Below are 224,134 nucleotides of genomic sequence, written 5' to 3' on the forward strand. Positions count from 1 at the left end.
TCTCTGGGAAGGACTCGAGCCGCGCGAGATCGCCGAGGTACTCGGGCTGACCACCGTGGTCGTCCGGCCCCGTCTCTCCCGGGCCAGGGCAAGGCTCCGCGAACTTCTCGGCAACGATCCGGAGCCTCCCGGACATCTCCCCAGCAGACACCCGCAGCTGACCCGGAAGGAGCGGTCATGAACCCCAAGCTCACCGACGACCACGTCGCTGGCCTGCCGCTCCACCTCGGGCGAGCCGACCTCCTGGAGGAGATCATGAGCACTCCCGTCCTCGACGAGCGACCCGTCCGCGACGAGCGCCCGCGCCGTCGTACGACGTCCTGGCTCGTGCCCGCGGCAGCCGCCGTCGTCGTGGCCGCCCTGGCTGTCGGCTCCGCGTGGTGGGCGAGCGGCGGTGGACCCGGCAGCGACGGGCCCACCGGCCTCGCGAAGCAGCCGTCCGCGGCGCAGGTGACCGACCGGGTGGCGCTCGACGCCCCCGGCTGGAAGGTCGTGCACGTCGACGAGACCGACGGCATCGCCTACGCCAAGGGCGACCTGGAGCTCGAGATCACGGACTATCCCGCCGACAGCTACGACTCCTACGTCGAGGACCGTCGTCACATCGTCGACCCGCCCGCCGACGGCGCCCCGGTCGAGGTGCTCGGCCTCGGCGGGCAGATGTGGGCCTACTCGCCCGACGACCACACCACGATCCGCCAGGTCCAGGACGGCTCCTGGCTGGAGATCCGCGCCAGCGGGATGGACAAGGCGGCGTACGTCGCTCTCCTCGACCGGCTCCGGTTCGTCGACGAAGCGACCTTCGAGGCGAGCCTGCCCGACGAGTTCGTGGGCTCGTCCGAACGGAGCGCCGCGATCGACAAGATCGTCAACGGCATCCGCGACGCCGCCGGCACGGTCTTCCCGATGGGCAGCGACGCCACGGTGGAGTCCGGCCAGATCGATCCCTACCAGCTCGGTGCCGACGTCGTGGGGCAGGTCGCCTGCGCCTGGCTGTCGTTCTACGAGGACAATCGCGCCGCCGGCGACCAGGACGGCATCGACGAAGCCGTCCGGGTGATGGGGACGTCTCGCGACTGGCCGGTCCTCCACCAGATGAACGACACCGGCGACTATCCCGAGGTCGTCTGGGACTACGCCGACCGGATCGCCGCGGGCGAGATGCCCGAGGGCTACGAGGGCGCGCTGGGCTGCTCGGGCTGAGCCGTCGACAGGGAGAGCGCCCGGACGGCCATCACCAGCGCGAGCCCGACGAGGGCTGCGCCGGTGAGCAGTGCCGCCCGGAGCGCAGCGTCGGCGCCGCCGGTGTCGAGCACCAGCTGGTAGACGGTGACGAGTACGGCGGCGCCGATCGACGCACCGATGCGCTGGCCCGTCTGCACGGCACCGCCGGCCGCGCCGCCCATCCGGGGCGGGACCTCGGACAAGGTCAGGGTCATGTTGGGCGAGACGACGGCGCCGCCGCCGAGCCCGGCCAGGAAGAGCGTCGGCACCAGCCACGGCCAGACCGGGTCGCGGCCCGGCACCAGGACCGCGACCAGCACGATGCCGGCGATCATCGCCAGCAGCGCCGCCACCGTCACGCGCCGCCCGAGGTCGGAGACGACCCGGCCGGACAGCGGCGCGCTGATCGCGGAGCCGAGCGCGAAGGGCATGATCAGCAGCCCGGCCTCCAGGGGTGACGCGCCGCGGCCGTCCTGCAGGTAGAGCGAGAGCACCAGCAGCACGCCGGTGAAGCCGGTGAAGTAGAGCGCGCCGACCGCGAGGCCGTTGAGGTAGCCGGGCAGCGTGCGGAGCAGGCCCAGGTCGAGGAGCGGTGCGTGGCCGCGCCGCGTCGTACGGCGTTCCCAGCGGACGAACGCCCAGGCGAAGAGCGGCACCCCGGGCAGCAGCACCAGTGGCAGGTGGTCGCCACCCTCGAGCCGGACGACCGGGTAGAGCAGGCAGAGCACGGTGGCGCCGAGCAGGAGCGCGCCGGGCACGTCGATCCGGCTGCTCGCGCGGTCCGCACGGTCGGTGCGCCGCGGCACCAGCCGCATGACGGCCACGAACGCCGCCAGGCCGATCGGGATGTTGACGAGGAAGAGCCAGCGCCAGCCGTTCTCCTCGCCGGCAGCGGCGATGATCAGGCCGCCGAGCACCGGGCCGGTCGCCGACGAGATCGAGACCGTGAGACCGAAGACCCCAAAGGCGCGGGCTCGTTCGCGGCCGCGGAAGAGCTGCTGGATGAGCCCGGAGTTCTGCGGGGTGAGGAGCCCGGCGCTGGCACCCTGGACGAGCCGCGCGGCGATGACGAGCTCGGAGCTGGGCGCGAAGCCGACCGCGGCGCTCGACGCGACGAACGCAACCAGGCCGATCAGCATCATCCGTCGGCGCCCGTAGGCGTCGCCCAGGCGTCCGCCGGCGACCAGCGTCAGGCCGAAGGCGAGCGCGTAGCCCGAGACGACCCACTGGATCGTCCCCGCGGACACGTCGAGCCCGGTCTGCATCGACGGGATCGCGACGTTGACGATCGAGACGTCGAGCAGGGCCATGAAGCCCACGACCAGCGAGACGGTGAGGATCCGCCAGCGCCGTGGGTTCGGCTCGTACGTCGGTTCCTCGACGTCGGGCGTCTCGACGGCGTGCTCGGTCACGGGGTCACCGTGCCCGATCGGTGGTCAGGTCACGCGCGTGCGTGGCCACCCCAGTTGGCGAGCTTGGTCGCCACCGCGTGCAGGTCGGCACGGCGTACGTCGTCGGGGCCGGGCGGCAGGATCTCGTCCCACTCCACGGCGTAGGACCCGAGGATGTCGGCCAGGCCCTTGGTGCGCGCGAAGAACCACACGTGGAAGTGCGCGCTGCCGTCGCCCCAGCGGTCGACGTGGACGCGGCCGATGTTCTCGAGCCCCTGGATGATCCGCACCAGCCGGTTGGAGATCCGGCCGAACTGCGAGGCCAGGTCGTCGTCGAGGTCGCCGAAGTCCATGTGCTCGCGGGTGTGCAGCACCAGCACGAGCGGTAGCCCGGTCGGCGCCTCCTCGGCGGTGAGGACCCAGACCTCGTCCTCCCACACGATCCGGGCGGGGTCGAAGCCGGCGCACGACGTGCACGGCTTGCCGTCCTCGTCACCGACGCGTGGCGGCTCGGTCGTCGGCTCGGCGAGCCGCTTCGGCACGATGGCCCCGTCGACGACCTCCCAGGGGAAGACGTCCCACGTGGTGATCGGCGGCGCGGGCAGCCGTCCGTCGGTTCCGGCGGCCGCAACGGCCCTGGCGTACACCTCAGCGGCAGACTCGGGCATGCACCCACTCTGGCAGCCCGAGTTGCGCCGCTCGCCAGCACCCCCGGACGATCGACCCATGAGCGCCCCCGTCACCGTCTCGATCACCCGGACCATCGACCCCGGCCACGGCGACGAGATGGTGGCCTGGATCCGCGCCGGCTCGGCGCTCGCCGCGCGCTTCGACGGGTTCCTCGGCTCCGGGTGGGTGCGACCGTCGACCGACTCCGACGAGTGGCACATGCTCTACCGCTTCGCCGACGAGGCCTCGCTCGAGACGTGGGAGGCCTCGCCCCAGCGGGACTGGTGGCTCGGCGCCGCGCAGGGGCTGGTGGGGGAGTCGCGCAAGGAGCGGCGTACGGGCATCGAGGGCTGGTTCGACCCGCCCGCCAGCCGCGACGTGCAGGACCTGCGGCCCGGGCCGCCCGCACCGCCGCGGTGGAAGCAGGCGTGCGTCATCTTCCTGGTCTTCTTCCCGCTGAGCCTGGTCGCCAACTGGGCGGCGAGCCACACGATCTCGGGGCTGCCGCTGCCGCTGCGCGTGCTCCTGATCGTGCTCGTGCTGACCCCGGTGATGACGTACGTCGCGCTGCCGTGGATCACCAAGCGCATGGAGTGGTGGCTGCGCCGATAGTCGATCACTCCACTCGACTATGCTCGGCCCATGTCCGTCGAGACCCTGCCGCTCCCGTCGTACGACGACGTCCAGGTCGTCGTGCCCGCACCCGGGGCCGGCCCCGGCAACTGGGCGGGCGCGGCGAGCGCGGTGCTCGTGGACGGGACGTTCTGGCTGACCTACCGGGTCCGGCGGCCGCTCACCGAGGGCCGCGGCGTCGCGGTGGTCGTCGCCCGGTCCGCCGACGGTGTGACCTTCGAGCAGGTGGCCCAGGTCGAGCGCGAGGCCTTCGGGTGCGAGTCGTTCGAGCGTCCGGTGCTCGTGCCGGTGCCCGGTCTCGGCTGGCGGCTCTACCTCTCCTGCGCGACCCCGGACTCCAAGCACTGGTGGGTCGACAGCCTCACGGCCGCGACGCCCGAGGAGCTGCCGACCGGACATCAGCAGGTGGTGCTGCCGGGCGACGAGCAGGTCGCGGTGAAGGACCCGGTCGTCGTGCCCACCGAGGACGGCTGGCGCATGTGGCTGTGCTGCCATCCCTTGACGCAGGCGGGCCACGAGGACCGGATGACGACGCGGCTGCTCGTCAGCGCCGACGGCCTCGACTGGACCGACCAGGGAGAGGTGCTGGCCGGCCGGCCCGGCCACTGGGACGCCCGCGGCGCCCGCGTGACGACCGAGATCGCCGCGGAGCCGCTGACCGTCCTGTACGACGGTCGCCCCGACGCCGCCTCCAACTGGCACGAGACGACGGGGGTCGCCCGCTGGGACGGCCGCACCCTGGTCGCCGACGACGCGGACCCCATCGTCTCGCCGCACTCCGACGGAGCCTGGCGCTACGCCTCCGCCGTCCGCCTCCCCGACGGTCGCACCCGCTTCTACGTCGAGGCCGCGCGCCCCGACGGCGCCCACGACCTGGTGACGCTGGTCCGCTGACCCGGTGGTTGAGGAGCTTGCGCTAGCAAGCGTCTCGAAACCCCCGCAGCCAACGGCCCTACGTCAGGTTCCGGGGTTTCGAGACAGGACTTCGTCCTTCCTCAACCAACGGCTACGCGCTGGTGCGCCGCTCGTCGAAGGAGCCGCGGTCGGCGGTGGAGAGCCAGTCGGAGTAGTCCTCGCCGGTGACGTCCTCCAGGAGTCGCACGTCGTCGGCGAAGGTCGGCACCAGCCGCTCGCGCTGCTCCGGGGTCAGCCGCGGGCGGCGTACGTCGCGCCCTCCGCTGAGCCCGGCCACGAGCGGGACGCTGGCCTTGCGCCACAGGCGTGGCGGGGCGAACTGCCCGAGCCGGGCGCCGGTCCGCACGACCGGACCGAGCACCGTCGGGCGCCAGCCGGGCGGGACGTAGCTGCGCGCGTTGTCGCGCGGGATCGTGGCCACGGTCCCGGTCGCGATGCCGAGGAAGCGGCAGGCCCGGTCGACGGCGGCCGGCGGGTCGTCGACGATGTCGCGGTAGCGCATCACCAGGACCCGCGAGCGGTCGACGTGCTCGACGAGGTGCGCCAGCTGCTCGCCGTACATCCCGAGCTCGCGGTAGCGCCAGAACGGCGCCCAGCCCGCACGCACACGCTCGTCCTGCCGGGCGAAGGCGGTCTCGAAGTCGCGCTCGGGCTCGAGGCCGTCGGACCACAGATGCATCCAGTTGGAGTAGGCGCGGTCGACCGGGTCGCGCACCACCGCGATCAGGCGGACGTCGGGCAGGGCCTCGCCGATCCGCCGGTGGGCGCCCCGGCTCCAGAGGTAGAAGGGCGTGCTCTCGCCGCGGGCCGCGTGAGCGGCGCCGGGCTCGAACAACCGCTGGTAGTCGTCGGCGCGCCAGATCCACTCCTGCTGGGAGTGCGCGTCGCCGGGGCCGCGCCAGGCGGGCGGCGGGGCGTCGTCGCAGAGCCAGTACTTCGGCTCCTTGGGCTGCGTCATGAAGACGTCGGGATGCTGGGCGAGCGCGGAGTGGAGGGCGGTCGTGCCGGCCTTGGGGGCGCCGACGATCAGGAAGTCCGGCCGTGGCGATCGGTCCATGCGAGCCCTCCCGCTCATAACTGTTGTAAATCACTCTACAAAGTGGTCAAAGGTGCGGGAAGGGCTGCTTCTAGAGTGGGCCCCGTGACCGAGCTGAACATCCCGACCGCACCGGCCGTCGAGGGCGCCACCCACCTCCACTCGGGCAAGGTGCGCGACCTCTACGAGCTGCCGAGCGGCGACCTGCTGATGGTCGCCAGCGACCGGATCTCGATCTTCGACTTCGTGCTCGACACGACCATCCCCGACAAGGGCGAGATCCTGACCCGGATGTCGCTGTGGTGGTTCGCCCAGCTGGGCGACCTCGTGCCCAACCACGTCATCTCCACCGAGGTGCCCGACGCGGTCCGCGGCCGGGCCGTGGTCTGCGAGCGGCTCGACATGTACCCCGTCGAGTGCGTCGTCCGCGGCTACCTCACCGGGACCGGCCTGCTCGACTACCGCGCGACCGGCGAGGTCTGCGGCATCGCCCTGCCGACCGGGCTCGAGGACGGCAGCCGACTCCCCGAGCCGATCTTCACGCCGGCGACCAAGGCCGACCTCGGCGACCACGACGAGAACGTCTCGTACGACGCGGTGGTGGCGACCGTCGGCGCGGACACCGCGTCCGCGCTGCGCGACCTGACGCTGCAGGTCTACGGCCGCGCCGAGTCGATCGCCCGCGAGCGCGGCATCATCCTGGCCGACACCAAGCTCGAGTTCGGGGCCCGCGCCGACGGCACGATGGTGCTCGGCGACGAGGTGCTCACCCCCGACTCGTCGCGGTTCTGGCCGGCAGCCGAGTGGCAGCCGGGGCGCACGCAGCCGTCGTACGACAAGCAGATCGTGCGCAACTGGGCGCTGTCGCCGGAGTCCGGCTGGGACCGCGCGTCCGGTGAGGCCCCGCCGCCCCTGCCGCCCGAGGTCGTCGAGCGCACCCGCAGCCGGTACGTCGAGGCCTACGAGCTCCTGACGGGGGAGACGTTCTGAAGGTCTCCTTCCCGGTGCCGCCCGAGGCGGCGTTCGACTACCTGGCCGACCCGCGCAACCGGGCGGAGTGGCAGTCGAGCCTGGCGCGCGTCGAGCAGGTCGACGGCGAGGTGCGCGTCGGCCAGACCTGGCTCGACGTGACCAAGCCCGGGCTGCGACCGCGCATGGAGACGACGGAGCTGGACCGGCCCCACCGCTGGACCGAGACCGGCACCTGGCGGGGCTTCACGGCCACGCTGACCCTCACCTTCACCGCGACGGCCACCGGCTGCGACGTCGAGCCGACCATGGAGCTGCGGGGACGTGGTCTCGCGGCCCCGGCCGCACGGCTGCTCGGCCTGGTCGCCCCCTCCGCCGTACGAAGTGACCTCCGCCACGCGGCCAGTATGTTGTCGGCATGACGACGTACAACCTGGCGACGCTCCTCGAGGACAGTGCCGCGACCTTCCCCGACCGGACCGCGATCGTCTTCGGCGACACCCGGCTGTCCTACGCCGAGCTCAACGCCTTCGCCAACATGGTGGCCAACACCCTGGTGTCGCGCGGGATCCAGCCCGGCGACAAGGTCGCGCTGAGCTGCCCCAACCTGCCCTACTTCACGGTCGTCTACTTCGGCATCCTCAAGGCGGGCGGCACCGTCGTCCCCCTCAACGTGCTGCTCAAGGGCCGCGAGGTCGCCTACCACCTGGCCGACTCGGACGCGAAGGCCTACTTCTGCTTCCAGGGCACGCCCGAGCTGCCGATCGGCGAGGCCGGGTACGCCGGCTTCTCGGACACGCCGGGCTGCGAGCACTTCTTCATGATCACGGCCGCGCTCGACGCCGCGTCCCCGATCGAGGGCACCGAGACGATGGCGCAGGCGATGGCCGGCCAGCCGGCCGAGTTCGACACCGTCGCGACCGACGAGGACGACACCGCCGTCATCCTCTACACGTCCGGCACCACCGGCCAGCCCAAGGGCGCCGAGCTGCGCCACCGCAACATGCGCGACAACGCGATGTCCGGCGAGGCCTTGTTCGGTGCGGACGCGTCGAACCCCGACACCTACCTCTGCGTGCTCCCGCTCTTCCACTCCTTCGGGCAGACCGTGATCCAGAACGGCGCCTTCGCCTACGGCGGCACCGTCGTGATGCTGCCCCGCTTCGAGGCGCACGCCGCGCTGGAGCTGATGCTCCAGGAGGGCATCACGTTCTTCGCCGGCGTCCCGACGATGTACTGGGGCCTGCTCGGCGCGCTCGAGGCCGACATCGACGTCGAGGCCCTGGCACGCAACCTCCGGGTCGCTGCTGCCGGCGGCTCGGCGCTCCCGGTCGAGGTGCACAAGGACTTCGAGAAGCGTTTCGGCGTCACGATCCTCGAGGGCTACGGCCTCTCCGAGACGTCCCCGGTCGCGAGCTTCTCGCCGTACGGCCAGCCCGTCCGCGTCGGCTCGATCGGTGTCCCGATCCCCGGCGTCGAGATGGAGCTGCTCCAGGCCGACAGCTGGGAGACGGTGCCCGACGGCCCGGACGAGATCGGCGAGATCGCGATCAAGGGCCACAACATCATGAAGGGCTACTACAACCGGCCCGAGGCGACCGCCGAGGTCATCCACGACGGCTGGTTCCGCTCCGGTGACCTGGGCCGCCGCGACGAGGACGGTTGGTACTACATCGTCGACCGCTCCAAGGACATGATCATCCGCGGTGGCTACAACGTGTACCCGCGCGAGATCGAGGAGGTCCTGATGAGCCACGAGGCCGTCTCCCTCGCCGCGGTCATCGGCGTCCCGCACGAGAGCCACGGAGAGGAGATCAAGGCCGTCGTGATCCTCAACAAGGGGGCCGAGATCACCGAGGACGAGCTGCTCGCCTGGGGCAAGGAGCAGATGGCCAACTACAAGTACCCGCGCATGGTCGAGTTCGTCGAGACGATCCCGATGACCGCCACGGGCAAGATCCTCAAGCGCGAGCTGAGCTAGCGCCGTCGTTGGTTGAGGAGGCGCGCCAGCGCCGTCTCGAAACCCCCGCAGCCAACGCAGTCACGTCGGTTTGCGGGGTTTCGAGACGGGACTTCGTCCCTCCTCAACCGCCGGGCGGCCTACGCGAACGGGTTCGGCAGCGCGCCGGGGAGCTTGGCCAGCAGCTCGCGGGCCTCGGCCGCGACCTTGTGCTCGACGAGCACCTCGTAGCGGGTGGCGACGACCTGGGTGATCGAGGAGAAGTCGCGCTGGCCGCGGGTGAGCGCGTAGCCGAGGATCGCCCAGACGACGCCGAAGGCCGCACCGATCGCCATGCAGGACACGATCACGCCGAGCACGCTGTTGTCGGTGGTGAAGAACGAGAAGATCAGCCCGATGAAGAGTCCGAGCCAGACGCCGGACAGCAGGCCGCCGAGAGCGACGCGGCCGTAGGTCAGCCGCCCCGTGATCCGCTCGACCCGCTTGAGGTCGGTGCCGACGATCATCAGGTGCTGGACCGGGAACTCGTTGTCGGACAGGAAGTCGACGGTCTTCTGGGCGGCCGCGTAGTCGTCGTAGACCGCGAGCGACTGCGGGAACTCGAGCTTCAGGGGGCTGGCTCCGGGGACACCGGCGTTCATGCTCATTCCCCCATGATGCCCGGCCCGCCGAACTAGCATGTCCCGGCATGAGCAACTGGGGCGTGCGCCGCCGTCTGATGTCCGGTCTCGTCGTCCTCGCCATGGTGCCCGTCGCCCTGGCCACGACGCCGGTCGAGGCGCGTCCGGCCGCGCGCTACCCGAGCCCCATCACCGCGGCCTCCGCCACGCCCGGTCCCGGAGCAGGCGAGGTCACGATCAGGTGGAAGTCGAAGGGTGACGACGTCGACTACTGGCGGATCGACACGTCCACGACGCCGCCCAAGCAGGACCATGCCGACGACCCGTCGCGCGGGTGGGTGACCGCGAGCTTCGTGGTCCCCGGCGGCTCCAAGGCGCGCTCGATGACGCTGACGCCCGAGCAGACCGCTGCCGCGGGTGCCGGGCTCGGCACGGGCAACTCCCTGTTCGTCTACGTGCGCGGCATCCACAAGAAGCCCAAGCAGGTCCGCTCCACGAAGGTCTTCGCCGCCTCCGTCCTGGGCACCCCGTCGCAGGCGACCGGCGCCAGCATCCGGGTCGCGAGCTACAACGTGCGGGTCTACGACCTGGACGGCCCCACCGGCCCGCACAGCTGGAAGAACCGGGCCCCGCGGATCGTGAAGAACGTCGTGGACGTGGCGCCCGACATCGCGGGCCTGCAGGAGGCCATTCCCCCGATGCTGACCGAGGAGTACAGCAAGGACCCGGGCGCGCCCGTGCTGATGAAGCTCTTCCCGGACCGCTACCGCATGGTCCGGACCGCGCCGATCCACTACAAGAAGCCCAACCTCCCGATGGACGCCCGGATCCTGTACGACAGCACGAAGTTCACGCTCGTCAGCGACTGTGACAACGCTGTGGAGTACGGCGATCCCGACGACGAGAAGACCTGCTCGATCGAGATCCCGACGACGCAGGGGAAGCAGCAGTTCGCGGCATACGCACGTTTCGAGGTGATCGACGGACCGTCGGCGGGCCAGCAGTTCTGGTTCGTGACCGCCCACCAGAGTCCCGGTTCGAACCGGGCGGCGGAGGTGCTGCGCGCCAAGCAGACCGAGGAGATCGCCCAGGTCATGGACGCGAAGAACAGCGGTCTCGACCTGCCGATCATCTTCACGGCCGACACCAACAGCTACCAGGCCTCGCCCGACGGCAACGACGCGCGGGTCCGGATGCTCCAGCACGGCTACTACGACACGGCGTCCGCGGTGCAGACCGTCAACCTGCGCTTCAACTCGACGAACCACTTCGTGAAGCCGCAGGACGCCTCGGCCAACGGGTTCGGCACCCGGCTCGACGTGGTGATGACCAAGAACCTCCCCGGAGCCGACCTCTTCAAGATCGTGCGCACCGACAACGACCCGGACTTCGACGACTACCCCTCCGACCACAACCTGGTCTTCGCGGAGTTCCGGCTGCCGATGTCCTAGGGGCGCCACCCCTCTCCTAGACTGAGCACGCTCGCCGTTGCCTCACCCAAGGAGCCCAGGTGCCCCGAGTCGTTGTCGACGTCATGCCGAAGCCCGAGATCCTCGATCCCCAGGGCAAGGCGGTGCTCGGCGCACTCCCGCGACTGGGCTTCAGCGGCGTCACGGACGTCCGCCAGGGCAAGCGTTTCGAGCTCGAGATCGCCGGTGAGCTGACCGACGCGGTGCTCGCCGAGGTCGAGAAGATGGCCGAGACGCTGCTCTCCAACCCCGTCATCGAGAACTTCACGGTGCGGGTCGACGCATGAAGGTCGGGGTCGTCACCTTCCCCGGTTCGCTCGACGACGTCGACGCGCAGCGCGCGGTCGGTGTCGGCGGCCACGACGCCGTCGCCCTGTGGCACGGCGACCACGACCTCAAGGGCGTCGACGCGGTCGTCCTCCCGGGCGGCTTCTCGTACGGCGACTACCTGCGCTGCGGCGCGATCTCCCGCTTCTCCCCGGTGATGACCGAGGTGATCGAGGCGGCCGCCAAGGGCATGCCCGTGCTCGGGATCTGCAACGGCTTCCAGATCCTCTGCGAGTCCCACCTGCTGCCGGGTGCGCTGATCCGCAACGACCACCGCAAGTTCGTCTGCCGCGACCAGCGCCTGCGGATCGAGAACAACCGCACCCCGTGGACCTCGTCGTACGACGAGGGCGCGCAGATCACCATCGTCCTCAAGAACGGCGAGGGCGGTTTCGTCGCCGACGCCGAGACCCTCGACCGCATCGAGGGCGAGGGCCAGGTCGTCGCCCGCTACCTCGACGTCAACCCCAACGGGTCGCTGCGCGACATCGCCGGCATCACCAACGAGCGCGGCAACGTGGTCGGCCTGATGCCGCACCCCGAGCACGCGGTCGAGTCCCTCACCGGAGCCGGCACCGACGGCATCGGCTTCTTCACCAGTCTCGTGGAGCGCACCTTCGCATGAACACCCCACAGAGTTCTTCTCCTCCGCTTCGCTCCCCCGAACAACTCTGCGGGGACCCCGTATGAGTCCCCTCAAGTCCTTCCGCCTCGTCGCGATCGCCGAGGCGGTCACCTGGGCGCTGCTGCTCACCGGCATGGTGTTCAAGTACTCCGGCGTCACCGACCTCGGTGTGCGCGTCTTCGGCATGGTCCACGGCGTCGTCTTCATCGCCTACTGCCTCGTGACGGTCTTCGTCGCCGTCGACCAGCGCTGGTCGCGCGGCCGGTCGCTGCTGACGCTGCTCGCGTCGATCCCGCCGTTCTTCACCGTGCTCGCCGACCGCTCGGCCGAGCGCGCGGACGTCCTCGGCGGCTCGTGGCGCCTGCTCCACGAGGAGCCGACGTCGAGGCTCGACCGGATCGTCTCCTGGCTACTGCGCAACCCGGTCCGCGGTGCCGTCGCCGGACTGGTCGCCGTGGCAGCGCTGACCGCGCTCGCCCTGCTGGTCGGCCCGCCCGCCAGCAGCTAGCTATTCCGGTGATCGAGTAGCCCGCGAGGAACGAGCGGGCGTATCGAGGTTCAGTGGAGGCCGGCCGCGAGAGCGGCCCACGTCTCCGAGCCGGCGACGCCCGACACCTCGACCTCGATCCGCTTCTGCCACGCCTTGAGCGCGGCCGTGGTGGCCGCGTCGAAGACGCCGGTCGCCATCAACGGCTTCGTGCTGGGGGTCGCCGCGTTGAGCGCCCGCTGCACGCGGCGCACGGCGGGGCCGGTGGAGCCGTACTTGATCACCGGCGTCTGACCCGCGGTCAGCAGCGACATCCAGTTCTTGGTGCTCCACGTCGGCTTGACCTTGAAGCCGTGCGCCGCCTGCCAGGCGTTGGTCGACTTGATGGTGGCGGCGTCGTAGCTGCCGGACACCTTGCCGGCGTACACGCCCTGCTCCTGCAGGAGGCACTGGAGCGCCTTCACCTTCGCGGGCGGCGGCGTGAGCTCGGGGGTCGCGGGCTTGAGCTTGTCGTAGATGCCGAAAGCGATCTTGACGCCGCCGCAGTGCAGCTCCGGGGTGGCGACCGAGCCCTGGCCGACGTCGAGGAAGTTGCGGTCGATGGTGATCTTGACGCCGCCCCAGGTCTCGTCGTGCCCGCCTTGGTACTGCTTCACGCGGGCGTGCGGGTTCCAGCCGTCGTTGCTGATGTACGTCGTCGACGTGTTGGCCGCCCCGTCCCAGCGGGCGATCCAGATCTGGTCGGGCAGGTTGAAGGAGGCCGGCCGGTTGATCCGGGCGTTGTCGAGCGCCAGGATCCCCGAGCTGGCGCTGGAGTAGACGCCGGCCACGTAGCCGCGCGCGCGGATCTCGCCCGTCCACCCGCTGAGGAAGGACAGGGCGGACTCGCGGCAGTTGGTGTTCTTCGAGTCGAAGCCCTCGAGGTCGTACCAGAGCGTGCTGCCCGGTGCGATGCCGAGCGTCTTCGCGGCGCTGACGGTCTTGGTCGCCTCCGCGATGCCCTGCTTGCCGGCGGGGCCGTAGAGGCCCTGCCCGCCGGGCTTGGGGATGATCGTCTTGTCGTTCTCGTAGCGCGGGAAGCGCGGCTGGCACGAGGCCTGGGGGCCGAGCGTGATCGGCAGGAGTCGCCAGCCGTTGGCGAGCTGGGTGCGGACCCACGCCGGTGTCAGGTTGGGCTGCGAGCGGCAGGCGCGCGAGTCGCCGGAGATGTAGATGCCGACGGCGAGGAACGGCGAGCTCTGCAGCCAGCGGTCCATCTGCCACTGGGCGGGCGCGTTGCACTGGTCGAAGCCGTAGCCGGTGAAGTTCCCGGGAGTCACGACGTTGGCCTTGCGGGCCGGGGCCGCGGCACCGGTCGCGGCGTCCTCGGAGCCGCCGAGGACGGCGAGCGAGGCGGTGGCGAGGACGACCGCGAGGACGCCTGCGGCCGCCCGTGCGCGTACGGCGCGAAGGGTCGATGCACCCGGGCGAGACATCACGAGCTCCTGCACATGCTGGGGAAGTAACGGCGTGCCCCGTTGCCGGGGTCAAATCACCATAACCTCAACATTCACACCAGTCACAGCATTCGAGCCAAGTTCCTGCCCCGATCGAGCGTGCGAACCCCAAGGTTTGCTCAAGACGCTGCGCGCGCGCAGCGAACGGCGCCAGGCTGGTCCCCTTGTTCTGATCGAGTGGGGGGACACGATCATGGAGGACATCTGGAGCACGCTGCCGTTCCTGGGCATGCTGCCGCACTTCCACGCCGACCCGGCCGAGGGAGGGACGCCGCTGGCGAGCCTCGACGGCCACTGGTGGTGGAACGGCCGGCGCTGGACGCCACTCGTCGAGACGGTGCCGTGGCTGCCGTCGGACGCAGATCAGCAGGCCCTCGCCGACGCGGGAGCCCGCTGATCCACTGAGTGGCCCGAGGGTCAGGCGGCCTCTGCCGCCATGGCCTCGATCTCGGCGTCGACGACCACCGGTGCTGCGGCCCGCTGCGGCCGGAGCGCGATGGCCGAGACGACCAGGGCGGCCGCGGTGAAGCCGGCCGCGGTCAGGAACGCGGCCTGCAGTCCGGGCACGAACTCACCGGGCACCGCGCCGGCGGCGTACACCGACACGATCACGGCGATGCCGACTGCGCTGCCGAGCTGCTGCGTGGTCTGCAGCAGTCCGGACGCCGACCCGGCGTGCTCGGGCTCGACGCCGCCGAGCACCGTCACCGAGATCGGCATGAAGACCAGGCCGGTGGCCAGACCCGCGATGAGCATCGGCCCGAAGACCGAGCCCCAGTAGGTGCCGTCGGCGCCGGCCGCGCTGAGCCAGGCGTAGCCGATCGTCATGGCGGCCGTGCCCGTCACCAGCATGGCGCGCGCGCCGACCCGGCCGATGAGCCACGGCGTGAGCCGGGACATCCCGAAGATGCCGAGGCTGAACGGCAGGAACGCGAAGCCGGACGCGAGCGGACCGAATTCCAGCACCTTCTGGGCGTACTGCACGACCAGGAAGAACATCGACAGGTTGGCACCGATCACGAGCGCCATCACCGCCAGCGCGGAGACACGGCGTCGGTTCTTCACCAGGTGGGGCTGGACCATCGGGTGCGGGTGGCGCGTCTCGGTGCGGGCCAGGAGGAGCAGGGCGGCGACGCCGATGACGATCCCGCCGATGGTGCGGACGGACGTCCACCCGTGGTCGGGGGCGCCGATCAGCGCCCAGACGATCGAGACCGCCCCGATGGTCGCGCTGGCGGCGCCGACGAGGTCGAACCGGCCGGGCCGGCGGGCCGTCTCGGTGACGAAGCGACGGGCGAGGAGCAGCACGGCGATGCCGAGCGGCACGTTGATGAAGAGCGTCCAGCGCCACGAGCCGACGTCGGTGAGCAGGCCGCCGAGGATCAGGCCGATCGAGGCGCCACCGGACGAGACGGCGCCGAAGAGGGCGAGGGCCCGGTTGCGCGCAGCCTCGTCGGGGGCGCTGGTGGTGAGCAGGGCGAGCACGCTCGGCGCGGCGAGGGCCGCTCCGACACCCTGCAGGGTGCGGGCCGCGACGAGCTGGCCCGGGGTCTGGGCGAGGCCGCCGAGGGCGGAGCCGATCGTGAAGGTGGCCAGCCCGATCTCGAAGACGCGGAGCCGGCCGAAGACGTCGCCGAGCCGGCCGCCCAGGAGGAGCAGGCCGCCGAAGGCGAGGGTGTAGGCGTTGAGGACCCACGACAGGGACGCGGGCCCGAAGCTCAGGTCGGCGTCGATGCGGGGCAGGGCGACGTTCACCACGGTGGCGTCGAGGACGATCATCAGCTGAGCGACCAGGACGATGGCGATGCCCGCGGCTGCACGGCCGGCGTTCGGCGGGAGCTCGCTGGGCAGGTCCTGGGTGTGGTCCCGGGTGGGGGAGGTGGTGTTCACAGACATGGTGGAGATTCCTGTTCTGGCCTCGTGGGCCGAGGTACAGTAGATCCGGAGGGTTCCTCCGCTTCACCCAGAACGATACGGAGACAGTCTCCGTTTAGCAAGCCCGAGGGAGAAAAATTCCGTGCGTGCCGACGCCCAGCGCAACTACGACCGCATCGTCGAGGTCGCGCGTGAGGTCTTCCGCGAGCAGGGGTACGACGCCTCGCTCGACGAGATCGCGAAGCGCGCCGGCGTCGGACCCGGCACCCTCTACCGCCACTTCCCCAACCGCGAGACGCTGCTCGATGCCGTCATGCAGTCCTGGGTCCTCCGGGTCACCGAGACGACCGACAAGGCGCTCACCCACGAGGGTTCCGACCGCGACCTGCTGATCAACTGGTTCGAGGAGTACGTCGGGCTGATCAGCCAGCACCGCGGCGGCCCGGCGAAGATCACCTCGGCGATGGGCAACCCGGACTCCCCGATCCGCACCAAGTGCGGGGTCCTCGCCGACGCCAACGACCGGGTGATCGAGCGGCTCCGTGCCGACGGGGCCCTGCGCGACGGGGTCGAGACGATCCAGGTCTGCCGGCTCGTCGGCGGCATCGCCACGGTCGCCGACCAGAGCGAGCTCGACGTGGCCGCCGTACGCCCGATGCTCGAGGTCGTCGCCGACGGCCTGCTCCGCTAGTGCACTGCTAGACCTCTCGGCTAGACCGTCTGGGTCCGCGGGCCCCGATCCCGTAGGAATGGGCGATGCAGACGGAGACCCTCGACCGCGCGGCGTTCGTCCGCGTGTGGGAAGCGCTGATCTCTCGGATCCTGCAGGACTCGCGGTTCCGAGATCGCCTGTACGGCGACACGCGCAGCGCCCTGGTCGAGGTCGGGCTCCCGCTGCCGGTCGGCGCGGTCGTCGCCCTGGAGGAGACCCCGGCCGGCCGTGGGCCGGAGATGGACCGGCAGCTCCAGCGCTACGTCGAGGGCCTCGCCAGCGGCTTCTTCCTCTTCGCCGTGCCCTGAGGCTCGTCGCCCAGCTTTCTCGCACCTCATCCGCCGTGCGGGCGCCCGTGTCGCGACCGGTAGATTGAGGGCGTGCCAGAGACTCGCATTGCCCATCTCGACACCGTCGCCGTCGCCAGCGAGGACCCCGAGCGCGAACAGCCCTGGGCCGACCTCGGGCTGAAGCCCGACGAGTACGCCGAGATCCGTCAGATCCTCGGCCGTCGCCCGACCAGCTCCGAGCTGGCGATGTACTCCGTGATGTGGAGCGAGCACTGCTCCTACAAGAGCTCCAAGGTGCACCTCAAGCAGTTCAGTGAGATCCCGCAGGAGACGCCGATCGGCAAGATGCTGGCGGGCATCGGGGAGAACGCCGGTGTCATCGACATCGGTCAGGGCTACGCGGTCACGTTCAAGGTCGAGTCGCACAACCACCCGTCGTACGTCGAGCCCTACCAGGGCGCCGCGACCGGGGTCGGCGGCATCGTCCGCGACATCCTCGCGATGGGCGCGCGGCCGGTCGCCGTGATGGACCCGCTCCGCTTCGGCCCGCTCGACGCGCCCGACACCCAGCGCGTGCTGCCGGGGATCGTGGCCGGCGTCGGTGGCTACGGCAACATGCTCGGGCTGCCCAACATCGGTGGCGAGGCGGTCTTCGACGAGACCTACCTCGGCAACCCGCTGGTCAACGCGCTCTGCGTCGGCGTCCTGCGCCACGAGGACCTCCACCTCGCCAAGGCGAGCGGCGTCGGCAACCAGGTGATCCTGTACGGCGCCCGCACCGGCGGCGACGGGATCGGCGGTGTCTCGGTGCTGGCCTCGGAGACCTTCGACGCCGACGGTCCCGCGAAGCGGCCCAGCGTCCAGGTCGGTGACCCCTTCATGGAGAAGCTGCTCATCGAGTGCACCCTCGAGATCTTCGCGGCCGGCCTGGTCGCCGGCATCCAGGACCTCGGCGGCGCCGGGCTCTCCTGCGCGACCTCCGAGCTCGCGTCCGCCGGCGACGGCGGCATGCACGTCGAGCTCGACCGGGTCCCGCTGCGTGACTCGACGCTCGCGCCCGAGGAGATCCTGATGAGCGAGTCGCAGGAGCGGATGATGGCCGTCGTCGAGCCCGGCGACGTCGCCGCGTTCATGGGCATCTGCGCGAAGTGGGACGTCGAGGCGGTCGTCGTCGGCGAGGTCACCGACACCGGCCGGCTGCACATCGACTGGCACGGCGAGCGCGTGGTCGACGTACCCCCGCGATCGGTCGCCCACGACGGCCCGACGTACCACCGCCCCTTCGCCCGCCCCGACTGGCAGGACGACGTCCAGGCCGACGCCGCCGAGCGGCTGCCGCGTCCCGGCACCGGCGCAGAGCTCCGCGACACCCTGCTCGCGCTGGTCGCCTCGCCGAACCTCTGCGACAAGTCGTGGATCACCGACCAGTACGACCGCTACGTGCGCGGCAACACCGTGCTCTCGCAGCCCAGCGACAGCGGGATGATCCGCGTCGACGACGAGACGAACCTCGGCGTCGCGGCGTCGACCGACTGCAACGGCCGCTTCGCGCTGCTCGACCCCTACACCGGAGCGCAGCTCGCGCTCGCCGAGTCCTACCGCAACGTCGCCACCGGTGGCGCCGTGCCGCTCGCGATCTCCGACTGCCTCAACTTCGGCTCGCCGGAGGACCCGGCCGTGATGTGGCAGTTCGCCGAGGCGTGCCGCGGTCTCAAGGACGGGTGCCTCGAGCTCGGCATCCCGGTCACCGGCGGCAACGTCAGCCTCTACAACCAGACCGGCGAGACCGCGATCCTGCCGACGCCGGTGGTCGCCGTGCTCGGCGTGATCCAGGACGTCACCCGTCGTACGCCGTCGGCCTGGTCGGCCGGTGGCGAGCGGGTCTTCCTGCTCGGCGAGACCCGCGAGGAGCTCTCCGGCTCCGAGTGGGCGCACGTCGTGCACGGTCACCTGGGTGGCCTGCCGCCAGCCGTCGACCTCGCCGCTGAGCAGCGGCTCGCGGTGCTGCTGCACGACGCCGTCGGGCTGATCACCTCCGCCCACGACCTGTCGGACGGCGGTCTCGCGCAGGCGCTGGTCGAGGCCTCGCTGCGCCACGACGTCGGCGTCTCCGTCTCGGTGCCCGGCGACCCGTTCGTCGCGCTCTTCAGCGAGTCGGCCGGGCGGGTGCTCGTCACCGTCCCCGACGGCGACGCGGAGCGGCTCGTGGAGCTGGCCGAGGAGGCCGGCGTCGCGATCACCGCGCTCGGCATCACCGGAGGTGAGTCGGTGGCGGTCGACGCGCAGTTCGACCTGCCGCTCACCGAGCTGCGTCGGGCCTGGACCGCGACGCTGCCTGCTGCGTTGGCCTGACCCACCTGAACGGGCGGCGGCGCCGAACCACTCCCATGCGCCGTCGTACCCTCCTGATGCTGCCGGCGGTCGCCGCGATCGCGGCGGCCTGCGGGCGAGACGAGGAGAGACCGATGACAGGCAAGCGCACGGTCACGTACGGCGACGACCCGAGCCAGTACGCCGAGCTCACGCTGCCGGAGGGTGACCCGCGGGGGGTCGCGATCGTCGTGCACGGCGGCTTCTGGAAGCCGGAGTACGGCATCGAGTACGCCCTTCCCTTGGTCCCGAGCCTCGTCGAGGCGGGCTGGGCCACCTGGGCGATCGAGTACCGCCGGACCGGCGCGACCGACACGCTCGCCGACGTGCGCGCCGCGATCGACGCGCTGCCGGTGAAGGCCGACACCGTCGTCGGGATCGGCCACTCGGCGGGCGGGCACCTCGTCACCTGGGCGGCCGGCCACGGTGGCCTCACCCATGTCGTCTCGCAGGCCGGGGTCCTCGACCTCCAGGCGGCGTACGACGAGGGGCTCGGTGGTGGCGCGGTCGAGCTGTTCCTCGGGCACCCGTTCGGCCCGGCCGATGCCGACATCGACCCGATCCAGCAGGTGCCCCTCGACGTCCCGGTCTGGTGCATCCACGGCACGGCTGACGACACGGTCCCGCTCACCCAGTCGAAGGCCTACGTCGCCGCGGCGCGGGCCGCCGGCGCGACGGCCGAGCTGGTCGAGGTCGACGGCGACCACTTCGTCGTGGTCGACCCCGACTCCGACGCCTGGGCCACGACGCTCGCCCACCTGGAGACGCTGGTCTGAGGGATCAGCCGGCCCGCACCCGCTCGGCCAGGCGCACGGCTGCGTGCAGCACGAGGTCGGTCAGCTCGGGGTCGGTGACGGCCTCGGCCGGGGCCCGTCCGAAGGTGAGGGCAGCCGGCTGGGTCAGCCAGGCCCACGCGCGCCAGGGATCCATCCTCGCGGACAGCAGCGGCTCCAGCAGCGGCGCGATGTCGGACCTGACCTCGCCGTCGTCGGTGAGCTGGAAGGCCGGCACGACGACGCGCTCCTCGACCGGCACGACCAGCAACCGGTGGGTCTGCTGGGCCTTGTGCACCGAGAAGCGGGTCGCGTCGACGGACGCGCCGCGCAGCTGCGCCAACGTCTCGTAGGTGTGCCACGGGGACTCGAGCAGCGCCGCCCGGAGCTTGGCCTGGCGGGCGATCAGGAGCAGGCCGACCGGTACGGCGTGCTCGGGCTCGCTGCCCTCGCTGTGGAGCAGCCGGTCGAGCTCCTCGATCCGGTCGGGATCGCTCCAGGTCGCGTGGCCCGCGGAGTCGCGGGTGAAGGTCGGCAGCCCGGCCTCGGCCAGGGCGTCGGCGAGGCCGAGGCTCTCGAGCCAGTCGGCCAGGCGGTCACCCTCGTTCACGACTGAAAGACTAGGTGCGCACGTGCATCCGCTCGCCCTGGGGGCCGAAGAGGGCGAGCACCTCGACGGGGTGCGGGCCGGGGTTGCCGAGCCAGTGCGGCGTCCGCGTGTCGAACTCGACCACCTCGCCCGCCTGGAGCACCAGGTCCTGGTCGCCGAGGACCAGCCGGAGCCGGCCGGACAGGATGTAGAGCCACTCGTAGCCCTCGTGGGTGGCCAGGGTCGAGGGCAGGCGGTCGTCCTTCGGGAAGATCACCTTGAACGCCTGCAGCCCGCCCGGCCGGCGGGTCAGCGGGATGTAGGTGCGGCCGTGCCGGGTGATCGGCTTCGCGCGCACCCGCGGGTCGCCGGTCTCGGGGGCGTCGACCAGCTCGTCGAGCGGCATCTGGTGGGCGCGTGCCAGGGGGAGCAGCAGCTCCAGCGTCGGCTTGCGCTGGCCCGACTCGAGACGCGACAGCGTGCTCACGGAGATGCCGGTCGACTCGGCCAGCTCGGCCAGGGTCGCGCCTCGCTCGATGCGCGCGGCCCGCAGCCGCGGACCCACCGCCTCCAGGACGTCCTCGAGCTCGCTCATGCCGAAAGTTTGCCATTCCGGCAACGAAAGTTGTCAATACGGCGAACCGGCCCGCACACTCGGCGACATGGAGAACACACACAGCTTCGACGTCATCGTCGTCGGTGGCGGAGCCGCCGGACTGAGCGGAGCGCTGGCCCTCGGCCGCGCCCGTCGCTCGGTCCTGGTGGTCGACGCGGGCGACCCCCGCAACGCACCGGCGAGCCACGTGCACAACTACCTGGGCCGGGAGGGCACCCCGCCCGCCGAGCTGCTCGCGATCGGTCGGCAGGAGGTCGCGGCGTACGGCGTGGAGGTCCGGCAGGCGCGCGCCACCACGGCTGAGCGCACCGGGTCCGGCTTCACGCTCACCCTCGACGACGGCACGACCGTCGTCGGCCGCCGGTTGCTGGTGACCACCGGCCTGACCGACGTGCTGCCCGACATTCCGGGCCTCGCTGACCGGTTCGGCCGCGACGTCCTGCACTGCCCCTACTGCCACGGCTTCGAGGTCCGCGACCAGGCCATCGGCATCATCGCGAGCAACGCCTTCGCCGTGCACGGTGCCCAGCTCTGGGGTCAGTGGACCGACGACGTCACCCTCTTCCTCAACGACCAGCTGGCGCTCGAGGCGGAGGACGCCGAGCGGCTCGCCGCTCGCGGGGTGGCCGTGGTCGAGGGCGCGGTCGCCGGGGTCGTCGTCGAGGACGACCGCCTGGCCGGCGTACGTCTGGAGTCCGGTGAGGTCGTTGCCCGAGAGGCGCTCGTCGCCGGCCCGCAGCTCGTGGCCAACTCCGACCTGCTGTCGTCGCTGGGCCTCGAGCCGCAGGCGGTGGAGATGAACGGCGTGGTCTTCGGCTACGCCGTGCCGTCCGACCCCAACGGCGCCACCACGGTGCCCGGCGTCTGGCTCGCCGGCAACGTCACCGACCTGCGCGCGCAGGTCATCTCGGCCGCCGCCGGCGGTCTCAACGCGGGTGCCATGATCAACATGGACCTGATCCAGGAGGAGACCGCCGCTGCGGTCGAGGACCACCGGAGGAAGAGCGCATGAGCCACGACCACGAGCACCAGCACCAGCACGGCGGCCACGGCGAGCTCACCCGCGAGCACTTCGAGCAGCCGTCCTGGGACGAGCGGTACGGCGGCGAGGGCCGCACCTGGAGCGGCCGGCCCAACGCCGTGCTGGTCGCCGTCGCGAGCGACCTGCAGCCCGGCCGGGCCGTCGACCTGGGCTGCGGCGAGGGCGGCGACGCGATCTGGCTGGCCGAGCAGGGGTGGCAGGTGACCGCGATCGACTTCTCCGCAGCCGGGCTGCGCAAGGCGGCCGAGCACGCGGCCGAGCGCGGCGTCGCCGACCGGATCGAGTTCCGCCAGGCCGACCTGCGGGCCTGGTCGGCCGAGGGTGAGCAGTGGGACCTCGTCACGTCGTGCTTCCTGCACCTGCTCGACCACGGGATGCTCGACGCCACCGCCCAGATGGCGGAGGCGGTCGCTCCGGGCGGCACCCTGCTGGTCGCCGGCCATCACCCCGACGACGAGCACACCGGGCTGCGGTGGTCGATGCCCGGCGTCATGTTCACCGCGGACGAGCTGGCTCCCGCGGTCGACGCCGAGCGGTTCGACGTCCGGGCCGAGGCGCGCAAGCGCAGCGAGACCCGCAACGGCGAGACCCACGCGGTCACCGACGCGGTGCTGGTAGCGGTCAGGAACTGACCGCATTCGGGCGTACCGTCGGACCATGTCCACGAGTGCCCGGATGCTGCGCCTGCTCTCGCTGCTTCAGACCCATCGCTACTGGCCGGGGGGCGAGCTCTCCGAACGTCTCGAGGTGAGCCCGCGGACCCTGCGACGTGACATCGACCGGCTCCGCGACCTGGGGTACGCCGTCGATGCCGTCCGCGGGGTCTCGGGCGGCTACCAGCTGCGGGCCGGCGGCTCGCTGCCGCCGCTGCTGCTGGAGGACGAGGAGGCCGTCGCGATCGCCGTCGGGCTGCGGACCACCGCGTCCGGCGCGGTCGCCGGTCTGGAGGAGACGTCGATCCAGGCGCTCACCAAGGTGATCGGCCTGATGCCCCCGCGCCTGCGCCGGCAGATGGACGCGCTGCGCTCCCAGACCGACGGGGTGCCGTGGGGTGGGGGACCGCAGCTCGATGCCGGTGTCCTCACCACGCTCGCCCAGGCCTGCCGCGACGACGAGCTGGTGACCTTCGGCTACACCGCACGCGCGGGCGACCCGAGCGCGCGTCGCGTCGAGCCGCACCGGCTCGTCTCGCTCGGCCGGCGCTGGTACCTCGTCGGCTACGACCGCGACCGCCAGGACTGGCGCTCGTTCCGGGTCGACCGGGTCGCCGAGCCCGAGGCGACCGGCCAGCGGTTCCGGCCGCGCGAGCTGCCCGCCGAGGACGCACCCGCCTTCGTGCGGGCCGGCATCCAGTCGATGCCGCAGCGGTACGCCGTCCGCGTCCGGTTCGCATCCGGGCTCGACGAGGTGACGTCGTACGCCGGGCGCTGGGCCGGCATCGAGCCCGACGGCGACGGCTGCGTGATGACCATGAACACCGACACCCTCGACTGGCCGATGATGGTGCTCGCCCACCTCGACCTGGACTTCACCGTCGAGGAGCCGCAGGAGCTGGTCGACCTCGTCGCCCGGGTCGCCGGGCGGTTCGCGCGGTCGGCCGGAGCCTAGGCGAAGACCCCGCCCGGGAACGCGCCGGCGGCGATCGCAGCCCGCACCAGCGGCTTCCCGATCTCGCCGAGCCGCGCGGTGCCGGCCTCGCCCAGCAGGTCCCAGGGAGCGGCCGCCATCTCGTCCGTGGCCGACTCGATGCGGTCCCGCAGGTCGAGGCCGTCCTGGGTCAGCGCGCCGTCCGACGTCATCAGTCCGCGCTCGGCCAGACCGGCGACCGTCGCCGCCCACTCGTCCTCGCTCCAGCCGCGGGTCAGCTGGGCGGCAGGCACGGTGAACCCGGTGCCGGTCGCCGTGTGTGTCACCAGCCCCTCGATGCCGGTCAGCCCGGCGGAGAGCAGCGCGGCGATGTGCCCGTCGCCGCGGTACTCCCGCAGCAGCGTCAGCCCGTGCCACAGCGCGAGGTGGGGCTCGTCGGGCCAGTCGAGGTCCGCGTGCCCGGCGTACAACGGACGCCCCGCCGGGTCGCAGGCCGCGACCGCGGTGCGCGTCAGCTCCGCGGCCTCGGCGATCTCGGGTGCGGCGACGGCGTCGTCGCCCAGCAGCCGGCGGTACGCCGCGTCGATGCCGCGCAGGCGCGCGGCCACGACGGCCTGGGGCTCGGCGGCGTCCCACGCGGCCGGGATGAGCTTGGCGACGAGGGCCGGCTTGAAGACGAAGAAGGTCGCGGTGACGGTCCCGGGGCCGACCCGCCCCATGGCGGCGGACCTGGACGCGAAGTAGGTCGCCCGGCCCTTGCGCATGCCGAGAGCGACGAGCTCGGCCTCGACCTCAGGAGCGAAGTAGCCCAGCGAGTGCAGGGTCTCGAGCGAGCGGGCGGTCCGGCCGGAGAGGTGGGGGTCCATGCCCCATGTCTACCTGGTGGCTGCCCTCATGCGGCCACGGGCTCGAGCCGGGACTCGGCGGGGCTCGTCGCCCAGGCGACCGGACGCGGCACCCGGCGTACGGCGTGCGACAGCGTCGGGATCAGCGCGACCGCGGCGGCGAGCAGGCCGAGCGCGGCGATCGTCGTACCTCCCCCGGCCGTGGTCAGCAGCGCACCGGCGAGGACCGGGGCGAGCGGCATCGTCGACATCGACACGAACTGCATCGTCGACTGCACGCGGCCCTGGAGCTCGGGCGGCGTCATCGCGACCCGGTAGGAGCCGATGCCGGCGTTGCCCGCGGGGTTGAGGAAGAGGCCGAGCGAGAGGGCGATCGAGACGACCAACGGGTTGTTCCAGAGGACCATCGGCAGCACGAGCGGGACGAAGCTCCACGCGACGGCGACGGTCAGCCGGCCGGTGGGGACGCGGTCGATGAGCCAGGGGGCGACGACCGCACCGAGGATCCCGAAGACGCCGGCCGCCGTCTCGACCAGGCCGATCTGGAACGCCGGGAACCCGCCGTCGATCAGCCGCAGGACGGCCGCGAAGAAGAGGGCGTTGACCGCCAGGTTCGCCAGTGCCGACCAGACCATCATCACCCGGAAGAACGGGCGGCTCGCGATGAACGTGAAGCCCTCGGCGAGGTCCTGGCGGGGCCGACGCCGCGGCCGGTCGCTCACGGGCGCCGACAGGTCGGCGCGGATCCGGCCCAGCAGCACCCACGAGAGCGCGAAGCTGACCGCGTCGGCGGCGAAGGGCAGCCACCGGGTCACGGCGTACAGGACACCGCCGAGAGGTGCGCCGACGAGGCCGGCCACGTGCTGCCGGGCCTGGTTCTGCGAGAGCGCGGTGGGCAGGTCGTCGGAGGGGACGACGCTCCGCACGGCCGACATCTCCGCCGGCGCGAACATGCCTGCCGCGCCACCGGTGAGCAGGGCGACGACCAGCAGGTGCGGGACCGTGAGTGCGTCCTCGACGCCGGCCGCGACGAGGGAGCTGTAGAGGACGACCCCGCTGCCGCTCGACCAGCGCATCAGCCGGCGCCGGTCGACGCGGTCGGCGAGCACGCCTGCGGGGAGGAGTGTCGCGGCGAAGCCGAGCAGGTAGACCGCCTCGGCGGCGGCAGCGGTCAGCGCCGAGCCGGTGATCGCGAAGGTGACGAGCGGGAAGACGAAGGTGCTGATCCGGCTGCCCAGCTCGCTGATCGTCTGGCCGACCCAGAGCACGGTGAAGTCGTGGTTGCGAGCCAGCGCGCGGTAGGAGGTCATATCCGCACGATATGTTGCGCAACTAGTGTTGCGCAATAGTGCGTGCGGAATTCGGCTAGGCTGCGCTCATGGCGATGTACGACGACCCGCGCATCCTCCGCGCGATCGCCCACCCCACCCGCAACCGGATCCTCGCCGAGCTGCACGCCTCGGGCGCGATGCGGGCCGCCGACATCGCCCGGATGCTCGGCATCCCGGCCAACCAGGCGAGCTTCCACCTGCGCCAGCTGGCGAAGTACGGCCTGGTCGAGGAGGCGCCGGAGGAGGCACGCGACAAGCGCGACCGGGTCTGGCGGCTCACGGTCGCCGACGGCATCAACTTCCGGACCCAGGACATGCTGGACCAGCCCGGTGGGCAGGCGGCGTGGGAGGTCTTCCGCCGCAACGCCGTCGCCTGGGGCCACTTCCTCGTCGACCAGGCGCTCACCGCGCCCGACCCCCACAGCCGCCGGAGCCTCTCGGACTCCGCCCTGCGGCTGTCGCAGGACGAGGCCGGCGAGCTGATGGAGGAGCTGGGTGCCGTCCTGCAGCGGTGGCGGGAGCGCACCCAGGGCAGCGACGACGACCGGTCGACCTACTCGGTCTACCAGATGATCCAGCCCTACCCCGAGCGTCCGGAGGACGACTGATGCCCGCCCGGCTCCGACGCCTCGCGCCGGCCGACCTCGACGCAGCCACCGAGAGCGGCGACCTGCGCGCCCTCACCAAGCACTTCCTCGCCGTCCTCGAGGAGCGCGCACCCGGCCACTCGGTCGAGGTGCGCGTCCCGCCGTACGCCGCCGTGCAGGTGATCCCGGGTGTCCGGCACACCCGGGGCACCCCGCCCGCGGTCGTCGAGATGGACGCCGCGACCTGGATCGCCCTCGCCACAGGCGACCTCTCCTGGTCCGACGCCGAGTCGTCCGCCCGGGTGCTCGCGAGCGGTCAGCGTGCCGACCTGGCGCCGTACCTCCCGTTGGAGGGGTAGTCACGGACGTTGTGGTGGCGAAATCGTCCGCAGGACCACCACAACGTCCGTGACTACCCCAGCGATAGGTTGGCCAGCATGAGCGACGACATCCGCAGCAGGGTCCAGGCCGTCCTTCCGGGGGTCCGCAGCGACCTCGAGGACCTGGTCCGGATCCAGTCCGTCAGCGCCGACCCCGAGCGACTGGGCGAGGTCGAGCGCAGCGCTCAGGCGACGGCCGACCTGTTCGCCGCCGAGGGCGTTTCGGTCGAGATCGTGCGGGCGTACGACGGAGCGCCGCCCGCCGTGATCGGGGAGAAGAAGGGCCCGGAGGGTGCGCCGACGGTGCTGCTCTACGCCCACCACGACGTCCAGCCCGAGAACGACCACGCCGACTGGGACTCCGCGCCGTGGGAGCCCACCGAGCGCGACGGCCGGCTCTACGGCCGCGGCGCCGCCGACGACAAGGCCGGCATCCTGGCGCACGTCGGGGCCCTGCGGGTCTTCGGCGACGACCTGCCCGTCACCGTGCGTCTCTTCATCGAGGGTGAGGAGGAGGTCGGCTCCGACACGCTCGTCGAGCTGCTGGGCATGTACCAGGAGCGCCTCCAGGCCGACGTCATCGTGATCGCCGACTCCGGCAACTGGGACATCGGCGTGCCGGCGCTCACCACCAGCCTGCGCGGCCTGGTCCGCGTCGACATCGAGGTCCGCACCCTCACCCACGCGGTCCACTCCGGCATGTGGGGCGGTCTCGTCCCGGACGCCCTGATGACGCTCGCCCGGGTGATCAGCACCCTCCACGACGACGCCGGTGACGTCGCGATCGCCGGCCTGCACAGCGGTCCCGCGGCCGACGTCGACTACCCCGAGGAGCGGCTGCGGGCCGAGTCCGGCGGGGCGCCCGGCATCGAGTGGATCGGCACCGGGTCGACCGTCGAGCGGCTCTGGACCAAGCCGGCGCTGAGCATCACCGGCCTCGACGCCCCCAAGGTCGCTGGCGCCAGCAACACGCTGGTTCCGGCCGCGAAGGCCCGGATCTCGCTGCGGATCGCGCCTGGCGACACCACCGCCAACGCGCTCGAGAAGCTCATCGCCCACCTCGAGGCCCACGTGCCGTGGGGCGCGACCCTGACGCACACGGTCGTCGACACCGGCGAGGCGACGCAGATCGACGCCACCGGTCCGGCGTACGACGCCGCGCGGGCCGCCTTCACCGAGGCCTGGGACGGCACCGAGCCGGTCGACATGGGCGTCGGCGGTTCGATCCCGTTCATCGCCGAGTTCCTCGAGGCCTTCCCGGAGGCGAGCGTGCTCGTCACCGGCGTCGAGGACCCCGACACCCGCGCCCACGGAGCCAACGAGGGCCTGCACCTCGCGGAGTTCGAGAAGGTCGTGCTCGCCGAGGCGCTGCTGCTCCGCAACCTCGCGCCGTAGGTCAGGCTGCCGGCAGGCGGACCCGGAAGGTGCTGCCCCGGCCGAGCGCCGACTCCAGCTCGATCCGGCCACCGAGCCGGTCGACGACGCGTCGCACGATCGCCAGTCCCAGGCCGGTGCCGGTGCGGTGCGCCGCGGCCGGGTCCGCGGAGCGGTAGAACTCGTCGAACACGTGGGCCTGGTCGGCCTCGGACATCCCGATGCCGTCGTCGGTGCAGGTGAGCAGCACCTCGCCGTCGGCGGAGCCCAGCACGACGTGGACGTGGCCGCCGTCGGGGGTGTACTTCACGGCGTTGCCGACGAGGTTGGCGACGAGGTGCTCGAGCTCGTGCGCGACGCCGAGCACCAGGACCGGCCGGTCGGACACGTCGGCGGTGAGCGTGATGTCCCGACCCTCCGCCGGTCCTGCGTGGAGCGCCACGCAGTCGGTGACCAGCGGCGCCAGGTCGACGGTCGTGGCCGTGGCCGGGTCGCCGTCCACGACCCGGTGCAGCACCAGCAGCTCCTCGACGACGCGGGACAGGCGCAGGCTGCCCCGCTGGATCGCCTCGACGGCCGAACGGGAGCTGTCGGACAGACCCGGGTCGTCCTCGAGCAGCTCGAGGAACCCGACGATGCTGGTCAGCGGCGTCCGCAGCTCGTGGGAGACCGTGGCGATCAGGTGGCTCTTGTAGTCGGCGAGCTCCTGCAGCTCCTGCACCAGCCGGTGCTCGCGCTCGAGGTTGTCGGCGCTGGCGAGGGCCCGCCCGAGGTCACGGCCGATGTCGAGAGCCACCTGGGCCTCGCCCTCGCTCCACTCGGCGCCTCCCGCCCCCCGGGTCATCGCGATCCAGCCGAGGTGGTCGGGCCCGGCCCCGAGAGGTACGACGAGCATCGACTCGGCCCCGCCGCCGGTCGACGCGAGGAAGCCGAGCAGCTCCGCGACGTCCGCGTCGGTGAGCGGGGGAGGAGCGGGTCGGTCGGGAGCGAACACCCCGACGTGCTGCCTCGACCACGCGGCTGCGGCGTACCGCTGGAGGATCTCGACGAGGGTCGAGGTCGGTGGGACCGGGGTGTCGTCGTGGACGGCCCGCGGGGCCTCGCCGACGAGCTGGGTCCACAGTGCCTGGGCGCGGAAGCCGTCGACGATGGCCGGACCGCACTCGGCGAGCACCTCGGCGGCGGACATCGACCCGCTCGCGCGACGGACGATGTCGGCCGCGGCGCTCGCGAGACGGATCTGCTCGGCGAGGCGTGCCCGGTCGAGGATCGCCTCGATCGCGCGGCACGCCTGGGCGGCGTACGTCTCGAGGAGCAGGCGGTCGGCGCCCACGGGCACCATGCCGTCGCGGGGCGAGTCGAAGCCGAGCACGGCCCGCAGCGCGCCGTCCGGGTGGTGCATGGGCGCGACCAGGATGTCCTCCGGGTGCCAGGCGCCCGGCACGCTCTCCCGGGAGAGGCCGGAGGTCCAGCCCCAGCGGTCGATGTCCAGCTGGTGCCGGTCGTGCGGGACCCACCTCAACGCGCCCCAGTCGTCGGCAGCGCCCAGCGCGTCGACCAGCGGGTCCGCCGGCGCGAGGCTGTCGACGAGCGCCTCCCGGGCATCGGCCGGACCCACGACCGAGAGGAGGTGGAGGTAGCCGTCGTCGCGCACCGCACTCACGCCGATCACGTCGAAGCCGGTGACCGCGGCCAGGGTCTCGATGATCGGCAGCAGGGCGTCCCGGGCCTGGTCGTCGGCCCACCGCGACCCGCGGACCGGACGCTCGAAGACGGGCTCGTCGGACACGGGCCGATCCTAGTGAGACCGGGACGTGACCGTTGTCACTCCGCGTCGTTGGGCCGACGTGACCCACGATCTCGACACCACCCCTGCCGGGATCGCCCGGCGCTCCTTCCTCGGCTACGTGATCGGGGGTACGACGCTGGTCGCCGCCGCCGACCTGGCCGTCGGCGCCAGTCCCGCGGTCGCGGTCCCCGGCGTACGCCAGCCCGCCGAGCTCTACGACCTCGAGGACCTCCAGACCGACGCCGCGCTGCCGACCTCGCAGCTCATCACGGTCCGGATCGACGTAGACGGCACCGCCTCCTTCGAGCTGCCCCGGATGGAGGTCGGCCAGGGCATCACCACCTCGACCGCGATCATCCTGGCCGAGGAGCTCGACCTCCCGGTCGAGAAGGTGCGCGTCACCCTGGCGCCGGCCCGGCCGGAGCTCGTGTTCAACCAGCTCACCGGCGGCTCCAACACCACGGTCTCGACGTACACCCCGATCCGCGTCGCCGCCGCCATCGCCCGCGGCGCGCTGCTCGACGCCGCCGCCGTCGAGCTGGGGTACGCCGTGACGCGACTGCGCACCTACGAGGGGGTCGTCGAGGCACCCGACGGTCGCACCCTGACCTACGGCGAGCTGGCGCAGAAGGCGGCCAGTGCGGACACCAAGCAGGTGCAGGTGCAGCTGAAGGACCGGTCCGAGTTCACCCGGATCGGCCAGCCGCGCAACCGTGACGACGCGATCCTCGCCGTGACGGGCCGCAAGAAGTTCGCGATGGACCTCCACGTCCCGGGCGCCCTGCCGACCATGGTCTGCCGGCCGCCGACGCTCAACGGGTCGCCCAAGCGGCTGCGCAACAAGGCGCAGATCCTGGCGATGCCCGGGGTCGAGGACGTCGCGAAGGTCGACACCGGGATCGCCGTACGCGCCCAGACCTTCGGGCAGTGCATCGACGCCATCCGGGCGATGGACGTCGCGTGGGCGCCCGGCAGCGTCGAGGGTGAGTCCGACCAGACGATCCTGGCCCGCCTCAAGGGCGCCGAGCTGCCGATGGCGGTGCCGAAGGTGCCGGTCCTGGCAGACCAGCTCGACGTGCGCTTCGAGTTCATGTTCCGCTCCAGCGCCGCGCTCGAGCCCAACTGCGCGGTGGCCGACGTACGCGCCGACAGCGCCGAGATCTGGGCCGGCCTCAAGGTCCCGATCCTGGCGCAGGAGAACATCGCCCAGGCGCTGGGCATGTCCCCGGACCGGGTGAAGGTCAACGTCATCACCGGCGGCGGCTCCTTCGGGCACAAGCTCTTCAGCGACGCCGCGATCGAGGCGGCGAAGATCTCGCAGGCGATGGGCAAGGCGGTCCGACTGATGTGGCACCGGGCCGACGAGCCCCGCCAGGGACGGCTGCACCCGATGGTCACCTCACGGATCCGCGCCACGACGCTCGCCGGCCAGGTGCTGTCCTTCGAGCAGCGCAACACCAGCGTCGTCACCGACTTCAGCCACGGCCTCGGCGAGATCATCACCTCGATGGCCGACGAGCTGCCGACGGGTCTCGGTGGCCTGGGCTTCAGCGAGACGATCTTCGAGCTCACCCAGGTGCTGCCCTACGACTTCGGCGTGGTCACGCAGCTGCTCAACGAGACCGACGCCCGGTTCAACACCGGGAGCATGCGCAACATCTACTCGCCCGACACCCGGGTGGCCGCCGAGCTCGTCGTCGACATGCTGGCGAAGAGGCTGGGCAAGGACCCCCTCGAGTTCCGGCTGGAGTTCTGCCGCAGCGACCGGGTGCGGGCGGTCCTCGAGAAGGTCGCGGAGGAGGGCGACTGGGGTCGGACGATGCCGCCGGGCACGGCGCAGGGCATCGCCATCCACGAGGAGTACAAGGGCGCGACCGCCTGCCTGGTCGAGATCGACTGCCGACCGGAGACCGTCGGCCGCAAGGTCCGCGACGCGGTCACCGGACCGCGCGTCACCAAGGCCGTCTTCGCCGTCGACGCGGGTCTGGTGATCAACCCCCGCGGGCTCGAGGCGCAGATGATGGGCGGCTTCTCCGACGGGCTGGCGCTGACCCTCACCAGCAGCGTGCACCTGCGCGACGGGCACTTCCTCGAGGCGAGCTGGGACAACTACTTCTACACGCGGCAGTGGAACATCCCGCCCGAGTTCGAGTGCCACATCCTGCCGTCCGACTCCGACCAGCCCGGCGGCGCGGGGGAGGCCGGGGTCGCCGCGTCAGCTGCCTCGGTCGCGTGCGCCTACGCCCGGGCCACGGGCGCCGTACCCACCCGGTTCCCCATCAACCACGGCCGGCTCTCCTTCCCGGTGAAGCCGTTCGTCCCACCCGTCCCGCCGTCGCCCACCAACGGGCTCAAGCTCACCTACTAGGAGACGGACATGCCCCGACAGACCTTCCTGCTCAACGGCAAGCCCGTGACCGTCGACGTCCACGACGACGTCCGCGTCCTCTGGGTGCTGCGCGACCTGCTCGGCGTGACCGGGCCCAAGTACGGCTGCGGCATCAACGTCTGCAAGGCCTGCACGTCCCACATCAACGGCAAGGCCTTCAACCCCTGCTCGGTCCGGGTCGGTGACCTGACGTCCGACGACGAGGTCACCACGATCGAGGGCCTTGCGGATACCGTCGCCGAGGACCTCCACCCGATGCAGCAGGCCTGGCTCGACCGGGACGTCGCGCAGTGCGGCTACTGCCAGCCCGGGCAGATCATGGCTGCGGTGGCCCTGGTGCGGAAGGTACGCCGCGAAGGCCGGTCGGTCACCGAGGCGGACCTGGACACGATCCGCAACATCTGTCGCTGCGGCACCTACAGCCGGATCCGCGAGGCGATCGCGCAGGGCGCCGCCGCGATGTGACAGCTCAGGCCGCGGGCAGTTGCACCCGGAAGGTGCTGCCGCGGCCGAGCTCCGACTCGATCTCGAGCCGGCCGTCGTGTCGCTTGACGATCCGACGCACGATCGCGAGCCCCAGGCCGGTGCCGGGCTGCGCGACGGCGTCGGGGTTCGACGACCGGAAGAACTCGGTGCCGAGCTTGCTCTGGTCCTCCGGAGAGATCCCGATGCCGGTGTCGGAGCAGGTGAGCACGACGTCACGATCGGTGCGCTCCACCCGGATCGTGACGGTGCCGCCCTCGGGGGTGTACTTCACCGCGTTGCTGACCAGGTTGGCGCAGAGCCGGTCGAGCTCGTCGGCGTCGCCCAGGGCGAGGACCGACTCGCCGGTCGCCTCGACCAGCACGGTGATGTCCTTCTGCTGGGCGGCCACGGTGGTCAGGTCGACGACCTCGTCCACGATGCGGTGCAGGTCGACCGGCGCCGCGATGATCGGGTTGTCCGGGTCGCCGACCTTGGAGAGCAGCAGCAGGTCGTCGATGACGCGGACCATGCGCCGAGCCCCGCGGTCCATCGCGCCCAGCGAGCTCAGGGTCATGCCGGAGAAATCGGGTGACGACTCGAGCATCTCGAGGTGGCCCATCACCGAGGTGAGCGGGTTCTTGAGCTCGTGGGCGACGGTCGCGATCAGCTGGCTCTTGTAGTTGTCGAGCTCGCGGAGCTCCCCGACGAGCTGGTGCTCGCGCTCGAAGATACGAGCGTTGAGGATCGCTCGACCGATGTCGTGGCCGATGTCGAGCGCGGTCGTCGCCTCCGCCTCGCTCCACTCGGGATCCCCGGGCGCGCGGGTGAGCGCCAGGTAGCCCAGGCACTCGGGTCCGGCGCCGAGCGGCGCGAAGAGCAGCGAGCCGACGCCGATGCTCGCGAGGTAGTCGAGGATCTGGGCGCCCTCGGCCTCGGTCACCGACGAGAAGGGCTCGTCGGGTGCGATGACCACTGCCTGCTGGGCCGACCAGTGCACGGCAGCGGCCCGACCGGCGATCTCGACGAGCATGTCGGGTACGGCGATCTGGTGCCCGTCGGGCGAGACGATCGCACCGCTCGGGGACGCGCCGTCGCGGTCGAAGGTCTGCAGCCACATGCCGATCGCCCGGAAACCCTCGATGAGTGCGTCGCGGCTGTCGGCGACGATCCGCTCCAGGCTCAGCTGGGCGGTCGCCTGGCGCACGATGCGGCCGGCGGCCTCGGCCATCCGGACCCGCTCGGCCAGCGCTTCGCGCTCGAGCGTCGTCACGACCTCGCGACCCGCCTGCTCGGCGTAGCGGTTCAGGACCGCGCGTTGCGCCTCGCCGGGCCGGCGGCCGTCGGTGGGCAGGTCGATCGCCAGCGTGCCGCGAAGGACGCCCTGGTCGTCGTACAGGGGCGCGATGAGCATGTCGAGGGGATGCCACGCGTCCGCGGTGTCGTCGATCGGCTCGATGTCGGGGACCCACCCCCAGGTCTCGCCGGCATCGGGGTCGAGCCGCTCGTGGGGGACGAACCGGAGCAGCCCCCAGTCGTCGGCCTTGTCCAGCTCGTTGAGGAGCCGGTCGACCGGGGTGCGCCTGCCCTCGAGCTGCGCGCGCGCAGCGTCGCTGCCTGCGACGGCCATCACCTCGAGCTTGCCGTCGGCACCGACCGCGCTGATCGCCGCGATGCCGAATCCCGCCATCTGCGTGATGCCTTCGGCGATCAGCTGCAGGGGTGCGCGCGTCGCAGCCTCGGACGAACGTCGTCGCTGGTCGCGGGGGGTCTCCCCAGGCATGGTTCCTCGGTTCTCTGCGTGCTCAGGCTCATGCTACGGGTGTTGCTCCCTCAACGACCGCCAACCCCTGCCGATACGGTCGCGAATGGGCGAGGTCCGCACGCCCATCTAGACTCGGGTCGTGCCCTTCGAATCCAGCCCCCGCAAGGGTGGCGACGGCAGGCTGACCGCAGCGCTCGACCCGCACGACCAGGGACCGCAGGACGCCTGCGGCGTCTTCGGGGTCTGGGCCCCGGGCGAGGACGTCGCCAAGCTGACCTACTTCGGGCTCTACGCGCTGCAGCACCGCGGTCAGGAGTCCGCCGGCATCGCCGTGAGCAACGGCCGCCAGATCCTGGTCTACAAGGACATGGGCCTCGTCTCCCAGGTCTTCGACGAGACGACGCTCGCGTCGCTCAACGGCCACCTCGCGATCGGCCACAGCCGCTACTCGACCACCGGTGCGAGCACCTGGCAGAACGCCCAGCCGACGTTCCGCCCGACCGCCGACGGGTCGATCGCCCTCGGCCACAACGGCAACCTGATCAACACCGCCGAGCTCGCCCAGATGGTCGTCGACCTGCCCGGTCCCGACGACGAGCTCGAGCTGCACACCCGCCCGCAGGAGACCTCGACCAACGACACCGGCCTGGTCACCGCCCTGCTCGCACACCACCCGGACACCTCGCTCGAGCAGCGGGCGCTCGAGGTGCTGCCGCTCCTGCAGGGCGCCTTCTGCTTCGTGTGGATGAACGAGAACACCCTGTACGCCGCCCGCGACCCGCAGGGCATCCGCCCGCTCGTGCTCGGCCGCCTCGACCGCGGCTGGGTGGTCGCGTCCGAGGACGCCGCCCTCGCCACGATCGGCGCGAGCGTCGTCCGCGAGGTCGAGCCCGGCGAGATGATCGTGATCGACGAGAACGGCCTGCGCTCCCACCGGTTCGCCGAGGCGAAGCCCAAGGGCTGCGTGTTCGAGTACGTCTACCTCGCCCGCCCCGACGCGACGATCAGCAGCCGCAGCGTCCACGAGTCCCGCGTCGAGATGGGTCGTCAGCTCGCCCGCGAGTTCCCGGTCGACGCCGACCTGGTCATCCCGGTCCCCGAGTCCGGCACCCCGGCGGCCGCCGGCTACGCCGAGGAGAGCGGGATCCCCTTCGGTCAGGGCTTCGTCAAGAACGCCTACGTCGGCCGCACGTTCATCCAGCCCAGCCAGACCCTGCGCCAGCTCGGCATCCGGCTCAAGCTCAACGCGCTCGACCACATGATCCGCGGCAAGCGGATCGTCGTCGTCGACGACTCGATCGTCCGGGGCAACACCCAGCGGGCCCAGGTGCGGATGCTCCGCGAGGCCGGTGCGCTCGAGGTGCACGTCCGGATCTCCAGCCCGCCGGTGAAGTGGCCGTGCTTCTACGGCATCGACTTCGCGACTCGCGCGGAGCTGATCGCCAACGGGCTCACCCCCGAGGAGATCGCGGCCAGCGTCGGCGCCGACACGCTGGGCTACATCTCCCTCGACGGGATGATCGACGCGACCAAGCAGAGCCGCGAGACGCTCTGCACCGCCTGCTTCACCGGTGAGTACCCGATCGCGCTGCCCGACGAGAGCCTGCTCGGCAAGCACCTGCTGGAGTCCTCGATCCAGGCGCCGACGTACGGCAAGGCGCTCCCCGTCCTGAACAACCCCTGATCTGATCGAACCCGCCCAGGAGCTGTCGTGACCGAGTCCAACGCGTACGCCGAGGCCGGCGTCAACATCCAGGCCGCCGACACGGCGATCGAGCTGATGAAGGGCTGGATCGAGAAGTCGCGACGCCCCGAGGTGATCGGGGGTCTCGGCGGCTTTGCGGGCCTCTTCGACGCCTCGGCGCTGACCCGCTACACGCGACCGCTGCTCGCGACCTCGACCGACGGCGTCGGGACCAAGGTCGCGATCGCCCAGGCCATGGACATCCACGACACGATCGGCCACGACCTCGTCGGCATGGTCGTCGACGACCTGGTCGTCTGCGGAGCCGAGCCGCTCTTCATGACCGACTACATCGCCACCGGGCGGGTCGAGCCGGAGAAGATCGCCGCCATCGTCAAGGGCATCGCCGAGGGCTGCGTGCTCGCCGGCTGCGCGCTCATCGGCGGCGAGACGGCCGAGCACCCGGGGCTGCTCGCTCCCGACGAGTACGACGTCGCCGGCGCGACGACCGGCGTGGTCGAGGCCGACAGGCTGCTCGGCCCCGGTCGGGTCCGCCCCGGTGACGTGGTCATCGCGATGGAGGCCTCGGGCCTGCACTCCAACGGCTACTCCCTGGTGCGCCACGTCCTGCTCGCCAAGGCCGGCATGTCGCTGGAGGCCCACGTCGACGAGCTCGGCCGCACCCTCGGCGAGGAGCTGCTCGAGCCGACCCGGATCTACGCGAAGGCCTGTCTCGACCTCGCCGACCGGACCCGCACCCACGCGATGTCCCACGTCACCGGCGGCGGCCTCGCGGCCAACCTCGAGCGGGTCCTGCCCGTCGAGCTCGCGGTGACGATCGACCGCACCACGTGGACCCCGCAGCCGATCTTCGACCTCGTACGCCGCGTGGGCGACGTGCCCCAGCCCGACCTCGAGATGACGCTGAACTGCGGAGTCGGCATGGTCGCCCTCACCGACCCCGAGGACGTCGACACCGCGATCGGGGTCCTCGCACAGCACGGCGTCCGCGCCTGGGTCGCCGGTGAGGTGACTCCCGCGACCGACCGCGGCGGTGCTGTCGAGCTGGTCGGCCAGCACGCCGGCTGGTGACTTTCCGCCGATTCCGTCCGAATCGCGTGAACCGATGTGCGGGAACAGCCGCCCAGCAGGTAGCGTTGGGGTCACGAGAACTCTTTGAGACCAGCCCGGGTGCCACTGTGCCCCGGCCGAGCGTGCGAGGGGGCTGACCCTATGGGGCGCGGCCGAGCGAAAGCCAAGCAGACGAAGGTCGCTCGCGACCTGAAGTACCAGACTCACGAGACGGACTTCGGTGCACTCGCCAGTGAGCTGCACGGCTCCAAGGGCGAGGACGAGGTCCCGCCCGAAGAGCTCGAGAAGTGGTCGGACTACTCCGACTCCCGTCGAGACTGACGCACCCCCTCCGCAGCTGACGCAGGTTTCCCCGGTCACCCGGGGAAACCCGCCGCGTCATCTCACCCCTGCGGCAGCCACACCCCGCGGAGGCGACCGACCTCCCGCATCCGCCGTTCGGCGAGCCGGTCGGCGGCGATCGCGGGCGGTACGCCGTCCGACGCAGCGAGCTCCAGCACGCGGAGCGTGGTGTCGAAGATGCCCGATGCGCGTTGCTGCGCGCGCTCGAAGGAGAAGCCCTCGAGCTCGTCGGCCACCTGGATCAGGCCGCCGGCGTTGACGCAGTAGTCGGGCGCGTAGAGGATGCCGCGCTCCTCGAGCACCTTCTCGATGCCGGGGTGCGCGAGCTGGTTGTTGGCGGCGCCGCAGACGATCCGCGCCGAGAGCACCTCGACGACCTCGTCGGTGAGCGCGCCACCGAGCGCGCACGGCGCGTAGACGTCGAGCGGCGACGCGACCAGCTCTGCCTCGGACGCCACGACCCGGACACCCGGGTGCGCGTCCAGCACCCGCGCGACCGCGGGCTCGTAGACGTCGGTCACCACCACCGAGGCGCCGTCCGCGACCAGGTGACGCACCAGGTGGGCGCCGACCTTGCCGACCCCGGCCACCCCCACGGTGCGACCCTCGAGCGAGGTGGAGCCCCAGGCGACGGACGCCGCGGCCCGCATGCCCTGGAAGACGCCGTACGCCGTGAGCACCGAGCTGTCGCCGGCGCCGCCGTGCGCGACCGTGCGGCCGGTGACGAACGAGCACTCGCGGGCGATGTCGTCCATGTCGGCGGAGAAGGTGCCGACGTCGCAGGCGGTGTAGTAGCGACCGCCCAGCGACTGCACGTGGCGTCCGTAGGCACGCAGCAGCGGCTCCGACTTCAGCGACGCCGGGTCGCCGATGATCACGGCCTTGCCGCCGCCGAGGTCGAGGCCGGCGAGGGCGGCCTTGTAGGACATGCCGCGGGAGAGGTTGAGCACGTCGCGCACGGCGTCGGCGGTCGAGGCGTAGGGGTGGAAGCGGGTCCCACCGAGGGCCGGGCCGAGGGCCGTGGAGTGGATCGCGATGATCGCGCGCAGTCCGGTGGCCGGGTCGTTCGCGAAGACGACCTGCTCGTGCTCGGAACCGAGATCGAATACGTCGGACATGGATGGTCCTGCTTTCTGCGGGTCTGCCACGGGGTGGTGTGGCGTCTGACGGGGCCGGGCACGCAGGGATGGCGCGTGTCCTAACTCACACGGTAGTAGGCCGCATCAGCACGAGCTCACCGTGGGTGCCGTAGCCGGGCAGCGGCCCGCCGTACGGCCGCCCGTTGAAGCCGACCAGCAGCCAGGAGTCGCCGTCCGGCAGGAGCGTCGGCCACGGGATGTTGGTGGGGTACGGCGCATCGAGGGCGCCGATCTGCCGCATCTCGAGGTCGAAGACGGGATAGCTCGCGGCCCGCTTGTCGCTGGCGAGCACCCGCCAGGCGCCGTCGAGGCGGGCCAGCGTGGTGCCCTCGCACTGCGTCAGCCGGCGCGCAGCGCCCCGGAGGGTCAGGTCGTCGAGCGTCGGGCCGCCCGCGAGCGCCGGGTGGAAGCGGAAGAACTTCGTCGCGCTCACGAAGCCGACCAGCCACCCGTCGTCGGTCCGCACCAGGTGCGGGTCCCACACCCCGACGGAGCGCAGCCCGTCGGTCGGGAGCGGCAGCGGGCGGGTCTCGAGCAGGTGCACGCCGCTCAGCAGGTCGGCGTCGGTGCGCGCCAGGGTCACGCCGATCCGGGGTCGCTTCCGCTCGAAGTCCCCCCACGTGCTCGTCGCCACCAGCCAGTCGTCGCCGTCCCGGAGCACGTGGGTCGCGTGGTCGCCGTACCGTCCGGGCCGGTCCGGCCGCAGGAAGAAGAGGTCGGAGAGGTGGGTCAGCCCGAGCGTCGTCGGGTCCAGCTCCCACAACGAGGTGTGCGCGGTGTCGAAGAACCCCGGCCCGGCACTGGTCGCCGAGAGGATGACGCGGCCGCCGGGGACGCCGTCGACGGCGCGTACGTCGCGCAGGCCGAGCTGGCCGAACCGGCCCGCGACCGGGGCGTCGACCGACAGCGCCGCGAGCCACGCCTCGTCGTGGGGGTCGAGACGGTCGCGCAGGTCCACCCGGCCGCGAGCGGTCCAGACCCCGTCGCTCCTCGTGAGCACCGTCAGGTGCACGCCGGTCAGGGTCAGGCCGATCTCGTCGACGGCGACGTCCGCCCGCCCGAAGCGCCGCGACCGGTGCAGCGTGGTCCGGCCCCCCGACGTCACCTCGAGCCAGGCGGCGTCGCCGTCCCAGCGACCCACCAACCGGTCGGTCCCCGAGGTGAGCGTCAGCGATCCCGGCGTCGCCGGTCCCGTCGCCGCGACGTACGGCGCGACGTACGGTCCGGCATCCGGGACGACCAGGTCGACCGGTCGTCGGCGGCCGACGACCTCGAAGCGGGGGAGCACTACTCGCGCCCGGCGGTGGCCTGCTGGAGGGCCGCGACCGCGACGTCGACCTCGCGGACCAGGTCGTCGAGCAGGGGAGCGGTGCCGTCGGTGCGGCCGGCGATCCCGAGCGCCTCCAACCGCGCCGAGGCGGCCGCGACCCGCGGCAGTCCCAGGTTGAGGGCGCTGCCCTTGAGCTGGTGGGCCGAGGTGAGCAGGTCGTTGGCGCTGCCCTCGTCGATCGCCTCGCGGATCGCGGCGATCTGGCTGCCGACGCGACCCATGAACGACGCGGCGGTCCGCTGGAAGAACGACGTGCCGTCCTTGACAAGCCCGTCGAGCATCCGGATCCGGTCGGGGTCGAGCACGCCGTCGTGCTCGGTGGGTGCCTCAGGCGGGGGAGTCGGGGCGGCCGGTGCAGCCGAGGCGGGCACGTGCGCCCACTCCCGCACGGCCGCCTCGAGCTCGGCGGCGTCCACGGGCTTGGTGAGGTAGTCGTCCATCCCGGCCGCGAGGCAGCGCTCCCGCTCGCCCTCGAGCGCCGACGCCGTCATCGCGATGATCGGGACGTGCGTGCCGGGCGGCTCCTGCTGGCGCACCTGCCGGGTCGCGTCGAACCCGTCGAGCCGCGGCATCCGGCAGTCCATGAGCACCACGTCGTAGCCGTGCGCCCCGGTGAGCCGCTCGACCGCCTCGATGCCGTCGACGACCACGTCGGCGGTGCAGCCGAGACTCTCGAGGAGCCCGGTCGCGACGATCTGGTTGACCGGGTTGTCCTCGACGACGAGCACTCGCACGTCCAGGCCCTCACCCCCCGGTGTCGGCGCGCCCCTCGGGTCGGGGGTCGGGGGACTGAGCAGCCCGAGCAGGGCGTTGTGGAGCTCCGCCTCGCGCACCGGCTTGCTCAGCGTGGCGTGGATGCCGGCGTTGGCGATCAGCTGGCGCGAGATCGTCTGGTCCGAGCTGAGCAGGAGCATCTCGGTGCCGGCCAGCGCCGGGTCGGCGCGCACCTGGCGGGCGAGCTCCAGCCCGTCGACTCCGGGCATCACCAGGTCGAGGAGCACCACGTCGAACGGCTGCCGCGAGCGCACGGCCTCGCGCAGGGTGGCCAGGGCCTCGGGGGCCGAGCCGACCGAGACCGGTCGCACCTGCCAGGCCGCGAGCTGGGCCTCGACGACGTAGCGGTTGGTGGCGTTGTCGTCGACCACCAGGACCCGGCGCCCGCGCAGGACCTGGGGAGCGTCGAACGAGCGCGTGGCCGCACCGGCGACCCGGCCCAGCTGCGCGGTGAAGGAGAAGGTGCTGCCGACGCCGGTCTCGCTGGTCACCCAGAGGTCGCCGTTCATCGCGTCGACGAGCTGCCGCGAGATCGCCAGACCGAGGCCGGTGCCGCCGTGGCGGCGGGTGGTCGACGGGTCGGCCTGCGTGAAGGCCTCGAAGAGTCGGTCCCGCTCCTCGGGGTCGATGCCGACGCCGGTGTCGGTCACGTCCACCCGGAGCACGACGTCGTGAGGGGTCTGTCGCTCGACCCGGGCCTCGATGACCACCTCGCCGTGGTCGGTGAACTTCACGGCGTTCGAGCCGAGGTTGGTGACGATCTGGCCGAAGCGCACCGGGTCGCCACGCAGCTGCACGGGCACGTCGGGCTGGCAGGCGACCACGAGCTCCAGACCCTTGTCGTGGGCCGGCCCGCTGAGCACCGAGGCGACCTGGTCGAAGACCGCGCGGACGTCGAAGTCAGCCGACTCGAGCTCGAGCTTGCCGGCCTCGATCTTCGACAGGTCGAGGATGTCGTTGATGATCCCGAGCAGGGTCATCCCGGCGCCCTGCAGGTTCTCGGTGAGCCGGCGCTGGTGCTCGTCGAGCTGGGTGCGCTGGAGCAGGTCGGTCAGGCCGATGACGCCGTTCATCGGGGTCCGGATCTCGTGCGACATCGTCGCCAGGAACTCCGACTTGAGCCGCGACGCCTCCATCGCGTCGTCGCGCGCCTCGGCCAGCTGCGCCGCGCTGCGCTCGCGATCGCCGACCACCGAGAGCTGGTTGGCGATCTGGTCCATCAGCCAGTAGGAGTTGTCGTCCGGCGGGATCTCGTCGGCGAGCAGCTCGATCACGCAGGTGACGGCACCGTCCACCAGCACGGGCAGGGCGACCAGGCTGTGGGTCTCGGCCCGACGCGACGGCCGGCCGACCACCACCTCGGCGGCCACCCGGGCTCGCGCGGCGAGATCCGGGTCCGGGTCGGCGAGCGCCGTACCCCCCAGGTCGAGCTCCTCGACCTGGTCGTGGTCGACGTAGAGGTAGGCGCACACGGCGTTCCAGGAGGTGTGCTCGGGGACCCCCATCCCGGCGATCTGCACGGCCTCGCGGAGGGAGGTGGCGCGGTTGGCGGCCATCGCCATCTGCTGCAGCAGTGCGAGCCGACGCGTCGCCTCGGCGGCGATGTCGTCGGCGGTGACCAGGTCCGTGATGTCCTGGACGGTGCCGCTCATCCGGACCGCCGTGCCGTCCGGCGCCCGGTCGACCACGCCGCGCCCGCGCACCCAGCGCAGCGAGCCGTCCGGCCGGACCACCCGGTGGTCGAAGGAGTACTCGTCGACGTCCGCGCTCGCAGACGCCTCGGCACGGTGCCGGTCGTCGGGGTGGATCATCTCGATGTACGACGCGTAGGTCACCGGGGTGCCCAGCTCGACGCCGAAGATCCGGTAGAGCTCGTCGGACCACTCGATCCGGTCCGAGGCGACGTCCCAGGCCCAGCTGCCGATGTGGGCGATCCGCTGCGCTGCGGCGAGCTGGTGCTCGCGCTCGAGGAGCGTCTCCACCAGCTGCTTGCGGTCGGTGTACGACGTCACGCGGTGCAGCCAGCCCAGCCGGTTCCCGTCGTCGTCGAGCACCGGGGCGTAGCTCACCAGGGCCCACGCGGGCGGGCCGTCGGGTCGCGAGAAGCGGGTCTCGACGTTGTCCTCGCCCTCCGAGCCGGCAGCCAGCCGGGCGAGGTGGGCGCGGAACTGAGCGGCGCCCTGCTCGTCGAGGAGGTCGATGACGGGCAGACCCTGCATCTCGTCGAGGGTGCGGCCCACGATCTGGGCCATCCGCTCGTTCGCGAAGGTCGTGACGCCGTCGTCGTCGAACATCCAGAGACCGTCGGGGACCGATGCGAAGAGGCGCCTGACGAGGTCAGGATCGACGGCAGCACGCTCCTCCCCCGGGGTCATGCCCTCGATCATGCCTCGCGGGACCGGCCGGACGGAATGATGGCTCGAAGCGGCAGCCCGCAGACGCCTGACCTGAGCGGCTACTCGCAGACGATCCCGTCGTGATCGGCGTCCTCGTACCACGCGTACTCCGGGTCCCGGCCGCGGTAGTAGGGGCCGTATCCCGCGGCGATCGCCTGGTAGCAGTAGCTGAACCGAGGGTCGGTGCCACCACCGCCGGTTCCGCTGCCGCCGCTGCCGCCGCTCGAGCCACCCCGGACGACGGTGGCCGTCGTGACCCGGACCTGCTTGCCGGGACAGTGGGCGGCAAGCCTGGTGAGGGCCTGCTTCTCACGGCGGTCGACGTTCAGGTGCCAGCGCACCTTCACCGCCGTCCACTCGGTGACGTAGCGGCAGTGGTTGAACTTCGGCAGCCAGTCCGCGACGTCCTGGTCGCTCTTGGACTGGTTGACGTTGTCGGTGACGGCCACCAGGGTGCGCGGATCTCCCAGGTCGTTGGCGTAGCGCTCACGGGTGGTGGCGTCCCAGTGCTTGGCGCCGGAGTCCCACGCCTCCTTGAGTGGCACCAGGTGGTCGATGTCGACGTCGGACGAGGAGGCCCAGGTCTCGTGGTCGTAGTAGGAGAACCACGTCCCGGTCGTGATGTCACAGCCACTGACGCGGGTCCGCGACTCCGCCGCGAGGACCTCGTCGCGGGTGTCACGGCAGTCGCCGTCCGCGTCGACCCAGTGCCGGAACAGGTCGCGGTCGTAGCCCGCTGCGCTCTCGGACGACACGGGAAGTCCGCGGACCGCGGCCGCCAGCGACTTGGACACGGTCGCTCGGCCGGGCGAGGCCGCGGCAGACGACGGTGCCGCGGCGACGGTGAGGGCGGCGGCCACGGCGGCGGCCACGGCGGCGAGAGCCGTGGCGGCGGCAACCAGGCGGGGCATCGCACCGCCGCGTTTCGTGGTCATCACCTCCAGGATCCCAGCGCACGCGCCGGATCGGTGAAACCCGCCCGACGTGACGACCGCCACCGTCCGTCGTTGACGGTGCATGCGCTCGCGACTCGTCGTACTCCTCCTCGTCCTGGTGGCCCCGCTGCTGGCCACCACGCCGGTCGGTCCGACCGCGACCGCTTCGCCTGGTCGGCCCGGTCACCTCACCGTCGAGGTCCTCTCGAACCGGGCCGACCTGGTGTCTGCGGGCGACGCTCTCGTCGCGGTCCGGGTCCCGCAGGGTGTCCGGCCCGCCGACGTCCGCGTGACCGTCGGCGACCGCGACGTCACGAGGCGGTTCGCGGTCCGCGAGGACGGCCAGTTCCTAGGCCTGGTGCGTGGCCTCGAGGTCGGCCGCAACGTCGTCCGGGCGACGGCGAAGGGCGCGAAGGGCGACCGGGTCGTGGTCACCGACCACCCCAACGGCGGCCCGCTCTTCTCCGGCCCGCAGACCCGGCACTACCGCTGCCAGGACACCGCGACCGACGCGCAGTGCAACGAGGCGCCGACGTACGACTTCCTCTACAGGTCCACCGACCCGACGAAGCCCGGGCTCCAGCCCTACGACCCGGCCGACCCGCCGACCGACGTCGCGACGACGACCACGGACCAGGGTGTCGAGGTGCCGTTCATCGTCCGCCGGGAGCAGGGCTTCCAGGACCGCGACCGCTACACGATCCAGACGCTCTTCCAGCCCGGCAAGCCCTGGCGGGCCTGGGCTCCGCAGCAGCAGTGGAACCACAAGCTCCTCGTCACCCACGGTGGCGGCTGCGGTGCGTCGTACACCCCCGGCACGCCGCCGACCGCCGACTACTCCGGCACCCTCGAGGACGTCCCGGCCGTCACGCCGAGCTACGTCACCGCTCTGGGTCTCGGCTTCGCGACCCTCTCGACGGCGCTCGACAACACCGGCCACAACTGCAGCGTCGCCCTCAACGCCGAGTCCGTGCTGATGGCCAAGGAGCGCCTCGTCGAGAGGTACGGCGAGCTCCGCTACACCATCGGCACCGGCTGCTCCGGCGGCTCGATCGCGCAGCACACCGTGGCCAACGCCTACCCGGGGATCTACCAGGGCCTGATCACCAGCTGCTCCTACCCCGACACGTTCACGGCCGGTGCGCAGTTCGCGGACTACCACATGCTCCGGCTCTACTTCGAGGACCCGACCCGCTGGGCGCCGGGCGTGGCCTGGCTGCCGACGCAGATGGCCCAGGTCGAGGGACACGTCTCCCACCTCAACGCCGTGGTCGCCGACGAGGGCCTCTTCAAGGCCGCCCTCAACCCGGAGAACGCCTGCCCCGGCACCACCGACCCGGTGGCCGGTGATCCGACCACCCGCTACGACTCCGAGATCAACCCGGGCGGCGTGCGCTGCTCGGTGCTCGACCTCCTGGTCAACCAGCTCGGCCCGCGCCCGAAGTCCGTCTGGACGCCCCAGGAGAAGGCGGCGGGCCACGGCTTCGGCGGGCTGCCCTTCTCCAACACCGGTGTCCTCTACGGGCTCTCCGCGCTGAAGGCGGGCACCATCACGACGGCCCAGTTCGTCGACCTCAACCAGAAGGTCGGTGGCCTCGACGTCGACTCGCAGCCCACGACCGACCGGATCCAGGGCGACCCCGCCTCGATCGCGAACGCCTACCGCACCGGGCTCATCGACGAGGCCAACCACCTCGACGAGGTCGCGATGATCAACCACGGGGGCCCGGACCCGGGTCTCGCCCACGACTACGCCCACGCCTTCTGGACCCAGGAGCGGCTGATGGCCGACCAGGGCAACACCGACAACCGCGTGATGTGGTTCGGCCCGACCCCGCTGATCGGCGACCCGAACTGGGCCAACGAGGCGCTGACCAAGATGGACGAGTGGCTCTCCGCGGTCGAGAAGGACGGCTCCTCGAAGCCGTTGTCCGCCAAGATCGCCGGCGACCGTCCCGACGACGTCACCGACCGCTGCGTGGTCGACCAGCTCGCCCAGGTCTGCGACCAGCAGCAGCTGCAGGTCCTCCAGACCCGGCTCAGCACGCCCCGCCAGGAGGCCGGCGGACCGCTCGCCAACGACACGGTCGCCTGCCGGCTCCGTCCGCTCGACAAGGCCGACTTCGACTTCCTGCTCGTGCCCTTCACCGACGCCGAGTGGGCCAGCCTCCAGGACACCTTCCCGACCGGTGTCTGCGACTGGGACGAGCCCGGCATCGGCCAGGGCCCGGCCCAGACCTGGCTGCGCTACGACGCACCCGGTGGCGGGGTCGCGTACGGCGGTCGCAACCTGCCCGCCGTCCCCGCTCACTCCGCCGGCGGCCTGCTCGGTCCCGTCTTCGCCCCGATGCTGAGGAAGTAAGGCTTCTCCTGCTGCGACCTCGCAGGTAGCGTGCCGCCATGCGCCGCGAGCCGCACGAGAACGTCGCGACCGTCCTGGTCGCACCGTCCGTGCTGCGCGAGCTCGAGCTCGACCTGATGCCGCTCGACCTCTGGGTCTGGCCGGTCGCGACGTCGTCGGTCTACGAGGACGGACCGCGCGCGGCCTTCCAGATCCGGCGCCGGCTGCTCATGGCGCGGCGGGGTGCCTGGGACGACGCCGCCGGCTGGACGCCGGTGTGGATCGCCTTCGGCGAGAGCTGGTACGACGGAGCCGAGCCGTTGCCCTGGGCCGCCCACCAGACGCTGTGGCGCACGCTCGAGCAGTACGCCGAGCACGTCCGCTACCGGCTCGGGCTCGGCGGCATCCCGCGGGTCGACGTCCCCCACGAGCGCACCGCCTGATCAGCCGCGGAGCTGCTCGCGGTCGATCGCCCGCTTGAGGATCTTGCCCGAGGGTCCCTTCGGCAGCGCCGGCACGAACTGGACGAGGTGCGGCACCTTGTAGGCGCTCAGCCGCGCCTTCGCCCACGCGCGCAGCTCGTCGACGCCGAGCTCGGCGCCGGGTCGGAGGACCACCACAGCCGCGACCTCCTCGCCGTACGTCGGGTCCGCGACACCGATGACGGCCGCCTCGACGATGTCGGGGTGCTCGTAGAGCACCTCCTCGACCTCGCGGGGATAGACGTTGTAGCCGCCGCGGATGATCAGCTCCTTGAGCCGGTCGACGATCCGCAGGTCGCCGTCCTCGTCGAGGGTGCCGAGGTCGCCGGTGCGCAGCCACCCGTCCTGGATCGCCTCGGCCGTCGCCTCGGGCCGGTTCCAGTAGCCCTTCATCACGATCGGGCCACTCACCCACACCTCGCCGACCTCGCCGGTCGGCACCGGTCGGCCCGACGGGTCGCGGACCTCGAGCCGCATGCCCGGGACCGCACGGCCGACGGACCCGATCTTCGGGGTCTGGTCGTGGGGCGTCGAGGTCGCCCAGCCCGAGGTCTCGCTCAGGCCGTAGCCCTCGCGGATCCGTACGCCGAAGCGGTCCTGGAAGGCCCGGATCGACTCCGCCGGCAGCGATGCCCCGCCCGAGGAGGCGAGCCGGAGCTGGGCGAAGTCGTCGGCACTCCAGTCGCCGGGGGCGTGGAGCATCGCGTTCCACATGGCCGGCACGCCGGAGACGATCGTGAGCCGGTCGTCGCGGATCATCGCCAGCATCCGGCTCGGGTCGAACGGGTGCAGCAGCGAGACCGGGGCACCGAGCGAGACCGAGATGTGCAGCACGATCAGCTGCCCGTAGACATGGAAGAGGGGAAGCGCGGTGCCCGCGCGGTCGGTCGCCGGGTCGAACGCCAGACGCTCCCGCGCCGCCTCGACCAGCGCGAAGATCCCCCCGACGCCGAGCTCGGCGCCCTTGGGCCGGCCGGTCGTCCCTGAGGTGTAGATGATGATCGCGGTCTCGTCGTCGGCGCGGTCGACCGGCGCGACGATCCCGCCGCCGGTCGGCAGGGTGGCGAGCGGACCGAGGTTCCAGGCCGGCACGCCGCGCTCCTCGGCCGCCGCTGTCGCGGCGGTCGCGCTCGCGTGCCACGCCACCACGAGCGACACCCCGGCGTCGTCGATGACGTAGCCGATCTCCGGCGCGGTCGCCATCACGTTCATCGTGATCAGCACCGCCCCGGCCGCGTGCAGCCCGTAGTAGGCCGCGACGAACTCGGGCACCGTCGGCGCGATCAGCAGCACCCGGTCCCCGGGTCGGACGCCTGCGGCGACCACCTGCCCGGCGTACGACGCCACCAGGTCGCGCAGCTCGCCGTACGACACGGCGGTCTCGCCCGTGCGGACCGCGATCCGCGTCGGGTCCTCGGCGGCGTGCGCGAAGACGGCGCCGGCCAGGTTGCTCATCGCGTGTGGTGGCTGCGCACGGCGCCACCCGCGGCACCGAGGAGCAGGCCGAGGACGGTGGTGATGACGACCAGGAGTGCCGGGGTCGAGCCCAGGTCCACCTCGTCGGTCCACCCGGTGGTCGCGCGCACCAGCAGGATCGTCGCGCCGTACAGAACGCCGCCGACGACGCCGCGCACCAGGCCCGGTCGCCAGCCGATGTGCTCGGTGCCGCCCAGGAACCCGCCGATCGAGGCGATCACCTGCACGACCCAGTACGCCGGCGCCGAGACGCCGAGCAGCAGGCCCGAGATCGCACCGAGCAGCACCGGCCCGACGACCACGCCGAGCACGCGGGCGACCGGTGGCTGCTGGGAGAAGTCACGCCTCGACGCGGCGTCGGTGGGAACCATGGTTCAACCCTCGCAGATGCAGAACGCCCCGTCGGTGACCCGACGGGGCGTTCTTCCGCAGGTGACCCTGCGATGCCTGTGGCCAGGGGCGGGGTCGAACCGCCGACCTATCACTTTTCAGGCGATCGCTCGTACCAACTGAGCTACCTGGCCAAGCGACGGACACCCTACAGGAGCCTCCGGGGCCTCACGAAAACGGGGAGTCCCGCGTCTTTTGGAGCCCGGTGAGCCTCGACTCTATGCTTCTCCGAGCACGTCCGGCCCCCATCGTCTAGCGGCCCAGGACCCCGCCCTTTCACGGCGGTAGCACGGGTTCGAATCCCGTTGGGGGTGCCACCACCGGCACAGACCATCCCGATTGGGAGTCGACGCGGTGTGTGGGTTAGAGTTCCACCGCTTCACCACGCACCACCGGTGAGGCACCAGCACCACACCTGGCCCCGTAGCGCAGTTGGTTAGCGCGCCGCCCTGTCACGGCGGAGGCCGCGGGTTCGAGTCCCGTCGGGGTCGCCACCAGATGCCCCGGATCGAGAGATCCGGGGCATCGTGCATTTCGGGGCCTGTCGGCACACGCTCCGGGCCACCACCGATCCAGCACAATGACGGCATGCCGATCGAGATGGGGCGTGCGGACTTCGAGGCCCTCGTCGACCGCGCGCTGGACGACATCCCCGACGAGATCACCGCGCTGGTCCACAACGTCGCGGTGCTGGTCGAGGACGAGCCGCCCGCGGGTGAGCCCGACCTGCTGGGTCTCTACGACGGGATCGCGCTGACCGACCGCTGGGGCGACCCGATGATGGAGCTCCCCGACCGGATCTTCATCTTCCGCAACCCGCTGCTCGACTTCTGCGACAGCGAGGAGCAGCTGGTCGAGGAGGTCCGGATCACCGTGGTCCACGAGATCGCCCACCACTTCGGGATCGACGACGCGCGCCTGCACGACCTGGGTTATGCCTGATCCGGGACGCGGCAGCGGATCGGATCGACGGTGGTCGAGCAGCGACCGCGACTGAGCTCGCGATCAACCCGCAAGCGCAAACCCGATCGCACACGCCGCCAGCGCGGCCGCGATCGTCCCGGCGGCGTAGAGCGTCGCCAGCCGGCGGCCGAGGCCGTGGGTCTGCACGGCGAAGGCGGAGTAGGTCGTGAAGCCGCCGCAGAAGCCGGTGCCGAGCAGGGCGAGCGGGTGCGCCCCGAGCGCGAGCCCGGAGAGGAGCCCGAGCAGGAACGACCCGGCCACGTTGACCACGAACGTGCCGGTCGGGAAGCGCCCGTCGAGACGGCTCGCGACCTCGAAGCGGAGACCGGCGCCGACCGCGGCACCGATCATCACCAGCAGCGGCGTCACTCGTCACCGCCCTCGTGCGCGAAGACCCGGCGCTCGCGCGAGGTCGACCAGTGGTCGGCGGCGCGTACGGCGAGCAGGCAGGCCGCGAGCGTGCCGACCAGGTAGAGACCGGCGACCGCGCCGTGTCCGCCGGCGAGCAGCGCCCGGGTCTGCTCCGAGTAGGCCGACAGCGTCGTGAAGCCACCGAGGACGCCCGGCCCGAGGAAGACGGTCAGCGTGCGGTTGCGGCGTACGACCAGGAAGGCCGGAAGCAGGGCGAGCGTGAACGAGCCGACCACGTTGATCCCGAACGTCGACCACGGGAAGTCGCCGCCGTGCGCGGGGAAGGCCTCGGTCAGCGCCCACCGGGCCAGGGCCCCGAGCGCACCACCGGCCGCCACCGCGGCCACCAGGCGCGCGGGGGGTGAGCCAGCGGTCACGACACGCTGCTCTGCTGCCTCGACACGGGCGCATCCTGCCACGCCACGGGAGCCGCGCCGCGCTCCTGGCTGACGAACTCACTGAGGAACCAGCGCTGGAACCGCTGCTGCTCCGGCGTCCTGGCCAGGGACAGCAACCTCTCCTCGCGACAGAAGGCGTCCGCGAGCTCGAGGAGCTCGACGAAGCGGCCGATGGCGGCAGCGGTCGGTCGCGCCATGGCGACGTGGAGGTCCGCCGTCGCCGCGCCGGAGCCCAGCGCCTGCTCGATCTGGTCGGCGCCGATGCCCTCGCGCAGGTCGCGGTCGAGGGACCCGAAGAGGTCCGAGAGGTCCTTGGCCAGCGGGTAGTCGGCCTCGTGGGCCAGGGCCAGCAGCCGCACCTCGCGGCGCAGCTCGCGGTAGTGGCGCTGGAACTCGATGAAGGACCGGAGGGGTACGCCGAGGATGTCGATGCTGATCTCGTCGGGCGACGGCTGCGGTGGGTTGGCCTGGGTCAGCGCGCCCGTGATCACGCCCTCGACGGCGTCGCCGCCGGCCTCGACGGCCGGGACGAACCAGACGGTCTTGCCGTCCTCGTCGAGGTCGACGCCCCAGGCCGACGAGCAGCGGGCCACGATGCCGAGGCCGCGGCCGAAGGTGAGCAGCAGGTCGTCCTCGCCCTGGGGGTCGGCCGACGGCAGCAACGGGAGGTCGCCCGAGCCGTCGCGGACCTCCACGCGCGGGTGCTCGCGGGTGCCGCGCACGCGCACGGACAGCGGGGGCGCCGCGTGGAGCAGCGCGTTGGTCACCAGCTCGGAGACGCCCAGCTCGGCGCACTCGACGAGGTCCTGTCGACCGATGTCCACGCAGGTGTCGACGACCCAGCGGCGTGCATCTTGCACACCACGAGGACCCGAGCCCAGGGACAGGGCTGGCCTGTTCAGCGGCACGGTGATCTCCACGACGAATATTTGCTCAGGGCAAAGCCATTGTGGCGTTGTTACCCGCGGTATTTCGGCACGAAACCTCGCCGCGCCGGTGGGATCGGGGCGGTCCAGACGACCTCGCTCGACGAGGCGCCCCGGGACCCTCCTCTGTGACGCAGGTGACCCCCCAGTTGTGGGAATCGGGGTCTTCGGCGGAACAATGGGGGTACGGGACCGTGTTCCATTAGCACGATCCAATCGCGGCACGAAAGGTCCGTCATGGCAGCAACGCAGCCAGCTCCCCAGACTTCCCACCGTCACCAGGTCGTGGTCATCGGCTCCGGGTTCGGCGGTCTCTTCGGGACGAAGGCGCTGCGCCGCTCCGACGTCGACGTCACGATGATCGCGAAGACGACGCACCACCTCTTCCAGCCGCTGCTCTACCAGGTCGCGACGGGCATCCTGTCCCAGGGCGAGATCGCACCCCCGACCCGTGAGGTCCTGAGCGGGCAGAAGAACGCCCAGGTGCTGCTCGGCGAGGTCACCGACATCGACCTCGAGGCGCGGACCGTGACCTCGCAGGTCCTCGGCCGCGAGACGCTCACGTCGTACGACTCCCTGATCGTCGCCGCCGGCGCCGGCCAGTCCTACTTCGGCAACGACCACTTCGCCGAGTTCGCCCCCGGCATGAAGAGCATCGACGACGCCCTCGAGCTGCGCGGCCGGATCTTCGGCACCTTCGAGCTCGCCGAGCTCGGTGCCGCCCGCGGCGACAACGTCGACCACCTGCTGACCTTCGTGGTCGTCGGCGCCGGCCCGACCGGTGTCGAGATGGCCGGCCAGATCGCCGAGCTCTCCCGCCGCACGCTGCACAAGGACTTCCGGGCCATCAACACCCGCGAGGCCCGGGTCGTCCTCGTCGACGCCGCTCCGCAGGTGCTCCCGCCGTTCGGTGCCAAGCTGGGCGAGAAGGCCAAGAAGGAGCTCGAGAAGCTCGGTGTCGAGGTCATCCTCGGCGCGATGGTGACCGACCTCGACGAGCGCGGCCTCGAGATGAAGTTCAAGGACGGCCGCGTCGAGCGCATCGACAGCGTCACCAAGATCTGGGCCGCCGGCGTGCAGGCCAACAAGCTCGGTCAGACCCTCTCCGAGCAGACCGGTGCCCCGCTCGACCGCGCCGGCCGGATCAGCGTCAACCCCGACCTCACGCTCCCGGGCCACCCCGAGGTGTTCGTGGTCGGCGACATGATCAACCTCGACCACCTGCCCGGCGTCGCGCAGGTCGCCATCCAGGGCGCGAAGTACGCCGCCAAGGAGATCGACCGCCGCCTCGAGGGCAAGCCCTCGCAGGGTCCGTTCCACTACTTCGACAAGGGCTCGATGGCGATCATCAGCCGCTTCCGGGCGGTCGCGCTGATCGGCAACCTCCGCATCACCGGCGTTCTCGCCTGGCTGATGTGGCTGGCCCTCCACCTCGTCTACATCACCGGCTTCAAGAGCCAGGTGACGGCGCTGCTCCACTGGGCGGTCTCGTTCGTCGGCCGCGGTCGCTCCGAGCGGACCACCACCGAGCAGCAGATCTTCGCCCGTAGCGCCCTCAAGCGGCTCGAGCGCGGTGCCGCCGACCTGGTCTCCGACCCGGGGGAGTACGACGCCCTGCGGGCCGGCCTCGAGGCCGACCGTCGTGCCGAGCTCGAGGCGCAGGCCCTCGAGGAGGCGCGGCTCACCGACGCCGGCGAGCGTGGTGTGCCGAGCGGCGACAAGGTCGCCGCCTCCTGACCGGCTACTCGAAGGACCCGTCGGGCGGCTGAGCCGCCTGGCGTGCCCAGCGCGGCAGGATGAAGAGGCCCTCGGCCTCGACGGTGACCCCCTCGGCGTTCGAGATGTGTCCCCGCGCCCAGGTCTTGATCCCCTCGCTGCGCTCGATCCAGGCCTCGACCCGCAGGTCGCCCAGCGGCGTCGCGCGACGGTAGGTCAGCGTCAGGGTGGCGGTCATGCCCGGCTTGCCGCCGGCGCCCGCCGCCTCGCCGAGCAGCTGGTCCAGGATCAGCGCCGACACCCCGCCGTGCACCAGGCCGGGAGGGCCCTCGTACGCCGCGCCCAGGTGGAAGTCCGCCCACGCCCGGCCGGTGCTGTCGTGCTCGACGTGCACCGGAGGTGCGACCGCGTTGCGGATCCCGACGACCGTGTTGCCCCAGTGGCGTCCGCGGTTGCTCACGGCGAACGAGCCCTCGAGCTCGCGCTTCCTCAGCCGGGCGACGAGGTTCTCGAGCTCCGCCTGGACCTGCAGCACCTCGGCGTCGTCGACCGTCGTGCGGATCGTGGCGTCGACCAGGTCGCGGACGACCTGGGTGAAGGGCTCGTAGATCCCGCGCAGACGCTCGGACTCCTCGGGGGGCATCTCGTCCAGGGGGTGTCGGGCCACGCGCCGATCCTAGAACGAGTTCCAGTTCCGAAACCCAGTGGCTCCGATCGCCGTCGACTTGATGGAATCGTCCGGTGACCGCTCTCGCCGCTCCCGACCTCCACCTCCGTGACTCCTGGGCCGCCGCCATCGCCGAGTTCGGCGACGAGGTGATCCACGGTGCCGGTCTCTGGGACTTCGAGCCCCTCGACACCACCGAGGCTGGCTGCCGCGAGGTCGTCGCGCACCTCCTCGCTCAGGCGGACCCGGCCACCGAGCTGCCGCCCAACATCGTGCACTGCACCTACTTCTGGATCGTCGACGACGAGGACGAGTACGTCGGCTCCCTCGCGCTGCGCCACTCGCTGACCCCGTGGCTGCTCGAGGAGGGCGGCCACATCGGCTACGCCGTACGCCCCTCGCGGCGCCGCGAGGGCCACGCCTCCCGCGCCCTGGCCCTCTCCCTGGAGCACGCCGCCGACCTCGGCATCGACCGCGCGCTGGTCACCTGCGACGAGGACAACGAAGGCTCGCGGGCGACCATCGAGCGCTGCGGTGGGGAGTACGAGGACTCCCGCAACGGCAAGCGGCGCTACTGGATCTCGACGTCGAGATCATCGGCCTGAGAAGGTCCGGAAAATGGAGTGAACCGCCGGCGTCTCGGGTCACCGACGGTTCAACTTCGGAGAGGTTAGGGGGTCCGGCCCCGACCGCGCACCCCCCTGCGCCGAATCGGTCCAGGTGGAGTAGACCGGTGGCATTCCGGACTCGGTAGGCCCCGTGGGACTCGAACCCACAACCCGCGGATTAAAAGTCCGATGCTCTGCCAATTGAGCTAGGGGCCCCTGGCGGTCGGAGGGCTCCGATCGCCGGTCCGAGGATTCTAGGGGCCGCCGACGCGAGCCGGTCCGGCCGGTTCGGTCAGCCCAGCGGCGCGGTGCCGCAGCGGCTGAACCACGGCAGCGCGCCGAGGGGCGCGTCGACGGTGACCGAGGTCTGGCCGGCGCGCTCCGTGCCGGTGCCGTGCAGCTGCCAGCAGCCCTCGGGGAGGTAGGCCTTCCGGGTCGTGGCGCCCTTCTTGACCACGGGGGCGACGAGCAGGTCGGGGCCCAGCAGCCACTCCTGGTCCTGGTCCCAGCCGGCGCGGTCGTCGGGGTCCTGCCACCACAGCGGTCGGGTCGGCGGCGCACCGGTCGCCTGGGCCTCGGCCCACAGCTGCTTGAGCAGCGGCTCGGCCCGCATGTGCAGGCGCGAGAGCTGCTTGTAGATGCGCACCGTCTGCTTGTCGTAGGACCAGGGCGTGTGGGTGCCGTGCTTCCCGCTGCCGTGGAGGCGGAACGTCGGGCTCAGGGCGGCCCACTCCGCCCAGCGGATGAAGAGCTCCTTGGTGGTCGGCGGCGACGTGTAGTCGAAGTAGCCACCGATGTCGGTGGTGTAGCCGTAGGCGCCGCCGACCGCACGGCTGAGCATGTCGGTCGTCAGCGACTGGATCCCGGAGGTGCGGCTCCAGTCGGTGGTCTCGTCGCCCGGGAAGTTCGCGTCCTCGTACGCCGTCGTGCCCGGCAGCCCGGTGTAGCCGGCGCGGGTGAAGAACCACGGGTGACGAGTCGGGTGGTCGGCCTCGTAGCGGTCGATCTCGTCGCTGGTCGCCTTGGCGTAGAGCGTGAAGTAGTCGTTGTGGCGGGTGACGCCGGTGGTCCCGTCGGCGAAGTGCATGTCGAAGAGGACCTGCTCGCCGTAGTCCTGCATGAACCCGTCGAAGCCGAGGTCGAGGATGCCCTTCACCTGGCGCTGCCACCACGCGACCGCGTCCGGGTTGGTGAAGTCGACCAGGCCGAAGAGGCGGTTGGACGATCCGCTGACGATGTAGGGCTTGCCGTCCGCGTCGGTGACGGCGTACCCCGCCTTGACCGGCGCCGAGCCCGGCTCCAGCCAGGGGCGGATGTAGGCCAGCGGGTGGATGCCGCGCGCCTTGAGCTGGCGGATCATCGTCGCCTGCTTCTTGGCGTGCACCCAGGTGTGCAGGGCGAGTCCGTGGTTGCCGTGCGGGAAGCCCCAACCCTCGATCCGGTACGCCGAGAGCGGCAGCTGGTAGCGGTCGATGTCGACGATGTCCTGGGCGAGGTGGTGCTGGTAGTCCTGGTAGGTCTCGCCGTCGTTCTTGACGAGCCGGTCGAGCATCGGGCCGAGCGCCCAGTCCGGCGGCGTGTGGTGCCGGCCGGTCATCGCGGTGAGGGTGTCGACCGACCGGCTCGGGGCACCCGGCGCCACGACGTAGTCGAGGTGGGTGGCCGAGGCGGTGACGTTCCACGCGTCCGGTCGGTCGACGGCGAGCTTGAAGCGCGCGAGCTCGGGCTGGGGGAGCAGGAAGCCGTAGTGGCTCGTGTAGAACATCGCCTGCGGGTAGTAGGCCGCGGCCGGGCCGTTCGGGTACATCGTCTCGCCCTTGCCCGAGATGTCGAGGCTCTCCTGGTTGACGAAGCTGGAGAGCACGCGACCGCGCTGGTCGAGGTGGTCGTGACGGCCGCCGAAGCCGAAGAAGCCGTCCTGCTGACCGGCCTCGGACGGCGTCTCGAACGAGTCGCCGATCATGGCGACGCCGTCGGACGGAACGGCGTGCACCTGGACGCGCGCGGCGTCCGCGCCCTGAGCGCCGATCCGCACCTCGAGGGTCCGGCCGCTCGGGTCGTTCGTGGAGAGCGTGAGGACGAGGTCGTCCCCGTCGTGCTCGACGGACTCGACGTCCTGGGCGGAGTACCAGGTACCGCTGCGCGTGCTCTTCGCCAGGTTGGCGATCCACTCGCCCTGCAGCTGCTGCTGGAGGGACTCCGTGCCGACCATGAACGACAGGGGGGAGTAGAGCGTCGTGGTGCTCTGGTTGTCGGACCCGTCCGCCAGCGGGTCGGTGGTCAGTGGCTCAGCGAGCGTGTCCGTCGCCGCGTGTGCGACCTCCTGCAGCACCGTCGTGCCGGCGGCGTCGGTGACGCTCAGCCGGAACGGGCTCTGCTCGACGACGACCCGGGCACCGCCCTCGTCGACGACCAGCGGCTCGCCGTCGGCGTGCGCGGGGGAGGCCAGGGCGGCCAGGGGGACCAGGGTGAGCGCGAGGGCCGAGGCGGCCAGTGAGGCGATCGTTCGAGACACGCCAGCACACTAGGCGAAGCCCGCCGATCCCGGACGGGCTTTGTCGGTTACGTCCGGGCGGGCCCGACGTACGTCCCGCGGCCGGTCGGCAGCGGCAGGTCGAGGGTGGTCGCGATCCCGGGTGCGGCGGCGCGTACGTCGGGGATCGCGTTCACGATCCGGCCGCAGGCCGCCACGATCGCGGCATGGTTGTGGTCGCCGTGCTCGCTGCTCGGCACCACGTCGACGACGTACGACGGCTCTCCGGTGATCTCGATCCGGTAGGCGCCGCCACCGGACGAGGGTCGCGCCCAGTCCGGGCGCAGGTCGTCGCGGGTGCGGGTGACGTGCTCGACGACGATCGCCGGGTGGCCGTCGACCATGCCGCTGATGGAGAAGTGCAGTGCCGCGATCGTGCCCTCCTCGATCCGGCCGGCCGCGATGTCGTAGCTCTCCGGGGCCGGCTCGGCCTCCCAGAACTCGACGATCTCGTCGACCTCGATGCCGAGGCCGCTGGCCATCATCCGGATCGCGGTTCCCCACGCCAGGGCCAGGACGCCGGGCAGGAAGAGGAGGGGCGTCGAGTCGACCGGGCTGCCGAAGCCCATCAGGTCGAACATGACCTCGGTGCCGTCGTACGTCGCGTAGTCGGCGAGCTCGTAGCATTTGATCTGCTCGATCCGCTGGCAGGTGCTCGCCAGCGCGAGCGGGACCAGGTCGCTGGCGAACCCGGGGTCGACGCCGGTGATGTAGACCGTCGCCCCACCGGCCTGTGCGGACGCCTCCACCTTGTCGATCACGGCCTGCGGCATCGTGCCGATCGGGAACTGCAAGGTGCCGGGCGCTGAGCCGACGACGTCGATGCCGGCCTCGAGCAGCGCGCGCACGTCGTTGGTCGCCTCGCGCGGACGGGTGTCACCCATGGCGCAGTAGACGACGCACTCGGGTCCGGCGGCGATCAGCGCGTCCAGGTCGCCGACGGCCGTGATGCCGGTGACGGTGTCGACGCCGGCGAGCTCGCCCGCGTCCTTGCCGACCTTCTCCGGGGTCGAGGTGGAGACCGCGACCAGCTCGAACCGGTCGTCGGCGATGAGCTGGCGCAGGGTGAGCCGGCCGGCGTTGCCGGTGCTGACCTGGGCGACGCGGATCGGCATCTGATCTCCTCGAACTGGAACGTGTTCTACCTCCGGAAAAACTAGGTTATCGTCCCGCGCATGGGACGTGTAGACGGCAAGGTCGTGCTCATCAGCGGCGGCGCGCGCAACATCGGTGGCGCCAGCGCGCGGATGCTGGTGGCCGAGGGCGCGAAGGTCGTCATCGGCGACCTGCTCGACGACGAGGGTGCCGCGCTCGCCGACGAGCTGGGCGACGCGGCGCGCTACGTGCACCTCGACGTCACCAGCGAGGAGGACTGGGCGGCCGCCGTGGCGCTCGCCGTCGCCGAGTTCGGCCGGCTCGACGTCCTCTTCAACAACGCCGGCATCTTCAACGGCGGCCAGCTGCAGCGCTACAAGGCCGCGCAGTGGCAGCAGATGCTCGACGTCAACCTGACCGGCGCCTTCTTCGGGGCGAAGGCCGCCGCCGACGCGCTGATCGCCGCCGGCGGCGGCTCGATCATCAACACGTCGTCGATCGAGGGCCTGCGCGGCACGCCCTGGGCGCACGGGTACGTCGCGTCCAAGTGGGGCCTGACCGGGCTCACCAAGTCGCTCGCCATGGAGCTCGCGCCGCACGGGATCCGGGTCAACTCCCTGCACCCCGGACGTATCAGCACCCCGGCGACCGACCAGATGCCCGAAGGGCTGATCCCGATCCCGCTCGGTCGTCCCGGTCAGCCCGACGAGGTGGCGACGTTCGTGGTGTTCCTCGCCAGCGACGAGTCGTCCTTCTCGACCGGCTCGGAGTTCGTCGTCGACGGCGGGACCGTCATGCACATCCCGACCAACATCTGACGGGTCAGAGCCCGCCGATCCCCTTGCCGATCAGCACGACGCCGATCACGAGCACCAGGACGCTCATCACCGTCGCGTTGTTGTCTCCGAGCCAGACCCGCAGCTCGTCGAGCGGGTTCCGCATCCGCTCGTGGGCGACCAGGTAGCCGATCACCGGGACGGCGACCGTCGACGCGGCGATCACCGTGAACACGGCTGCGGCGACCACCATGTCGCCGGTGCTGATCCCCGATCCGCCGATGGCCGAGCCGGCCGCGACGCACATCAGCAGGTTCTTCGGGTTGACCGCCGCCAGCAGGAACCCCAGCCCGGCTGCCTTGACGAAGGTGAACGAGTCGATGGCCGCCATCCACTTCGGCAGCACGACCACCTCGCCCGGCCTCGGCCGGCCGCGCCACTGCTTCGCGCCCACCAGGAGGAGGAGTACGCCGAGTCCGATCTTGATCCACGCGGAGGCGGCTGACGGGCTCGACCCGCTGTCGAGGCCGGTGGTCGCGGCGATCACCACGAACACCGTCGTGGCCACGACGATGCCGACCAGCCAGCCGAGCAGGAAGCCCAGGCTGGCGCCCTTCGCCTGGGGTGCGAGCAGCATCAAGACGGTCGCGATGACGGGGATCGGGCTGATCGCGACGCCGAGCGCGAGAGGCAGCAGATCGCCGATCACCGTTGTCATGGGAGCCACCTTCGCCGTACCCGAAAGGGTGAGGATCACCCGTGTCGGGTGACTCCGGCAGGAGCGCGCCCTGTTCCTCTCCTGTCACGTGCGTGTAGCAGAACCTTCATCCGGGGCGTGAGAAAACCTCGTACAGCCGGTTTCCTCGGAGCGGATGGTTGGTAACGTGTCCCCCGCAACAGGTGCAAGTTCCAGCAGGTCTGACGCCCGCGGAGTTTGTGATCCAACGGCGTTTCTTCTTCGTGGGCCTGCCACTCACGCAAGTCGGAGCGACGGTGTCACCGCATCTGGTGTGGGGCCGTCGAAGTGACGGCCTCTCGCCCCGACTAAGGAGTATCGAGCACATGGCTCAGGGCACTGTTAAGTGGTTCAACGCTGAGAAGGGCTTCGGCTTCATCGCGCAGGAGGACGGCGGCGACGACGTCTTCGTGCACTACTCGGCGATCCAGACCCAGGGCTACAAGTCCCTGGACGAGAACCAGAAGGTCGAGTTCGAGGTCACGCAGGGTCCCAAGGGCCCGCAGGCTGAGAACGTCCGCCCGGTCTGATCCCGGAAGAAGAGTCCGGGCCCTCGGCCCGCAGTCTTCGGAGGAGCCCCACCCACCCGGGTGGGGCTCCTCCCCATTTCGGGGCATGTCCCATGGCCCGGATGGGTCAGATTTCGCCCGGAGGGTTTTGTCCCCGTGACCGTCGGGCACCCTTGACGTTGGAGGAGGGACCCGTACCCGATGCGCACAGGGAGTGATGAGGTGCACGACCAGTTCGATGTCACCCTCGAGGACTCCGATCTCCTCGGCGAGGTCGAGCTCACGACCAACCTGATCATTGCTGCGAGTGAGTCCGACGACCACCTGTCCGACACCGAGATCGACGAGATCCTCGGTGTGGTGCCCGGTCCACGCCGCGAGTCGTAGGTCCGACCACCCGTTGGCCGACCTAGGGCCCCATACCCCCTAGGGGTACCCTCGTCTGTATGGACGAGCACCAGCACGGCTACATCCACCGCAAGGACGACTATCTCCGTCGCCTGCGCCGGATCGAGGGTCAGGCCCGCGGTCTGCAGCGCATGGTCGAGGACGAGCAGTACTGCATCGACATCCTCACCCAGGTCGCAGCGATGACGAAGGCGCTCCAGGCGGTCTCCATCGGACTGGTCGAGGAGCACCTCAACCACTGCGTCGTCGACGCAGCACGCGCGGGTGACGACGAGGCCCGCGAGAAGATCACCGAGGCGATGGAGGCCATCAGCCGCCTGGTGAAGTCATGAGCGCGAGCACCTGGCAGGTCGAGGGGATGACCTGCGCCCACTGCGTCGCCTCGGTGACCGAGGAGGTGTCGGCGATCCCGGGGGTCACCGCTGTCGAGGTCGTCCTTGAGACCGGCGAGGTCTCGGTCGTCAGCACGGGTCCGCTCGACCGCGAGGCGATCGTCGCCGCGGTCGAGGAGGCGGGCTACCGGGTGGCCTGACGTGAGCACCCAGCTGACCGAGAACGTCGAGCTCGCCATCGACGGCATGACCTGCGCCTCCTGCGCGAACCGGATCGAGCGCAAGCTCAACAAGATCGACGGGGTCACGGCGACCGTCAACTTCGCCACCGAGCGCGCCCGGGTCGTCCACGACCCGTCGGTCAGCACGGAGGACCTCGTCGCCGCCGTCTCGGCTGCCGGTTATGCCGCAGCGCTCCCGACGCCGGACCGGGGCGACGACGGTGAGTCGACCGCGCTGCGCGACCGCCTGGTCGTCGCGGCCGCGTTGAGCGTGCCCGTCGTACTCCTCACGATGGTGCCGGGCACGTCGTTCCCCGGCTCCGACTGGCTGTGCCTGCTGCTCGCGACGCCGGTCGTGACCTGGTGTGCCTGGCCCTTCCACCGCGCCACGATCGCCAACCTGCGCCACGGCGCGACCACGATGGACACCCTCGTCTCGCTCGGTGTGCTCGCGGCCTACCTGTGGTCCGTGGTCGCTCTCGTGGTCGGCGAGGACTCGACCTACCTCGAGGTCTCGGGGGTCGTCACCACCTTCCTGCTGCTCGGGCGCTGGCTGGAGAAGCGTGCCCGCCGCTCGGCCGGTGGGGCCCTGCGCGCGCTGCTCGAGCTCGGCGCCAAGGACGTCGCCCGCCTCTCGGGCCGCGCGCTCGACGGTGTCGAGGAGCGCGTGCCCGCCGAGTGGCTCGAGGTCGACGACCTGTTCGTCGTACGCCCGGGGGAGAAGGTCGCCACCGACGGTGTCGTCGTCGCCGGCTCGTCGAGCATCGACGCGTCGCTGCTGACCGGTGAGGCGGTCCCCGTCGAGGTCGGGCCGGGCTCGGACGTCACCGGCGCGACCGTCAACGTCGGCGGGCGTCTCGTCGTGCGTGCCACCCGGGTCGGCGCCGACACCCAGCTGGCGCGGATGACCCACCTCGTCGAGGAGGCGCAGAACGGCAAGGCTCGAGCGCAGCGGCTCGCCGACCGGGTCTCCGGCGTCTTCGTGCCGGTCGTGATCGTGCTCGCGCTCGGGACGCTGGCCGGCTGGCTGCTCGCTGGTCAGGGCGCGGCCGCGGCCTTCACGGCGGCCGTGTCGGTGCTGATCATCGCCTGCCCGTGCGCGCTGGGTCTCGCGACGCCGACGGCGCTGCTGGTCGGCACCGGCCGCGGTGCCCAGCTCGGCATCCTGATCCGGGGGCCCGAGGTCCTCGAGCGGGCCCAGAGGATCGACACGGTCGTCCTCGACAAGACCGGGACCGTCACCACGGGCCGGATGTCGCTCGTCGAGGTCGTCGCCGGGGCCGGCGAGGCCGAGGACGTCGTACGACGTCGCGCGGCCGCCATCGAGTCCGCGTCCGAGCACCCGATCGCCCGGGCGATCGCGTCGGGCGTCGCGGCTCCTCCGGTCGAGGACTTCGTGTCGGTCGGTGGGCTCGGCGCGCACGGCGTGGTCGAGGGCGCTGCCGTCGTGATCGGCCGCCCTCGGTTCCTCGCGGAGTCGGGTCAGGAGCTGCCGTCCCTCCTGTCCGAGGCCGTGGACCGGGCCGAGGCCGCTGGTCGGACCGCCGTGGTGGTCGGTTGGGACGGGCTCGCCCGCGGCGTGCTCGTCGTCTCCGACACGGTCAAGCCGACCTCGGCCGAGGCGGTGCGCGAGCTGCGGGCCCTGGGTCTCGAGCCGGTCCTGCTCACCGGCGACAACGAGCGGGCCGCGCGGGCGGTCGCCGCGGAGGTCGGCATCGACCGGGTCGTGGCCGAGGTGCTGCCCGAGGAGAAGCTCGCGGTCGTCTCCGGGCTCCAGGACGAGGGCCGGGCCGTGGCGATGGTCGGCGACGGGGTCAACGACGCCGCCGCCCTCGCCCAGGCCGACCTGGGGCTGGCGATGGGCACCGGCGCCGACGTCGCGATCGAGGCGAGCGACCTGACGCTCGTGCGCGGCGACCTGCGGCTGGCCGCGGACGCCGTACGCCTGTCGCGCCGGACGCTCTCCACCATCAAGGTCAACCTGTTCTGGGCGTTCGCCTACAACGTCGCCGCCCTCCCGATCGCCGCCGCCGGCCTGCTCAACCCGATGGTCGCCGGTGCCGCCATGGCCGGCTCCTCGGTCTTCGTGGTCGCCAACAGCCTGCGGATCCGCCGCTTCCGGTAGGGGTCCGGCGGGGTAGTCACGGACGATCGGACCCATTACTCGTCAGTAGACCGGTCCGTTCGTCCGTGACTACCCCGACAGCGGCCGACCCCTCAGCAGGTCGCGAACAGCAGCGGCCCGCTGCTGAGGTCCGAGAAGACGTAGTTGTCCGGGTGGGGCTCGAGGTCGAGGGTGACCAGGTCGCCGTCGGCGGTGGCGGACCCGACCGAGAACCGGTCGGAGAAGTCGCCGCCCTGACCGGGCGCCGGGCCACTCGCGAGCTGGGCGCGCGAGTCGGCGTTGGTGCGGGCCTGGTCGGCGTTCTCGAAGGCGAGGACGACGCGCACGTGACCACCGGGCTGCACCGACATCGCGAAGCCGGCGACCGGGTTGACCTTGCCGGCCTCGGCGATCAGCCGGTCGGCGGTCGCCTGGTCGTCCGAGTCGGCCTGGCTCATCGCGAGCGCGGAGCAGGTGTAGTCGCCGTCGTACACCGCTGCCGAGAGGGGTTCGCCCGACCCCGAGATCACGCCCTGCACCGGGTCGGGGAGGTCGCCGTCGCCGAGACCGGACACGATCTTCGTGAGGTAGGGGCCGGTGTCGCTGGTGATGACCATGCCGTCGTCGCGGTCGAGCGCGACGAACTGGAGCTCCGGGGTCAGGTCCGAGCCGATGCTCGGCAGGGCCGAGACGCCGTCCCACACGCCGTCCTCCGAGGAGGGCTCGTCGAAGCCGTCGTCGCGCAGCCGGTCGGCGATCGCGTCGTAGTCGGTGCCGTCGGGCATCTTGATGAAGACCACGGCGCCGGCCTTGCCCTGGCTGAACAGCTCCCACGTGGCGCTGGCGGGCGAGAAGCCGAAGTGCGTCTGGAGCACGGGTGCCGACTCCACCAGCGCCGAGGCCGAGGTGAGGTCCGCGTCGTAGCCCTGGTCGAGGAACGTCCGCAGGTCGGCGGCGGACGAGTCGGCGTCGAGGTCCGCGCCGACCTTGCTGCGTACGGCGGCCCAGTCGGTCCACGAGAGCCGCTCCGCGTCGGCCGGGGCGTACGCCGTCGCCTGCTCGAACGTGGTCCGGTGGGCATCGCGCCACCACCGGACGCCGACGACCGCGGCCGCCGCCACGAGTGCCACCGCGAGCACCGCCACGAGGGCGACGGTGAGGCGTTTCGGCACGGGGGCTCCTGTTCCGGTCGGGCGTGGTGTGAGACTAGAGCACGGCTCCCCATCCGGAAGCGCCTGCGACGCGGGCTTTCGGATCCGATCTCGCGGCGTTGTCGGCGACTCGACGGGCCTCCGGCCCGCCTTCGCACCTCCGCCTTGCCAGATCGGCGCGAAAACCCGCTCGCGACGGCGCCGGATAGGGAGCCGTACCCTAACCGCATGCCCACGAAGGACGTGCTCGCTGCGGGCGCAGTGGTGTTCCGCCCCGGCAAGCGGGTCCTCCTGATCCACCGCCCGCGCTACGACGACTGGTCGTTCCCCAAGGGCAAGCTCGACCGAGGTGAGCACGTCACCGCCGCGGCGGTGCGCGAGGTCGCGGAGGAGACCGGGCTGCACGTGCGGCTGGGCCCGCCCCTGACCGGTCAGCGCTACCCGATCACGGGCGGTCGGATGAAGAGCGTCTCCTACTGGTCGGGCCGCGTCGTCGGCGACGACGACGTACGCCGCTACCAGGCGAACGACGAGATCGACCAGGTCGAGTGGGTCGCGTACGACGAGGCGCTCGACCGGCTGACCCACGAGCACGACCGCAACACGCTCGTCGAGGCGCGGTCGCTCCGTCGCAAGACCCGCGCCCTGGTGGTCCTGCGGCACGCGGCGGCGCGCTCCCGCAAGGGCTGGCGGCAGGACGACCGGCTCCGCCCACTCATCCAGGTGGGGCGGCACCAGGCGCAGCGACTGATCCCGGTCCTGGCGGCGTACGACGTCACCCGGGTGATCAGCTCGAGCAGCGCGCGGTGCGTCGAGACGGTCGGGCCCTACTCCGACACCACGGGCTGGGAGCTCGAGCTCGAGGACGGGCTGAGCGAGGAGGGAGCCACGTCGACCTCCGTGGTCGACACCGTCGAGGACCTGGTCGCTGGCAAGGACTCGGCCGTCGTGTGCACCCACCGGCCGGTGCTCCCGGCGGTCTTCGACAGCCTCGGCGTACGCGATCCGAAGCTCGAGCCCGGATCCATGCTCGTGGCCCACCTGCGTGAGGGCAGGGTGATCGCTACCGAACGCCACGACGTGCCCTGAGTCAAGGCCTCCTGGGCTTGTTCACGTGATGTCCGTCTCGGGAGCGGCTTTCTGTTTCCGACTGGGCAGATCGAGTTCACCCCTCGTTCACCGACGACCCCGGATCCGTCCACCTGTGGTCCCTAACTTCGCTGGTGTCAGAGAAGACAAGCCAGACATCAGGAGCATCGAAGTGACTCGCACTTCCATCCGACGGGCAGTCGTGCCCGGTATCGCCGTCCTCGCCCTCGCACTCACCGGCTGCGGGGCCGCCAACGACAGCGACGGCAGCGCCAGCGACGGCGGCAGCGGTAGCGGCAGCAGCCTCAGCGGCACCCTTGCCGGCGGCGGCGCCAGCTCGCAGGACTCCGCCCAGCAGGCCTGGCGCGCGGCCTTCCAGACCGAGAACTCCGGCGTGACCATCACCTACGACCCGGTCGGGTCGGGCACCGGTCGCGAGAACTTCATCAACAAGGCCTACTCCTTCGCGGGCTCCGACTCCTACATCACCGACGACGAGGGCGAGCTCAGCTCGGCCAAGGAGCGTTGCGGTGGCGAGGACCCGGTCGAGGTACCGGCGTACGTCAGCCCGATCGCGGTCGTCTTCAACCTCGAGGGTGTCGACTCGCTCAACCTCGACGCGAAGACCATCGCGATGATCTTCGACGGCAAGATCACCAAGTGGAACGACCCGGCCATCGCCGCGCTCAACGACGGCACCGACCTGCCGGACACCGACATCTCGCCGGTGCACCGCTCGGACGACTCGGGCACCACCGCGAACTTCACCGACTACCTGAGCAAGGCCGCCGGCGGTGCCTGGTCCTACCCGGCCGACGACACCTGGCCGATCCAGGGCGGCGAGGCCGCTGAGGGCACATCCGGCGTCATCGCCTCGGTCAAGGGCGGCGACGGCACCATCGGCTACGCCGACGAGAGCCAGGCCGGTGGCCTGGGCATCGCGTCGATCCAGGTCGGCTCGGAGTTCACCGCGCCGTCCGCCGAGGGCGCCGCCAAGGTCGTCGCGGTCTCCAAGCCGGCCGACACGGCGACGGACACGATGCTCGCGATCGACGTCGACCGGACCACCACCGAGTCGGGTGCCTACCCGATCGTCCTGGTGTCCTACCTGCTGGCCTGCCAGCACTACGACGACGCCAACGAGGCGGCACTGGTGAAGGGCTTCCTGTCCTACATCGTCTCGGACGCCGGCCAGCAGGCTGCCTCGCAGCAGGCCGGTTCGGCCCCGCTCGACTCGGAGACCGCAGCGAAGGCCGGCGACGTCGTCGGCGCCATCGCCGCGAAGTAGTCCCTCGTGGGAGTGCGGCGGTCCGGGTCCCGGGCCGCCGCACCTCCGTGAAAACCGACAGGAGCCCAGTGTCCGTCACCGCCCCACCCGGCAAGCCCGTCGTCAGGATGGGCGACCGGCTGTTCGCCGGCACCGCACGCGCCGCCGCGCTCACGATCATGCTGGCGCTGGCCGGCGTCTTCGTCTTCCTCGCGATCGAGGGGGTGCCCGGCCTCTCGGCTCCTGAGGGCATCTACCAGCCGGCGAGCGACTTCTGGTCGTACGTCGGACCGCTGGTCTTCGGCACCATCCTCGCCGCCGTCGTCGCGCTGGTCATCGCCGTCCCGTTCTCGATCGGGGTCGCGCTCTACATCTCCCACTACGCGCCGCGTCGGATCGCCGTGCCGGTCGCCTACGTGATCGACCTGCTCGCCGCCGTACCCAGCGTCGTCTACGGCCTCTGGGGTGGCCTCGCGCTCGCGCAGGCGCTCAAGCCGACGATCGACTGGACCTACGAGCACCTCAGCTTCATCCCGTTCTTCGCCGGCCCGCCCTCGGTGACCGGCCGCACCATGCTGACCGCCGGCATCGTGCTCGCGATCATGGTCGTCCCGATCACCACCGCCATCGCGCGGGAGGTGTTCGCGCAGACCCCGCTGCTCCACGAGGAGGCCGCGATGGCCCTCGGCGCGACGCGGTGGGAGACGATCCGCCTGGCCGTCTTCCCGTACGCCCGCTCCGGTGTCATCTCCGCCGTGATGCTGGGCCTCGGGCGCGCGCTCGGCGAGACGATGGCCGTCGCGATGGTCCTCTCCGCGACGCCCGTCGTCACGCTCAACCTGATCTCCAACACCAACCCGGCCACGATCGCGTCCAACATCGCCTCCAACTACAAGGAGGCGTCGCCGGACAAGCAGGCCGTCCTGATCGCGACCGGCCTGGTGCTCTTCGCGGTCACCTTCGCGGTCAACTTCCTGGCACGACTGGTGATCAGCCGAGGCGAGAGGAACCTGACCCGATGAGCACGACGACTCCTCTCGAGCCCGACACCTTCGCGATCAGCGTCGGGCTGGCCGCGCCGCGGCTGCCCCGCTGGGCGTCCCTCCTCGTCGCCGTCCTGGCCGTCGCGGTCTCCGGGCTGCTCACCATGCTCCTCGGGTGGAGCCTCGTCGGCGGGGTCATCGTCGCCGGCGCGCTCTTCATCGTCGGCGTACCGGTCTGGTCGCTGCTGCTCGAGGGCCGGCGCTCGGCCGCCGACCGGTTCGCCACCTGCCTGGTGTGGACGACGTTCGCGATCGTCCTGGTCCCGCTGGTGTGGCTGATCTGGATGGTCGTGAAGACCGGGGCCTCCGTGATCAGCATGGAGTTCCTGACCTACGACATGCGCAACATCGTCGGGCCCGGCGGCGGCATCTACCACGCGCTGATGGGCACCCTGCTCATCACGCTCGCAGCTGCGATCATCTCCGTCCCGATTGGGCTCTTCGCCGCGATCTACCTGGTGGAGTACGGCAAGGGCAGCCGGCTCGCGCGGGTCACGACGTTCCTGGTCGACGTGATGACGGGCATCCCGTCGATCGTGGCCGGCCTCTTCGCGCTCGCGCTGTTCGTGCTGATCTTCGGTCCCGCGATCCGGATCGGCTTCGGCGGCTCCGTCGCGCTGTCGCTGCTGATGATCCCGACCGTCGTGCGCTCGTCCGAGGAGATGCTGCGGCTGGTGCCCAGCGACCTCCGCGAGGCGTCGTACGCCCTGGGCATCCCGAAGTGGCGCACCATCGTGAAGGTCGTGCTCCCGACGGCGCTCGGCGGCATCATCACCGGCATCGTGCTCGCGATCTCGCGCGTCATCGGCGAGACCGCGCCGCTGCTGGTGGTGGCCGGTGCGACCGACAGTGTGAACTTCAACCTCTTCAGCGGCCGGATGATGACGCTGCCCGTCTACATCTTCAGCCAGTACAGCTCGCCGGGCGTCGCGCCGATCGGCGGCGGTGACCCGCCCGGCTACGCCCGGGCCTGGGGTGCCGCGCTCGTGCTCATCGCGATCGTGATGATCCTCAACCTCGTGGCCCGCTTCATCGGCTACAAGTTCGCCCCCAAGACCGGCCGGCGTCGCTGACCACCCGCCTGAACAGACTGTCTGAGAGAGAAACCATGGCCAAGAGCATCGACGTCTCCGACCTGAACATCTACTACGGGGACTTCCTCGCCGTCGCAGGCGTCAACATGACGATCCGCGCCAAGGCGGTGACCGCGTTCATCGGTCCTTCCGGGTGCGGCAAGTCCACCTTCCTGCGCACCCTCAACCGGATGCACGAGGTGATCCCGGGTGCCCGCGTCGAGGGCAAGGTGATGGTGTCGGGGCAGTCGCTCTACGACCCCGCCATCGACCCGGTCGCCGTACGCCGCCAGATCGGCATGGTCTTCCAGCGCCCGAACCCGTTCCCGACGATGTCGATCTACGAGAACGTCCTCGCCGGCATGCGGCTCAACTCCAAGAAGATGTCGAAGTCGGACGCCGACGCGATCGTCGAGAAGTCGCTGCGCGGCGCCAACCTCTGGACGGAGGTCAAGGACCGGCTCTCGAAGCCCGGCATGGGCCTCTCCGGTGGTCAGCAGCAGCGGCTCTGCATCGCGCGCGCGATCGCCGTCGAGCCCGAGGTGCTGCTGATGGACGAGCCGTGCTCCGCGCTCGACCCGATCTCGACCTCCGCGATCGAGGACCTCATCCACGAGCTGAAGTCCGAGTACACGATCGTGATCGTCACCCACAACATGCAGCAGGCCGCCCGGGTCTCCGACGACACCGGCTTCTTCAACCTTAAGGCGACCGGCGAGCCGGGCCACCTGGTCGAGTTCAACCCCACCACCAAGATGTTCACCAACCCGGACGAGGAGTCCACCGAGGCCTACATCTCGGGTCGTTTCGGCTGAGTCCAGGTCGGGTCGTCGGGGTAGTCACGGACGATCGGACCCGTTACTCGCCGGTACCTGGGTCCGTTCGTCCGTGACTATGCCGGACGACTTGCGACCCTGTGGATGACGCCTGCGGCAACCGCGTTCCGTGATGCACCCTCTCGGGCATGTCCGGAGGCCTCCCACACCCTGTGCCGTTCCATCCGGCGCGCGCGGGGCTGTGGCAGCCGGTCCGACGAGATCCGAACGGGCTGACGGGCCCGACCAAGGGGCAGGCGAGATCCGGTCGCTGGCGGGCGACCGGCCACGGCTTCTACGTGCAGTCCGACCTGGTCCTCGCCCAACCCGGCCAACGGATCGTCGAAGCCGGCATCCGGCTCCCGTCGTACGGCGGGGTCACGGGATGGGCAGCACTCACGTGGATGGGAGCCACGTGGTTCGACGGGCTCGAGGCTGACGGTCGGACCCGGCGGAACGTCCATCTCGCTGTGCGGCATGGAGACATTCGGGATGGCCCGGGATACTCCGTGACCTCGGAACGGCTCACCGGCTCGGAGTTCGTAGTGGTCGACGGGCTGTCGGTCTCTGTGCCGGTCCGATCGGTGCTCTTCGAGATGCGGTACGCCAAGGACGAACGAGCCGCCGCGCTGCAGCTGTCGATGGCGGCGTACGACGACCTGGTGTCCATCGAGGAGGCAAGTGCCTTCGCCACTCCCGGACTCAACGGGTGGATCGGCATCCCGAAGGCCCGGGCCGGGATCTTCCTGGCCGAGGAGAACTGCTGGTCGCCGCAGGAGCTCTTGATGGTGCTCACCTGGCAGCTCGACGCAGGATTCCCACGGCCTCTGTGCAACCACCCGGTCTTCGACCTGGACGGTCGCCACATCGGGACACCGGACCTCCTCGACGTCGAAGCCGGGGTCGTCGGTGAGTACGACGGGAAGATCCACCTCGCGGGCGACCGACGAGCGGTCGACCTGGAGCGGGAGGGTGCTTTCCGCAGGGCCGGATTGGAGTACTTCACGGTGGTCGCTGCCGACCTGGCGAGCCCGGAGCGGATCGTCCAGCGCATGGCGGAGGCGCGCTCTCGAGCGAGGTGGGAGCGCGAGAGCGCGCGGGCCTGGACCGTGGCACCTCCCGCGTGGTGGGTGCCGACCGTGACCGTCGCTCAGCGGCGTGCGCTCACCGATGCCCAGCGGGCGAGGTTCTTGCGTCGTCGGCCCGGCTGAGGGTCCCGTCTGTGGGGTAGTCACGGACGATCGGACCCATTACTCACCAGTAGACCGGCCCCTTCGTCCGTGACTACCCCACAGACACCCCCCCAAGACACCTCAGCCCAGGCCAGCGCCGGCCGATGAGGACCCTATGGAGTCGGGGGACCTGACGCTGCGGCGCGCGGTGGTGATCGAGGACGACGCGGACATCGCGGCGTTGCTCGAGACCGCGCTGACCTCTCAGGGGTTCGAGGTGACCGTTGCGTCCGACGGCAGGTCCGGCGTGGAGCAGGTGATCGCGACGGATCCCGACCTGGTGACCCTGGACGTCGGGCTCCCGGTCTTCGACGGGCTCGAGGTCTGCCGCCGGATCCGGCCGCTCACCGACGCCTACGTGATCATGGTGACCGCGATGGCCGAGGAGATCGACCGGCTGATCGGCCTCGAGGCCGGCGCCGACGACTACCTCGCGAAGCCGGTCAGCATCCGCGAGCTCAAGGCGCGCGTCAACGCGATGTTCCGCCGGCCGCGCCAGCTGGCGACGTCGTACGCCGGGGGCGCGACCCAGCCCGAGACGCCGCCGCACCTGCACGCCGTCCACGACCCGGCGCCCTCCCCCCGCGGCACGCTCCACCACGGCGACCTGAGCGTCGACCTCGAGGCTCACCGGGTGCTCTGCGGTGACCGGAGGGTCGACCTGACGCCGACCGAGTTCCGGCTGCTGGTCACGCTGATGCGTGCGCCGAGCCGGGTCTGGTCGCGCAGCGTCCTCCTGCAGGAGGTCTGGGGGAGCGGCTGGGAAGAGACCCACCTCGTGGAGGTCCACATGGGCAACCTGCGCCGCAAGCTCGGCGACCGTCGCGGCGAGGCGCGCTTCGTCGAGAACGTCCGAGGCGTCGGCTACCGCATGTTGGATGCGAGCTAGGCCGCCAGCGCCAGGTACGACGTCAGCGCCTCGTCGGCCCGGCGTACGGCGGACCCGAGGTCGTGCGACAACGCAGCGGAGACGTCCGCACGACGTACGTCGCTCTCGATCTCCGACGCCAGCTCCACCAGCTCGCGCGCCCCGACCGTGCCCGAGGAGACCTTGAGGCTCAACGTCGCCTCGAGGGCGGAGCCCAGGTCGGCAGCGGCCAGGGCGTCACTGATCCGGTCCATCCGCTGTGGCAGCAGCTGCTGGTAGCGCCACGCGAAGCTGGCCGCGAAGGCCTCGTCCTCGATGTCCTCCGCCAGCTTTCGCAGCGCTCCCTCGTCGAGTGGAAGGGCGCCGGTCATGTCGTTCTCCTCGTCGGGTGCGGTCCAGATGATGCTCGTGCCGAGCAGCACCAGCGCGCCGAGCGCCCCCCACCACAGCCCGTGTCCGACCACGGGGGTGCGCAGGGCGCGGACGACGTTCCCGACCATCGGCACGACGTGCACCGTTCGCCACACCGTGTCGTCGCGGACCGTGGCGCGCCAGGGGTCGGGCGCCGGGTTGGCGTCGCCCTGGGTGCGCATGATGGTGCGCCCGTCGGCGGTGTGGCGTACGGCGACGACGCGGTGCGTCTCGACGTGCTGGTCGGGGACCGGCGCGTGGAAGGTGATCACGTCGCCCACCGCCAGCTGGGCGGTCGGGATCGGCACCGAGACGATCACGTCCCCGGGGTCGATGGTCCCGGTCATGCTGCCGGTCAGCATCGTGGCGGTGCGGTAGCCGAACACCCGCGGCCCGACGGCCAGGCCCAGGAAGGCCACCAGGCCGCCGACGAGCGCCGCGCTCAGCAGGCCACTGATGACCCGGGAGAGCAGCGTCGTACGGCGATGCCGGGCCGCGAGGTGGTTCGGCATCGGATCAGGGGATCAGCGACGGCGTGATGACCGTGGACGTGCTGGTCCGCTGGGTGCCGATCATCGACCAGGTGATGCCGGTCGTGAGCCCCGCCGTGTCGGACGGGGTGTTGGACGGCAGCGAGAGCGTCGCGCGCAGGTAGACCGGGGCGCCGGTGTTGATCGTCGGCAGCCAGCCCGCCGTCTGCCCCCAGGCGCTGGTCGAGCCGTTGCCGCCGAGTGGACCGTTGGCGGAGACCGAGGTCGTCGTGCCGCTGCAGGTCAGCGCGGACGCAGTGGCGGTCCACGGCACCGAGCACATGTCGACGCTCAGCCGCAGCGCGTTGGTGAGGTTGTTCTGGTTGGTGATCACGGTCTGCACGGTCAGGTCGCTCAGCCTCGTGGAACCGGCGGCGAGCTGGATGGTGACCGGGAAGGTCCTGACGTCGCCCGGGACCATGTCCTTCGGGTTGACGCTGACGCCGTTCTCGGCGTTGTTCATCAGCACGCTGACCTTGCCCGACTCGACGTTCGAGGAGACGTTGGTCGTGTCGGTGTAGGCGCCGAAGGTGCCGACGCCGGCCACGCTGGCTGCGCCGGCGACGAGCGAGACGGTCGCGAGGAGCTTGACGAGGTTCTTGCGCGTGGGGTGGATCCGCATGGGTCCGGGTTCCCTTCCGTGGGAAGCCGGGTGGTGACCCGGCCGGTTCGTCCTGATGAGGACGATCCTGACCCGCGAGCCTCAAGGAAAGGCCGGGTGGTGAAGCCCGATCACATGCAATTCAAATGCAAGGCGTCAGCTGTTGAGGATCGGGTGGAGCACCAGGTAGAACGCGGCGGCCGAGAGCCCGGCCATCGGGAAGGTGAGCACCCACGCGGTCACGATCGAACGGGCGACGCCCCAGCGGACGGCGGAGAAGCGCTTCGTGGCGCCGGCGCCCATCACCGCGGAGGTGATGGTGTGGGTCGTCGAGATCGGGGCGTGGTAGACGAACGCCGTCGTGTAGAGCACCGCGGCACCGACCGACTCGGCCGCGAAGCCGCGGGCCGGGTCGAGGTGGATGATCCGGCGACCGAGGGTGCGCATGATCCGCCAGCCGCCCGAGTAGGTGCCGAGCGAGATCGCGCTGGCCGCGCCGATGATGACCCAGAGCGGCAGCGGGTCGTCGGCCGAGGCGTAGCCCGACGCGACGAGCGCCAGGAAGATCACGCCCATCGTCTTCTGGGCGTCCTGGAGGCCGTGGCCGAGGGCCAGGGCGGACGCCGAGACCGTCTGCGACATCCGGAAGCCGCGGAAGACCTTGTGCGGGTTCTTCTTCCGGAAGATCCACATGATCGCGAGCATCACCGCGAACGCGGCGCCGAAGCCGACGAGGGGCGAGGCCACCATCGGGATGACGACCTTGTCGACGATGACCTGCCAGTGGATGGTCGCGCCGCCGACCAGGCCGGCGCCCACCAGGCCGCCGATCAGGGCGTGCGTGGACGAGGAGGGCAGGCCGAAGTACCACGTGATCAGGTTCCACGTGATGGCGCCGAGCAGCGCCGCCATCACGATCACGAGTCCGTGGGTCGAGTCGACGCCGCCGATCGTGTCGCTGACGGTGTGCGCGACCTCCTGGCCGAGCAGGGCGCCGACGAAGTTCATCACCGCCGCGAGCGTGAGGGCGATGCGCGGGGTGAGGGCGCGGGTGGAGATCGACGTGGCGATGGCGTTGGCCGCGTCGTGGAAGCCGTTGGTGTAGTCGAACGCCAGGGCGATGACCACCACCGCGATGAGGATCGCGAGGTCCATGAAGGTCAGGACTCCTTGACGGCGATCTGCTCCACGATGTTGGCGACCTTCTCGAACGCGTCGATCGCCTCCTCGAGAGACTCGACGATGTCCTTGAGCTTCAGCACCTCGATGGTCTTGAACTCACCGCTGAAGAGCTTCGCGAGCGTACGGCGGTGGTTCTTGTCGCCGGCGTTCTCGAGGCGGTTGATCTCGATCCAGTAGTCCTCGAGCGAGCCGGGGGCGGACACCTTCGGCATCGCCTCGGCCGTCAGGTCCGCGCAGCGCTGCAGGATCTCGGCCTGGGTCGAGAGCTCCGGCGGGAGCACCTTCACCTCGTAGAGGAGGATCAGGTCGACGACCTCGTCCATCATGTCCATCACGTCGTCGAGGCCGGAGCCGAGCGCGTAGATGTCCTCGCGGTCGAACGGCGTCACGAAGGTGGAGTTGACCTTCTTGAAGAGCGAGTGCGTCGTCTCGTCGGCGAGGTGCTCCGCCTCACGCATCCGCTTCGCCACATCGGCGTGATCGGCGCCCTCGCCGAGCATCTCGGCGAGGAGACCGGCACCCGTGACGAGGTGCTGTGCGGACTCGGTGAAGAGGTCGTAGAAGGACGTGTCGACGGGCCGGAATCGCAAACCCACGGTAACTCCTGGTGAGGAGGAAAAGAACGCGCAACAGACTAGGGGGTGCGATCCCGATTCGCGCAAGTGAGGGTCAGGTGAACGACCAGAGTCACGACGTACGCCGGCGGCGCTGCTGGTCGATGATCGCCTCCTGGAGGTGCACGGAGCCGTCGTTGCGCGCCCAGTGGCCGTCGCTGTCGAGGACCCACGCGCTGGTGTCGGGGTCGAAGGCCAGGTCGAGCAGGTCCCGGATCGCCGCGACGTTCTCCTCGCCCGGGAGCCGGACCAGGACCTCCACGCGACGGTCCAGGTTGCGGTGCATCATGTCGGCCGAGCCGATCCAGGCGGCGGGGTCGCCGGCGTTCTCGAACCAGTAGACCCGGCTGTGCTCGAGGAAGCGGCCCAGGACCGAGCGCACCGTGATCGTCTCCGACAACCCGGGCACGCCGGGTCGCAGCGCGCAGATGCCTCGGACCAGCAGCTCGACCGGCACGCCCGCCTGCGAGGCGAGGTAGAGCGCGTCGATGACGGCCTCGTCGACCACGGAGTTGGCCTTGAGGCGGATCCGCGCGGGCCGTCCGGCCTGGTGGTGGGCGATCTCCTGGTGGATCTGGGTGACCAGACCGGAGCGCACGGAGTCAGGCGCGACCAGGAGCTGGTCGTACGACGCGTTGCGCGACCAGCCCGACAGGTTGTTGAAGAGGTGGGCGACGTCCTCGCCGATCTGCTCGTCGGTCGTGATCAGCCCGAGGTCCTCGTACATGCGAGACGTCTTCGGGTTGTAGTTGCCGGTCCCGATGTGGGTGTAGCGGCGGATCCCCGCCCCGTGGCGGCCCTCGTCGCGGACGACCATCGCCAGCTTGCAGTGGGTCTTGAGCCCGACCAGGCCGTAGACGACGTGGCACCCGGCCTGCTCCAGCTTGCGGGCCCACCGGATGTTGGCCTCCTCGTCGAAGCGGGCCTTGATCTCGACGATCACCAGCACCTGCTTGCCGGCCTCGGCGGCGTCGATGAGGGCGTCGATGATCGGGCTGTCGCCGGAGGTGCGGTAGAGCGTCTGCTTGATCGCCAGCACGTGCGGGTCGGCGGCAGCCTGCTCGATGAAGCGCTGCACCGAGGTGGCGAACGAGTCGTAGGGGTGGTGGAGCAGGACGTCGTGGCGGCGGGCCGCCTTGAAGACGTCGACCGGGGCGGCGGACTCGACCTCGGCCAGCTGCTGGTGGGTGGTCGGCACGAACGCGGGGTACTTCAGGTCCTGGCGCGGCAGGTCGGCGATGTCGTGCAGCCCGCGGAGGTCCAGCGGTCCCTCGAGCTTGAACACCTCCTCCTCGCGCACGCCGAGCTCGGAGACCAGCAGCTCGAGCACCTGGGGCGCGATCGACTCCTCGACCTCGAGACGGACCGGTGGTCCGAAGCGGCGGCGGAGCAGCTCCTTCTCCAGGGCGGCGAGGATGTTCTCGGCGTCGTCCTCCTCGACCTCGAGGTCCTCGTTGCGGGTGACCCGGAAGGTGTGGACCTCGAGCACCTCCATGCCCGGGAAGAGCCGCTTGAGGTGCTCACCGATCACGTCCTCGAGCGGGACGAAGCGCTGGTTGCCCACCGGGACGAACCGGCTGAAGATCGGCGGCACCTTCACTCGCGCGAAGTGCTCCTTGCCGGTCTTGGGGTTGCGGATCAGCACGGCCAGGTTGAGCGAGAGACCCGAGATGTAGGGGAACGGGTGGGCCGGGTCGACGGCCAATGGGGTCAGCACCGGGAAGACCCGGTCCTTGAAGAGCCGCTTGCAGGTCTTCTGCTCCTCGCGGTCCAGGTCGTCCCACCGGACCAGGTCGATGCCGGCCTCGCTGAGCGCGGGCACGATCTCCTCGCGGAAGAGCCGCGCCTGCCGCTCGACGAGCTCGCGGGTGGTCGACCAGATCACCTCGAGCACGTCGGCCGGCATCAGGCCGGAGGCGGACGGCACGGCCAGCCCGGCGGCGATCCGCCGCTTGAGGCCGGCGACGCGGACCATGAAGAACTCGTCGAGGTTGCTGGTGAAGATCGCCAGGAAGCGGGTCCGCTCGAGCAGCGGGAGCGAGGTGTCCTCGGCGAGCTCCAGGACCCGCTGGTTGAACCTCAGCCAGGAGAGCTCACGGTCGAGGAAGCGGTCGCCGTACTTCTCCACGGCGGCCAGCGCTGCGTCGTCGGGCGTGTACGGCGGCTCCACGTCGAAGGGCTCCTCAGGGATCCCCTCTCCGTGGCTGGCGACCGCCTCGGACGGCAGGCTCTCGAGCGTCATGCTCAGAGTTTGGCACCGATCGGTGAACGGTAGGTTGCCGCCGTGACTCTCTGGAACCGCGTCGAGCGGATCGGGCTCGTCCTGGCCATGGCGCTGCCACCCCGGGTGCAGCGGCTGCTCGCCGGGCGGCCGGTGGTCCGCGACGGGCAGACGCTGGCCGTCGACGTCCAGCTCGTCCTCCGGCTGCGGCAGGTCCTGCGCAAGCGCGGCGCCGAGACGTTCCCGATCCCCGAGGGCCGCGAGGTCATCCTGGCGGACACCCGCCTCACGGGCGGCCGCCCGGCGATCGGCGCGGTCGGCGAGCTGACCGTGGCGGGCCTGCCCGCCCGCCTCTACGCCCCGTCGGCTTCGGTGGTTGAGGAGGTTGCGCAGCAACCGTCGGCTTCGGTGGTTGAGGAGGTTGCGCAGCAACCGTCTCGAAACCCCCGAAGCGCACCGCTGCTGCTCTTCTTCCACGGCGGCGGCTTCATGTACGGCGACCTCGAGAGCCACGACCCGGCCTGCCGGTTCCTGGCCGAGCGCTCCGGCGTGATGGTGCTCGCGGTCGACTACCGGCTCGCACCGGAGCAGCCCTTCCCGGCGGCGTACGACGACGCGCTGGCCGCCCACCGGTGGGTGGTCGACCACGCCGACGAGCTGGGTGCCGATGTGCACCGGCTGGCTGTCGGAGGCGACTCGGCCGGTGGCAACCTGGCCATCGCGGTCGCGATCGAAGCGGCGCGAGCGGGGCTGCCGCTGGCCCACCAGCTGTTGATCTACCCGGTCACCGACGCGCTGCGCGAGACCGCGAGCGCCGAGATGTTCGGCCGCGACTTCTACCTGACCACGGACTTCATGGAGCTCGCCGCCGAGTCCTACGTCGTCGGCCACGACCCCCGGGACCCGCGGGTCTCGCCGGCGTACGTCGACCTCCCCGACGGGCTCGCTCCGGCGTACGTCGTGACCGCCGGGTTCGACCCGCTGCGTGACGAGGGCGAGGCCTACGCGCGCCGGATGGCCGAGGCGGGCGTGCCGGTCGAGCTGCGCCGGTTCCCCGGCCTGATCCACGGGTTCCTCTGCATCGTCGACGCCGGGCGCAGCAGCCGGGCCGCCAACGCCGAGATCGCCGCGAAGCTCAAGGCCGCCCTGGCCTGACCACCGTCAGGAGCTGTGGAAGCGGCTCCGGCACTGGCACGGGAACCCGAGGTCGGTCGGCTCCCCGCACGGTCGGTGCGGTCGTGGGGGCTTCATTCCGAGGCGGGTGCGTACCGTCGCCGCGAATCCGGTCGCCAACCCGCGACGACCATGCCCGCAACGACGACAGACAGCCGCCTCCCCCGAGGCGTCAGGCATGGCACAAGTCTGCCCGGCGATCGAGGGGTCCCGCAGGAGATCCCGACAGAGCGGGATGAATCCTGTGTTAACGACCCCGGAAGAAGCCGCGCTTCTGGCTCTGCAGGTCCAGCAGCTCGGCGCGGACCTTCTCGAGCTCGACCGCGAGGTCACGGGCCTTCTCCTCGGCCTCGACCCGCGCGCGCATGGCGTCCTCGGCGATCTCGGCCTGGTGGCGTACGGCGGCCTCGACGGCGCTCCGGTCGGTCGCCCGCTTCGCCGCGGCGTCCTCGGCCTCCGCACGGAGCCGCGCCTGCTCGGCGGCCACGCGCTCGGCCGACTCACGACCCTCGACCGCGGTCTTCAGCTCGGCGAGCACATCCGCGAGGCGGGCCTCGGCTGACTGACGGTCGCCGGCGGCCTGCGCGGCGAGCTCGGCGTGGCTGCGGGCGTCCTCCTCCGCGACCTGGCGGGCAGCCAGCGCCTCGGCGGCAGTGCGCTCGGCCGCGGCGCGGGCCTCGGCGTGCTCCTGGGCGGTGGCGTCGGCAGCCGCCCGGGCGTCGTGGGCGGTGCGGGCCAGCTCGGCCTGCTGCTCGGCACGCTGGTGGGCACCGGTCTGGTCGGTCGCGGCCTGGGCGGCGGCCTCGGCCTGCTCGCGGGCTCGCAGCTCCGCAGCCTCGCGGGCGGTCTGGGCCTCGTCGGCACGGGCGGCGGCCGCGTGGGCGGCCTCCTCGGCCGTCGTACGTGCGTCGTGGGCGGCGACCGCGGCCGCGGCCTGCACCCGGGCGCTCTCCTCGGCGGCCTCACGTGCGGCTGCGGCCTCGGCAGCCGCGGTCTCGGCGGCCGTACGGGCGTCGTGGGCCTCGCGTGCCAGGTCGGCCTGGGTGCGCGCCGACGCGTCGGCGGCGAGGCGGGCCTCGTGGGACGTGCGAAGGGCCTCGGCCATCTCCGAGGCGGTCCGGTGTGCGGCCTCCTCGGCGGCGGCGGCCTGGGCTGCGGCCTCGGCCTGGGCGCGCGCGGCCTCCTCGGCCTCCAGGCGGGCCGTCTGAGCTGCCTCGGCGTCTGCGGCCTTGGACTCCGCGGACTCCTCCGCCGCCAGTCGTGCGGTGTGGGCGGCCTCGGCGAGCCGGGCGTGCTCGGCTGCGGCCTCGTCGGCGCTGGCGCGGGCGCGGGCCTGCTGCTCGGCCGTCACCTCGGCCGCGGCGCGGGCGGTCGCCTGGGCGGCGGCCTCCTGCTCGGCTGCTTCGCGGGCCTCGCGGGAGACGCGCACGAAGTCCTCGTGGGCCTGCTGCGCGGCCGCCAGGTGCTCGGCGAGCTGCTGGGCGCGTGCCTCGGCCGCCTCTCGGTCGGCGTGGGCCTGGCGGGCCGTCTCGGCCGCAGCCTGAGCGGCCTGGTCGGCTGCCTCGCGGGCGGACGTCGCAGCAGCGGCCAGTCCGGCCTGTTCGCGTACGGCGTCCTCGGCCGCCGTCCGTGCCGCGTGCGCCTCGGTCGCGAGCCGGGCCTGCTCGGCGGCGGCCTCGTCGGCAGCGGTCCGAGCCTGCGCCTGCTCGGCCGCGGCGGTTTCCGCAGCGGCGCGGGCATCGGCCAGCTCCCGGGCACGCTGCTCCGCGGCCGAGCTCGACTGCTGCGCTGCGGCCAGCTGGGTCGCGAGCTGCTGGGCGCGCTCCTCGGCTGCCTGCCGATCGGCGTGGGCGTCGCGGGCGGTCTCGGCCGCAGCGAGCGCCTCGGCGGCGAGCCCGGCCTGTTCGCGTGCGGCGTCCTCGGCCGTCGCACGGGCCGCGTGTGCCTCGGCGGCGAGTCGCGCCTGCTCGGCAGCGGCCTCGTCGGCCGCCGACCGGGCGCGTGCCTGCTCGGCGGCCGTGGCCTCAGCGGCGGCGCGGGCCTCGGCCAGCTCGGTCGCACGGCTCTCGGCAGCGGTCCGGCCCTCGTGGGCGCCGGCCAGGTCGGCCGCGAGCTCGGTCGCCCGGGCCTCGGCTGCTTGTCGGTCGGCGTGGGCCTGCTCGGCGGACGCTGCCGCGTCGGCCGCAGCGCGCTCGGCGGCGTGGCGGGCGGTCTCGGCCTCGGCGGTCTGCTCTGTCTGCGCTCGCAGGGAGTCCTCGGCGTCGGCGCGCGCCTGGGCGGCCGCAGCAGCGCGCTCCTCCGCCGCGTGGGCGGCCTCCTCGGCGGCGGTGCGGTCGACGGTCTGCTGGGCAGCGGCCTGCTCGGCGGCGAGCCGGAGCGCGGTCGCGACCTTGGCCGCGTCGACGAGCTTGCGGGCGGCCTCCTCGGCCTCGGCCCGGGCGCGGGCCGCATCGGTGGCGGCCTCCTCGAGCCGGGTGCGCTCGGCCGCGTGGGCCTCGCCTGCTTCCTCGGCGGCCCGGCGTGCGTCGTACGCCTCCTGCGCCTTGGCGGCGTGCTCGGCCGCCTGCTGGTCGGCCTCCATCCGGGCGCGGGCGGACTCCTGGGCCGATTCCTCGGCGGCGATCCGCTCCGCGGCCTGCTCGGCGGCGGCCAGCTCGGCCCGGCGGCGCAGCTCGGCCGCGCGCTCGATCGCGGCCTGGAGGTCGGCAGGGGTGCGTACGGCGGGTTCGGGCGCGGTGGTCGTCGGCTGGTCGGGAGTCGGGGACTCCTGCTCCGCCTTGCGTTGCCACCAGCGTGCGGAGCCCGGATCGTTCGTACTCATCAGCGGAAGCCTAGAGGTCGAGGTGGCGGTGTGCGGTCGAACCTCAGTAGACCAGCGCCTGCACGTCCGGCGCGAGCACTTCCTCCACGTACGCCGAGGCGCCCGCGATCCGCACGCCGGGCAGCAGGTCGTCCTCGGTGATCTCGCGGCGCGCGGCGCACTGCGTGCAGACGGTCACCCGGCCACCGGCCAGCACTGCGGCCACCAGATCGGCCGCCGGCGCCGCGTGGGGGAGTGCGAACGACTCCCGGCCGGCGACTGCCAGCCAGGCAGCCTCGCCGGTCAGCCACAGGCTCACGTCGACCCCCGCGCTCAGCGCCGTCGCGGCAACCGTGAGGCCCTGGTTGCCGCGCTCGGGGTCATCGGACCCGCAGGTGACCTTGATGACGAGTGGGCGAGCCATGCGACCCACCCTAGAGTGGTTCGCATGCCGTTCGAGCTTCCCGAGAACCTCCATCCCGACTGCGGTCCTGTCGCGTGGCTGCTCGGCCGTTGGGGCGGGCGTGGGCACGGTGACTATCCGACGATCGATGCGTTCGAGTACGGCCAGGAGCTCGTCTTCACCCATGACGGCCGGCCGTTCTTCCACTACTTCGCACGGTCCTGGATCGTCGATGCCGACGGCCAGAAGGTCCGCGAGGCTGCGCAGGAGGCCGGGTTCCTGCGCTGCCGGCCCGGGGGCGACATGGAGCTGGTGCTCTCGCACTCGTCCGGCGTCTCCGAGATCTGGTACGGCCGGGCCGAGGCTGCCAAGCTCGAGCTCCACACCGCCGGCGTGAGCTACACGGAGTCGGCCAAGGAAGTGACGGCTGGCAAGCGTCTCTACGGCAACGTCGAGAGCGACCTTCTTTACGCCTATGACATGCAGGCGATGGGCCAGGAGCTCCAGCCCCACCTGTGGGCGAGGTTGGAGCGACAGTGAGCGACGAGCTCGCGCAGCGGTTGCGGGGCCAGGGCTACCGGCTTACCCCCCAACGCCAGCTGGTCCTGCGAGCCGTCGAGAAGCTCGGCCACGCCACCCCCGACGAGGTGCTCGCCGAGGTCCACGCCCAGTCGAGCGCGGTCAACGTGTCTACCGTCTACCGCACCCTCGAGGTCCTCGAGGAGCTCGGACTGGTGCGTCACGCTCACCTGTCCGACCGCGCGCCGACGTACCACTCCGTGACCGACCACGAGCACTTCCACCTGGTCTGCCGGAATTGCCACAAGGTCATCTCGGTTGACCCAGTGACGATCGCGCCGCTCGCCGAGCGGCTCGAGGAGGAGCAGGGCTTCGTGATCGATGTCGGTCACCTCGCCGTGTTCGGCCGGTGTGTGGAGTGTGAGGAGAACGATGCGTAGTCCGTTGCTGGACCTGCCCGGAGCCGTCGCCGCGGACGGGATCGATCGCGACGTCGCTGCCCACTACGGCTCCTTCAACGGTGAGCAGCGCACGCTCGAGTCCGGCCAGGGCTTCGTCGACCTCTCCCACCACGACGTGATCCGGGTGTCCGGCCCCGACCGGCTGACCTGGCTGCACTCGCTGACCACCCAGCACCTCGAGGCGCTGGCTCCGAAGGTGTGGACCGGTGTCCTCATCCTCAGTCCGCAGGGCCACGTCGAGCACGCCTTCTTCGGCTACGACGACGGTGGGTCCTTCACCGCTTTCACCGAGCCCGGCGCGGCTGCCGCGCTGGTCGAGTTCCTCGACCGGATGCGCTTCATGATGCGGGTCGAGGTCGCCGAGGTGACCGACGAGCTGGCCGTCACGTGGCGCCCGGGCGCGAACGCCGAAGGCCCGTACGCCGGCTACGAGCTCGTCCCGCGCGACCAGCTCACGACGTACGCCGAGGCCGCGGGTCCGGCCTGCGGTCTGTGGGCGTTCGAGGCGCTCCGGATCGCTCGAGGCGAGCCGCGGCTCGGCCTCGACACCGACCACCGCACGATCCCCAACGAGGCCGGCTGGATCGGCCCTGCCGTCCATCTCGACAAGGGCTGCTACCGCGGTCAGGAGACGGTCGCTCGGGTCCACACCCTCGGCCGTCCGCCGCGGCGGCTGACACTGCTGCACCTCGACGGCTCCGAGAACCGCCTGCCTCCCGTCGGTGCGGAGCTGCGCCAGGGCGACAAGGTCGTCGGCTTCGTCGGCACCTCCGCCCGCCACCACGAGCTCGGACCGATCGCGCTCGCGATGGTCAAGCGCAACGTGCCGCTCGACGTCGACCTCACGGTCGACGGCATGCCCGCCGCGCAGGAGGTCCTGGTCGACCCCGAGGTCGGCTTGCACGTGCGCCCGCTGCGTTAAGCCTGTCGGTACATCACGTGCGTGTCTGCGTCGGCGTGCGTGAACCCGAGTCCTGAGTAGACCGCGATCGCGGGGGCGTTGTTCGACTCGACGTACAGCAGGATCTCCTCGACGCCGAGCCCGACCAGATGGTGCAGCCCGGCCAGGGTGAGCAGCTTGCCGAGCCCCCGCCCCTGCGCGGTCGGGTCGATGCCCACGACGTACACCTCGCCGAGCTCGGGGGAGTGCTGCTTGGTCCAGTGGAAACCGAGCAGACGGTCGCCCTCGACGGCCAGCAGCAGCCCGGCCGGGTCGAACCACGGTTCGGCCATCCGCTCGGCGAGATTGGTCGCGTCCATGGCGCCCTGCTCCGGGTGGTGTGCGAACGCTGCTGCGTTGACCCTGATCACCTCGTCGGCGTCGGTGGGGTGGTAGCCGCGCACCGTGATCTCGGGGCGTACGTCGAGGTGGGGCAACGGTCGCGAGGACGGGCGGCGCATCACCCAGAGCTCGCGGACCCGGTCAAACCCGCGGCTGCTGGCCAGTGCGGCCGCTGCGGGGTGATCGCCGTGCGACCAGGCGCTCAACGGGCCCTCGGTCGAGGCCAGCACCTCGTCGAGGAGCTCGCCACCCACCCCCCGGCCGCGGGAGTCGGGGTGCACCACCAGGCTCAGCTCGTCGCCGATGACGAGGCTGAACGCGGCGTCGCGGTCCCACGACCTGACCTGGTCGGGGTGGTTCCGCAGGGCGAGCCAGGTCCCCTCGTCGAGAGGAGCTGCGCCGTCGGTCTCTTCGGCTGCCTCGGCGATCCGCGTGATGTCGTCCACGCGGACCACCCTAGGCAGGTCAGACGCGCTGCTCGACCGACTCCGGCTCACGGGCGTCCGCGGCGACCGCCTTCTGGTCCTTGGTCGGCAGCACGAAGCGGTAGCCGACGTTGCGGACGGTGCCGATCAGCGTCTCGTTCTCGACGCCGAGCTTGGCGCGCAGGCGCCGGACGTGCACGTCGACGGTGCGGGTGCCGCCGAAGTAGTCGTAGCCCCAGACCTCCTGCAGGAGCTGCTGGCGGCTGAAGACCCGACCCGGGTGCTGGGCCAGGAACTTGAGCAGCTCGAACTCCTTGAAGGTCAGGTCGAGCGAGCGCCCGCTGACCTTGGCGGTGTAGGTCGCGTCGTCGACGACGACCTCGCCGCTGCGGATGACGTGCGACTCCGGGTCGTCCGCCTCGCGGCGGGCGTTGAGCCGGCCGATCGCCAGCTTGATCCGCGCCTCGAGCTCGGCGGGGCCACACGTGTGCAGCACGACGTCGTCCATGCCCCAGTCGTGGTTGACGACCGCCAGGCCGCCCTCGGTGCAGACCAGCAGGACCGGCACGTCGGTGCCGGTGGTGCGGATCAGGCGGCACAGGTCCCGTGCATGCGCGAGGTCCTGACGACCGTCGACGAGGAGCAGGTCGGAGTCGGGCGCCTCGAGGAGGGCGCTGCCCTCGGCGGGAAGGATCTTGACCTGGTGGCCGAGCAGCGCGAGGCCGGGAAGCACCTCGGCAGACGGCTGAAGGGCGCTGGTAAGAAGCAGGAGCGTGCTCATGACTGGTCTCCTCCCGGAACGGGGCGGGGACCGAAACGCAACGCTGGGCTTCGGCCTAGGTCTCTCGTCGTGAACAATATCGAAACATGGCCGTCGCATTGGAAGGTTCCAAGCAAAATGAGACCGAGGTCATCCACGTGCACTACTGGGCGTCGGCCCGGTCAGCAGCTGGTGTCACGGGAGACGACCTGCCGGTTGACGGCCCGATCACGCTCGAGGACGTCCTACGCCGAGTGCTCGCCCTCCACCACGACACCCGCCTCGGCGACGTGCTGCAGATCTGCTCGACCCTGGTCGGCGACCGGCCGGTGAACTCCGAGGACCCGGCGTCGGTCCTCATCCCACCGGGGTCGTCGGTGGAGTTCCTCCCGCCGTTCGCCGGAGGCTGAGCGCGCTCGTATATCCAGTCACCAGAACCTCCAAACGCCCTCCTAGACCAGTGGTTGCGCTCTCCTTCGAGCCGGGTATGACGCCCATCACATCGAAGGACGATGCTCGGGACGGGTCGGGAGGGACTCAGATGAGGAAGTCAACGAAGGGGACAGTCGCTGCGTCAGTCGCCGCACTTCTGTTGATCGGATCGTGGGGAACGCACGCGAGCTGGAGCGCGGACGGGTCGGTCGGAGGCGACGCCATCAAGAGCGGCAAGCTGAGCCTGAGCAATCCCAGTTGTGGTGACTGGCAGATCACGATCAAGAACCTCGTGACCGGTGTGGAGAGTCTCCGGGACTTCGTTCCGGCCACGGACTTGCTCTCGCCCGGTGACCTGCTGAGCCGCACCTGCACGTTCACGGTGTCGGCGGCCGGTGTGAACCTCAAGGCGCAGCTCAGCGCGAGCGCGCCGACGTACACCAACAGCAACGGTCTCGCGGATGCCCTGGATGCGAGCGTCGAGTTCGTCCAGGGTGGCGTCTCGTCCGGCAGCACGGCAACGGTCGTCGACGGCCAAGTGGTCACCGCGAACGTCGAGGTGACGCTGCCAGACACAGGCCCCGGCCTCGACAACCTCAGCCAGGATCTGGCCACCACCCTGAACGCCATCACGATCACGGCCTCTCAGGTCTGACTGGAGGCTCACGATGCCGGCGAAGCGGCGTGCGGAGACCATCTTCGACGGGGTCCGGCGCGCCTGCGAGGTGATGCTGGTGACACTGGCCGTCGGCGTGGCGCTGGCCGCCGTGGTGATCCCACGGCTGGCCGGCGCCACTCCGTACGCCGTCCTCACCGGGTCGATGCGCCCCGCCATGCCCCCAGGCACCCTGGTGGTCGTGCGGCCGGTCGACCCGGCGGACATCAAGGTCGGCTCGGTGGTGACCTTCCAGCCACGACCCGATGACCCGAGCGTGGTCACCCACCGGATCGTCGCCCAAGGATTCGATGCTGCGGGCCTGCCCGTCTACCAGACCAAGGGCGACGCGAACGATGCCGTCGACCCGGCTGCCATCCATGCCGGACAGATCCTCGGCCAACGGTGGTACTTCGTGCCGTACATCGGCTATCTCACGGACCTTCTCACGGGTCATCAGCGGATGACGGGGGTGCTGGTCGTGGCTGGGGGTCTCATCCTGTACGCCCTGGTGATGCTGCTTGGCGCGCTCCGTGACCGCATGCGCAGGCCGCGGCCGGTGTCTCCTTCCGGAGCTGCTCATGCCTGATCGGTCCCGTGCGCTGTCGATCGTCGTGGCGATCTTCGTCCTTCTCGTCCTGGTGCTCGGTCATGTCACCGAGGCCGGGTGGACGTCCGCCACGACGATCGCGGGTGTCTCCATGCGGAGCGGCACCCTCGACGTTCGCGTTGACGGCCAGGACACTGTCAGCGGTTCCAGCGCCCTCGACCTGTCCGGGATGGTGCCCGGCTCGAGCGCATCGGCGGATGTCGTCGTCAGCAACGCGGGCAGTGTGCCGTTGCGCTATGTCGTCGGTGTCTCCGGCACCGACCCCGACGGGAAGGCCCTCGCTGCTGCGCTCGCTACGGACGTGAGTCTGGGTGATTGCGCTGGTCCGGCGCTCGGAGCAGGCCACGTCCTCTCCCCGGGTGACAGCGAGCACGTCTGCGTGAAGGTGGGGCTGCCGTCCGCGGCACCCGCCTCCGTCGCCGCAGCGGCAACGGAGCTCACGCTCGTCGTGAGGGCAGCCAAGGGCGGCTGGTCTGACTCAGCTCCGGTCGCGGGCTCCCGGATGAGCACCGTCGCGCTCACCTCACCCGACCTCATGTGCGGACCGCTCGGCCTGGGCACGCTCACGCTCCGATGGAGCTCGGTCCCCGGGGCGACGGACTACCGGATCCACTACGGAGCGGGCGGCAGCATGGTCGAGACGGTCCCAGCCGACGTACTGATGCGCACCTTCAGTGGAGTTGCTGGCGTCGCCACCGTCCAGGCGATCTTCGGCTCGTCGACCTGGGCGTCGGCCCCGTCGCAGTCGCTCAGCTACTCCGCGGTCGGCGGCTTGACCGGAACCTGCGGATGACGTCGACCGCCACCGCGCCTCCCAGCCCACCGAGCGTGTTGGCCGCGACGTCGGCGTACGACGCGGTCCGGTCAGGCAGCAGCAACCCCTGGGTGAGTTCGACCAGGCTCGCGATGACGAAGGCGTAGGCCGTCCAGTCCCGCCACGTCGTCCGCGGCCACACCAGCGACCCCAGCGCTGAGACGGGCGCCAGGATGAGCGCGTTGCAGAGGAACTCAGCCCTCGCCTGCGTCGCCGTCTCCGGAGAGAACCCCACTGACCTGCCGATGTCCACGACCCACGAAGCCATGTGGGACTGTGTCCCCGACGTCGGTGCCAGCAGTGCGACGCCCAGTGCGGCCGAGTAGGCGACCAGCGCGACGAGCAGCGCGCGATGGCTGCGCTCTGAGGTCCCCATGAGGCAGGACATTTTCACACCCTGGGGAATGCCCGAGTCCGATCTGCCGTTTCCGGAGTCATGAGCGTCGGAGCCTGGGTCGTCCTCGTGGCTGTCGTCGCAGCCCTGGCTTTCGGCGGCTACCGGGCCCTCACCGACGGCCGCTTCCGCGGCACGAAGTCGTTGGTTGAGGAGGGACGAAGTCCCGTCTCGAAACCCGGTGACCCTACGAGCGACCTCTGGTCCCACGTCACCACTGCGATCCCGGGCGCCGCGCTCGGAGAGAAGGCGACCCTCCTCCAGTTCTCGTCCGCCTTCTGCGCACCCTGCCGCGCCACCCGTCGGACGCTCGCCGAGGTCGCCGAGGTCGTCCCGGGAGTGCAGCACCTCGAGGTCGACGCCGAGCACCACCTCGACCTCGTGCGGGCTCTCGGGATCCTCCGGACGCCGACCACGATCGTGCTCGACCCGACCGGTCACGAGGTGACCCGCGCGAGCGGCGCGCCGCGCAAGGACCAGGTGCTGGCCGCTCTCGGGAGCGCGGGATGACCACGATGCGGACAACTGTCTCGCAGCTTGAGACGTCGATTGTCGGCGCGGGCTCGGCGTTCCCTAGTCTGATCGACATGTCCTCGACCTGGCTCACGAAGCGGCGCGCAGTCGACCACTGCCGCGTCCACTCGTCGCTGTGTCGAATGCGCTGATCCGGTCGCGCCCGTCTGCCCTCTGCTGAGTGGCGCCGCGTGACCGTTCCGGTCCGCTCGCACCCCGTCCGCAGGAGAGACATGTCCACCACCGTGCAGCCGCAGCGCAATGCTGCCGGCATCGACCCGCGAGGTCCGCAGTTCGCTGCGTCCCTCACGTCGGTCGTGCTGATCGCCGTGCTGCTGCTGTCGCCGAGCCCGGTCGGGACGGTCCTGCTCGCGGTCCAGGCCGTGCTCTTCGCTGTCGGTGCGATTCGCGGCGTCCAGCACACGCCGTACTCCTGGCTGTTTCGGGCCCTGGTCCGTCCACGGCTCGCCGCGCCGGACGAGCTCGAGGACCCGGCCCCGCCGAGGTTCGCCCAGGCGGTCGGCCTCGTTTTCGCCCTCGTCGGCCTGGCCGGCTTCCTGGTGGGAGCGGACGTCGTGGGGTTCGTCGCCGTCGGGTTCGCGCTGGTCGCTGCCCTGCTCAACGCCATCTTCCGCTTCTGCCTGGGCTGCGAGATGTACCTCCTGATCCGCCGTCTCGGTGGTTGAGGAGGTTGCGCTAGCAACCGTCTCGAAACCCCTAAGCCAAGTAGCAAGCTCCACCACAAACCCCGCAGCCCGAGCTGCACAAGAAAGGTAGAAACCATGACCCGCGAGAACTCCCTCGTCACCGCCCAGTGGGTGGCCGAGCACCTCGATGACCCGAAGGTGGTGCTCGTCGAGGTCGACGAGGACACGACCGCCTACGACAAGGGCCACATCCAGGGCGCCATCAAGCTCGACTGGACGACCGACCTCCAGGACCAGGTCCGCCGCGACTTCGTCAACAAGGACCAGTTCTCGGCCCTGCTCTCCGAGCGCGGTGTGTCCAACGACGACACCGTCGTCCTCTACGGCGGCAACAACAACTGGTTCGCCGCCTACGCCTACTGGTACTTCAAGCTCTACGGCCACCAGGACGTCAAGCTCCTCGACGGCGGCCGCAAGAAGTGGGAGCTCGACTCCCGCGAGCTCACCGACGAGCTGCCGTCGCGCGCGGCCACGTCGTACGTCGCGAAGGACCAGGACCAGTCGATCCGTGCCTTCCGTGACGACACCGTCGCCGCGATTGGCGTGAAGAACCTGGTCGACGTGCGCAGCCCCGACGAGTACGCCGGTCGGCTGCTCGCCCCGGCCCACCTCCCGCAGGAGCAGGCTCAGCGCGCCGGCCACGTGCCGACCTCGATCAACGTCCCGTGGAGCAAGGCGGCCAACGACGACGGCACCTTCAAGTCCGACGACGAGCTGAAGGCGCTCTACGCCGAGGCTGGACTCGACGACTCCAAGGAGACCATCGCGCTCTGCCGGATCGGTGAGCGGTCCTCGCACACCTGGTTCGTGCTGAAGGAGCTGCTCGGTCACCAGAGCGTCAAGAACTACGACGGCTCGTGGACCGAGTACGGCTCCCTGGTGGGCGTGCCGGTCGCGGTCGGCGACGAGCCGGGCGAAGCCTGATGTGCGGCGCGACCGAGGGCGGTCTCAGCCTCGACGGCATCGACGTGAAGAAGGAAGCGATCGTCCAGGGCCAGGTGACCCGTGACGGCGAGCCCGTCGGCAACGCCTACGTGCGTCTGCTCGACCGCACCGGCGAGTTCACCGCCGAGGTCCCGACTTCGGCGACCGGGCACTTCCGGTTCTTCGCCGGTGACGGTGAGTGGACGCTCCGCACACTGGCCCCGAAGGCAGAACCGGTGGACAAGAAGGTCGTAGCGTCGGTCGGCTCAGTTGCCGACGTGGTCGTTGCCATCTGACGGGAAGGTTTCTCCGTAGAAGATCGTGCGGGCGCTACGTGACAGTGACGTAAATTTCGGCGCCGATCCTGCCTGCGGGGAGGCCGCGGGGGTGCTGTTCCCTCGAAGTGTGTGTTTACATGGTCATATCAGTCAAAGATCAACTGGGGGATCCCAATGAAAAAACTGCTTTCCGGCCTCGCGCTAGCCTTGGCGCTCTCCGCCGGCTTGGTGGCGGTCTCTGGGGCCAACCAGGCCGCGCTTGCCGATCAGTGTGGAGCCGGGTACCCGCCGTGCGGGACGACCGGGGTTGACACGAACACGCCTGCGACCATCGAGCCGGGCGAGCCGATCAAGGGCGTTATTAACCTTGACGTCTTCGGCAGCGCACCGCCGGTCGGCGAGGTCACCATTACGTTCAGCTACGTAGGCTCCTTGGCCCGGACTGCGGCGAAGAGTGCCGCGCCCCAGGACAAGAAGATCAAGATCAAGGTCACGAAAAAGGACCACGGCAAGGTGCACTTCAAGGGACCGAAGTTCCAGAAGAAGGGCAAGTACAAGGCCGTGGTCAAGTTCAACCCCAAGAACCCGCGTCTCAAGAACTCGAAGGATGTCTTCAGGTTCACCGTGAAGTGAGCGCAAACCTCTGATCGAACCGAACGGGGTCCCAGCGGTGCTGGGGCCCCGTTTCGCGTCGTGTCACGAAGACGGAGAGTTGCCGATGTCGGTAGGTTGTCGCCGTGCGTAGGCGCAGAGTGTGGACAGCCGTGTGGGTCCTGCTCGGGTTCGTCCTGGTGGCCGCAGCGTGGGCGGGTTGGCAGGTCTTCCAGGTCAATCGGGACCTCAACGCAGCGGTCGATGACGCGTCAGCGCTCCGCACCGCCGTGGTTGATGGCAACGACCAGCAGACTGACGCCGCTCTGGCGAGCCTGAAGCAGCACAGCTCCGCGGCCGCGAGCCGCGCCGATGGGCACACGTGGTCATTGCTGACGCATCTGCCCGTGTTCGGCGACGACGCCCGCGGTGTCCAGGTTGTAAGCGACGTGGCCGCGGACCTCAGCCGCGACGGCGTCGAGCCACTGATCCAGACCTCCGACGACCTCGACGGCGTCGTGCCGAGTGCTGGCCGGCTCGACGTCCCGGCGCTGGTGGCTCTTCAAGGGCCGGTCGCCCAGGGTAGGGCGGCTTTCGAGAAGGCTCAGACTCAGCTCGACGCGGAAGACCCGTCCGGATACGTCGAGCGGCTCCGCAGCAAGTATCGCGAGCTCGCCGGCCAGGTCGCGGACGCAGCCGACCTGCTCTCGAGCGCTCAGACCGCCCTGCGGGTGATGCCTGCCATGCTCGGCGAGGACAGTGCTCAGAACTACCTGCTCGTCTTCCAGAACAACGCCGAGATCCGTGCCACCGGTGGCCTACCTGGAGCTGTCTCCTTGGTTTCGGCCGACCACGGCAAGGTCGAGATGACCCGTCAGGTCGCTGCCAACACGTTCGGCAAGACGGCAAAGCCTGTTCTCCCGCTGAGCGTGGCCGAGCGCAAGACGTACGGCACGATCCTGGGCACCTACTTCCTCGATGCGAACCTCCAACCGGACTTCGCCCGCGCAGCTGACCTCTGGAAGACGCGCTGGGAGCAGGTCTACCCCGGAGACATTGACGGCGTGCTCTCGATCGATCCGGTCGCGATCTCCTATCTTCTCGGTGCCACGGGGTCGGTCCAGGTGGGCGACATGACTCTGACCGCCGACAACGCCGTCGACGAGCTGCTCCACCAGGTCTACCTGCGCTACCCCGCGCCGGCTGCCCAGGACCGATACTTCCGCGCGGTCGCACGAGCGGTTTTCGACAAGGTCTCCCAGGGGGTGGAGTCGCCCCAGGACCTGGTGAGTGCCCTGACTCGCGGAGTCCGCGAGCACCGCATCTACGCCCACTCCTTCGATCCGCAGGTGCAGGACACGATCGCCACGACTGCTGTCGCTGGCGACCTCGTGACGGACCCGAACGCTGATCCCCAGGTCGGTGTGTACGTCAACGACGGCACCGCCGCCAAGATGTCCTACTACCTGCGCTACGACGTCAACGTCAGCTCTACCTACTGCACCAACGGGGTGCAGGGTCTGGCCGGAGACGCCACCTTCGTCTCGGACGCACCACCCGACGCTGCCTCGCTCCCGCGCTACGTCACCGGGGGTGGAGTCTTTGGCCCCAAGCCCGGTTCGCAGTTCGTGATCGCCTATCTCTACGGCCCGGTCGGTGGGTCCATCTCGGGACTCATGATCAACGGCCGTCCGATTCCGTCCGCAGCAGTGGTTGATCGAGGCCGTCAGCTGACCACGGTGTCGCTTTTGCTGAAGCCTCAGCAGAAGGTGCACGTCACCTGGCGGATGAAGACCGGCTCGGGTCAAACAGGCCCCACGACCGTGTCGGTCACGCCGTCGATCGAGGCGGGGCAGTCCTCGTCCCAGGTCGCCAGCGCCTGCGGCTAGTCAGGCTGAGAGCGCGAAGGGGCAAGACTGGGGCTACCGCGAGCGCCGCTTCCGACCCTTCGTGTCGTTCGGTGCCAGTGGGCCGTAGCCGTACCCATACCCGTACCCGTACCCGTACCCGTAACCGGAGCTGCGGCGCTTGTTCGGGACCATGTTGAGAACGATGCCGACGGGACTCGCGTCGACCTGCCGCAGCCGCTCGACGGCCTGAGCTAGCTGGTCCTTGGTGGTCTTGCCCCACCGCACCACCAACAATGCACCATCGGCCTGGGACGACAGCAGAGCCGCGTCCGTGACCGGGAGCAAGGGGGGAGCGTCGATGATCACGACGTCGTACTCACTCCGCAGCCTTTTGAGCAGGTCGGCCATCGCGTTGGACTGGAGCAGCTCGGCCGGGTTCGGGGGGATCGCCCCGCTGGCCAAGACCTCGAGGTCGCTGTCGGCATGCTTCTGGATGGCATCCTCGAGTGCGACCCTGCCGAGGAGAACGGTCGTGACTCCGACCGCGTGGTCGAGACCGAGTGCGTGGCTGGCCTTCGGACGGCGCAGATCACCCTCGACGAGCAGCGTACGGTGACCGGCCTGCGCCATGGTGATCGCGAGGTTGAGCGATGTCGTCGACTTGCCTTCCTCGGGCAGTGCCGATGTGACGACGAAGACCTTGTCGGGATTGTCGACCTCGACGAACTGCAGGTTCGTCCGGAGGACCCGGAACGCCTCGACGCGAGGAGCGTGGGGCTCGAGGGCAGTGACCAACGGCCGCTGCCGGGTGGCAGGGTCGTAGCTAATTCCGCCGAGCACCGGAGCCGCGGTCGCCGCTTCGAGGTCGTGCGTCGACTTGATGGTCGTGTCGAGCAGGTCCCGGAGGAGCGCTAGCGCCACTCCGAGAATCAACCCGAGCACCAGGGCAAGGGCAAGGTTGCGCAGAGGCTTGGGTGAGACCGGATCGGTGGGAAACGTCGCGGAGTCAACGATGGTCGCCTTGATGGGCGCCTTGGTCTCGCCAGCGGGCGTCTCGAGCTTTTGGACCAGGTCGACCAAGCTGTCGGCGTAGTCCTGGGCGATCGCTTGGGCCTGACGAGGGCTGGGATCCGTCGCCGACACCTCGAGGTTGACCGTCTCAGGCACGACCGTTGCCGAGACCTGGTCTGATAGCTCCTCGGCCGGCACTTTGAGATTCAGGTCGCTCGCGACCGTCGCCGCAAGCTCGCGACTCTTGACGAGGTCCGCATACGAGGTGACTCGCTGTGCGGAAAACTGTCCACCTTGATTAAGGTCCGAGCCAGTGTCGCTCGATTGGGTCGTCACGAACAACCGTGCGGTCGACTGGTACTGCGGCGTCGCCGTGAAGGTGTAGGCCGCAGCCGCCGCGAGAACGAACAACGTTGTTGCAGCGATGATCAGCCAACGGCGCCGGACCACGCGCAGGTAATCACGCAACTCCACCCGGCACCCCCTCTTTCGATTCCTGCGATTCTAGTCGAGGGATCGTTCCTACAGCACAGCGGGCGTGAGCACTGCCTGGGAAGTCGGTCCCGTCACGCACCGGCAAGGTCTCGACCCGAGCTCGAATCTCGTGAGCCAAGACCAACCCGGACCTCTCGACTCGCGCGTTCGTCGCGATGATGTGAAGGGACCAGATTGCATGCGCGGCCTCGCCGAGCGCGCCGGCCGGCTACCTAAGGCGAACGTGGGTGTCTCCGATCGACTCTTCGTCGCCGTAGACCGCGCCTGAACTACTCGCATCCCTGCGTCGATCCCGTCGAGGCGGAGGCCTCGCCGGCCGGCTCCGCACACCCCGGTCTGAGTCCCTCCGTTGGACCACAATGGGCGCGAACGCCAGAATCTCGGGCCAGGTCGACCCGGGCCGGGAGGCTCCGTCCTTCCTAACGCGCTCGCGCCGTGTCGGGGAGAGGGTCGCTCCGCGCCTTCACCGGGGGGACCTGGCGTCGTGCGATTGGTGGAAAACTTGAGCGGGAAGTCGAGGTCTGCGAAGAACGTCGCTCAGGCGGGAGCGAGCGCCGACGTCTTGGATGACGCATGCCTCCGGTGTCTATCCCGCGGGGTTGGGATGTGCCGATGTCTTTCGAAAATCCGCTCCGGAACGCTGGTCGCCATCTGGACGCTCACCCACGCTACGCCGATCCTGCCGGCGAGCGGCTCGAGCGACCGCCAGGGACTTCGCGGCCCGCCTGCTCACCTGTGCTTTCGGAACCTCCGCTTCAGCGCAAACAACGGCGCGAGTGGATCAGCCGAACTCTCGTTGGGAAAGGCGAGTTCCTTATGGACTTCGGAAGCCGCCGGGTTGGCCGCCCGGCTGCCGGGACCGATCACTAGATCATAATCCTCGGTCAGCGGCCGCGAGGCTCTCCCTACGACGCGTATGCTGTAGGCCGTCGGAACCCTGGTACCTGGGAACGATGGGCCAGTTTGTCAGTCAGGGCCGATCTTACGGCACGTCGGACATCTGCCCGCGCGGGTAAAAGGCTGGTTGGCGGTACGAGAAGGAGGATCGTGAACGTCAAGGGCCGTGTGCGTACGGTTGTGCGGAGATCTGAAACTGCGCAGAGCGCCTACGAGGCGCGAAAGAACCGTGCGCGGAAGGACGTATTGAAGCAGATTGTTCCCCATGGGGGGGTTGGTGCTGAGCTCGGTGTACACAAGGGTCACTTGACTCCGCACCTAATCGACTGGCTCTCGCCTGAGAAGTTGTACGTAGTTGACCCCTGGTACCTCCTCGAACCGCGCTGGGAATGGGCTGCCGGCGACCAGTCGACGGTGAATGCAGTGAGCCGCGTCGTCAGGCGAATCCGGCCGCATCTCGAGTGCGGAACGGCGGAACTTGTCATCGCGGATGATCGCGACTTCCTGGCTGCCTTGGACGACAACGCGCTCGATTGGGTCTACCTTGACTCCTCGCACATGTATGACCACACAGTTCAGGAGTTGGAGCTTCTTGTGCGCAAGGTCAAAGACGGTGGGGTCATCGCGGGCGACGACTGGCAATCTAACCCGGACCATCGACACCATGGAGTCTGCCGGGCCGTGAGGGAATTCGTCGGTGCGGGGCGAGTGGACTTGACGTATAGCAGCGATATTAACCACCAGTGGGCAGTCCGGGTATAAGCCCGTTCCCGCCTCGATTGTTATAAGTCAGAACCTCGAATGACGTCCCCAACCATCTCAATTGTGATTCCTACGGCTGGAATGAGGCCCGTTTCGTTTCTCGCCGCCGTTGCGTCGGTTGCGGCCCAAGACGTTCGAGAGTTTATTGAGATCATCGTCGTCGACGACTCCACAGAAGGAATATCGCTCGATACGGTCCAGAAGGCCGCAGGCGCCACTGAGATACGCATTGTGAGACCGATTCCCGGGGTAGGCCAGCGCTCCGCTGGTGTCGCCGCTGCGCGAGGCCAGTGGATCGCGTTCCTCGACGACGACGACGTGTGGTCCCCGCAGAAGTTGCGCAAGCAACTTGCGCTTGCCGAGGAGGGTCGGATTGGTGGTCGAGAACCCATAATCTCGTGCCGCTTGCGGCACTCATTCGACGGCACTGATCGACTTGTCGAAGGTGTCCCAGAGCGCGTCATAGGCCCCGGTCAGAGCGTGGGCGAGTATCTTTTCCTATGCCGAGCTCCGTCGGTCAAACGCGCCTCGCTATACACGTCGACGTTGTTAGCGAGCCGCTCGCTATGCCTGGAGGTCGAATGGCGACGAATTCCGCGACACCAGGACTGGGACTGGTTACTTCGCGCAGGCTCGCGACCGAATGTCGATGTCATTCACCATCCTGAGGATCTAGTGACCGTCCACCTGGGATCCCTGGGGTCAATTTCCGCCAGCCCAGACTGGAGGTCCTCGCTCCACTGGGCCTCACAGAGCGCCCGTCCGCATCTCACCCACCAGGCGTATGCCGACTTCATTGCTGCTCAAGTGCTGCGGTATGCCCTCAACGCACGGTCCTTGTCCGGGGTAAGCAAAGCGCTTGCCGAGTTGTGGAGGTGCCGACAGGTTCCGTCTAGTCAAGCGTTGGTAGTCGGTTTCGCGGGTTTACTTCCCCGCAAGGCACTCCAGAAATTGATGAGCGTACCGAGTCGGATGCGCACTAGGGTTCGACAACCTGCCGCCGGACCGAGGTGAGCACGTGACACCGACGATCGTGGCTGGGCTTCTCGCAGCGCTTTTGGTCGCCGCGCCGAAGGTGCGTCCGTACGCTGTGCTGGCCTTCGTCGTCTTGGTCGAGCAGGAACTTGTCCCTGGCGGACACCTGAATGACACCGGCCCTCTCGTATCGACAGGGGCAAACTGGTACTACGCAGACACGAACGTGGGCGTGCCAGCGGTCACCGCGCTGTCAGTCGCACTGATCCTCATGTGTTGGTCCTCGGCGCGAAAGACCGGCAGCGGCGCAATCGCGATTGGGGTGGTGTGCCTGATCAGTTGGGTAATTATCCTGGGTGCAAGCCAAGGAGACGCGATGCGCGATGACCTGGCGAGCATCCAAACCCTCGTCCTTCTACTTGCGGCCTACCTGTCAGCATGCTGGCTTTCAGCGAACGATTCGCGTGATTCGCGGCAGAGCTTTCGGCTCGTGCTCTATGGCCTAGTGATTGCCAAGGCCATGGTGGGCGTGACCGTGCTGGCGGCCGGCCAGGGGCCACAGCATGACGGCGAAATTCCGATTGCGTTCTACGATTCCGTGCCGCTGCTAATTGCTGGCGGAGCGGCTACAGTGGCGGCCTTTGATCGTTCGAGCAAACCCTGGATTCGAAATGTCGCCCTTGTTGGAGCGATGGTGCTCGGGGGCGTGTCAGTTCGCCGTGCGTCGCTTGTCGGAGTAGTGCTAGTTCTGATCCTCGGACTTGTCGCGGCTCGTCGTGCGTCCGCATATCTGAGAATCGGCGCCGTAGTCGCAGTGTCGTTCGTCATTGCGATATATGCTCTTCCATCGGCGATGCAGGACATCACTGGCTCGATCGGCGGGGCGATCGACGGAGTCCTAGGCAATGATTCGGCGGACACGTCCACACTAAGCCATCTCCGTGACAACCAGGCTGGCATGCACCTGGTGTTGACGAGCCCGGTCGAGGGCGTAGGCGTTCGCGCACGACCAACAGTCGGATTTGTTGTTCAACAGGGGGATCTTCTATATGTTCACAACGAGTTTCTGTATGCATGGCTCCATTTCGGTATAGTTGGACTGCTAGGCATACTCGGCCTGATTGCATACTCAGTCGTATGCGCTTTATCGGTGCTCGCTCGCCGGGATCAGGGCGGAGCACCGCCTTGGGCGCTCTTTGGATCCGCCGTTCTTATCGGATGCCTACCCGGATATTGGTTCTTTCCTCATCTACTCACGCTTGATCGATTCGCTCTGCTCTTTGGGTGGAGTCTTGGAGCCGTGGTTTCCTCTCTGCCGGCGATGAGGGAAAAGTCGCTCAGCAGTGTAGGCGCGTTGGAGAGATCGGTCCGCGGGCCCCGCAGGCCGGAAGGGCGGTCTTCCTAAATGGCTAGTTACAACTTGCTCGTCTTCTCACTTTGCCTGCCGTTTGAGGGAATTGATCACGCTGGCGGCGAGTACGTCCTGCGGTCTGTACGCGCCGTCGCTTCGGACGCGAATGTTTCGGTCGTCTCTATTGATTCCCCCCGAAATCGGCATGCGATAAGCGTCGGCGAGTTGGACTATGAGCCTTTCCTTCTGGGGTTCGGGCGGCTCTTCGGATCTTACCTGTTTAGGTTAGTGCGTAAAGTCCAGAATAGAGTCGCGCCCTTGACCCTACCCGTCGGAATCAGAGCTTCGATTAAGAAGTCCGACGCTTTGAAGGCGCTGGTAGCAGCGGCCGACGTCATCGAATTTCAGTGGGTCGAGATGGCATGTATTCGGCGTCACCTGCCGTCAAGTGCACATCAGAAGCGGACGGTTGTCGTAGCACACGATGTGCTGACCCAGAGGTATGCGCGAAAACTTGCAGCGGTGAGCATAGTGAGCCGTCCATTTCACTTGGCGCGGTACAAGTTTGTGAAAAGTCGAGAGTCGCGCCTGTTGCGCGGAGTTGACGTCGTCATGACATTCAGCGATAAGGACGCGGCCCTCGTTCGTGAACTCGCACCCGACCGTACGGTGTCGGTAGTATTCCCCCCGCTATACGAGCCAGGGATGGACGCACCTCGCCGCGCAACACCCGGGCGTGCAATATTCGTGGCCACATTCGTACGTCATGAGAACATCGACGCAGCTGACTGGCTGCTCGCACGTATATGGCCGCTGGTTCTGCAAGATGTGCCCGATGCCGAGCTCGTCCTTGTTGGAGCTGGCAGCGACCGGTACCTGAACAATACCGCAACCCATCTTCGGAAAGGAGTGTCCGCAACCGGTTACCTGCGACACCTCGACGCCCAATACCGAAGTGCAAGCGTCGCTTTGGTCCCGATGCGTCTTGGTGCTGGCGTGAAGTTTAAGACCCTTACCGCCATGCTTTGGGGAATTCCGGTCGTCGCTACTCCAGTAGGCGCGGAAGGGATTGGCTCTGAAGTGCTATACGCCGGTCTCAAGTCCGACCAAGACGAGTTCGCACGGGCAGTGAAGGACGTGCTGATCACTCCTAGAGAGTACGAGAGGAAGGCTGAGTCCGCTCAAGCATGGGCCCGGCGACTGGCGGGTCCAGAGAGGTTTCGAGCGAGTATTCTCGCTGCTCACTGCCCGGATGTGGATTGAACCGATGACGGTGGCAGATGTGCGTCGCCGCGCGATGCGGGGAGGGGTCGCTCTGGCGATCGGGCAACTCCTGCGGGGCGCCATCCAACTATGCAGCCTGGTGGTACTCGCTCGGCTACTCGCTCCCAGCGACATCGGCGTGGTGGTGATGGCCACGGCCTTCGTTGGAGTCGCATCCGTCCTGAGTGACTTCGGACTGTCGATGTCGATCATGCGTGAACAAGACCTCGATCGCAGGATTCGGGATCAGATCTTTTACCTCAACCTTGCCCTCGCCGCGATCATCGCCGCTTGCGTGTGGGCGTTGGCGCCCGTGATCGCTGCCTTTTATGACCAACCCTCGCTCGAATCCGTCACTCACTGGCTTGCGCTGAGCACGTTCATGGTGAGCCTTGCGCCGCAGTTCAGGGCGGAATTGGCTACCCAGATGAATTATCGCTGGCTCGCGTCTGCAGATGTTCTGAGTCAGGCGGTTGGGTTAGCAGTGGCCGTCGTCGCAGCCTCGCTCGGAGCGCACTATTGGTCGGTTGTCTACCAACAGTTGTCTGCTGCTGTGTGTCTCTTAGCTGTTCTTTCTGCGGCCAGTCGCTATCTGCCTCGGAGCAAGTTGAACTTGCGGGATGTGCGTGGTCACCTCCAGTTAGGTGCTACGACTCTCGCGGCGCAGGCAACCAATTACGTGGCGGTAAACTCTGGGCCTGCGGCAGTCGGTCGTGCGCTCGGAGCAACGGCGGTTGGCGTGTACTCGCGGGCGTTTATGCTGGCGTCCATCCCGCTGGTTCAACTTGCCTCGCCGCTCACACGAGTCGCGGTCCCGATGCTCGCGCGCACTAGAGGTGATGATGACCTCGTTGTCGCGCTGGGTAGGATCCAGCAGTTGCTCGCGTACATACTCATGCCGTTGCTTGTCCTCCTCGGCGTCGGAGGCGCGCCGCTTATAGAGATCCTGTTCGGCGTCGCATGGACCGCGGGTGGCGGCACACTCCAGATTCTGGCAGTGGGTGGCCTATTTCAAGTCGCCGGCTACGCCTTCTTCTGGCTTTTTATTCAAAAGAATCGGCTGGCGACATTATGGTTGTGTGAACTGGCGATTTGGGTGGTTCTCGTTCCACTCTTCTTCGTAGCAGGTGAGCGTGGGCAGGGCGCTGTGGCGCTGCTTTACAGCATCGGTCTAGTGGCAAACTGGCTTCTAGTCGGCACGGTCGGATGTAGACGTATCGGAATCTCGTCGCGCGACCTTATGATTCCCTCCGTGCGTCGGCTGTTCTACTTCGGTCTCTTGATGGCGATCGGTACTGTCGCTCGAGAGGTCCTTGAATGTCTGATGGATTTCTCCGGACTGGCCACGCTCACCTTTTCCTATGTTGCTACCGGCCTTGCGAGTTTGCTGCTGCTCGCTATTCCAACGTTCAGGTTGGAAGTGGGCGAAGTTTACCAAGTGCTGCGCGAGGTCCTCGGACGTCCCATGGATGCAGGCGACGGTAAGTCTAGAAGGAAGTATTCTCGTTGAAGAAGATCACGATCTTGTGTCACGATATTTCCAATAACGCGCTTGGGCGCGCATGGGTTCTCGCCCGTCTTAGCGAACCTGAATATTCGGCAACGATCGTTGGTCCGGCATTATCTGGCGATATCTGGGCTCCGCTTGCGGACGGAGGGGGATCGGCTATCCGAATGCTGGATCAGGGTGATCAACGCCGATGGATTGAAGCTATCGACGGCGACATTCTCGTCGCTGTCAAGCCGCGGCGTGACAGCCTCACGCTTGCACTGCACGCGTCTGCGGCGAAACCCCGACCAGTTGTTGCGGATGTCGACGACTGGGAGATGGCCTTCTTTTATGACTACCCGGCACGCATGGCGAAACACCTTGTTGCGGTGTCATCTCCTCGAAACGTCTACCGCACTCTGGCGGCGCAGCGCCGCATTCCACTAGCCAACGGGATTACGGTGTCGTCAACGTGGCTTCAGCGGCGTTTCGGCGGTGAGATCATTCCGCATGCTCGAAACGCCGACGTCTTCGATCCTTCTCGTCTGGACAGGCTTGCAGCGCGGGCACGGCTCGACGTTACTGATAGTGACGTGGTAATTATGTTTCTTGGCACAGTCATGAAGCACAAGGGCGTTGATCTCATCGCCGAAGCCATGACCCGCACGGGGCGTTCCGATCTCTTGTTGGCCGCGCCGTTCGGAGGCGATTCCGGCTTAGGTCGGTCGATTCGAACGCGGCCTTTGCCGCCGACATCGATCGAGGAGCTTCCGAGTACGCTAATTGCAGCAGACTTGATCGTTCTTCCTCAGCGTCATAGCCGGTCTGCAGCCGCGCAAGTTCCTGCTAAAGTGTTCGACGCGTTGGCGCTCGGGATACCCGTGATCGCCTCCGATGTCTCGGACCTGAAGGAAATCGTTGGTTCTGGTGGGATGACAGTCCCGCCAGATGATGTCGACGCAATGGCTGACGCAATCAGACGCCTAGCGTCCGATGCCGGGCTACGGCGCCAGATGAGCGCTTCGGCCCGGGCGCGATTTCTGGCGAATTACAGCGAAGACGCCGTTCGTCCCCGCTGGCTTGGGGCGATCGAACGGGCGGAGCGCCACGCGTCGTTGTGAGCCTGCACGCACGGGCTGTCGGTCCGGTTGATAGTCACTTATTCGGTTGGCCTTCTCTCCGCTTGTTCGAGCGAGCTAGGAGGGATTGCACGACGCCGACGCAAGGGAAGTGACCGGGCAAGGATGCCCGCATGCGGCAGGTGCCGAGGACGCGCCCGGAGCAACATGTCCGTGATCGCTGCACACACCCTTAGGCAGTCCGCTGGACGAACGGTGGGTCTCTTTGTGAAGTCTTGATTGAGGCCGCTCTTGGAATCGTTTTTTGTGCATAACTGCCAGCCGATGGCCAGACCAACGCCAAATGCGCCGTCGAGTTGAACCGGCAGGTGGCCCAATGAGACGGGCTTCAGTGCATCAAGCACAATCGAAGGCAGAGTGTGAGTATGGGGCAATGAAGTAAGTTCCGCTCCGGTGACGTCAGCCGTTGATCATGCCAGCGCCGACAGTGACGCCAGTGGCCTCGTCGATCAGGATGAACGAGCCGGTGGTGCGGTTCTTCGAGTAGGGGTCGCACAGCAGCGGCACGGTGGTGCGCAGCTGGACGCGACCGATCTCGTTGAGACCGAGCTCCTTGGTGTCCTGGTCGCGGTGCAGGGTGTTGACGTCGAGGCGGTACTGGATGTCCTTGACCAGCGCCCGCGCGGAACGCGTGGTGTGCTTGATCGCGAGCTTCTGACGCGGACGCAGGGGCTCGTTGGTCATCCAGCAGATCATCGCGTCGATGTCCTGCGACGGCTTGGGAGCGTTGTTGACCCGGGCGATCATGTCGCCGCGCGACACGTCGACGTCGTCCTCGAGACGGACGGTCACCGACATCGGCGGGAACGCCTCGCTGATCTCCTTGTCGAAGAGGTCGATGCCGGCGATCTTCGACGTCATCCCCGACGGCAGGACGACGACCTCGTCGCCGGGCTTGAGGACGCCACCCGCGACCATGCCGCCGTAGCCGCGGTAGTCGTGGTGCTCGTCGGACTTCGGGCGCACGACGTACTGCACCGGGAAGCGCACGTCCTGGAGGTCGCGGTCAGAGGCCACGTGGACGTGCTCGAGGTGGTGCATGAGCGTGGGACCGGAGTACCACGGCATGTTCTCGGACCGGTTGACGACGTTGTCGCCGGCCAGCGCCGAGATCGGGATCACCTCGAGGTCCGGGATGTTGAGCTTGGTCGCGAACGACGAGAACTCGGCGTGGATCTTCTCGTAGACCGCCTCGTCGAAGTCGACCAGGTCCATCTTGTTGATCGCGAGCACGAGGTGAGGGACGCGGAGCAGCGACAGCAGCACCGCGTGACGGCGTGACTGCTCGGTCAGGCCCTGGCGGGCGTCGACGAGGACCAATCCGAGGTCCGCCGTGGAGGCGCCGGTGACCATGTTGCGGGTGTACTGCACGTGGCCCGGGGTGTCGGCGATGATGAACTTGCGGGCCGGGGTCGCGAAGTAGCGGTAGGCGACATCGATGGTGATGCCCTGCTCCCGCTCGGAGCGCAGACCGTCGGTCAGCAGCGCGAGGTCGGTGTAGTCGTAGCCCTTGGACTGGCTCGTCGCCTCGACGGCCTCCAGCTGGTCCTCGAAGATCGACTTGGAGTCGAGGAGCAGGCGGCCGATGAGCGTCGACTTGCCGTCGTCGACGGAGCCTGCCGTCGCGAAGCGGAGCAGGTCCATGTTGGTGGGCTGAACGGTCTCGGCCATCAGAAGTAGCCCTCCTTCTTGCGGTCCTCCATGGCGGCCTCGGAGAACCGGTCGTCGCCACGGGTGGCGCCGCGCTCGGTGAGCTTGGCGATGGAGATCTCGGCGATGATCTCGGGAATGGTCGCCGCGGTCGACTCCACGCACCCGGTGAGGGTGATGTCGCCACAGGTGCGGAAGCGGACGGTGCGCTCCTCGGCGACCTCGCCAGGCCGCATCGGGTTGAGCGGGGTCTCGCTCATCAGCATGCCGTCGCGCTCGAACACGCGGCGCTGGTGCGAGAAGTAGATGTCGGGGATCTCGATGCCCTCACGGCCGATGTAGTCCCAGATGTCGAGCTCGGTCCAGTTGCTGATCGGGAAGATCCGCATGTGCTCGCCCTCGTGCAGGCGACCGTTGTAGAGGCTCCACAGCTCGGGCCGCTGCATCTTGGGGTCCCACTGGCCGAACTCGTCGCGGTGGGAGTAGACGCGCTCCTTGGCGCGGGCCTTCTCCTCGTCACGACGACCGCCGCCGAAGGCGGCGGTGAAGCCGTTCTCCTCGATGGCGTTGAGCAAGGTGGCGATCTGCATCCGGTTGCGCGAGGTCTTGCCGTCGTCGACGACGACGCCGTTGGCGATCGCGTCGTCGATGCTCGCGACGACCAGGCGGACGCCGAGGCGGTTGACCCAGTTGTCGCGGGTCGCGAGGACCTCCGGGAAGTCCAGTCCGGTGTCGACCTGGAGCACGGGGAACGGGATCTTCGCCGGGTAGAACGCCTTCTCGGCGAGCCGGAGCATCACGATGGAGTCCTTGCCGCCCGAGAACATCAGGACGGGCTTCTCGAACTCTGCGGCGACCTCACGGAAGATGTGGATCGACTCCGCCTCCAGCTGGTCGAGCTGACTCAGCTGGTAGTCGGCATGGGTATCGGTCATGACGTACGGGGGACCTCTCCTCGGGACAGCAGCCCACATCGTAGCCACGGGGCTGCCGCGACGACGAAGCGTGATCGAAGTGGAGTGAGGTGGTTCACTTTACGGCCTCGTGTGACGGTCAGGTGAAACGTTCGTGGCGTGGACAGTTCGCGCCCTTCTGCGCCGTAGGCTCCCATCGTGAAGATCGCTGTCGCCGGCATCGGCTACGTGGGCCTCTCCAACGCTGTCATCCTCGCGCAGCACCACGACGTGCACGCCCTGGACCTCGACCCGACGCGGGTCGCGATGGTCAACCGGCGCGAGTGCCCGATCGAGGACCCCGAGCTCGAGGACTACCTCGCCACGCGCGAGCTGCGCCTGACGGCCACCTTGGACAAGGCCGAGGCGTACGCCGGGGTCGACCTGGTCGTGATCGCGACGCCGACGGACTACGACCCGGTCACCAACTACTTCGACACCTCGTCGGTCGAGACGGTCGTCCGCGACGTCCTGGCCGTTGCCCCGGCCGCGACCATGGTCATCAAGTCGACCGTGCCGGTCGGCTTCACCGCGAGCATCCGGGCGAAGCACCCCGACGCGGTCATCATCTTCAGCCCGGAGTTCCTCCGCGAGGGGCGCGCGCTCTACGACAACCTGCACCCGTCGCGGATCGTGGTCGGGGACCGGAGCGCGGTCGGCAAGATGTTCGCCGAGCTGCTGGTGGAGGGCGCCGAGGCGACCGACATCCCGGTGCTCCTCACGGACTCGACCGAGGCGGAGGGGATCAAGCTCTTCGCCAACACCTACCTCGCGCTCCGGGTCGCCTTCTTCAACGAGCTCGACACGTACGCCGCGAGCTACGGCCTCGACACTGCGCAGATCATCGACGGCATCGGGCTCGATCCCCGGATCGGCAACCACTACAACAACCCGAGCTTCGGCTACGGGGGCTACTGCCTGCCCAAGGACACCAAGCAGCTGCAGGCCAACTACCGCTACGTGCCGCAGAACCTGATCAGCGCCATCGTCGAGGCCAACACCACGCGCAAGGACTTCATCGCGAACGACATCATGCGGCGCAGGCCGAGGACCGTCGGGATCTACCGGCTGATCATGAAGGCGGGCTCCGACAACTACCGGATGTCGTCGATCCAGGGCGTGATGAAGCGGATCAAGGCCCGTGGCGTCGAGGTGGTCGTCTACGAGCCGACGCTCGAGGGCGACGACTTCTTCCACTCGCGCATCATCCGGGACCTCGACGAGTTCAAGGAGGTCTCGGACGTCATCGTGGCGAACCGTCGTACGGACCTGCTCGCCGACGTCGAGCAGAAGATCTACACCCGCGACATCTACGGTCGCGACTGACGGGCGATCACAGCCTGGTCATCGCACCGATGGTCTCAGGAGTGAAGCCGGGGAAGACGGTCGCGGTGCTCGCGGACGTGCGGGTGCTGACGACCTCGGCGAGGACGCTGCGGTAGTCGATGGTCACCGGGACGTCTGCGTCGAGGGTGTTCTGCAGGCCCGGCCAGCGGCCGTAGTATTTTCCCCCCTTCACGCCTGCGCCGGCGAGGAACATGACGTTGCCCCAGCCGTGGTCGAGGCCGCTGGTGCCGTTCTGCTGGACCCGGCGACCGAACTCGCTCAGCGTGACCAGTGTGACCTTGTCGGCCACGGATCCGAGGTCGTTGAAGAAGGCAGCGATCGACGACGCCAGGTCGGTCGCGTTGCGGAGCATCCAGCCCGAGTCGGGCTTGCCGAGCCCGACATGCATGTCCCAGTTGCCACTGTCGACCGTGACTGCCGAGACGCCAAGATCTGCGCGCAGCGTCCGCGCGACTGCGGAGAGGGCCTTGCCCAGATCGCTGTTCGGATATTGCGACGTGTGGTCAGGCTGCTCTCTCGCCGGCGTGAGGTCGACCACGGCATCGAGCGCTGTCCGGAATCCGGGCGCAACGGGCGAGCGCGAGTTTGACCACACGGTTCGCAAAGCCTTCATCCTGGTGTGGTGGGGGTCGAACTTGTCGTCGCCTGCGATCGTTGCGGTCTCCAGTGCGCGGAAACCCATCACCGGCTGCGGTCCTAGCAAGGAAGTCGGTATACCTCTGCCTACGGCAAGACCCTCGAGGGTGGCTCCGACCGAGTTGGTTCCGATCATCCGATTCAGCCATCCCACTCGGGTTGTTGAACCCGGATCGGCGTCCTCGATCTCCTCCATCGCGGAGAAGTGGGAACGGTTGGCGACCGGGAGACCGGTCGCGTGCACGGCGGCCAGCTTGCCGACACTCCACAGCGGTAACAGCGGCGCGAGGCCTGGGTGCAACCCGAAGGTCGCGTCCGAGGCAAGCAGCGATGCGGCAGGTACCGAGATGCCCGGCCGCCCGTCGTAGTAGGCCTTCTCGGCGTGCGGGACAACGAGCGAGAGTCCGTCGGCCGCACCCCGCAGGGAGACCAGTACGACTACGGATGACGCGGGTTTTGGTGCGGCCGACACTGCACTGCCTAGACCGTCCATGGTGACGACGGCTGAGCCGAAGATCGTCGTCGCTCCCACCAGGGCGGCGCCACGGAGTAGGCCGCGTCGGTTCGCACCGATCCGGTTCGTCGCCTCGTCGATGCGTCCACATGCATCGGTGGGAGAGGTGGAGGAGGTCATGATGGTGGCTCCTTGAGTCATCGCACGTAGAAGTCGGGGCTGTCGAGAATGGCGGCGGCCAGGCGCGGCCAGCGCCAGGTGAATAGATCGCTGGTCGTGTACACGAGTGACGTCGGCTCCAGCTCGGCAGCCTGGCAACAGGCGCGCAGCAGCGTCTCGGTCGACTCTCGATGGAGCAGGAGTCGGGATAGGTGGTCGACCAGATCTCGGAACTGCATGCCGCCACGATGTGGTAACCATCGGGAGCGCGGCCGGTAGGTCACGTCCGCGGTGGGCCACCCGCCACCGGCGAGGTTCCAGTGCTGGGCCATCGAGGCCAGGGCGCGAGTAGGCGAGGCCCAGGACGCGTTGTCAACAGGCTGCCCGTCCGGCCGGGGCCAGGTGAAGGGTGCGAGACCGAGGGCCGCCACCTGGGAATTTACCCAGTTGGCGGCCGAGCTTGCCGTCGTCGGAGGCGCGATCTCGATGCCGAGCACACGGTATGCGGCGATGATGTCCTCATCGGCGTCCCTGACCTTGGCGTCCACCGCCGCTCGGAACTCCGTCGATTGCACCAGAGCGCGCAGCACGGGCACTATCTCGGTGTCGTTGTCGAGGTAGACCTGCGCAAGGCGCTCAACCAGGGGCGCCGGCGGGTTGTCGCTGACGAAGCAATGAGCGAGCTTAGTCGCGATCCGACGCGCGGTAGCGGGATGATGGGCGAGATAGGAGAGGTACCGGCCGGTCATCTCCTGACCGTCCGGGGTCACGTTGGCGTCGCTGAAGCCCATCACCTGCACAGGCCCGATCCAGTGCACCGTCGGATCGTAGGACGGGATCCAGGTCTTGTAGGCGTCGATCCGGTAGCCGGTCAGGATCCGCGCGGAGTTCTTGACGTCCTCCTCGGTGTAGTTGCCTAGGCCGACCGTGTGCAGCTCAAGCAGCTCGCGCCCGAGGTTTTCGTTGGGGTGCGTCTTGGTCGATGCGTAGGCACCTAGGTAGAACGTCATTGCCGGGTGCAGCACAGCCGCTTTGAGTAAGTCTTCCACTCGCCCGAGCGCGTGCTGGCGGACCAGCTCGCCGTACTCGGCGCGGAAGGTGTAGATACTGTCCACGTTTGTCGGTACGTGGAAGTGGTTCTCCCAGAACTCTGTCATCACCTCCAGGACTTGCCGTGGCGAGGTGATCCGACGGAGCAGAGAACGCGCGGCATAGTCGTACATGACCTCCCATCCAGCACGTATCCCGGACGTATTGCGCTGGTAGAGATCGAGGGCATCGCGGTGCAGATCGGGCCACCAGTCGCACAAGTTGTTCGCGCTGCCGTCGTACGCCGTGGCGAGCTGCTGGTCGAACCATGCGAGGTGCCCGCCGGCAGCCTCGATCTCGGCCATGAGGCCAGGTGTGATGCCGTAGCTGAAGCGGTTGGCAAGGTGCCGCGCCGGCGTGCTCAACAGCGGGGTCGCCGCGTAGCGACCAGGACGATACTTCTTCCGTTTCGCGGCGTTCGCCGGGTCAGCGGTCGCCACGGCCGCTCCAGCGACGAGTGATGCGCTGCCAGCACCGCGGAGCAGTGCGCGGCGCGAAGGGAGGGGTGCTGTGGTGGACATCCGTGTCCTCGTGTGCTCGATAGGGCTTCGAAACACTCGAGATCCGTCTCGAGCACCAGTCCTATCGGCAATGCCGCAGCACCCTTGAGGCGTCGGGTCAGACGCCTTGCTGCCTGGCTAGATCAGCGAGTCGTCCTGCCGCATCGTCGTACGCCCGTCGGTCAGGAGGGCCCGCGGCGAGCGCATTGCCGCGCGTCGTCGATCTTCTCGAGCTCGGCGACGGTCGGGGCGCCGAACATCGGCAGGCCCTGCTGCTTGCGGAGGAATCCCCACACGATCGGGACGAGGACCAGGGTCGCGACGCCGATGAGGCCGATCAGGACCGGGTGCGTCTGATCGTCACCGGAGCCCAGCGGGCCCCAGCCCGCCTTGTCGAGCAGCGCGAAGCCGGACATGGTCAGCACCACGACGATGCCCCGGCGGATGTAGGACTGCGGCACCCGGGGAGCGATCCGCGCGCCCAAGATCGTGCCCGGGACCGAGCCGATGATGAGCGGGATCGTGAGCCCGAAGTCGAGACCGTGCAGCGCGATGTTGGAGATCGCCGCGGCGAGGACGAGCGGCACAGCCTGGACCAGGTCGGTGCCGACCAGCTTCACGGCCGAGAGGCCGGGATAGAGCATCAGCAGCGCGACCATGATGACCGAGCCGGAGCCGACGCTGGTGACGCCGACGAGCAGGCCGCCGAGAGCACCCACGAGCAGCGTCGGGATCGGTCGGATCCGGGGATTGGGGTCGGGCGCCGGCCTCCCGGAGCGGACCAGTCGCAGCACGAGATACAGCCGCAGGGCGTAGGTGGCCGCGGCGAAGAGCAGCGCGAACCCGATGGCTTCCTTGAGGACCTTGTCGATGTCGTCCGGGTCGACGACCCAGGCGACGACGTGCGGCCCGAGCAGCGCCATCGGGACCGAGCCGATGATCAGCCACTTGGCCAGGGTGAAGTTGGGTGAGCCCTCCCGGGCGTGAACGACAGCGCCGCCGGACTTGTAGACAGCCGCGGCGGTCAGGTCAGCCGTGACGACGGTCGACGCGTCTCCGACGCCCAGGAAGATCAGGGCCGGCGTCATCAGCGCACCGCCGCCCATGCCGGTCAGACCCACGACGACGCCGACGAAGAAGCCGGCCGCGAGGATCTGGAAGAAGTTGTCGCCGATGAGGTCGGTCATGGGGCGATCTTCCTCTGACCGGTCAGCGCCGGGACCACGGCGCGCAGGAGATCCTCGATCATGGCTGCGCAGGCCTCGGCCGCCTCCGGGCCTTGTTGGTAGGGATCCGGGATGTCGAGATCGGGGTTGGACGGTCCGCGGCGCTTGGCCACGGCCGAAAGAAGGTCGCGCCCTGACAGATCCGTCCTCGCGCTGCGGACGGCCTCCGCGAACTGGGCCAACGTGAAGACCTTGCGGAATGCAGCCGGGTGGTCATCGAGGATGAACTGCCGGTGGGCGTCCTCCGCGGTGAGCACCAGGTCGGCGTTGAGCATCAGGTCGCTCTGGAAGGCGCGGCTGCGGAAGCTGGTCGCGCCCGGGATGTTGCGCTTGGCGAGCGTCGTGGCCATGTCGGCCGTCATCGGCTTGGACTTGAACCCGCGGGTGCCGGCGCTCGTGAAGGTCACTTGGGCGTTCGGTCCGACCAGGTGGCGGGACGCGAGCTCCATGAAGGGTGAGCGGCAGATGTTCGCCGTACAGACGTAGAGGACGCGGAGCGGGCGTTCCGTCTCGGGGCTCGAGCTTGTCGAGGTTCCGGTCGTGGAGGCAGGCGCGTCGGTTGCGGGGGTCTCGACGACGCTCGCTGTCGCTCGCTGCTCGACCACCGGGGGTGTGGGTGGTTTCGAGGCTCGCTCCGCTCGCACCTCAACCACCGGCGGCGTGGGTGGTTTCGAGGCTCGCTCCGCTCGCGCCTCAACCACCGGGGCGGGCGCTCGCTGCTCGACCACTGGCTTGGCGGGAGGCTTCGAGGAGCGGAGCGCCGGGAGCTCGACCACCGAGGGCGTGCCGAGGTCGAGGTAGCCCGCGACGCGGAGGGCTGCGGTGACGTCCTCGAGCGCGGCGTCGATGGTGCGACCGGTGGTGTCGACCCGCACGTCGGCGTCGGCGGGCTCCTCGTAGGGTGAGGAGATGCCGGTGAACTCGGGGATCTCACCGCGGCGAGCCTTGGCGTAGAGGCCCTTGCGGTCGCGGCGTTCGCACTCCTCGAGAGGGGTCGCGACGTGGACCAGGAAGAAGGCGCCGCCCGCCTCGTCGACCATGGCCCGCACCTGCTGGCGGGTCTCGTCGAACGGTGCGATCGGACTGCACACGGCAACCCCGCCGTGGCGGGAGATCTCCGCAGCCACCCAGCCGATCCGGCGGATGTTGGTCTCGCGGTCCTCCTTGGAGAAGGTGAGCCCGGCCGACAGGTTCCGGCGTACGACGTCGCCGTCGAGGCTCGTGACCGTGCGGGTGCCCTGCTCGAGCAGGCGGTCCATGAGGGCCCGCGCGAGCGTGGACTTGCCGCTGCCCGAGAGGCCGGTGAAGAAGAGGACCAGGCCCTGGTCGGCGGGCGCGGGCCGCTCGAACGCGACGATCTCGGCGATCTCCGGGGAGTAGGCGCCCTTCGGGTCGTCGGCCACGCCGATCACCGGGTCGCCGTGGGCGTAGTTCTCCAGGACCTGTACGCCGAGGTCGTGGTCGACGTCCGGGTCACCGTGCGTCGCCAGCGCGACCGCGACGACGGCCGCCGAGGGTAGGCGCTTCGCCGCTGCCAACGTCGCGCGGATGAGACCCGTCGCGGAGAGCTCGGGCGTCCCGTGACCGACCAGGGGCACCAGCACGAGCGGACCGACCGCCGACAGCGCCGCCACCTGGGGACCTGTGAGGGCATCGACGAGGGGGACGAAGGTGCGACCGTGGTAGCGCTGCCGGGTCTCGGCCGGGGTGAGGTAGAGGTGGCGGAACGGGCCGTACTGCGTGTGCGTGAGCGGCTCGATGGTGCCGCCCGGCAGGGTGATCTGCGCGAGCGGCAGGCCCTCGGGGTCCACGAGCTCGACCGATCCCGCTGCGACGGCCTGGGCCGCCACGTCGTCGGGCAGCGCCAGCGTGATCGGGCTGTCGGGCTCGTTGAACACGACGGTCGGTGCGAGCGCGCCCGTCACCAGCAGCTCGAGGTCGTCGAGCTCGCGCGGCGTGGGGCAGTGTTGCGGCAGAGCGGGCAGAGGCACGGCGCAATCCTGCCATCCCGGTGTCGTTACCCTGCACGCATGCCGAACCCCGTCGTCGTGGCCGAGCTGGTTCGTTCCGGGTTCGTCGAGGGCCATCACTACGGATCGGTCGTCGCGCTGGCCAGCGACGGCAGCGTCGAGTGGTCGGTCGGATCGGCCGACGAACCGGTGCTGCCGCGCTCCTGCAACAAGCCGCTCCAGGCGCTCGCCATGGTGCGGCTCGGCCTCGACCTGCCGCCGGACCTGCTCGCCCTCGCCTGTGCTTCGCACTCGGGCGAGCCCTTCCACGTCGACGGCGTACGACGGATCCTCGCGGCCGCCGACCTCGACGAGTCGGACCTGCAGACCCCGGCCGACTACCCGCTCGATCCCGTGGAGCGCGACTCCGTGCTGCGCTCCGGCGGAGCGCCCTCCTCGATCCTGATGAACTGCTCGGGCAAGCATGCCGCGATGCTCGCGACCTGCGTGGTGAACGGCTGGGACACGGCGACCTACCTCGCGGTCGACCACCCGCTCCAGGTCGCGATCCGGGCGACGTTCGAGGAGCTGACCGGTGAGGCGTCGGAGGTCGCGGTCGACGGATGCGGAGCGCCGCTCCTCTCCACCTCGTTGACCGGACTCGCCCACGCCTTCCGGAGCCTCGCCGTCGCTGCGGACGGCCCGGAGCGACGGATCGCGGACGCCGTCCGCTCGCATCCCGAGTTCGTCTCGGGCACGCGTCGCGACGAGCGTGAGCTCCTGGTCGCGATCCCGGGCGCGATCGGCAAGATGGGCGCGGAGTCGGCCTTCGCCCTCGCGCTCGAGGACGGCCGGGCCTTCGCCCTGAAGGTCGACGACGGCGCGATGCGGGCCTGGCCCGTCGTGCTCGTCGCCGCTCTCCGGCGCGCCGGCGTGGACGGCGACGCCGTACGCCGCATCGGACTCGCGCCCCTGCTGGGTGGAGCGGTGCAAGTCGGGGAGATCCGCGCCTGCTTCTGAGCCGGTGGGGTGGTTTCGAGGCTCGGCGCTGGCGCGCCTCGCACCTCAACCACCGCCCGGTGGTCGAGCAGCGAGCGCCAGCGAGCGTCGTCGAGACCCCCGCAGGCCAACGTCGGCGGTCGGGTGCAGGGGTCTCGACAAGCTCGACCATCGGGCGAACCTCGACCAACGGTGACCGAGCTGTGACACGCTTTGGTGCGTGACCCGACGAGCACTGATCACCGGCATCACCGGTCAGGACGGCTCCTACCTCGCCGAGCTGCTGCTCGCCAAGGGCTACGAGGTGCACGGGCTCCGTCGTCGGTCATCGACGTTCAACAGTGCTCGCATCGAGCACCTCTACCAGGACCCGCGCGACTCGGACACCAATCTCTTCCTGCACTACGCCGACCTCACCGACGAGTCCCGGCTGATCCGGCTGCTGCGTCGCATCGATCCCGACGAGGTCTACAACCTCGCCGGCCAGTCCCACGTCGGCTCGAGCTTCGACGAGCCCGAGTACACCGGCGACACCGTCGGACTCGGGGCGGTCCGGATGCTCGAGGCGATCCGCACGTCCGACATCGACTGCCGCTTCTACCAGGCGTCGAGCTCGGCGATGTACGGCGCAGCCGTCGGTCGGCAGGACGAGGACGCGCCGTTCCGGCCGATGTCGCCGTACGGTGCCGCCAAGCTCTACGCCCACTGGGCGACCGCGACCTACCGCGAGGGCTACGGCATGTACGCCGTGAGCGGCATCCTCTTCAACCACGAGTCGCCCCGCCGCGGCGAGACGTTCGTGACCCGCAAGATCAGCAGGGCGGTCGCACGGATCCAGGCAGGGCTTGCGGACTACCTCTACATGGGTGACCTCGACGCCATCCGCGACTGGGGCTACGCACCGGAGTACGTCGAGGGTATGTGGCGGATGCTCCAGGCTGACGAGCCGACGGACTACGTGCTCGCGACCGGCACGAGCTACAGCGTGCGTGACTTCGTCGCGGCTGCGTTCGAGCACGCCGGCCTCGACTGGGAGAAGCACGTCCGTCGCGACGAGCGTTACCTGCGGCCGACCGAGACGGCGGTGTTGATCGGGGACGCGGCGAAGGCCGAGCGCGAGCTCGGTTGGAAGACCACGGTCCACGGCGGCCAGCTGGTGCGGATCATGGTCGATGCCGACATCGAGGCGGTGCGCCACGAGGGCCGGCCCTGGGTGGACCGGCCGACGCCGACCAGCTGACGCTCACCCCGCGGGGACGGAGGCGACAGCGGCCGTGCCGCTGCCGGTGAGCGAGATCGCCCCGTCGGCGTGCTCGACGAAGAGGGCCTCACCGCGGGTGAGCGCCTCGGCACCGGTCTCCGTGCGGACGTCGAGCGACCCGTCGAGGACGAGCACGACCCGCGGTCCCGAGCTCGGCAGGTCCGCGGTGGGTGCCTGAGCGACGCTCAACGCGAACTCGGTCACCGGCGGTGCGTACGTGAGCACATTGGCGCCGGTGTCGGCCGGCTCCCACAGCGGTGGTGGCATCGGGGTGAAGCTCGCGATCTGCAGCAGCTCGGCGACGTCGACGTGCTTGGACGTCAGTCCCGCACGCACGACGTTGTCCGACGACGCCATCACCTCCACCCCGAAGCCTGAGGTGTAGGCGTGCACGACCCCGGCGTCGAGGAACATCGCCTCGCCGGGGGACAGCACGACGTGGTTGAGCAGCAACGTCACGAGCACGCCGGGGTCCGACGGATACAGGTCCGCGAGTGCGGCCGTCTGGGCGAACAGCCGGGTGCCTTCTCGCTCGACGCTGTTGCGGTCGAGGTAGCGGCGTCCGGTCGGCCGGCTGGACCGGTGGCCGTTGTCCTCGGCCGTCCGAGCCGACTCGGCGATCTCCGCGACGAGCCGGGTGAGCGCGTCGCCCGAGCGCGAGAGTGCGTCGGCGACGACGGAGTGGAGGACCTGGAAGGCAGGTCCCGACTCGAGCTCGTCGGCCACGCCATCAGCCCACGGGTGCTGGAGCATCCGCAGGATCTGAGCGGACTTCTCGACGTCACGAAAGCCGGCCATCCCCTCGAATCGGGTCAGGGCCAGGATGAGCTCGGGCTTGTGGTGCCGGTCCTGGTAGCTCCGCTCGGGGGCACCGATCGGAGTTCCCGCGTGGTCCTCCATCGCGTAGCCGTCCCGGGCGCGCTGGCTGGTCGGGTGGACTTGGAGCGACAGTGGCCGCGCGGCCGCGAGCGCCTTGACCAGGTAGGGCAACCGCTCGCCGAACGCGTCGGTCACGTCGGGACCGAGCGCGGCTCCGGGCTCCGCCCGGATGTAGGCGTCCAGGCCACGACCGTCCGGGAGTCGGGCCGGGTCGCCCGGGTGCGCGCCGACCCAGAGCTCGGCCTGGGTCGAGCCGTCGGCAGGCTGGTCCAGGAAGCGGGGGATCAGGGACGTGGATCCCCAGTCGTAGCCCCGGACCGCACACGTGAGTCGGAACATCGCGACGATCATAGGGGTGACGTCCCGTGATTGCTCCAGCTAGCAGGTGTTGCTCTCGGATTTACCTTGTCCTGCAGGCGATTCGCCTTCGTGTGAACGGGGTCACCCACTCTCCGCTTGCTATTGCTAGCAGGAGTTAGCACAGTGGAGTCATGGCAATGGGGAAGGTCGGCAAGACCGTCGAGTCCCTCGGTGACTACCTGAAGGAGCAGCGGGTCGCGGCCCAGCTCTCCCTCCGGCAGCTCGCTGAGCAGGCAGGCGTCTCCAACCCTTACCTGAGCCAGATCGAGCGTGGGCTGCGCCGCCCCTCAGCGGAGGTGTTGCAGCAGATCGCGAAGGCGCTCCGGATATCCGCGGAACAGCTCTACCTGCGCGCCGGCATCGTCAGTCCCCAGGACGGGGTAGGCGGATCCGTGGAGCTCGCGATCCTCGGTGACGCCTCGCTCACCGAGCGCCAGAAGCAGTCACTGCTGGACGTGTACGCGTCGTTCCTCGCTCTCAACGGAACGACCACCCAACCCAAGGAGTAAGACCATGGCCAAGTTCGCCCTGCCCACTGTTGAGCTGCCCAGCGAGGCCACCCGCCCGCTGTACGCCGGTGTCGGCGCCACGGACCTCGTCGTCGGCTACGTGCGCGACGTCGTCGCCGACGTCCAGAAGCGCATCGTCGACGTCCAGAAGGACGTGCAGACCCGAGTCACCAGCTTCGAGTTCCAGCCGAAGGCCTTGCGCGACCAGGCAACCGTCGTCGTCAGCTCCCGCGTGGACGCGCTGTCCAAGGACGCCAAGGCACGTCGTGCGGCCATCGAGTCCCGCGTCGCCGAGCTGCAGGCCGACGCGGCCGGCATCCCCGCCACCGCGATCGCGGCGTACGCCGACCTCGCCAAGCGTGGCGAGACCCTGGTCGAGCGGATCCGCAAGCAGGAGTCGACCAAGGCGACCGTGAGCTCCGCCAAGACCACCTCGGCCAAGGCGAAGACCACCAAGACCCAGGCGACGAAGGCCACCAAGACCACGGCCAAGAAGACCGCCAAGAAGGCGTCGACGACGGCCAAGAAGACCTCGACCGCTCCGAAGAGCAGCGCGAAGGCCACCACGACCGCCGCGAAGAAGACCGCGTCGAGCGCGACGGCCGCCGCCACCGACGCCGCCACGAAGGTCGGCGACTGAAGAGGCCACGACGACGAGCAGCTGACGCTGTTCTGACGCGTCGTTGGTCGAGCTTGTCGAGACCCCCGCACCTGAGGCACGCGCCCGGGCTGCGGGGGTCTCGACACGCTCAGGCCCTGAGCGGGCCTTCGCTGCTCGACCGACGGGCCACGTAGGCTGAGCCTGTGCTAGCCGTGCTCCAGGCCGAGTCGATGTTCTTGCTGATCGTCGAGCTCGTGCTCATCGTCGTGAAGATCTTCGCGTTCGTGAACGCCCTCACGTACTCCGCGGAGTCCTACTCGGCCGCCAACAAGCTCACCAAGCCGGCTTGGGCGATCATCCTCGGGCTCGGTCTGCTGGTGCAGCTGGTGCTGGGCGGGCCGCTCGGCATCATCAACCTGGCCTTCACGATCGCCGCGTTCGTCTACCTCGCCGACGTCCGGCCGGCGCTGGCGTCGCTCACCCGCCGCCGCTGACTGCGTCGTTTCGCCACGCGGACCAGACTGGGCGGCTAGCCTTCTCGGCGTAGGACCCGTAAGTCGACTGGGGGGTTGAACATGGGTGAGACTTCAGAGCGTCCGTGGGGATCGTGGGAGATCCTCGACGAGGCGCCGGGTTACAAGGTCAAGCGGATCGTCGTGAAGCCGCACTCGCGGCTCTCGTACCAGACGCACGTGCACCGCTCGGAGCACTGGGTCATCGTCTCCGGCAAGGCGACCTGCGTCGTCGAGGGCGAGTCGTCGTACGCCGGTCCCGGTGACTGCGTCGAGGTGCCGCTCGGCGCCGCGCACCGCATCGTCAACGAGCAGGACGAGACGCTCGTGATCATCGAGGTGCAGCGCGGCGAGTACACCGGCGAGGACGACATCGTCCGCCTCGAGGACGACTACGGGCGCTGCCCGAGCGAGCAGTAGCGTTCGAGCGCGATCTCGGCGTCCTCCGGCTCGAAGCCGGTGGCCCGGATCTTCGCGAGATCGAGAACGCTGTTGAGCGGGCGCGGAGCCGCGTCCTTGTCAGCGAAGTAGATCGCCGTCGAGGTTGCGGAGACGTCGTCCTCGGCGCGCCCCGAGAGGCGGAAGACCGCCCTGGCGACGTCCGCCCAGGATGTCGGCTCGCCGGCGTTGGTGACGTTGTAGGTCCCGTACGGCGCACCGGCGTCGAGGAGGTGTCTCGTCGCCCGCGAGAGCTCGGTGGTGAACGTGAGGCGACCGATCTGGTCGTCCACGACGGTGGGGGACACGCCGGCGTCGGCGAGGCGCTGCATGGTGCGCACGAAGTTGTGTCCGTCCCCGATCACCCAGGACGTGCGCAGCAGGTAGTGCCGCGGCGCTGCCATGAGGGCGATGTCGCCGGCTGCCTTGCTCTGCGCGTAGACCCCGAGCGGTGACAGGGTCTCGTCCTCGGTGTGGGGCGTCTCGGTGCCGTCGAACACGTACTCGCTCGAGTAGTGCACCAGCGTGAAGCCGTGCTCGCGGGACAGACGGGCGAGCGTGGCCGGGGCGCCGGCGTTCGCGGCCCACGCCGTACGCCGTCCCTCCAACGTCTCGGCGGCGTCGACGGCGGTGTAGGCGGCCGCGTTGAGCACGAGGGCGTACTCGTGCCACGGCCAGCCGGCGACTGCATCGGCGTCGGTCACGTCCAGCTCGTCGAGGTCCACGACGTCGGTTCCGGGGAACTCGGCCTGCAGGGCGCGGCCGAGCTGACCGCGGCAGCCGATGACGAGGGTGCGCTTCGGCGACATCGGAACCACGGAGTCGAGGGCCGGGTTCGCCAGGTCCTTGTCCGAGATCTCCGCTTCGTCGAGCGGGATCGGCCACGGGATCGAGGCCGTCGGGTCGCCGAGGTCGAGCGCCGGGTAGGCCTGGTCGGGTCGCCAGTGCTCGTTGACCAGGTAGGAGTAGACGGTGCCGTCCTCGAGCGCCTGGTAGGAGTTGCCGACACCGCGCGGCACGTAGACGGCCGTCTCGGGACCGATCTCGAGGTGGTGGGTCGTCCCGAACGTCGCCCCCTCGCGCAGGTCGACCCAGGCGGCGAAGACGCGACCGGCGGCGACCGAGACGAACTTGTCCCAGGGCTCGGTGTGGACGCCCCGGGTAGCACCGCGACGGGCGTTGAACGACACGTTGTTCTGGACCGGACCGAAGTCCGGGAGCCCGAGAGCCGTCATCTTGGCGCGCTGCCAGGACTCCTTGAACCAGCCGCGCGAGTCCTCGTGCACGGGGAGGTGGAGGACGAGCAGGCCGGGGATCGGCGTGGTCTCCAGCGAGAGCTCGGCCACGGTCACTGCCCCTTGGCGGCGTAGAAGGCTTCGACGGCGTCCTTGTGCGGCCGCCACCAGGTCTCGTGGGTGAGGTACCACTCGATCGTCGCGGCCAGTCCGGCGTCGAAGTCGGCGTACTGCGGCTGCCAGCCGAGCCGGCTCCGGAGCTTGCCCGACTCGATCGCGTAGCGGCGGTCATGGCCCGCGCGGTCGCGCACGAACTCGATGTCGTCCTCGCTGCGGCCGAGATGGCGCAGGATGGCCCGCACGACCTCGAGGTTGTTCCGCTCGCCGTCGGCGCCGATCAGGTAGGTCTCCCCGATCTCGCCGCGCTCGAGGATCGCGAGAACCGCTGAGGAGTGGTCCTCCGTGTGGATCCAGTCGCGGACGTTCAGGCCGTCGCCGTACACACGGGGCTTTCGGCCGTCGATCACCTCGGTGATCTGGCGAGGGATGAACTTCTCGACGTGTTGCCACGGGCCGTAGTTGTTGGAGCAGTTGGAGATCGTCGCCCGCAGCCCGAACGAGCGGACCCAGGCGCGCACCAGGTGGTCGGAGCCGGCCTTCGACGCAGAGTAGGGGCTGCTGGGGTGGTACGGCGTGTCCTCGGTGAACCGCTTCGGGTCGTCCAGCGCCAGGTCGCCGTAGACCTCGTCGGTCGACACGTGGTGGAACCTGCTGTCGTGGCGGCGGGCCGCCTCGATCAGCGTGAAGGTGCCGACGATGTTGGTCTGCACGAACGGCGACGGGTCGCTCAGCGAGTTGTCGTTGTGGGACTCGGCAGCGAAGTGCACGACGGTGTCGTGTGCGGCGACCAGCGGATCGACGGTGGCGGAGTCGGCGATGTCGCCGACCACGAGCTGGACGCGGGACTCGGGGAGGTCGGCGAGAGATTCGCGGCTGGCGGCGTACGTGAGCTTGTCGAGCACGGTGATGGTTGCGTCCGTGTGATCGACGAGGTGGTGGACGAAGTTGGAGCCGATGAACCCGGCGCCACCGGTCACGAGCAGTCGATCCATGGTCCGATCCTAGGAGCCACCCTACGATTGCGGCATGCGCGGCATCATTCTCGCGGGCGGGACCGGCTCCCGACTGCACCCGATCACCCATGCGGTCAGCAAGCAGCTGATGCCCGTCTACGACAAGCCGATGATCTACTACCCGCTCACGACGCTCATGCTCGCCGGCATTCGCGAGGTGCTGGTGATCACCACCCCGCACGAGGCGGACCAGTTCCATCGCCTGCTCGGGAACGGCAGCCAGTTCGGGATCTCGATCAGCTATGCGACCCAGGACAGCCCTGACGGTCTGGCGCAGGCGTTCCTGATCGGCGAGGAGCACATCAACGACCAAGGCAGTGCGCTGGTGCTCGGCGACAACATCTTCTACGGCTCCGGACTAGGAAGCCAGCTTCGCCGGTTCGAGACCCTCGAGGGCGCTGCGGTGTTCGGCTACCGGGTGGCCGATCCGGCGGCGTACGGCGTCGTCGAGTTCGACGAGGACGGGCGGGCGATCTCTCTCGAGGAGAAGCCCGACAAGCCGCGGAGCAGCTTTGCCGTGCCTGGGCTCTACTTCTACGACTCCACCGTCGTCGCACGAGCCAAGGAGCTGCGACCCTCCGCGCGGGGTGAGCTCGAGATCACGGACCTGAACCGCACGTACCTCGAGCAGGGACAGCTCCAGGTCGAGGTGCTTCCGCGCGGGTCCGCCTGGCTCGACACGGGGACCTTCGACGACCTGAACGACGCCGGCAACTACGTGCGCGCCCTCGAGAAGCGCCAGGGAACCAAGGTCGGTGCTCCGGAGGAGGTCGCCTGGCGGATGGGCTGGCTCAGCGACGGCGAGCTGGCCGAACGCGCGGTGCCGTTGATGAAGAGCGGCTACGGCCGTTATCTGGTCGAGCTGCTCGACGACTGAGTGCCGGCCGCAAGATCTGCGTCGACCATCCGCCCGACGATCTCGTCGAAGCCGACGGTGGGCATCCAGCCGAGCACCCGCATCGCCCGTGAGGCGTCGCCGGTGAGATCGGTCGGGTCGGCCGGTCGGACGAACTCCTCGTCGACGGCGACCAGGTCCGTCCAGTCGTCGATCCCCACGCGGGCGAAGGCCGCGGCCACGAACTCGCGCACAGACCGACCGACTCCTGTCGCGATCACGTAGTCGCCAGGTGTCTCAGCGCGGGCAGCACGCACCATGGCATCGACGTAGTCAGGTGCCCAACCCCAGTCGCGCCGGGCGTCGAGGTTGCCGAGCGTCAGGGAGCCGGCACGTCCCTGGGCGATCGCCGCGACCGTCGAGGTGATCTTGCGGGTCACGAACTGCGCTGGACGGCGAGGCGACTCGTGGTTGTAGAGGATCGCGCTGACGGCGTGGAGGTCGCGTCGGCGGTAGACGTCGACCATGAGGTGGGCGTAGGCCTTGGCGGCGCCGTACGGGTTGACCGGTCGAAGCGATGTCGACTCGTCCTGCGGAGTCCGGTCGGGCTGTCCGAAGATCTCGGCGCTCGATGCCTGGACGAACCGCACGACCCGGTCCTGCTTCTCCTGGACCAGCAGCGCGGACTCGAGGAGGGCGGCGGCGGCCAGTCCGTTGACTCGGGCGGTCAGGTCGGGCTCGTCCCACGACCTCGCGACCGAGCTCAGAGCGGCCAGGTTGTAGACCTCGTCGGGCGCCAGGTCGAGCAGGAGGGACCGGACCTCGTCGATGTCGCCCAGGTCCCCCCGGTGCAGCTCGACGCCGGGAGCGTCGGGCAGCGGCTCGAGCGCATGGGCGAGCGCGTGCACCTCGACCCCCTCGGCGAGCAGCCGTTCCGCGAGGTAGCTGCCGTCCTGGCCGCTGATCCCGGTGATGAACGCGCGGGTCATGTCACCAGCCGCCGCGGGTGGCGGCGAGGTCGGCGTCGACCATGATGGCGACCAGCTCGCTGAAGGACACCCGGGGCTTCCAGCCGAGCACCTCTCGGGCCTTGCTCGCGTCGCCGATCAGGTGGTCGACCTCAGCCGGCCGCATGAACCGCTGGTCCTGGCGGACGTAGGGCGTCCAGTCGTCGATGCCCACGTGGCTGAAGGCGGCATCCAGGAAGTCGCGGATCGAGTGGGTCTCGCCGGTCGCGATGACGTAGTCGTCGCCGGCCGGCTGCTGGAGCATCAGCCACATGGCCTCGACGTAGTCGCCCGCGAAGCCCCAGTCGCGCTCGGCATCGAGATTGCCGAGCACGAGCTCGTCCTGGAGGCCCAGCTTGATCCGCGCCACCGCCTCGCTGATCTTGCGGGTGACGAACTCCGGTCCGCGGCGCGGCGACTCGTGGTTGAAGAGGATCCCCGAGGACGCGTGCATGCCGTAGGACTCGCGGTAGTTGATGGTCATGTAGTGGCCGAAGACCTTGCTCACGCCGTACGGCGATCGCGGCCACAGCAGCGTGCGCTCGTGCTGCGGGACCTCCTGCACCTTGCCGAACATCTCCGAGCTCGAGGCCTGGTAGAAGCGGACCCGCTCCGGGTGGTCGCCGGTGTGCAACCGGACCGCCTCGAGCATGTTGAGGACGCCCTTGGCCGTCACGTCGGTCGTGAGGGCGGCGTTCTCCCACGAGTAGGCCACGAACGACACAGCCCCCAGGTTGTAGACCTCGTTGGGGTCGGAGTCGCGCAGCGCCCGGATCAGGCTCGACATGTCGGTCAGGTCGCCGTTGTGCAGGCGGACCTCCGGCAGCAGGGTCTCGACGAGGTCGCGCTTGGGGTTGTTCTGTCCCCGGATCACGCCGTGGACGGCGTACCCCTTCTGGAGCAGGAGCTCGGCGAGGTACAGGCCGTCCTGGCCGGTGATACCGGTGATCAGTGCGGTGGGCATGGAGGAATTGTGCCCGATCCCGTCGCCGGTCTTAGTAGGCGCCGCGACTTCCGAAGACAGCGCCGATCGTGCGGGCCAAGATCGATACGTCCTGGACCAAGGACCAGTTGTCCACGTAGTACAGATCCAGCCGGATGGCTTCTTCGAGGGTCAGCTCGCTGCGACCGGACACCTGCCACAGGCCGGTCATTCCAGGACGGACACGCAAACGCCGCGACATGTGACCCTCGTAGAGCGCTACTTCGCGAGCAACCTGAGGGCGCGGACCGACGAGGCTCATGTCGCCCTTGAGCACGTTGAACAACTGTGGCAGCTCGTCGACCGAGTAGCGGCGCAACCACCTGCCGGGCTTGGTGATCCGTGGATCGTCCTTCATCTTGAACAGAAGCGCGGTCTGTCCCGCCTGCTCCTGAAGGCCTGCGATCTGCTGGTCTGCGTCCATGACCATTGTTCGATATTTCAAGCAGGTGAACTCCTCGCCGTCCCGACCGATCCGGGTCTGGCGAAACAGCACTGGTCCCCGATCATGAAGCTTGATACGTGCTGAGGCGACGAGGAACAGCGGGCTGAACGCTGCGATCAGGGCGGTTGATCCCAAGAGATCGAAGAGTCGCTTGCCAATCCGCGATGCGTCCGTGGAGCGCGGCGGGTCGATGTGCATCAGTGGCAACCCTCCGACCGGGCGGACCTTGATCCGCTCGCCGGAGATGTCGGTGACGCTCGGGGCGACAACCACTTGGACGTCGGCCTTCTCGAGGTCCCAGACGATGCTGCGTAGCTCTCCGGCGGACGCCAGGGCGCCGCCAGCGAAGAAGACGATGTCAGCACTCGTCGTCGCGATCAGCTTCGTGACCTGGTCCGAGGCGCCCAGCACGGGGATCCCTCCGGTTGTCTCCTCGCGTTGGTCGTTGCCGGGCAACAACGCTCCGGCCACGTCATAGCCGAGCCACGACTCGCGACGCAGCACGGAGGCGACCTCGTCGACGTGCCGTCCACTACCAGCGATCAGGACCCTGTACTGCAGCTTGCCCTGGCGTCGCGCTTGGTGGATTGCTCGGCGGAGCAGGAATCGACCCAGGAGCAGGGCGGGGATGCCGAGGCCGAACGCGAGCAGGTAGAAGCCGCGCGACAGCTGGAACTTCGCCATGTAGCACCCGACGCCCAGCAGACCAGTCGTCACGAGGCTGGCGTTGAGGACCCGCTTGTACTCCTCGGTGCCGGCTCCGAAGATGTCGTCGCGGTAGCCACCGAAGGCCGCGATGATGAGTAGCCAGCCGAGCAGGATGAGCGGCCCGGCGTACGTCAGCGACGACGAGACGTCGGCCGGGTTGTCGAAGACGCCGAGGCGCTGCCGACCCCACACCGCCAGCATGCCGACCACGGTGATGATCGCAAGGTCGAGGACCAGCGCCGTCGCGGGGAGGAACCGCAGGGCGCGACTGGGCGTCCCTACCGTCCGCGTGCGTCTAAGCGAGAGAAGCGTCATTGCAGTCCAAACAAATGTCATCGTCCCGAGCCACATTCGTGCGACCCGAGACCCCCGTCACGATTCACCCCTGCAGGGCAATTGTCGACCCTGCCGCGGTGCGAACTGACCGTAGAGGGAAATTGTTACGACCGCAGGCGGTTCTGGCGACAACTGGACGACATTGGCGAATGACCGGTGTGGCGGAGGTTTGAACGCATGTGTCGGGCATCACACTAGGGACATGACGATCATCGCGATCGTGGGTGTCCTGATCCTCGCCTGGTGCGTGCTGCCGATCCCGCTTGCGGTTGCCGTCGGGCGGGCCTTCCGCGCGGGCGAGATGGTCGAGCCGTCAGCCGATCACGAAGCTGCGGGCGCGTGGTCCTCGATGCCGACGCTGCGCACGTAGAAGGTCCACGCGTCCGGGTTCTCGGGGTGGGTGCCGACGAGGTCGCACCAGTCCTCGAACGGCGTGGTGAGCGCGAGTGGGGTGGGCTCGTGCGGGAAGTCGAAGATCATGGCGGGACCTTTCATCCGTGAACCGGTCAGTGCTCCGATCGGCACGGACGGTGGCGCCTTGAGGAATTTGCACGTAGTCTCTTCCTCAACCAATCGGTTGAGGAGGTTGTGGTGGCCGATCAGCTGTCTCGGGCGTTCCAGGCCCTGGCCGATCCGACCCGCCGAGACCTCGTCGCGCGGCTCGCGGCCGACGGTGACGCGAGCGTCGGCCAGCTCGCGGCGCCGTACGACGTGAGCGTGCAGGCGGTCTCCAAGCACCTCAAGGTGCTCGAGGAGGCCGGGCTGGTGAGTCGCAGCCGGGATGCCCAGCGGCGCCCGGTGCACCTGGAGGCCGAGGTCTTCGACCTGATGACCGCCTGGATCGAGCGCTACCGGCGGCGGGCCGAGGAGCGCTACACCCGCCTGGACGGTGTGCTGGCCGAGCTGGCCGCTGACGATGAGGAAGAAGGAGCAGCTTCATGAGCACGACGGCGCGCAACCTGACCGAGATCGAGGCGGTGCCCGACCTGCCGGTCATCCGGATCGTCCGCGAGTTCGACGCCCCGCCCGCGCAGGTCTTCCGCGCGTGGGTCGACCCCGAGCTCTTCGTGCGGTGGATCGGTCCGCGCAGCATCGACACCACCATCGACGTCTGGGACGCCCGGACCGGCGGGGAGTGGCGTTACACGTCGTCCCGACCCTCCGAAGGGTTCTCGATGGGGTTCTGGGGGTCCTTCCACGAGGTCCGGCCCGACGAACGACTGGTGCAGACCTTCTCGTACGACGGCGGTGCCGACGCGGTCAGTCTCGAGACGCTGACCTTCGAGCCGCTCGAGGGGGGACGTTGTCGCACCGTCGCTACGTCGGTCGTCGAGACCATCGAGATCCGCGACCAGATCCTCGTGAGCGGCATGGACACCGGCGTGATCGAGGGCTACGAGAAGCTCGACGAGCTGCTGCGGGAGCAGTCGTGACCCCGGCCGAGGAGCATCGTCGGGTCGCCGGTGAGTTCACGCTCCGCGTGGTCGGCGCGAGCAACTGGGACGCGCCGGCCCCGGTCGAGGGCTGGGTCGCGCGCGACGTCGTACGCCATCTCGTGGAGTGGCTCCCGGCTCTTCTCGAGGGCGGCGCCGGTGTCCTCCTCGCGTCGGGCCCGTCGGTCGATGTCGACCCGGTCGGCGCGTGGCGGGTGCACTGCGATGCGGTCCAGGAGCTGCTCGACGACCCTGCGACCCCGTCGAAGGTGCTCAGCAACCCGCACATCGGTGACGTGCCGCTCGACCAGGCGGTGTCGCGGTTCTACACCGCCGACGTCTTCATGCACACGTGGGACCTGGGGCGCGCGACCGGTCAGGACGACACGCTCGACGCCGAGCGGTGCGCAGTGATGCTCGCGGGCATGGAGCCGATGGACGAGATGCTGCGGGCGAGCGGACAGTACGGGCCGCGGGTCGAGGTCCCGGCCGACGCCGACGTTCAGACGCGCCTGATGGCGTTTATCGGGCGGGATCCGGGCTGGAGTCCTACCTGAGGGGTGGTTTCGAGGCTCGCTTCGCTCGCACCTCAACCACCGGAGCGGGCCCGACGGGCCTCCCACGCGCTCCTGACCATCGACTCGAGGTCGTGGCGCATCTCCCAGCCGATGTCGCGGGCGGCCAGCTCGCCGCTGGCGACGATCCGCGCCGGGTCACCCGGGCGCCGGTCGTGGATCTCGGGCTCGAAGTCGATTCCGGTGACCTCGCGCACGGTATCCATGATCTGCCGGACCGAAACGCCTTCACCGCTGCCGAGGTTGTAGACGGGCTCCAGCGTGTCGCCAGCCAGGAGCCGGCGCGCCGCGACGACGTGGGCGAGCGCGAGATCCGAGACGTGCACGTAGTCGCGCACGCAGGTGCCGTCGGGCGTCGGGTAGTCGGTGCCGTTGATCCGCGGCGTGCGGCCCTCGGCGAGCGCGTCGAAGACCAGCGGGAAGAGGTTGTGCGGGCTGGTGTCCGGGAGGTCGGGCGAACCCGAGCCGACGACGTTGAAGTAGCGCAGCGACGTGTGGCGGAGCCCGTGCGCCCGTCCGGCGTCGGCGATCAGCCACTCGCCGGCCAGCTTGCTCTCGCCGTACGGCGACTCCGGGTGGGTCGGAGTCTGCTCGGTCACCAGGTCGACGTCAGGCGTGCCGAAGGTCGCCGCGCTGGAGGAGAACACCAGGTTGGACACACCCGTGTCGCGCATGGCGCGAAGTAGGTTGATCGTGCCGGTGACGTTCTGCTCGTAGGTGTGCAGCGGCCGGGAGACCGACACCCCGGCGTACTTGAAGCCTGCGAGGTGGACCACGCCTTCGATCTGGTGCTCGTCCAGGGTGGCAGCAAGCAGCTTCTCGTCGAGCAGCGATCCACGGACGAAGGAGACGCTTTCCGGCACGTAGTCCGCGTGCCCCGAGGACAGGTCGTCGAGGACAACGGGATCCATCCCGGCCTCGGCCAGGGCGAGGACGACGTGGGACCCGATGTAACCGGCGCCGCCGGTGACCAGCCAACTCATGCTTCGACCCTATCCACCTAGGGTGAGGACATGGTGCGTCGCATGGCTGGCCTCGGGAGCTTGTCGCTCGTGCTACTGCTTCTCGGGTGCGGGGGTTTCGAGACGGTTGCTGCGCAACCTCCTCAACCACCGGCAACGGTCACCGGGGAAGACCGGCCGTTGGCGGGTCGTGTCGTCGTGATCGACCCGGGCCACCAGCTCGGCAACCACAACTTCCCGCGCCAGATCAACCGGCAGGTGCCGGCGGGCGGCTTCGCGAAGCCGTGCAACACGACGGGCACGGCCACGGACGCCGGCTACCCGGAGGCGACCTTGGCCTGGCAGGTCGCGGGGCGGCTGAAGGCCAAGCTCGAGCGGCTCGGCGCGACCGTGAAGATGACCCGCCACAGCAACCGCCAGGACAAGTGGGGTCCTTGCGTCGACAAGCGTGGGCGGGCCGGCAACAACATCGACGCCGACCTCAAGATCAGCATCCACGGCGACGGGTCCTACACGGCGGGGGCGCACGGCTTCCACGTGATCGCGCCGACCGACCGGCGCCCGTGGACCCATGACATCTACCGCCCCTCGAAGCGGTTCGCCGTCGACACCCGCGCGGGGCTGCGTCACGAAGGGCTGCCGGTCGCCAACTACATCGCGGGCGGGGACGGCCTCGACTTCCGCTCCGACCTCGCGACCCTCAACCTCTCCGGCGTCCCGACCGTCATGGTCGAGCTCGGCAACATGCGCAACCCGACGGACGCCCACCGGATGACGAGTGCCGCGGGGCGCGCCACCTATGCGCGCGGTCTCGCGGACGGCGTACGCCGCTTCCTGGACTGATCAGTCGCTGGCGGCGATGCCGCGCACGATGATGTCGATCATCCGGTCCGCGCGCTCGACCAGGTCGGCGTCGGCGTCGGTGCGCCCCTCGAGCCGCTCCGAGAGCGCGTTGATGAGCGCCGCGCCGAAGATCATCTCCGAGACCAGGCCGGGTGGCATGTCGGACGAGAGCTCACCACGCTCGACCGCGCGGTCGCAGATCTGCCGGACCTTGGAGCCGTGGACCATGGTCACCATCTCGGCGAACTGACCCATCTCCTCGCTCGTGCTGGCGTGGTCGAAGGTGACCCGGATGGTCGCCCAGCCGTGATCGCTGTGGAAGTGGCGCATCGTGCTGTGCACGACCTCCGCGATGTCGTCGCGCAGCGTGCCGCTGTCGGGGAGCGCGATCGCCTGGGCGCTGGTCGACACGGCCTCGGTCAGGAGCGCGTCCTTGTCCGCCCACCGCAGGTAGACGGTCGACTTGCCGACCCCGGCGCGGCGCGCGACGGCGTCCATGGTGAAGCCGGACCACCCGCGCTCGGCGTACTCCGACAGGGCGGCCGCGAGGATCTTCTGCTCTGCACCGGGCGTGCGGGGTCGCCCGCGCCCTCGGCGCGGGCCTTGTTGATCGGTCATGGGAGCCCTTCGATGACGATCTTGACGACGTCGGCCACCCGGGCTGTCAGCTCGCCCTCGTCGGGTGGGCGGTGGTCGAGGCGCCGGCCGAGTGCGTAGAAGAGCGCGGCGCCGTAGATGAGGTCGGTGATGGCCAGCGGTTGGACCTGCCCCGTCACTTCACCACGATCGAGGGCGCGTGTGAAGATGCCCTCGATCACCTCGCGGTGGACGCCGCTGACCTCACGGGTGAAGTTGCCGATCGACTCGGTCTCGCTGGCGCTGTCGACGACCATCCGGAAGCCGGCCCAGCCCTCGGGGTCGGAGAACTCCTGGAAGACGGCGGTGGCCAGGCCGGTCAGGTCGCCGCGCAGCGACCCGGTGTCGACGTCGGCCACCTCGTGGCTGCGCAGGCGGACGGCGTCGGTGAGCAGCGCATCCTTGTCGTGCCAGCGCAGGTAGACGGTCGACTTGCCGACGCCGGCGCGGCGCGCCACCGCGTCCATCGTGAAGCCCGACCAGCCGTGCTCGCCGTACTCCGCCAGTGCTGCCGCGAGGATCTTCTCCTCCGCCCCGGGCGTGCGCGGGCGCCCTCGACTCCGATTTTCTGCCCCCGTGTTCATGATTGATTCAAACATCCGACACCTGCCGTCGCGAATGGCCCAAGTGAGCGGTCTGGACCCCCCGATAGGCTCACGGACGTGTCCGATCAGCGCCCTGCCACCCATCACTGGACGGACTGGACTCTCGCCGATCTCGTGGCGGCCAAGGGGGAGCGGGTCGTCAGCCTCGTCGTCCCCGCGCGCAACGAGGCCGCGACGGTCGGAGCCGTCGTCACCCGGGTGCGCGAGGCGCTCATGGACACCGTCGAGCTGCTCGACGAGATCGTCGTGATCGACTCCGACTCGACGGACGACACGTACGACGTGGCGACCGACGCCGGAGCCACGGTGCACCGGTCGATGGAGATCCGTCCCGACCTCGGCACCCTCCCGGGCAAGGGCGAGGCGATGTGGAAGTCGCTCTTCGTCACGTCGGGCGAGCTGATCGTCTTCATGGACGCCGACCTGGTCGACTGGGACACCCATTTCGTCCCGGGACTGCTCGGTCCGCTGCTGACCGCGCCCGAGGTCGAGCTCGTGAAGGGCTTCTACGAGCGGCCGATGATGTCGGGCGACGCCGCCGTGCCGTTCGAGGGGGGTCGCGTGACCGAGCTGGTCGCCCGGCCGCTGATCCGGCTGCTCTTCCCCGAGCTGGGCGGGCTCCACCAGCCGCTGGCGGGGGAGTGGGCCGTGCGCCGCTCGCTGTTCGAGCAGCTGAGCGTCCCGCACGGCTACGCCGTGGAGCTCGCCGCGCTCGTCGACACGCTGCGCTCCCGTGGTCTCGGCGCGATCGCTCAGGTCGACCTCGGCACCCGCGCCCACCGCCACCAGTCGCTGCGCGACCTCAGCGGCATGTCGACCCAGATCCTCGCCGCCGCACTGGCCCGGGTCGGCGCCGGCCCCGAGGTCGACGAGCGGCAGCCGGCGGTGCTGGTCGGATGACGCTCAAGCTCGGCCGGCACGAGTTCGCCGACGACGCACGCCTGATGATGGCGATCGTCAACCGCACCCCTGACTCGTTCTACGACCAGGGCGCCACCTGGGCCGAGGACAAGGCCTTCGAGCGGGTCGCGCTGGTGGTGTCGCAGGGCGCCGAGATCGTCGACATCGGCGGCATCAAGGCCGCGCCGGGGGTCGAGATCTCCGAGGCCGAGGAGCGCGACCGGGTGGTCGACTTCGTCGCCCGGGTCCGCGAGACCTTCCCCTCGCTCGTGATCTCGGTCGATACCTGGCGCGCGTCTGTGGGCGCGGCCGTGTGCGCCGCCGGTGCCGACGTGCTCAACGACGCCTGGGGAGGCGCCGACCCCGAGCTCGTCGACGCTGCGGCGTCGTACGACGCGGCGGTGATCTGCACCCACACCGGCGGCGTGACCCCACGGACCCGGCCCTACCGGATCGAGTACGACGACGTGGTGGCCGCCGCGATCGCCGACACGGTCGCCTACGCCTCGCGCGCGGTCGCCGCGGGCGTTTCCCCGCAGTCGGTCGTGATCGACCCGGCCCACGACTTCGGCAAGAACACCTTCCACTCCCTCGAGCTCACCCGTCGGCTCGGCGAGATGGTCGACACCGGTTACCCGGTGCTGGTCTCCCTATCCAACAAGGACTTCGTCGGCGAGACCCTCGACCTGCCGGTCGGCTCACGCCTGGTAGGGACTCTCGCGGCGACCGCGGTCTGTGCCCTCGCGGGCGCTCGCATCTACCGGGTGCACGAGGTCGTCGAGACCCGGCAGGTCGTCGACATGATCGACACGATCGCCGGCCGTCGGCCGCCGAAGCGCGCGATCCGGGGGCTGCAGTGAGAGCGGTCCTGGTGCCGGGCGTGCTCGCACTGCTCCCGGAGTACGCCGGGCTCGTCGACCCGGTCGCGGAGCTGCGGGCCGCCTGCCTCGACGCGGTCGCGTGGCTCGGGCCTGGCCCGGTCGAGATCCTGGCTGACCCGCAGGGTCGGCGGGTGGCTGAGGCTCTGCTGTCGGCCGTCGGGGGTTTCGAGACAGGACTTCGTCCTTCCTCAACCACCGAGAGCTACCTCGTGGTCGGCAACGGCTCGGCCCGGCGTACGGAGAAGGCACCCGGGCACCTCGACGAGCGGTCGTTCGCGTTCGACGACGCGCTCCGGGCCGCTCTGGTGTCGAAGGAACCGCAGTGGCCGTCCTCCGAGCTCGGGTCGAGCCTCCTGGCGAGCCTGGACGGCATCCAGCAGGCCGGCGACCTGCTCAGCGGCGAGGCGACGGTCGACTACGACGACGACCCGTTCGGCGTGCAGTACTGGGTGATGAGGTGGCAGTCATGAGGGTGCTCATCGGTCCTGACACCGACGACCTCGAGGAGCTATACGCCGCGCCGCGGACGCCCTGGCTCCGGGTCAACATGGTCCACACCGTCGACGGCGCGGCGACCGGCGACTCGGGCAAGAGCGGGTCGATCAACAACGCCGTCGACAAACAGGTCTTCGAGCAGCTCCGCGCCCTGGCCGACGTCATCGTCGTAGGCGCCGGAACCGCACGCATCGAGGGCTACCGACCTGTCGATCGACCGTTGGTGGTGATCAGTCGCGGCGCCGAGGTGCCGGAGGGTTTGCGCGATGCACCTGCCGGGTCGGTGGAGGTCATGCCGCTCGGTGATCCGATCGCGTTCAAGTCAATGCTGGTCGAGCGGGGATGGAGCAACATCCTCTGCGAGGGCGGGCCTTCCCTGCTCGCCACCTTGGTCGCCGGCGGCGCCGTCGACGAGCTGTGCGCGACGATCGTCCCGCAGCTGGTCGGCGGGGAGCACCCGCGGATCCTGCAGGGTCCGCCGGTCGACGTACCACTGCGGTTGCAGACCCTCCTCGAGGAGGACGGCACGCTGCTCGGGCGCTGGTTCGTCTAGCTGAACGGGCAGGTCGAGCGCGCGTATCGAGTCGGCGAGCTCCTGACCGATCAGCTTCGCCCCGATGGTCCGACCCGCCCACCCGTCGGCCCACGGGTCGACGACGTACGCCCCGTTGTCGTCAGCCACTGCGCTCACCGCGGCCGCGAGGCCGGGGATCGACTTCTGCTGATCGAGCGTCCACGGGACGACCTGGACGATGATCGCGTCGGGGTACGCCGCGCGCAGCCGGGCGCCGTACGTCACCATCGCCTGGTCGATCGCCGCTTCGGAGTAGACGCCGAGGTCGTTGCGGCCGGCGTCGACCACGACGACGTCGGGAGCGGGCTTGGTGGCGTCGAGCCGCTTGGGCAACGCTGCGTTGTCCTTGTCGAAGACCTGGCCGTCGCTGAGGAAGCCGGTGCCCCGCTCGGCGTCCAGGTCGCACTTCCAGCCGAGTGCGTGGGCGGCGGCGCAGTCGGTGTAGCCGTCACCGATCCACAGCGACGTCACTTTCTTCGCGACAGCTGACGGGGACGGCGCAGGGGTCGCCATGGCCGACTGGGTGATCTCGGTCGCCGCACTCGTCGCCTCGTCCACCTTGTCCTGGAAGTCGACGTAGGCCCAGACAGTGAAGGCGATGACGGCCAACCCGAGCGCAAGCACCAGCGCGGTGGCGCCCCGAGTCGAGATCATGGGCGCCAGACTAGGGCTCGTGGACATCGGGATGACGCTGCCGGTCATGGAACCGGACCTGTGGGTCGAGGGAGCGGCGACGCTCGAGAGCTGGGCCCGGGCCATCGACGCCGGTCCCTTCTCGTCGGTCTGCTTCGGCGAGCGGATGGCCTTCGACAACCCGGACTCGATGACCCTGCTCGGCGCGGTCGCCGCCTGGACCTCGCGAGCCCGGGTCGTCACCACGGTCGTCGTACCCCAGCTGCACGAGCCGGTCCCGCTCGCCAAGGCCCTGGCGACGGGCGACCAGCTCACGGGAGGCCGGCTCAGCGTGGGCCTCGGCGTCGGTGGTCGCGAGGAGGACTACCGCGCGGCCGGCGCCCCGCTCGACACGAAGACGATGGCCGGCATGGCCGATCGCGTCGCCGTGATGAAGCGGGTGTGGGCCGGTGAGAAGGTCACCGACGCGGTGCTCCCGGTCGGCCCACCGCCCGTGCAGCCGGGCGGACCCGAGCTCTTGGTCGGCACCCTCGGTCCGAAGACCATCCGCAGTGCAGCCGCCTGGGCCGACGGCCTGGCCGGTATGTCCCTCGACCTCGACCTCGCGGAGATGGCCAAGCTCTTCGACCTGACCCGGGCAGCGTGGGCCGAGGCTGGACGCGCGGCGCCGAGGATCACCACGTCGTTCTGGTTCGCGCTCGACCAGGGCGACGGACAGGCCCGCGCCCAGGTGCACCGCCACCTCCTGCACTACATGAACTGGATCCCGTCGCAGTACGTCGACGCCCTCGCCGCCACGGCCGGGTTCGCCGGCACCGAGGCCGAGCTGCGCGACGTCCTGCGCCGGATCGAGGACCTCGGCGCCGACGAGGTCCAGCTCATCCCCACCGGCTCGTCGGTCGAGCAGGTGGAGCGGGTCGCTGAGCTCCTGGTCTGAATCATCACCGTTGGTTGAGGAGGTCGCGCAGCGACCGTCTCGAAACCCCTGCACCCAAGGCGCTACGTCGGCTTCCGGAGTTTCGAGACAGGACTTCGTCCTTCCTCAACCAACGAGCAGTGGTCTGACTCGCTGAGGTGAGAACCGGCCTTTTGGGAGTCACGCCGTCCAGCAGGACCTACAGTGCGCTCGTGCGGATGGACTGGCTGCCGGTGTCGGCTGCGTTGTTGCTGACCGGGGCGCTCGCGTTGGCGCTCGGTTCCTTCCTGCTGCCGACGACCAACGGCGCTGCCGACGCGATCCAGGTCGTCCAGGACCAGGGCGGTGTGTGGATGACGGCAGCGGCGATCGACTTCCTGGCCGCCGTGTGCCTCACCCTCGGGTTGCCATCCGTCCTGACCCTTGTCGAGCGGCGCGGCCGGACCCTCGGGCTGACGAGCGCCGTCGTTCTCGCCTTCGGGTTCATCGGCACCGCCGGTTACGCGATGCTGCTCGTCTTCTTCCGTGCCCTGGTCGTCACCGAGACGATCCGCAACAAGGGTGTCGACGACGTCGCCCATGACACCGGGCTGCTGATCTTCCTCTACGCCTGGCTCGCCGGGTTCCTGATCGGCGAGCTGCTCCTGGCCCTGGCCCTCCTCCGTGCGGGCACCGTGCCCCGCTGGGTGCCCTTCCTGCTGCTACTGCACTTCGTGTTGGCGCTCGCCGCCGGCCTGTTGCCGGACTGGATGGGCAAGGTGACTGTGCTGTTCTTCGTGATCGGCTTCGCGGGCATCGCGATCCAGGCCACGAAGCCGGTCGCGCCGCGGCGCTACTGAGCCCGCAAAGCGTCGGCCAGCGCCGTGACCTGGTCGAGCGGCGGCTCGTAGCCCGGGAAGTAGCAGCACACCCGCTCGGCCACGTCGCCGAAGCGGCGCTTGATCTCGGTCGCGCACTCCTCCGGAGTTCCTCGTACGGCGAGGGTCGTCAGCATCTCGTCGGTGACGAGCTCGAACATGGCGCCGTAGTCGCCCACCTTCGACAGCGCGTTCAGCGATGGCTGTACGTCGGCCCACCCCTCGGCCTCCAGGACCGGGACGTACGCCGGGGTGGAGCCGTAGAACGCCAGCAGCCCGCGCACGCCGGCCGTCGCGGCCTCCATCTCGGCGTGGGTGCGACCCATGGCCGTGATCACCTGCGGCAGGATCGCGAAGTCCTCGCGGCGGCGACCCGACCGGGCGAGGCCCTCGTCGACGGCCGGCAGCGTGCGCGTCCGGAAGTGCGTGTGGCTGTGGAACGGCATCACCAGCAGGCCGTCGGCGACCTCGGCGGCCGTGCGCGTCATGACCGGTCCGAGCGCGCCGAGCAGCACCGGCGGGACGCCGTACGGGTTCGGGCCGGGGACGAAGGTCGGGGGCATGAGCGTGTGGCGGGTGTGCTCGCCCTCGAAGTGCAGGGGTGTTCCGTCCTGCCACGAGGAGAGGATCGCCTTCACGGCGAGCACGATCTCGCGCATCCGCGCGGCCGGCGGCGACCAGGTGGCGCCGTACCTCTTCTCGATGTGCGGCTTGATCTGCGACCCGAGCCCGAGCCGGAAGCGGCCGCCGGACATCAGCTGCAGGTCCCAGGCCGCGTTGGCGAGGTGCATCGGGCTGCGTGGCATCGCGATCGCGACGTTGGTCATCAGGTCGGCGTCGACGCCGGTCGCGGCGGCGGCCGCCAGCGGCAGGAAGACGTCGTGCGGTCCCTCGAACGTGAAGAGCCCGGCGATGCCGGTCGCCGCGAGCTCGCGGGCTCGGTCGGCGGCGAGGTCGGGGCGGGCGTCCAGCTGGATGTCGAGCAGCACGCGGTCAGTGTGGCGTACGGCGGGGCGCGCGGGCGGCCCGGTCCAGCACCAACGCGCCGACGGTCGCGGCGACGAAGACGGTCGACACCGTCAGCAGCGTGGTCCGGAAGCCGTGGCTGCCGCCGCCGTACACCGCCATCAGCGCCACGCTGAGCGCGCTGCCGATCGTGAAGCCGAGGTAGCGCAGGACCTGGTTGAACGCGACCGCGCTGCCGGTCTCGGACTGCGGCACGTAGGGCACCATCAGCACCGCGAGCGAGGAGAACGTGAAGCCGCTGCCGACCCCGCCGATCGCCATCGCCAGGAAGAGCTCCCACAGCGTCTCGTGGAAGAACGCGAGCGTGACCGTCGACGCGAGGAACATCAGGCAGCCGGTCGGCAGCAGCACGTGCGACCCCAGCCGCACCCGCACCCACCGCGCGAGCTGGTTGCCGAGCACGCTCGCGATCGAGTAGGGCACCAGGATCATCCCGGCGACCCAGACGGGCTCGTCGAGGCCGAAGCCCGGCTCGTCGGCCCGCACCAGGACCACCGAGAGCGTCAGCAGGCAGTACATCCCCAGACCGGCGACGAGGGCGACCAGGTTCGGGGCCGCGACACCGTGCCGCACCGCCATCCGCAGGTCGACCAGCGGGGTCGTGCTGCGGAGCGTCCAGAACACCCAGACCACGAGCAGCGCCAGCCCGACCAGGCCCAGGACGAGCGTGCGCGCCGACGCCCAGCCCCACACCTCGCCCTCGCTGATGGTGAGGAGCAGCGCGAGCATCCCGACGGTCAGCAGCCCGGCTCCGGCCCAGTCGACGCGCGCCGGCGCGACCTCGTCCGACCCCGGCAGGTGCCGCCAGGCCATCAGGAGCGTCGCCCCGGTGAGCACCGTCCCGAGGGCGTACGCCGCGGACAGGCCGCCGAACTCGGCCACGAACGCGGTCAGCGGGTAGCCCAGCCCCGCACCGGCGACGGTGGTGACCGAGAGCAGCGCGATGGCGCGGTTCATCGGCTCGCCGGTCAGCGCGTCACGGGCGACCGCGATCGCGAGCGGGAGCAGGGCCATGCCGACGCCCTGCATCGCGCGGCCGGTGACCAGCACGGCGTACGTCGTGGGGACGATCGCGATCGCGGTCCCGGCTGTGACGACGGCCAGCCCGACCAGGATCGTCGGGCGCCGCAGCCGACCGCTCGCGAACCGGCCCACGACGGGAGTCGCGACCGCGCCGACCAGCAGCGTCGCGGTCAGCGACCACTGCGCGGTGGTGAGGCGGACGTCGTACGTCTCCGCGATCGAGGGCACCAGCGGTGCACCGAGCGACGAGACGATCGCCGTGATCGTGGTCAGCAACGCCAAGGTGGGCAGCAACAACCGTTGCTGCCCACCCTGGATGCTCAACTGACTACTTGGACTTCCGAGCCCGCGAGGCGATCTTGGCCCGCTCGTTCTGGTCGAGGATCACCTTGCGGATCCGGACCGAGTCGGGCGTGACCTCGACGCACTCGTCGTCGCGGCAGAACTCCAGGCACTGCTCGAGCGAGAGCTTCTTCGGCGGGATGAGCTTCTCGAAGTTGTCGGAGGTGGCGGACCGGATGTTGGTCTGCTGCTTCTCCTTGGTGATGTTGACGTCCATGTCGTCGGCGCGGGAGTTCTCGCCGACGATCATGCCCTCGTAGACCTCGGTGGTCGGGTCCACGAACATCACGCCGCGCTCCTGCAGCGAGGTCATGGCGTACGCCGTGGCCGCGCCCTTGCGGTCCGCGACGAGCGAGCCGTTGTTGCGCGAGCGGATCTCGCCGGCCCACGGCTCGTAGCCCTCGGAGATGTGGTGGGCGATGCCGGTGCCGCGGGTGTCGGTGAGGAACTCGGTGCGGAAGCCGATCAGGCCGCGCGCCGGGACCAGGAACTCCATCCGCACCCAGCCGGTGCCGTGGTTGGTCATCTGCTCCATGCGGCCCTTGCGGGTGGCGAGCAGCTCGGTGATGGCGCCGAGGTACTCCTCCGGCGCGTCGATCGTCAGGCGCTCGACCGGCTCGTGGACCTTGCCGTCGATCTCCTTGGTGACCACCTGCGGCTTGCCGACCGTCAGCTCGAAGCCCTCGCGACGCATCTGCTCGACCAGGATCGCCAGCGCCAGCTCACCGCGGCCCTGGACCTCCCACGCGTCGGGGCGCTCGGTCGGGAGGATCCGCAGCGACACGTTGCCGACCAGTTCGGAGTCGAGGCGGTCCTTCACCAGACGCGCCGTGACCTTCGAGCCCTTGACCCGACCGACGAGCGGCGAGGTGTTGGTGCCGATGGTCATCGAGATCGCGGGCTCGTCGACGTGGATGAGCGGCAGGGCGACCGGGTTCTCCGGGTCGGCGAGGGTCTCGCCGATGGTGATGTCCGGGATGCCCGCGATGGCGACGATGTCACCGGGACCGGCGGACTCGCCGGGCTGGCGCTCGAGGCCCTCGGTGACGAGGAGCTCGGTGACCTTGACGTTCTTGACCGTGCCGTCGCGCTTCATCCACGCGACCTGCTGACCCTTCTTCAGGGTGCCCTCGTGGACCCGGACCAGCGCGAGCCGGCCGAGGAACGGCGAGGAGTCGAGGTTGGTGACGTGGGCCTGCAGCGGAGCGCCCTCGGTGTACGTCGGGGCCGGGATCGTCTCGAGGATCGTCTTGAAGAGCGGCTCGAGGTCCGGGGAGTCCGGCAGCTCGCCGTTCGCGGGGGCCTCGAGCGCGGCGACGCCGGCGCGGCCCGACGCGTAGACGACCGGGAAGTCCAGCGCGTCCTGGCTGTGGCTCTCGTCGAGCAGGTCCATGAAGAGCTCGTAGGTCTCGTCGACGACCTCGGCGATGCGGGCATCGCCACGGTCGGTCTTGTTGACGACCAGGATCACGGGCATGTCGGCGTTGAGCGCCTTGCGCAGCACGAAGCGCGTCTGCGGCAGCGGGCCCTCCGACGCGTCGACGAGCAGCACGATGCCGTCGACCATGGACAGGCCGCGCTCGACCTCGCCACCGAAGTCGGCGTGACCCGGGGTGTCGATGATGTTGATGACCATCGGCTGGCCGCCACCGGCCGGACCGGCGTAGTGCACGGCGGTGTTCTTCGCGAGGATGGTGATGCCCTTCTCGCGCTCGAGGTCACCGGAGTCCATGACCCGCTCGGCGACGCTCTCGGCCTGGTGGGCCGTGAAGGCGCCTGCCTGGCGGAGCATCGCGTCGACGAGGGTCGTCTTGCCGTGGTCGACGTGGGCGACGATCGCGACGTTGCGCAGGTCGGTGCGAGTGGTGGTTCCAGACATGGCGGTACGGCGTCCGTTCAGTGGGGTTCGTGGGGCCGAAAACGGCCTCGTCGAGTCTAGTCGTTGTCGCCCGCACGCCTGTCATCGGCGATATTCTGAGCGGGTGGGGGGCCACGCTTTTCGTGCTGCGCTCACGACGGCGGTGGCCGTCGCGGGCATGGTCGTGCTGCCCGCGGCACCCTCGCCGGCCGTCAGCACCGGGCGGCCGATCGCGGTCGCGGTCGCCGCCAACGGCACGTCGTACGTCGGGTTCGCGACCGGCGGGCGGCTGCTGCGGCTGAAGCCGAACGGCGATCCGGGCGGGTCGGTCCCGCTCGACCGCGACGACCCGGTGGACGCGCTCGCGGTCGACCCGGACGGCGACATCTGGGTCGACTACGGCGCGAGCATCTCCGAGCTCGACGCCGACGGCACCCTGCTGACCCACTTCGACCACGACCCGGGCGGCGCCTGCCCCGTCGACCGTGCCCACGACCCGAGCCGCTACGGCGGGATCGAGGTCACCGACGACGCGGTCTACGTCGCCGGGCGGTGCCGCGCGACGGTCGGCATCTACGGCAAGGGCGGTGACCTCAAGGCGACGATCGACCTGCCCGGATCGGACTACCCGCGCGGCATCGCCCTCGCGCCGGCGGTCAAGAAGCTGCCGGCCCGGATGTACGTGTCCGTCCCGGACTCCGGGAAGGTCTACATGTACAACGCGAGCAGCCTGCGTTCGGACCCGGATCCCGTGCGCACGCTGGTCGTCAAGCAGTTCGAGGGCTACCGCGACCCCGAGCCCGGTGCGCTCGCCGCCGACGAGAAGGGCCAGCTCGCCGTCGTCGACGTCGAGAACAACGCGGTGCACTTCTACAACGGCCCCGAGGACTACTGGTACTACCGGACCCTCGGCCACCCGCCCGACCCGGCGTCCGACCGCGGCTTCCTCGACCACCCTGCGGCGTTCGCCAACGCTAACGGCAGCTTCAAGCTCGGTTTCTGGGTCGCCGACTCCGGCAACGGGCGGATCCAGCACTGGGACCACATCGGCACCACCGACTGGATGACCGACGCGATGGCGCCGGGCGACCCGACCGGCCCGGTCAACGTGACCGTGCCGGAGATCACCGGGCGCAGGGCTGTCGGCAGCGAGCTGACCTGCGACACCGGCACCTGGGACGGCTCGCCGTCGTCGTACGCCGTGTCCTGGCTGCGCGACGGCGTCCCGGTCGGGTCCGCTGAGACGACCTACACGGTGAAGCCCGCCGACGTCGGCAGCGAGCTGAGCTGCGTCGTCGTCGCGTACACGGCGGACGGCGCCTCGAGCGCGCCGGCGACCTCGGAGGTCTTCGCGATCCCGGGGCCGAGCTCACCGCCGTACATCCTCGAGAAGCCGGCCATCCAGGGCAGCGTCAGGTCCGGGTCGGTCGTGCGCTGCACCACCGGCAGCTGGACCGACAAGGACCCGACGGACTACCTCTGGGGCTGGCTGCGCGACGGGCAGCTGCTCCCCGGGACGAACGCGCGCGAGTTCCTCGTCACCGACAGCGACATCTCCCACCAGATCACCTGCCGGGTCGCCGCCGTCAACGCCCACGGCACCGGCAAGGCCGCGTTGAGCGACCCGGTGGTCGCGCAGGCGGGCAGCGGCAGTGGTGGTGGTGGCGGTGGTGATGGCGGTGGTGGCGGCATCGACGCCCCGCTGAACCAGCGACGCCCCGAGATCGTCGGCCGGGCCGCGGTCGGTGCCGTCCTCTACTGCGACCCGGGCCTGTGGGAGAACGCCCCGACCTTCACCTACGTCTGGCAGCGCGACGGGGTGGGGATCGGGGGATCGGAGAAGGACCAGTACGAGGTGCTCGGTGACGACAAGGGCGCCGAGCTGACCTGCGTCGTGACCGGCACCAACCCCGGCGGCACCGACACCGCGACCTCCAAGCCGGTCACCCCGCACGGCTCGGCCGGCTCCGGTGGCGGGGGCGGGTCCGGCGGCGGCTCGGGTGGTGGGGGCGGCATCAAGACGACCTGCACGGGCAAGGTCGGCGTGAGCATCGACGGTGGTGCGAAGTACGCGCGCGACCCCTACGTCGTCCTCAAGATCCGGGCACCGAAGACCGCGACCGCGGTGACGATCTCCAACGACGCGAGCTTCAAGGACGCCGACACCCGCCCGCTGTCGTCGTCCTGCGGCTACAGGTGGACCCTGCCGAAGAGCTCGAGCAACAAGCCCAAGGTCGTCCACGTCCGCTTCCCCGGAGCGACCGGTGTAGCCCTGACCGGCAAGATCGTGCTCGACACCCACCCGCCGAAGCTGAAGAAGGTCGTCGCCCACTGGAGCAGGCCGAAGTGGGCGTGGGTGCTCTCCATCAAGGCCTCCGACCGGGGCACCGGGTTGGACCGGGTCAAGGTCGGCAAGACCCGCGGCCACACCCGCACCGTCCGCTGGGGCAGGACCGTCGACAACGCCGACAGCACCCAGCTGCGCTGGGTGCGGGTCTACGACCGGGCCGGCAACGCCAGCAGCTGGTACCGCCTGCGCTTGTAGTTTGGGTGGCATGCCTCGGATCGCCACCAACGACCGTGTCGAGCGCGACCAGCTGCTCGACTTCGTCCGCTCGCGCCACCACCTCGTCCTCGTGACGACCCGCGCCGACGGCCGACCCCAGCTCTCCCCGGTGAGCGGGGGTGTCGACGACACCGGCCGGATCGTGATCTCGACCTACCCCGACCGCGCCAAGGCGACCAACCTGCGCCGCCGGCCGGCCGCGTCGGTGCTGGTGCTCTCCGACGAGTGGGACGACGCGTGGGTCCAGGTCGACGGGACCGCCGAGGTCCTCGACATGCCGACCCAGGAGGCCGAGGACGGGCTCGTCGAGTACTTCCGCTGCATCTCGGGCGAGCACCCCGACTGGGACGAGTACCGCCAGGCGATGCGGCGCCAGGGCAAGTCCCTCATCCGGATCACCGTCGAGTCCTGGGGTCCGGTCGCGACGGGCGGCTTCCCGCCGGATCGAGCACCGGCCTAGTCCGCTCGCCATCCGGCAGTCGCGTCCCGAATCTCAAGTTACCCTCAAGACGTGAGCGGCTTCGCCCCCCTGGGCCGCCTCATCAGCCTTGCCATGATCGTTGCTGGACTCGGGTCTGTGGTGAGTGTGGCGACCGCTGAGTCCGCCCAGGCTGCATCTACCTCCGACGGTCCGACCGCGATCGGCGTGACGTCTACAGGCATGTCGTACGTCGGGTTCGCCAGCGGAGGCAAGCTGGTCCGGATCTCCGCGAGCGGGGCCAAGAAGGCTCCCGTCTCCCTGGACACCGACGAGCCCGTCGACGGCATCTTCGTGACCGGGGACGACCACGTGCTCGTCGACCACGAGACCGGGGTGTCGGTGCTGAGCAAGCGCGGCAAGGTCGTCGACAGCTTCGACCACGACCCGCAGATCAGCTGCGACAGCGGCCTCCCGGCCTCGAAGTACGGCGGGATCACCTTCGGCGGCGGCAAGATCTGGGTGGCCGACCGGTGCGTGGGCACGATGTCGGTCTACAGCCGGGGCGGCGGCCTGGTCGCGACCGTGGACCTGCCCGGCGGCCATGCCCGGGGCATCACCTACGGCGACGCGCAGGGCGGACATCCCGCGACGGTCTACGTCGCCATGATCGACGACGGCAAGGTGCTCGCCTACCGGGCCAAGGGCATCAAGAACTCCTCCCGACCGGCGCGCGTCGTCGCGATCAAGCGGCCGTACGGCGGGCAGCGGCCGAAGCCGGCCGGTCTCGCCATCGACCGCTACGGCCAGCTGACGGTGACCGACATCGCCAACAACGCGGTCTACCTCCTCGACACCAACAACGACTACTCCGTCTACCGCACGCTCGGCCACCCGCCGCGGGCCAGCCGACAGGCGGGCCGGCTGAACACGCCGACCGCGGTCGCCCAGCACGACCAGGACGGGGGGTCGCTGTCGGGCAACCTCTTCATCGCCGACACCAACAACGGCCGGGTGCAGCGCTGGGACACCGGCGGCTACACCCACTGGGCCAAGAACGTCGGGGGCAGCGGTGGTGGCGGCGGTGGTGACTGCAAGGGCGACGACTGGAACTGCGGTGGCGGCAAGGGTGGCGGCGGCTCCGGCGGCGGCTCGGGTGGTGGCGGCGGCGGTGGCGGCTCCGGTGGCGGCTCCGGTGGTGGAGGCGGCGGCGAGTGCGGCGAGTTCGTCACCTGCGGCACCGCCCCCTCGAACGTGCTGCCGCCCAGCATCTCCGGCACCCCGACCGTGGGGCAGTCCCTGACCTGTGGTCGCGGCATGTGGTCGGGCAGCGGGATCACCTACACCTACCAGTGGAACCGCGCGGGCGCGCCGATCGCGTCGGCCACCGCGGAGACCTACGTGCTCGTCGCCGCCGACTCGGGGGCCCAGGTCACCTGTGCGGTGACCGCGACGACCACGGCGGGCAAGGCGACCGCGACGTCGACCGCGGTGACCGTCACCGGCAGCGGTGGGGGCGGTGGTGGCGGTGGCTCCGGTGCTCCCGTCAACACGGTCGCTCCTGCGATCACCGGAGGCAGTGCCGTGGGCTCCGTGCTCACGTGCGGCACCGGCACCTGGACCGGGTCCGCCCCGACGTACAGCTATGCCTGGAAGCGCAACGGCACGGCGATCGCGACCGCGACGACAGCGACGTACACCGTCGTCGCCGCGGACAACGCCACCACGCTCACCTGCACGGTGACGGCCACCAACTCCTCGGGCAACGCATCGGCGACCTCGGCCGGCGTCACGATCGGCAGCGGTGGGGGCGGCGGCGGTGGCGGCGGGTCCGCCCCGACGAATGCCGTGCCCCCGGCGATCTCCGGGACGGCCTCGCCCGGCCAGGCGCTGAGCTGCAGCTCGGGCAGCTGGTCCGGCTCCGGGATCAGCTACGGCTACGTGTGGAAGCGGAACGGCACGACGATCCCCGGGGCCACCGCGAACACCTACGTCCCGACGTCGGGCGACGTGGGCGCGGCGATCACCTGTGCCGTGACCGCGATCTCGGCGGGCGGCAGCACCACGGCGACCTCCGCCCCCGTGACGATCAACCCCGGCAGTGGCGGCGGGTCAGGACCGGTCAACACCGCGGCGCCCGTCATCACGGGGACCGTCGCCATCGGCCAGACGCTGTCGTGCAGCCAGGGCAGCTGGACGGGTCTCGGGATCGGCTACAGCTACAGCTGGCAGCGCAACAACACGCCGATCGCCGGCGCTGGCGGCAACACCTACCTCGTGGTCTCCTCCGACACCGGGTCGTCCCTCACGTGCGCGGTCACGGCGACGTTCGCAGCGGGTGGCAGCACCGTGGCGGTCTCCGCGGCCGTGACCGTCGGTGGGCCGTCCGGGCACGCGCCGCAGAACACCGCCCTGCCGGCCGTGAGCGGCAGCCCGGTGGTCGGCCAGCAGCTCACCTGCAGCACCGGCAGCTGGTCCGGCGAGCCGACGATCACCTACGGCTACGTGTGGCGCCGCAGCGGGACCGTGATCGGCGGTGCCACGGCGTCGACGTACACGGTCTCCGCGACCGATGTCGGGACCAGCCTGGTCTGCACGGTGGTCGCGACCAACGGCTACGGCAACGGCACGGCGAGCAGCACGGCGGTCACCGGCGCTGCCAGCAACGGCGGTCCCCTCAACACGGCGCTGCCGACGCTGAGCGGCACCGCTGTGGTCGGGACCTCGCTCAGCTGCTCGCAGGGGACCTGGACGGGCAGCGGCAACACCTACACCTACTCCTGGCGGCGCAACGGGACGACCATCGACGGCGCCACGGGAGCGTCGTACGCCGTGGTCGCGACCGACGTCGGCACCGCGGTGGCCTGCACCGTGACGGCGACGAACTCGATCGGCACCTCGTCGGCCACCTCCGCCTCCGCGACGCCCACCGCTGGTGCGGGGGGCAACCCCTGTGGCGCCGAGGTCGGCGTCGTCATCAACAACGATGCCGACGTGACCACCAGCCCGTCGGTGCAGCTGACGATCCGGGCGCCGGCCGGCGCCACGACCGTCGACATCTCGAACGACGCGGGCTTCGGGGTCAAGGAGACCCGCACGCTGTCGGCCGGGTGCACCTACGCCTGGCAGGCCCGCTCGATCGTGGGCGTGTCCTTGCCCTCCACCGTCTACGTCCGCTTCAACGGCGGCGGCGCCACCTACGACGACACGATCATCGTCGACCAGCGCGCCTGACGGTTCGTCAGGCGAGCGCGCGGTCGAGCGCGGCCGCGACGTGCAGCGTGGTGCAGGGGAAGACCGGGATGTCGGCGTCGGCCTGCCGGATCAGCAGCTCGAGCTCGGTGCAGCCGAGGATGACCCCGCCCGCGCCGGCGTCCCAGAGCTCGTCGATCAGCGACACGACGGTCCGCCGCGAGGAGTCGAGCACCTTGCCGTGGACGAGCTCGTCGTAGATCACGGCGTTGAGCGTCTCGTGGTGGCGCACGTCGGGCACGTGGACGGTCAGGCCGTGCGCGGCGATCCGGTCGGTGAAGAACGAGCGCGACATCGCGAACGTCGTACCGAGGAAGCCGACCGACTCGAGCCGCTCGGCCTTGCAGGCCTCGGCGACGACGTCGGCCAGGTGCAGGAGCGGGATGTCGACCGCGTCGGCGACCTGGTCGGCCACCCGGTGGAAGGTCGTCGTGCAGAGCATCAGGAAGTCCGCGCCGGCGGCCTCCACGCCACGGGCGGCGTCGACCAGGATCGTCGCCACCTCGTCCCAGCGCTCCTCGGCCTGCAGCGCGGTCACCTGCGCGAAGTCGACCGACGTCATCACGGTCTTGGCCGAGGCGAGGCCACCGATCCGCTGCTCGACGCCCTGGTTGAGGTCCTGGTAGTAGGCGGCGCTGCTCTCCCAGCTCATCCCGCCGACGAGTCCGATCGTCTGCATGGTCGCTGAGTCTGTCAGAAGACCCGGGTCAGAGGACGCGGTGGACCTTGTGCTGGGCAGCCTGTGCCCGCGGCCGGATCACCAGCTCGTCGATGCTCACGTGTGCCGGGCGGGTGACCATCCAGCCGATCGTCTCGGCGACGTCCTCCGCGCTGAGCGGCTCCGCGACCCCGGCGTACACCGCGTCGGCCTTGTCCTGGTCGCCGTCGAAGCGCACCAGCGCGAACTCGTCCGTCTTGACCATGCCGGGCGCGATCTCCATGACCCGCACCGGCTGGTCCCACAGCTCGAGCCGCAGCGTCTCGTTGACCACCTTGGTGCCGTGCTTGGCGGCGGTGTAGCCGGCACCGCCCTCGTAGGCGACCCGCCCAGCGGTCGAGCCGACGTTGAGGATGACGCCCGCATTGCTGGCGAGCAGCGCCGGCAGCAGCGCCCGGGTCACCTGCATCAGGCCGATCACGTTCACGTCGTAAGTCCGGCGCCACGCATCGGTGTCCGCCTCCGACACCGGTCCGGCGCCGAAGGCGCCACCGGCGTTGTTGACGAGCACGTCGAGGCGAGTCCCGACCGCGTCGGCCAGGGCGGCGACCGAGTCCGCGGACGTGACGTCGCAGACGACCGGCGTACCCCCGATCTCGGCGGCGAGCTCGGTGATCCGGTCCTCCCGGCGCGCGGCGCAGAAGACGTGGAAGCCCGCGGCGGCGAGCGTGCGGGCGGTGGCGGCGCCGATGCCACTGCTGGCACCGGTCACGACGGCTGTACGGTCCGAGGTCACACCTGACATTGTGCCGATGGCACACTGACACGTCGTTGTCGGGTGTCGTCCCCGGGTCTCGGCCGAGGAGGAGTGAGCGATGCGCACGGGTGCAGCTGCTGCGGGACTGCTGGGTGGTCTGGCCTGGCTCGCCGCCTACGTCCTGGACCAGACCGACCGCGCCGGCGCTGCCGACCTCGTCGGGTGGCTGGGCGTCGTCCTGCTCGCGGTCGCGGTGGTGGGCGCAGGGGCAGCGCTGGTGAGCCGGAGCGCGACCTGGCTGCGGGTCGTCGTCGCCCTCTGCTTCGCGGCGCTGGTGTGGTCGCTGCTCGCCCTGCTCGGCGGTGGGTCCGGCGGCACCGGCGTCGACGCGCTCGCCGGAGCGGTGGCCGCGGTCGTGTCCGTGGTGGTCCTCGCCCGGCGTCGTCCGTCCGTCGGGTCGCACGCGCGGGAATGATGGCCCTCCGTCGGTTGTTACGACGGGTTGGACCGACAGCGAGAGGACGACGTGGACCCCATCCGACGTGTGGCGATGGTCAGCCTGCACACCTCCCCGCTGGACCAGCCGGGCACGGGTGACGCGGGCGGCATGAACGTCTACGTCATCGAGCTGGCCCGCCGCATGGCCGCGCAGGGCGTCGAGGTCGACATCTTCACCCGCGCCACGAGCTCCACCCTCGCGTCCGCCGTGGACGCCGGCCCCGGCATCACGGTGCGCCACATCCACGCCGGCCCCTTCGAGGGCCTGAGCAAGAGCGAGCTCCCGGGCCAGCTCTGCGTCTTCGCCCGCGAGGTGCTGCGCGCCGAGGCGCTGCAGCCCGTGGGGCACTACGACGTCGTGCACTCCCACTACTGGCTCTCCGGCCAGGTCGGCGCCCTCGCGCGGGACCGCTGGGGAGTCCCGCTGATCCACTCCATGCACACGATGGCGAAGGTCAAGAACGCCGCACTCGCGGCGGGTGACTGTCCCGAGCCGTCCGCCCGGATCATCGGCGAGGAGCAGGTCGTCGAGGCCGCGGACATGCTGATCGCCAACACCGATCTCGAGGCCAAGCAGCTGATCAACCTGTACGACGCCGAGCCGGCGCGCGTCGAGGTGGTCCATCCGGGGGTCGACCTGGAGGTCTTCCGGCCGCACGACCAGGCCGTCGTCCGCGCCGAGCTGGGCCTGCCCGCCGACGCCGCCGTGCTGCTCTTCGCCGGTCGGATCCAGCCCCTCAAGGCGCCCGACGTGCTGCTCCACGCGGTCGCCGAGCTGCTCAGGCGTGATTCCGCGCTGCGCTCCCGGCTGGTCGTGCCGATCGTCGGCGGCCCGTCCGGCAGCGGGCTCGAGCACCCCGAGTCGCTCGCCCAGCTGTCCACCGAGCTCGGCCTCGACGACGTGGTGCGGTTCGTGCCGCCGGTCGCCCAGGACGAGCTCGCCCGCTGGTGCTCGGCGGCCACGCTGGTCGCCGTCCCCTCCTACAACGAGTCGTTCGGGCTGGTCGCCGCCGAGGCGCAGGCCACCGGGACCCCGGTCGTCGCCGCTGCCGTCGGTGGGCTGACCACCGTCGTCCGCGACGGGCGCAGCGGGCTCCTCGTCGACGGGCACGAGCCCGGTGCCTGGGCCGACGCACTCGGCCGGGTCATCCGCGACCCCGAGCTGCGGGTCCGTCTCCGGGCCGGTGCGCTCGAGCAGGCGCGTCAGTTCTCGTGGGACCTCACCGCCGAGCGCACGCTCGCGGTCTACCAGCGCGCCCGCGCCGACCTCCGGGAGACCGTGGCATGACCGACCCCCGCCAGGTGGTCCGTGACCACCTCACCGCCAACGAGCTCGACTACGAGGAGCTCTCCGAGGGCGTCTTCTCGTTCTCGCTGCCCGGGGAGAAGAAGCTCCAGACCGCCGTACGCCTCGACGTCGGCCCGCACGCCCTCGGCGTGCACGCCTTCGTCTGCCGCAAGCCCGACGAGAACCACGAGCGCGTCTACCGCTGGCTGCTCGAGCGCAACCTGAAGATGTACGCCGTGGCCTTCGCGGTCGACCGGCTCGGCGACATCTACCTCGACGGCCGGCTCCCGCTCGCCGCGGTCACGCCCGACGAGCTCGACCGGATCCTCGGCTCGGTCCTCACCTACGCCGACGAGTCCTTCAACGCCATCCTCGAGCTCGGATTCGCGACGTCGATCCGCAAGGAGTGGGAGTGGCGCAAGCTCCGCGGCGAGCCGACCCACAACCTCGAGGCCTTCCGCGGCTGGCTCGAGTCCGGCGACGACCCGTCAGAAGGTTGAGTCGAGACTTCCGTCGGTCGAATCGAGAGTTGTGGCGGTCGAGTCGAGACTTCTGACCAACGCCTGCGACAGAACTACCGATTCAACGCGCGGAAGTCTCGACTCGACGAACGGAAGTCTCGATTCGACCTGGGCGGTCACCAGGCGAGGGCGACTGCGCCGAGGGCGAGTAGTGCCGGGACGGCCTGGACGACGAGGATCCTGCGGCTGACGGTGATCGCGCCGTAGACCCCGGCGACGACCACGCAGCCGAGGAAGAACACCGCGACGTCGAGGCGCTGGTCGACGATCGCCCACACCAGGCCGGCAACGAGGAACCCGTTGTAGAGGCCCTGGTTGGCGGCGAGCACCTTGCTCGCCTCGGCGAACTCCGGGGTGTTGCCGAAGGTCTTGATGCCGAGCGGCTTGGTCCAGAGGAACATCTCGAGCACCAGGAAGTAGAGGTGCAGCGCGGCGACCAGCCCGATGAGCACGTAGGCGACGACGTCCATGCGTGCAGCATGGCGCACTCAGGCGGGCGGCGAGACCTCTTCGGCGATGGTGCGTGGCTTGCGGCGTGCGACGGCCACGCCGATGAGGGCGAGCGCGCCGCCGACGTACGCCATCGTCGGGGGCACCTCGTCGAGGAAGAGGAAGCCCATCACGATCGTGATCGGCGGGACCAGGTAGGTCGTGATCGCGAGGTTGCTGGCGCGCATGTGCTGGAGGGCATAGGCGTACGTCGTGAACGCGATCGCCGTCGGGAAGATGCCGAGGTAGACGACCCAGAGCACCGACGAGGTGGGTGCGTCGCGGGTCTGGTGGACCAGCTGACCGATGAACGGCAGGCACGCGAGGGCGCCGATGGTGCAGGCCAGCCAGGTCACCTGGATCGCGGGCAGCTTGGCCACGAGCGGCTTCTGCAGGATCAGGCTGACGGAGTAGACGACCGCCGAGACCAGGCAGAGCAGGACCCCGAGCACGTCGTGGCTGCTGGACTCGTTCGACGACAGGCTGATGATGCCGACGCCGGTGAACGCGAGCGCCAGGCCGACGCCGATGTAGATCGTGAACCGCTCGTCCAGGAAGATCGCGGCGAGCACCGCGACGAGCACCGGCGAGACCTGGATCAGCATCGCCGCGGTGCCGGCGTCGACGCGACGCTCGCCGGCGTTGAGGGCGACGTTGTAGACACCGAACCAGAGCACGCCGATCGTGATCAGCGAGACCCACTGACGTCCGGTCGGACGAGGGATGCCCTGGGTCGCCAGCGCGACCACCCCGAGGCACAGGGCCCCGACCAGCGTGCGGCCCAGCGACAGCGCACCCGGCGAGAAGTCCTCGCCGAGGTGGCGGATCGCCACGAACGCCGACGCCCAGAAGACCAGCGTGATCGCCACGGCCGTCACCGGCAGCCAGGTGGGCGTGGTGTCGGCTGCAGGAGCGGTCGGGGGCGTCGTGGTGCTCGTCACCACGTCAGCCTAGGGATCGCCGCCGACGTCCGACATGCGGTTTTCGGACCTTCATGCGCGATATCGGGCCACGCCCCCGAACGGCAGCAGTAGGTTGCCCGCATGACCCGCCGCAGTCGCGTCCCGATCGTCGTCTCCGCCCTCGCCCTGGCCCTGGTGCCGCTCGCCGGAGGCACGCCGACCGCCAGTGCCGAGCGCGGCACCGTCACGATGAGCGGTACGGCGTACGAGTTCGACCACGTCGAGACGGTCCTGCCCGGCGCGACCATCCACGTGCTCGAGGACCCGGACCTCACCACCACGGTCGCCGACGACGGGACCTACTCCCTGGAGGTGCCGGACGGCACCAAGGTGACGCCGTACATCACGGCGGACGGCCACGGCACGATCTACCTGCAGACCTTCACGACCGACGGCGAGGACCTGCTCCACGTCAACTTCCAGACGCCCACGACCGGGACGATGGGCCTGCTCGCACTGGTGCTCGGCGTCGAGACGGATGACGCGGGCTACCCGAAGCAGTGCGTCGTCGTCACCACGGTGAGCACCAAGCACGTCCGTGGTGTGAGCTACGAGCAGTTCATCGCCTGGGGCGCGCACGGCGTCGCCGGCGTGACCGCGTCGATCAGCCCGAAGGCCGGGACGCGGACCTACTTCAACTCGTCGGTGATCCCGGACAAGAGCGTCACCGAGACCTCGGCCGACGGTGGCGTCGTCTGGGACCACCTGCCGGCCGGCACGTACACGCTGTCGGCCAAGGGCGCCGGGTCCGACTGGCCGAAGGTGCACGTGACCTGCGCCGACGGCCGGATCGTCAACGCCAGCCCGCCGTGGGGCCTGAACCAGAAGGCCACCACCGTCCCGACCAAGGTCAAGGCGACCTGGAAGGGCAAGCAGGGCCACCCCGCGAAGCTGACCGGGCTGACGCTCGGCAAGGTGCCCACCCAGCAGCTCCCCGACTTCGCCATCGAGCACGAGCCGGGCATCGAGCAGCGCTACCTCGGCACCGTCACGGTCGCGTGCTCCGGCGGCTGCTTCGAGCCGACCTCGACCGCCGGCAGCCTGACCAGGCCGGTCGACCTGATGAAGCTGCTCGGCCGGTCAGCCACGAAGCTGACGCCCGGGCACACGCTGCGCGTCACCGTTGCGGTGCCGGGCTTCAACACCCGCACCGACGCGTGGAGGATCCGTGCTCACGGCGTACCGGTGAGGACCACGCAGTGCGTCCCGCTCGGCGGGACCCGCTCGCAGAAGACCTGCTGACCCTCAGAGATCGATCTCGACACGGCCGTCGCCGCTTCGTACCTCAGCGGCGGTCCTGCTCGATCCGACGACCCTCACGCCCCGCGCTCGTGCCTCGCGCGTGGCTGGGTCGTCGGCGCGCTGGCCTCCGATCCCTGTGGGATCAGAGGTCCAGCTTGTAGCCCAACCCGCGCACGGTGACGAGGTACTTCGGCTCGCCCGGGTCGGGCTCGATCTTGGCGCGCAGCCGCTTGACGTGTACGTCGAGGGTCTTGGTGTCGCCGACGTAGTCGGAGCCCCAGACGCGGTCGATCAGCTGGCCGCGGGTGAGCACCCGGCCGGGGTTGCGCAGGAACATCTCGAGCAGCTCGAACTCCTTGAGCGGGAGCTTCTGGGCCTGGCCGTCGACCGTGACGACGTGGCGCTCGACGTCCATCCGCACCGGGCCGGCCTCGAGGGTCGGGGGCGCCAGGTCGGGCTCCTGCCCGCGTCGCAGCACGGCCCGGATCCGGGCCACCAGCTCGCGCGGGGAGTAGGGCTTGGTGACGTAGTCGTCGGCGCCGAGCTCGAGCCCGACCACCTTGTCGACCTCGTCGTCCTTGGCGCTCACCATGATCACGGGGACGCTCGACGTCTGGCGGATCTGCCGGCAGACCTCGGTCCCGGGCAGGCCCGGCAGCATCAGGTCGAGCAGGACGATGTCGGCGCCGTTGCGGTCGAACTCGGCCAGCGCGGCGTTGCCGTCCGCCGCGATCGCGACCTCGTAGCCCTCCTTGCGCAGCATGTACGCGAGCGCGTCGCTGTAGCTCTCTTCGTCCTCGACAACGAGTACGCGGGTCACCGGCCTGCCTCCTGGTTCGTTCGGGCCGAGATGTAGCGGGGGAGGGTCAAGGTGAACGTAGACCCTTGTCCCTCCACCGACCACACGTTGACGTCGCCACCGTGGGTGGCAGCGACGTGCTTGACGATGGACAGGCCGAGGCCCGTGCCACCGGTGGAGCGGTGCCGGGCCGGGTCGACCCGGTAGAACCGCTCGAAGATCCGGTCGATCTCGTCGGGCGGGATGCCGATGCCCTGGTCGACCACCGAGATGACGACGGAGTCGTCGTCGGCCTTGGTCGAGACGAGCACGGTCGCGCCGCACTCGGAGTAGGAGACGGCGTTGGCGACCAGGTTGGCCACGGCCGCGGTCACCTGCTCCTCGTTGCCCAGCACCTCGAGGTCGTGGGTGCCGCTCGTGACGACCGAGATCTGCTTGGACGACGCGTCGATCGCGCTGGTGTCGACGGCGACCGAGATGACCTCGTCGATCGAGACCGCGACCGGCATCTCGAGAGGGTCGTCGCCCTGGAGCCGGGAGAGCTCGATGACCTGCTGGACGAGTCGCGAGAGGCGGTCGCTCTCGGTGAGCATCCGCGCCGAGAAGCGCTTGATCGCCTCCGGGTCGTCCGCGGCGTCGTGGGTCGCCTCGGCGAGCAGGCGGATCGCGCCGACGGGGGTCTTCAGCTCGTGGCTGACGTTGGCGACGAAGTCGCGGCGTACGGCCTCGACGCGGCGCTCGCGGGTGCGGTCCTCGACCAGCGCGAGCACCAGCCGGACCCCCAGCGGGGCGACGCGGGCGGTGACGTGGCGCGAGGGGGAACCCGGCCGGGCCATCAGCAGCTCGGTCTCGCGGATCTGCCCGTCGCGGCGCACCTGGCGGACCAGGTCGGCGAGCTCGGGCGACGCGAGCGACGAGCCGCGCACCAGGCCCATGGAGTACGCCGGCGCCGAGGCCTTGAGCACGACGTCGCTGTCGTCGACGACGACCGCGCTGCTGCGCAGGACCGAGAGGACGGTGGCGACTCCGGCGGGTACGACGGGCTGCTCGACGACCGGGGTGCTGTGCTGCTGACGGTCGCTGATGTGCCACGCCAGCACCGCACCGCCGGCGACGACGGCGCCGATGAGCGCGGCGAGAAACGCCTGCGTCGTCGCATCCACATCTGAATCGTACGGTCGAATTCAGCGGGAGTTCGCCGCGGAGGCCGGGGCTTCTGAACGTTCACCCCGCGTTCACGTCCCAACGCCGACTGGACACCTAGGATGCCTAGGGTCTGCGTCATGCGACAGGCCTTCCACGAACAGCTCGACTCGATGTTCCTCGACCTCGCCGGCATCTGCCGCAGCGTCGAGACCGCAGTCAGCCTCGCGACCGACGCCCTGCTCACCGGAGACGCGGCCACCGCCGAGAAGGTGATCAGCGCCGACGTCGAGATCGACCGGGCGCGCGAGCGCGTCGAGGACTCCGCGTTCCTGCTCCTGTCGCTCCAGCAGCCGGTCGCCAGCGACCTGCGCACCGTCGTCGCCGCGCTCCGCATGGTGAGCGAGCTCGAGCGGATGGGTGACCTCTCGGTCCACGTCGCCAAGATCGCGCGGCTCCGCGTGCCCAACCTCGCCGTCCCGGACGAGGTGCGCCCCACGATCGAGCGGATGGCCCAGGTCGCCGAGGAGATGGTCGGCCGGGTCTCCACGATCATCGTCGACCGTGACGTCGACGAGGCGCTGGCCCTCGTGCACGCCGACGAGGAGATGGACCAGCTGCGCCGGTCCAGCTTCGCCGACATGCTCTCCACCGACTGGAGCCACGGCGTCGAGGCGGCCGTCGACGTCGCCCTGCTGGGTCGCTACTACGAGCGGATCGCCGACCACGCCGTCTCGGTCGCCAACCGGGTCATCTTCGTCGTCACCGGCGAGAACCCGCGGTCCGTCGACGCGAGCTCCTGAGGACCGTCGTTGGGATAGTCACGGACGGTGTGGTTGCAGAATTGACCGTCGGACCACCACAACGTCCGTGACTATCCCGAAACGGACGGTCAGCGACCCTGGTTGGCGACGGCCGCGGCTGCGGCCGCTGCGGCCTCCGGGTCGAGGTAGGTGCCGCCCTTGACGGTCGGCTGCAGGTCGTCGTCGAGCTCGTAGACCAGCGGCATGCCGGTGGGGATGTTGAGCGCGGCGATGTCCTCGTCGCTGATCCCGTCGAGGTGCTTCACGAGCGCCCGCAGGCTGTTGCCGTGGGCGGCGACGAGCACCGTCTGTCCGGACCTGAGGTCCGGGACGATCGAGGACTCCCAGTAGGGCAGGAACCGCGCGATGACGTCCTTGAGGCACTCGGTGCGGGGGAGCTCGTCACCGAGGCCGGCGTACTGCGGCAGGCCGGCCTGGGAGAACTCGCTGTCGTCGTCCAGCGGCGGCGGCGGGACGTCGAAGGAACGGCGCCAGAGCATGAACTGCTCCTCGCCGTACGCCTCGAGGGTCTCCTTCTTGTTCTTCCCCTGGAGCGCGCCGTAGTGGCGCTCGTTGAGGCGCCACGAGCGACGCACCGGGATCCAGTGGCGGTCGGCGCCGTCGAGGGCCGTGGCGGCGGTGTTGATCGCGCGGCGCAGCAGCGAGGTGTGTACGACGTCCGGCAGGACGCCTGCGTCGCGGAGCAGCTCCCCGGCGCGCACGCCCTCGGCCCGCCCCTTGTCGTTGAGCGGGACGTCGACCCAGCCCGTGAAGAGGTTCTTGGCGTTCCACTCGCTCTCGCCGTGGCGGAGCAGGACGAGGGTGTAGGTCACGTCATTCCTCGGTGGCGTCGGGGCTCTCGACCTCGCACGGCGTGTCGCTCGCGGGGGTGTCGGTCGCGCTGGTGTCGAGGCCGGAGTAGTCGCCGCAGTCGGCCACGACCGGCGGGGTCATGTCGACGCTCGAGCCGTCGCCGAAGGTGATCGTCAGGGAGACCGTCTGGCCCGCCTCGAGGTCACCCGTGATCGGTACGCCGCCGTCCGTCGCCAGGTTGACCAGGCCCTGGGGTGCGATCTCGATCGGACCCGACATCGTGACCTTGAGGTCGGCGTCGTCTCCGGAGCCGACGATCGAGGTCACCGTGGCCGACTCGTCGGCGTTGTTGTTGGCGAACGACGCGATGAACGTGCCGGAGCCCGACTGCGCGGACACCACCACGGCGCTCAGCACGTCGACGGAGGCGTCGCGGTCGTTGACGCCGCTCCCGGGGGTGTAGACCCGGTCGGTCGCGTAGTTGAACCCGCAGGAGGCGAGGACCGGCGTAGCGAGCACGAGGGCTCCTGCGGCGGCGAGCAGGCGAACGGACTGGCGGAGGTGCATCTTCAAGGCCTTCACGTGTCGGCGAGGACGGGTGCGGCCACAGCCTAGCGGCCTGCTGCCGGCCCGGATTACTGGCTCAGACCCACGGCGTTCCCGACCAGCAGCATCGCGACCAGGGCGAGCCCGGTCCAGAGCAGCGCGAGGATTAGCAGCCGGGTCGCGCCGAGCTTCAGTGCGAGCCGCAGCGGGAGGTGGCGGTAGCCGTCCTCGTGGTCGGCGACCAGGCCCGGGAGGGCGCTCAGGAAGTGGACGCCGACGCCGACAGCGGCGGCCAGCACGACCAGCGCGGGCTGCGGCGGGTTGCCGGTCGCGGCGCCACCCCAGCCGCCGTACGACAGGAACGCGGGGTACAGGGCGAACGACGCGGCCCAGGTCACCCAGGACAGCAGCCCGCGGCGGAGGACGACGTTGCCGACCAGCCCGATGCCGACCGAGGCAAGGTAGAGGCAGCCGGCCGTGACGCCGTTGGAGACCGAGAGCGGGACCACCAGCAGCACCGCACAGATCAGCGCGAACCAGGCGGTGCCGGCCTCGAGGTAGCCGTCGGCGATCGGCTTGCCGCTCGGCAGCCGACGCTGGTCGCGGCGGCAGTCGATGAGGTCGTTGTGCCAGCCGAGGATCGCCTGGCCCACGAGGACGGTCGCGAGCACCAGAGCGACCTCGCGTCCGGGGCGGCCACTGATCGCCGCAGCGATCGCGAGACCGACCGCGGTGAGCGCTCCCTGGCGCGGGTGAGCGGCACGGAGCAGCAGCACCGGTGTCGTGTGGGCGAGCGTGCGTCGGCGCTCGACGACGGGTGGGGGCGCGGGGAGCGGCGCCGGAGGGGCCGCAGGAGCGGGCTCGGCGACCGGCTCGGCGGCCGCTTCCTTCGTACGACGGCGCAGGGTCGGCGGCATACCTCGCAGTATCGACCAGGAGTGCCGAACCTATGCCTGTTCGCGCCCGGAGAGGGCCGACCACCACACGATATGGGGTTCTGTCAAGCCCGCATTGTGGCCCTGACCTGCGCAAACGCTGTCGGGACGTTTCTCAGTGCGTGTTAAGATAGGGGTCTAGGAAGGGGTACATCACATATGACTTTCACCGTCGGCGAAACGGTTGTCTACCCGAACCACGGGGCCGCGATCATCGAGGACATCGAGATGCGGACCATCAAGGGAGAGGACCGGGAGTACCTCGTACTACGGATCGTCGCCCAGCAGGACCTGGTGGTGCGAGTGCCCGCCTGCAACCTCGATCTCGTCGGAGTGCGCGACGTCGTCGACAAGGCCGGACTCGATCGTGTGTTCGACGTCCTCCGTGCTGCTCACGTCGAGGAGCCGACCAACTGGTCGCGCCGCTACAAGGCCAACCTCGAGAAGCTGCACAGCGGCGACGTGATGAAGGTGTCGGAGGTCGTCCGCGACCTGTGGCGCCGCGAGCGCGACCGCGGGCTGTCCGCCGGCGAGAAGCGGATGCTGGCCAAGGCGCGCCAGATCCTCGTCTCCGAGCTGGCCCTGGCCGAGCACACCAACGAGGACAAGGCCGAGGCCCTGCTCGACGAGGTCCTCGCTTCCTGAGCGTTCTTCACGAGGCCCCCGGAGTGATCCGGGGGCCTCGTTCCATTTCGGGTGAGACCGACGGATTTGTAGGTTGAGCAGATGGAGTACGACGTCCCGCCGTCCCTCGGCACGGTGCTCGAGCAGGACCGCGGCTCGCTGCCCTTCGCGCTGATCCACGGCGAGGCGCTGGTCGCCTGCGCGGTCTGGTCCCTGGGCGAGGCCGAGGTCACCCCGGTCGACGCCGGGACCCTGTGGCCCGGGCTCGTCGAGTCGGGCGAGCCGTTCGTCGTCCACGACTCCCTGTGCCCGATGACACCCCCCGACTTCATCGCCGACTGCGTCGCCCGCGCCCTCGACCACTCCTGCGTGGTCGTGGGGGTCCGCCCGGTCACCGACACCGTCAAGGTGGTCGAGGAGGGCCTGGTCGGCGCCACCGTCGACCGCGACGCACTGGTCTCGATCGCGTCCCCGGTCGTGCTGCCGCCCGACGTGGTGGCGGCCCTCGACGGGCTCCCCAGCACCGACCTCGTCGAGCTGGTCGCCGCCCTGCGTGCGCGGTTCCCGGTCGAGCTGGTCGAGGCGCCGCCGTCCGCGCGCCGGGTCGGGTCGCTCGAGGACGTGGCGGTGCTGGAGGCCCTCACGGCGGGGTAGTCACGGACGATCGGACCCGTCTACTCGTGAGTAATGGGTCCGATCGTCCGTGACTACCCCGGCGACGGCGCGAGGGTGAGCGCCAGCTCCAGGTCCTCGGGGAAGGTGATCTTGAGGTTGCGGGGCGTGCTCGGCACGGCCACCACCGGGAGGTCGGAGTAGCGGGACAGGCAGGCGGCGGTGTCGGTGCCGTCGAAGCCGTCCGCGTCGGCACGGGTGTAGGCGGCGAGCAGCTCCGGCGCCCGGAAGGCCTGGGGTGTCTGGACGCCGTCCAGCTCGGGCGGCAGCGCGCGGCCGTCGAGGGCCAGCAGACCTTGGAGAGGTACGACGGGGATCGCGCCGCCCCGCTCGCGGGCCGCCTCGATGGTGCGGGCGAAGAGGTCCCGCCCGGCGAGCGGCCGGGCGCCGTCGTGGATCGCGACCACGTCGACCGCACCGGAGCCGATCTCGGGCGAGAGCGCCTGCAGGGCCGCCCACTCCGAGGCGTGCCGGGTCGTGCCGCCCTCGACGATGCCGATCTCACCGTCGCCCAGGTGCGGGGCGAGCACCGCGGCGACCGCGTCGCGCTCACCGGGGCGGACCACCACGAGGACGCGGCGTACGTCGGGGAGGGCGTGGGCGTCGCGGACCGACCAGCCCAGGACCGGGGTGTCGCCGAGCGGCAGCAGGACCTTGTTGGTCGACGCCCCGACCCGTGAGCCCGAGCCGGCAGCGAGGATCACGACGGCGGCGGGCACGGGCGGAGTCTACGGAAGTGTTTTCACGGCTGTTACACGCCGAAACAGGTGCTTGACGCACCGCCCCTAGGTTCGTCGGACCAGGAAGGGGTCTCGATGACGCCGAGCGCGCGCGGCAGCAGCACCGAGGAGTGGCAGCCGGTGTGCCGGATCGTCGAGCTGGAGGTGGAACGCGGAGCGACCGCGCTGGTGCACGGCCAGGCGATCGCGATCTTCCGCACCCAGGACGACCACGTCTACGCGCTCGGCAACCACGACCCGTTCGCCAAGGCGTCGGTGATGGCCAAGGGCATCGTGGGCACCCGCGAGGGCGTGCCGTTCGTCGCCTCACCCAGCCACAAGCACGCGTTCGACCTGCGCAGCGGCAGATGTCTGGACGACGACCACGTCTCGGTGCCGGCGTACGACGTCCGAGTGATCGAAGGAGTGGTCCTCGTCGGCCACCGGAAGTCCGACGCCGCCTAGCGGGGACGCGACAGCGATCCCGCTGATGGTGGTCGAGCAAGACGCGCGGGGCTGAGGAACGAAGTCGCGACCGGCGCGTGTCGAGACCTGGAACAGCTCAGGACACGTTGACGGTCACGACCAGCGCCGTCGCGATCGCGGCCACGCCCTCGCCCCGGCCGGTCAGGCCGAGCCCGTCCGTCGTCGTGGCCGAGACCGTGACCGGTGCGCCGACCGCGGCACTCAGCGCGCCTTCCGCCTCGGCCCGGCGGCCGCCGAGACGCGGCCGGTTGCCGATCACCTGGACGGCGACGTTGCCGATCTCGAAGCCCGCGGCCCGGACACGGGCCGCCGTCTCTGTCAGCAGGGCCGCTCCGGAGGCACCGGCCCACTCCGGCTCCGACGTGCCGAAGTTGGAGCCGAGGTCGCCGAGACCGGCGGCGGACAGCAGTGCGTCGCAGGCGGCGTGGGCGGCGACGTCCGCGTCGGAGTGGCCCTCGAGGCCCTGCGGCTCGTCCGGCCAGTGGAGCCCGGCGAGGTGCATCGGCACGCCGTCGACGAGGCGGTGGACGTCGGTGCCGATGCCGATGCGAGGGAGTTGCTGCACGCCCTGATCATGCCTGAGCAAGAATCACCGGGTGAGGAACTCCCGAGGCGCGTGGTCGGTCGCCGGCCTGATCGCCGGGTTCGCCGGTCTGGCCGCGAGCTACTTCGTGGCGATGGTGATGACCATCCGGGACTCCCCGACCGTCGCGGTCGCCGAGCTGGTGATCCGGTTGACGCCCGGGGGCCTCGCCGAGCGAGCCATCCGGATCGTCGGTCACAAGGACAAGCCGCTCCTGCTGATCGGGATATTCGTCATCAGCGCCCTGCTCTTCGCGTGGGCCGGGCGGCTGGCTCGCAGGAACTGGTGGGCGCCGACGATCGTCTTCGCCGTCCTGGCCGTGATCGGTGGCATCGCGGTCTGGTCGCAGCGCGGCGCCACGGCGCTCGACATCCTGCCGGTCGCGGTGGGCTTCGCGACCTGGCTGGTCTGCCTCTCGCTGCTCACCGAGCCGTTGCACCGCCACGAGCTCGCGGTCGAGGCGGCCGGCGCGGACGACACGGCAGGCGACCACAACAGACGCGCGTTCCTGATCCGCGCCGGCATCATGGTCGCGGCCGCCGGCACGTTGGGCGTCGTCGGTCGGGCGGTCGGTCGCAGCCGCCGGCACGTCGAGGAGGCGCGACGCCTGCTCCGCCTGCCGGGCGTCACCACGCCGGTGCTGCCCGACGGTGTGCGGGTGGGGGTCGAGGGCATCACGCCGTGGATGGTCCGCGCCGACAGCTTCTACCGGGTCGACACCGCGATCGTCGTCCCCGCCATCGAGCCGACCAACTGGCAGCTCCGCATCCACGGCATGGTCGACCGCGAGCTCACGCTGACCTACCAGGACCTGCTCAACCACGAGGTCACGCAGGCCTGGGTCACGCTCAACTGCGTCTCCAACGAGGTGGACGGCGACCTCGTCGGCAACGCGTGGTGGAGCGGCGTCCGGATCGCCGACCTGCTGCGCCTGGCCGGCGTCCAGGACGGTGCCGACGCCGTGCTGCAGACGTCGGACGACGGCTGGACGTGCGGTACGCCGCTCTCGGCGCTGACCGACGACCGGGACGCGATCCTCGCGATCGCCATGAACGGCGACCCGCTCCCGATCGACCACGGCTTCCCGGTGCGCACGATCGTGCCCGGCCTCTACGGCTACGTCTCGGCCTGCAAGTGGGTCGTCGAGATGAAGGTGACCCGCTTCGCCGACATCAGCGCCTACTGGACCGACCGGGGCTGGTCGGAGCAGGGCCCGGTCAAGATGGCGTCGCGGATCGACGTCCCGCGCGACGGCGGCGACATCGCCTCGACCGGCGGCCGCGTCGGTGGGGTCGCGTGGATGCAGCACACCGGCATCTCGGCGGTCCAGGTCCAGGTGGACGGTGGTGCGTGGCAACCCGCCGAGCTCGGCACCGTGCCGAGCACCGACACCTGGGTGCAGTGGGCCGCGACCATCGACGTGGAGCCGGGTCACCACCGGCTCGCGGTCCGGGCCGTCGACAAGACCGGGCAGGTGCAGACGAGCGTCGTGCGCGACGTCCTGCCCGACGGCTCCACGGGATTGCACGTGATCAGCTTCAACGCGACGGAGGCCAGCGATGGGTGATTTCAGCGGACTGACAGGGGCGGCGCTGGTCGTCGGCGGCAGCGGAGGTCTCGGCCTGGCGATCACCCGGATGCTCGCCAGCCGCGGCTCCGACGTCGCCGTGACCTTCCGGTCGCGGCCCGAGGCGGGTGCCGCGGTCGTCGAGTCGGCGCGCGGCTGGGGCGTGCACGCGTCCTCGCACTCCCTCGACCTCGGCGCACCGTCGGTCGGCGCCGACGCGGCGCACGCGATCGCCGAGGTGGTCGCGCTGCACGGAGGCGTGCACACGCTGGTCTACGCCGCGGGACCACCGGTGCCGATGACCCACCTCTCCGCGGTCGAGCCCGGGGCGATGGCCGCGCAGCTCACCGCCGACGCGGCCGGGTTCTTCGCCGTCGTACGCCCGGCCCTGCCGCACCTGCGCGAGCAGGAGGGTTCGATCGTCGCCGTGACGACCGCGGCCACCACCCGCTTCCCGGTGCGCGACGGGCTCTCGTCCGCACCGAAGGCCGCCGTCGAGGCGATGGTGCGGGCGCTCGCTGCCGAGGAGGGGCGGTACGGCGTGCGCGTCAACGCCGTCGGTCCCGGCATGCTCACCGACGGGATGGCGGCCCGGCTGATCGACTCCGGCGAGCTCTCCGAGGAGGCCCTCGCGGTGACCCGGCGCAACACCCCGCTGCGTCGCTTCGGCACCGCCACCGACATCGCCGAAGCGGTCTGCTTCCTCGCCTCCGAGCGGGCCGGCTTCATCTCCGGCCAGAAGCTCGACGTGGACGGTGGCTACGGCGTCTGACCCGTGATCTGACGATGGTGGGCTCGGGCCGGGGCATCTCTAGACTGGGCGGGTGACCTTCAGGCTCTATGACACCGCGACCCGCGAAGTCCGTGACTTCGTTCCCCTCGAGGAGGGGAAGGCCGGTCTCTACGTCTGTGGTCTGACGGTGCAGTCGGAGCCGCACGTCGGTCACGTCCGGTCGGCCGTCAACTTCGACGTCCTCCAGCGCTGGCTGCGCCACCAGGGCTACGACGTGACGTTCATCCGCAACGTCACCGACATCGACGACAAGATCCTCACCAAGGCCGCCGACCAGGGTCGCCCCTGGTACAACCTCGCCTACGCGATGAAGATCGAGCTCGACAAGGCCTACGCCGCGCTCAACGTCGCGCCGCCGACGTACGAACCCAGCGCCACCGGCCACATCCCCGAGATGGTCGAGCTGATCGAGGCGCTGATCGAGAAGGGTCACGCGTACGCCGCGGCCGACGGCTCCGGGGACGTCTACTTCGACGTCCGGTCGTGGCCGTCGTACGGCGAGCTGACCCACCAGAAGATCGACGACATGGAGGCCGCCGAGGACGCCGACCCGCGCGGCAAGCGCGACCCGCGCGACTTCGCCCTCTGGAAGGGTCGCAAGGAGTCCGAGCCGGCGACCGCGTCGTGGCCGAGCCCGTGGGGCCGTGGCCGTCCCGGCTGGCACATCGAGTGCTCCGCGATGGCCGGCAAGTACCTCGGCGAGGCCTTCGACATCCACGGCGGCGGCGTCGACCTGCGCTTCCCCCACCACGAGAACGAGCTCGCCCAGTCCCGCGCGGCTGGTCAGGAGTTCGCGTCGTACTGGATGCACAACGCCTGGATCACCACCGCCGGCGAGAAGATGAGCAAGTCGCTCGGCAACTCGCTGACGATCCCGTCGGTGCTCCAGCGCGTGCGCGGCATCGAGCTGCGCTTCTACGTCGTGGCCGCCCACTACCGCAGCCACGTCGAGTTCTCCTTCGAGGCGCTCGAGGAGGCGGCCGTCGGGTTCCGGCGGATCGAGAGCTTCCTGGCCCGGGTCGGCGACGTCGAGGCGACCGAGGTGCCGCAGGCCTTCGCCGACGCCATGGACGACGACCTCGGCACGCCCGCCGCCGTCGCCGTGCTCTACGACGCGGTGCGCGACGGCAACAAGGCTGACGACCCGAGGCCGTACGCCGGGCAGGTGCTGGCGATGCTCGACGTGCTCGGGCTCAACCCGGCCGACCCCGCGTGGGGCTCGGCCGCCAGCAACGACGACCAGCTGACCGAGGCCGTGGACGTGCTCGTCCGCGGGCTGCTCGAGCAGCGCACCCAGGCGCGCGCGGACAAGGACTTCGCCGCCGCCGACGCGATCCGCGACCGGATCAAGGCCGCCGGCATCGCGATCACCGACACCCCCAACGGCCCCGAGTGGTCACTAGAAGCAGGTAACAACTGATGCCAGGCAACAGCCAGCGCAAGGGCGCGATCAAGAAGTCCGGCAAGGGCAACCCCACCGCCGGCTCCGGCGGTCGGGTCAAGCGCGGCCTCGAGGGTCGCGGGCCGACGCCCCCGGCCAAGGACCGCGAGTACCACAAGGCCCACAAGTCGGCGAAGCGCGCCGAGAAGAAGGCCACGTCGTCGCAGTCGCGCCCCAAGCGGCGTACGAGCTCCGACGCCGAGTGGATCATCGGCCGCAACCCCGTCGTCGAGGCGCTGCGCGAGGGCGTGCCGATCAACGCGCTGTACGTCGCGGAGGGCGCCGAGCGCGACGGGCGGCTGCGCGAGGCGTTCCAGCTCGCGGGGGACAAGGGCATCAAGCTGCTCGAGGTCACCAAGACCGAGATGGACCGGATGATCGGCGCCGGCTCCCACCAGGGGCTGTCCGCGCGGATCCCGGCGTACGAGTACGCCCACGCCGACGACCTGCTCGACGCGGCCGCCGCCAACGGGGAGAAGCCGCTCATCGTGGCGGTGGACCACGTCACCGACCCGCGCAACCTGGGCGCGATCATCCGCAGCGCCGCGGGTTTCGGGGCCCACGGCGTCGTCATCCCCGACCGCCGCGCAGCCGGCATGACCTCCGCAGCCTGGAAGACCAGTGCCGGTGCGGCTGCTCGCCTCCCGGTCGCGCAGACCGTCAACCTCACCCGCCAGCTCAAGGCCTACCAGGCCGCCGGCTGCATGGTGGTCGGCCTGGCCGCCGACGGTGACGTCAGCCTGCCGGACCTCGACCTCGCTGACGGGCCGCTGGTCCTGGTGGTCGGCGCCGAGGGCGACGGGCTGTCGCGCCTGGTCGCCGAGACCTGCGACCAGCTGGTGTCGATCCCGATGGCCAACCACCTGGAGTCGCTGAACGCCGGCGTCGCGGCCTCGGTCGCGCTCTACTCCATCGCCGAGGCGCGCCGCTGACCCGGCTCTCGTGCACCCCTGAACTGCACTGACCCGGCGTGAATTCACGCCGGGTCAGTGGTCTTTCGGCGTGCACATGAGCCGGGCCAGCGCCCCGCGGTGGGACGCAGGAGCCGGGTCAGCGGTCTGGGCCGGAACGTGTTCCCCGTCACCTTCGGCGTCCCCTGTCGTTGACCAGAACTGATACGTGTTCTAGTCAACGGAGGGCCCTCGTGCTCCAGATTCCTCGCCGGCTTCTCGCGCCCGCCTGCGCCGTCCTCGTGCTGGTCCTGGCCGGCTGCGGCTCCCAGCTCGACCCGAACACGGTCGCCCAGGCCGGCGGCACCGGCGTCGGGACCGGCGGGGGCACGGCAGCAGGCGGGGGTACGACGGGCGGGGGTCTCGACGGATCGGTCCCGGGGTCGACCGGCGGCAGCGGCGGTGGCACCGGCACCACCACGACCGGCGGCGGCACCACGACGACCGGTGGCAGCGGCGGCGGCGACGCTCCGCAGGGCACGGGTGACAACGCCGCGACCGGCAGTGCGAAGGCCGGCAATTGTGCCGGGTTCAAGAACCAGACCGGCATCACCGACGACACCATCACGCTCGGCAACTCCTCCGACATCAGCGGCCCCGTCCCCGGGCTCTTCGAGTCCGCGCAGGAGGGAGCCAAGGCGTACGTCGCCTACTTCAACTCGACCAGCGACATCTGCGGCCGCAAGCTCCAGCTCAACGCCTACGACAGCCGCACCGACGCGGCCGCCGACCAGCAGGCCTACTCGAAGGGCTGCGACGAGACCTTCGCGATGATCGGCTCGATGTCGGCCTTCGACTCCGGCGGCGCGTCCACCGCCCAGTCCTGCGGCCTCCCGGACATCCGTACGGCGGCCACCACCGAGGAGCGGCTCAGCTGCACGACCTGCTTCGCGGCAGAGGCGGCCAACTCGCAGGAGTTCCAGAACTCCGTGCCCGACTTCGTCCTGAAGAACTACGGCGACGCCGGCCAGCACGCTGCGATGCTCTACATCAACGCGGGCGCGGCCGCCGAGAACGGCAAGACCCAGGCCGCCGCGATGACGAAGCGCGGCATGCACTTCGACTACGTCCAAGGCATCGACATCTCGGAGTTCAACTACGCGCCCTACGTCCAGCAGATGAAGGACAAGGGCATCGAGTACGTCCAGATGATCGCGTCGACCGCCCAGTTCACCCGGCTCGCCGACGCCATGAAGCAGCAGGGCTTTAAGCCAAAGATCTTCATGATCGACCCCACGGCGTACAACCCCGACTACGTCAGCAGCGGCGGCGACGCCGTCGACGGCACCACGGTCTTCATCAACTTCACGCCGTTCGAGGAGGCCAGCAGCAACAAGGAGCTGCAGCTCTACCTCAGCTGGCTCCAGCAGGTGAAGCCCGGCGCGACGCCGTCGTTCTTCGGTCTGTTCGCCTGGTCCGCGGCCCGGCTCTTCGTCGAGCAGGCGACCAAGCTCGGCGGCAAGCTCACCCGCAGCTCCCTCATCAGCAGTCTCAAGAGCGTCAACAACTGGACGGCCAACGGCCTGCACGCGCCGCAGCCGGTCGGCTCCAAGCAGGCCGGTCCGTGCTGGCGGTTCATCCGCCTCGAGGGCGGCAAGTGGTCGCCGGTCGGCGGCACGAAGTACCAGTGCAGCGGCGTCACCTCGGTCGGGTGACGGCGATGTCCAGACCGCAGTGTGCCCTCCGTCACCTCGGACGACGTGCCTCGTTGAGAGGTGCAACACGTTCTGGTTCCGGGAGGGAAGCAGTGTCCACGTCCAGGTCTGCCGTGCTCACCGTTGCGGTGCTGGCGCTCTGCGCCGCACTCGCTGCCTGCGGCTCGCAGCTCGACCCGGAGACCGTCGCCCAGGCGAGCGGCGGCAGCGGGGGCGGCGCCGGCGGTGCGGTCGCCGGAGGGACCAACCCCGACGGGTCGGTCGCCGGCGGTGGTGGTGCGACCGGCTCCACGGACGGCAGCACCACCGGTGGCTCGACGGGCTCGTCCGGCAGCACCGGTGACCCGGCGTCCGGCGGTGGTGGCCAGCAGGGCACCGGCGAGAACGCAGCCACCGGCACGACCAAGGCCGGCAGCTGCGCCGGCTTCAAGAACCAGACCGGCATCACCGACAAGACGATCACGATCGCCAACGCGAGCGACATCTCCGGTCCGGTGCCCGGCATCTTCGAGTCCGCGCAGGAGGCGACTCGGGCGTACGTCGCCTACTTCAACTCGACCAGCGACATCTGCGGTCGCAAGCTCGACGTCGAGCTGCTCGACACCCGCGCCGACGCCGGTGCCGACCAGCAGGCCTACACCAAGGCGTGCGACGACGCCTTCGCGGCGGTCGGCTCGATGTCGGCGTTCGACTCCGGCGGTGCGAGCGCTGCGCAGTCGTGCGGCCTGCCCGACATCCGCTCGACGACCACGACGACCGAGCGGCGCGACTGCTCGACCTGCTTCGCTGCGCAGGCGGTCAACCCCGGTGAGGTCAACGGCTCGATGCCGCGCTACTTCCTGCAGAAGTACAAGGACGCCACGCAGCACGCAGCCGTCATCTACATCAACGCCGGTGCGGCCGTCGGCAACGCGGCCGCGTTCCGCAACGCCTACAACAGCGCGGGCTGGAAGGTCGACTACTTCCAGGGCATCGACGTCTCGGAGTTCAACTACGCGCCCTACGTCCAGCAGATGAAGGACAAGGGCATCAAGCTGGTCACCTACACGGGCCCCTACCAGGACACCGTCAAGCTGCTCGACGCGATGAAGCAGCAGGGTTTCGAGCCCGACGCGTTCGTCCAGGACTCCACGATCTACGACGCCAACTTCGTCGACCAGGCCGGCGACAACGGCAACGGCGTCTACGCCTGGTCGAGCACCAAGATGTTCGACGACACGTCGGTCAAGGAGATGGCCCTCTACCGGTCCTGGCTCAACCAGGTGAAGCCCGGTGCGGTCCCCAACTACTACGGCCTCTACGCCTGGTCGGCGGCCCGTCTCTTCGTCGAGCAGGCCACCGCGCTGGGCGGCAAGCTCACCCGGGCCTCGCTCGTGAGCGCGCTCAAGGGCGTCAAGAACTGGACCGGCAACGGACTCCACGTCCCGCAGCAGGTCGGCAGCAAGACGACGTCCAACTGCGGCTCGGTGCTGCAGCTCGACGACGGCAAGTGGAGCCAGGTGTCGCCCGGCAACTTCATGTGCGGCCCTCTACTGAACGGCAACTGACATGAGCTCCCTCCTCTCCTTCACGATCCTCGGGCTGTTCACGGGCGCGGCCTACGCCATCGCGGCGAGCGGCCTGGTGCTGACCTACACCACCACCCGCGTCTTCAACATCGCGCACGGTGCCTTCGGCATGGTCATGGCCTTCACGTTCTGGGACTTCAGCCAGCGACAGGGGATGCCCACCTGGCTCGCGCTCTTCCTGGTGCTCGGCGTGGTGGCGCCCGGCACCGGCTACCTCGTGCAGCGCTTCGTCACCCGCGGGCTCGGAGAAGGACCGGTCAGCGTCTCGCTGGTCGTCACGGTCGGGCTCTTCGTCGGCCTGATCGGTCTGGCGCAGTACATCTGGCCTCCCGAGCCGCGCACCGTCCCGCCGTTCCTGCCCGACAAGGGCCTCGAGATCGGCGACACCTACGTCACGGCCCACCAGATCATCACGATCGCGCTCTCGATGGTGGTCGCGGGACTCCTCTACCTCCTGCTCAACCGCACCCGCATCGGCACGGCCATGCGCGCGTCGGTCGACAACCCCGTGCTCCTGCGCCTCTTCGGCGGCAACCCCGACCGGGTCGCCTCGCTGTCCTGGGCGATCGGCATCTCGCTGGCAGCACTCGCCGGCATCCTGCTCACGCCGGTGATCGGGCTGTCCTACTACGACCTCACCCTGCTGGTCATCAACGCGTACGCCGCCGCGATGCTCGGCCGCCTCAAGAGCCTGCCGCTGACCTTCGTCGGTGCGATGGGGCTCGGCATCCTGCAGTCGTTCGCGGTCGCCTACCTGCCGAGCCAGGGCAGCCTGGCCGGCCTGCGCGCCGTGGTGCCGGCGCTCTTCCTCTTCGTCGTGATCATCGCGATGCCCCAGGCCCAGCTGCGGATCGGGCAGGTCAAGGGCATCGTCTCGGCGCCGCTGCCGTCCTTCTCCAAGTCGATCGGGTGGGGTGCCGCGCTCCTGGTCCTGGTGGCGCTGCTGGCGAGCGGCATGTCGGACGCCAACCTGCTGCTGGTCGGCACCGCCGCGACGTACGCCATGGTGATGCTGTCGCTCGTGCTCCTCACGGGGTACGGCGGCCACGTCTCGCTCGCGCAGTTCACCTTCGCCGGCGTCGGTGCGCTCGCCTACGCCAAGCTCGACGAGCCCAACCTCTACGGCCTCCTCCTGTCGGCGCTGATCGCCGCAGGCGTCGGGGCGCTCGTCGCGCTGCCCGTGCTGCGGCTGACCGGTCTCTACCTCGCGCTCTCGACGCTCGCCTTCGGCGTGCTGATGGACAAGATGGTCTTCCAGGCCGACTACGCCTTCGGCTTCAACGGCACGCTGCATGCCGAGCGGCTCTCGATCCTCGGCCACTCGATCACCTCCAACGGCAGCTACGTCGTGGTGATGGCGGCGTTCTTCGTGCTGATGGCGCTGGCGCTCCTGCTCCTGCGCCGCGGTGTCCTCGGCCGGCTGCTGATCGCGATGCGCGACAGCCCGGCCGCGTGCGGCACCCTCGGCCTCGACATGCGGTGGTTCCGGGTCGCGCTGTTCGGCCTCTCCGCGGGCATGGCCGGCCTGGCCGGCGGGCTCTTCGCCGGCCTGCGCGGCACCATCGGCGCTGCCGACTTCCAGCTCTTCAACAGCCTGCCGCTGCTGCTGCTCGCCGTCGTCTGCGGGGTCACCTCCGTCACCGGCGCGGCGATGGGTGGCATCGGGCTGATGCTGCTCCCGGTCCTGCAGAGCTCGCACCCGGAGTTCGCCGGCCTGATCTTCGCGATCCTCGGCTTCGGTGCCGTCGCGCTGGGCCGCGACCCGAACGGCCTGGCCAACCTGCTCTTCGGTCTGGGCCGGCGCCTCGACCGGCGCTTCGGCGACCGGGTGCGGAGCGTCGTACCCGTGCTCCCACTGCCCCAGCCACGCACCGAGGACGACGTCCTCGCCGAGCCCGATGTGCCCCTGAAGGAGGTGCCCGCTCATGTCTCTTCTCGAGGTTGACGGTGTCGTCGTGCAGTTCGGCGGCGTGACTGCCGTCGACGACGCGAGCTTCGCCGCGGAGGCCGGCCGGGTCACCGGCCTGATCGGGCCCAACGGCGCCGGCAAGACCACGTGCTTCAACGTGATCAGCGGACTGCAGAAGCCCAACCGCGGGCAGGTGCGCTTCGACGGCCGCAGCATCACGCGGCTGCCGGTGCACCGCCGCTCCCGGCGGGGGATCAGCCGCACCTTCCAGCGGCTCGAGGCCTTCGGGTCGCTCACGGTGCGTGACAACGTGCGGGTCGCCCAGGACATCCACCGCGGCCTGCTCGGCCTCTTCCAGCCCGCGTCCGCGGACGTCGACGGCCTGCTCGAGACCGTCGGCATCCGGGCGTACGCCGATGAGCGCGCCGACTCGATCCCCACCGGCGCTGCGCGGCTCCTCGAGCTCGCGCGCTGCCTGGCCGGTGACCCGAAGCTCCTCCTGCTCGACGAGCCGTCCTCCGGCCTCGACGAGTCGGAGACCGACGCGTTCGGCGAGCTGCTGTCCCGGCTCGCAGCCGAGGGTCGGGGCGTGCTCATGGTCGAGCACGACATGGACCTGGTGATGTCGGTCTGCGACGAGATCCACGTCCTCGACTTCGGCTCGGTGATCGCCTCGGGCCCGCCCGCCGCGATCCGCACCGACCGCGACGTGCAGCGGGCCTACCTCGGGTACGCCGAGGACGCCCGCGACGACGACGCCCGCGACGACGACACCCGCTACGACCTCCCGGCCGTGGAGACCACCATGACGATCCCGGCGGTGCGGTGATGAGCGTCCCGATCCTCGAGGTCGTCGACCTCCACGCCGCCTACGGCCGCATCGAGGTGCTGCGCGGCGTAGACCTGAAGGTCCCGCAGGGCGCGGTGATGGCGCTCCTCGGCCCCAATGGCGGCGGCAAGTCCACGCTGGTCAAGGTCATCAGCGGCCAGAAGAGGGCGACGTCGGGCGACATCCACCTCGGCGGCGTCCACGTCCAGGACCCGCAGCCCGAGCAGCTCGCCAAGCTCGGCCTCTGCACGATCCCCGAGGGCCGCTCGGTCTTCCCCAACCTCACGGTCGAGGAGAACCTCACGCTGATGTCCTACGCGGGCGTCAGCGCCCAGGCGGTCCTGGACACGGCGTACTCCTACTTCCCGCGGCTGCACCAGCGCCGCCACCAGCTCGCCGGGACCATGTCCGGCGGTGAGCAGCAGATGCTCGCGATGTCCCGCGCGCTGGCGTCCGATCCCGCACTGCTCCTGCTCGACGAGCTCTCGATGGGCCTCGCGCCGCTGATCGTCGACGAGCTCTACGACACCGTCGCGCAGATCGCGCAGAGCGGTGTCTCCATCCTCTGCATCGAGCAGTTCGCACGGACGGCGCTGCGCGTCTCCGACTACGCGGCGGTGATGACCGGCGGCCGGATCGTGGCCACCGGCGAGCCGAACGAAGTCATGGCCACCATGTCCGACCTCATCCTTGGCGGTGCTGCATGAGCAAGAAGATCCTCCTCTCCCTCTCGGCCGCCGCGCTCGTCGGTGCCCCAATCCTGATCGGTGCTGGGCCGGTGTCGGCGGGCGCATCGGCGTACGGGGCCGAGAAGCCGGCGTTTAGCGGCTTCAGCTCCAGCGCCTGGGCGGCGCCGGTGAAGATCGAGATCTACGAGCCGACCATCCCGATCCCGGCGACACCGCAGGCCGAGTTCGAGATGGCCTACACCAAGGTCGAGGCCGACTCCGGCAGCTCGTCGGGCCGGGCCAGCTGGCTCTGGCCGGGCGACTCCATCGGTGAGGGCGCCAAGACCGTGATCGAGAACCTCGGTCTGCCACCGGAGCTGTCCGGTCCGCTGGCGGCCCAGGGCTACCCGGTCCAGGTCAACTCCAGCCAGCCCAGCGGCGAGGCGAAGATGGCCGACGAGCCGTTCCCGGGCACGGTCATGGAGACCAGCGCGAGCGACACCAAGACCATCGCCCAGACCGGCTTCTCGCCCGACGGCGACGTGCACGCGCCGCAGGACGGGAGCCACGACGGTGGGGGCAAGGACGGGGGCGAAGGTACGCCCGGCGTTCCCGGCCTGCCGGAGATCCCAGGACTGCCGGCTCTGCCGGGCCAGTCCGGGGTCTCCGGTTCCCCGACCGACGCGCTCACCGCGTTCGGGCAGGCCATCACCGGGACGTCGGCCACGACCGCCGACGACCCGGGCGACGACCCGGCGCCGACGACACCCGGTGCCCCCGGCGTACCCCCCGAGCTCGCGGCGCTCGTCGACTTCGAGGGCTACACCTCCACCAGCCAGAACGTCGCCTCCGCCGACAAGGTCGTCTCGAGCTCCCGCTCGGCGCTCGGTGACGTCCAGCTGCTCGGCGGCCTGATCTCCCTCGACGGCGTGGTCGTCACGAGCACCAGCTCGAGCGACGGCAAGGCCGCGACGGCCGGCGGCAAGGCCTCCTTCGGCGGCATCACGATCGCCGGCCAGGACTTCTCGTTCGGACCCAGCGGCTTCGATGCCGCCGGCAAGCAGACCAAGGTCCCCGCCCTGCCCGACCAGGCCACGAAGGCCCTCGCCCAGCTGGGCGTGAAGCTGACGCTGCCGAAGCCGACCCTGGAGAAGAAGGGCGACCAGGCCACCAGCGAGATGGCCGGCCTCCGGATTCAGATCGACGCCTCGAAGCTGCGCAAGAAGCTCGACGCGCTCCCGCTCGACCAGCTGGTCGGCGCCGTGCCGGACGAGGCTGGTCAGCTCAAGTCCGCGCTCCAGGCTGCGGTCGGACTCTCGCCGCGCATCGTCATCACCCTCGGCAACGCCAGCAGCACGGTCGACACCGTGCAGGGCATCGCCATCCCGTCCGACATCCCCGACAACGACCCCGGTCACTCCGGTGGCGGTGCGGGCGGCGGTGGTGGTGGTGCCGGTGGCGCCTCGACCTCGGGCGGTGCGCCGACGTCGGCGACCCCCGGCGCCGGCGGTGACGCACCGTCGGCTGACGGCGACCTCCCGCCCAGCTCTCTCGCGGGCTCCGGTCTGCCGCCGCTCTACTCCATCCCCGGCGCGATCCTCGCCGGTGGCATCGCCCTCGCCGCCGTCGGCGGCACCTGGCTCCGCAAGGCGGGCGTGCTCGCCCTCGGTGGCGCCGGCTCCTGCTCGCACGGCCTCGACAGTGGCCTGCCCGACCTCCGAAAGGCCTGACCATGACCACCGTGCCCCAGCAGGCGCCTGCCGCCGAGCGACTCTCGATCGGTCTCCCCAAGGCGGGCAGCCGGACGTCGTCCGGTGCCGCGCCGCTCAAGGACAACCACTACCAGCTGCTCCAGCTGGTCCTCTTCTGGGCGGGCGCGATCCTGCTGCCGCTCGGCCTCGTGGTGATCGTGCTCGGGTGGTACGGCGCGGCCAACACGCCGTACCAGTACGACCAGCTGTCCTACCTCGTCTCAGGGGGCCTGCTCGGCCTCGGCCTCACCTTCACCGGAGGCTTCCTCTACTTCGGCGCGTGGCTGGCCCGGATCGCGGCCGACGGCAAGGAGTCGTCGCGCCGCCTGGCCGACACCCTGCTCGTGCTGGCCGACGTCACCTCGCGTGCCGCCTCGACCCACGAGGGCGTCGACGTGTCGGCGCTCCCGGTCACCGCCGGTGACGGCACCACGATGCACCGACGCGACTGCGCGCTGATCTCCCACCGCGAGGACCTGCGTCCCGTCGGCGAGAACAACGGCCACCTCACCGCCTGCCGGGTCTGCCGCCCCTGACCACGAGTCGGCGTGGATGTGCCTGATCGGGAGACACATCCGCGCCGACTCGGTCACTCGTCGGTCGTGACGACCTCGTCCGGCTTGGTGAGCAGGACCGTCTCCATGTAGTCGCGCGCGGCGTCGAGGAGGTCGACGGCGTGGCCGGCCCGCTCGGAGAGGTACCACCGGTGCACGAGGATCTCGTGGAAGATCTCGGCCGGCTCGAGCTTGCCGCGGGCCTCGGGCGGGATCATCGCCACGATCGGTTCGTAGGTCTGCGCCATCCACTTGCTCGCCACCAACGTGCGGTCCTCGCGGCCGAGGTCGAAGGCTGCCGTGAAGGACGCGATGTCGTTGAGCATCCGGCGTGCCTGGGCGTCCTCGACGTGCAGCCCGGTGAGCGCCTGCAGCTCGCGCTGGTGGTGGCCGAGCTCGACGACCTTGGGCTGGATCCGGATCTTCTCGCCGTCCCAGTCGGTCACGATGTCGAGCTCGTCGACGTCGAAGCCGAGGTCGTTGAGCCGCTCGATGCGCTGCTCGATGCGCCACATCTCCTGGGTGGAGAACTCCTCCGCGACGGTCAGCTCGGTCCACAGCGCGTGGTAGCGGTCGGTCAGCATCTCGACGATGTCGTGCGCCCGCACCTCGCCGTCGAGGTCGTCGCTGGCCTGCAGGTCGAGGAACTCGGCGAAGACGTTCTCGCCCGCGACGGTGAGGTCGTACTCCCGCAGGTTGCTCGACAGGCTCGGCTTGAGTTCTCCGGTCTCCGCGTCCACGAGGTACGCCGCGAAGCCGCCGGCGCTGCGGCGGAAGAGCACGTTGGACAGCGACACGTCGCCCCAGTAGAAGTCGGCGAGGTGCAGCCGGACGAGCAGCACCACGAGCGCGTCGATCAGGGACGGCAGGTTGTCGGCGGTCAGGCCGTGGGCGAACAGGCTCCGGTAGGGCAGCGAGAACTGCAGGTGCTCGGTCATCAGCGCGGCCGGGAGCTCCTCGCCGTCCGCATCGACGCGGCCGGTCACGACCCCCTTCGGTACGACCGCCGGCAGACCCAGGCGCTGGAGGTCGCGGAGCAGGCGGTACTCCCGGAACGCGATGTCCTCGACGGTCTCCTTGATCGCGAACGTGTCGTCGCCGAGACGCACGATCCGGACGACGTGGCGCGAGAGGCCACGGGGGAGCGGGACGACGTGCTCGGTCCACTCCTCGAGCGGGGTCGACCACGGCAGCCCGAGCAGGTCCGGGTCGGGCCGGTTCGCGACGATCCGCAGCGCCATGGCCCGACCCTAGAGGCTCCAGACGGAGAACGACGGCGCGTAAGCGGCCGAGATCGTCACGACACCGTCCACCTCGGTCAGGTCGCCGTCGCCGGTGGTGCTCAGCAGCAGCGTCCCGTCGGCGAAGCCCAGTGCCCCGGCGTCGAGGGTGATCGCCGGGCCCGCGGCACGCCGGGCGGCGACCAGCACCGACCCGCTCGGGTGCTCGCGGACGTAGACGATCGTGTCGTCGTCGACGTGCGCCCAGCGCAGGCCGCCCCGTCGGAGGGCCTCGCTGGAGTGTCGGAGTCGCGCCAGCCCGGCGTACGTCGCCAGCGTGTCGTCGTCCCAGCCCGCCGGGTCGGCCCACGGGAACGGGCGTCGCGCGTCCTCGCCGTTGACGCCCTCCAACCCGATCTCGTCGCCGGCGAAGAGCATCGGCACCCCGGGTATCGTGAACTGCAGGCCGGCCGCGACCCGGTGCACGGCGCCGTCGCCGGTCACAGTCCGGATCCGCGCGCTGTCGTGGGAGCCGAGGATGTTCCACGAGCAGGTGGTGGCGCGCCAGCCGTAGCGACCCTGCCACTCACGGATGCTGCGGACGGCGGCGGCGGCGGGCCGTCGCGGCACCGGGACCGGCCGGCCGAACGCCCGCGCCGGTGACGCGGGGTCGCGCAGCCACGACCAGATCGGCCAGGAGAAGCCGGAGTAGTTCATTGTCCCGTGCCAGCCGTCGCCGTCGACGTCCGTCGAGGCGTCGTGGTTGTGCTCGCCGATCACGAACGCGTCGGGTCGCTCGGCCTCGGCGGTACGGCGTACGAGCCGGGCCACCTCGTGGTTGACGTCGATCGCGCCGAGCCGACCGGTCATGTTGGCGACGTCGACGCGCCAGCCGTCGAGGTCGTACGGCGGACGCAGCCAGCGCGCGACGACCGAGTCGGGGCCGTCGACCATGGCGGCGCGCAACGCGGGATCGTCGTGGTTGAGCTTGGGCAGGGTGCGGTGGCCCATCCAGCACTCGTAGGAGCCGTCCGGCAGGAAGTAGTAGAACGACCTGGCCGGGGCGCCCTCGACGTCACGCGCGGCGACGAACCACTCGTGGGTGTCGCCGGTGTGGTTGGTCGTCAGGTCGCCGAGGATCCGCCAGCCGCGCTCGTGGATGGCGGTGGCGAGCCGGACGTACGCCGCGTCGCCGCCCAGCAACGGGTCGACCTCCTCGAACGTCGACGCGTTGTAGCGGTGGTTGCTCTCGCCGGGGAAGACCGGTGTCGTGTAGACGACGCTGACCCCGATGTCGGCGAGGTGGTCGAGGTGGTCGGTGATCCCGTCGAGGTCGCCGCCGTAGAACTGCGTCGGCGTGCGCGGGTCGAAGCCCTCGAAGACGACCTCGTCCTCCCATGCGGCGGGCACGGCCCAGTGCGGCACCGGTCGCGAGTCCGCGGCGGCCGAGCGCGCGAACCGGTCCGGGAACACCTGGTAGACGACCGCGTCGCGCGCCCAGTCCGGCGGGGCGTGGTGGGAGCTGAGCCGGAAGTCGAAGGCGTCCGGCGGGTCGTGCTCGACGACGCCGACGGCGCTCAGCCAGCGCTGGCTGTCTGGTGCGTCGAGCAGGAACCGGTAGTTCGTCACCGGATTGTGGACCGGCAGCGTGCCCTCCCACCAGACCGTGTGCTCGTCGCGGGAGCTCACGATGCACGGGTGGTAGGTCGGCTCGGCGTCGTACGTCGTGCGCACCCAGACCTGCTCGACCGGGTCGTCGGCGTGGGTGCGGAGCCGGACGGTGACGGTCGAGCCGGGAGCCGGCGCCTCCGTGTCGACGTACGCCGGGGAGCCGTCGTGGTGGGGCTCGTGCAGCAGGCTCATCGAGGGCCTCCCTGGGGCTCGAGGAAGATCGCGCCGGACCCGCGCTCGGCGGCCTCGTCGTCGGGGTTGTTGAGGGCGCAGCTCTTCAGGCTCAGGCAGCCGCAGCCGATGCAGTCGTCGAGCTTGTCGCGCAGCCGCTCGATCCGCTCGATCTGCTCGTCGAGCCGGGGTCGCCAGGCCGTGCTCAGCCGGTGCCAGTCGGCCTTGGTTGGGGCCCGCCCACCGGGCAGGTTCGCCAGCGCCGCGCCGATCTCGTCGAGCGTGAGGCCGACTCGCTGCGCCGTACGGATGAAGGCGACCCGGCGCAGCGTCGACTGCTCGTAGCGGCGTTGGTTGCCCGCCGTACGCACCGAGGTGATGAGTCCCCGGGACTCGTAGAAGCGGATCGCCGACGTGGCGACACCCGCGCGCTCGGCCAGGTGGCCGATCGTCAGCTGGGTCATGGCGTCAGCCTCGCGGAACTTCAAGCGTCGTTCAACATCGGGGGCCGCATTGACGGAATACCCGGTTCACCGGGTATTCCTGGGCTTATCGGGTGTTGCAACGCCCGAGAAGCGCAGGAACTGCCCGAGAAGTACGCCGTTCGGTCGGCGGTGGCACTACCCCAATAGAACGTGTTCTAGTAGCGTCCGCGGCGTGACTGAATCCACTCCTCGCGTCGTCGTCATCACCGGAGCCGCCTCCGGCATCGGCTACGCCACCGCCGAGCTCTTCCGCGACCTCGGCGACACCGTCTACGGCCTCGACATCAACCCGACCGTCCCCGACGGCGTGACCTACGTCGAGTGCAACGTCGGCAGCAAGGCCGCCATCGAGGCAGCCATCGAGGTCTGCGCCGCCAGCGGCAAGATCGACGTGCTGGCCAACGTCGCAGGCATCGTCCAGTTCGGTCGGATCGAGACGGTGACCGAGGACGAGTGGGACCGCGTGCACGCGGTCGACCTCAAGGGCCCGTTCTTCATCATCCAGGCGGCGCTCCCGTACATCCGCGCGGCCAAGGGCAACATCGTCAACGTCTCCTCGGTCGCCGGCAACGCGCCGCAGCCCTACGCCACGGCGTACGCCGCCGCGAAGGGCGGGCTGACCCAGCTCACCAAGTCGCTCGCGCTCGAGCTCTCGCCCGAGGGCGTCCGGGTCAACGTGATCTGCCCCGGCACCGTCGACACCCCGATCGTGGAGCAGGTCTTCCACAAGCTGACCGACGACCTCGACACCCGGGTCGCCGACCGGCTGATGATGATGCTGCCCGGCGGCGCCATCAAGCCGTCCGAGATCGGTGACACGATCGTCTGGCTCGCCTCCCCGTCGGCCCGGATGATCACTGGCGCCGTGATCGCGCACGACGGAGGCATGAGCGGCTGACCGTCGCAGGTCGGGCTCCCCGTAGCATGTGGCCTCGCCGCCGCAGGTGGCATCGCCGATGTAGCTCAGTTGGTAGAGCGCCTCTCTTGTAAAGAGGATGTCGCGGGTTCGACTCCTGTCATCGGCTCCAGGCGAGGCCAGGCCGCCCGCGCGCGGCGCGGGTCATGAGTCGGCGAGCATCGCCTTCATCTGGGTGATCTGGGCCTGCTGCGAGCTCGCGATGCTGCGCGCGAGGTCGAGCGCAGCGGCGTACTCGCCGTCGGCGATCTCGGTCTGCGCCATCTCGATGGCGCCCTCGTGGTGGGCGATCATCATCCGCAGCCACATGTCCTCGAAGGCGTCGCTGCCGGCGCCGCGCAAGTTCTTGAGGTCGCGGTCGCTCATCATGCCCGAGCCCATCGAGCCGCCCATGCTGCCGCCGCTCATCATGTGTCCACTGCTGCCGCTGGGCACGTCCTCGCCCCAGGACTTCAGCCAGCCCTGCATCTGCTCGATCTCGGGCGTCTGGGCGGCCTCGATGTCCTGGGTGAGCTGCTCGAACTCGGGGCTGAGGTCCCGCCCCTCGGTCATGTCGACCATGAGCAGCGCCTGCTCGTGGTGGGGGATCATCTCGGTCGCGAAGCTCACGTCGGCGGCGTTGTGGGTGCCCGACGAGCCGGAGTCGTCGCTGGTGCCGCAGGCACCGAGCGCGAGGGCCAGGACGGCTGCGGCCAGGACGGTCAGGGTGCGCGTGCCGTGGAGCTTCATGTGGTGACGCTACGTGGCCGGACCGCCCGGCCCCAGAGGCGAAGGTCCTCAGCGCAGGCGGCGTACGGCGAAGGAGTCCGGCGGGTCTGCGATCGCGTCCTGGGCGGCGACGAGCTGGATCTCGCGGGTGCCGGCCTCGATCGTCCTCTCGAGGATCGCGAAGACCGAGGACGTCGTGCGGGCCAGGGCGGTGTCGGCGGAGCCGGTCGTGCGCAGGTGGGCGAGGTAGAGCGCGGCGGTGACGTCGCCGCAGCCGTTGGGGGTGATCGGCAGCAGCGGGGTCTCGACCGCCCAGGCACCCTGGTCGGAGACGGCGATGACGTCGAGCTTGCCCTCCGGGACGTCGCCGTGGAGGACGCTGGTCACCAGGACGTCGCGGGGGCCGCGCGACCGGACGTCGTCGGCGGCGTCGAGGATCTCGGCGAGCGTGCGGGTCTCGCGGCCCGCGAGGAAGTCGAGCTCGAAGTGGTTGGGCGTCAGGATGTCGGCCTGCGGGACGACGGTGTCGCGCATGAACTCCGGGATCCCGGGACGCACGAACATCCCGCGACCGACGTCACCCATGACCGGGTCGCAGCAGTAGACGGCCTCGGGGTTGAGCTCCTTCACGCGTGCGACCGCGTCGAGGATGACCCCGCCGACGGCCGGGTCGCCCTGGTAGCCGGAGAGCACCGCGTCGGCGTCGCCGAGCACGCCCCGGTCGTCGATGCCGGCGATCACGTCGCGGACGTCCTCGGCAGGGAGGAGCGGGCCGCGCCAGGCGCCGTACCCCGTGTGGTTGGAGAAGTGCACGGTGTTGACCGGCCAGACCTCGTGGCCCAGCCGCTGGAGCGGGAACACGGCGGCGGAGTTGCCGACGTGCCCGTAGGCGACCGACGACTGGATGGACAGGATCTTCACCGGTCGATCCTCCCGCACCGGCCCGGAGACCGCGCCCCTGGATCGAAGAACTAGAACGCGTTACAGTCTGACGGTTCACATTCTCTCGGTATGCAGATGAGGTAGCTCGTGGCCAAGCACGTCCCGTACCAGAACGAGGCCGACTACGTGGTGGTCGGCTCCGGCAGCTCCGGGGCGGCCATCGCGGGCCGCCTGGCGCAGTCGGGGGCGAGCGTGATCGTGCTCGAGGCGGGCAAGAGCGACGAGCAGTACCTCGTGAAGAAGCCCGGCATGATCGGGCCGATGCACGCCGAGCCGAAGCTCAAGCAGCGCGTCGACTGGGGCCTCTACTCGACGCCGCAGAAGCACCTGGTCGACCGGAAGATGCCGGTGCCGCGCGGCAAGGTCGTCGGTGGGTCGAGCTCGATCAACGGCATGGTCTACGTGCGCGGCAACCGCGCCAACTACGACTCCTGGGCCGCCGAGGGCAACACCGGCTGGTCGGCCGACGAGGTCAACGCGGCGTACCGCCGGATGGAGGACTTCGAGGGCGGCGCCAGCGACTACCGCGGCGCCGGCGGTCCGATCAAGGTGACCCGCAACGCCGCCCCGCAGGAAGGGTCGATCCAATTCCTGCAGGCGACGTCCGACGCCCTCGGCGTACCCGTCCTCGACGACTACAACGCCGCGTCGCAGGAGGGGGTGAGCCGGATGCAGCAGAACGCCGCGCACGGCCTGCGCTACTCCGCGTCGCGCGGCTACGTGCACAACCTCGACGTACCCACCCTGCAGCTGCAGTCCGAGGTGCTGGTCCGCAAGGTCGTCATCGAGGGCGGCCGCGCGACGGGCGTCGAGGTCACCGACAAGGACGGCTCGCAGCGCATGGTCCGGGCGGGCAAGGAGGTCATCCTGTCGGCCGGCTTCGTCGGGTCGGCGCAGCTGCTGATGCTGTCGGGGATCGGCCACGCCCAGCACCTGCGTGACCACGGCATCGACGTGCTCGCGGACCTGCCCGTGGGCGACAACCTGCACGACCACCTCTTCCACGCGCTGACCTTCCACGCCACGTCGTCGAAGATGCGCGGCAACGCCCGCTTCTTCGGGATGGGCGTGCTCAAGGAGGCGCTGCGACCCGGTACGACGTTCATGGCCAACTCGGTCTTCGAGTCGGTGGCGTTCGTGCGGACGTCGCACGCGACCGACGTACCCGACCTGCAGCTGCACCTGCTGCCGTGGGCCTACCCCTCGGGCAACCAGGACGAGCCGATCCGCCACGACGTCGACCCGCGTCCGGCGCTGACGATCCTCGCGACGCTGATCTACCCGCGCAGCCGGGGCACGTTGCGACTGGCGTCCGCCGACCCGACGGCGTCGCCGCTCATCGACTTCCAGTACCTCGCCGACCACGCCGACGTCGACGTGCTCGTCGAGGGCTCGGAGATGGTGCGCGAGATCATGGGCGGCGCGGCGTTCGGCGGCTCGATCAAGAGCGAGATCGCGCCGGGCGCCGGCGTCGTCGGCAGCGAGCTGCGGCAGACCGTGCTCAACCGCGCGACGTCGGTCTACCACGGCGTCGGCACCTGCCGGATGGGCGTCGACGAGCTCGCCGTCGTCGGCCCGGACCTCAAGGTCCGCGGCATCGAAGGACTGCGCGTCTGCGACGCGTCGATCATGCCGTCGATCACCGGCGGAAACACCAATGCACCGGCCATCATGATCGGTGAGCGCGGCGCCGACCTCGTGCTCGGACGTTAAGGGGAACTCCATGACCAGCAATCTCACCCGCCCGGCGTCGATCACCGACGCGTTCCTCCAGCAGCTCGTGGCCCGGGTGCCGTCGACGAGCGGGGGGACCTGGAAGCTCACCGAGGTCTACACGGGTGAGGTGCTCGTCGAGCTGCCCCAGTCGACGGTCGCCGACATCGAGCAGGCCTACGCCACCGCGCGCACGGCCCAGGCCGAGTGGGCGAGCTGGCCGCTCTCGAAGCGACTCGCGGTCTTCAAGAAGGCGCACACGCTCTTCATCGACAACGCCGAGACCACGACCGACCTGATCCAGGTCGAGAGCGGCAAGAACCGGCGGATGGCGATCGAGGAGACCTGCGACCCGCCGATGGTGATGAGCCACTACATCAAGCGGGCGCCCAAGCTGCTGGCCTCGACCAAGCGCGGCGGGCCGGTCCCGTTCCTCACGACGTCGACCGAGATCCGTCAGCCCAAGGGCGTCGTCGGCATCATCGCGCCGTGGAACTTCCCCTTCGCGACCGGCATCTCCGACGCGATCCCGGCGCTGATCGCCGGCAACGGCGTCGTGCTCAAGCCCGACAACAAGACCGCGCTGTCGCCGCTCTACGGCATCCAGATGCTCGAGGAGGCTGGCCTGCCGAAGGGGCTCTTCCAGGTCGTCTGCGGCGAGGGTCCGGACGTCGGTCCGACGCTGATCGACAACGCCAACTACGTGATGTTCACCGGGTCCACCGCGACCGGCCGGGTGATCGGCGAGCGCGCCGGCCGCAACCTGATCGGCGCCTGCCTCGAGCTCGGCGGCAAGAACCCGATGATCGTGCTCGAGGACGCCGACATGGAGGAGACCGTCAACGGTGCGGTCTTCGGGGTCTTCGGCAACACCGGCCAGATCTGCATGCACATCGAGCGGATCTACCTGCCCGAGTCGCGGTACGACGAGTTCAAGTCCGCCTTCGTCGCGAAGGCCGAGGGGCTCGACGTGCGCGCGGCGTACGACTTCGGACCCGAGATGGGCTCACTCGTCTCGCCCGACCACAAGGACCGCGTGCAGTCGCACGTCGAGGACGCCGTCGCCAAGGGCGCGACCGTGGTCACCGGTGGCAAGGCGCGACCCGACCTGGGTCCGGCGTTCTTCGAGCCGACCATCCTCGAGGGCGTCACCACCGAGATGCTGACCGGCACGATGGAGACCTTCGGCCCGGTCGTCGCGCTGCACTCCTACAAGACCGTGGACGAGGCGGTGGAGCTCGCCAACGACACGGAGTACGGCCTCAACGCGTCGGTCTGGGGTGGCGACATCAAGGCCGCGAGCGAGGTCGCGATGCGGATCGAGTCCGGCAACGTCAACGTCAACGACATCCTCGCGACCGCCTTCGCGTCCAAGGGCACGCCGTCGGGCGGTGTGAAGCAGTCGGGCGTCGGTGCGCGGCACGGCGACCAGGGCCTGCTGAAGTACACCGACGTGCAGAACCTCGCCGTCCTCAAGAAGCAGGTCATGGGCGCCAAGCCCGGCCAGGACTACGACAAGTACGTCAAGGGGATGCTCGGCGGCTTGAAGATGATGCGGAAGACCGGCATCAGGTAGCGAGTCGTACTGTCGCTTGCGTGAGCGAGATGACCTACCGCCCGCTGGGCGACTCGGGCCTGATGGTGAGCGCGGTCGGGATCGGCTGCAACGCGTTCAGTCGGCGGGTGGACCTGGCCGGCGTACGCGACATCCTGGGGGCTGCCCGCGACACCGGCGTGACGCTGCTCGACACCGCCGACATCTACGGCGACCCGCCCGGCGGCTCCGAGGAGCTGCTCGGTGAGGCGCTGCAGGGGCAGCGCGACGAGTTCGTGCTGGCGACCAAGTTCGGCGGCGACATGGCCGGCGCCAACGGCGCGGACTTCGGTGCGCGCAACGCGCGGCGCTACATCCGTCGCGCGGTCGAGGGTTCGCTGCGTCGGCTGAGGACCGACCACATCGACCTCTACCAGCTGCACTTCCCCGACGGCGTCACACCGATCGAGGAGACCCTGTCGGCACTGACCGACCTGGTCCGGGAGGGCAAGGTCGGCTACCTCGGAGTGTCGAACTTCGACGGCTGGCGGGTCGCCGACGCCGACTGGACCGCTCGGTCTGCCGGACTCGAGCGCTTCGTGTCGGTGCAGAACCGATACTCGCTGCTCGATCGCACCGTGGAGCAGGAGGTCGTGCCCGCGTGCGAGACCTTCGGGCTCGGGCTGCTGCCCTACTTCCCGTTGGAGTACGGCCTGCTGACCGGCAAGTACCTCCGCGGCTCCGCGGCACCTGTGGGCTCACGCGCCGCGCTCGACCCGTCGCGGTCGCAGTGGCTGGACACGGCCGACTGGGACCGGATCGAGGCCGTCGAGAAGTACGCCGAGGCGCGCGACCTCGGCGTGCTCGACGTCGCCATCGCCGGCCTGGCCGCCCAGCCCGCCGTGTCGTCGGTGATCTCCGGCGCGACCTCGGGCGACCAGGTGCGCGCCAACGCGGCAGCGCACCGCTGGGAGCCGTCCGAGGCCGACCTCGTCGAGCTCGACGCCATCACCACACGTTGAGTCGAGACTTCCGTCGGTTGAATCGAGAGATTCGTCCGACGGAACTCTCGATTCGACTGACGGAAGTCTCGATTCGACCGTCAGGCGACCTGGAGCGAACGCTTGGAGAGGCCCATCCAGAAGCCGTCGATGACCTGGAGGCCGGGCTCGTCGGGGGTGGTGGCCGCGCCGAGGGTGACGAAGAGCGGCGTGTAGTGCTCGACGGTGGGGTGGGCGTAGGGCATGCCGGGGGCGTGGGTGCGGTAGCGGGCGAGCTCGTCGACGTCGCCGCGCGCGAGCGCCTCGCCGGCCCAGGCGTCGAAGTCCGAGGACCAGCCCGGGGCGTCTGCGTCGATGCGGAACTCCTTGAGGAACGGCAGTCCGTGGGTCAGGAACCCGGAGCCGATGATCAGCACGCCCTCGTCGCGCAGCGGACGCAGCCGCTCGCCGAGCTTCATCAGCCGCACCGGGTCGTGGGTCGGCAGCGACATCTGCAGGACCGGGATGTCGGCCTCGGGATACATCAGCTTGAGCGGCACCCACGCGCCGTGGTCGAGACCGCGGCTGGTGTGCTGGTGGACCGGCTCGGTGCTCGGCATCATCGCGGCGACCCGCTGCGCGAGCGCGGTGGCGTCAGGGGTCTCGTACGTCATCCGGTAGTACTTCTGGTCGAAGCCGCCGAAGTCGTAGACCAGGGGCGCGCCGTTCGCGGAGAGCGAGACCGGCGCGGACTCCCAGTGGGCACTGACGATCAGGATCGCCTTCGGCTGCGGCAGGTCCTGCGCCCAGGACGCCAGCTGCGAGGACCACAGCGGGTCGTCGAGCAGCGGCGGTGCGCCGTGGCCGATGTAGAGCGCAGGCATGCGAGACGTCATGATCACCTCAATGGTTTGACTTTCAACTTTATTCCATCGGGAGCGACCAGTCCACCTCCGTGCCGCCCTGTTCGACGAGCAGCGCGTTGGCCTGGCTGAAGGGGCGCGAGCCGAAGAAGCCGCGGTACGCCGAGAGCGGCGACGGGTGGGCCGACTCGACGGCCGGGACAGGGGCGAGCAGCGGCTTCAGTTTGCGTGCGTCCGAGCCCCAGAGGATGGCCACGCACGGGCCGCCCCGAGCCGCCAGCGCGGTGATCGCCCGCTCGGTGATCGGCTCCCAGCCCTTGCCGCGGTGGCTGTTCGAGGCGCCGGGCTGCACGGTGAGGCTCCTGTTGAGGAGCATGACGCCGCGGTCCGCCCACGCGGTGAGGTCGCCGTTCCTCGGCGGGACGATGCCCAGGTCGTCGCGCAGCTCGGTGTAGATGTTGACCAGGCTCGGCGGCAGCGGCCACACGTCACGGCGTACGGCGAAGCTCAGCCCGATCGGGTGCTGCGGGTTCGGATAGGGGTCCTGCCCGACGATCAGGACGCGTACGTCGGCCAGCGGGCGCTGGAACGCCCGGAAGACCGACTCGCCGCTCGGCTGGTAGCCGCGCCCGGCGGCGACCTCCCCGCGCAGGAAGACCCCCATCGCGGCGACCTGGTCGTCGACCGGCGCCAGGGCCTCGGCCCAGTCCGGCGCCATCAGTCCCTTGTCGACGAGTCCGGCGAGTGCGCTCATGCGAGCGAGGTTAGAACCTTGCGCCCTTCGGGAGGTACGGCGCCCGCCCGCGCTCCCCGACGTAGACCGAGAGGATCGCCTGGTGGGTGGCGTCGCCGGCGATCGCGGACTGGTTGGCGACCAGGACCCGCTTGCCGAGGAAGGTCGCGCTGCACGGGGTGTCGAAGGGGATGGGTGAGCCGTTGTCGCCGGTGAGGGCCGTGCCGAAGCGCTGCACCTCGTCGCCGGCCGCCGTCAGCTCGACGACCTGGTTGGAGAGGCCGGCAAGCGCGACGTAGACGTGGCCGGATCGCCCGATGCCGAAGCCGTCGGGCAGGTCGCCGGGCTGGGAGGTCCACAGCGTCTCCAGGTCGCCGGGCTTTCCAGCGTCGCCGATCGGCAGCCGGTAGAGCGCGCCGTTCGTGGGCAGGTCGCTACCGTCGCTGACCGTCTGCTGCGTGATGAGCAGGTCGTGTCGGCCGGGCCGGTAGCGGATGCCGGTGGTGCCGAACTCGATCGCCCCGGCGAGGGCCGCAGAGGTGAACCATCGGCGCGGCGTCGAGGAGCCGTGCGGCACCTTCCAGATCACGCCCTCGGCGTAGTCGGTGACGAAGAGCGCGCCGTGCGGACCCCAGGTCGCGTAGTTCGGGGTCGCGCCGTCGGGGAAGCGCACCTCGCGGTGGAACTTCCCGGTCCTGAGGTCGAGGGTGAGGATCGACGCGGTCGAGGTCTCGAGCAGCACGAGCCTGCCGTCGCGGGTCTGGTTGGCGACCTGCACCCCGTGGTCGGCCGTGAGGTCCTGCCCGGGCACGGCCCACGACCGCAGCAGGGTGCCGTCGGCCGTCCACTCGAAGACGCGCGACGGCTCGGCGCTGCCGGAGTCGATGTAGCTCCCGGCGTACACCCGGCCGTTGGTGTGCACGTGGACGTACGCCGGGAAGCCGGGTGACGGCACCAGCGAGAAGACCCGGGTGTCGCCCTTCTCGGGCGGCGTCGCCTCTGCGGACGAGCCCAGCGTCATGGCCAGCACGCCCGCCACGAGCAGGGCGATCAGCCGCTTCACAGGCGGTCCCTGACCTCGATCGCGGCGCGCTGGCCGGCGCGGACGGCGCCGTCCATGTAGCCGCTCCAGTACGTCGACGTCTCGGTGCCGGCCCAGTGCACGCGACCGAACGGCTGCCGGATCGCGGGCCCGAACTGCACCATCGAGCCCGGCGCGTGGAAGGCGGTCGGAGCGCCGCGGGTCCACCGCTCCTTGGTCCAGTCGTGCTCGACGTAGTCGACCGGGTGGAGCGCCTCGTCGCCGAACATCGCGGCGAAGCCCTCGAGGACCGCCTTGCGGCGCTTGGCCAGGGGCATCGGGCCGTACTTCCGCCAGGTCGCGCCGCCGACGAACGCGAGCAGCACGCCGGGGGTGCCGTCCTTGGGCGAGTTGTCGAAGACCGCGCGAGCGGCGCCGGAGTCGTTGAGCCCGAAGCCGTTGAGGCCGGCCTTGCGCCAGAACGGCGTCTTGTAGATCGCGTCGCACTTCATCAGCTGGCCCATGTCGAGGTGGCGCATGAGCTGGAGGCGCTTGATCGGGAGCTGCGGGTACCAGTCGATGTCGAGCACCAGCGGCGGGGGAGCGGCCACGATGACGCGCTCGGCGCTGACGGTGCCGCGTGCGGTGTGGACGTAGGCGCGGTGGTTCTTCTGCTCGATCCGGCGCACCGGCGCGTTGAGCGCGACGATGTCGCCGAGCCGGCCCGCGAGCCGGAGCGGCACGAGCTGGGAGCCGCCGATGAAGCGGCTCTCCTGCGCGCCGTTCGCGGTGTCGGAGTTGCGGGAGAACGTGCCGACGTTGGTCTCGTTGCCCGAGCAGGCGACGTACCAGAGCACGAAGAGCAGCGACAGCTCGTCGGGGTCGGCGCCGAAGCCGGGCTGGGTCCAGGACTTGATCAGGTTGCCGATGCCGTCGGGGTTGACCGAGTTGCGCCGGATGAACTCGCCGAGGCTCTGGCCGTCCCACTCCTCGGCGTTCGGGTGGGCCCACGGGGCGGCCACGTCGATCGAGGCGGCCATGTCGTCGATCCGGGTCAGCAGCACCGCGGCGTCGGGGAGGATGGTCGGGTCCGGCGGGACCGTCCCGGAGTACTCCATCCGGCCGGTGAGCGCCGAGACGTAGACGCTGTTGCCGGTGTTGTACTCCTTGAACGTCGGGACCTTCAGCTCCTTCGCGAGCGCGAGGATGTGGTCCTGGGTGGGCCCGACGAAGGCGCCACCGGACTCGATGGTCTCGCCGCCGCCCTGGCGGATGTGGTGGTTGAGCACCCGGCCGCCGACGCGGTCGCGCGCCTCGAGGAGGAGCACGTCGCGGCCACGGCGCGCGAGGTCGTGCGCCGCGACCAGGCCGGAGATGCCGCCCCCGACGACGACCACGTCGACCCGCTTCGGGAGGGATCCCTGCCGGGACCCGGCCGCGACGGCGTCGTGGAGCGCGCCGGTGCCGAGCGCGAGTCCGCCCATCGTGGCGCTGCCGAGGAGGAGTCGGCGGGTGAGCTGCGGTGTGGACATCGGCACTCCTGCTGGGGTGGGTGTCGGACGCTGGCTCAACGAGACCGGCTCGTCGTGGGTACGCCGACGCACGGTGAGATCAGCCACTAGGGTCGGCCGCGTGACCCGTGCAGCAGTCGCCGAAGCGGCCAGAGCCCTTGCGGCCGACGGCCTCTTCATCGGTACGGCGGGCAATGTCTCGGTCCGCGACGGCGACCGGGTCGCCGTGACCGGCACGGGGGTCGTGCTGGGCCGCTGCACGACCGATGACGTCACGGTCGTCGCGCTGGACGGCACCGTGCTCGAGGGCGCGCTGGTCCCCACCTCGGAGCTCGACCTCCACCTCGGCATCTACCTCGACACCGACGCCGGCGCGATCGTGCACACGCACGCGCCGTACTCCACCGCGGTCGCGTGCGTCCTCGACGAGCTGCCGGTCCTGCACTACCAGCACCTGCTGCTCGGCGGCCCGGTCCGCGTCGCGCCGTACGCCACCTTCGGGACGCCGGAGCTGGCCGCCCACGTCCGGGAGGCCCTCGTCGGCCGGCAGGCCGCGCTGATGGCCAACCACGGTGCGGTCGCTGTCGGCGCCACCCTCGTCAAGGCGGTCGAGCATGCGCAGCTCCTCGAGTGGCTGGCCACGCTCCACCACCGCGCGACCGCACTCGGCACGCCGCACGTCCTCACCGACGCGGAGCAGGCCGACGTGATCACCCAGGCGATCCGCCGCAACTACGGAACCCAGCAGGAGAACTGATGAAGATCGCCACCGTCGGCGTGCACGTCCTCGACACCCACGTCATCGGCATCGAGTCGATCCCGGCCGGCTCGGACGGACAGCTGGTGGAGACGATCCGGTTCTCGCCGGCCGGCACCGCGGGAGGTACGGCGGTGGTGCTGAGCCGGATCGGTGCGGAGGTCATCAGCTTCGGTGCCGTGGGCGACGACCCGATCGCGGACACCCTGCTCGCACTCCTGTCGCGCGAGGGCGTCGACGTCTCCGGGCTGGTCCGCAAGGCCGAGCACCAGACGTCGTCCTCGGTGATCCCGGTCCGGCCCAACGGCGACCGCCCGGCGTGGCACTGCATCGGCGCGAACGGCGCCTTCACGCTCGACGACCTGCCGCTGTCGGCGCTCGACGGCGTGACCCACCTGCACCTGGGCGGCCCGGAGTTCCTCGGAGGGGAGGCCGCCGGCCAGCTGCTCGAGCACGGTCGCTCGATCGGCGCCGTGACCTCGCTCGACATCCTCGCGCCGGGCGACCCGGACATGCTCGCCTGGATCGCGGATGCGCTGCCCCACACCGACTACCTGCTGCCCAACGACGAGCAGGTGCTGGGCTTCACCGGGGCCTCGTCGCTGGCCGAAGGCGCCCAGGCTCTCGTCGCTGCCGGAGCCGGCTGCGTGGCGGTGACCCAGGGGGCGAAGGGCGCGCTGGTGGTCACCGCCGACGAGGTGATCGAGGTGCCGGCGTACCCGATCGACGTCGTCGACACGACCGGCTGCGGCGACGCCTTCTCGGCCGGCTTCCTGCGCGGTCTCGCGCTGGGTCGCGACCTCCGGGGCGCCGCTCAGCTCGGCTGCGCCACCGCGGCCCAGGTGGCGCAGGGGCTCGGCACCGACGCGGGCACCTACGACCTGGAGTCCGTGCTCGCCTTCATGGGCTAGCGGTTCGGCCGCGCCAGCCGGTCGAGGAACGCGACGAGCAGCGCCTCGCGCATGGCGGGCGACGCGATGTCGAGCATGGCGTTGACCTCGGCCATCCGGTCGGGGAGGGCGAGCCCGTCGGTGGCGTCGCCACCCACGAGGCCGGACGCCGCGAGCAGCCCGTCGAAGTCGTCGTCGGAGAGCGTCGCGGGCTCGAGGGTCTCGATGAACGCAGCGACGCCCGGGTCGACGCCGACCGGGCCGACGGCGACGGCCGCAGCCACCGACTCGGCCAGCGCGGCGAGGAAGTCGTCGACGTGGGCGAGGGTCGCGGCGCTCACCGACAGGTGGATGTTGGGCGGCTGGCCCGCGTAGGACATCTGGGGCTGGACGTACCAGTCCCGCGTGGCCATCTCGTCGCAGATCGTGAAGGCGTCGCAGGAGCCGTCGGTCACGAGGGCGATCAGCGTGGAGTCGGGCTGGGCGACCAGGCTGAGCTCCGGGATCTCGGCCACGCCGGCGGCGATCCGGTCCACGGCCTCGAAGACGTCGCGGGTCAGCTGCTCGTAGCCCGCGTCGCCCAGCGACTGCACGACCGCCCACGCGCCCGCGAGCGGGCCGCCGGACTTCGTCGACTGGATGGTCGAGTTCAGCATCGTGTAGCCCGGCCATGCGGCGTACGCGAAGTACTGCGGACGACGGTGGGCCGGCGAGCGGTGCAGCAGGACCGAGGTGCCCTTGGGGGCGTAGGCGTACTTGTGGGTGTCGACCGAGATCGAGGTGACCCCCTCGACGGCGAAGGTCCAGGGAGCGACGTCGCGGCCGATCCGCGCGGCGTACGGCAGCACCCAACCACCGATGCAGCCGTCGACGTGGCAGCGGATCCCGCGCTCGGCAGCGGCGGACGCGACCGGCGGCACGGGGTCGATGACACCGTGGGCGTACGACGGCGCGGAGACGACGACCAGCACGGTCCGCTCGGGCGCCTCGTCGATCGCCGCGATCATGGCGTCCGCGTCGGCGCGGAAGTCGGGGCCGACCGGCACGACCACGGCCTCGACGCCGAAGTAGTGGGCCGCCTTGAGGAAGGCGGCGTGCACGGTCGACGGCACGACCATCCGCGGTCGCTCGACGTCCGGGCGGCTGTCGCGCGCGCCCTGGACGGCCAGCAGGCAGGACTCGGTGCCGCCCGAGGTGACGGTGCCGACCGCGTCCGCAGGTGCGTCGAGCAGGTTGGCTGTGAAGCCCACCAGGTCGTTCTCCATCTGCAGGAGGCTGGGGAAGGCCGTCGGGTCGAGCCCGTTGGAGCCGGCGTACGCCGCGACGGCCTCGCGTCCGATCGCGTCCACGTCGGGCAGGCCCGAGTCGTAGACGTAGGCGAGGGTGCGGCCGCCGTGGACAGGCAGGTCGGCGGTCTGCATCTCGCGCAGGCGAGCCAGGGTGTCGTTCATGCGGCCACGCTCTCATCCACGGCGTCGTGGTCGAGCGTGTACCTCCTCAACCACCACAGGCTGAGCAGGATCAGCGCCGCCGGCAGCACGGAGAAGCCGAGGGTGATCGCGTTGACGGCGGAGTGCGGCTGGACGACGTCGCCGTCGGTCGACGACTGGTAGCCCCCGATGGCGAGCACCAGCGCGAAGACGGCCGGGCCGAGCGCCAGGCCCAGGGTCTCGCCGGCCGTCCAGACGCCGGTGTAGACGCCGGCGCGGTTGGAGCCGGTACGCCGTGCGTCGACCGCTGCGGCGTCGGGCAGCATCGCGAGCGGGAAGACCTGGCAGCCGGCGTACCCGACGCCGACCAGGACGACGGCGAGGTAGACGACGCCGTCCGGCACCACCTGGGCGGTCACCACGAGCAGGGCGCCGGCCGCCAGGAACAGCGACGAGAAGAAGTAGCCGCGCTTCTTGCCCAGGCGGGTGCCGAGAGCGGACCAGGCCGGCGTGAGCAGCAGCGCCGGGCCGACGAAGCAGATGAAGAGGATCGTGGACGCGCCCTTCTTCCCGAGCACGTCCTCGGCGAGGTAGTCGACGCCGGCGAGCATGCAGCCGGTCGCGAGCGCCTGGACCACGAAGCAGGTCAGCAGCCAGCGGAAGTCGCGGGCCTCGGCGACGATGCGGAGCTGGTCGCGCAGGCTGCCGGCGCCCGGCTGCGGGGCGGTGACGGGTGCGCGGCGCGTGCCGACGTACGCGCTGACGACGCCGACCAGGATGATCACCGCCATCGCGACGCCCATGATCCGGTAGCCGGCGCGGCCGCCGACCGCGTCGCGGATGGCCGGAGCGGTGGCGCCGGCGAGCATGATCGTGAAGGCCAGGATCGCGACCCGCCAGGTCATCAGCCGGGTGCGCTCGTCGTACGAGTCGGTCATCTCGGCCGGCATGGCGACGTAGGGGACCTGGAAGAAGGCGTACGCCGTCGCGCAGCCGACGAAGAAGACCAGCACCCACGCGGCCTCGGCGACCTTGCCCATCTCGGGGGCGGCGAACAGCAGCGCGAACATCAGCGCGAGCGTGATTCCGGCGCGCAGCAGCCACGGCCGGCGCGGGCCGCGGGGGTCGACGGTGCGGTCACTGATCCGGCCGGCGATCGGGTTGAGGATCACGTCCCACGCCTTCGGCAGGAACACGATGAACCCGGCCACGATCGCCGCGATGCCCAGGCTGTCGGTCAGGTAGGGCAGCAGCATCAGACCCGGTACCGTCCCGAACGCCCCGGTCGCCACCGACCCCGAGCCGTACCCGATCCGGACGCGTCTGGGCAGGGCGGTGGTGTCTGGCATGGGGGGAGGCTACTGGTCGGAATCCCCGGTGAACCGGGGATTCCTACGCTTCTCGGCCTTTGCAACACCTGGGAAGCGCATGCAATGCCTGGGAAGTCAGCGGCTGAGCGCCCGCGAGCTGGCCGAGGAGTGCCGGCGCTTCGGGTTGGCGCCGATCACGTCGGCCGAGGGAGCTGCCTTCTTCGCAGCCGGAGCCTTCTTCTTCGCGGGAGCCTTCTTGGCGGCACGCTTCTTCGGCGCGGGTACGGCGGCCGACCACTGCTCGAACCACTCGTCGAGCACCGGCCAGGTGGATGCCCGCGCCCCCCGGCCGGTCAGCAGCCCGAGATGACCACCCGGCACGATCTCGAAGCGCACCTCGCGAGCGCCGGTCAGCAGCGGGAGCACGGGACGCACGGCCGCGACCGGGGCGATCCCGTCGGTCGCGCCGGCGACCACGAGCACCGGAGCGGTGACGGACGCGAAGGACTCGACGCGGTCTCCGAGCGCGAAGCGGTGGTAGAGCTGCCCGTAGGCCCGGCCGCGGTACGGCGTGGTCGCGGCCGTGAACCGGTCGACCGCCTCGACCTGCGCCAGCCACTCGGTGTCGTCGAGGTGGGTCGCGACGGCGACCTGCTTGTCCACCAGCTGCCGGAACGGCACCAGCGGGAGCACCCAGCGCAGCGGTGCCGGCACGTCAGCGAGCAGGGGTCGCGCCGGCGCGAGCATCGGCACCTGCGTCACGTCGACCGGCGACCCGAGCACCGACAGCGAGGCGATGGGCAGGTCGGAGGCTGCGGCCGCGAGCAGCGCGAAGATCCCGCCGAGCCCCCAGCCGACCACGTGCACCGGCTTGCCGCCGGCGTGCTCGGAGACGGTGCGCACGGCGTCCGGGACGACCTTGTCGACCCACGGGTCGAGCCCGAGGTCGCGGTTGCGGAGCGAGACCGCGCCGTACTCCACGAGGTAGGTCGGACGACCACCCTCGACGAGGTGCTCGACCAGCGAGCAACCACGTCGCAGGTCGAAGCAGGTCGCCGGCGCGGCCAGCGGCGCCACCAGCAGGACCGGCTCCCCGGTGGCGGGTGTGCCGGCCGACGGCTCGTAGAGGAAGACCTCGCGGCGCGGGCCGGCGTCGATCTGGGTGCGGGGCATCGGGCGCAGGTCGGCAACGCCGCGGTGCAGCACCATCCGCCCGAGGTTGCCGGCTGCGGCGACGACCTGGTCCGGCTTCGGTACGAGGTCCATGCCGCGACGCTACCCGGCGACCGTCAGGGCAGGTAGGTCCGCAGCATCCAGCGCTCCGGCTCGGTCATCGGCTCGAAGCCGAAGCGGGCGTAGAGCGCGTGGGCGTCAGCCGTCGCGAGCACGGCGCGCCGCACCTGCCAGGCGGCGAGTGTCTCGTCGACGGCCGTCATCAGGGCGGTGCCGACACCGTGGCCGCGCGCGGCCGAGTCCACGAAGACGTCGCAGAGCCAGGCGAACGTCGCGCGGTCGGTCACCAGCCGGGCATATCCGACCAGCACGCCCTCGTCGTACGCACCGAAGTTCAGCGACCCGGCGATCGCTCGCTCGACGACCTGGCGCGAACGGCCCGTCGCCCAGTAGGCCTCGGTCGACAGCCAGCGGTGGACCGTGTCGACGTCGAGCAGCGCCGGGTCGGTGGAGACCCTGACCATCAGGACCGCTTGGCGGGCCGGACGGTCTTGCCGTGCGAGGGGCGTACGGCGGTGAGCTCGGCCAGGAAGCTGTCGGCCCACGCGGCCACGTCGTGCTCCATCACCTGCTTGCGCATCGCCTTCATCCGCCGGGTCAGGTCGCGCTCGTCGGCCGACCACGCCTCGAGCAGGGCCGACTTCATCCCGTTGATGTCGTAGGGGTTGATCAGCCAGGCCTGCCGGAGCTCGTCGGCCGCGCCCGCGAACTCCGAGAGCACCAGGGCACCGTCGTTCTCGTAGCGGCACGCGACGTACTCCTTCGCGACCAGGTTCATCCCGTCGCGGAACGGCGTGACCACCATGACGTCGGCGGCCCGGTAGAGCGCGGCCATCTCCTCGCGGGGGTACGACGCGTGCAGGTAGCTGATCGCCGGGCGGCCGATCCGGCCGAGGTCCCCGTTGATCCGGCCGACCAGCCGGTCGATGTCGTCGCGGAGGATGCGGTACTGCTCGACCTGCTCGCGCGACGGTGTCGCCACCTGCACGAAGACGGCGTCCTCGACGTCGAGGTGCCCCTCGGCGATCAGCTCGCTGAACGCGCGCAGCCGCGCGTAGATGCCCTTGGTGTAGTCGAGCCGGTCGATCCCGAGGAAGACCTTGCGCGGGCTGCCGAGCGCCTCCCGGATCTCGACGGCGCGGGCCTCGACCTCCTCGGACCGGGCGAGCTCCTCGAAGCCGGCCGAGTCGATCGAGATCGGGAACGCCGCGGCCCGGACGGTGCGGCCGTCGGGCAGGTAGACCAGGTCGCGATGTGTCTTGTGACCGACCCGCTGGCGCACCAGGCGAATGAAGTTCTGCGCCGCGCCGGGGAGCTGGAAGCCGACCAGGTCGGCGCCGAGCAGGCCCTCGAGGATCTGGCGCCGCCACGGCAGCTGCTGGAAGAGCTCGGCCGGCGGGAAGGGGATGTGCAGGTAGAAGCCGATCCGCAGGTCGGGGCGCAGCTCGCGGAGCATCTGTGGGACCAGCTGCAGCTGGTAGTCGTGCACCCACACCGTCGCACCCTCGGACGCGAGCTCGGCGGCCTGCTCGGCGAAGCGCTTGTTGACCGCGACGTAGCCGTCCCACCACTCCCGGTGGAACTCCGGCTTGGCGACCAGGTCGTGGTAGAGCGGCCACAGGGTTGCGTTGGAGAAGCCCTCGTAGAACTCCTCGATCTCCTGCTGCGACATGGTGATCGGGGAGAGCTCCATGCCGCCGTGCTCGAACGGCTCCAGGTCGGTCTCGGTGCCGCCGGGCCACCCGATCCAGGTGCCGTCGTTGGCGCGGAGCACCGGCTCGATGGCGCTGACCAGCCCGCCGGGCGAGCTGCGCCAGCCGGGGCTGCCGTCGGGCAGCTCCACGCGGTCGACGGGCAGCCGGTTCGCGACGATGACCAGGTCAGCCGAGCCAGAGGAAGCCACGCCGTCACCCTAGTAGTGCTGCGAAGTGTCGGGCTGGCCCGACCACGGTCGTCGGGCTGGCAGGATCGTGCGCGAAGCCCGTCGTTCCTAGCGTTTCTCCCATGACGGAGACCATGTTCATGCCCACCACCGTGACCCCCGGGGCCACCGCGCAAACCAGGCCCACGGGCCTGCGCCGGGTCCTCTACGAGAGCGCCTACGCGCTCTCCGCGTTCCCGATCGCGCTGGTCGGCTTCCTCGTGGTGGTCATCGACCTGTCCCTCGGCGTCGGGCTCCTGGTCTTCGTCGGCGGCATCCTGCTCGTGTCGGTCGGGATCATGGTCGCGCGCGGCTTCGCGCGCTTCGAGCGGATCCGGATCCGCGGGATGCTCGGTCGCCCGGCGCCGACCCCGTCCTACATCTGCGCGCCCTCCGGCTCCGGCTTCTGGCGCCGGATGCTGACCCCGCTCAAGGACCCGCAGTCGTGGCTCGACGTGATGTGGTCGGTCGTCGGCCTGGTGACCGGCACCGTCGCGTTCGGGGTGGCGCTGGTCTGGTGGGCGGGCACGCTGACGGGCCTCACCTACTGGTTCTGGCAGCGGTTCGTCCCCGACAGCGGCGACGACGGCGGGCTGGCGGACCTGCTCGGGCTCGGCTCCGGTCGTACGGCGGAGAGCCTGGTCAACCTCGCGGTCGGCGTCATCGGGCTGGTCACCCTGCCGTGGGTGGTCCGGTTCGTCTCGCTGGTCCACGCGAGCCTCGCGACCGTCCTCCTGTCGAGCCGCGCCGAGCTCCAGACCGAGGTGGCGCGCGTGCAGGACAGCCGTGACGCGGCCCGGATGGCCGAGGCCGAGTCGCTGCGGCGTCTCGAGCGCGACATCCACGACGGCCCGCAGCAGCGCCTGGTGCGGCTGACCATGGACCTCGGCCGGGCCAAGCGCCAGGTCGAGCAGGACCCCGACCGCGCCGCCGCGACCATCGACGAGGCGCTCGCCCAGGCCCGCGAGACGGTCGCCGAGCTCCGCTCCCTGAGCCGCGGCATCGCCCCGCCGCTGCTGGTCGACCGCGGCCTGGCCGCCGCCCTCGACGAGATGCTCACGCAGAGCGTGGTCCCGGTGACGTCGCGCGTGATCGTTCCCCACCAGCTCCCGCCGCACGTCGAGACGGCCGTCTACTTCGTCGTCGCCGAGGCGCTCACGAACGTCGCCAAGCACTCCGGCGCCGCGTCGGTCGAGGTCTCGGTCGTCGACGAGGGCGGCGAGGTCGTGGTCCGGGTCGAGGACGACGGCGTCGGTGGCGCCCACCCGAGCAAGGGACTCGGGCTCGCCGGTCTCCGGCAGCGGCTCGCGGCCGTCGAGGGCACGCTCGACATCGCGTCGCCCGAGGGCGGCCCGACCGTGCTCACCGCCCACATCCCCGCAGGAGGCAACGCATGAAGGTGGTCGTCGCCGACGACTCGCTGCTGCTCCGAGAAGGGCTCCAGCTGCTGCTCACCGAGGCCGGGCACGACGTGGTCGCCTCGGTGGCCGACGGCCCGTCGTTCGTCGCGGCCATGATCGAGCACCGCCCGGACATCGGCATCGTCGACGTCCGGATGCCGCCCAGCAACACCGACGAGGGGCTGCGCGCAGCCGTCGACGTACGCCGCGCGTGGCCGGACGCCCGGCTGATGGTGCTCTCGCAGTACGTCGAGGTCTCCTACGCCGACGACCTGCTCGCGACCGGCGACGGTGGCGTCGGCTACCTGCTCAAGGACCGGGTCAGCGACCTCGACGACTTCCTCGCCTCGCTCGCGGCCGTGGCTGCCGGCGGCACGGCGCTCGACCCGCTCGTCGTCCGCCAGCTGATGGGTCGCAACCGGGACCCGCTCGTCGACCTGACCCCGCGCGAGCGCGAGGTGCTCGGCCTGATGGCGGAGGGGAAGTCGAACGCCGCGATCGCCGAGTCGCTGACGGTCACCCTCGCCGCGGTCGAGAAGCACACCCAGCGGATCTTCGCGAAGCTCGGTCTGATGCCCGACGACGACACCGCCCACCGCCGCGTGCAGGCAGTGATCCGCTACCTCAAGCGGGGGGACTAGAACAACAGGTGGTGGCTCAGGTCGCCGGTCTGGTCGACGAACATCGTGCGGTCCTGGAACCACCACTCACCGTCGATCCGGTGGAACGTGTCGTGGTAGTGCCCGGTGATGATCACCTGCAGAGGCAGGGACTCCGTGGCCTGCGTGACCAGGTAGCTGGTCCGCGCGGTGGCGGTGCCGGCCTCCTCGTCGACCTCGATCCGCGCGTTGGTGGTGAGGTGCTTCGTCTTCGGCGTCCCGGTGTCCTGGTAGATCCGGGTCGCCATGCCGTAGAGGGCACGCACGCCCTCGCGGCCGACGAAGACCGTCTCGGGCGGACCGTTCTCCTGACCGAGGATCCGGCCGTGCGTGAAGAGCTCGGCGACGCCGTCCAGGTCGCCGGCGTCGATGCGCTCGGCGTACGTGTAGAGAAGGTTCTCGATCGTTCGCGCGCTGTCGGCCACCGCGACAGCATAGGTTCGCCCCGTGCCGGTGGGGTTCGATCTCGAGAGCGTGCTCGCTGACGCGCGCCGCAAGGAGGGTCTCGAGGACCTCGGGCCCGGCTCCTTCCGGGAGCCGCTCGGCGTCCTGCTCGACGCGTACGCCGGTGCCGGGCTCAACGAGACGGGCGCCCACATCCTTCGCTCGGGGATCGTGCACAGCCTGCGGATGCGGCTGCGGGCACAGGAGTGGTTCCGCCGCCATCCCGAGATCGCCGACGAGCAGATCGTCGCGCCGATCGTGGTGGTCGGGATGATGCGCAGCGGTACGACGCTCCTGCAGCGCCTGCTCGCCGCCGACCCGCGCTTCCACTGCGCTCACGGCTGGGAGGTCGTCGAGGTCGCGCCGCCCCTCGACCTGGACTGGACCGCGGCAGACCCGCGGATCGGCAAGGCGCTGGCTCGCGAGGATCAGTCGCGGCAGTGGGTGCCGGACCTGTTCGCGATCCACCCGATGTATGCCATGGAGGCCGAGGAGGAGATCGTCTTCCTTGCCGACGCTTTCCTCTCCCACGTCCCGGAGTCCGGCGCGCACGTCCCGGCCTACCGGGCCTGGATCAACACCGAGGACTTCACCCCGGCTTACGACCACCTGCACCGGATGCTCCAGCTGCTGCAGTGGCAGAAGCGGCAACGCGGCGAGACCGCCGACCGCTGGGTCCTCAAGACCCCGGCTCACCTGGGCTACCTCGACGACCTGCGCGCCCGCTTCCCCGACCTCCACCTCGTGCACCTGCACCGCGACCCGGTGGAGACCGTCGCGTCCGGTGCCAGCCTCAACGCCACCCTCCACGCGATGCACGCCGACGAGGTCGACCTGCACCGGGTCGGCGCCGAGTGGATCCAGCGGATGGGCTGGACCAACGACCGCGCCCGCGCCACCCGGGCCACCTGGGGCGAGGACGCCTCGCTGGTCACCGACCTGGAGTTCGCCGACGCGGTCGCCGACCCGGTCGGCCAGGCATCGCGGGTGTACGACGCGGTCGGGCTCGACCTGACCGCGGACGCCGAGACCGCGATGCGCGACTGGCTGGCCCGCCGGCCCCGGGAGACCGGGCGTCCGGCGTACACCCCTGAGACCTACGGCCTCTCGGCCGAGCAGATCCGCGAACGGTTCGCGGACAGGTGAACGAACGGAGCACGACGTGACGGGACGTTTCGAGGGCAAGCGCGCGCTGGTCACCGGCGCCGCCGGCGGGATCGGCCGCTCGATGGTCGACCTGCTGACCGAGGAAGGCGCCGCGGTGGTCGGCGTCGACCTGCGCGAAGCCGAGGGCGTGCAGCAGTGCGACGTCAGCGACGCGGACTCGGTCGCCGCCGCCGTGGGTTCCGCGGCCGAGCAGCTCGGCGGGCTCGACGTGCTCGTCAACGTGGCGGGCATCGACCAGTTCCGTCGCTTCGAGGAGCTCGACCTCGCCACCTGGCAGCGGCACCTCGGCGTCAACCTCACCGGACCGATGCTGATGAGCCAGGCCGCGCTGCCGCACCTGCGCGCGAGCCGCGGCAACATCGTCACGATCGCGTCGGTCGCCGGGCTGCGGGCCCAGCCCTACCAGGCCGCCTACTGCGCCTCGAAGGGCGGCGTGATCATGCTGATGAAGTCGCTGGCCCTCGAGCTCTGGGCCGACGGCGTCCGCGCCAACACCGTCTGCCCGGGCGGTGTCGAGACCGACCTGCCGATGGGCGCGGCGGCCGAGCACGCGGGTGCCGAGCTCGACTGGGGCCTGCTCAGCGAGACCGCAGGCGGCCGCTACGGTTTCATGCCGCCCCGCGAGATCGCCGAGGCAGTGGCCTACCTCGCGTCCGACGCCGCAGCCAACGTCACCGGCGCCGTCATCAACGTCGACCGCGGCACCGCCTGCTAGCCCAGAGCGGGGCGCACCTGCTCCAGCGCCTGCTCGGTGAGAGCACCCAGACGGCGTACGTCGTGGGGGGCCGGCGCCTCGGTCCACACCGCGAGAGCGGCGAAGACCGCGCCGGCCACCACCTCGGCGCGCACGGCGGCCGTCAGGTCGGTCGCCCCGCGCTCGCGCAGGATCGCGCGCAGCTCGGTGGCCATCGCGCCCTGCCGGTCGCGGAAGGTGCGCTCGATCCGCTCCGGGCTGAGCAGCTCGCTGCGCAGCCGGGCGATCTCCACCATCAGCTGGGGATCGGTCGGCGCGGAGCCGAGCGAGGCGAGCACCGAGCGGACCAGGTCCTCGTCGGCCGGCCGGTCGCGCATCGCGCTCGCGAACCACGCCAACCGGGTGACCACGTCGCCGAAGAGGACCTCGTCCTTGGTCGCGAAGTGGCGGTAGAAGGTGCGCTCCGTGACGCCGACCTCGGCCGCGATCGCGGGCACGCTGGCGGCCTCGAACCCGTCGGTGACGAAGTGCCGCAGCGCCACGTCGCGCAAGGCGGCTCTGGTGCGGTCGGCCTTGGTCATGGTCTCATAATGTCAGAACTGACATTTAGGAGCAGGATGACGCACCCGATCGCCACCGACGAGCAGCACGCGCACGAGCTCGCGGCTCTCGAGCTGGTCGAGCACCCGACCGTCCGCGCCGCCTACCGCGACGTCGCCGAGACGTGGCTGTCGCGGGCCAAGGCGTCCGACGCGATGCGTGCGCGGTTCGAGGCGGCGTACGACGAGGTGATGTTCTCCGCGGCCGTCTGGTCCTCCAACCAGGACCCGCTGCGACCGAGGGTCACGACGATCACCCGCCTCGCCCACGAGGTCGACGGCCTCGCGATCCCCGGCACGCGGTGGGGGATCGACAACCCGGACTCGGTCTACCGCGTCATCCCGATCTCCGGCGACGAGCGCTACGAGATCCGCGGCCGGGTCGGCGAGCACCGGATGACCGAGAACTACTTCACCCTCTGGAACGCCCACATGGGCACCGTCGACGTCCTCGACGGCCGGCGGATGCAGGTGGACCCCGACGGCTCCTTCGCCATCACCGTCGACGCCGACGAGGCGGGCGGGCGGCCCAACCACGTGCGGTCGACGCCCGAGGCCCACGAGGTCTACATCCGCGACGTGCTGCTCGACTGGTCGCTCGACGACCCCAACGCCTTCACCGTCGAGCGGCTCGGCAGCGCGCCCGCGAAGCCCGCGCTCACCCTCGACGAGCAGGCCGAGGCGACCGCTCGGATGATGGCCCACTTCGCCGACTTCACCGGCAAGCTCAGCCACGGCATGTACAAGCTGCCGGAGAACCACTTCTCGCTCGCCTGGTCCGCCGACCACACCGGCGCGATGCGCAACCAGGTCTACGTCGCGGGGCGCTTCCTGCTCGCCCCGGACGAGGCCTTCGTGGTCGACGTGAGCGACGGGGGAGCGGAGTACTTCACCGTCCCGCTCTCCAACATCTGGGGCACGACGCTCGACATCCTCGACCGGACCGGCAGCCTCAACAAGGCCCAGTCGGTGGCCAACGAGGACGGCACCTACACGTTCGTGATCTCGGCGCAGGACCCCGGCGTCCACAACTGGATCGACACCGACGGGCTGCACGAGGGGATCCTCACGCTGCGGATGGCGGAGTTCCCCGACGGAGGTGCCCGACCCGACCTCAGCGCCACCGGCCGGGTCGTGAAGCTGGACCGCCTCGACGCCGAGCTGCCCGACGCGCCCCGCGTCTCGCCCGACGAGCGGGCCGCCCAGCTCGCCACCCGACGCGCGGGCTACCTGCGCCGCCTCCCGGAGCTGGGCGCATGAGCCGCTGGCTGGTCACCGGGTGCTCGACCGGCATCGGACGCGAGGTCGCCCGGGCGGCCCTCGACGCCGGCCACCAGGTCGTGGTCACGTCGCGCAAGGTCGCGGACGTGACGGATCTCTGCGACGGCTACGAGACCGCGCTCGCCGTACCTCTCGACGTCACCGACCGCGACCAGGTCGACGCCGCGGTCTCGGCGGCGACCGACGCGTTCGGCGGTCTCGACGTGCTGGTCAACAACGCGGGCTACGGCTACCTCTCGGCGGTCGAGGAGGGCGACGACGCCGAGGTGCGCGCCCTCTTCGACACCAACTACTTCGGCGTGGTCGACACGATCAAGGCGGTGCTGCCCGGCATGCGCGCGCAGGGCAGCGGCCACGTGATCAACATGTCGTCGATGACGGGGCTGGTCGCCAACCCGCCCAACGCCTACTACTCCTCGACCAAGTTCGCGCTCGAGGCGCTGACCGAGGCGCTCGCCAAGGAGGTCGGCCCGCTCGGCATCAAGGTGACCGCGATCGAGCCCGGCGCCTTCCGCACCGACTGGGCGAAGCGCTCGATGCACGAGGCGTCCGCGCCGATCGAGGCGTACGCCGCGGACGTCGGCGCCCGCAAGGAGCTGATCCGGGCGTTCGCCGACCACCTGCCCGGTGACCCGCGCAAGGTCGCCGAGGCGGTGCTGATGGTGACCCGGCTCGACGACCCGCCGCTGCGGCTGCTGCTCGGCCACGACGTGCTGAAGGCGACCCGCGAGAAGCTGGCGGCGATGAGCGCCTCGATCGACGAGTGGGAAGCCACCACCCTCGACGTCAACTTCCCCGCATGAACGCCACGGCGGCCGAGGTCCTCGACGGCATCGACCTCTCCGGCCGGACCGCGCTCGTCACCGGCGGCTACTCCGGCATCGGCATCGAGGTCGTCCGCGCGCTCGCCGGCGCCGGCGCCCACGTGCTCGCACCGGCGCGTCGGCCCGAGAAAGCAACGGAGGCCCTCGCAGACGTCGACGGGGTCGAGATCGGTGAGCTCGACCTGGCCGACCAGGGCAGCGTCGCGGCGTACGCCGAGGGTGTGCTCGCCGGCGGGCGCCACCTGGACATCGTCGTCAACAACGCCGGGATCATGGCCTGCCCCGAGCGCAGGGTCGGCCCCGGTTGGGAGCTGCACCTTGCGACCAACCATCTCGGCCACTACGCGCTCGTCAACCGGCTCTGGCCGGCGATCACGGGCGGCGCGCGGGTCGTGAGCGTCTCGTCGACCGGCCACCACCTCTCCGACTTCCGGTGGGACGACCCGTGGTTCGAGACGGGCTACGACAAGTGGCAGGCCTACGGGCAGTCCAAGACCGCCAACGTGCTCTTCGCCGTGCACCTCGACGAGCTCGGCCGTGACCAGGGGGTGCGCGCGTTCTCGCTCCACCCCGGGGCGATCATCACCGCGCTCGGCCGGCACCTGCAGGCGGACGACCTCACCGATCTCGAGATCCCGGAGTTCCGCTCGCCCGAGCAGGGCGCGGCCACGGCCGTCTGGGCAGCCGTCGCTCCCGAGCTCGACGGCCGGGGAGGCCTCTACCTCGAGGACTGCCACGTCGCGGAGGTCGTCCCCGACGGTCCGCAGACGACCTGCGGGGTGCGCGACTACGCGCTCGACCCGGACGCCGCCGCCCGGCTCTGGGCGTGGTCGGCCGCGCAGACCGGGGTGGATGCGTTCAGCTGAAGGTGACGCCCACCTGGCGGCGTACGTCGTCCATCTGGCGCATCAGCGTGAGCGTCTGCGCGTGGGGGACCAGCGGGCTCTCGCGCAGCCCCTCGCGCAGGCAGCGGCCGACCTCGGCGATCTCGTTGCCGTAGCCCTGACCGATCACCGGCTCCTCGCCGAGCACCTCGACCGGCTGTCCGGGCTCGACGGTCCAGGCGCCGCGGCCCTCGCCGTACGGCGTGAAGACGGCCTTCGAGGGGTGGTGGAAGTTGTCGAGGTCGATCCGGCCCTGGTCGGTGGCGATCGCGGCCTGGCGCGAGGAGAAGGACGTCATCGAGGCCGTCATGGTCGCCAGCGCGCCACCCGGGTAGCGGCCGGTCATCGCGACGTCGAGGTCGATGCCGCGGTCGGAGAGGTCGGCCGTCCCGGTCAGGCGCTCGGCCTCGCCGAGCATCAGGTGGGCGAAGGTGAGCGGGTAGATCCCCATGTCGAGCAGGGCGGAGGCGCCGAGCGTCGGGTCCAGCATCCGGTCGGTCGGCGGTGCGTCGACGCGGAAGCCGAGCTCGGCGTGGAGGTGGTGGGGCGTGCCGAACTCGCCGGACGCCAGGCGGGCGCGGAGCTCCCGGATCACCGGGTGGCAGGCCGTCCACATCGCCTCCATGAGGAAGCGGTCGTGCTCACCGGCCAGCCGCACCATCTCCTCGGCGTCGCCGATGTCGAGGGTGACCGGCTTCTCGCAGAGCACGTGCTTGCCGGCCTCGAAGCAGAGCCGGGCGTTGTCGAGGTGGAAGGCGTGCGGCGTCGCGATGTAGACGACGTCGACGGCCGGGTCGGCCACCAGCTCCTCGTAGGAGCCGTACGCCGCGGCCGCGCCGTGCTCGGCCCCGAAAGCCTCGGCGCTCTCGAGCCGCCGGGAGCCGACCGCCGCGAGCCGGGCGCCGGGCACCAGGGCGAGGTCGCGGGCGAAGGTCTGGGCGATCTTGCCGGTCGCCAGGATGCCCCAGCCGATGTCGCTGCCGATGTCGTCACTCATGTCGCCGACCCTACTGATGACGACTCGCCGCCCGACCGAATGACAATGGTGTGGTTCACCGCCTTATAGTGAGTCCATGGACGCCGCGAACGCACTGCACGGCGCTGCCGAAGAGGCGGCACCGACCCTCAGTGAACGCGACCGCGAGATCCTCGAGTTCGAGCGGCAGTGGTGGAAGTACGCCGGCGCCAAGGAGACCGCGGTCCGCGAGCAGTTCGACATGTCGTCGACGCGCTACTACCAGGTCCTCAACGCTCTGATCGACCGTCCCGAGGCGCTCGAGGCCGACCCGCTCCTGGTCCGTCGGCTGCGTCGCCTCCGCGCCGCCCGGCAGCGGCAGCGCTCCGCACGTCGTCTCGGCTTCGAGGTCTGACATGCGGTTCCGCAACCAGCGGGGCGCCGCCATCCCGTCGCCGGTAGTGATGCTCAGCATCATCGCCGTGGCGATGGCTGCGGTCGCCTTCGTCGCGACCCGCGGCGGCGAGCCCACCGAGCGCGAGGTCACCACGGTCTCCGACCAGCCGACCCACAGCGCCAGCTCGGCCCCGTCGTTCACCCCCTCGGCCGACCCCAAGCCGGAGAAGCCCGCCGTCAAGCGCGGCCAGGTCAACGTCGTGGTCTTCAACAACTCCGGCATCACCGGCCTGGCCGGCCAGGTCTCCGAGCACGCCTCGGGCATCGGCTGGCACGTCGTCGGCTCCGACAACTGGTACGGCACGATCCCGGCGACCACGGTCTACTACCCCAAGCAGCTCAAGGCCGCCGCGAAGAAGCTCGCGCTCGACCTCGGCATCCGGCGTACGGCTCCCGCCGTCAACCCGATGCGCTCCGACCGGCTGACGGTCATCCTCACCGGACCGCTTTCCTGAGGCGAGCCGACCCGTGGTTGGCTTGACCCATGGAGTTCACCTCCTCCGAGGGTGAGAGGCGCTACGACGCTCTCGTGCGCGCGGCGTCGCGCTGCGTCGTCGGGCTCGACTTCGACGGCACGCTGTCGCCGATCGTCGACGACCCGGAGTCCGCGCACATCCACCCGGACGCGTCCGAGGTGCTCGTCGACCTCGCCGCCCAGGTGGCCGCGATCGCGGTGATCACCGGCCGCCCGGCCCGTCAGGTGCTCGACCTCGGCGGGCTCGAGGAGGTCGGCAACGAGCTGGCGAGCAACGAGGCGGACCTCTACGTCTTCGGGCAGTACGGCAACGAGCGGTGGTCGTCGACGAACCGCCGGATCCTGTCCCCCCGACCGCCGCGCGGCCTGGCGTCGTTCGAGCGAGAGCTGACCGGTGTCCTGCGCCGCGCCTCGGCCGCCGACGCGTGGGTCGAGGACAAGGGTCTCGCCGTCGCCGTCCACACCCGGCGCCTCGACGACCCGGACGCCGCCTTCCAGCGGCTGCTGCCCCCGATGCGCGAGCTCGCCGCCCGCCACGACTTGGTCGTCGAGCCGGGCCGCAACGTGATCGAGGTGCGCTCACCCGGCCGGCACAAGGGTCACGCGGTCGAGACGCTCGTCGCCGAGCTGGACGCCGGCGCCTTCCTCTTCGCCGGCGACGACCTCGGCGACATGGAGGCCTTCGAGGCGGTCGCCGCGCTCCGCGAGCAGGGCATGCCCACCCTCCTGGTCTGCTCCGCCTCCACCGAGGAGAGCGCGCTGGTGGCCCTCTCCGACGTCGTGGTCAAGGGCCCCGAGGGCGTCCTCGACCTGCTCCGCCAGCTGACGGTCGACGCCGCCGCTGCGGGATAGTCACGGACGAAAAGCACCATTTGCGGGCTCGACATGGGTCCTTTCGTCCGTGACTATCCCGCCAGGATTGGTTCCCGCGTTCGCCATCGGTGAACAGGAGGCACTCTCCGGAACACCGGGTCCCAGGTGAGAGTTGAGTGGGTATGACTCAAGCCTCTCTCCCGGTGCTGTTTCTCTCCGACATGGTCGTCCTGCCCGGCATGGTCGTCCCCATCCCGCTCGACGAGGCCGCCCAGGCCGCCGTCGACGCCGCCCAGGCCAGCTCCGGCGGCGAGCTCCTCCTCGCCCCGCGGCTCGAGGACCGCTACGCGTCGTACGGCGTGATCGCGACCGTCGAGCGCGTCGGCCGCTTCAGCGGCGGCACCCCCGCTGCCGTGCTCAAGGCCGGCTCCCGCGGCCGGATCGGCTCCGGTGTCACCGGTCCAGGTGCTGCCCTGTGGGTCGAGGTCGAGCCGGTCGCCGACGTGGTCAGCGACCACGCCCGCGAGCTCGCCGAGGAGTACAAGCGCCTCGTGATCGCCGTCCTCCAGCGCCGCGAGGCCTGGCAGGTCATCGACCAGGTGCACCAGATGACCGACCCGTCCGGGATCGCGGACGCGGCCGGCTACGCGCCGTACCTCTCCATCGAGAGCAAGCGCGAGCTCCTCGAGAACCCCGACGTCGAGTCGCGCCTCGACACCCTCATCGGCTGGACCCGCGACCACCTCGCCGAGTCCGAGCTCACCGACAAGATCGGTGAGGACGTCCGTGAGGGCATGGAGAAGACGCAGCGGGAGTACCTCCTGCGCCAGCAGCTCGCCGCGATCCGCAAGGAGCTCGGCGAGGGCGAGCCCGAGGGGGCCGACGACTACCGCGCCCGCGTGGAGGCCGCCGACCTGCCCGACGCCGTACGCGCTGCCGCCCTCAAGGAGGTCGACAAGCTCGAGCGCTCCAGCGACCAGAGCCCCGAGGTCTCGTGGATCCGCACCTGGCTCGACACCGTGCTCGAGCTGCCGTGGACCGTCACCACCGAGGACTCCAACGACGTCGTCGCGGCCCGCGCCGTGCTCGACGCCGACCACCACGGCCTCGACGAGGTCAAGGAGCGGATCGTGGAGTACCTCGCGGTCCGGTCCCGGCGCGCCGAGCGCGGCCTGCAGGTCGTCGGCGGCCGTGGCTCCGGTGCCGTCGTGCTGCTCGCCGGTCCTCCCGGAGTCGGCAAGACCTCGCTCGGTGAGTCCGTCGCCCACGCCCTCGGTCGCAAGTTCGTCCGCGTCGCGCTCGGTGGCGTGCGCGACGAGGCCGAGATCCGCGGCCACCGGCGGACGTACGTCGGTGCGCTCCCCGGCCGGATCGTCCGTGCCATCAAGGAGGCCGGCTCGATGAACCCGGTCGTGCTCCTCGACGAGGTCGACAAGGTCGGCGCGGACTACCGCGGCGACCCGGCGGCCGCGCTGCTCGAGGTGCTCGACCCGGCGCAGAACCACACGTTCCGCGACCACTACCTCGAGCTCGACCTGGACCTGTCCGACGTGCTGTTCATCGCCACCGCCAACGTGGTCGAGCAGATCCCGTCGGCGCTGCTGGACCGGATGGAGCTGGTCACCCTCGACGGCTACACCGAGGACGACAAGGTCGCCATCGCCCGCGACTTCCTGCTGCCCCGGCAGCTGGAGCGGGCCGCGCTGACCGCCGACGAGGTCTCCGTGACCGACGCGGCGCTGCGCGAGATGGCGGCCAACTACACCCGCGAGGCCGGCGTACGCCAGATGGAGCGGCTGCTCGCCAAGGCGCTGCGCAAGGCGGCGACCAAGCTCGCGACCGGCGAGACGCACGTCGACATCGACCTGCCGCAGCTCAAGGACCTGGTCGGGCGGCCGCGGTTCACGCCGGAGGCGCACGAACGTACGTCGGTCCCGGGCGTGGCCACCGGTCTCGCCGTCACGGGTCTCGGCGGCGACGTGCTCTTCATCGAGGCGTCGGCGTCCGAGGGCACGGCCGGTCTCACCCTGACCGGTCAGCTCGGTGACGTGATGAAGGAGTCCGCGCAGATCGCGCTCTCCTTCGTCCGGGCGCACGCGGCCGACCTGGGCGTCGACCCGGCGTTCTTCGAGAAGGCGATCCACGTGCACGTGCCGGCCGGCGCGACGCCCAAGGACGGACCGTCCGCGGGCATCACGATGGTCACCGCGCTCACCTCGCTCGCGACCGGTCGCCCGGTGCGCTCCGAGGTCGGCATGACCGGCGAGGTCACCCTCAACGGCCGGGTGCTGCCGATCGGCGGGCTCAAGCAGAAGCTGCTCGCTGCCCAGCGCAACGGCCTGACCGAGGTGTTCGTGCCGCTGCGCAACGAGCCCGACCTGGACGACGTGCCCGCCGACGTGCTGGAGTCGCTCACCGTCCACGTGGTCGGTGACGTGATGGACGTCGTCCGCGGCGCGCTCGAGCCGGCTGCGGAGGCCGCCACCGTCGCGGCCTGACCCCGACGCCATACGGACGCAGGTCGTCCAGCATGTGGATGCGATGTGCACATGCTGAGACGGCCGGCGTACTGTTCTCGTCAGCTCATCAAGAGGGACAGAGGGATACGGCCCTGTGAAGTCCCGGCAACCGCCGCGAGCCTCCGCCGCCCGGAACATCGGGATGCGGTTCGCGGAAACGGTGCCAATTCCGTCCGGCGCGACCGTCGCAGCCGGAGAAGATGAGAAGGAGGACTTCATGAGCGCTGTTGTTGTCGAGAAGCAGACGACCCGCGAGGGCGCGTTCGGCAGCGCCGTCGCGCTGTCGTGCCGCGAGTGCGGTCACCAGGTCGACCTGGGCCCCTTCTACGCGTGTCCGGAGTGCTTCGGCCCGCTGGAGATCGCCTACGAGTTCGGCGAGGTCACCCGCGAGCAGATCGAGGCCGGACCCGCGAACATCTGGCGCTACAAGGCGCTGCTGCCGGTCCCGACCGACGTCGAGGAGAGCCCCAACATGGAGCCGGGCTTCACCCGGCTGCTGAAGGCCCACAACCTCGGTGCCGAGCTGGGCATCACGAACCTGTGGGTGAAGGACGACTCGACCAACCCCACCAACTCCTTCAAGGACCGTGTCGTCGCCTGCGCGCTGAGCGCGGCCCGCGAGCTCGGCGCCAAGGTCTTCGCCTGCCCGTCGACCGGCAACCTCGCCAACGCCGTCGCGGCCGCCGGCGCCCGCGCCGGGATCAAGACGGTCGTCTTCATCCCGAGCAACCTCGAGCAGCCCAAGCAGGTCAACTCCGCGGTCTTCACCGAGTCGCTGGTCGCCGTTAACGGCAACTACGACGACGTCAACAAGCTCGCCTCCGAGATCGCGGGCGAGGAGGACGGCTGGGCGTTCGTCAACGTCAACGTCCGGCCCTACTACGCCGAGGGCTCCAAGACCCTGGGCTACGAGATCGCCGAGCAGCTCGGCTGGCGGCTGCCCGACCAGGTCGTCATCCCGGTCGCGAGCGGCTCCCAGCTCACCAAGGTGCACAAGGCCTTCCAGGAGCTGATCAAGCTCGGCCTCGTCGAGGCGAAGCCCTACCGCATCTTCGGCGCGCAGGCCGAGGGCTGCTCGCCCGTGTCGGTCGCCTACAAGGCCGGCGTCGACGTGATCCGCCCGGTCAAGCCGGACACCATCGCCAAGAGCCTGGCCATCGGCAACCCGGCCGACGGCATATACGTGCTCGACATCTGCCGCGAGACCGGCGGCGCCGTCGAGGACGTCACCGACGACGAGGTCCGCGCCGGCATCGTGCTGCTGGCCCGCACCGAGGGGATCTTCACCGAGACCGCCGGCGGCACCACCGTCGCCGTCCTCAAGAAGCTCACCGAGACCGGCCAGCTCGACCCGTCGCTCGAGACCGTCGTGATCAACACCGGCCACGGCCTGAAGACGCTCGACGCGGTCTCCGGCTCGGTCGGTCCGGCCGCGACCATCGAGCCGTCGTACGCCGCCTTCGTCGCCTCCGGCATCGCCTGACCCTCCGAGGAGCATCCAGACCATGAGCGTGTCCGTCCGCATCCCGACCATCCTGCGCACCTACACCGGTGGCGAGTCCGAGGTGACCGCCGCGGGCGGCACCCTGGCCGAGGTGCTCGACGACCTGGACGGCAGCTACAGCGGCATCAAGGGCCGGATCCTCGACGAGGCCGGCCAGCTGCGGCGCTTCGTCAACGTCTATGTCGACAACGACGACGTGCGGTTCCTCGACAACCTCGCCACGCCCACCCCCGACGGCACCCAGATCTCGGTGATCCCGGCCGTCGCCGGCGGCTGCTGATCCGTTACAGCTGGGCGCGGCGCTCGATAAGGTGCGCCCGCTCGGCCAGGTTGGCGCAGCGGCCGATGGCCTCGTCGTACGACGTGCGCGCGTCGTCGAGGCGACCTGCACGAGCGAGCAGCTCGGCCCGGGCCGCCGGGAGCCGGTGCCCCGGCAGCGACAGCCCGTCCAGCAGCGCCAGCCCCGCGAGCGGCCCGGCCGCCTCGGCGACGGCGACCGCCCGGTTGAGCCGGACGACCGGTGACCCCGTGAGCTCCTCGAGCTCGAGGTAGCGCGCGGCGATCCGCTCCCAGTGGGTGTCGGCCGCGGTCGGGGCGATCGCGTGCTCGGCGGCGATCAGCGCCTGCAGGAGGTACGGCGTCGCCGGTGCGCCGGCGATCGGGGCGAGCAGCCCCACCGCCTCGCCGATCTCGTCGCGGTGCCAGCGGGAGCGGTCCTGGTCGGGCAGCAGCACCAGGCCGTCGGGCGAGACGCGGGCGTCGCGTCGGGAGTGCTGGATGAGCATCAGGGCCAGCAGCGCGTCGAGGTCGCCGAGGTCGTCGTACGACGTGGGCAGCACGGATCGCAGCACCCGCACCAGCCGGATCGCCTCGCCCGCGACATCGGCGCGCAGCACGTCCGGTCCGGAGCCGGGCGCGTAGCCGGCCGTGAAGGCGAGGTAGGCGACGTCCGCGACCACCGACACCCGCGGCGCCAGGTCGTCGGGCACCGTGAAGGCCTCGGCGGCGAGCCGCTTGCGGGCGCGCGTCAACCGGGCGGCCATCGTCGGCGTCGGCACCAGGAAGAGCCGCGCGACGTCCTCGGTCGGTACGCCGAGCACCAGGCGCAGGGTCAGCGCCGCGGCGGAGGGCGCCGGCAGCGACGGGTGCGCGCAGAGCAGCACCAGCCGCAGCCGCTCGTCGACGACGGGCTCACCGGCACCGGCCATGAACGCCTGCGCCTCCTCCTGGACCTCCGCGTCGACCGCGAGCAGCGGGAGCTTGCGCGCGGCGACCGCCTCGGCCCGGAGCCGGTCGAGGATCCGCCGCCGGGCCGCGGTCAGCAGCCAGGCGGGCGGGTTGTCGGGGACGACGTCCCACGTGCGGGCCGCCGCCTCGAACGCGTCGGCCAGGCCGTCCTCGGCCAGGTCGAGCCGCCGGAACTGCGCGACGAGCAGGGCCAGCAACCGGCCCCACTCGTCGCGCAGGAGTCGCTCGAGCGGCGTCAGATCTGGACCTCGAGCGTCGGGCGCACCTCGATCGTGTACTCCGTCGGCAGCAGCCGGACCGTCTCGAGCGCGTCCTCGAGCGACGGTACGTCGATGAGGTAGAAGCCGCCGAGCTGCTCGACGGTCTCGGCGAACGGTCCCTCGGTCACGGTCCGGTGCCCGGGCTGGAGGGTGCGCGCGGTGCCGGGCCGGTCCAGGGCGTCGCCGGTCACGATCGACCCGCGGGCCCGGACCGCCTCGTCGAAGGCGTTGAAGTCGGCGATGACCCGCTGGCGCAGGGCCTCGTCGGCGGCCTCCCACTTCGCGAAGTGGTCGTCCTCGGTCAGCAGCACCAGGAACCTCACATGTCCCCCGAGTGGTCGACCGTGCCGCGGACCTCGACCGCGCCGCCCTCGGCGAGGACGCCGCAGATCTCGAGGAGGTCGTCGAGGTCGTCGGTGTCGACGACGTAGAAGCCGGTCAGCTGCTCGACGGTCTCGGCGTACGGGCCGTCGGTGACCGACGTGCCGGAGCCGTCGCTCCGCACGATCTTGGCGGTGGTGGAGTGCAGGAGCTCGGCGCCCCCGGTGGCCTTGTGGCCGCGCTCCTCGAGCAGGCGGGCGAACTCGCCGTGCTTGGCGTAGGTGGCGGAGCGCTGCTCCTCGGTGGCGTGCTCCCAGGTGCTCTCGTTGCCGGGCAGCAGGACGACGTAGGTGCTCATGACGGGTTCCTCTCGGTCGTGCATCGAGTCTGACACCGCGATGACGCGCGAGCCTGCGACAAATCGACATCGGGCCCCACGAGAACTCTTGACAGGCCTCCCGACAGGATCCAGAGTGGTTGTGGGAACGCTCCCACAGACCACGTTCGCTCGAGGGGTGGACCGCGCGATGGCCTCGAACGCACGTGGGGGAGTACCCGCCGTGAACGGCGGTTCTGCGGCGGGCCTGTCCGTGCGGCGGGCCTGGGGACTTCTCGACATCCCAGGCCCGCCGTTCGCGCGCTCAGCCGGTAGCGGGGCCACCGGCATACTGACGCCATGACCCGGCCGCCACGGACCCGACCGACGCTCGAGGAGGTCGCCGCGCTGGCCGGTGTCGGTCGCGGCACGGCCTCGCGCGTGATCAACGGCGGCGAGAAGGTCTCCGACCGGGCCCGCCAGGCCGTCGAGCAGGCGATCGAGGAGCTCGGCTACGTGCCGAACGCCGCCGCCCGCGCCCTCGTCACCCGCCGCACCGACGCGGTCGCGCTGGTCATCGCCGAGTCCGAGGAACGGGTCTTCGGGGAGCCGTTCTTCGCCGGCATCATCCGCGGGATCGGCTCCGCCCTCGCCGAGGCCGACCGGCAGCTGGTGCTGCTGCTCGCCCAGGCGTCCCAGCGTCGCGGCGGCCTCGACCACTGGCTCACGCGTCAGCACGTCGACGGCGTGCTCCTCCTCTCCCTCCACGACGACGACGAGCTCCCCGACCTGATCCGCGCCCACGGGCTGCCGGTCGTCGTCGGCGGCCGGGCGCGCGAGGACCTGCGCTCGGACTACGTCGACGTCGACAACGTCCAGGGCGCCGAGCTCGCGGTCGGCCACCTGGTCGAGCGCGGTCGCACCCGCGTCGCGACCATCGCCGGCCCTGCCGACATGGTCGCCGGTCGCTCGCGCTTCCAGGGGTACGTCGCGGCCCTCGAGGCGGCCGGCCTGCCGCTGGACGAGCGGCTCGTCGTCCGCGGCGACTTCGGCCAGGGCAGCGGTGAGCGTGCGATGCGCGAGCTGCTCGTGCGCGCCCCCGACCTCGACGGCGTCTTCTGCGCCAACGACCTGATGGCCGCCGGCGCCCTGCTCGCGCTGCGCGAGGCCGGACGACGGGTCCCCGAGGACGTCGCCGTGGTCGGCTTCGAGGACGCACCGATCGCCCGTTCCACGCTGCCCCCGCTGACCACCGTGCACCAGTCGCCCGAGCAGATGGGCCGGGCGATGGTCGACCTGCTCCTCGAGGCCACCCAGGCGCCGGAGGCGTCCCGGCCCGGTCGGATGCTGCCCACCCATCTCGTGGTGCGCGGTAGCAGCTGAGGTCCTAGGGTTCGGCGCGTGGAGAATCGACCCCTCGTCCTGCTCGCGACCTGCAGCCAGCTCGCCGAGGGCGAGCCCGGCCACGAGGCGCTGGACGCCGCGCTCGACGAGCGCGGCCTGGACTCCCGCTGGGTGGTCTGGGACGACCTCGACGTCGACTGGAGCCAGGCTGCGGTGATCGCGGTCCGCTCGACCTGGGACTACGACCAGCGGGTCGGCGAGTTCGTCAGCTGGGCGGCCGGGTTGGGGCCGGCCCTGCTCAACGGCCACGAGGTCTTCCGGTGGAACACCGACAAGCGCTACCTCATCGACCTGCACAACGCCGGTCTCCCCGTCGTCCCGACCGTCGCCGCCGACACCGTCGAGCAGGTGCGAGCCGAGGCGGCCCGGCTCGAGGTCGCGGTCGTCAAGCCGCGGGTGGGGGCCGGCGGGCGTGGGCTCGAGGTCGTGCAGGAGGCGGCGACCTGGACGCCGTACGCCGGGCACCCGGGCCCCTGGGTGGTCCAGCCGCTCGTCGAGTCGATCCACCACGACGGCGAGATGTCCGTCTTCGTGATCGGCGGGCACGCGGTCAGCCAGGTCGACAAGCTGCCGAGCACCACCGACATCCGGGTGCACGAGCAGTTCGGCGGGTCGTCGCGGGCGGTGCCGCTGGCCCGCGACACGGCCCTGCTCGCGATGGAGGCGATCGCTGCGGTCGCCGACCTGATCGGCGACGAGATCGTCTACGGGCGCGTCGACCTGATGCGCCACGAGGGCCGCCTGGTCGTGAGCGAGGTCGAGGTGACCGAGCCCGGCCTCTACCTCGACGTGCTGCCCGGCAACGCCGACCCGTTCGCGGACGCCGTCCTCGCCCACGTCCGCCGCTGAACCCCGCCTTGCACTCGCCAGGGGCGAGTGCTAAACATGACGCTGGCACTCTCGACCGGAGAGTGCCACCACCGGAACGGCGACGTTGAGGTCCTGATGCGCCGGCGAGAAGGGTTCGCCGGGTCCAGCGGGGGCCGTCCGTCGCGGGCAACCCGCCGCCCCGGACAAACTTCCAATGCGAAGGAATCGCAGGAGTTATGCCCAAGCTGATTGCTTTCAACGAGGAGGCCCGGCGCGGTCTCGAGCGTGGCATGAACACGCTCGCTGACGCCGTCAAGGTCACCCTCGGTCCCAAGGGCCGCAACGTCGTGCTCGAGAAGAAGTGGGGCGCCCCGACGATCACCAACGATGGTGTGTCCATCGCCAAGGAGATCGAGCTCGAGGACCCCTACGAGAAGATCGGTGCCGAGCTCGTCAAGGAGGTCGCCAAGAAGACCGACGACGTCGCTGGTGACGGCACCACGACCGCCACGGTCCTCGCCCAGGCGATGGTCCGCGAGGGCCTGCGCAACGTGGCCGCGGGTGCGAACCCGATGGGCCTCAAGCGCGGCATCGAGGCCGCTGTCGCCGCCGTGTCGGAGCAGCTCTCCAACATGGCGATCGACATCGAGACCAAGGAGCAGATCGCCGCGACCGCGTCGATCTCCGCCGCTGACACCACCGTCGGCGAGATCATCGCCGAGGCGATGGACAAGGTCGGCAAGGAAGGCGTCATCACCGTCGAGGAGTCGAACACGTTCGGCCTCGACCTCGAGCTCACCGAGGGCATGCGGTTCGACAAGGGCTACATCTCGGCCTACTTCGTCACCGACCCCGAGCGGATGGAGACGGTCCTCGAGGACCCCTACATCCTGATCGCCAACCAGAAGATCTCGTCGGTCAAGGACCTGCTGCCGCTGCTCGAGAAGGTCATGCAGTCCGGCAAGCCGCTGCTGATCCTCGCCGAGGACACCGACGGTGAGGCCCTGTCGACCCTGGTCGTCAACAAGATCCGTGGCACCTTCAAGTCCGTCGCCGTCAAGGCTCCGGGCTTCGGTGACCGCCGCAAGGCCATGCTGCAGGACATCGCGATCCTGACCGGCGGCCAGGTCATCTCGGAGGAGGTCGGCCTCAAGCTCGAGTCGACCGGCATCGAGCTGCTCGGCCAGGCCCGCAAGGTCGTCATCACCAAGGACGAGACCACCATCGTCGAGGGCGCTGGCGACGCCGACCAGATCGCTGGTCGCGTCAACCAGATCCGTGCCGAGATCGAGAAGTCGGACTCCGACTACGACCGCGAGAAGCTGCAGGAGCGCCTGGCCAAGCTGGCCGGCGGTGTTGCGGTCATCAAGGTCGGCGCGGCCACCGAGGTCGAGCTCAAGGAGCGCAAGCACCGCATCGAGGACGCCGTTCGCAACGCGAAGGCGGCCGTCGAGGAGGGCATCGTCGCCGGTGGTGGCGTTGCTCTGGTGCAGGCTGCGGCCACCGCGTTCGACAAGCTCGAGCTCACGGGTGACGAGGCGACCGGTGCCAACATCGTGCGCTTCGCGTCCGACGCCCCGCTCAAGCAGATCGCGATCAACGCCGGCCTCGAGGGCGGCGTCGTGGCGGAGAAGGTGCGCAACCTGACGGCCGGTCACGGCCTCAACGCGGCCACCGGCGAGTACGTCGACATGATCGCCTCCGGCATCATCGACCCCGCCAAGGTGACCCGCAGCGCGCTGCAGAACGCCGCCTCCATCGCGGCGCTTTTCCTCACCACCGAGGCCGTTGTCGCCGACAAGCCGGAGAAGGCGGCGCCCATGGGCGGCGACCCGACCGGTGGCATGGGCGGCATGGACTTCTGAGTCCAGCCTCACCGCTTCACCCGAACGGCCTCGGTCCTCTGGATCGGGGCCGTTCGGCATTCCGTTGAATCGAGACTTCCGTCGGTTGAGTCGAGACTTCCGTCCGTTGAGTCGGGAGTTCTGGTGACGAAACCCTCGACTCGATCGACGGAACTCTCGATTCGACCCGCGGAAGTCTCGACTCAACGTGGCTGTGTGAGGGTGGTGCCGTGGACGAGAGCCGACGGGACCGCTTCGAAGCGGTCGCGCCGACCCTGATCGAGCCGCTGCGGCGGTTCCTGGCCCGGCGTACCGATGCGGCCACGGCGGAGGACGTGCTCGCCGAGACCCTGCTGGTCTGCTGGCGACGGGTCGCGGACCTCCCGGACGAGCCGCTGCCCTGGGCGTACGGCGTGGCGCGCAACTGCCTGCGCAACGCCGAGCGGTCCGCCCGCCGGCAGGAGCGGGCCGCGGCGCGGCTCGCCGCGGAGCCGGTCGACACCGGCCCGCCCGAGGACCTGACGCTCCACGAGGCGCTGGCCGCGCTGAACCCCGACGACGCCGAGCTCCTGCGCCTGTGGGCCTGGGAGCAGCTGGCGCCGGGCGAGGTCGCGACCGTCCTCGACATCACCACCAACGCCGCGAGCATCCGTCTCCACCGGGCTCGCGAGAAACTCCGCGAGCAGATGCGAAAGATCCAGGCCGCATCCGGACATGAGGTGCCATGAACGACGACGAGCTGCAGGCCCGGCTCCGGGCCGCCGACCCCGCGTCGTCGCTCCCGCCGGCCGACCCCGACCGGGTGGCCCGACTCCTGGAGGACGTCATGAGCACCGAGCTGACCACCGAGAAGCGTGAGGACGGGACCCAGGGGCGCGGCCCGCTGACCTGGCTGGTCGCCGCGGCGGCGGTCGTGGTGCTGCTGGTGGGCGGCATCATCGGCATCAAGGCCGCGACCGGCGACAACGCGTCACCGACCTCGGCCAAGCCGGAGCCGGCGCAGACCGTGACCACCCTGTCCGCGCCCGATGACGGCGCGACGCACGCCAAGTGCATGGTCCCGAACGCCCAGACGCTCGCCCAGATGCCGACCGCCTTCGACGGCACCGTCAGCGTCATCGACGGCGACACGGTCACCCTGACGACCACGAAGTGGTACGCCGGTGAGCCGACCGACGTCGTGAAGGTGACCGCCCCGGGTGAGGAGTGGGAGCGGCTGCTGAGCGCGGTCCACTTCGAGGCCGGCCAGCGCTACCTGGTCTCCGCGACCGACGAGGGCGCCGTCACCGTGTGCGGCTTCAGCGCTGCCTACTCCGACGACCTGTCCGCGGTCTACGCCGAGGCGTTCCCCGGCTGATGCCCGACCACGTCCACGGCCTGCTGCTCGCCGCCGGTGCCGGGTCCCGGATGGGGATGCCCAAGGCGCTGGTGCGCGGCGACGACGGCGAGCCGTGGCTGGTCCGCGGCGTCCGTGCGCTCGTCGACGGCGGCTGCACCCGGGTGAGCGTCGTCCTGGGCGCCTCCGCCGAGGAGGCACTCCCGCTGCTCGAGGGCTCCGGCGCCACCGGCGTCGTGGTCGCGGAGTGGGCCGAGGGCATGTCCGCCTCGCTGCGGGCGGGGCTGGCCGCGCTCACGGTGAGCGACTCCCAGGCCGTGGTGGTCACGCTCGTCGACCTCCCGGACGTGGGCCCCGACGTCGTACGCCGCCTGCTCGACCAGCCCACCGGACGCACGACCCTGCGGCGTGCTTCGTACGACGGCCAGGTCGGTCACCCCGTCGTGATCGGGCGCGACCACTGGGTCGAGGTGGCCGAGGAGGCGAGCGGCGACCGTGGTGCTCGTGGCTACCTCGCCACCCACGACGTCGAGGTCGTCGAGTGCGGTGACCTCGCGACCGGCCGCGACGTCGACAGCCGGGGCGACGGACCAACCGGCGACCAACACCCGCCTGGGTAGCCTGGAGGCATGGAGCTCGAGTCCGCCAGTGCCGTCGCCGAGCGTCTCGGCGCGACCGGCTACCTGTGCGATGACGCGCTCGCCACGGTCACCTTCCTCGCGCTGCGGATGCAGCGACCGCTCCTGCTCGAGGGTGAGCCCGGCACCGGCAAGACCGCGCTCGCGGAGGCGATCGCGGAGGCGCTCGACCTGCCGCTCGTGCGGCTCCAGTGCTACGAGGGCATCGACGCGACGCAGGCCCTCTACGACTGGGACTTCCCCCGTCAGATCCTCCACCTCCGCGCGCTCGAGGCGGCGGGCGGCGGCGCCGACGTCGCCGAGGCCGAGAAGAGCCTGTACGACGCGCGCTTCCTGCTCGCGCGGCCGGTGCTGCAGGCGCTGCAGGAGAGCCCGGCCGTGCTGCTGATCGACGAGGTCGACCGGGCCGACGACGAGTTCGAGGCGTTCCTGCTCGAGGTGCTGTCGACCTACCAGGTGACGATCCCCGAGCTCGGCACCGTCCGGGCGACGACGCCTCCGATCGTCGTCCTCACCTCCAACCGCACCCGCGAGCTGCACGACGCCCTCAAGCGGCGCTGCCTCTACCAGTGGATAGACCACCCGGGCCTGGAGCGCGAGCTCGAGATCCTGCGGTCGCGGGCGCCCGAGGTCTCCGAGTCGCTGCGCCACCAGGTGGTGTCGCTGGTCCAGCAGCTGCGCGGTCGCGACGACCTGCAGAAGCCGCCCGGCGTGGCGGAGACCCTCGACTGGGCGCGTGCTCTCCACTACCTCGGCACCGCCGAGATCGACCTCGCCTCGGCGTCGGCGACGCTGGGTGCGCTGGTGAAGTACCGCGAGGACGCCGACCGCGTCCGCCACGCGCTCGACCAGATGCTCCGGTCGTGAGCGTGATGCGCGGCGGCGACGAGGTCCTGCTGGCCTTCACCCGCGCGCTGCGGGCGGCCGGGGTACCGGTCACCCAGGACCGCGCCCACGGGTTCCTGGCGGCCACGGCGGTCCTCGGGCTCGACGACCAGCGCGCGACGTACCTCGCCGGCCGCGCCACGCTCTGCGCGGGACCCGACGACCTCGAGCGCTACGACCAGGTCTTCACCGCGTTCTTCACCGGTCGCGACGGCCTGCCCCGGGCGCGGCCCGCGCAGTCGGCGGTGCCGGGCTTCACCAACCTGCCCGAGACCGAGTCGTCCGGCGAGGGGGAGTCCGACGACGCCGACGTCGTCCGCGCCAAGGCCAGCGCCGCCGAGGTGCTCCGCCACCGCGACCTGGCGACGCTCTCGGCGGCCGAGAAGCACCAGCTGGCCGGGATGTTCACGACCCTGCGGCCGCGCCCGCCCGTCCGGCGTACGGCGCGCCACCAGCGCTGGCACCGCGGCCGCGTCGACGCGTCGCGCACCCTGCGCGCCAGCCTCCGGCGGATGGGTGAGCCGAGCGAGATCGCCTGGCGCCGTCGCGGCGTCCGGCCGCGCCGGGTGGTGCTGCTGGTCGACGTGTCCGGCTCGATGAGCGGCTACGCCGACGCCCTGCTCCGACTGGCCCACCGCTTCACCCAGGCCACGCCGTCGGTCGAGACCTTCACGGTCGGCACCCGCGTCACCCACGTGACCCGGGCGATGCGTATCCGCGACCCCGAGCGCGCGCTGATCGCGGCCGGCGAGACGGTGCCGGACTGGTCCGGCGGCACCCGCCTCGGCGAGACGCTCCGCTTCTTCCTCGACCGCTGGGGTCAGCGCGGGATGGCCCGCGGCTCCGTCGTCGTGGTGTTCAGCGACGGCTGGGAGCGCGGCGACCCGACCCTGCTCGGCGAGCAGATGGCGCGGCTCGGCCGGATCGCCCACCGGGTCGTGTGGGTCAACCCCCACCGGGGGAAGTCCGGCTACGAGCCCGTCCAGCAGGGTGTCGTCGCCGCGCTGCCCCACTGCGACGACTTCGTCGCCGGCCACTCGCTGGCGACCTTCGCCGAGCTGACGGAGGTGGTCTCGCGTGCGTGACGTGCTGCCCGAGCTGCTGGAGTGGTGGCGAGCGGGCCAGACGGTCGGCGTCGGCACCGTGGTCGCGACCTTCCAGTCCGCCCCGCGCCCGGCCGGCGCCTCGATGCTCGTCGGACCGGACGGTACGGCGGTGGGCTCCGTGTCGGGCGGCTGTGTCGAGGGTGCGGTCTACGCCCTCGCCGAGGAGGTCGTCTCCTCCGGTGACCCCGTCCTGCAGAGGTACGGCGTCTCCGACGACGACGCGTTCGCCGTCGGACTGACCTGCGGCGGCATCCTCGACGTCTTCGTCGAGAAGGTCAGCCGCGAGACCTTCCCCGAGCTCGAGGAGATCGCGGCCGACGTCGAGGCCGGCCGGCCGGTCGCCCTCGCGACCGTGATCGAGCACCCCGACCCCACGTGGCTGGGCCGGCGCATCGTCGTACGCCCCGACGGGTTGTCGTCGGCGTCCCTCGGCTCCGCACGTGCCGATGACGCGATCCGCGACGACGCCCTCGGGCTGCTCGCCGCCGGCAGCAACGCGACGCTCGGCTACGGCCCCGACGGCGAGCGACGCGGCGAGGGCATGCGGGTGTTCGTGTGGTCCTTCGCCCCCAAGCCGCGGATGCTCGTCTTCGGCGCCATCGACTTCGCGGCCGCCGTGGCCAAGGTCGGCAGCTTCCTCGGCTACCACGTGACCGTCTGCGACGCGCGGCCCGTCTTCGCGACCGCCAGCCGCTTCCCGGAGGCCGACGAGGTCGTCGTCGACTGGCCGCACCGCTACCTCACCGCCGAGGCCGAGGCCGGCCGGATCGACGCGCGCACGGTGCTGGCCGTGCTCACCCACGACCCGAAGTTCGACGTACCCCTGCTCGAGGTCGCGCTGCGGCTGCCCGAGGTCGCGTACGTCGGGGCGATGGGCTCGCGCCGGACGCACGACGACCGGCTGGCGCGCCTGCGCGAGGCCGGCATCGACGACAAGGAGCTCGAGCGGCTCTCCAGCCCGATCGGTCTCGACCTCGGCGCGCGCACCCCCGAGGAGACCGCGATCAGCATCGCCGCCGAGATCATCGCGGGCCGCTGGGGCGGCTCCGGCGAGCGGCTCGCGGCCGTCGACGGGCGCATCCACCGGGGGCTCGCCGACCTGTGACGTGGGTCACCCACCCGGTGCTACCTTCGAGCGCATGCCGCGCAGCGAGCTCCAGACCCGTCGTGTGGACGCCGTCCGCGCCTGGACGTCCTTCGTCGAGCACGGCGACGACGCGGCCGACCTGGTCCGCCCGGAGATCCTGACCAGCTGGACCCGGTCCGAGGCCGCGATCTCGCCCGACGTCCGCGCCGCGCCCGTCGACGACGAGTCCGAGACGGCGGCCTACTGGCGCGACTCGCCGCTGCAGACCGCCGTCGAGCGGGTGGAGGCGGAGCTGCGGCGTACCGCCGAGGACGGTGACCTGGTCGTCGCGGTCACCGACCCCGAGACCCGGATCCTGTGGACGTACGGCGGACGCGTGATGCGCCGCAAGGCCGAGACCGTCAACTTCGTGGTCGGCGGCCGCTGGGACGACCAGAGCGTCGGCACCAACGCGCTCGACCTGGCCAACCGCCTGGACAGCCCGGCGATGGTCTTCAGCGCCGAGCACTACGCGTCGATCGTGCACAACTGGGTCTGCTGGGCGGCGCCGGTGCACGACCCGGTGACCGGCACGCAGCTCGGCGTCATCGATCTCTCGACGACCTGGGACCGCACCCATCCGATCGGCCTCGCGACCGCGCGCGTGATGGCCCGCCTGATCGAGGCGGCGATGCCGCTCTCGGCGCAGCACGCCGTCGGAGCGGGCACCGACGACCCGTTCGACCCCGGCCTGGTGATGACCCTGCTCGGCACCGCCGAGACCTGGCTCGACGGCCAGCGGCTGCTGCTCAACCGGCGCCAGACCGAGGTGCTCGCCCTGCTCGCCATGCACCCCGAGGGCCTGTCGCTCGAGCACCTCCACGCGCTGGTCTACGGCGACCAGGCGGTCACCCTGTCCACGCTGAAGGCCGAGGTCTCCCACCTGCGCTCCGCCCTCGGCGGCCAGCTCGCCTCGCGCCCCTACCGGCTGATGATGCCGGTCTCCACCGACGTCGACCTGGTCCTCGGCCTGCTCCGCAGCGGCCGGGTCGCCGCGGCCGTCGACGCCTACGGCGGCGACCTGCTGCCCGGCACCAACTCACCGGCGCTGACCGAGCTCGCGGAGTACGTCGCCGTCGCCGTCCGCGAAGCCCTGCTGGCCGACCCGCAGCCCGATGCGGTGGTGCGCTACGGCGAGCTGGCGCCGTACGACACCGAGGTGGTCGAGGCCTGCCTGGCCCGGCTCGCCGGCAGCCCGCACCCCGCCGTACCTCTCCTCAAGGGGCGGCTCGCCGCGGCCCGACGGTGACCTAACTGGAGTTGTTCTCTAGACTTAGGACATGGTCGTCATCGCGGAACCCGAGCTCGAGCCCACGGTCGTCGACCCCCGACACGTCGCCATCATCGGTGGCGGCGCCAGTGGGGTCCTGACCGCGCTCCAGCTGCTGGCCAGCTCGGCCGACTCCGACCTCTCCGTGACGGTGCACGAGGCGAGCGGCGTCCTGGGCCGCGGCATCGCCTACGGCACGTCCGACCCGCGGCACCTCCTCAACGTCCGGGCGCGCCACATGAGCGCGTACGCCGACATACCGTCCGACCTGCTCGACTGGGCCGTCCGGGCCGGGCGTGACCCCGACCCGCTGGGGTTCCTCCCGCGGATGGAGTACTCCGCCTACCTCCAGGACACCCTCGCCGCCGCGGCCGACCACCGGCTGACCATCTGTGCCGGCCGCGTCGACGACGTCGTCCCGATCGAGGGCGGCTTCGAGCTGCACACCCGGGACCGCGTCACGACCGCGGCCCAGGTGGTGCTCGCCTACGGCAACCAGCGTCCGCAGGCGCTCACCGAGCTGAGCGGGCTGTCGGGTCTCATCGACAACCCGTGGGACCTCGCCGCCATCCGCGCCCTGCCCGGCGACGCGGCCGTGGTCGTCGTCGGGACCGGCCTGACCGCCATCGACACCGTCATCACCCTGCTCGAGGACGAGCCGTGGCGCAGCGTGACAATGGTGAGCCGGCACGGCCTGCTCCCCGCTGCACACATCGAGCAGCAGTCGACGGCCTGGATCAGCGACGTGCCCGAGGGGCCGCTGACCGCCGACGGCATCGCGGCCTTCGTCCGGGGCCAGGTCGCGGCCGCGCGGGTCCACGACGTCGACTGGCGCAACGTGGTCGACGGCCTGCGGCCCCAGACCCAGTCGATCTGGCTGCGGCTGAGCGTCGAGGAGCGGCAGCGCTTCCTCGCCGTGCACGCACGCGACTGGGAGATCCGCCGGCACCGGATGGCGCCCGAGGTCGCGGACCGGATCGAGGGCTACCGTCTCGACGGGCGACTCACCGTGACCGACGGCGGTGTCAGCGGCGTGGACGTCCAGGCTGCCGACGCGGTCGTCAACTGCACCGGCCCGCTCACCGACGTCAGTCGCAGCGACGACCCGCTCCTGCAGGCGCTGCAGGCCCGCGGCCTGGTCGCCCCCGACCCGCTGCGGCTCGGCATCGACTCGACCCTCGCCGGCGAGGTCGTCGGAGCCGACGGCCTGGTCGT

General features: G+C 70.4%; 223 protein-coding genes, 5 tRNA genes and 1 riboswitch (2 of these 229 cut by a window edge). Of the genes, 139 read left to right on the forward strand and 89 right to left on the reverse strand.

Annotated features, from left to right (window positions below; translation table 11 throughout):
- Window positions 1–181, forward strand: partial view of an RNA polymerase sigma factor gene (locus ABLE68_RS10445; RefSeq protein WP_348871259.1) — the final stretch only. 377 nt of this gene lie to the left of the window's left edge; only the last 181 of its 558 coding nucleotides appear in the window; the start codon falls outside the window, past its left edge; it ends in the stop codon at window positions 179–181.
- Window positions 178–1,203 (forward strand): hypothetical protein, encoded by a 1,026-nt coding sequence (locus ABLE68_RS10450; RefSeq protein WP_348871260.1) that lies wholly within the window; start codon window positions 178–180, stop codon window positions 1,201–1,203. The genes ABLE68_RS10445 and ABLE68_RS10450 overlap by 4 nt, the downstream gene beginning before the upstream one ends.
- Here the strand turns inward: ABLE68_RS10450 and ABLE68_RS10455 are convergent.
- Both ABLE68_RS10455 and ABLE68_RS10460 read right to left on the reverse strand, forming a co-directional pair.
- On the reverse strand, window positions 1,173–2,636 hold the full coding sequence (locus ABLE68_RS10455) for an MFS transporter (protein ID WP_348871261.1): 1,464 nt from the start codon (window positions 2,634–2,636) through the stop codon (window positions 1,173–1,175). The two genes, ABLE68_RS10450 and ABLE68_RS10455, sit on opposite strands and share 31 nt — an antisense overlap.
- 29 nt (window positions 2,637–2,665) lie before the next feature.
- Window positions 2,666–3,283, reverse strand: coding sequence for an HIT family protein (locus ABLE68_RS10460; RefSeq protein WP_348871262.1), 618 nt, complete (start codon window positions 3,281–3,283; stop codon window positions 2,666–2,668).
- 58 nt (window positions 3,284–3,341) lie between these two features.
- Between ABLE68_RS10460 and ABLE68_RS10465 the strand changes: the two genes are divergently transcribed.
- Window positions 3,342–3,896 (forward strand): antibiotic biosynthesis monooxygenase, encoded by a 555-nt coding sequence (locus ABLE68_RS10465; protein WP_348871263.1) that lies wholly within the window; start codon window positions 3,342–3,344, stop codon window positions 3,894–3,896.
- A 30-nt stretch (window positions 3,897–3,926) separates the two neighbouring features.
- Complete coding sequence (locus ABLE68_RS10470; RefSeq protein WP_348871264.1) at window positions 3,927–4,811, forward strand: hypothetical protein; 885 nt, start codon at window positions 3,927–3,929, stop codon at window positions 4,809–4,811.
- Between the two features lie 112 nt (window positions 4,812–4,923).
- On the opposite strand, the gene ABLE68_RS10475 is transcribed toward ABLE68_RS10470, so the two are convergent.
- Entirely contained in the window at window positions 4,924–5,889 is a 966-nt protein-coding gene (locus tag ABLE68_RS10475) for a sulfotransferase family protein (RefSeq protein ID WP_348871265.1), read from the reverse strand.
- A gap of 84 nt (window positions 5,890–5,973) precedes the next feature.
- On the opposite strand from ABLE68_RS10475, the gene ABLE68_RS10480 reads away from it, so the two are divergent.
- Genes ABLE68_RS10480 through ABLE68_RS10490 form a run of 3 tightly spaced genes read left to right on the forward strand, consistent with a single transcriptional unit; the run spans window position 5,974 to window position 8,818 of the window.
- On the forward strand, window positions 5,974–6,858 hold the full coding sequence (locus ABLE68_RS10480) for a phosphoribosylaminoimidazolesuccinocarboxamide synthase (RefSeq protein ID WP_348871266.1): 885 nt from the start codon (window positions 5,974–5,976) through the stop codon (window positions 6,856–6,858).
- Window positions 6,855–7,259 carry an SRPBCC family protein gene (locus ABLE68_RS10485; RefSeq protein ID WP_348873258.1) on the forward strand — a complete coding sequence of 135 codons (405 nt, stop codon included), beginning with the start codon at window positions 6,855–6,857 and terminating at the stop codon, window positions 7,257–7,259. The genes ABLE68_RS10480 and ABLE68_RS10485 overlap by 4 nt, the downstream gene beginning before the upstream one ends.
- Entirely contained in the window at window positions 7,256–8,818 is a 1,563-nt protein-coding gene (locus tag ABLE68_RS10490; RefSeq protein ID WP_348871267.1) for a long-chain-fatty-acid--CoA ligase, read from the forward strand. The genes ABLE68_RS10485 and ABLE68_RS10490 overlap by 4 nt, the downstream gene beginning before the upstream one ends.
- A 119-nt stretch (window positions 8,819–8,937) precedes the next feature.
- Here ABLE68_RS10490 and ABLE68_RS10495 read toward each other — a convergent pair whose 3' ends face one another.
- Window positions 8,938–9,438 carry a YflT domain-containing protein gene (locus ABLE68_RS10495; protein WP_348873259.1) on the reverse strand — a complete coding sequence of 167 codons (501 nt, stop codon included), beginning with the start codon at window positions 9,436–9,438 and terminating at the stop codon, window positions 8,938–8,940.
- Window positions 9,439–9,485: 47 nt separating this feature from the next.
- On the opposite strand from ABLE68_RS10495, the gene ABLE68_RS10500 reads away from it, so the two are divergent.
- From ABLE68_RS10500 to ABLE68_RS10515, 4 genes are all read left to right on the forward strand, one after another.
- Complete coding sequence (locus ABLE68_RS10500; RefSeq protein WP_348871268.1) at window positions 9,486–10,868, forward strand: exonuclease/endonuclease/phosphatase family protein; 1,383 nt, start codon at window positions 9,486–9,488, stop codon at window positions 10,866–10,868.
- A gap of 59 nt (window positions 10,869–10,927) precedes the next feature.
- Window positions 10,928–11,173, forward strand: a complete 246-nt coding sequence (gene purS / locus ABLE68_RS10505; RefSeq protein WP_348871269.1) for a phosphoribosylformylglycinamidine synthase subunit PurS — start codon at window positions 10,928–10,930, stop codon at window positions 11,171–11,173.
- Window positions 11,170–11,838, forward strand: coding sequence for a phosphoribosylformylglycinamidine synthase subunit PurQ (gene purQ, locus ABLE68_RS10510; RefSeq protein WP_348871270.1), 669 nt, complete (start codon window positions 11,170–11,172; stop codon window positions 11,836–11,838). Before purS ends, purQ begins: the two co-directional genes overlap by 4 nt.
- A 61-nt stretch (window positions 11,839–11,899) precedes the next feature.
- A complete protein-coding gene (locus ABLE68_RS10515) occupies window positions 11,900–12,346 on the forward strand; it encodes a DUF3817 domain-containing protein (RefSeq protein WP_348871271.1) in 447 nt (148 codons plus the stop codon).
- A gap of 50 nt (window positions 12,347–12,396) precedes the next feature.
- Here ABLE68_RS10515 and ABLE68_RS10520 read toward each other — a convergent pair whose 3' ends face one another.
- Window positions 12,397–13,800, reverse strand: a complete 1,404-nt coding sequence (locus ABLE68_RS10520) for a glycoside hydrolase domain-containing protein (protein ID WP_348871272.1) — start codon at window positions 13,798–13,800, stop codon at window positions 12,397–12,399.
- 214 nt (window positions 13,801–14,014) lie between these two features.
- Between ABLE68_RS10520 and ABLE68_RS10525 the strand changes: the two genes are divergently transcribed.
- On the forward strand, window positions 14,015–14,218 hold the full coding sequence (locus ABLE68_RS10525; RefSeq protein ID WP_348871273.1) for a hypothetical protein: 204 nt from the start codon (window positions 14,015–14,017) through the stop codon (window positions 14,216–14,218).
- Between the two features lie 20 nt (window positions 14,219–14,238).
- Here ABLE68_RS10525 and ABLE68_RS10530 read toward each other — a convergent pair whose 3' ends face one another.
- Window positions 14,239–15,717 carry an MFS transporter gene (locus ABLE68_RS10530; protein WP_348871274.1) on the reverse strand — a complete coding sequence of 493 codons (1,479 nt, stop codon included), beginning with the start codon at window positions 15,715–15,717 and terminating at the stop codon, window positions 14,239–14,241.
- Between the two features lie 121 nt (window positions 15,718–15,838).
- On the opposite strand from ABLE68_RS10530, the gene ABLE68_RS10535 reads away from it, so the two are divergent.
- The 4 genes from ABLE68_RS10535 to ABLE68_RS10550 all read left to right on the forward strand — a co-directional run bounded on the left by ABLE68_RS10535 (window position 15,839) and on the right by ABLE68_RS10550 (window position 19,844).
- Entirely contained in the window at window positions 15,839–16,387 is a 549-nt protein-coding gene (locus ABLE68_RS10535) for a TetR/AcrR family transcriptional regulator (RefSeq protein WP_348871275.1), read from the forward strand.
- Between the two features lie 65 nt (window positions 16,388–16,452).
- Entirely contained in the window at window positions 16,453–16,716 is a 264-nt protein-coding gene (locus tag ABLE68_RS10540; protein ID WP_348871276.1) for a hypothetical protein, read from the forward strand.
- A 72-nt stretch (window positions 16,717–16,788) separates the two neighbouring features.
- A complete protein-coding gene (gene purL / locus ABLE68_RS10545) occupies window positions 16,789–19,050 on the forward strand; it encodes a phosphoribosylformylglycinamidine synthase subunit PurL (RefSeq protein ID WP_348871277.1) in 2,262 nt (753 codons plus the stop codon).
- Between the two features lie 113 nt (window positions 19,051–19,163).
- A complete protein-coding gene (locus ABLE68_RS10550; protein WP_348871278.1) occupies window positions 19,164–19,844 on the forward strand; it encodes an alpha/beta hydrolase family protein in 681 nt (226 codons plus the stop codon).
- Window positions 19,845–19,848: 4 nt separating this feature from the next.
- Here ABLE68_RS10550 and ABLE68_RS10555 read toward each other — a convergent pair whose 3' ends face one another.
- Window positions 19,849–20,451 carry a hypothetical protein gene (locus ABLE68_RS10555; protein WP_348871279.1) on the reverse strand — a complete coding sequence of 201 codons (603 nt, stop codon included), beginning with the start codon at window positions 20,449–20,451 and terminating at the stop codon, window positions 19,849–19,851.
- 10 nt (window positions 20,452–20,461) lie between these two features.
- Window positions 20,462–21,025: a helix-turn-helix domain-containing protein gene (locus ABLE68_RS10560; RefSeq protein WP_348871280.1), complete on the reverse strand. Its 564-nt coding sequence runs from the start codon at window positions 21,023–21,025 to the stop codon at window positions 20,462–20,464.
- A 67-nt stretch (window positions 21,026–21,092) separates the two neighbouring features.
- Here ABLE68_RS10560 and ABLE68_RS10565 point away from each other — a divergent pair, with 67 nt between their 5' ends.
- The 3 genes from ABLE68_RS10565 to ABLE68_RS10575 are packed head-to-tail and all read left to right on the forward strand — an operon-like array spanning window position 21,093 to window position 23,696.
- Complete coding sequence (locus ABLE68_RS10565) at window positions 21,093–22,058, forward strand: NAD(P)/FAD-dependent oxidoreductase (protein ID WP_348871281.1); 966 nt, start codon at window positions 21,093–21,095, stop codon at window positions 22,056–22,058.
- A complete protein-coding gene (locus ABLE68_RS10570) occupies window positions 22,055–22,720 on the forward strand; it encodes an SAM-dependent methyltransferase (RefSeq protein WP_348871282.1) in 666 nt (221 codons plus the stop codon). Before ABLE68_RS10565 ends, ABLE68_RS10570 begins: the two co-directional genes overlap by 4 nt.
- 25 nt (window positions 22,721–22,745) lie before the next feature.
- Window positions 22,746–23,696, forward strand: coding sequence for a helix-turn-helix transcriptional regulator (locus ABLE68_RS10575; RefSeq protein WP_348871283.1), 951 nt, complete (start codon window positions 22,746–22,748; stop codon window positions 23,694–23,696).
- On the opposite strand, the gene ABLE68_RS10580 is transcribed toward ABLE68_RS10575, so the two are convergent.
- Together ABLE68_RS10580 and ABLE68_RS10585 are read right to left on the reverse strand one after the other, a co-directional pair.
- Window positions 23,693–24,541 (reverse strand): SCO6745 family protein, encoded by an 849-nt coding sequence (locus tag ABLE68_RS10580; RefSeq protein WP_348871284.1) that lies wholly within the window; start codon window positions 24,539–24,541, stop codon window positions 23,693–23,695. The two genes, ABLE68_RS10575 and ABLE68_RS10580, sit on opposite strands and share 4 nt — an antisense overlap.
- A 26-nt stretch (window positions 24,542–24,567) precedes the next feature.
- Entirely contained in the window at window positions 24,568–25,830 is a 1,263-nt protein-coding gene (locus ABLE68_RS10585; protein WP_348871285.1) for an MFS transporter, read from the reverse strand.
- A gap of 68 nt (window positions 25,831–25,898) precedes the next feature.
- Between ABLE68_RS10585 and ABLE68_RS10590 the strand changes: the two genes are divergently transcribed.
- The 3 genes from ABLE68_RS10590 (at window position 25,899) to ABLE68_RS10600 (ending at window position 28,213) form a co-directional block, all read left to right on the forward strand.
- A complete protein-coding gene (locus ABLE68_RS10590) occupies window positions 25,899–26,459 on the forward strand; it encodes an ArsR/SmtB family transcription factor (protein ID WP_348871286.1) in 561 nt (186 codons plus the stop codon).
- Window positions 26,459–26,797 (forward strand): sterol carrier family protein, encoded by a 339-nt coding sequence (locus ABLE68_RS10595; RefSeq protein ID WP_348871287.1) that lies wholly within the window; start codon window positions 26,459–26,461, stop codon window positions 26,795–26,797. Before ABLE68_RS10590 ends, ABLE68_RS10595 begins: the two co-directional genes overlap by 1 nt.
- Window positions 26,798–26,875: 78 nt before the next feature.
- On the forward strand, window positions 26,876–28,213 hold the full coding sequence (locus ABLE68_RS10600; RefSeq protein ID WP_348871288.1) for a dipeptidase: 1,338 nt from the start codon (window positions 26,876–26,878) through the stop codon (window positions 28,211–28,213).
- A 1-nt stretch (window position 28,214) separates the two neighbouring features.
- Here ABLE68_RS10600 and ABLE68_RS10605 read toward each other — a convergent pair whose 3' ends face one another.
- Window positions 28,215–29,981, reverse strand: coding sequence for a sensor histidine kinase (locus ABLE68_RS10605; protein ID WP_348871289.1), 1,767 nt, complete (start codon window positions 29,979–29,981; stop codon window positions 28,215–28,217).
- 58 nt (window positions 29,982–30,039) lie between these two features.
- On the opposite strand from ABLE68_RS10605, the gene ABLE68_RS10610 reads away from it, so the two are divergent.
- Complete coding sequence (locus ABLE68_RS10610; RefSeq protein ID WP_348871290.1) at window positions 30,040–32,349, forward strand: molybdopterin cofactor-binding domain-containing protein; 2,310 nt, start codon at window positions 30,040–30,042, stop codon at window positions 32,347–32,349.
- A 9-nt stretch (window positions 32,350–32,358) separates the two neighbouring features.
- Window positions 32,359–32,835 (forward strand): (2Fe-2S)-binding protein, encoded by a 477-nt coding sequence (locus ABLE68_RS10615; RefSeq protein WP_348871291.1) that lies wholly within the window; start codon window positions 32,359–32,361, stop codon window positions 32,833–32,835.
- Between the two features lie 4 nt (window positions 32,836–32,839).
- Here ABLE68_RS10615 and ABLE68_RS10620 read toward each other — a convergent pair whose 3' ends face one another.
- Window positions 32,840–34,615 carry a sensor histidine kinase gene (locus tag ABLE68_RS10620; protein WP_348871292.1) on the reverse strand — a complete coding sequence of 592 codons (1,776 nt, stop codon included), beginning with the start codon at window positions 34,613–34,615 and terminating at the stop codon, window positions 32,840–32,842.
- A gap of 121 nt (window positions 34,616–34,736) precedes the next feature.
- Between ABLE68_RS10620 and purF the strand changes: the two genes are divergently transcribed.
- The 3 genes from purF (at window position 34,737) to ABLE68_RS10635 (ending at window position 37,694) form a co-directional block, all read left to right on the forward strand.
- The gene (purF, locus tag ABLE68_RS10625; protein ID WP_348871293.1) at window positions 34,737–36,281 is read left to right on the forward strand and encodes an amidophosphoribosyltransferase; all 1,545 of its coding nucleotides are present in this window, start codon (window positions 34,737–34,739) and stop codon (window positions 36,279–36,281) included.
- Between the two features lie 27 nt (window positions 36,282–36,308).
- Window positions 36,309–37,373 carry a phosphoribosylformylglycinamidine cyclo-ligase gene (purM, locus tag ABLE68_RS10630; protein ID WP_348871294.1) on the forward strand — a complete coding sequence of 355 codons (1,065 nt, stop codon included), beginning with the start codon at window positions 36,309–36,311 and terminating at the stop codon, window positions 37,371–37,373.
- 141 nt (window positions 37,374–37,514) lie between these two features.
- Window positions 37,515–37,694 carry a DUF3073 domain-containing protein gene (locus ABLE68_RS10635; protein WP_348871295.1) on the forward strand — a complete coding sequence of 60 codons (180 nt, stop codon included), beginning with the start codon at window positions 37,515–37,517 and terminating at the stop codon, window positions 37,692–37,694.
- Between the two features lie 62 nt (window positions 37,695–37,756).
- On the opposite strand, the gene ABLE68_RS10640 is transcribed toward ABLE68_RS10635, so the two are convergent.
- From ABLE68_RS10640 to ABLE68_RS10655, 4 genes are all read right to left on the reverse strand, one after another.
- Window positions 37,757–38,833, reverse strand: a complete 1,077-nt coding sequence (locus ABLE68_RS10640) for a Glu/Leu/Phe/Val family dehydrogenase (protein ID WP_348871296.1) — start codon at window positions 38,831–38,833, stop codon at window positions 37,757–37,759.
- A gap of 85 nt (window positions 38,834–38,918) precedes the next feature.
- The gene (locus ABLE68_RS10645; RefSeq protein WP_348871297.1) at window positions 38,919–40,142 is read right to left on the reverse strand and encodes a hypothetical protein; all 1,224 of its coding nucleotides are present in this window, start codon (window positions 40,140–40,142) and stop codon (window positions 38,919–38,921) included.
- A complete protein-coding gene (locus ABLE68_RS10650; RefSeq protein WP_348871298.1) occupies window positions 40,142–43,333 on the reverse strand; it encodes a response regulator in 3,192 nt (1,063 codons plus the stop codon). The genes ABLE68_RS10645 and ABLE68_RS10650 overlap by 1 nt, the downstream gene beginning before the upstream one ends.
- 80 nt (window positions 43,334–43,413) lie before the next feature.
- Complete coding sequence (locus ABLE68_RS10655) at window positions 43,414–44,289, reverse strand: GmrSD restriction endonuclease domain-containing protein (protein ID WP_348871299.1); 876 nt, start codon at window positions 44,287–44,289, stop codon at window positions 43,414–43,416.
- Window positions 44,290–44,371: 82 nt separating this feature from the next.
- On the opposite strand from ABLE68_RS10655, the gene ABLE68_RS10660 reads away from it, so the two are divergent.
- Complete coding sequence (locus tag ABLE68_RS10660; protein ID WP_348871300.1) at window positions 44,372–46,651, forward strand: DUF6351 family protein; 2,280 nt, start codon at window positions 44,372–44,374, stop codon at window positions 46,649–46,651.
- 38 nt (window positions 46,652–46,689) lie between these two features.
- Window positions 46,690–47,073 (forward strand): hypothetical protein, encoded by a 384-nt coding sequence (locus ABLE68_RS10665; RefSeq protein WP_348871301.1) that lies wholly within the window; start codon window positions 46,690–46,692, stop codon window positions 47,071–47,073.
- On the opposite strand, the gene ABLE68_RS10670 is transcribed toward ABLE68_RS10665, so the two are convergent.
- The 3 genes from ABLE68_RS10670 to ABLE68_RS10680 all read right to left on the reverse strand — a co-directional run bounded on the left by ABLE68_RS10670 (window position 47,074) and on the right by ABLE68_RS10680 (window position 49,112).
- Window positions 47,074–48,567, reverse strand: a complete 1,494-nt coding sequence (locus ABLE68_RS10670; protein WP_348871302.1) for a class I adenylate-forming enzyme family protein — start codon at window positions 48,565–48,567, stop codon at window positions 47,074–47,076.
- Entirely contained in the window at window positions 48,564–48,959 is a 396-nt protein-coding gene (locus ABLE68_RS10675; RefSeq protein ID WP_348871303.1) for a hypothetical protein, read from the reverse strand. Before ABLE68_RS10675 ends, ABLE68_RS10670 begins: the two co-directional genes overlap by 4 nt.
- Window positions 48,960–49,038: 79 nt before the next feature.
- Window positions 49,039–49,112, reverse strand: a tRNA-Phe gene (locus ABLE68_RS10680).
- A gap of 107 nt (window positions 49,113–49,219) precedes the next feature.
- Between ABLE68_RS10680 and ABLE68_RS10685 the strand changes: the two genes are divergently transcribed.
- From ABLE68_RS10685 to ABLE68_RS10695, 3 genes are all read left to right on the forward strand, one after another.
- A tRNA-Glu gene (locus ABLE68_RS10685) sits at window positions 49,220–49,295 on the forward strand.
- Between the two features lie 100 nt (window positions 49,296–49,395).
- Window positions 49,396–49,472: transfer RNA gene (locus tag ABLE68_RS10690), tRNA-Asp, on the forward strand.
- A gap of 94 nt (window positions 49,473–49,566) precedes the next feature.
- The gene (locus tag ABLE68_RS10695) at window positions 49,567–49,920 is read left to right on the forward strand and encodes a metallopeptidase family protein (RefSeq protein ID WP_348871304.1); all 354 of its coding nucleotides are present in this window, start codon (window positions 49,567–49,569) and stop codon (window positions 49,918–49,920) included.
- Window positions 49,921–49,983: 63 nt separating this feature from the next.
- On the opposite strand, the gene ABLE68_RS10700 is transcribed toward ABLE68_RS10695, so the two are convergent.
- The 3 genes from ABLE68_RS10700 to ABLE68_RS10710 are packed head-to-tail and all read right to left on the reverse strand — an operon-like array spanning window position 49,984 to window position 51,574.
- Window positions 49,984–50,310: a fluoride efflux transporter FluC gene (locus ABLE68_RS10700; RefSeq protein ID WP_348871305.1), complete on the reverse strand. Its 327-nt coding sequence runs from the start codon at window positions 50,308–50,310 to the stop codon at window positions 49,984–49,986.
- Window positions 50,307–50,729 (reverse strand): fluoride efflux transporter FluC, encoded by a 423-nt coding sequence (locus tag ABLE68_RS10705; protein WP_348871306.1) that lies wholly within the window; start codon window positions 50,727–50,729, stop codon window positions 50,307–50,309. The genes ABLE68_RS10700 and ABLE68_RS10705 overlap by 4 nt, the downstream gene beginning before the upstream one ends.
- Window positions 50,726–51,574, reverse strand: coding sequence for an ATP-binding protein (locus tag ABLE68_RS10710; RefSeq protein ID WP_348871307.1), 849 nt, complete (start codon window positions 51,572–51,574; stop codon window positions 50,726–50,728). Before ABLE68_RS10710 ends, ABLE68_RS10705 begins: the two co-directional genes overlap by 4 nt.
- Window positions 51,575–51,913: 339 nt before the next feature.
- On the opposite strand from ABLE68_RS10710, the gene ABLE68_RS10715 reads away from it, so the two are divergent.
- Window positions 51,914–53,413 carry an NAD(P)/FAD-dependent oxidoreductase gene (locus tag ABLE68_RS10715; RefSeq protein WP_348871308.1) on the forward strand — a complete coding sequence of 500 codons (1,500 nt, stop codon included), beginning with the start codon at window positions 51,914–51,916 and terminating at the stop codon, window positions 53,411–53,413.
- A gap of 4 nt (window positions 53,414–53,417) precedes the next feature.
- Here ABLE68_RS10715 and ABLE68_RS10720 read toward each other — a convergent pair whose 3' ends face one another.
- Window positions 53,418–54,059, reverse strand: coding sequence for a PaaI family thioesterase (locus tag ABLE68_RS10720; protein ID WP_348871309.1), 642 nt, complete (start codon window positions 54,057–54,059; stop codon window positions 53,418–53,420).
- A 74-nt stretch (window positions 54,060–54,133) separates the two neighbouring features.
- Here ABLE68_RS10720 and ABLE68_RS10725 point away from each other — a divergent pair, with 74 nt between their 5' ends.
- On the forward strand, window positions 54,134–54,664 hold the full coding sequence (locus tag ABLE68_RS10725; protein WP_348871310.1) for a GNAT family N-acetyltransferase: 531 nt from the start codon (window positions 54,134–54,136) through the stop codon (window positions 54,662–54,664).
- 146 nt (window positions 54,665–54,810) lie between these two features.
- On the opposite strand, the gene ABLE68_RS10730 is transcribed toward ABLE68_RS10725, so the two are convergent.
- The 3 genes from ABLE68_RS10730 to ABLE68_RS10740 all read right to left on the reverse strand — a co-directional run bounded on the left by ABLE68_RS10730 (window position 54,811) and on the right by ABLE68_RS10740 (window position 58,315).
- Window positions 54,811–54,883: transfer RNA gene (locus ABLE68_RS10730), tRNA-Lys, on the reverse strand.
- 76 nt (window positions 54,884–54,959) lie between these two features.
- Complete coding sequence (locus ABLE68_RS10735) at window positions 54,960–57,182, reverse strand: TIM-barrel domain-containing protein (protein ID WP_348871311.1); 2,223 nt, start codon at window positions 57,180–57,182, stop codon at window positions 54,960–54,962.
- A 47-nt stretch (window positions 57,183–57,229) separates the two neighbouring features.
- A complete protein-coding gene (locus tag ABLE68_RS10740) occupies window positions 57,230–58,315 on the reverse strand; it encodes an NAD(P)H-dependent amine dehydrogenase family protein (protein ID WP_348871312.1) in 1,086 nt (361 codons plus the stop codon).
- A gap of 60 nt (window positions 58,316–58,375) precedes the next feature.
- Here ABLE68_RS10740 and ABLE68_RS10745 point away from each other — a divergent pair, with 60 nt between their 5' ends.
- Entirely contained in the window at window positions 58,376–59,113 is a 738-nt protein-coding gene (locus tag ABLE68_RS10745) for a glucose 1-dehydrogenase (protein ID WP_348871313.1), read from the forward strand.
- A 4-nt stretch (window positions 59,114–59,117) separates the two neighbouring features.
- Here the strand turns inward: ABLE68_RS10745 and ABLE68_RS10750 are convergent, their stop codons facing one another.
- Window positions 59,118–59,789, reverse strand: a complete 672-nt coding sequence (locus tag ABLE68_RS10750; RefSeq protein WP_348871314.1) for a GAP family protein — start codon at window positions 59,787–59,789, stop codon at window positions 59,118–59,120.
- Between the two features lie 344 nt (window positions 59,790–60,133).
- Between ABLE68_RS10750 and ABLE68_RS10755 the strand changes: the two genes are divergently transcribed.
- The 5 genes from ABLE68_RS10755 to ABLE68_RS10775 all read left to right on the forward strand — a co-directional run bounded on the left by ABLE68_RS10755 (window position 60,134) and on the right by ABLE68_RS10775 (window position 63,402).
- Window positions 60,134–60,337 (forward strand): cold-shock protein, encoded by a 204-nt coding sequence (locus tag ABLE68_RS10755; RefSeq protein ID WP_224122836.1) that lies wholly within the window; start codon window positions 60,134–60,136, stop codon window positions 60,335–60,337.
- Window positions 60,338–60,538: 201 nt separating this feature from the next.
- A complete protein-coding gene (locus ABLE68_RS10760; protein WP_348871315.1) occupies window positions 60,539–60,703 on the forward strand; it encodes a hypothetical protein in 165 nt (54 codons plus the stop codon).
- Window positions 60,704–60,762: 59 nt separating this feature from the next.
- Window positions 60,763–61,056, forward strand: a complete 294-nt coding sequence (locus tag ABLE68_RS10765; protein WP_348871316.1) for a metal-sensitive transcriptional regulator — start codon at window positions 60,763–60,765, stop codon at window positions 61,054–61,056.
- Window positions 61,053–61,256 (forward strand): heavy-metal-associated domain-containing protein, encoded by a 204-nt coding sequence (locus ABLE68_RS10770; RefSeq protein ID WP_348871317.1) that lies wholly within the window; start codon window positions 61,053–61,055, stop codon window positions 61,254–61,256. The genes ABLE68_RS10765 and ABLE68_RS10770 overlap by 4 nt, the downstream gene beginning before the upstream one ends.
- A gap of 1 nt (window position 61,257) precedes the next feature.
- The gene (locus tag ABLE68_RS10775; RefSeq protein ID WP_348871318.1) at window positions 61,258–63,402 is read left to right on the forward strand and encodes a heavy metal translocating P-type ATPase; all 2,145 of its coding nucleotides are present in this window, start codon (window positions 61,258–61,260) and stop codon (window positions 63,400–63,402) included.
- Window positions 63,403–63,494: 92 nt separating this feature from the next.
- On the opposite strand, the gene ABLE68_RS10780 is transcribed toward ABLE68_RS10775, so the two are convergent.
- On the reverse strand, window positions 63,495–64,553 hold the full coding sequence (locus ABLE68_RS10780) for a hypothetical protein (protein WP_348871319.1): 1,059 nt from the start codon (window positions 64,551–64,553) through the stop codon (window positions 63,495–63,497).
- Window positions 64,554–64,760: 207 nt separating this feature from the next.
- On the opposite strand from ABLE68_RS10780, the gene ABLE68_RS10785 reads away from it, so the two are divergent.
- From ABLE68_RS10785 to ABLE68_RS10815, 7 genes are all read left to right on the forward strand, one after another.
- Window positions 64,761–65,621: an NUDIX hydrolase gene (locus ABLE68_RS10785; protein WP_348871320.1), complete on the forward strand. Its 861-nt coding sequence runs from the start codon at window positions 64,761–64,763 to the stop codon at window positions 65,619–65,621.
- 172 nt (window positions 65,622–65,793) lie between these two features.
- The gene (gene pstS / locus ABLE68_RS10790) at window positions 65,794–66,909 is read left to right on the forward strand and encodes a phosphate ABC transporter substrate-binding protein PstS (protein ID WP_348871321.1); all 1,116 of its coding nucleotides are present in this window, start codon (window positions 65,794–65,796) and stop codon (window positions 66,907–66,909) included.
- A 68-nt stretch (window positions 66,910–66,977) separates the two neighbouring features.
- Window positions 66,978–67,910, forward strand: a complete 933-nt coding sequence (gene pstC, locus ABLE68_RS10795; RefSeq protein ID WP_348871322.1) for a phosphate ABC transporter permease subunit PstC — start codon at window positions 66,978–66,980, stop codon at window positions 67,908–67,910.
- Window positions 67,907–69,004, forward strand: coding sequence for a phosphate ABC transporter permease PstA (gene pstA, locus ABLE68_RS10800; protein WP_348871323.1), 1,098 nt, complete (start codon window positions 67,907–67,909; stop codon window positions 69,002–69,004). The genes pstC and pstA overlap by 4 nt, the downstream gene beginning before the upstream one ends.
- Before the next feature lie 35 nt (window positions 69,005–69,039).
- Complete coding sequence (gene pstB, locus ABLE68_RS10805) at window positions 69,040–69,819, forward strand: phosphate ABC transporter ATP-binding protein PstB (protein WP_348871324.1); 780 nt, start codon at window positions 69,040–69,042, stop codon at window positions 69,817–69,819.
- Between the two features lie 509 nt (window positions 69,820–70,328).
- On the forward strand, window positions 70,329–71,030 hold the full coding sequence (locus tag ABLE68_RS10810) for a hypothetical protein (RefSeq protein ID WP_348871325.1): 702 nt from the start codon (window positions 70,329–70,331) through the stop codon (window positions 71,028–71,030).
- Between the two features lie 136 nt (window positions 71,031–71,166).
- Entirely contained in the window at window positions 71,167–71,940 is a 774-nt protein-coding gene (locus ABLE68_RS10815) for a response regulator transcription factor (RefSeq protein WP_348871326.1), read from the forward strand.
- Here ABLE68_RS10815 and ABLE68_RS10820 read toward each other — a convergent pair.
- From ABLE68_RS10820 to ABLE68_RS10840, 5 genes are all read right to left on the reverse strand, one after another.
- Window positions 71,937–72,842, reverse strand: coding sequence for a signal peptidase I (locus ABLE68_RS10820; protein ID WP_348871327.1), 906 nt, complete (start codon window positions 72,840–72,842; stop codon window positions 71,937–71,939). The genes ABLE68_RS10815 and ABLE68_RS10820 overlap by 4 nt on opposite strands.
- Window positions 72,843–72,846: 4 nt before the next feature.
- Entirely contained in the window at window positions 72,847–73,482 is a 636-nt protein-coding gene (locus ABLE68_RS10825) for a hypothetical protein (RefSeq protein ID WP_348871328.1), read from the reverse strand.
- A 135-nt stretch (window positions 73,483–73,617) separates the two neighbouring features.
- Complete coding sequence (locus ABLE68_RS10830) at window positions 73,618–74,616, reverse strand: inorganic phosphate transporter (RefSeq protein WP_348871329.1); 999 nt, start codon at window positions 74,614–74,616, stop codon at window positions 73,618–73,620.
- A 5-nt stretch (window positions 74,617–74,621) separates the two neighbouring features.
- The gene (locus tag ABLE68_RS10835; protein WP_348871330.1) at window positions 74,622–75,239 is read right to left on the reverse strand and encodes a DUF47 domain-containing protein; all 618 of its coding nucleotides are present in this window, start codon (window positions 75,237–75,239) and stop codon (window positions 74,622–74,624) included.
- 91 nt (window positions 75,240–75,330) lie between these two features.
- A complete protein-coding gene (locus tag ABLE68_RS10840; RefSeq protein ID WP_348871331.1) occupies window positions 75,331–77,499 on the reverse strand; it encodes an RNA degradosome polyphosphate kinase in 2,169 nt (722 codons plus the stop codon).
- Window positions 77,500–77,541: 42 nt separating this feature from the next.
- Here ABLE68_RS10840 and ABLE68_RS10845 point away from each other — a divergent pair, with 42 nt between their 5' ends.
- Window positions 77,542–78,633, forward strand: a complete 1,092-nt coding sequence (locus ABLE68_RS10845) for an alpha/beta hydrolase (RefSeq protein ID WP_348871332.1) — start codon at window positions 77,542–77,544, stop codon at window positions 78,631–78,633.
- Window positions 78,634–78,898: 265 nt separating this feature from the next.
- Here the strand turns inward: ABLE68_RS10845 and ABLE68_RS10850 are convergent, their stop codons facing one another.
- Both ABLE68_RS10850 and ABLE68_RS10855 read right to left on the reverse strand, forming a co-directional pair.
- A complete protein-coding gene (locus ABLE68_RS10850; protein ID WP_348871333.1) occupies window positions 78,899–81,472 on the reverse strand; it encodes a coiled-coil domain-containing protein in 2,574 nt (857 codons plus the stop codon).
- Window positions 81,473–81,515: 43 nt separating this feature from the next.
- On the reverse strand, window positions 81,516–81,875 hold the full coding sequence (locus ABLE68_RS10855; RefSeq protein WP_348871334.1) for a DsrE family protein: 360 nt from the start codon (window positions 81,873–81,875) through the stop codon (window positions 81,516–81,518).
- Between the two features lie 24 nt (window positions 81,876–81,899).
- On the opposite strand from ABLE68_RS10855, the gene ABLE68_RS10860 reads away from it, so the two are divergent.
- From ABLE68_RS10860 to ygfZ, 3 genes are read left to right on the forward strand one after another with little or no spacing between them, the layout of a single operon-like run.
- Window positions 81,900–82,394, forward strand: coding sequence for a heme-binding beta-barrel domain-containing protein (locus tag ABLE68_RS10860; protein WP_348871335.1), 495 nt, complete (start codon window positions 81,900–81,902; stop codon window positions 82,392–82,394).
- Window positions 82,391–82,813: a Fur family transcriptional regulator gene (locus tag ABLE68_RS10865; protein ID WP_348871336.1), complete on the forward strand. Its 423-nt coding sequence runs from the start codon at window positions 82,391–82,393 to the stop codon at window positions 82,811–82,813. Before ABLE68_RS10860 ends, ABLE68_RS10865 begins: the two co-directional genes overlap by 4 nt.
- Window positions 82,806–83,756 carry a CAF17-like 4Fe-4S cluster assembly/insertion protein YgfZ gene (gene ygfZ / locus ABLE68_RS10870; RefSeq protein WP_348871337.1) on the forward strand — a complete coding sequence of 317 codons (951 nt, stop codon included), beginning with the start codon at window positions 82,806–82,808 and terminating at the stop codon, window positions 83,754–83,756. The genes ABLE68_RS10865 and ygfZ overlap by 8 nt, the downstream gene beginning before the upstream one ends.
- Here the strand turns inward: ygfZ and mshD are convergent.
- Both mshD and ABLE68_RS10880 read right to left on the reverse strand, forming a co-directional pair.
- Complete coding sequence (gene mshD / locus ABLE68_RS10875) at window positions 83,753–84,562, reverse strand: mycothiol synthase (protein WP_348871338.1); 810 nt, start codon at window positions 84,560–84,562, stop codon at window positions 83,753–83,755. The genes ygfZ and mshD overlap by 4 nt on opposite strands.
- 19 nt (window positions 84,563–84,581) lie before the next feature.
- Window positions 84,582–85,322 carry a winged helix-turn-helix transcriptional regulator gene (locus ABLE68_RS10880; protein WP_348871339.1) on the reverse strand — a complete coding sequence of 247 codons (741 nt, stop codon included), beginning with the start codon at window positions 85,320–85,322 and terminating at the stop codon, window positions 84,582–84,584.
- Window positions 85,323–85,408: 86 nt separating this feature from the next.
- Between ABLE68_RS10880 and ABLE68_RS10885 the strand changes: the two genes are divergently transcribed.
- From ABLE68_RS10885 to ABLE68_RS10900, 4 genes are all read left to right on the forward strand, one after another.
- Window positions 85,409–85,711, forward strand: a complete 303-nt coding sequence (locus ABLE68_RS10885) for a MoaD/ThiS family protein (protein ID WP_348871340.1) — start codon at window positions 85,409–85,411, stop codon at window positions 85,709–85,711.
- Window positions 85,712–85,842: 131 nt separating this feature from the next.
- On the forward strand, window positions 85,843–86,388 hold the full coding sequence (locus ABLE68_RS10890) for an alternate-type signal peptide domain-containing protein (protein ID WP_348871341.1): 546 nt from the start codon (window positions 85,843–85,845) through the stop codon (window positions 86,386–86,388).
- Window positions 86,389–86,401: 13 nt separating this feature from the next.
- A complete protein-coding gene (locus ABLE68_RS10895; protein WP_348871342.1) occupies window positions 86,402–86,977 on the forward strand; it encodes a signal peptidase I in 576 nt (191 codons plus the stop codon).
- On the forward strand, window positions 86,970–87,791 hold the full coding sequence (locus tag ABLE68_RS10900; RefSeq protein WP_348871343.1) for a hypothetical protein: 822 nt from the start codon (window positions 86,970–86,972) through the stop codon (window positions 87,789–87,791). The genes ABLE68_RS10895 and ABLE68_RS10900 overlap by 8 nt, the downstream gene beginning before the upstream one ends.
- On the opposite strand, the gene ABLE68_RS10905 is transcribed toward ABLE68_RS10900, so the two are convergent.
- Complete coding sequence (locus tag ABLE68_RS10905; RefSeq protein ID WP_348871344.1) at window positions 87,748–88,200, reverse strand: VanZ family protein; 453 nt, start codon at window positions 88,198–88,200, stop codon at window positions 87,748–87,750. The two genes, ABLE68_RS10900 and ABLE68_RS10905, sit on opposite strands and share 44 nt — an antisense overlap.
- Window positions 88,201–88,248: 48 nt before the next feature.
- On the opposite strand from ABLE68_RS10905, the gene ABLE68_RS10910 reads away from it, so the two are divergent.
- The 6 genes from ABLE68_RS10910 (at window position 88,249) to ABLE68_RS10935 (ending at window position 93,108) form a co-directional block, all read left to right on the forward strand.
- Window positions 88,249–88,716 carry a TlpA family protein disulfide reductase gene (locus ABLE68_RS10910; protein WP_348871345.1) on the forward strand — a complete coding sequence of 156 codons (468 nt, stop codon included), beginning with the start codon at window positions 88,249–88,251 and terminating at the stop codon, window positions 88,714–88,716.
- A 236-nt stretch (window positions 88,717–88,952) separates the two neighbouring features.
- On the forward strand, window positions 88,953–89,405 hold the full coding sequence (locus ABLE68_RS10915; protein WP_348871346.1) for a DUF4395 domain-containing protein: 453 nt from the start codon (window positions 88,953–88,955) through the stop codon (window positions 89,403–89,405).
- A 96-nt stretch (window positions 89,406–89,501) separates the two neighbouring features.
- Window positions 89,502–90,350 carry a sulfurtransferase gene (locus ABLE68_RS10920; protein ID WP_348871347.1) on the forward strand — a complete coding sequence of 283 codons (849 nt, stop codon included), beginning with the start codon at window positions 89,502–89,504 and terminating at the stop codon, window positions 90,348–90,350.
- Window positions 90,350–90,646, forward strand: coding sequence for a DUF1416 domain-containing protein (locus ABLE68_RS10925; protein WP_348871348.1), 297 nt, complete (start codon window positions 90,350–90,352; stop codon window positions 90,644–90,646). Before ABLE68_RS10920 ends, ABLE68_RS10925 begins: the two co-directional genes overlap by 1 nt.
- A 156-nt stretch (window positions 90,647–90,802) precedes the next feature.
- Window positions 90,803–91,261, forward strand: a complete 459-nt coding sequence (locus ABLE68_RS10930; RefSeq protein ID WP_348871349.1) for a hypothetical protein — start codon at window positions 90,803–90,805, stop codon at window positions 91,259–91,261.
- Between the two features lie 104 nt (window positions 91,262–91,365).
- Window positions 91,366–93,108, forward strand: coding sequence for a DUF4012 domain-containing protein (locus tag ABLE68_RS10935; protein WP_348871350.1), 1,743 nt, complete (start codon window positions 91,366–91,368; stop codon window positions 93,106–93,108).
- A gap of 33 nt (window positions 93,109–93,141) precedes the next feature.
- Here the strand turns inward: ABLE68_RS10935 and ABLE68_RS10940 are convergent, their stop codons facing one another.
- A complete protein-coding gene (locus ABLE68_RS10940; RefSeq protein WP_348871351.1) occupies window positions 93,142–94,554 on the reverse strand; it encodes a tyrosine-protein kinase domain-containing protein in 1,413 nt (470 codons plus the stop codon).
- Between the two features lie 1,068 nt (window positions 94,555–95,622).
- Here ABLE68_RS10940 and ABLE68_RS10945 point away from each other — a divergent pair.
- From ABLE68_RS10945 to ABLE68_RS10970, 6 genes are all read left to right on the forward strand, one after another.
- Entirely contained in the window at window positions 95,623–96,234 is a 612-nt protein-coding gene (locus ABLE68_RS10945) for a class I SAM-dependent methyltransferase (RefSeq protein WP_348871352.1), read from the forward strand.
- Between the two features lie 81 nt (window positions 96,235–96,315).
- A complete protein-coding gene (locus ABLE68_RS22310) occupies window positions 96,316–97,248 on the forward strand; it encodes a glycosyltransferase (RefSeq protein WP_425475649.1) in 933 nt (310 codons plus the stop codon).
- A 4-nt stretch (window positions 97,249–97,252) separates the two neighbouring features.
- The gene (locus ABLE68_RS10955) at window positions 97,253–98,614 is read left to right on the forward strand and encodes an O-antigen ligase family protein (protein WP_348871354.1); all 1,362 of its coding nucleotides are present in this window, start codon (window positions 97,253–97,255) and stop codon (window positions 98,612–98,614) included.
- Window positions 98,615–99,823, forward strand: a complete 1,209-nt coding sequence (locus ABLE68_RS10960; RefSeq protein WP_348871355.1) for a glycosyltransferase — start codon at window positions 98,615–98,617, stop codon at window positions 99,821–99,823.
- A gap of 4 nt (window positions 99,824–99,827) precedes the next feature.
- The gene (locus ABLE68_RS10965) at window positions 99,828–101,333 is read left to right on the forward strand and encodes a lipopolysaccharide biosynthesis protein (protein WP_348871356.1); all 1,506 of its coding nucleotides are present in this window, start codon (window positions 99,828–99,830) and stop codon (window positions 101,331–101,333) included.
- Complete coding sequence (locus ABLE68_RS10970; protein ID WP_348871357.1) at window positions 101,330–102,433, forward strand: glycosyltransferase family 4 protein; 1,104 nt, start codon at window positions 101,330–101,332, stop codon at window positions 102,431–102,433. The genes ABLE68_RS10965 and ABLE68_RS10970 overlap by 4 nt, the downstream gene beginning before the upstream one ends.
- Window positions 102,434–102,850: 417 nt before the next feature.
- Here ABLE68_RS10970 and ABLE68_RS10975 read toward each other — a convergent pair whose 3' ends face one another.
- Both ABLE68_RS10975 and cysD read right to left on the reverse strand, forming a co-directional pair.
- Window positions 102,851–104,122 carry a sulfate adenylyltransferase subunit 1 gene (locus ABLE68_RS10975; protein ID WP_348871358.1) on the reverse strand — a complete coding sequence of 424 codons (1,272 nt, stop codon included), beginning with the start codon at window positions 104,120–104,122 and terminating at the stop codon, window positions 102,851–102,853.
- Window positions 104,122–105,036, reverse strand: a complete 915-nt coding sequence (gene cysD / locus ABLE68_RS10980; protein WP_348871359.1) for a sulfate adenylyltransferase subunit CysD — start codon at window positions 105,034–105,036, stop codon at window positions 104,122–104,124. The genes ABLE68_RS10975 and cysD overlap by 1 nt, the downstream gene beginning before the upstream one ends.
- Before the next feature lie 177 nt (window positions 105,037–105,213).
- On the opposite strand from cysD, the gene ABLE68_RS10985 reads away from it, so the two are divergent.
- Window positions 105,214–106,380 (forward strand): nucleotide sugar dehydrogenase, encoded by a 1,167-nt coding sequence (locus ABLE68_RS10985; protein ID WP_348871360.1) that lies wholly within the window; start codon window positions 105,214–105,216, stop codon window positions 106,378–106,380.
- 7 nt (window positions 106,381–106,387) lie between these two features.
- On the opposite strand, the gene ABLE68_RS10990 is transcribed toward ABLE68_RS10985, so the two are convergent.
- The 4 genes from ABLE68_RS10990 to cysC form a co-directional block, all read right to left on the reverse strand.
- A complete protein-coding gene (locus tag ABLE68_RS10990) occupies window positions 106,388–107,671 on the reverse strand; it encodes a DUF1501 domain-containing protein (RefSeq protein WP_348871361.1) in 1,284 nt (427 codons plus the stop codon).
- 17 nt (window positions 107,672–107,688) lie between these two features.
- A complete protein-coding gene (locus ABLE68_RS10995) occupies window positions 107,689–109,179 on the reverse strand; it encodes a DUF1800 domain-containing protein (RefSeq protein ID WP_348871362.1) in 1,491 nt (496 codons plus the stop codon).
- Window positions 109,180–109,421: 242 nt separating this feature from the next.
- On the reverse strand, window positions 109,422–110,426 hold the full coding sequence (locus ABLE68_RS11000) for a sulfite exporter TauE/SafE family protein (RefSeq protein ID WP_348871363.1): 1,005 nt from the start codon (window positions 110,424–110,426) through the stop codon (window positions 109,422–109,424).
- A complete protein-coding gene (cysC, locus tag ABLE68_RS11005; protein WP_348871364.1) occupies window positions 110,423–112,456 on the reverse strand; it encodes an adenylyl-sulfate kinase in 2,034 nt (677 codons plus the stop codon). The genes ABLE68_RS11000 and cysC overlap by 4 nt, the downstream gene beginning before the upstream one ends.
- 39 nt (window positions 112,457–112,495) lie before the next feature.
- Here cysC and ABLE68_RS11010 point away from each other — a divergent pair, with 39 nt between their 5' ends.
- Together ABLE68_RS11010 and gmd (ABLE68_RS11015) are read left to right on the forward strand one after the other, a co-directional pair.
- Window positions 112,496–113,434, forward strand: coding sequence for an asparaginase (locus ABLE68_RS11010; RefSeq protein WP_348871365.1), 939 nt, complete (start codon window positions 112,496–112,498; stop codon window positions 113,432–113,434).
- Window positions 113,435–113,633: 199 nt separating this feature from the next.
- A complete protein-coding gene (gmd, locus tag ABLE68_RS11015; RefSeq protein WP_348871366.1) occupies window positions 113,634–114,653 on the forward strand; it encodes a GDP-mannose 4,6-dehydratase in 1,020 nt (339 codons plus the stop codon).
- A gap of 3 nt (window positions 114,654–114,656) precedes the next feature.
- Here gmd (ABLE68_RS11015) and manA read toward each other — a convergent pair whose 3' ends face one another.
- Entirely contained in the window at window positions 114,657–115,892 is a 1,236-nt protein-coding gene (gene manA, locus ABLE68_RS11020; protein ID WP_348871367.1) for a mannose-6-phosphate isomerase, class I, read from the reverse strand.
- A 152-nt stretch (window positions 115,893–116,044) separates the two neighbouring features.
- Here manA and ABLE68_RS11025 point away from each other — a divergent pair, with 152 nt between their 5' ends.
- The 4 genes from ABLE68_RS11025 (at window position 116,045) to ABLE68_RS11040 (ending at window position 117,955) form a co-directional block, all read left to right on the forward strand.
- Window positions 116,045–116,422, forward strand: coding sequence for a helix-turn-helix domain-containing protein (locus ABLE68_RS11025; RefSeq protein WP_348871368.1), 378 nt, complete (start codon window positions 116,045–116,047; stop codon window positions 116,420–116,422).
- A gap of 4 nt (window positions 116,423–116,426) precedes the next feature.
- Window positions 116,427–117,062: a hypothetical protein gene (locus ABLE68_RS11030; protein ID WP_348871369.1), complete on the forward strand. Its 636-nt coding sequence runs from the start codon at window positions 116,427–116,429 to the stop codon at window positions 117,060–117,062.
- 164 nt (window positions 117,063–117,226) lie between these two features.
- Window positions 117,227–117,517: a DUF2516 family protein gene (locus ABLE68_RS11035; RefSeq protein ID WP_348871370.1), complete on the forward strand. Its 291-nt coding sequence runs from the start codon at window positions 117,227–117,229 to the stop codon at window positions 117,515–117,517.
- A gap of 81 nt (window positions 117,518–117,598) precedes the next feature.
- Window positions 117,599–117,955 (forward strand): phosphomannose isomerase type II C-terminal cupin domain, encoded by a 357-nt coding sequence (locus ABLE68_RS11040; RefSeq protein ID WP_348871371.1) that lies wholly within the window; start codon window positions 117,599–117,601, stop codon window positions 117,953–117,955.
- On the opposite strand, the gene ABLE68_RS11045 is transcribed toward ABLE68_RS11040, so the two are convergent.
- Window positions 117,928–119,319, reverse strand: a complete 1,392-nt coding sequence (locus ABLE68_RS11045; RefSeq protein WP_348871372.1) for a sugar nucleotide-binding protein — start codon at window positions 119,317–119,319, stop codon at window positions 117,928–117,930. The genes ABLE68_RS11040 and ABLE68_RS11045 overlap by 28 nt on opposite strands.
- A 2-nt stretch (window positions 119,320–119,321) precedes the next feature.
- Window positions 119,322–120,320, reverse strand: a complete 999-nt coding sequence (gene rfbB / locus ABLE68_RS11050; RefSeq protein WP_348871373.1) for a dTDP-glucose 4,6-dehydratase — start codon at window positions 120,318–120,320, stop codon at window positions 119,322–119,324.
- Between the two features lie 34 nt (window positions 120,321–120,354).
- Between rfbB and rfbA the strand changes: the two genes are divergently transcribed.
- Window positions 120,355–121,218: a glucose-1-phosphate thymidylyltransferase RfbA gene (gene rfbA / locus ABLE68_RS11055; protein WP_348871374.1), complete on the forward strand. Its 864-nt coding sequence runs from the start codon at window positions 120,355–120,357 to the stop codon at window positions 121,216–121,218.
- Here the strand turns inward: rfbA and ABLE68_RS11060 are convergent.
- The 3 genes from ABLE68_RS11060 to ABLE68_RS11070 are packed head-to-tail and all read right to left on the reverse strand — an operon-like array spanning window position 121,191 to window position 124,633.
- Window positions 121,191–122,165, reverse strand: a complete 975-nt coding sequence (locus ABLE68_RS11060; protein WP_348871375.1) for a GDP-mannose 4,6-dehydratase — start codon at window positions 122,163–122,165, stop codon at window positions 121,191–121,193. The two genes, rfbA and ABLE68_RS11060, sit on opposite strands and share 28 nt — an antisense overlap.
- A gap of 1 nt (window position 122,166) precedes the next feature.
- Window positions 122,167–123,147, reverse strand: a complete 981-nt coding sequence (gene gmd, locus ABLE68_RS11065) for a GDP-mannose 4,6-dehydratase (protein WP_348871376.1) — start codon at window positions 123,145–123,147, stop codon at window positions 122,167–122,169.
- Between the two features lie 31 nt (window positions 123,148–123,178).
- Window positions 123,179–124,633, reverse strand: a complete 1,455-nt coding sequence (locus ABLE68_RS11070) for a sugar transferase (RefSeq protein WP_348871377.1) — start codon at window positions 124,631–124,633, stop codon at window positions 123,179–123,181.
- Window positions 124,634–124,856: 223 nt separating this feature from the next.
- Between ABLE68_RS11070 and ABLE68_RS11075 the strand changes: the two genes are divergently transcribed.
- Complete coding sequence (locus ABLE68_RS11075) at window positions 124,857–125,024, forward strand: hypothetical protein (RefSeq protein WP_348871378.1); 168 nt, start codon at window positions 124,857–124,859, stop codon at window positions 125,022–125,024.
- Here ABLE68_RS11075 and ABLE68_RS11080 read toward each other — a convergent pair.
- Complete coding sequence (locus ABLE68_RS11080; protein ID WP_348871379.1) at window positions 124,976–125,134, reverse strand: hypothetical protein; 159 nt, start codon at window positions 125,132–125,134, stop codon at window positions 124,976–124,978. The two genes, ABLE68_RS11075 and ABLE68_RS11080, sit on opposite strands and share 49 nt — an antisense overlap.
- A 111-nt stretch (window positions 125,135–125,245) precedes the next feature.
- On the opposite strand from ABLE68_RS11080, the gene ABLE68_RS11085 reads away from it, so the two are divergent.
- The 3 genes from ABLE68_RS11085 to ABLE68_RS11095 are packed head-to-tail and all read left to right on the forward strand — an operon-like array spanning window position 125,246 to window position 126,644.
- Window positions 125,246–125,596, forward strand: a complete 351-nt coding sequence (locus tag ABLE68_RS11085) for an ArsR/SmtB family transcription factor (protein ID WP_348871380.1) — start codon at window positions 125,246–125,248, stop codon at window positions 125,594–125,596.
- Window positions 125,593–126,087, forward strand: coding sequence for an SRPBCC family protein (locus tag ABLE68_RS11090; RefSeq protein WP_348871381.1), 495 nt, complete (start codon window positions 125,593–125,595; stop codon window positions 126,085–126,087). The genes ABLE68_RS11085 and ABLE68_RS11090 overlap by 4 nt, the downstream gene beginning before the upstream one ends.
- A complete protein-coding gene (locus ABLE68_RS11095; RefSeq protein WP_348871382.1) occupies window positions 126,084–126,644 on the forward strand; it encodes a TIGR03086 family metal-binding protein in 561 nt (186 codons plus the stop codon). Before ABLE68_RS11090 ends, ABLE68_RS11095 begins: the two co-directional genes overlap by 4 nt.
- A gap of 32 nt (window positions 126,645–126,676) precedes the next feature.
- Here ABLE68_RS11095 and galE read toward each other — a convergent pair whose 3' ends face one another.
- Window positions 126,677–127,645 (reverse strand): UDP-glucose 4-epimerase GalE, encoded by a 969-nt coding sequence (gene galE / locus ABLE68_RS11100; RefSeq protein WP_348871383.1) that lies wholly within the window; start codon window positions 127,643–127,645, stop codon window positions 126,677–126,679.
- Between the two features lie 159 nt (window positions 127,646–127,804).
- On the opposite strand from galE, the gene ABLE68_RS11105 reads away from it, so the two are divergent.
- On the forward strand, window positions 127,805–128,467 hold the full coding sequence (locus ABLE68_RS11105; RefSeq protein WP_348871384.1) for an N-acetylmuramoyl-L-alanine amidase family protein: 663 nt from the start codon (window positions 127,805–127,807) through the stop codon (window positions 128,465–128,467).
- Here ABLE68_RS11105 and ABLE68_RS11110 read toward each other — a convergent pair whose 3' ends face one another.
- Window positions 128,468–129,085 (reverse strand): TetR/AcrR family transcriptional regulator, encoded by a 618-nt coding sequence (locus ABLE68_RS11110; RefSeq protein WP_348871385.1) that lies wholly within the window; start codon window positions 129,083–129,085, stop codon window positions 128,468–128,470.
- Window positions 129,082–129,687 (reverse strand): TetR/AcrR family transcriptional regulator, encoded by a 606-nt coding sequence (locus tag ABLE68_RS11115; protein WP_348871386.1) that lies wholly within the window; start codon window positions 129,685–129,687, stop codon window positions 129,082–129,084. Before ABLE68_RS11115 ends, ABLE68_RS11110 begins: the two co-directional genes overlap by 4 nt.
- Window positions 129,688–129,765: 78 nt before the next feature.
- Between ABLE68_RS11115 and ABLE68_RS11120 the strand changes: the two genes are divergently transcribed.
- From ABLE68_RS11120 to ABLE68_RS11145, 6 genes are all read left to right on the forward strand, one after another.
- On the forward strand, window positions 129,766–130,608 hold the full coding sequence (locus ABLE68_RS11120; protein ID WP_348871387.1) for a glucosyl-3-phosphoglycerate synthase: 843 nt from the start codon (window positions 129,766–129,768) through the stop codon (window positions 130,606–130,608).
- Window positions 130,605–131,468: a dihydropteroate synthase gene (gene folP / locus ABLE68_RS11125; RefSeq protein ID WP_348871388.1), complete on the forward strand. Its 864-nt coding sequence runs from the start codon at window positions 130,605–130,607 to the stop codon at window positions 131,466–131,468. The genes ABLE68_RS11120 and folP overlap by 4 nt, the downstream gene beginning before the upstream one ends.
- Window positions 131,465–131,959 (forward strand): class III extradiol ring-cleavage dioxygenase family protein, encoded by a 495-nt coding sequence (locus ABLE68_RS11130; protein WP_348871389.1) that lies wholly within the window; start codon window positions 131,465–131,467, stop codon window positions 131,957–131,959. The genes folP and ABLE68_RS11130 overlap by 4 nt, the downstream gene beginning before the upstream one ends.
- A 77-nt stretch (window positions 131,960–132,036) precedes the next feature.
- A complete protein-coding gene (locus ABLE68_RS11135) occupies window positions 132,037–132,537 on the forward strand; it encodes a dihydrofolate reductase family protein (RefSeq protein ID WP_348873260.1) in 501 nt (166 codons plus the stop codon).
- A gap of 694 nt (window positions 132,538–133,231) precedes the next feature.
- Window positions 133,232–134,128, forward strand: a complete 897-nt coding sequence (locus ABLE68_RS11140; protein WP_348871390.1) for an LLM class flavin-dependent oxidoreductase — start codon at window positions 133,232–133,234, stop codon at window positions 134,126–134,128.
- Window positions 134,129–134,319: 191 nt separating this feature from the next.
- Window positions 134,320–134,946, forward strand: coding sequence for a hypothetical protein (locus tag ABLE68_RS11145; protein ID WP_348871391.1), 627 nt, complete (start codon window positions 134,320–134,322; stop codon window positions 134,944–134,946).
- Here ABLE68_RS11145 and ABLE68_RS11150 read toward each other — a convergent pair.
- From ABLE68_RS11150 to typA, 3 genes are read right to left on the reverse strand one after another with little or no spacing between them, the layout of a single operon-like run.
- Window positions 134,940–135,953: a TIGR03617 family F420-dependent LLM class oxidoreductase gene (locus ABLE68_RS11150; RefSeq protein ID WP_348871392.1), complete on the reverse strand. Its 1,014-nt coding sequence runs from the start codon at window positions 135,951–135,953 to the stop codon at window positions 134,940–134,942. The two genes, ABLE68_RS11145 and ABLE68_RS11150, sit on opposite strands and share 7 nt — an antisense overlap.
- A 4-nt stretch (window positions 135,954–135,957) precedes the next feature.
- Window positions 135,958–137,307, reverse strand: coding sequence for an MFS transporter (locus ABLE68_RS11155; protein ID WP_348871393.1), 1,350 nt, complete (start codon window positions 137,305–137,307; stop codon window positions 135,958–135,960).
- 34 nt (window positions 137,308–137,341) lie between these two features.
- Window positions 137,342–139,234: a translational GTPase TypA gene (gene typA, locus ABLE68_RS11160; RefSeq protein WP_348871394.1), complete on the reverse strand. Its 1,893-nt coding sequence runs from the start codon at window positions 139,232–139,234 to the stop codon at window positions 137,342–137,344.
- Between the two features lie 103 nt (window positions 139,235–139,337).
- Between typA and ABLE68_RS11165 the strand changes: the two genes are divergently transcribed.
- From ABLE68_RS11165 to ABLE68_RS11175, 3 genes are all read left to right on the forward strand, one after another.
- Window positions 139,338–141,758: an NHL repeat-containing protein gene (locus ABLE68_RS11165; protein ID WP_348871395.1), complete on the forward strand. Its 2,421-nt coding sequence runs from the start codon at window positions 139,338–139,340 to the stop codon at window positions 141,756–141,758.
- A gap of 10 nt (window positions 141,759–141,768) precedes the next feature.
- A complete protein-coding gene (locus tag ABLE68_RS11170; protein WP_348871396.1) occupies window positions 141,769–142,239 on the forward strand; it encodes a PPOX class F420-dependent oxidoreductase in 471 nt (156 codons plus the stop codon).
- Window positions 142,240–142,425: 186 nt separating this feature from the next.
- Window positions 142,426–145,431 carry a hypothetical protein gene (locus ABLE68_RS11175; protein ID WP_348871397.1) on the forward strand — a complete coding sequence of 1,002 codons (3,006 nt, stop codon included), beginning with the start codon at window positions 142,426–142,428 and terminating at the stop codon, window positions 145,429–145,431.
- 7 nt (window positions 145,432–145,438) lie between these two features.
- Here ABLE68_RS11175 and ABLE68_RS11180 read toward each other — a convergent pair whose 3' ends face one another.
- Both ABLE68_RS11180 and ABLE68_RS11185 read right to left on the reverse strand, forming a co-directional pair.
- Window positions 145,439–146,128, reverse strand: a complete 690-nt coding sequence (locus tag ABLE68_RS11180; RefSeq protein ID WP_348871398.1) for an aspartate/glutamate racemase family protein — start codon at window positions 146,126–146,128, stop codon at window positions 145,439–145,441.
- Between the two features lie 28 nt (window positions 146,129–146,156).
- Window positions 146,157–146,912 carry an SDR family oxidoreductase gene (locus ABLE68_RS11185; RefSeq protein ID WP_348871399.1) on the reverse strand — a complete coding sequence of 252 codons (756 nt, stop codon included), beginning with the start codon at window positions 146,910–146,912 and terminating at the stop codon, window positions 146,157–146,159.
- Between the two features lie 70 nt (window positions 146,913–146,982).
- Here ABLE68_RS11185 and ABLE68_RS11190 point away from each other — a divergent pair, with 70 nt between their 5' ends.
- The 3 genes from ABLE68_RS11190 to ABLE68_RS11200 are packed head-to-tail and all read left to right on the forward strand — an operon-like array spanning window position 146,983 to window position 149,150.
- Window positions 146,983–147,339, forward strand: coding sequence for a hypothetical protein (locus tag ABLE68_RS11190; protein WP_348871400.1), 357 nt, complete (start codon window positions 146,983–146,985; stop codon window positions 147,337–147,339).
- Between the two features lie 51 nt (window positions 147,340–147,390).
- Window positions 147,391–148,650, forward strand: coding sequence for a D-inositol-3-phosphate glycosyltransferase (gene mshA / locus ABLE68_RS11195; RefSeq protein ID WP_425475623.1), 1,260 nt, complete (start codon window positions 147,391–147,393; stop codon window positions 148,648–148,650).
- Entirely contained in the window at window positions 148,647–149,150 is a 504-nt protein-coding gene (locus ABLE68_RS11200; protein ID WP_348871401.1) for a type III secretion system chaperone family protein, read from the forward strand. The genes mshA and ABLE68_RS11200 overlap by 4 nt, the downstream gene beginning before the upstream one ends.
- 137 nt (window positions 149,151–149,287) lie before the next feature.
- On the opposite strand, the gene ABLE68_RS11205 is transcribed toward ABLE68_RS11200, so the two are convergent.
- Window positions 149,288–149,641, reverse strand: a complete 354-nt coding sequence (locus ABLE68_RS11205; protein WP_348871402.1) for a DUF1304 domain-containing protein — start codon at window positions 149,639–149,641, stop codon at window positions 149,288–149,290.
- An 18-nt stretch (window positions 149,642–149,659) separates the two neighbouring features.
- Window positions 149,660–150,601 (reverse strand): DMT family transporter, encoded by a 942-nt coding sequence (locus ABLE68_RS11210; RefSeq protein ID WP_348871403.1) that lies wholly within the window; start codon window positions 150,599–150,601, stop codon window positions 149,660–149,662.
- A gap of 102 nt (window positions 150,602–150,703) precedes the next feature.
- On the opposite strand from ABLE68_RS11210, the gene ABLE68_RS11215 reads away from it, so the two are divergent.
- Window positions 150,704–151,864, forward strand: coding sequence for a hypothetical protein (locus ABLE68_RS11215; RefSeq protein WP_348871404.1), 1,161 nt, complete (start codon window positions 150,704–150,706; stop codon window positions 151,862–151,864).
- Window positions 151,865–152,006: 142 nt separating this feature from the next.
- Here ABLE68_RS11215 and ABLE68_RS11220 read toward each other — a convergent pair whose 3' ends face one another.
- On the reverse strand, window positions 152,007–152,684 hold the full coding sequence (locus ABLE68_RS11220; RefSeq protein ID WP_348871405.1) for a response regulator: 678 nt from the start codon (window positions 152,682–152,684) through the stop codon (window positions 152,007–152,009).
- Window positions 152,681–153,826, reverse strand: a complete 1,146-nt coding sequence (locus ABLE68_RS11225) for a sensor histidine kinase (RefSeq protein WP_348871406.1) — start codon at window positions 153,824–153,826, stop codon at window positions 152,681–152,683. The genes ABLE68_RS11220 and ABLE68_RS11225 overlap by 4 nt, the downstream gene beginning before the upstream one ends.
- Before the next feature lie 120 nt (window positions 153,827–153,946).
- Here ABLE68_RS11225 and phoU point away from each other — a divergent pair, with 120 nt between their 5' ends.
- Window positions 153,947–154,609, forward strand: a complete 663-nt coding sequence (gene phoU / locus ABLE68_RS11230; protein WP_348871407.1) for a phosphate signaling complex protein PhoU — start codon at window positions 153,947–153,949, stop codon at window positions 154,607–154,609.
- Window positions 154,610–154,698: 89 nt separating this feature from the next.
- Here phoU and ABLE68_RS11235 read toward each other — a convergent pair whose 3' ends face one another.
- From ABLE68_RS11235 to ABLE68_RS11245, 3 genes are all read right to left on the reverse strand, one after another.
- Window positions 154,699–155,442, reverse strand: a complete 744-nt coding sequence (locus ABLE68_RS11235; protein WP_348871408.1) for a phosphoglyceromutase — start codon at window positions 155,440–155,442, stop codon at window positions 154,699–154,701.
- Window position 155,443: 1 nt separating this feature from the next.
- Window positions 155,444–155,989: a hypothetical protein gene (locus tag ABLE68_RS11240; protein ID WP_348871409.1), complete on the reverse strand. Its 546-nt coding sequence runs from the start codon at window positions 155,987–155,989 to the stop codon at window positions 155,444–155,446.
- A gap of 68 nt (window positions 155,990–156,057) precedes the next feature.
- Entirely contained in the window at window positions 156,058–156,885 is an 828-nt protein-coding gene (locus ABLE68_RS11245) for a UbiA prenyltransferase family protein (RefSeq protein WP_348871410.1), read from the reverse strand.
- A gap of 177 nt (window positions 156,886–157,062) precedes the next feature.
- Between ABLE68_RS11245 and ABLE68_RS11250 the strand changes: the two genes are divergently transcribed.
- Window positions 157,063–157,548: a CarD family transcriptional regulator gene (locus ABLE68_RS11250; protein ID WP_348871411.1), complete on the forward strand. Its 486-nt coding sequence runs from the start codon at window positions 157,063–157,065 to the stop codon at window positions 157,546–157,548.
- A gap of 81 nt (window positions 157,549–157,629) precedes the next feature.
- The gene (locus ABLE68_RS11255; RefSeq protein ID WP_348871412.1) at window positions 157,630–158,181 is read left to right on the forward strand and encodes a 2-C-methyl-D-erythritol 4-phosphate cytidylyltransferase; all 552 of its coding nucleotides are present in this window, start codon (window positions 157,630–157,632) and stop codon (window positions 158,179–158,181) included.
- Between the two features lie 53 nt (window positions 158,182–158,234).
- Here the strand turns inward: ABLE68_RS11255 and ABLE68_RS11260 are convergent, their stop codons facing one another.
- Complete coding sequence (locus ABLE68_RS11260; RefSeq protein ID WP_348871413.1) at window positions 158,235–158,918, reverse strand: IspD/TarI family cytidylyltransferase; 684 nt, start codon at window positions 158,916–158,918, stop codon at window positions 158,235–158,237.
- 96 nt (window positions 158,919–159,014) lie between these two features.
- Here ABLE68_RS11260 and nirD point away from each other — a divergent pair, with 96 nt between their 5' ends.
- Window positions 159,015–159,383: a nitrite reductase small subunit NirD gene (gene nirD / locus ABLE68_RS11265; protein WP_348871414.1), complete on the forward strand. Its 369-nt coding sequence runs from the start codon at window positions 159,015–159,017 to the stop codon at window positions 159,381–159,383.
- A 97-nt stretch (window positions 159,384–159,480) separates the two neighbouring features.
- On the opposite strand, the gene ispF is transcribed toward nirD, so the two are convergent.
- Complete coding sequence (ispF, locus tag ABLE68_RS11270; RefSeq protein ID WP_348871415.1) at window positions 159,481–159,969, reverse strand: 2-C-methyl-D-erythritol 2,4-cyclodiphosphate synthase; 489 nt, start codon at window positions 159,967–159,969, stop codon at window positions 159,481–159,483.
- A gap of 31 nt (window positions 159,970–160,000) precedes the next feature.
- Here ispF and ABLE68_RS11275 point away from each other — a divergent pair, with 31 nt between their 5' ends.
- The 11 genes from ABLE68_RS11275 (at window position 160,001) to ABLE68_RS11325 (ending at window position 173,654) form a co-directional block, all read left to right on the forward strand.
- On the forward strand, window positions 160,001–161,554 hold the full coding sequence (locus ABLE68_RS11275) for a molybdopterin-dependent oxidoreductase (RefSeq protein WP_348871416.1): 1,554 nt from the start codon (window positions 160,001–160,003) through the stop codon (window positions 161,552–161,554).
- Window positions 161,547–162,326, forward strand: coding sequence for an SDR family NAD(P)-dependent oxidoreductase (locus ABLE68_RS11280; protein WP_348871417.1), 780 nt, complete (start codon window positions 161,547–161,549; stop codon window positions 162,324–162,326). Before ABLE68_RS11275 ends, ABLE68_RS11280 begins: the two co-directional genes overlap by 8 nt.
- A gap of 52 nt (window positions 162,327–162,378) precedes the next feature.
- Window positions 162,379–163,767, forward strand: coding sequence for a cysteine--tRNA ligase (gene cysS / locus ABLE68_RS11285; protein ID WP_348871418.1), 1,389 nt, complete (start codon window positions 162,379–162,381; stop codon window positions 163,765–163,767).
- Window positions 163,767–164,720 (forward strand): 23S rRNA (guanosine(2251)-2'-O)-methyltransferase RlmB, encoded by a 954-nt coding sequence (gene rlmB / locus ABLE68_RS11290; RefSeq protein ID WP_348871419.1) that lies wholly within the window; start codon window positions 163,767–163,769, stop codon window positions 164,718–164,720. Before cysS ends, rlmB begins: the two co-directional genes overlap by 1 nt.
- A gap of 212 nt (window positions 164,721–164,932) precedes the next feature.
- Complete coding sequence (locus tag ABLE68_RS11295; protein ID WP_348871420.1) at window positions 164,933–166,393, forward strand: ABC transporter substrate-binding protein; 1,461 nt, start codon at window positions 164,933–164,935, stop codon at window positions 166,391–166,393.
- 92 nt (window positions 166,394–166,485) lie between these two features.
- On the forward strand, window positions 166,486–167,940 hold the full coding sequence (locus ABLE68_RS11300) for an ABC transporter substrate-binding protein (RefSeq protein WP_348871421.1): 1,455 nt from the start codon (window positions 166,486–166,488) through the stop codon (window positions 167,938–167,940).
- A 1-nt stretch (window position 167,941) separates the two neighbouring features.
- Window positions 167,942–169,906, forward strand: coding sequence for an ABC transporter permease (locus ABLE68_RS11305; RefSeq protein ID WP_348871422.1), 1,965 nt, complete (start codon window positions 167,942–167,944; stop codon window positions 169,904–169,906).
- A complete protein-coding gene (locus ABLE68_RS11310) occupies window positions 169,887–170,699 on the forward strand; it encodes an ABC transporter ATP-binding protein (protein ID WP_348871423.1) in 813 nt (270 codons plus the stop codon). The genes ABLE68_RS11305 and ABLE68_RS11310 overlap by 20 nt, the downstream gene beginning before the upstream one ends.
- Window positions 170,699–171,406 carry an ABC transporter ATP-binding protein gene (locus tag ABLE68_RS11315; protein WP_348871424.1) on the forward strand — a complete coding sequence of 236 codons (708 nt, stop codon included), beginning with the start codon at window positions 170,699–170,701 and terminating at the stop codon, window positions 171,404–171,406. The genes ABLE68_RS11310 and ABLE68_RS11315 overlap by 1 nt, the downstream gene beginning before the upstream one ends.
- Entirely contained in the window at window positions 171,403–173,097 is a 1,695-nt protein-coding gene (locus tag ABLE68_RS11320) for a choice-of-anchor P family protein (RefSeq protein WP_348871425.1), read from the forward strand. Before ABLE68_RS11315 ends, ABLE68_RS11320 begins: the two co-directional genes overlap by 4 nt.
- A gap of 2 nt (window positions 173,098–173,099) precedes the next feature.
- Complete coding sequence (locus ABLE68_RS11325) at window positions 173,100–173,654, forward strand: hypothetical protein (protein WP_348871426.1); 555 nt, start codon at window positions 173,100–173,102, stop codon at window positions 173,652–173,654.
- A gap of 53 nt (window positions 173,655–173,707) precedes the next feature.
- Here ABLE68_RS11325 and ABLE68_RS11330 read toward each other — a convergent pair whose 3' ends face one another.
- Genes ABLE68_RS11330 through soxR form a run of 3 tightly spaced genes read right to left on the reverse strand, consistent with a single transcriptional unit; the run spans window position 173,708 to window position 177,198 of the window.
- Window positions 173,708–174,913: a DUF4032 domain-containing protein gene (locus ABLE68_RS11330; RefSeq protein WP_348871427.1), complete on the reverse strand. Its 1,206-nt coding sequence runs from the start codon at window positions 174,911–174,913 to the stop codon at window positions 173,708–173,710.
- Window positions 174,914–174,922: 9 nt separating this feature from the next.
- Complete coding sequence (locus ABLE68_RS11335) at window positions 174,923–176,755, reverse strand: alpha-amylase family glycosyl hydrolase (protein ID WP_348871428.1); 1,833 nt, start codon at window positions 176,753–176,755, stop codon at window positions 174,923–174,925.
- On the reverse strand, window positions 176,752–177,198 hold the full coding sequence (gene soxR / locus ABLE68_RS11340) for a redox-sensitive transcriptional activator SoxR (protein WP_348871429.1): 447 nt from the start codon (window positions 177,196–177,198) through the stop codon (window positions 176,752–176,754). Before soxR ends, ABLE68_RS11335 begins: the two co-directional genes overlap by 4 nt.
- 193 nt (window positions 177,199–177,391) lie before the next feature.
- On the opposite strand from soxR, the gene ABLE68_RS11345 reads away from it, so the two are divergent.
- Both ABLE68_RS11345 and ABLE68_RS11350 read left to right on the forward strand, forming a co-directional pair.
- On the forward strand, window positions 177,392–178,117 hold the full coding sequence (locus ABLE68_RS11345) for an SDR family NAD(P)-dependent oxidoreductase (protein ID WP_348871430.1): 726 nt from the start codon (window positions 177,392–177,394) through the stop codon (window positions 178,115–178,117).
- 54 nt (window positions 178,118–178,171) lie between these two features.
- Window positions 178,172–178,247 (forward strand) — tRNA-Thr (locus tag ABLE68_RS11350).
- Window positions 178,248–178,279: 32 nt separating this feature from the next.
- Here ABLE68_RS11350 and ABLE68_RS11355 read toward each other — a convergent pair.
- Both ABLE68_RS11355 and pdxY read right to left on the reverse strand, forming a co-directional pair.
- A complete protein-coding gene (locus tag ABLE68_RS11355) occupies window positions 178,280–178,864 on the reverse strand; it encodes a DUF305 domain-containing protein (protein WP_348871431.1) in 585 nt (194 codons plus the stop codon).
- Window positions 178,865–178,912: 48 nt separating this feature from the next.
- Window positions 178,913–179,764 (reverse strand): pyridoxal kinase PdxY, encoded by an 852-nt coding sequence (pdxY, locus tag ABLE68_RS11360; protein ID WP_348871432.1) that lies wholly within the window; start codon window positions 179,762–179,764, stop codon window positions 178,913–178,915.
- Window positions 179,765–179,872: 108 nt separating this feature from the next.
- On the opposite strand from pdxY, the gene ABLE68_RS11365 reads away from it, so the two are divergent.
- From ABLE68_RS11365 to ABLE68_RS11375, 3 genes are read left to right on the forward strand one after another with little or no spacing between them, the layout of a single operon-like run.
- On the forward strand, window positions 179,873–181,498 hold the full coding sequence (locus tag ABLE68_RS11365; RefSeq protein ID WP_348871433.1) for a GMC family oxidoreductase: 1,626 nt from the start codon (window positions 179,873–179,875) through the stop codon (window positions 181,496–181,498).
- Between the two features lie 10 nt (window positions 181,499–181,508).
- Window positions 181,509–183,074, forward strand: a complete 1,566-nt coding sequence (locus tag ABLE68_RS11370; protein ID WP_348871434.1) for a succinic semialdehyde dehydrogenase — start codon at window positions 181,509–181,511, stop codon at window positions 183,072–183,074.
- 29 nt (window positions 183,075–183,103) lie between these two features.
- Window positions 183,104–184,054: an aldo/keto reductase gene (locus ABLE68_RS11375; RefSeq protein WP_348873262.1), complete on the forward strand. Its 951-nt coding sequence runs from the start codon at window positions 183,104–183,106 to the stop codon at window positions 184,052–184,054.
- Between the two features lie 80 nt (window positions 184,055–184,134).
- Here ABLE68_RS11375 and ABLE68_RS11380 read toward each other — a convergent pair whose 3' ends face one another.
- The 4 genes from ABLE68_RS11380 to ABLE68_RS11395 are packed head-to-tail and all read right to left on the reverse strand — an operon-like array spanning window position 184,135 to window position 188,161.
- Entirely contained in the window at window positions 184,135–184,908 is a 774-nt protein-coding gene (locus ABLE68_RS11380; RefSeq protein ID WP_348871435.1) for a dioxygenase family protein, read from the reverse strand.
- A 28-nt stretch (window positions 184,909–184,936) separates the two neighbouring features.
- Entirely contained in the window at window positions 184,937–185,629 is a 693-nt protein-coding gene (locus ABLE68_RS11385; protein ID WP_348871436.1) for a uracil-DNA glycosylase, read from the reverse strand.
- Window positions 185,630–185,639: 10 nt separating this feature from the next.
- Entirely contained in the window at window positions 185,640–186,671 is a 1,032-nt protein-coding gene (locus tag ABLE68_RS11390; RefSeq protein ID WP_348871437.1) for an SMP-30/gluconolactonase/LRE family protein, read from the reverse strand.
- The gene (locus ABLE68_RS11395; protein ID WP_348871438.1) at window positions 186,668–188,161 is read right to left on the reverse strand and encodes a flavin monoamine oxidase family protein; all 1,494 of its coding nucleotides are present in this window, start codon (window positions 188,159–188,161) and stop codon (window positions 186,668–186,670) included. The genes ABLE68_RS11390 and ABLE68_RS11395 overlap by 4 nt, the downstream gene beginning before the upstream one ends.
- Window positions 188,162–188,261: 100 nt before the next feature.
- On the opposite strand from ABLE68_RS11395, the gene ABLE68_RS11400 reads away from it, so the two are divergent.
- Both ABLE68_RS11400 and ABLE68_RS11405 read left to right on the forward strand, forming a co-directional pair.
- The gene (locus ABLE68_RS11400; protein WP_348871439.1) at window positions 188,262–188,897 is read left to right on the forward strand and encodes a class II aldolase/adducin family protein; all 636 of its coding nucleotides are present in this window, start codon (window positions 188,262–188,264) and stop codon (window positions 188,895–188,897) included.
- On the forward strand, window positions 188,897–189,808 hold the full coding sequence (locus ABLE68_RS11405; protein ID WP_348871440.1) for a carbohydrate kinase family protein: 912 nt from the start codon (window positions 188,897–188,899) through the stop codon (window positions 189,806–189,808). Before ABLE68_RS11400 ends, ABLE68_RS11405 begins: the two co-directional genes overlap by 1 nt.
- On the opposite strand, the gene ABLE68_RS11410 is transcribed toward ABLE68_RS11405, so the two are convergent.
- From ABLE68_RS11410 to ABLE68_RS11430, 5 genes are all read right to left on the reverse strand, one after another.
- Complete coding sequence (locus ABLE68_RS11410) at window positions 189,805–191,238, reverse strand: pyridoxal phosphate-dependent decarboxylase family protein (protein ID WP_348871441.1); 1,434 nt, start codon at window positions 191,236–191,238, stop codon at window positions 189,805–189,807. The two genes, ABLE68_RS11405 and ABLE68_RS11410, sit on opposite strands and share 4 nt — an antisense overlap.
- A complete protein-coding gene (locus ABLE68_RS11415) occupies window positions 191,235–192,566 on the reverse strand; it encodes an MFS transporter (protein WP_348871442.1) in 1,332 nt (443 codons plus the stop codon). The genes ABLE68_RS11410 and ABLE68_RS11415 overlap by 4 nt, the downstream gene beginning before the upstream one ends.
- Window positions 192,567–192,662: 96 nt before the next feature.
- Window positions 192,663–193,793 carry an alpha/beta fold hydrolase gene (locus ABLE68_RS11420; protein WP_348871443.1) on the reverse strand — a complete coding sequence of 377 codons (1,131 nt, stop codon included), beginning with the start codon at window positions 193,791–193,793 and terminating at the stop codon, window positions 192,663–192,665.
- Between the two features lie 23 nt (window positions 193,794–193,816).
- Entirely contained in the window at window positions 193,817–194,224 is a 408-nt protein-coding gene (locus ABLE68_RS11425; protein ID WP_348871444.1) for a GNAT family N-acetyltransferase, read from the reverse strand.
- On the reverse strand, window positions 194,224–195,663 hold the full coding sequence (locus tag ABLE68_RS11430; RefSeq protein WP_348871445.1) for an alpha,alpha-trehalose-phosphate synthase (UDP-forming): 1,440 nt from the start codon (window positions 195,661–195,663) through the stop codon (window positions 194,224–194,226). Before ABLE68_RS11430 ends, ABLE68_RS11425 begins: the two co-directional genes overlap by 1 nt.
- A 101-nt stretch (window positions 195,664–195,764) precedes the next feature.
- Here ABLE68_RS11430 and ABLE68_RS11435 point away from each other — a divergent pair, with 101 nt between their 5' ends.
- Both ABLE68_RS11435 and ABLE68_RS11440 read left to right on the forward strand, forming a co-directional pair.
- Window positions 195,765–197,078 carry a sensor histidine kinase gene (locus ABLE68_RS11435; RefSeq protein WP_348871446.1) on the forward strand — a complete coding sequence of 438 codons (1,314 nt, stop codon included), beginning with the start codon at window positions 195,765–195,767 and terminating at the stop codon, window positions 197,076–197,078.
- Window positions 197,075–197,722 (forward strand): response regulator, encoded by a 648-nt coding sequence (locus ABLE68_RS11440; protein WP_348871447.1) that lies wholly within the window; start codon window positions 197,075–197,077, stop codon window positions 197,720–197,722. The genes ABLE68_RS11435 and ABLE68_RS11440 overlap by 4 nt, the downstream gene beginning before the upstream one ends.
- Here ABLE68_RS11440 and ABLE68_RS11445 read toward each other — a convergent pair.
- Window positions 197,719–198,165, reverse strand: coding sequence for a nuclear transport factor 2 family protein (locus ABLE68_RS11445; RefSeq protein ID WP_348871448.1), 447 nt, complete (start codon window positions 198,163–198,165; stop codon window positions 197,719–197,721). The two genes, ABLE68_RS11440 and ABLE68_RS11445, sit on opposite strands and share 4 nt — an antisense overlap.
- A 22-nt stretch (window positions 198,166–198,187) precedes the next feature.
- On the opposite strand from ABLE68_RS11445, the gene ABLE68_RS11450 reads away from it, so the two are divergent.
- Complete coding sequence (locus ABLE68_RS11450) at window positions 198,188–199,330, forward strand: sulfotransferase family protein (protein ID WP_348871449.1); 1,143 nt, start codon at window positions 198,188–198,190, stop codon at window positions 199,328–199,330.
- Window positions 199,331–199,346: 16 nt separating this feature from the next.
- A complete protein-coding gene (locus tag ABLE68_RS11455; RefSeq protein WP_348871450.1) occupies window positions 199,347–200,066 on the forward strand; it encodes an SDR family NAD(P)-dependent oxidoreductase in 720 nt (239 codons plus the stop codon).
- Here the strand turns inward: ABLE68_RS11455 and ABLE68_RS11460 are convergent.
- Complete coding sequence (locus ABLE68_RS11460) at window positions 200,063–200,626, reverse strand: TetR/AcrR family transcriptional regulator (protein ID WP_348871451.1); 564 nt, start codon at window positions 200,624–200,626, stop codon at window positions 200,063–200,065. The genes ABLE68_RS11455 and ABLE68_RS11460 overlap by 4 nt on opposite strands.
- Before the next feature lie 36 nt (window positions 200,627–200,662).
- Here ABLE68_RS11460 and ABLE68_RS11465 point away from each other — a divergent pair, with 36 nt between their 5' ends.
- The 3 genes from ABLE68_RS11465 to ABLE68_RS11475 are packed head-to-tail and all read left to right on the forward strand — an operon-like array spanning window position 200,663 to window position 203,615.
- Window positions 200,663–201,904: a hypothetical protein gene (locus ABLE68_RS11465; protein WP_348871452.1), complete on the forward strand. Its 1,242-nt coding sequence runs from the start codon at window positions 200,663–200,665 to the stop codon at window positions 201,902–201,904.
- Window positions 201,901–202,728 carry an oxidoreductase gene (locus ABLE68_RS11470; protein WP_348871453.1) on the forward strand — a complete coding sequence of 276 codons (828 nt, stop codon included), beginning with the start codon at window positions 201,901–201,903 and terminating at the stop codon, window positions 202,726–202,728. Before ABLE68_RS11465 ends, ABLE68_RS11470 begins: the two co-directional genes overlap by 4 nt.
- Window positions 202,725–203,615 (forward strand): oxidoreductase, encoded by an 891-nt coding sequence (locus ABLE68_RS11475; protein ID WP_348871454.1) that lies wholly within the window; start codon window positions 202,725–202,727, stop codon window positions 203,613–203,615. The genes ABLE68_RS11470 and ABLE68_RS11475 overlap by 4 nt, the downstream gene beginning before the upstream one ends.
- Here the strand turns inward: ABLE68_RS11475 and ABLE68_RS11480 are convergent.
- Entirely contained in the window at window positions 203,608–204,630 is a 1,023-nt protein-coding gene (locus ABLE68_RS11480; RefSeq protein WP_348871455.1) for a Gfo/Idh/MocA family protein, read from the reverse strand. The genes ABLE68_RS11475 and ABLE68_RS11480 overlap by 8 nt on opposite strands.
- 76 nt (window positions 204,631–204,706) lie before the next feature.
- Between ABLE68_RS11480 and napA the strand changes: the two genes are divergently transcribed.
- From napA to ABLE68_RS11510, 6 genes are all read left to right on the forward strand, one after another.
- The gene (gene napA / locus ABLE68_RS11485) at window positions 204,707–205,003 is read left to right on the forward strand and encodes a nucleoid-associated protein NapA (protein ID WP_348871456.1); all 297 of its coding nucleotides are present in this window, start codon (window positions 204,707–204,709) and stop codon (window positions 205,001–205,003) included.
- 1 nt (window position 205,004) lies between these two features.
- Window positions 205,005–205,499, forward strand: a complete 495-nt coding sequence (locus ABLE68_RS11490) for a LytR C-terminal domain-containing protein (protein WP_348871457.1) — start codon at window positions 205,005–205,007, stop codon at window positions 205,497–205,499.
- Between the two features lie 29 nt (window positions 205,500–205,528).
- Window positions 205,529–206,371 (forward strand): trehalose-phosphatase, encoded by an 843-nt coding sequence (otsB, locus tag ABLE68_RS11495; protein WP_348871458.1) that lies wholly within the window; start codon window positions 205,529–205,531, stop codon window positions 206,369–206,371.
- A 143-nt stretch (window positions 206,372–206,514) separates the two neighbouring features.
- A complete protein-coding gene (gene lon / locus ABLE68_RS11500; RefSeq protein ID WP_348871459.1) occupies window positions 206,515–208,830 on the forward strand; it encodes an endopeptidase La in 2,316 nt (771 codons plus the stop codon).
- An 82-nt stretch (window positions 208,831–208,912) separates the two neighbouring features.
- Window positions 208,913–209,058, forward strand: a riboswitch (SAM riboswitch).
- A 10-nt stretch (window positions 209,059–209,068) separates the two neighbouring features.
- Window positions 209,069–210,334 carry a threonine synthase gene (thrC, locus tag ABLE68_RS11505; protein ID WP_348871461.1) on the forward strand — a complete coding sequence of 422 codons (1,266 nt, stop codon included), beginning with the start codon at window positions 209,069–209,071 and terminating at the stop codon, window positions 210,332–210,334.
- Between the two features lie 22 nt (window positions 210,335–210,356).
- Window positions 210,357–210,635: a MoaD/ThiS family protein gene (locus ABLE68_RS11510; RefSeq protein ID WP_348871462.1), complete on the forward strand. Its 279-nt coding sequence runs from the start codon at window positions 210,357–210,359 to the stop codon at window positions 210,633–210,635.
- Between the two features lie 4 nt (window positions 210,636–210,639).
- Here ABLE68_RS11510 and ABLE68_RS11515 read toward each other — a convergent pair whose 3' ends face one another.
- The 3 genes from ABLE68_RS11515 to ABLE68_RS11525 are packed head-to-tail and all read right to left on the reverse strand — an operon-like array spanning window position 210,640 to window position 212,542.
- On the reverse strand, window positions 210,640–211,800 hold the full coding sequence (locus ABLE68_RS11515; protein WP_348871464.1) for an RNA polymerase sigma factor: 1,161 nt from the start codon (window positions 211,798–211,800) through the stop codon (window positions 210,640–210,642).
- Between the two features lie 38 nt (window positions 211,801–211,838).
- On the reverse strand, window positions 211,839–212,174 hold the full coding sequence (locus ABLE68_RS11520) for a YciI family protein (protein ID WP_348871465.1): 336 nt from the start codon (window positions 212,172–212,174) through the stop codon (window positions 211,839–211,841).
- 8 nt (window positions 212,175–212,182) lie between these two features.
- Window positions 212,183–212,542: a YciI family protein gene (locus ABLE68_RS11525; protein WP_348871466.1), complete on the reverse strand. Its 360-nt coding sequence runs from the start codon at window positions 212,540–212,542 to the stop codon at window positions 212,183–212,185.
- A 318-nt stretch (window positions 212,543–212,860) separates the two neighbouring features.
- Between ABLE68_RS11525 and ABLE68_RS11530 the strand changes: the two genes are divergently transcribed.
- From ABLE68_RS11530 to ABLE68_RS11580, 11 genes are all read left to right on the forward strand, one after another.
- Window positions 212,861–213,883, forward strand: a complete 1,023-nt coding sequence (locus tag ABLE68_RS11530; protein WP_348871467.1) for a LacI family DNA-binding transcriptional regulator — start codon at window positions 212,861–212,863, stop codon at window positions 213,881–213,883.
- Between the two features lie 18 nt (window positions 213,884–213,901).
- A complete protein-coding gene (locus ABLE68_RS11535) occupies window positions 213,902–214,753 on the forward strand; it encodes an ATP-grasp domain-containing protein (protein WP_348871468.1) in 852 nt (283 codons plus the stop codon).
- A 197-nt stretch (window positions 214,754–214,950) separates the two neighbouring features.
- Window positions 214,951–216,579, forward strand: coding sequence for a chaperonin GroEL (groL, locus tag ABLE68_RS11540; RefSeq protein WP_348871469.1), 1,629 nt, complete (start codon window positions 214,951–214,953; stop codon window positions 216,577–216,579).
- 209 nt (window positions 216,580–216,788) lie between these two features.
- Window positions 216,789–217,286 carry an RNA polymerase sigma factor gene (locus tag ABLE68_RS11545; protein WP_348871470.1) on the forward strand — a complete coding sequence of 166 codons (498 nt, stop codon included), beginning with the start codon at window positions 216,789–216,791 and terminating at the stop codon, window positions 217,284–217,286.
- Window positions 217,283–217,915, forward strand: a complete 633-nt coding sequence (locus tag ABLE68_RS11550; RefSeq protein ID WP_348871471.1) for a hypothetical protein — start codon at window positions 217,283–217,285, stop codon at window positions 217,913–217,915. The genes ABLE68_RS11545 and ABLE68_RS11550 overlap by 4 nt, the downstream gene beginning before the upstream one ends.
- Window positions 217,915–218,514, forward strand: coding sequence for a nucleotidyltransferase family protein (locus ABLE68_RS11555; protein WP_348871472.1), 600 nt, complete (start codon window positions 217,915–217,917; stop codon window positions 218,512–218,514). Before ABLE68_RS11550 ends, ABLE68_RS11555 begins: the two co-directional genes overlap by 1 nt.
- Before the next feature lie 9 nt (window positions 218,515–218,523).
- Complete coding sequence (locus ABLE68_RS11560; protein WP_348871473.1) at window positions 218,524–219,399, forward strand: AAA family ATPase; 876 nt, start codon at window positions 218,524–218,526, stop codon at window positions 219,397–219,399.
- Window positions 219,400–219,404: 5 nt separating this feature from the next.
- Complete coding sequence (locus ABLE68_RS11565; RefSeq protein ID WP_348873263.1) at window positions 219,405–220,502, forward strand: vWA domain-containing protein; 1,098 nt, start codon at window positions 219,405–219,407, stop codon at window positions 220,500–220,502.
- Complete coding sequence (locus ABLE68_RS11570) at window positions 220,495–221,628, forward strand: XdhC family protein (protein WP_348871474.1); 1,134 nt, start codon at window positions 220,495–220,497, stop codon at window positions 221,626–221,628. The genes ABLE68_RS11565 and ABLE68_RS11570 overlap by 8 nt, the downstream gene beginning before the upstream one ends.
- A 34-nt stretch (window positions 221,629–221,662) precedes the next feature.
- Entirely contained in the window at window positions 221,663–222,898 is a 1,236-nt protein-coding gene (locus ABLE68_RS11575; RefSeq protein ID WP_348871476.1) for a transcriptional regulator, read from the forward strand.
- 31 nt (window positions 222,899–222,929) lie between these two features.
- Window positions 222,930–224,134 carry the 5' portion of an FAD/NAD(P)-binding protein gene (locus tag ABLE68_RS11580; RefSeq protein ID WP_348871477.1) on the forward strand. It continues 133 nt past the right edge of the window, so the window shows 1,205 of its 1,338 coding nt (coding positions 1–1,205); the start codon lies at window positions 222,930–222,932; its stop codon lies off the right edge, out of view.

The organism is Nocardioides pollutisoli, from assembly GCF_040045055.1.
Taxonomy (GTDB): Bacteria; Actinomycetota; Actinomycetes; order Propionibacteriales; family Nocardioidaceae; genus Nocardioides; species Nocardioides tweenelious.

Coding starts and splice junctions, on each gene's coding strand:
- ABLE68_RS10450 (WP_348871260.1), top strand. CDS start 178: ATGAACCCCAAGCTCACCGACGACCACGTCGCTGGCCTGCCGCTCCAC.
- ABLE68_RS10460 (WP_348871262.1), bottom strand. CDS start 3,283: ATGCCCGAGTCTGCCGCTGAGGTGTACGCCAGGGCCGTTGCGGCCGCC.
- ABLE68_RS10465 (WP_348871263.1), top strand. CDS start 3,342: ATGAGCGCCCCCGTCACCGTCTCGATCACCCGGACCATCGACCCCGGC.
- ABLE68_RS10470 (WP_348871264.1), top strand. CDS start 3,927: ATGTCCGTCGAGACCCTGCCGCTCCCGTCGTACGACGACGTCCAGGTC.
- ABLE68_RS10475 (WP_348871265.1), bottom strand. CDS start 5,889: ATGGACCGATCGCCACGGCCGGACTTCCTGATCGTCGGCGCCCCCAAG.
- ABLE68_RS10490 (WP_348871267.1), top strand. CDS start 7,256: ATGACGACGTACAACCTGGCGACGCTCCTCGAGGACAGTGCCGCGACC.
- ABLE68_RS10495 (WP_348873259.1), bottom strand. CDS start 9,438: ATGAACGCCGGTGTCCCCGGAGCCAGCCCCCTGAAGCTCGAGTTCCCG.
- ABLE68_RS10500 (WP_348871268.1), top strand. CDS start 9,486: ATGAGCAACTGGGGCGTGCGCCGCCGTCTGATGTCCGGTCTCGTCGTC.
- purQ (WP_348871270.1), top strand. CDS start 11,170: ATGAAGGTCGGGGTCGTCACCTTCCCCGGTTCGCTCGACGACGTCGAC.
- ABLE68_RS10515 (WP_348871271.1), top strand. CDS start 11,900: ATGAGTCCCCTCAAGTCCTTCCGCCTCGTCGCGATCGCCGAGGCGGTC.
- ABLE68_RS10520 (WP_348871272.1), bottom strand. CDS start 13,800: ATGTCTCGCCCGGGTGCATCGACCCTTCGCGCCGTACGCGCACGGGCG.
- ABLE68_RS10525 (WP_348871273.1), top strand. CDS start 14,015: ATGGAGGACATCTGGAGCACGCTGCCGTTCCTGGGCATGCTGCCGCAC.
- ABLE68_RS10530 (WP_348871274.1), bottom strand. CDS start 15,717: ATGTCTGTGAACACCACCTCCCCCACCCGGGACCACACCCAGGACCTG.
- ABLE68_RS10540 (WP_348871276.1), top strand. CDS start 16,453: ATGCAGACGGAGACCCTCGACCGCGCGGCGTTCGTCCGCGTGTGGGAA.
- ABLE68_RS10550 (WP_348871278.1), top strand. CDS start 19,164: ATGACAGGCAAGCGCACGGTCACGTACGGCGACGACCCGAGCCAGTAC.
- ABLE68_RS10560 (WP_348871280.1), bottom strand. CDS start 21,025: ATGAGCGAGCTCGAGGACGTCCTGGAGGCGGTGGGTCCGCGGCTGCGG.
- ABLE68_RS10565 (WP_348871281.1), top strand. CDS start 21,093: ATGGAGAACACACACAGCTTCGACGTCATCGTCGTCGGTGGCGGAGCC.
- ABLE68_RS10570 (WP_348871282.1), top strand. CDS start 22,055: ATGAGCCACGACCACGAGCACCAGCACCAGCACGGCGGCCACGGCGAG.
- ABLE68_RS10575 (WP_348871283.1), top strand. CDS start 22,746: ATGTCCACGAGTGCCCGGATGCTGCGCCTGCTCTCGCTGCTTCAGACC.
- ABLE68_RS10580 (WP_348871284.1), bottom strand. CDS start 24,541: ATGGACCCCCACCTCTCCGGCCGGACCGCCCGCTCGCTCGAGACCCTG.
- ABLE68_RS10585 (WP_348871285.1), bottom strand. CDS start 25,830: ATGACCTCCTACCGCGCGCTGGCTCGCAACCACGACTTCACCGTGCTC.
- ABLE68_RS10590 (WP_348871286.1), top strand. CDS start 25,899: ATGGCGATGTACGACGACCCGCGCATCCTCCGCGCGATCGCCCACCCC.
- ABLE68_RS10595 (WP_348871287.1), top strand. CDS start 26,459: ATGCCCGCCCGGCTCCGACGCCTCGCGCCGGCCGACCTCGACGCAGCC.
- ABLE68_RS10600 (WP_348871288.1), top strand. CDS start 26,876: ATGAGCGACGACATCCGCAGCAGGGTCCAGGCCGTCCTTCCGGGGGTC.
- ABLE68_RS10615 (WP_348871291.1), top strand. CDS start 32,359: ATGCCCCGACAGACCTTCCTGCTCAACGGCAAGCCCGTGACCGTCGAC.
- ABLE68_RS10620 (WP_348871292.1), bottom strand. CDS start 34,615: ATGCCTGGGGAGACCCCCCGCGACCAGCGACGACGTTCGTCCGAGGCT.
- ABLE68_RS10635 (WP_348871295.1), top strand. CDS start 37,515: ATGGGGCGCGGCCGAGCGAAAGCCAAGCAGACGAAGGTCGCTCGCGAC.
- ABLE68_RS10640 (WP_348871296.1), bottom strand. CDS start 38,833: ATGTCCGACGTATTCGATCTCGGTTCCGAGCACGAGCAGGTCGTCTTC.
- ABLE68_RS10650 (WP_348871298.1), bottom strand. CDS start 43,333: ATGACCCCGGGGGAGGAGCGTGCTGCCGTCGATCCTGACCTCGTCAGG.
- ABLE68_RS10655 (WP_348871299.1), bottom strand. CDS start 44,289: ATGACCACGAAACGCGGCGGTGCGATGCCCCGCCTGGTTGCCGCCGCC.
- ABLE68_RS10660 (WP_348871300.1), top strand. CDS start 44,372: ATGCGCTCGCGACTCGTCGTACTCCTCCTCGTCCTGGTGGCCCCGCTG.
- ABLE68_RS10665 (WP_348871301.1), top strand. CDS start 46,690: ATGCGCCGCGAGCCGCACGAGAACGTCGCGACCGTCCTGGTCGCACCG.
- ABLE68_RS10670 (WP_348871302.1), bottom strand. CDS start 48,567: ATGAGCAACCTGGCCGGCGCCGTCTTCGCGCACGCCGCCGAGGACCCG.
- ABLE68_RS10675 (WP_348871303.1), bottom strand. CDS start 48,959: ATGGTTCCCACCGACGCCGCGTCGAGGCGTGACTTCTCCCAGCAGCCA.
- ABLE68_RS10695 (WP_348871304.1), top strand. CDS start 49,567: ATGCCGATCGAGATGGGGCGTGCGGACTTCGAGGCCCTCGTCGACCGC.
- ABLE68_RS10715 (WP_348871308.1), top strand. CDS start 51,914: ATGGCAGCAACGCAGCCAGCTCCCCAGACTTCCCACCGTCACCAGGTC.
- ABLE68_RS10740 (WP_348871312.1), bottom strand. CDS start 58,315: ATGCCGATCCGCGTCGCCCAGGTCAGCACCGGCAACGCCGGCCGGCTC.
- ABLE68_RS10745 (WP_348871313.1), top strand. CDS start 58,376: ATGGGACGTGTAGACGGCAAGGTCGTGCTCATCAGCGGCGGCGCGCGC.
- ABLE68_RS10750 (WP_348871314.1), bottom strand. CDS start 59,789: ATGACAACGGTGATCGGCGATCTGCTGCCTCTCGCGCTCGGCGTCGCG.
- ABLE68_RS10755 (WP_224122836.1), top strand. CDS start 60,134: ATGGCTCAGGGCACTGTTAAGTGGTTCAACGCTGAGAAGGGCTTCGGC.
- ABLE68_RS10765 (WP_348871316.1), top strand. CDS start 60,763: ATGGACGAGCACCAGCACGGCTACATCCACCGCAAGGACGACTATCTC.
- ABLE68_RS10770 (WP_348871317.1), top strand. CDS start 61,053: ATGAGCGCGAGCACCTGGCAGGTCGAGGGGATGACCTGCGCCCACTGC.
- ABLE68_RS10785 (WP_348871320.1), top strand. CDS start 64,761: ATGCCCACGAAGGACGTGCTCGCTGCGGGCGCAGTGGTGTTCCGCCCC.
- pstA (WP_348871323.1), top strand. CDS start 67,907: ATGAGCACGACGACTCCTCTCGAGCCCGACACCTTCGCGATCAGCGTC.
- pstB (WP_348871324.1), top strand. CDS start 69,040: ATGGCCAAGAGCATCGACGTCTCCGACCTGAACATCTACTACGGGGAC.
- ABLE68_RS10815 (WP_348871326.1), top strand. CDS start 71,167: ATGGAGTCGGGGGACCTGACGCTGCGGCGCGCGGTGGTGATCGAGGAC.
- ABLE68_RS10820 (WP_348871327.1), bottom strand. CDS start 72,842: ATGCCGAACCACCTCGCGGCCCGGCATCGCCGTACGACGCTGCTCTCC.
- ABLE68_RS10825 (WP_348871328.1), bottom strand. CDS start 73,482: ATGCGGATCCACCCCACGCGCAAGAACCTCGTCAAGCTCCTCGCGACC.
- ABLE68_RS10830 (WP_348871329.1), bottom strand. CDS start 74,616: ATGGACCTCGCGATCCTCATCGCGGTGGTGGTCATCGCCCTGGCGTTC.
- ABLE68_RS10840 (WP_348871331.1), bottom strand. CDS start 77,499: ATGACGCTCGAGAGCCTGCCGTCCGAGGCGGTCGCCAGCCACGGAGAG.
- ABLE68_RS10850 (WP_348871333.1), bottom strand. CDS start 81,472: ATGAGTACGAACGATCCGGGCTCCGCACGCTGGTGGCAACGCAAGGCG.
- ABLE68_RS10855 (WP_348871334.1), bottom strand. CDS start 81,875: ATGGCTCGCCCACTCGTCATCAAGGTCACCTGCGGGTCCGATGACCCC.
- ABLE68_RS10860 (WP_348871335.1), top strand. CDS start 81,900: ATGCCGTTCGAGCTTCCCGAGAACCTCCATCCCGACTGCGGTCCTGTC.
- ygfZ (WP_348871337.1), top strand. CDS start 82,806: ATGCGTAGTCCGTTGCTGGACCTGCCCGGAGCCGTCGCCGCGGACGGG.
- ABLE68_RS10880 (WP_348871339.1), bottom strand. CDS start 85,322: ATGAGCACGCTCCTGCTTCTTACCAGCGCCCTTCAGCCGTCTGCCGAG.
- ABLE68_RS10885 (WP_348871340.1), top strand. CDS start 85,409: ATGGCCGTCGCATTGGAAGGTTCCAAGCAAAATGAGACCGAGGTCATC.
- ABLE68_RS10890 (WP_348871341.1), top strand. CDS start 85,843: ATGAGGAAGTCAACGAAGGGGACAGTCGCTGCGTCAGTCGCCGCACTT.
- ABLE68_RS10895 (WP_348871342.1), top strand. CDS start 86,402: ATGCCGGCGAAGCGGCGTGCGGAGACCATCTTCGACGGGGTCCGGCGC.
- ABLE68_RS10900 (WP_348871343.1), top strand. CDS start 86,970: ATGCCTGATCGGTCCCGTGCGCTGTCGATCGTCGTGGCGATCTTCGTC.
- ABLE68_RS10905 (WP_348871344.1), bottom strand. CDS start 88,200: ATGTCCTGCCTCATGGGGACCTCAGAGCGCAGCCATCGCGCGCTGCTC.
- ABLE68_RS10910 (WP_348871345.1), top strand. CDS start 88,249: ATGAGCGTCGGAGCCTGGGTCGTCCTCGTGGCTGTCGTCGCAGCCCTG.
- ABLE68_RS10915 (WP_348871346.1), top strand. CDS start 88,953: ATGTCCACCACCGTGCAGCCGCAGCGCAATGCTGCCGGCATCGACCCG.
- ABLE68_RS10920 (WP_348871347.1), top strand. CDS start 89,502: ATGACCCGCGAGAACTCCCTCGTCACCGCCCAGTGGGTGGCCGAGCAC.
- ABLE68_RS10925 (WP_348871348.1), top strand. CDS start 90,350: ATGTGCGGCGCGACCGAGGGCGGTCTCAGCCTCGACGGCATCGACGTG.
- ABLE68_RS10930 (WP_348871349.1), top strand. CDS start 90,803: ATGAAAAAACTGCTTTCCGGCCTCGCGCTAGCCTTGGCGCTCTCCGCC.
- ABLE68_RS22310 (WP_425475649.1), top strand. CDS start 96,316: ATGAGGCCCGTTTCGTTTCTCGCCGCCGTTGCGTCGGTTGCGGCCCAA.
- ABLE68_RS10960 (WP_348871355.1), top strand. CDS start 98,615: ATGGCTAGTTACAACTTGCTCGTCTTCTCACTTTGCCTGCCGTTTGAG.
- ABLE68_RS10965 (WP_348871356.1), top strand. CDS start 99,828: ATGACGGTGGCAGATGTGCGTCGCCGCGCGATGCGGGGAGGGGTCGCT.
- ABLE68_RS10975 (WP_348871358.1), bottom strand. CDS start 104,122: ATGGCCGAGACCGTTCAGCCCACCAACATGGACCTGCTCCGCTTCGCG.
- cysD (WP_348871359.1), bottom strand. CDS start 105,036: ATGACCGATACCCATGCCGACTACCAGCTGAGTCAGCTCGACCAGCTG.
- ABLE68_RS10990 (WP_348871361.1), bottom strand. CDS start 107,671: ATGACCTCCTCCACCTCTCCCACCGATGCATGTGGACGCATCGACGAG.
- ABLE68_RS11000 (WP_348871363.1), bottom strand. CDS start 110,426: ATGACCGACCTCATCGGCGACAACTTCTTCCAGATCCTCGCGGCCGGC.
- ABLE68_RS11010 (WP_348871365.1), top strand. CDS start 112,496: ATGCCGAACCCCGTCGTCGTGGCCGAGCTGGTTCGTTCCGGGTTCGTC.
- manA (WP_348871367.1), bottom strand. CDS start 115,892: ATGTTCCGACTCACGTGTGCGGTCCGGGGCTACGACTGGGGATCCACG.
- ABLE68_RS11025 (WP_348871368.1), top strand. CDS start 116,045: ATGGCAATGGGGAAGGTCGGCAAGACCGTCGAGTCCCTCGGTGACTAC.
- ABLE68_RS11030 (WP_348871369.1), top strand. CDS start 116,427: ATGGCCAAGTTCGCCCTGCCCACTGTTGAGCTGCCCAGCGAGGCCACC.
- ABLE68_RS11040 (WP_348871371.1), top strand. CDS start 117,599: ATGGGTGAGACTTCAGAGCGTCCGTGGGGATCGTGGGAGATCCTCGAC.
- rfbB (WP_348871373.1), bottom strand. CDS start 120,320: ATGGATCGACTGCTCGTGACCGGTGGCGCCGGGTTCATCGGCTCCAAC.
- rfbA (WP_348871374.1), top strand. CDS start 120,355: ATGCGCGGCATCATTCTCGCGGGCGGGACCGGCTCCCGACTGCACCCG.
- ABLE68_RS11060 (WP_348871375.1), bottom strand. CDS start 122,165: ATGACCCGCGCGTTCATCACCGGGATCAGCGGCCAGGACGGCAGCTAC.
- gmd (WP_348871376.1), bottom strand. CDS start 123,147: ATGCCCACCGCACTGATCACCGGTATCACCGGCCAGGACGGCCTGTAC.
- ABLE68_RS11070 (WP_348871377.1), bottom strand. CDS start 124,633: ATGACGCTTCTCTCGCTTAGACGCACGCGGACGGTAGGGACGCCCAGT.
- ABLE68_RS11075 (WP_348871378.1), top strand. CDS start 124,857: ATGACGATCATCGCGATCGTGGGTGTCCTGATCCTCGCCTGGTGCGTG.
- ABLE68_RS11080 (WP_348871379.1), bottom strand. CDS start 125,134: ATGATCTTCGACTTCCCGCACGAGCCCACCCCACTCGCGCTCACCACG.
- ABLE68_RS11090 (WP_348871381.1), top strand. CDS start 125,593: ATGAGCACGACGGCGCGCAACCTGACCGAGATCGAGGCGGTGCCCGAC.
- galE (WP_348871383.1), bottom strand. CDS start 127,645: ATGAGTTGGCTGGTCACCGGCGGCGCCGGTTACATCGGGTCCCACGTC.
- ABLE68_RS11110 (WP_348871385.1), bottom strand. CDS start 129,085: ATGACCGATCAACAAGGCCCGCGCCGAGGGCGCGGGCGACCCCGCACG.
- ABLE68_RS11115 (WP_348871386.1), bottom strand. CDS start 129,687: ATGAACACGGGGGCAGAAAATCGGAGTCGAGGGCGCCCGCGCACGCCC.
- folP (WP_348871388.1), top strand. CDS start 130,605: ATGACGCTCAAGCTCGGCCGGCACGAGTTCGCCGACGACGCACGCCTG.
- ABLE68_RS11135 (WP_348873260.1), top strand. CDS start 132,037: ATGGTCCACACCGTCGACGGCGCGGCGACCGGCGACTCGGGCAAGAGC.
- typA (WP_348871394.1), bottom strand. CDS start 139,234: ATGTCTGGAACCACCACTCGCACCGACCTGCGCAACGTCGCGATCGTC.
- ABLE68_RS11170 (WP_348871396.1), top strand. CDS start 141,769: ATGCCTCGGATCGCCACCAACGACCGTGTCGAGCGCGACCAGCTGCTC.
- ABLE68_RS11180 (WP_348871398.1), bottom strand. CDS start 146,128: ATGCAGACGATCGGACTCGTCGGCGGGATGAGCTGGGAGAGCAGCGCC.
- ABLE68_RS11185 (WP_348871399.1), bottom strand. CDS start 146,912: ATGTCAGGTGTGACCTCGGACCGTACAGCCGTCGTGACCGGTGCCAGC.
- ABLE68_RS11190 (WP_348871400.1), top strand. CDS start 146,983: ATGCGCACGGGTGCAGCTGCTGCGGGACTGCTGGGTGGTCTGGCCTGG.
- ABLE68_RS11200 (WP_348871401.1), top strand. CDS start 148,647: ATGACCGACCCCCGCCAGGTGGTCCGTGACCACCTCACCGCCAACGAG.
- ABLE68_RS11205 (WP_348871402.1), bottom strand. CDS start 149,641: ATGGACGTCGTCGCCTACGTGCTCATCGGGCTGGTCGCCGCGCTGCAC.
- ABLE68_RS11215 (WP_348871404.1), top strand. CDS start 150,704: ATGACCCGCCGCAGTCGCGTCCCGATCGTCGTCTCCGCCCTCGCCCTG.
- phoU (WP_348871407.1), top strand. CDS start 153,947: ATGCGACAGGCCTTCCACGAACAGCTCGACTCGATGTTCCTCGACCTC.
- ABLE68_RS11240 (WP_348871409.1), bottom strand. CDS start 155,989: ATGCACCTCCGCCAGTCCGTTCGCCTGCTCGCCGCCGCAGGAGCCCTC.
- ABLE68_RS11245 (WP_348871410.1), bottom strand. CDS start 156,885: ATGCCGCCGACCCTGCGCCGTCGTACGAAGGAAGCGGCCGCCGAGCCG.
- ABLE68_RS11250 (WP_348871411.1), top strand. CDS start 157,063: ATGACTTTCACCGTCGGCGAAACGGTTGTCTACCCGAACCACGGGGCC.
- ABLE68_RS11255 (WP_348871412.1), top strand. CDS start 157,630: ATGGAGTACGACGTCCCGCCGTCCCTCGGCACGGTGCTCGAGCAGGAC.
- nirD (WP_348871414.1), top strand. CDS start 159,015: ATGACGCCGAGCGCGCGCGGCAGCAGCACCGAGGAGTGGCAGCCGGTG.
- ABLE68_RS11280 (WP_348871417.1), top strand. CDS start 161,547: ATGGGTGATTTCAGCGGACTGACAGGGGCGGCGCTGGTCGTCGGCGGC.
- rlmB (WP_348871419.1), top strand. CDS start 163,767: ATGCCAGGCAACAGCCAGCGCAAGGGCGCGATCAAGAAGTCCGGCAAG.
- ABLE68_RS11305 (WP_348871422.1), top strand. CDS start 167,942: ATGAGCTCCCTCCTCTCCTTCACGATCCTCGGGCTGTTCACGGGCGCG.
- ABLE68_RS11310 (WP_348871423.1), top strand. CDS start 169,887: ATGTCTCTTCTCGAGGTTGACGGTGTCGTCGTGCAGTTCGGCGGCGTG.
- ABLE68_RS11315 (WP_348871424.1), top strand. CDS start 170,699: ATGAGCGTCCCGATCCTCGAGGTCGTCGACCTCCACGCCGCCTACGGC.
- ABLE68_RS11320 (WP_348871425.1), top strand. CDS start 171,403: ATGAGCAAGAAGATCCTCCTCTCCCTCTCGGCCGCCGCGCTCGTCGGT.
- ABLE68_RS11325 (WP_348871426.1), top strand. CDS start 173,100: ATGACCACCGTGCCCCAGCAGGCGCCTGCCGCCGAGCGACTCTCGATC.
- ABLE68_RS11330 (WP_348871427.1), bottom strand. CDS start 174,913: ATGGCGCTGCGGATCGTCGCGAACCGGCCCGACCCGGACCTGCTCGGG.
- ABLE68_RS11335 (WP_348871428.1), bottom strand. CDS start 176,755: ATGAGCCTGCTGCACGAGCCCCACCACGACGGCTCCCCGGCGTACGTC.
- soxR (WP_348871429.1), bottom strand. CDS start 177,198: ATGACCCAGCTGACGATCGGCCACCTGGCCGAGCGCGCGGGTGTCGCC.
- ABLE68_RS11355 (WP_348871431.1), bottom strand. CDS start 178,864: ATGAAGCTCCACGGCACGCGCACCCTGACCGTCCTGGCCGCAGCCGTC.
- ABLE68_RS11370 (WP_348871434.1), top strand. CDS start 181,509: ATGACCAGCAATCTCACCCGCCCGGCGTCGATCACCGACGCGTTCCTC.
- ABLE68_RS11375 (WP_348873262.1), top strand. CDS start 183,104: ATGACCTACCGCCCGCTGGGCGACTCGGGCCTGATGGTGAGCGCGGTC.
- ABLE68_RS11380 (WP_348871435.1), bottom strand. CDS start 184,908: ATGACGTCTCGCATGCCTGCGCTCTACATCGGCCACGGCGCACCGCCG.
- ABLE68_RS11385 (WP_348871436.1), bottom strand. CDS start 185,629: ATGAGCGCACTCGCCGGACTCGTCGACAAGGGACTGATGGCGCCGGAC.
- ABLE68_RS11395 (WP_348871438.1), bottom strand. CDS start 188,161: ATGTCCACACCGCAGCTCACCCGCCGACTCCTCCTCGGCAGCGCCACG.
- ABLE68_RS11405 (WP_348871440.1), top strand. CDS start 188,897: ATGAAGATCGCCACCGTCGGCGTGCACGTCCTCGACACCCACGTCATC.
- ABLE68_RS11410 (WP_348871441.1), bottom strand. CDS start 191,238: ATGAACGACACCCTGGCTCGCCTGCGCGAGATGCAGACCGCCGACCTG.
- ABLE68_RS11415 (WP_348871442.1), bottom strand. CDS start 192,566: ATGCCAGACACCACCGCCCTGCCCAGACGCGTCCGGATCGGGTACGGC.
- ABLE68_RS11420 (WP_348871443.1), bottom strand. CDS start 193,793: ATGGACCTCGTACCGAAGCCGGACCAGGTCGTCGCCGCAGCCGGCAAC.
- ABLE68_RS11425 (WP_348871444.1), bottom strand. CDS start 194,224: ATGGTCAGGGTCTCCACCGACCCGGCGCTGCTCGACGTCGACACGGTC.
- ABLE68_RS11435 (WP_348871446.1), top strand. CDS start 195,765: ATGACGGAGACCATGTTCATGCCCACCACCGTGACCCCCGGGGCCACC.
- ABLE68_RS11440 (WP_348871447.1), top strand. CDS start 197,075: ATGAAGGTGGTCGTCGCCGACGACTCGCTGCTGCTCCGAGAAGGGCTC.
- ABLE68_RS11460 (WP_348871451.1), bottom strand. CDS start 200,626: ATGACCAAGGCCGACCGCACCAGAGCCGCCTTGCGCGACGTGGCGCTG.
- ABLE68_RS11465 (WP_348871452.1), top strand. CDS start 200,663: ATGACGCACCCGATCGCCACCGACGAGCAGCACGCGCACGAGCTCGCG.
- ABLE68_RS11470 (WP_348871453.1), top strand. CDS start 201,901: ATGAGCCGCTGGCTGGTCACCGGGTGCTCGACCGGCATCGGACGCGAG.
- ABLE68_RS11475 (WP_348871454.1), top strand. CDS start 202,725: ATGAACGCCACGGCGGCCGAGGTCCTCGACGGCATCGACCTCTCCGGC.
- ABLE68_RS11480 (WP_348871455.1), bottom strand. CDS start 204,630: ATGAGTGACGACATCGGCAGCGACATCGGCTGGGGCATCCTGGCGACC.
- napA (WP_348871456.1), top strand. CDS start 204,707: ATGGACGCCGCGAACGCACTGCACGGCGCTGCCGAAGAGGCGGCACCG.
- ABLE68_RS11490 (WP_348871457.1), top strand. CDS start 205,005: ATGCGGTTCCGCAACCAGCGGGGCGCCGCCATCCCGTCGCCGGTAGTG.
- otsB (WP_348871458.1), top strand. CDS start 205,529: ATGGAGTTCACCTCCTCCGAGGGTGAGAGGCGCTACGACGCTCTCGTG.
- lon (WP_348871459.1), top strand. CDS start 206,515: ATGACTCAAGCCTCTCTCCCGGTGCTGTTTCTCTCCGACATGGTCGTC.
- thrC (WP_348871461.1), top strand. CDS start 209,069: ATGAGCGCTGTTGTTGTCGAGAAGCAGACGACCCGCGAGGGCGCGTTC.
- ABLE68_RS11510 (WP_348871462.1), top strand. CDS start 210,357: ATGAGCGTGTCCGTCCGCATCCCGACCATCCTGCGCACCTACACCGGT.
- ABLE68_RS11525 (WP_348871466.1), bottom strand. CDS start 212,542: ATGAGCACCTACGTCGTCCTGCTGCCCGGCAACGAGAGCACCTGGGAG.
- ABLE68_RS11530 (WP_348871467.1), top strand. CDS start 212,861: ATGACCCGGCCGCCACGGACCCGACCGACGCTCGAGGAGGTCGCCGCG.
- groL (WP_348871469.1), top strand. CDS start 214,951: ATGCCCAAGCTGATTGCTTTCAACGAGGAGGCCCGGCGCGGTCTCGAG.
- ABLE68_RS11550 (WP_348871471.1), top strand. CDS start 217,283: ATGAACGACGACGAGCTGCAGGCCCGGCTCCGGGCCGCCGACCCCGCG.
- ABLE68_RS11555 (WP_348871472.1), top strand. CDS start 217,915: ATGCCCGACCACGTCCACGGCCTGCTGCTCGCCGCCGGTGCCGGGTCC.
- ABLE68_RS11560 (WP_348871473.1), top strand. CDS start 218,524: ATGGAGCTCGAGTCCGCCAGTGCCGTCGCCGAGCGTCTCGGCGCGACC.
- ABLE68_RS11565 (WP_348873263.1), top strand. CDS start 219,405: ATGCGCGGCGGCGACGAGGTCCTGCTGGCCTTCACCCGCGCGCTGCGG.
- ABLE68_RS11575 (WP_348871476.1), top strand. CDS start 221,663: ATGCCGCGCAGCGAGCTCCAGACCCGTCGTGTGGACGCCGTCCGCGCC.